The 223,083-nt window shown below is 67.7% G+C and carries 218 protein-coding genes, 7 tRNA genes and 1 pseudogene (2 of these 226 cut by a window edge); 102 read left to right on the top strand and 124 right to left on the bottom strand.

Translation table 11 applies throughout. The annotated features are described in order from the left end of the window. The 8 genes from mnmG to A9976_RS08880 form a co-directional block, all read left to right on the top strand. The coding region annotated (gene mnmG, locus A9976_RS08915; RefSeq protein WP_183018696.1) for a tRNA uridine-5-carboxymethylaminomethyl(34) synthesis enzyme MnmG crosses the window boundary (this coding region is incomplete at its 5' end): on the top strand, positions 1-783 show 783 of its 1,295 nt. Its footprint begins 512 nt before the window's first position. Next, a complete protein-coding gene (gene rsmG / locus A9976_RS08910; protein WP_183018695.1) occupies positions 780-1,439 on the top strand; it encodes a 16S rRNA (guanine(527)-N(7))-methyltransferase RsmG in 660 nt (219 codons plus the stop codon). The genes mnmG and rsmG, both read left to right, overlap by 4 nt. Before the next feature lie 105 nt (positions 1,440-1,544). Continuing rightward, positions 1,545-2,159 (top strand): LysE family transporter, encoded by a 615-nt coding sequence (locus tag A9976_RS08905; RefSeq protein WP_183018694.1) that lies wholly within the window; start codon positions 1,545-1,547, stop codon positions 2,157-2,159. 13 nt (positions 2,160-2,172) lie between these two features. After that, complete coding sequence (locus A9976_RS08900) at positions 2,173-2,943, top strand: ParA family protein (protein WP_183018693.1); 771 nt, start codon at positions 2,173-2,175, stop codon at positions 2,941-2,943. Between the two features lie 2 nt (positions 2,944-2,945). Beyond that, positions 2,946-3,524, top strand: a complete 579-nt coding sequence (locus A9976_RS08895) for an alpha/beta hydrolase (protein ID WP_183018692.1) — start codon at positions 2,946-2,948, stop codon at positions 3,522-3,524. A gap of 13 nt (positions 3,525-3,537) precedes the next feature. Beyond that, a complete protein-coding gene (locus A9976_RS08890) occupies positions 3,538-4,473 on the top strand; it encodes a ParB/RepB/Spo0J family partition protein (protein WP_183018691.1) in 936 nt (311 codons plus the stop codon). Positions 4,474-4,670: 197 nt separating this feature from the next. Further along, on the top strand, positions 4,671-5,705 hold the full coding sequence (locus tag A9976_RS08885; protein WP_183018690.1) for a peptidoglycan-binding domain-containing protein: 1,035 nt from the start codon (positions 4,671-4,673) through the stop codon (positions 5,703-5,705). Positions 5,706-5,893: 188 nt separating this feature from the next. Beyond that, complete coding sequence (locus A9976_RS08880; protein WP_183018689.1) at positions 5,894-6,715, top strand: class I SAM-dependent methyltransferase; 822 nt, start codon at positions 5,894-5,896, stop codon at positions 6,713-6,715. Positions 6,716-6,728: 13 nt separating this feature from the next. Here the strand turns inward: A9976_RS08880 and A9976_RS08875 are convergent, their stop codons facing one another. The 5 genes from A9976_RS08875 to A9976_RS08855 form a co-directional block, all read right to left on the bottom strand. Next, complete coding sequence (locus tag A9976_RS08875) at positions 6,729-7,076, bottom strand: cytochrome c (protein ID WP_183018688.1); 348 nt, start codon at positions 7,074-7,076, stop codon at positions 6,729-6,731. Positions 7,077-7,162: 86 nt separating this feature from the next. After that, positions 7,163-8,371 carry a sulfite oxidase gene (locus tag A9976_RS08870; RefSeq protein WP_183018687.1) on the bottom strand — a complete coding sequence of 403 codons (1,209 nt, stop codon included), beginning with the start codon at positions 8,369-8,371 and terminating at the stop codon, positions 7,163-7,165. Positions 8,372-8,405: 34 nt separating this feature from the next. Continuing rightward, a complete protein-coding gene (locus A9976_RS08865; RefSeq protein ID WP_183018686.1) occupies positions 8,406-8,993 on the bottom strand; it encodes a hypothetical protein in 588 nt (195 codons plus the stop codon). Beyond that, entirely contained in the window at positions 8,990-9,559 is a 570-nt protein-coding gene (locus A9976_RS08860) for an RNA polymerase sigma factor (RefSeq protein ID WP_183018685.1), read from the bottom strand. The genes A9976_RS08865 and A9976_RS08860 overlap by 4 nt, the downstream gene beginning before the upstream one ends. Before the next feature lie 71 nt (positions 9,560-9,630). Beyond that, positions 9,631-10,668 carry a helix-turn-helix domain-containing protein gene (locus A9976_RS08855; protein ID WP_183018684.1) on the bottom strand — a complete coding sequence of 346 codons (1,038 nt, stop codon included), beginning with the start codon at positions 10,666-10,668 and terminating at the stop codon, positions 9,631-9,633. 65 nt (positions 10,669-10,733) lie between these two features. Between A9976_RS08855 and A9976_RS08850 the strand changes: the two genes are divergently transcribed. Then, positions 10,734-12,008, top strand: coding sequence for an MFS transporter (locus tag A9976_RS08850; RefSeq protein WP_183018683.1), 1,275 nt, complete (start codon positions 10,734-10,736; stop codon positions 12,006-12,008). Between the two features lie 156 nt (positions 12,009-12,164). Further along, a complete protein-coding gene (locus A9976_RS08845) occupies positions 12,165-13,454 on the top strand; it encodes a M20/M25/M40 family metallo-hydrolase (RefSeq protein WP_183018682.1) in 1,290 nt (429 codons plus the stop codon). Positions 13,455-13,759: 305 nt separating this feature from the next. Here A9976_RS08845 and A9976_RS08840 read toward each other — a convergent pair whose 3' ends face one another. Together A9976_RS08840 and A9976_RS08835 are read right to left on the bottom strand one after the other, a co-directional pair. Then, positions 13,760-14,761: a tripartite tricarboxylate transporter substrate binding protein gene (locus A9976_RS08840; RefSeq protein ID WP_183018681.1), complete on the bottom strand. Its 1,002-nt coding sequence runs from the start codon at positions 14,759-14,761 to the stop codon at positions 13,760-13,762. A gap of 71 nt (positions 14,762-14,832) precedes the next feature. Further along, positions 14,833-16,041, bottom strand: a complete 1,209-nt coding sequence (locus A9976_RS08835) for a CaiB/BaiF CoA-transferase family protein (protein WP_183018680.1) — start codon at positions 16,039-16,041, stop codon at positions 14,833-14,835. Positions 16,042-16,167: 126 nt separating this feature from the next. Here A9976_RS08835 and A9976_RS08830 point away from each other — a divergent pair, with 126 nt between their 5' ends. Continuing rightward, a complete protein-coding gene (locus A9976_RS08830; protein WP_012202003.1) occupies positions 16,168-17,073 on the top strand; it encodes a LysR family transcriptional regulator in 906 nt (301 codons plus the stop codon). On the opposite strand, the gene A9976_RS08825 is transcribed toward A9976_RS08830, so the two are convergent. Together A9976_RS08825 and A9976_RS08820 are read right to left on the bottom strand one after the other, a co-directional pair. Next, a complete protein-coding gene (locus A9976_RS08825) occupies positions 17,063-18,487 on the bottom strand; it encodes an FAD-binding oxidoreductase (RefSeq protein ID WP_183018679.1) in 1,425 nt (474 codons plus the stop codon). The genes A9976_RS08830 and A9976_RS08825 overlap by 11 nt on opposite strands. Before the next feature lie 81 nt (positions 18,488-18,568). Next, positions 18,569-18,916: an EF-hand domain-containing protein gene (locus tag A9976_RS08820; RefSeq protein WP_183018678.1), complete on the bottom strand. Its 348-nt coding sequence runs from the start codon at positions 18,914-18,916 to the stop codon at positions 18,569-18,571. Positions 18,917-19,095: 179 nt separating this feature from the next. Here A9976_RS08820 and A9976_RS08815 point away from each other — a divergent pair, with 179 nt between their 5' ends. From A9976_RS08815 to A9976_RS08800, 4 genes are all read left to right on the top strand, one after another. Beyond that, positions 19,096-19,668, top strand: a complete 573-nt coding sequence (locus tag A9976_RS08815) for a cob(I)yrinic acid a,c-diamide adenosyltransferase (protein WP_183018677.1) — start codon at positions 19,096-19,098, stop codon at positions 19,666-19,668. 53 nt (positions 19,669-19,721) lie between these two features. Further along, on the top strand, positions 19,722-20,627 hold the full coding sequence (locus tag A9976_RS08810; protein ID WP_183018676.1) for a LysR substrate-binding domain-containing protein: 906 nt from the start codon (positions 19,722-19,724) through the stop codon (positions 20,625-20,627). A gap of 446 nt (positions 20,628-21,073) precedes the next feature. Beyond that, positions 21,074-21,727 carry a hypothetical protein gene (locus tag A9976_RS08805; protein ID WP_043780170.1) on the top strand — a complete coding sequence of 218 codons (654 nt, stop codon included), beginning with the start codon at positions 21,074-21,076 and terminating at the stop codon, positions 21,725-21,727. 46 nt (positions 21,728-21,773) lie between these two features. Then, positions 21,774-22,397 (top strand): hypothetical protein, encoded by a 624-nt coding sequence (locus A9976_RS08800; RefSeq protein WP_141441658.1) that lies wholly within the window; start codon positions 21,774-21,776, stop codon positions 22,395-22,397. Positions 22,398-22,416: 19 nt separating this feature from the next. Here A9976_RS08800 and A9976_RS08795 read toward each other — a convergent pair whose 3' ends face one another. Next, positions 22,417-23,652, bottom strand: coding sequence for a D-amino acid dehydrogenase (locus A9976_RS08795; RefSeq protein ID WP_183018675.1), 1,236 nt, complete (start codon positions 23,650-23,652; stop codon positions 22,417-22,419). Between the two features lie 222 nt (positions 23,653-23,874). Between A9976_RS08795 and A9976_RS08790 the strand changes: the two genes are divergently transcribed. Together A9976_RS08790 and A9976_RS08785 are read left to right on the top strand one after the other, a co-directional pair. Continuing rightward, positions 23,875-24,756, top strand: coding sequence for an amino acid ABC transporter substrate-binding protein (locus A9976_RS08790; protein WP_183018674.1), 882 nt, complete (start codon positions 23,875-23,877; stop codon positions 24,754-24,756). Positions 24,757-24,770: 14 nt separating this feature from the next. Further along, positions 24,771-25,538 carry an aspartate/glutamate racemase family protein gene (locus tag A9976_RS08785; protein WP_183018673.1) on the top strand — a complete coding sequence of 256 codons (768 nt, stop codon included), beginning with the start codon at positions 24,771-24,773 and terminating at the stop codon, positions 25,536-25,538. Positions 25,539-25,679: 141 nt separating this feature from the next. Here the strand turns inward: A9976_RS08785 and boxA are convergent, their stop codons facing one another. From boxA to A9976_RS08765, 4 genes are all read right to left on the bottom strand, one after another. Next, positions 25,680-26,999 carry a benzoyl-CoA 2,3-epoxidase subunit BoxA gene (gene boxA / locus A9976_RS08780; RefSeq protein WP_183018672.1) on the bottom strand — a complete coding sequence of 440 codons (1,320 nt, stop codon included), beginning with the start codon at positions 26,997-26,999 and terminating at the stop codon, positions 25,680-25,682. Between the two features lie 26 nt (positions 27,000-27,025). Further along, on the bottom strand, positions 27,026-28,453 hold the full coding sequence (gene boxB, locus A9976_RS08775) for a benzoyl-CoA 2,3-epoxidase subunit BoxB (RefSeq protein WP_047217550.1): 1,428 nt from the start codon (positions 28,451-28,453) through the stop codon (positions 27,026-27,028). Between the two features lie 34 nt (positions 28,454-28,487). After that, positions 28,488-30,158 carry a 2,3-epoxybenzoyl-CoA dihydrolase gene (gene boxC / locus A9976_RS08770; protein WP_183018671.1) on the bottom strand — a complete coding sequence of 557 codons (1,671 nt, stop codon included), beginning with the start codon at positions 30,156-30,158 and terminating at the stop codon, positions 28,488-28,490. Positions 30,159-30,359: 201 nt separating this feature from the next. Then, positions 30,360-31,274, bottom strand: a complete 915-nt coding sequence (locus A9976_RS08765; RefSeq protein ID WP_183018670.1) for a helix-turn-helix transcriptional regulator — start codon at positions 31,272-31,274, stop codon at positions 30,360-30,362. 174 nt (positions 31,275-31,448) lie between these two features. On the opposite strand from A9976_RS08765, the gene A9976_RS08760 reads away from it, so the two are divergent. From A9976_RS08760 to A9976_RS08735, 6 genes are read left to right on the top strand one after another with little or no spacing between them, the layout of a single operon-like run. Beyond that, a complete protein-coding gene (locus A9976_RS08760; RefSeq protein WP_183018669.1) occupies positions 31,449-33,005 on the top strand; it encodes a benzoate-CoA ligase family protein in 1,557 nt (518 codons plus the stop codon). Positions 33,006-33,063: 58 nt separating this feature from the next. Continuing rightward, positions 33,064-34,227, top strand: coding sequence for an ABC transporter substrate-binding protein (locus A9976_RS08755; protein ID WP_013799988.1), 1,164 nt, complete (start codon positions 33,064-33,066; stop codon positions 34,225-34,227). Positions 34,228-34,269: 42 nt separating this feature from the next. Further along, positions 34,270-35,142 (top strand): branched-chain amino acid ABC transporter permease, encoded by an 873-nt coding sequence (locus A9976_RS08750; protein WP_183018668.1) that lies wholly within the window; start codon positions 34,270-34,272, stop codon positions 35,140-35,142. Between the two features lie 3 nt (positions 35,143-35,145). Beyond that, complete coding sequence (locus tag A9976_RS08745; RefSeq protein WP_183018667.1) at positions 35,146-36,231, top strand: branched-chain amino acid ABC transporter permease; 1,086 nt, start codon at positions 35,146-35,148, stop codon at positions 36,229-36,231. Beyond that, positions 36,224-36,982 carry an ABC transporter ATP-binding protein gene (locus tag A9976_RS08740; RefSeq protein WP_183018666.1) on the top strand — a complete coding sequence of 253 codons (759 nt, stop codon included), beginning with the start codon at positions 36,224-36,226 and terminating at the stop codon, positions 36,980-36,982. The genes A9976_RS08745 and A9976_RS08740 overlap by 8 nt, the downstream gene beginning before the upstream one ends. Beyond that, positions 36,975-37,688: an ABC transporter ATP-binding protein gene (locus tag A9976_RS08735; RefSeq protein WP_409049539.1), complete on the top strand. Its 714-nt coding sequence runs from the start codon at positions 36,975-36,977 to the stop codon at positions 37,686-37,688. The genes A9976_RS08740 and A9976_RS08735 overlap by 8 nt, the downstream gene beginning before the upstream one ends. Here A9976_RS08735 and A9976_RS08730 read toward each other — a convergent pair whose 3' ends face one another. The 3 genes from A9976_RS08730 to A9976_RS08720 all read right to left on the bottom strand — a co-directional run bounded on the left by A9976_RS08730 (position 37,689) and on the right by A9976_RS08720 (position 41,321). After that, positions 37,689-38,162 carry a hotdog fold thioesterase gene (locus A9976_RS08730; RefSeq protein WP_012202024.1) on the bottom strand — a complete coding sequence of 158 codons (474 nt, stop codon included), beginning with the start codon at positions 38,160-38,162 and terminating at the stop codon, positions 37,689-37,691. 129 nt (positions 38,163-38,291) lie between these two features. After that, positions 38,292-39,806 carry an acetyl-CoA hydrolase/transferase family protein gene (locus A9976_RS08725; RefSeq protein WP_183018665.1) on the bottom strand — a complete coding sequence of 505 codons (1,515 nt, stop codon included), beginning with the start codon at positions 39,804-39,806 and terminating at the stop codon, positions 38,292-38,294. Positions 39,807-40,013: 207 nt separating this feature from the next. Next, positions 40,014-41,321 (bottom strand): solute carrier family 23 protein, encoded by a 1,308-nt coding sequence (locus A9976_RS08720; protein ID WP_012202026.1) that lies wholly within the window; start codon positions 41,319-41,321, stop codon positions 40,014-40,016. 195 nt (positions 41,322-41,516) lie between these two features. Between A9976_RS08720 and A9976_RS08715 the strand changes: the two genes are divergently transcribed. From A9976_RS08715 to minE, 7 genes are all read left to right on the top strand, one after another. Further along, on the top strand, positions 41,517-43,607 hold the full coding sequence (locus tag A9976_RS08715; protein WP_183018664.1) for an acetoacetate--CoA ligase: 2,091 nt from the start codon (positions 41,517-41,519) through the stop codon (positions 43,605-43,607). An 88-nt stretch (positions 43,608-43,695) separates the two neighbouring features. Next, complete coding sequence (locus A9976_RS08710; protein ID WP_183018663.1) at positions 43,696-44,853, top strand: acyl-CoA dehydrogenase family protein; 1,158 nt, start codon at positions 43,696-43,698, stop codon at positions 44,851-44,853. Positions 44,854-44,937: 84 nt separating this feature from the next. Next, a complete protein-coding gene (locus A9976_RS08705) occupies positions 44,938-45,966 on the top strand; it encodes an acyl-CoA dehydrogenase (protein WP_183018662.1) in 1,029 nt (342 codons plus the stop codon). Positions 45,967-45,990: 24 nt separating this feature from the next. After that, positions 45,991-46,779: a crotonase/enoyl-CoA hydratase family protein gene (locus tag A9976_RS08700; protein WP_183018661.1), complete on the top strand. Its 789-nt coding sequence runs from the start codon at positions 45,991-45,993 to the stop codon at positions 46,777-46,779. Between the two features lie 168 nt (positions 46,780-46,947). Beyond that, positions 46,948-47,694: a septum site-determining protein MinC gene (gene minC, locus A9976_RS08695; RefSeq protein ID WP_183018660.1), complete on the top strand. Its 747-nt coding sequence runs from the start codon at positions 46,948-46,950 to the stop codon at positions 47,692-47,694. A gap of 49 nt (positions 47,695-47,743) precedes the next feature. Next, positions 47,744-48,556: a septum site-determining protein MinD gene (minD, locus tag A9976_RS08690; protein ID WP_034397563.1), complete on the top strand. Its 813-nt coding sequence runs from the start codon at positions 47,744-47,746 to the stop codon at positions 48,554-48,556. Positions 48,557-48,562: 6 nt separating this feature from the next. Beyond that, positions 48,563-48,826 (top strand): cell division topological specificity factor MinE, encoded by a 264-nt coding sequence (minE, locus tag A9976_RS08685; RefSeq protein WP_183018659.1) that lies wholly within the window; start codon positions 48,563-48,565, stop codon positions 48,824-48,826. Between the two features lie 19 nt (positions 48,827-48,845). On the opposite strand, the gene A9976_RS08680 is transcribed toward minE, so the two are convergent. Genes A9976_RS08680 through A9976_RS08670 form a run of 3 tightly spaced genes read right to left on the bottom strand, consistent with a single transcriptional unit; the run spans position 48,846 to position 51,563 of the window. Continuing rightward, positions 48,846-50,183: a sensor histidine kinase gene (locus tag A9976_RS08680; protein WP_183018658.1), complete on the bottom strand. Its 1,338-nt coding sequence runs from the start codon at positions 50,181-50,183 to the stop codon at positions 48,846-48,848. Beyond that, complete coding sequence (locus A9976_RS08675) at positions 50,173-50,853, bottom strand: response regulator transcription factor (RefSeq protein ID WP_183018657.1); 681 nt, start codon at positions 50,851-50,853, stop codon at positions 50,173-50,175. The genes A9976_RS08680 and A9976_RS08675 overlap by 11 nt, the downstream gene beginning before the upstream one ends. After that, positions 50,853-51,563, bottom strand: coding sequence for a PepSY domain-containing protein (locus A9976_RS08670; RefSeq protein WP_232245682.1), 711 nt, complete (start codon positions 51,561-51,563; stop codon positions 50,853-50,855). Before A9976_RS08670 ends, A9976_RS08675 begins: the two co-directional genes overlap by 1 nt. 148 nt (positions 51,564-51,711) lie before the next feature. On the opposite strand from A9976_RS08670, the gene A9976_RS08665 reads away from it, so the two are divergent. Continuing rightward, positions 51,712-52,911, top strand: coding sequence for a DUF5666 domain-containing protein (locus tag A9976_RS08665; RefSeq protein ID WP_183018655.1), 1,200 nt, complete (start codon positions 51,712-51,714; stop codon positions 52,909-52,911). Between the two features lie 56 nt (positions 52,912-52,967). Here the strand turns inward: A9976_RS08665 and A9976_RS08660 are convergent, their stop codons facing one another. The 17 genes from A9976_RS08660 to A9976_RS08580 all read right to left on the bottom strand — a co-directional run bounded on the left by A9976_RS08660 (position 52,968) and on the right by A9976_RS08580 (position 70,103). Further along, complete coding sequence (locus A9976_RS08660; RefSeq protein ID WP_183018707.1) at positions 52,968-53,471, bottom strand: flavin reductase family protein; 504 nt, start codon at positions 53,469-53,471, stop codon at positions 52,968-52,970. Positions 53,472-53,661: 190 nt separating this feature from the next. Further along, complete coding sequence (locus tag A9976_RS08655) at positions 53,662-54,297, bottom strand: PolC-type DNA polymerase III (protein ID WP_183018654.1); 636 nt, start codon at positions 54,295-54,297, stop codon at positions 53,662-53,664. A 44-nt stretch (positions 54,298-54,341) separates the two neighbouring features. Then, the gene (gene hpaR, locus A9976_RS08650; protein ID WP_183018653.1) at positions 54,342-54,830 is read right to left on the bottom strand and encodes a homoprotocatechuate degradation operon regulator HpaR; all 489 of its coding nucleotides are present in this window, start codon (positions 54,828-54,830) and stop codon (positions 54,342-54,344) included. A gap of 86 nt (positions 54,831-54,916) precedes the next feature. Next, a complete protein-coding gene (locus A9976_RS08645; RefSeq protein WP_012202038.1) occupies positions 54,917-55,738 on the bottom strand; it encodes an aldolase/citrate lyase family protein in 822 nt (273 codons plus the stop codon). A gap of 18 nt (positions 55,739-55,756) precedes the next feature. Next, positions 55,757-57,211, bottom strand: coding sequence for an NAD-dependent succinate-semialdehyde dehydrogenase (locus A9976_RS08640; protein ID WP_183018652.1), 1,455 nt, complete (start codon positions 57,209-57,211; stop codon positions 55,757-55,759). 45 nt (positions 57,212-57,256) lie between these two features. After that, positions 57,257-58,090, bottom strand: a complete 834-nt coding sequence (hpaH, locus tag A9976_RS08635) for a 2-oxo-hept-4-ene-1,7-dioate hydratase (protein WP_183018651.1) — start codon at positions 58,088-58,090, stop codon at positions 57,257-57,259. A 1-nt stretch (position 58,091) separates the two neighbouring features. Further along, positions 58,092-58,526, bottom strand: coding sequence for a 5-carboxymethyl-2-hydroxymuconate isomerase (locus tag A9976_RS08630; RefSeq protein ID WP_183018650.1), 435 nt, complete (start codon positions 58,524-58,526; stop codon positions 58,092-58,094). Then, complete coding sequence (locus tag A9976_RS08625; protein ID WP_183018649.1) at positions 58,527-59,345, bottom strand: extradiol ring-cleavage dioxygenase; 819 nt, start codon at positions 59,343-59,345, stop codon at positions 58,527-58,529. It lies immediately after the preceding gene. Between the two features lies 1 nt (position 59,346). Beyond that, complete coding sequence (locus tag A9976_RS08620; RefSeq protein ID WP_183018648.1) at positions 59,347-59,673, bottom strand: aromatic ring-opening dioxygenase subunit LigA; 327 nt, start codon at positions 59,671-59,673, stop codon at positions 59,347-59,349. A gap of 22 nt (positions 59,674-59,695) precedes the next feature. Continuing rightward, positions 59,696-60,688, bottom strand: a complete 993-nt coding sequence (locus A9976_RS08615; protein ID WP_183018647.1) for a tripartite tricarboxylate transporter substrate binding protein — start codon at positions 60,686-60,688, stop codon at positions 59,696-59,698. Positions 60,689-60,729: 41 nt separating this feature from the next. After that, positions 60,730-62,187, bottom strand: coding sequence for a 5-carboxymethyl-2-hydroxymuconate semialdehyde dehydrogenase (gene hpaE, locus A9976_RS08610; RefSeq protein ID WP_183018646.1), 1,458 nt, complete (start codon positions 62,185-62,187; stop codon positions 60,730-60,732). A gap of 28 nt (positions 62,188-62,215) precedes the next feature. Then, on the bottom strand, positions 62,216-62,977 hold the full coding sequence (locus tag A9976_RS08605) for a fumarylacetoacetate hydrolase family protein (RefSeq protein ID WP_183018645.1): 762 nt from the start codon (positions 62,975-62,977) through the stop codon (positions 62,216-62,218). After that, complete coding sequence (locus A9976_RS08600) at positions 62,974-63,654, bottom strand: fumarylacetoacetate hydrolase family protein (protein ID WP_183018644.1); 681 nt, start codon at positions 63,652-63,654, stop codon at positions 62,974-62,976. Before A9976_RS08600 ends, A9976_RS08605 begins: the two co-directional genes overlap by 4 nt. A gap of 173 nt (positions 63,655-63,827) precedes the next feature. Next, positions 63,828-67,505 (bottom strand): fibronectin type III domain-containing protein, encoded by a 3,678-nt coding sequence (locus A9976_RS08595; RefSeq protein ID WP_183018643.1) that lies wholly within the window; start codon positions 67,503-67,505, stop codon positions 63,828-63,830. Between the two features lie 204 nt (positions 67,506-67,709). Continuing rightward, on the bottom strand, positions 67,710-68,132 hold the full coding sequence (locus A9976_RS08590) for a universal stress protein (RefSeq protein WP_012202049.1): 423 nt from the start codon (positions 68,130-68,132) through the stop codon (positions 67,710-67,712). A 63-nt stretch (positions 68,133-68,195) separates the two neighbouring features. After that, positions 68,196-69,095: a metallophosphoesterase gene (locus tag A9976_RS08585; protein ID WP_183018642.1), complete on the bottom strand. Its 900-nt coding sequence runs from the start codon at positions 69,093-69,095 to the stop codon at positions 68,196-68,198. A gap of 48 nt (positions 69,096-69,143) precedes the next feature. Beyond that, positions 69,144-70,103 carry a LysR family transcriptional regulator gene (locus A9976_RS08580; RefSeq protein ID WP_183018641.1) on the bottom strand — a complete coding sequence of 320 codons (960 nt, stop codon included), beginning with the start codon at positions 70,101-70,103 and terminating at the stop codon, positions 69,144-69,146. 147 nt (positions 70,104-70,250) lie between these two features. Here A9976_RS08580 and A9976_RS08575 point away from each other — a divergent pair, with 147 nt between their 5' ends. Then, positions 70,251-70,670 (top strand): hypothetical protein, encoded by a 420-nt coding sequence (locus A9976_RS08575; protein ID WP_183018640.1) that lies wholly within the window; start codon positions 70,251-70,253, stop codon positions 70,668-70,670. A gap of 117 nt (positions 70,671-70,787) precedes the next feature. On the opposite strand, the gene A9976_RS08570 is transcribed toward A9976_RS08575, so the two are convergent. From A9976_RS08570 to A9976_RS08555, 4 genes are all read right to left on the bottom strand, one after another. Beyond that, positions 70,788-72,058, bottom strand: a protein-coding gene (locus A9976_RS08570; RefSeq protein WP_220808552.1) for an IS3 family transposase whose coding sequence is annotated in 2 segments (ribosomal slippage) — positions 70,788-71,696 and positions 71,699-72,058 — 1,269 coding nt in all. Because the reading frame shifts where the segments join, the coding sequence is not laid out codon by codon here. Positions 72,059-72,175: 117 nt separating this feature from the next. After that, positions 72,176-72,252, bottom strand: a tRNA-Val gene (locus A9976_RS08565). 67 nt (positions 72,253-72,319) lie between these two features. Continuing rightward, positions 72,320-74,569 (bottom strand): bifunctional (p)ppGpp synthetase/guanosine-3',5'-bis(diphosphate) 3'-pyrophosphohydrolase, encoded by a 2,250-nt coding sequence (locus tag A9976_RS08560; RefSeq protein ID WP_183018639.1) that lies wholly within the window; start codon positions 74,567-74,569, stop codon positions 72,320-72,322. After that, positions 74,566-75,465, bottom strand: a complete 900-nt coding sequence (locus A9976_RS08555) for an alpha/beta fold hydrolase (RefSeq protein WP_259649146.1) — start codon at positions 75,463-75,465, stop codon at positions 74,566-74,568. Before A9976_RS08555 ends, A9976_RS08560 begins: the two co-directional genes overlap by 4 nt. Positions 75,466-75,642: 177 nt before the next feature. On the opposite strand from A9976_RS08555, the gene A9976_RS08550 reads away from it, so the two are divergent. Beyond that, complete coding sequence (locus A9976_RS08550) at positions 75,643-76,437, top strand: 3-hydroxybutyrate dehydrogenase (protein WP_012204702.1); 795 nt, start codon at positions 75,643-75,645, stop codon at positions 76,435-76,437. Between the two features lie 78 nt (positions 76,438-76,515). On the opposite strand, the gene A9976_RS08545 is transcribed toward A9976_RS08550, so the two are convergent. Next, a complete protein-coding gene (locus A9976_RS08545; RefSeq protein ID WP_183018637.1) occupies positions 76,516-77,262 on the bottom strand; it encodes an SIMPL domain-containing protein in 747 nt (248 codons plus the stop codon). Positions 77,263-77,567: 305 nt separating this feature from the next. On the opposite strand from A9976_RS08545, the gene ompR reads away from it, so the two are divergent. Together ompR and A9976_RS08535 are read left to right on the top strand one after the other, a co-directional pair. Further along, entirely contained in the window at positions 77,568-78,305 is a 738-nt protein-coding gene (ompR, locus tag A9976_RS08540) for a two-component system response regulator OmpR (protein ID WP_017404718.1), read from the top strand. Between the two features lie 258 nt (positions 78,306-78,563). Beyond that, positions 78,564-80,066, top strand: a complete 1,503-nt coding sequence (locus A9976_RS08535) for an ATP-binding protein (RefSeq protein WP_012204699.1) — start codon at positions 78,564-78,566, stop codon at positions 80,064-80,066. Positions 80,067-80,169: 103 nt separating this feature from the next. On the opposite strand, the gene ispF is transcribed toward A9976_RS08535, so the two are convergent. Beyond that, positions 80,170-80,649: a 2-C-methyl-D-erythritol 2,4-cyclodiphosphate synthase gene (gene ispF, locus A9976_RS08530; protein ID WP_183018636.1), complete on the bottom strand. Its 480-nt coding sequence runs from the start codon at positions 80,647-80,649 to the stop codon at positions 80,170-80,172. Positions 80,650-80,665: 16 nt separating this feature from the next. After that, the gene (gene ispD, locus A9976_RS08525; protein ID WP_183018635.1) at positions 80,666-81,496 is read right to left on the bottom strand and encodes a 2-C-methyl-D-erythritol 4-phosphate cytidylyltransferase; all 831 of its coding nucleotides are present in this window, start codon (positions 81,494-81,496) and stop codon (positions 80,666-80,668) included. Between the two features lie 161 nt (positions 81,497-81,657). Here ispD and mfd point away from each other — a divergent pair, with 161 nt between their 5' ends. From mfd to A9976_RS08505, 4 genes are all read left to right on the top strand, one after another. Continuing rightward, positions 81,658-85,152: a transcription-repair coupling factor gene (gene mfd / locus A9976_RS08520; protein ID WP_183018634.1), complete on the top strand. Its 3,495-nt coding sequence runs from the start codon at positions 81,658-81,660 to the stop codon at positions 85,150-85,152. A 17-nt stretch (positions 85,153-85,169) separates the two neighbouring features. After that, entirely contained in the window at positions 85,170-85,835 is a 666-nt protein-coding gene (locus tag A9976_RS08515) for a hypothetical protein (RefSeq protein WP_099750521.1), read from the top strand. Between the two features lie 79 nt (positions 85,836-85,914). Further along, positions 85,915-86,628 (top strand): phosphoserine phosphatase SerB, encoded by a 714-nt coding sequence (serB, locus tag A9976_RS08510; protein ID WP_016445267.1) that lies wholly within the window; start codon positions 85,915-85,917, stop codon positions 86,626-86,628. Positions 86,629-86,934: 306 nt separating this feature from the next. Then, positions 86,935-87,465, top strand: a complete 531-nt coding sequence (locus A9976_RS08505; RefSeq protein WP_183018633.1) for an ABC transporter substrate-binding protein — start codon at positions 86,935-86,937, stop codon at positions 87,463-87,465. A 66-nt stretch (positions 87,466-87,531) separates the two neighbouring features. Here the strand turns inward: A9976_RS08505 and A9976_RS08500 are convergent, their stop codons facing one another. Then, positions 87,532-87,750 carry a DUF3820 family protein gene (locus tag A9976_RS08500; protein ID WP_183018632.1) on the bottom strand — a complete coding sequence of 73 codons (219 nt, stop codon included), beginning with the start codon at positions 87,748-87,750 and terminating at the stop codon, positions 87,532-87,534. 196 nt (positions 87,751-87,946) lie between these two features. Here A9976_RS08500 and A9976_RS08495 point away from each other — a divergent pair, with 196 nt between their 5' ends. Then, the gene (locus A9976_RS08495; RefSeq protein ID WP_183018631.1) at positions 87,947-88,732 is read left to right on the top strand and encodes a MetQ/NlpA family ABC transporter substrate-binding protein; all 786 of its coding nucleotides are present in this window, start codon (positions 87,947-87,949) and stop codon (positions 88,730-88,732) included. Between the two features lie 95 nt (positions 88,733-88,827). Here A9976_RS08495 and A9976_RS08490 read toward each other — a convergent pair whose 3' ends face one another. Further along, positions 88,828-89,730, bottom strand: coding sequence for an EamA family transporter (locus A9976_RS08490; RefSeq protein WP_183018630.1), 903 nt, complete (start codon positions 89,728-89,730; stop codon positions 88,828-88,830). Between the two features lie 108 nt (positions 89,731-89,838). Between A9976_RS08490 and A9976_RS08485 the strand changes: the two genes are divergently transcribed. Together A9976_RS08485 and A9976_RS08480 are read left to right on the top strand one after the other, a co-directional pair. After that, on the top strand, positions 89,839-90,336 hold the full coding sequence (locus A9976_RS08485) for an Lrp/AsnC family transcriptional regulator (protein ID WP_183018629.1): 498 nt from the start codon (positions 89,839-89,841) through the stop codon (positions 90,334-90,336). A 30-nt stretch (positions 90,337-90,366) separates the two neighbouring features. After that, complete coding sequence (locus A9976_RS08480; protein ID WP_183018628.1) at positions 90,367-90,678, top strand: hypothetical protein; 312 nt, start codon at positions 90,367-90,369, stop codon at positions 90,676-90,678. Positions 90,679-90,687: 9 nt separating this feature from the next. Here the strand turns inward: A9976_RS08480 and A9976_RS08475 are convergent, their stop codons facing one another. Continuing rightward, on the bottom strand, positions 90,688-91,338 hold the full coding sequence (locus A9976_RS08475; RefSeq protein ID WP_183018627.1) for a LysE/ArgO family amino acid transporter: 651 nt from the start codon (positions 91,336-91,338) through the stop codon (positions 90,688-90,690). Between the two features lie 70 nt (positions 91,339-91,408). On the opposite strand from A9976_RS08475, the gene A9976_RS08470 reads away from it, so the two are divergent. After that, the gene (locus A9976_RS08470) at positions 91,409-92,314 is read left to right on the top strand and encodes an HTH-type transcriptional regulator ArgP (RefSeq protein ID WP_183018626.1); all 906 of its coding nucleotides are present in this window, start codon (positions 91,409-91,411) and stop codon (positions 92,312-92,314) included. A gap of 43 nt (positions 92,315-92,357) precedes the next feature. Here the strand turns inward: A9976_RS08470 and A9976_RS08465 are convergent, their stop codons facing one another. Beyond that, positions 92,358-92,906, bottom strand: a complete 549-nt coding sequence (locus A9976_RS08465) for a DUF2721 domain-containing protein (RefSeq protein ID WP_183018625.1) — start codon at positions 92,904-92,906, stop codon at positions 92,358-92,360. Between the two features lie 116 nt (positions 92,907-93,022). Further along, complete coding sequence (locus tag A9976_RS08460; protein ID WP_183018624.1) at positions 93,023-94,012, bottom strand: LysR family transcriptional regulator; 990 nt, start codon at positions 94,010-94,012, stop codon at positions 93,023-93,025. 191 nt (positions 94,013-94,203) lie between these two features. On the opposite strand from A9976_RS08460, the gene A9976_RS08455 reads away from it, so the two are divergent. Further along, on the top strand, positions 94,204-95,226 hold the full coding sequence (locus tag A9976_RS08455) for a tripartite tricarboxylate transporter substrate binding protein BugE (protein ID WP_183018623.1): 1,023 nt from the start codon (positions 94,204-94,206) through the stop codon (positions 95,224-95,226). Next, on the top strand, positions 95,223-96,650 hold the full coding sequence (locus A9976_RS08450) for a M20 family metallopeptidase (RefSeq protein ID WP_183018622.1): 1,428 nt from the start codon (positions 95,223-95,225) through the stop codon (positions 96,648-96,650). Before A9976_RS08455 ends, A9976_RS08450 begins: the two co-directional genes overlap by 4 nt. A 15-nt stretch (positions 96,651-96,665) precedes the next feature. Here the strand turns inward: A9976_RS08450 and A9976_RS08445 are convergent, their stop codons facing one another. Beyond that, entirely contained in the window at positions 96,666-97,241 is a 576-nt protein-coding gene (locus tag A9976_RS08445) for a PIN domain-containing protein (RefSeq protein WP_183018706.1), read from the bottom strand. A gap of 3 nt (positions 97,242-97,244) precedes the next feature. Continuing rightward, positions 97,245-97,712 (bottom strand): helix-turn-helix domain-containing protein, encoded by a 468-nt coding sequence (locus A9976_RS08440; protein ID WP_183018621.1) that lies wholly within the window; start codon positions 97,710-97,712, stop codon positions 97,245-97,247. 213 nt (positions 97,713-97,925) lie between these two features. Here A9976_RS08440 and A9976_RS08435 point away from each other — a divergent pair, with 213 nt between their 5' ends. Continuing rightward, positions 97,926-98,060, top strand: a complete 135-nt coding sequence (locus A9976_RS08435) for a DUF3149 domain-containing protein (protein ID WP_016445252.1) — start codon at positions 97,926-97,928, stop codon at positions 98,058-98,060. Positions 98,061-98,115: 55 nt separating this feature from the next. Here A9976_RS08435 and A9976_RS08430 read toward each other — a convergent pair whose 3' ends face one another. The 4 genes from A9976_RS08430 to A9976_RS08415 form a co-directional block, all read right to left on the bottom strand. After that, positions 98,116-98,373 (bottom strand): SlyX family protein, encoded by a 258-nt coding sequence (locus A9976_RS08430; protein WP_183018620.1) that lies wholly within the window; start codon positions 98,371-98,373, stop codon positions 98,116-98,118. Next, complete coding sequence (locus A9976_RS08425; protein WP_183018619.1) at positions 98,370-99,566, bottom strand: PLP-dependent aminotransferase family protein; 1,197 nt, start codon at positions 99,564-99,566, stop codon at positions 98,370-98,372. Before A9976_RS08425 ends, A9976_RS08430 begins: the two co-directional genes overlap by 4 nt. 138 nt (positions 99,567-99,704) lie before the next feature. Next, positions 99,705-100,691: a tripartite tricarboxylate transporter substrate binding protein gene (locus tag A9976_RS08420; protein WP_183018618.1), complete on the bottom strand. Its 987-nt coding sequence runs from the start codon at positions 100,689-100,691 to the stop codon at positions 99,705-99,707. A 66-nt stretch (positions 100,692-100,757) separates the two neighbouring features. Next, positions 100,758-102,245 carry an amidase gene (locus tag A9976_RS08415; RefSeq protein WP_183018617.1) on the bottom strand — a complete coding sequence of 496 codons (1,488 nt, stop codon included), beginning with the start codon at positions 102,243-102,245 and terminating at the stop codon, positions 100,758-100,760. Positions 102,246-102,360: 115 nt separating this feature from the next. On the opposite strand from A9976_RS08415, the gene A9976_RS08410 reads away from it, so the two are divergent. Further along, complete coding sequence (locus A9976_RS08410; RefSeq protein ID WP_183018616.1) at positions 102,361-103,269, top strand: LysR family transcriptional regulator; 909 nt, start codon at positions 102,361-102,363, stop codon at positions 103,267-103,269. A gap of 39 nt (positions 103,270-103,308) precedes the next feature. Here A9976_RS08410 and A9976_RS08405 read toward each other — a convergent pair whose 3' ends face one another. Further along, positions 103,309-104,385 (bottom strand): YhcG family protein, encoded by a 1,077-nt coding sequence (locus tag A9976_RS08405; RefSeq protein ID WP_183018615.1) that lies wholly within the window; start codon positions 104,383-104,385, stop codon positions 103,309-103,311. Positions 104,386-104,624: 239 nt separating this feature from the next. On the opposite strand from A9976_RS08405, the gene nth reads away from it, so the two are divergent. Together nth and A9976_RS08395 are read left to right on the top strand one after the other, a co-directional pair. Further along, positions 104,625-105,278 carry an endonuclease III gene (nth, locus tag A9976_RS08400; RefSeq protein WP_183018614.1) on the top strand — a complete coding sequence of 218 codons (654 nt, stop codon included), beginning with the start codon at positions 104,625-104,627 and terminating at the stop codon, positions 105,276-105,278. After that, complete coding sequence (locus A9976_RS08395) at positions 105,253-105,894, top strand: helix-turn-helix transcriptional regulator (protein WP_259649148.1); 642 nt, start codon at positions 105,253-105,255, stop codon at positions 105,892-105,894. Before nth ends, A9976_RS08395 begins: the two co-directional genes overlap by 26 nt. Before the next feature lie 9 nt (positions 105,895-105,903). Here A9976_RS08395 and A9976_RS08390 read toward each other — a convergent pair whose 3' ends face one another. Then, a complete protein-coding gene (locus tag A9976_RS08390; RefSeq protein WP_183018613.1) occupies positions 105,904-106,911 on the bottom strand; it encodes a tripartite tricarboxylate transporter substrate binding protein in 1,008 nt (335 codons plus the stop codon). 143 nt (positions 106,912-107,054) lie between these two features. Here A9976_RS08390 and A9976_RS08385 point away from each other — a divergent pair, with 143 nt between their 5' ends. The 5 genes from A9976_RS08385 to A9976_RS08365 all read left to right on the top strand — a co-directional run bounded on the left by A9976_RS08385 (position 107,055) and on the right by A9976_RS08365 (position 112,585). Further along, positions 107,055-107,957 (top strand): LysR family transcriptional regulator, encoded by a 903-nt coding sequence (locus A9976_RS08385; protein WP_183018705.1) that lies wholly within the window; start codon positions 107,055-107,057, stop codon positions 107,955-107,957. Positions 107,958-108,170: 213 nt separating this feature from the next. Continuing rightward, entirely contained in the window at positions 108,171-109,340 is a 1,170-nt protein-coding gene (locus tag A9976_RS08380) for an acyl-CoA dehydrogenase family protein (protein ID WP_183018612.1), read from the top strand. A 26-nt stretch (positions 109,341-109,366) separates the two neighbouring features. Next, complete coding sequence (locus tag A9976_RS08375; RefSeq protein WP_183018611.1) at positions 109,367-110,425, top strand: hypothetical protein; 1,059 nt, start codon at positions 109,367-109,369, stop codon at positions 110,423-110,425. Between the two features lie 25 nt (positions 110,426-110,450). Further along, the gene (locus A9976_RS08370) at positions 110,451-111,596 is read left to right on the top strand and encodes a CaiB/BaiF CoA-transferase family protein (RefSeq protein ID WP_183018610.1); all 1,146 of its coding nucleotides are present in this window, start codon (positions 110,451-110,453) and stop codon (positions 111,594-111,596) included. Between the two features lie 29 nt (positions 111,597-111,625). Next, positions 111,626-112,585, top strand: a complete 960-nt coding sequence (locus A9976_RS08365; protein WP_183018609.1) for a tripartite tricarboxylate transporter substrate binding protein — start codon at positions 111,626-111,628, stop codon at positions 112,583-112,585. Between the two features lie 9 nt (positions 112,586-112,594). Here A9976_RS08365 and A9976_RS08360 read toward each other — a convergent pair whose 3' ends face one another. Beyond that, a complete protein-coding gene (locus tag A9976_RS08360; RefSeq protein WP_374620979.1) occupies positions 112,595-113,230 on the bottom strand; it encodes a TetR/AcrR family transcriptional regulator in 636 nt (211 codons plus the stop codon). A 122-nt stretch (positions 113,231-113,352) separates the two neighbouring features. Beyond that, the gene (locus A9976_RS08355; protein ID WP_183018608.1) at positions 113,353-114,069 is read right to left on the bottom strand and encodes a GNAT family N-acetyltransferase; all 717 of its coding nucleotides are present in this window, start codon (positions 114,067-114,069) and stop codon (positions 113,353-113,355) included. A gap of 105 nt (positions 114,070-114,174) precedes the next feature. On the opposite strand from A9976_RS08355, the gene A9976_RS08350 reads away from it, so the two are divergent. After that, a complete protein-coding gene (locus tag A9976_RS08350) occupies positions 114,175-115,638 on the top strand; it encodes a PLP-dependent aminotransferase family protein (RefSeq protein WP_183018607.1) in 1,464 nt (487 codons plus the stop codon). A 17-nt stretch (positions 115,639-115,655) separates the two neighbouring features. Here the strand turns inward: A9976_RS08350 and cobT are convergent, their stop codons facing one another. Next, a complete protein-coding gene (cobT, locus tag A9976_RS08345) occupies positions 115,656-116,738 on the bottom strand; it encodes a nicotinate-nucleotide--dimethylbenzimidazole phosphoribosyltransferase (protein WP_220808564.1) in 1,083 nt (360 codons plus the stop codon). A gap of 268 nt (positions 116,739-117,006) precedes the next feature. On the opposite strand from cobT, the gene A9976_RS08340 reads away from it, so the two are divergent. From A9976_RS08340 to A9976_RS08285, 12 genes and pseudogenes are all read left to right on the top strand, one after another. Beyond that, a complete protein-coding gene (locus A9976_RS08340) occupies positions 117,007-117,774 on the top strand; it encodes a FadR/GntR family transcriptional regulator (RefSeq protein ID WP_183018605.1) in 768 nt (255 codons plus the stop codon). A 134-nt stretch (positions 117,775-117,908) separates the two neighbouring features. Then, positions 117,909-118,547, top strand: coding sequence for an aldolase (locus A9976_RS08335; protein ID WP_183018604.1), 639 nt, complete (start codon positions 117,909-117,911; stop codon positions 118,545-118,547). Positions 118,548-118,649: 102 nt separating this feature from the next. Next, positions 118,650-119,981, top strand: a complete 1,332-nt coding sequence (locus A9976_RS08330) for an MFS transporter (protein ID WP_183018603.1) — start codon at positions 118,650-118,652, stop codon at positions 119,979-119,981. A gap of 42 nt (positions 119,982-120,023) precedes the next feature. After that, positions 120,024-121,007: a D-erythronate dehydrogenase gene (gene denD / locus A9976_RS08325; RefSeq protein WP_183018602.1), complete on the top strand. Its 984-nt coding sequence runs from the start codon at positions 120,024-120,026 to the stop codon at positions 121,005-121,007. Further along, positions 121,004-121,924 carry an L-threonate dehydrogenase gene (ltnD, locus tag A9976_RS08320; protein ID WP_183018601.1) on the top strand — a complete coding sequence of 307 codons (921 nt, stop codon included), beginning with the start codon at positions 121,004-121,006 and terminating at the stop codon, positions 121,922-121,924. The genes denD and ltnD overlap by 4 nt, the downstream gene beginning before the upstream one ends. Next, positions 121,921-123,204 carry a 3-oxo-tetronate kinase gene (otnK, locus tag A9976_RS08315; RefSeq protein WP_183018600.1) on the top strand — a complete coding sequence of 428 codons (1,284 nt, stop codon included), beginning with the start codon at positions 121,921-121,923 and terminating at the stop codon, positions 123,202-123,204. Before ltnD ends, otnK begins: the two co-directional genes overlap by 4 nt. Before the next feature lie 35 nt (positions 123,205-123,239). After that, positions 123,240-124,037: a 2-oxo-tetronate isomerase gene (gene otnI, locus A9976_RS08310; RefSeq protein ID WP_183018599.1), complete on the top strand. Its 798-nt coding sequence runs from the start codon at positions 123,240-123,242 to the stop codon at positions 124,035-124,037. Positions 124,038-124,131: 94 nt separating this feature from the next. Then, positions 124,132-125,118, top strand: a complete 987-nt coding sequence (locus tag A9976_RS08305) for a substrate-binding domain-containing protein (RefSeq protein ID WP_183018598.1) — start codon at positions 124,132-124,134, stop codon at positions 125,116-125,118. Between the two features lie 38 nt (positions 125,119-125,156). Continuing rightward, positions 125,157-127,028, top strand: a complete 1,872-nt coding sequence (locus A9976_RS08300) for a sugar ABC transporter ATP-binding protein (protein WP_183018597.1) — start codon at positions 125,157-125,159, stop codon at positions 127,026-127,028. Continuing rightward, the gene (locus tag A9976_RS08295; protein ID WP_183018596.1) at positions 127,021-128,010 is read left to right on the top strand and encodes an ABC transporter permease; all 990 of its coding nucleotides are present in this window, start codon (positions 127,021-127,023) and stop codon (positions 128,008-128,010) included. Before A9976_RS08300 ends, A9976_RS08295 begins: the two co-directional genes overlap by 8 nt. Further along, positions 128,007-129,959, top strand: a complete 1,953-nt coding sequence (locus A9976_RS08290; protein ID WP_183018595.1) for a hypothetical protein — start codon at positions 128,007-128,009, stop codon at positions 129,957-129,959. Before A9976_RS08295 ends, A9976_RS08290 begins: the two co-directional genes overlap by 4 nt. A gap of 37 nt (positions 129,960-129,996) precedes the next feature. After that, a pseudogene (locus A9976_RS08285) lies at positions 129,997-130,311 on the top strand (TRAP transporter large permease subunit); the annotation flags it as partial. Positions 130,312-130,329: 18 nt separating this feature from the next. Here the strand turns inward: A9976_RS08285 and A9976_RS08280 are convergent. Continuing rightward, positions 130,330-130,701 (bottom strand): oxidoreductase, encoded by a 372-nt coding sequence (locus tag A9976_RS08280; protein WP_183018594.1) that lies wholly within the window; start codon positions 130,699-130,701, stop codon positions 130,330-130,332. Positions 130,702-130,930: 229 nt separating this feature from the next. Here A9976_RS08280 and A9976_RS08275 point away from each other — a divergent pair, with 229 nt between their 5' ends. Both A9976_RS08275 and A9976_RS08270 read left to right on the top strand, forming a co-directional pair. Then, positions 130,931-131,200, top strand: a complete 270-nt coding sequence (locus A9976_RS08275; RefSeq protein WP_183018593.1) for a type II toxin-antitoxin system Phd/YefM family antitoxin — start codon at positions 130,931-130,933, stop codon at positions 131,198-131,200. After that, positions 131,197-131,607, top strand: coding sequence for a type II toxin-antitoxin system VapC family toxin (locus A9976_RS08270; RefSeq protein ID WP_183018592.1), 411 nt, complete (start codon positions 131,197-131,199; stop codon positions 131,605-131,607). Before A9976_RS08275 ends, A9976_RS08270 begins: the two co-directional genes overlap by 4 nt. A 94-nt stretch (positions 131,608-131,701) precedes the next feature. On the opposite strand, the gene A9976_RS08265 is transcribed toward A9976_RS08270, so the two are convergent. The 16 genes from A9976_RS08265 to A9976_RS08190 all read right to left on the bottom strand — a co-directional run bounded on the left by A9976_RS08265 (position 131,702) and on the right by A9976_RS08190 (position 145,254). Further along, positions 131,702-132,148, bottom strand: coding sequence for a hypothetical protein (locus tag A9976_RS08265; RefSeq protein ID WP_183018591.1), 447 nt, complete (start codon positions 132,146-132,148; stop codon positions 131,702-131,704). A gap of 143 nt (positions 132,149-132,291) precedes the next feature. Next, positions 132,292-133,797, bottom strand: a complete 1,506-nt coding sequence (locus tag A9976_RS08260; protein WP_183018590.1) for a cobyric acid synthase — start codon at positions 133,795-133,797, stop codon at positions 132,292-132,294. After that, positions 133,784-134,827, bottom strand: a complete 1,044-nt coding sequence (locus A9976_RS08255; protein WP_183018589.1) for an aminotransferase class I/II-fold pyridoxal phosphate-dependent enzyme — start codon at positions 134,825-134,827, stop codon at positions 133,784-133,786. The genes A9976_RS08260 and A9976_RS08255 overlap by 14 nt, the downstream gene beginning before the upstream one ends. Then, on the bottom strand, positions 134,824-135,906 hold the full coding sequence (gene cbiB, locus A9976_RS08250; RefSeq protein ID WP_183018588.1) for an adenosylcobinamide-phosphate synthase CbiB: 1,083 nt from the start codon (positions 135,904-135,906) through the stop codon (positions 134,824-134,826). Before cbiB ends, A9976_RS08255 begins: the two co-directional genes overlap by 4 nt. Then, positions 135,903-136,610, bottom strand: coding sequence for a 5,6-dimethylbenzimidazole synthase (gene bluB, locus A9976_RS08245; RefSeq protein WP_183018587.1), 708 nt, complete (start codon positions 136,608-136,610; stop codon positions 135,903-135,905). Before bluB ends, cbiB begins: the two co-directional genes overlap by 4 nt. A 39-nt stretch (positions 136,611-136,649) precedes the next feature. Further along, positions 136,650-137,219: a cob(I)yrinic acid a,c-diamide adenosyltransferase gene (gene cobO, locus A9976_RS08240; RefSeq protein WP_013803210.1), complete on the bottom strand. Its 570-nt coding sequence runs from the start codon at positions 137,217-137,219 to the stop codon at positions 136,650-136,652. A 63-nt stretch (positions 137,220-137,282) separates the two neighbouring features. Next, positions 137,283-137,939, bottom strand: a complete 657-nt coding sequence (locus A9976_RS08235; protein WP_183018586.1) for an aspartate/glutamate racemase family protein — start codon at positions 137,937-137,939, stop codon at positions 137,283-137,285. Positions 137,940-137,967: 28 nt separating this feature from the next. Then, positions 137,968-138,405: a TA system VapC family ribonuclease toxin gene (locus A9976_RS08230; RefSeq protein WP_183018585.1), complete on the bottom strand. Its 438-nt coding sequence runs from the start codon at positions 138,403-138,405 to the stop codon at positions 137,968-137,970. Then, positions 138,402-138,647 carry a DUF6364 family protein gene (locus A9976_RS08225; RefSeq protein ID WP_183018584.1) on the bottom strand — a complete coding sequence of 82 codons (246 nt, stop codon included), beginning with the start codon at positions 138,645-138,647 and terminating at the stop codon, positions 138,402-138,404. The genes A9976_RS08230 and A9976_RS08225 overlap by 4 nt, the downstream gene beginning before the upstream one ends. A gap of 224 nt (positions 138,648-138,871) precedes the next feature. Next, positions 138,872-139,663: a phytanoyl-CoA dioxygenase family protein gene (locus A9976_RS08220; protein WP_183018583.1), complete on the bottom strand. Its 792-nt coding sequence runs from the start codon at positions 139,661-139,663 to the stop codon at positions 138,872-138,874. Positions 139,664-139,746: 83 nt separating this feature from the next. Then, positions 139,747-140,547: an aminoglycoside phosphotransferase family protein gene (locus tag A9976_RS08215; protein WP_183018582.1), complete on the bottom strand. Its 801-nt coding sequence runs from the start codon at positions 140,545-140,547 to the stop codon at positions 139,747-139,749. Positions 140,548-140,563: 16 nt separating this feature from the next. Then, positions 140,564-141,367 carry an ABC transporter ATP-binding protein gene (locus tag A9976_RS08210; protein WP_183018581.1) on the bottom strand — a complete coding sequence of 268 codons (804 nt, stop codon included), beginning with the start codon at positions 141,365-141,367 and terminating at the stop codon, positions 140,564-140,566. Continuing rightward, positions 141,364-142,347: an iron ABC transporter permease gene (locus A9976_RS08205; RefSeq protein ID WP_183018703.1), complete on the bottom strand. Its 984-nt coding sequence runs from the start codon at positions 142,345-142,347 to the stop codon at positions 141,364-141,366. Before A9976_RS08205 ends, A9976_RS08210 begins: the two co-directional genes overlap by 4 nt. A gap of 41 nt (positions 142,348-142,388) precedes the next feature. Next, positions 142,389-143,267 (bottom strand): ABC transporter substrate-binding protein, encoded by an 879-nt coding sequence (locus tag A9976_RS08200; RefSeq protein ID WP_183018580.1) that lies wholly within the window; start codon positions 143,265-143,267, stop codon positions 142,389-142,391. Further along, complete coding sequence (locus tag A9976_RS08195; RefSeq protein WP_183018579.1) at positions 143,264-143,857, bottom strand: bifunctional adenosylcobinamide kinase/adenosylcobinamide-phosphate guanylyltransferase; 594 nt, start codon at positions 143,855-143,857, stop codon at positions 143,264-143,266. Before A9976_RS08195 ends, A9976_RS08200 begins: the two co-directional genes overlap by 4 nt. Beyond that, on the bottom strand, positions 143,854-145,254 hold the full coding sequence (locus tag A9976_RS08190) for a cobyrinate a,c-diamide synthase (RefSeq protein ID WP_183018578.1): 1,401 nt from the start codon (positions 145,252-145,254) through the stop codon (positions 143,854-143,856). The genes A9976_RS08195 and A9976_RS08190 overlap by 4 nt, the downstream gene beginning before the upstream one ends. A gap of 314 nt (positions 145,255-145,568) precedes the next feature. Here A9976_RS08190 and A9976_RS08185 point away from each other — a divergent pair, with 314 nt between their 5' ends. The 3 genes from A9976_RS08185 to A9976_RS08175 all read left to right on the top strand — a co-directional run bounded on the left by A9976_RS08185 (position 145,569) and on the right by A9976_RS08175 (position 147,410). Next, positions 145,569-145,778 (top strand): hypothetical protein, encoded by a 210-nt coding sequence (locus A9976_RS08185; RefSeq protein WP_012204637.1) that lies wholly within the window; start codon positions 145,569-145,571, stop codon positions 145,776-145,778. A gap of 32 nt (positions 145,779-145,810) precedes the next feature. Then, positions 145,811-146,212: a cell division protein ZapA gene (locus A9976_RS08180; RefSeq protein ID WP_183018577.1), complete on the top strand. Its 402-nt coding sequence runs from the start codon at positions 145,811-145,813 to the stop codon at positions 146,210-146,212. A gap of 379 nt (positions 146,213-146,591) precedes the next feature. After that, positions 146,592-147,410 carry a sulfite exporter TauE/SafE family protein gene (locus tag A9976_RS08175; protein ID WP_012204635.1) on the top strand — a complete coding sequence of 273 codons (819 nt, stop codon included), beginning with the start codon at positions 146,592-146,594 and terminating at the stop codon, positions 147,408-147,410. Here the strand turns inward: A9976_RS08175 and A9976_RS08170 are convergent. The 4 genes from A9976_RS08170 to hemN form a co-directional block, all read right to left on the bottom strand. Further along, positions 147,374-149,860: a bifunctional diguanylate cyclase/phosphodiesterase gene (locus A9976_RS08170; RefSeq protein ID WP_183018576.1), complete on the bottom strand. Its 2,487-nt coding sequence runs from the start codon at positions 149,858-149,860 to the stop codon at positions 147,374-147,376. The genes A9976_RS08175 and A9976_RS08170 overlap by 37 nt on opposite strands. After that, on the bottom strand, positions 149,857-151,206 hold the full coding sequence (locus A9976_RS08165) for an HD-GYP domain-containing protein (protein ID WP_183018575.1): 1,350 nt from the start codon (positions 151,204-151,206) through the stop codon (positions 149,857-149,859). Before A9976_RS08165 ends, A9976_RS08170 begins: the two co-directional genes overlap by 4 nt. 69 nt (positions 151,207-151,275) lie before the next feature. Beyond that, the gene (locus A9976_RS08160) at positions 151,276-151,992 is read right to left on the bottom strand and encodes a sulfite exporter TauE/SafE family protein (protein WP_183018574.1); all 717 of its coding nucleotides are present in this window, start codon (positions 151,990-151,992) and stop codon (positions 151,276-151,278) included. Between the two features lie 5 nt (positions 151,993-151,997). Then, a complete protein-coding gene (hemN, locus tag A9976_RS08155) occupies positions 151,998-153,380 on the bottom strand; it encodes an oxygen-independent coproporphyrinogen III oxidase (protein ID WP_034391810.1) in 1,383 nt (460 codons plus the stop codon). A gap of 161 nt (positions 153,381-153,541) precedes the next feature. Here hemN and fnr point away from each other — a divergent pair, with 161 nt between their 5' ends. Next, positions 153,542-154,261, top strand: a complete 720-nt coding sequence (gene fnr, locus A9976_RS08150) for a fumarate/nitrate reduction transcriptional regulator Fnr (RefSeq protein ID WP_183018573.1) — start codon at positions 153,542-153,544, stop codon at positions 154,259-154,261. An 81-nt stretch (positions 154,262-154,342) separates the two neighbouring features. Here the strand turns inward: fnr and A9976_RS08145 are convergent, their stop codons facing one another. The 9 genes from A9976_RS08145 to A9976_RS08105 all read right to left on the bottom strand — a co-directional run bounded on the left by A9976_RS08145 (position 154,343) and on the right by A9976_RS08105 (position 162,698). Beyond that, positions 154,343-154,630: a hypothetical protein gene (locus tag A9976_RS08145; protein WP_183018572.1), complete on the bottom strand. Its 288-nt coding sequence runs from the start codon at positions 154,628-154,630 to the stop codon at positions 154,343-154,345. 180 nt (positions 154,631-154,810) lie between these two features. Further along, positions 154,811-155,125 (bottom strand): FixH family protein, encoded by a 315-nt coding sequence (locus A9976_RS08140; protein ID WP_183018571.1) that lies wholly within the window; start codon positions 155,123-155,125, stop codon positions 154,811-154,813. Between the two features lie 57 nt (positions 155,126-155,182). Next, complete coding sequence (ccoG, locus tag A9976_RS08135) at positions 155,183-156,637, bottom strand: cytochrome c oxidase accessory protein CcoG (RefSeq protein ID WP_183018570.1); 1,455 nt, start codon at positions 156,635-156,637, stop codon at positions 155,183-155,185. 78 nt (positions 156,638-156,715) lie between these two features. Further along, complete coding sequence (gene ccoP, locus A9976_RS08130) at positions 156,716-157,633, bottom strand: cytochrome-c oxidase, cbb3-type subunit III (protein WP_012204626.1); 918 nt, start codon at positions 157,631-157,633, stop codon at positions 156,716-156,718. A gap of 27 nt (positions 157,634-157,660) precedes the next feature. Further along, positions 157,661-157,798 (bottom strand): cbb3-type cytochrome c oxidase subunit 3, encoded by a 138-nt coding sequence (locus tag A9976_RS08125; protein WP_012204625.1) that lies wholly within the window; start codon positions 157,796-157,798, stop codon positions 157,661-157,663. A gap of 11 nt (positions 157,799-157,809) precedes the next feature. Next, positions 157,810-158,442 (bottom strand): cytochrome-c oxidase, cbb3-type subunit II, encoded by a 633-nt coding sequence (gene ccoO / locus A9976_RS08120; RefSeq protein WP_183018569.1) that lies wholly within the window; start codon positions 158,440-158,442, stop codon positions 157,810-157,812. Between the two features lie 19 nt (positions 158,443-158,461). Further along, positions 158,462-159,898, bottom strand: a complete 1,437-nt coding sequence (gene ccoN / locus A9976_RS08115) for a cytochrome-c oxidase, cbb3-type subunit I (RefSeq protein ID WP_063326627.1) — start codon at positions 159,896-159,898, stop codon at positions 158,462-158,464. 63 nt (positions 159,899-159,961) lie between these two features. Further along, complete coding sequence (gene ccoS / locus A9976_RS08110; protein ID WP_013803228.1) at positions 159,962-160,099, bottom strand: cbb3-type cytochrome oxidase assembly protein CcoS; 138 nt, start codon at positions 160,097-160,099, stop codon at positions 159,962-159,964. A gap of 163 nt (positions 160,100-160,262) precedes the next feature. Then, positions 160,263-162,698 carry a cation-translocating P-type ATPase gene (locus A9976_RS08105; RefSeq protein ID WP_183018568.1) on the bottom strand — a complete coding sequence of 812 codons (2,436 nt, stop codon included), beginning with the start codon at positions 162,696-162,698 and terminating at the stop codon, positions 160,263-160,265. 116 nt (positions 162,699-162,814) lie between these two features. Between A9976_RS08105 and A9976_RS08100 the strand changes: the two genes are divergently transcribed. Then, on the top strand, positions 162,815-163,258 hold the full coding sequence (locus tag A9976_RS08100; RefSeq protein ID WP_183018567.1) for a universal stress protein: 444 nt from the start codon (positions 162,815-162,817) through the stop codon (positions 163,256-163,258). Positions 163,259-163,363: 105 nt separating this feature from the next. On the opposite strand, the gene A9976_RS08095 is transcribed toward A9976_RS08100, so the two are convergent. The 4 genes from A9976_RS08095 to A9976_RS08080 all read right to left on the bottom strand — a co-directional run bounded on the left by A9976_RS08095 (position 163,364) and on the right by A9976_RS08080 (position 168,066). Further along, positions 163,364-164,917 (bottom strand): malonyl-CoA synthase, encoded by a 1,554-nt coding sequence (locus A9976_RS08095; RefSeq protein ID WP_183018702.1) that lies wholly within the window; start codon positions 164,915-164,917, stop codon positions 163,364-163,366. A 43-nt stretch (positions 164,918-164,960) separates the two neighbouring features. Continuing rightward, the gene (locus A9976_RS08090) at positions 164,961-166,148 is read right to left on the bottom strand and encodes a CaiB/BaiF CoA-transferase family protein (protein ID WP_183018566.1); all 1,188 of its coding nucleotides are present in this window, start codon (positions 166,146-166,148) and stop codon (positions 164,961-164,963) included. Positions 166,149-166,165: 17 nt separating this feature from the next. Beyond that, a complete protein-coding gene (locus A9976_RS08085; protein WP_183018565.1) occupies positions 166,166-167,134 on the bottom strand; it encodes a tripartite tricarboxylate transporter substrate binding protein in 969 nt (322 codons plus the stop codon). Positions 167,135-167,316: 182 nt separating this feature from the next. Then, entirely contained in the window at positions 167,317-168,066 is a 750-nt protein-coding gene (locus tag A9976_RS08080) for an enoyl-CoA hydratase/isomerase family protein (protein ID WP_183018564.1), read from the bottom strand. A 39-nt stretch (positions 168,067-168,105) separates the two neighbouring features. Here A9976_RS08080 and A9976_RS08075 point away from each other — a divergent pair, with 39 nt between their 5' ends. After that, positions 168,106-168,822 carry a GntR family transcriptional regulator gene (locus A9976_RS08075; protein ID WP_183018563.1) on the top strand — a complete coding sequence of 239 codons (717 nt, stop codon included), beginning with the start codon at positions 168,106-168,108 and terminating at the stop codon, positions 168,820-168,822. Between the two features lie 12 nt (positions 168,823-168,834). Here A9976_RS08075 and A9976_RS08070 read toward each other — a convergent pair whose 3' ends face one another. The 9 genes from A9976_RS08070 to A9976_RS08030 all read right to left on the bottom strand — a co-directional run bounded on the left by A9976_RS08070 (position 168,835) and on the right by A9976_RS08030 (position 180,807). Further along, positions 168,835-169,989, bottom strand: a complete 1,155-nt coding sequence (locus A9976_RS08070) for an esterase-like activity of phytase family protein (RefSeq protein WP_183018562.1) — start codon at positions 169,987-169,989, stop codon at positions 168,835-168,837. 126 nt (positions 169,990-170,115) lie between these two features. After that, positions 170,116-171,111, bottom strand: coding sequence for a tripartite tricarboxylate transporter substrate binding protein (locus tag A9976_RS08065; RefSeq protein ID WP_183018561.1), 996 nt, complete (start codon positions 171,109-171,111; stop codon positions 170,116-170,118). A 96-nt stretch (positions 171,112-171,207) separates the two neighbouring features. Next, positions 171,208-172,653: a malonyl-CoA decarboxylase gene (locus A9976_RS08060; protein ID WP_183018560.1), complete on the bottom strand. Its 1,446-nt coding sequence runs from the start codon at positions 172,651-172,653 to the stop codon at positions 171,208-171,210. A gap of 227 nt (positions 172,654-172,880) precedes the next feature. Next, entirely contained in the window at positions 172,881-173,726 is an 846-nt protein-coding gene (gene lgt / locus A9976_RS08055) for a prolipoprotein diacylglyceryl transferase (protein WP_259649143.1), read from the bottom strand. A gap of 61 nt (positions 173,727-173,787) precedes the next feature. Continuing rightward, on the bottom strand, positions 173,788-174,252 hold the full coding sequence (locus tag A9976_RS08050) for a MarR family winged helix-turn-helix transcriptional regulator (RefSeq protein WP_183018558.1): 465 nt from the start codon (positions 174,250-174,252) through the stop codon (positions 173,788-173,790). Between the two features lie 109 nt (positions 174,253-174,361). Further along, a complete protein-coding gene (locus tag A9976_RS08045; protein ID WP_183018557.1) occupies positions 174,362-176,152 on the bottom strand; it encodes an acyl-CoA dehydrogenase in 1,791 nt (596 codons plus the stop codon). Then, on the bottom strand, positions 176,149-177,531 hold the full coding sequence (locus tag A9976_RS08040) for an MFS transporter (protein WP_183018556.1): 1,383 nt from the start codon (positions 177,529-177,531) through the stop codon (positions 176,149-176,151). The genes A9976_RS08045 and A9976_RS08040 overlap by 4 nt, the downstream gene beginning before the upstream one ends. 106 nt (positions 177,532-177,637) lie before the next feature. Next, positions 177,638-179,800, bottom strand: a complete 2,163-nt coding sequence (locus A9976_RS08035) for an acetate--CoA ligase family protein (protein ID WP_183018555.1) — start codon at positions 179,798-179,800, stop codon at positions 177,638-177,640. 164 nt (positions 179,801-179,964) lie between these two features. Then, positions 179,965-180,807: a p-hydroxycinnamoyl CoA hydratase/lyase gene (locus A9976_RS08030; RefSeq protein ID WP_183018554.1), complete on the bottom strand. Its 843-nt coding sequence runs from the start codon at positions 180,805-180,807 to the stop codon at positions 179,965-179,967. A gap of 262 nt (positions 180,808-181,069) precedes the next feature. Here A9976_RS08030 and bfr point away from each other — a divergent pair, with 262 nt between their 5' ends. Then, entirely contained in the window at positions 181,070-181,546 is a 477-nt protein-coding gene (gene bfr, locus A9976_RS08025; protein ID WP_013803242.1) for a bacterioferritin, read from the top strand. A 338-nt stretch (positions 181,547-181,884) separates the two neighbouring features. Here bfr and ilvD read toward each other — a convergent pair whose 3' ends face one another. Further along, positions 181,885-183,744: a dihydroxy-acid dehydratase gene (gene ilvD / locus A9976_RS08020; RefSeq protein ID WP_183018553.1), complete on the bottom strand. Its 1,860-nt coding sequence runs from the start codon at positions 183,742-183,744 to the stop codon at positions 181,885-181,887. A gap of 189 nt (positions 183,745-183,933) precedes the next feature. Beyond that, positions 183,934-184,182, bottom strand: a complete 249-nt coding sequence (locus A9976_RS08015) for a TIGR04438 family Trp-rich protein (protein WP_013803244.1) — start codon at positions 184,180-184,182, stop codon at positions 183,934-183,936. Positions 184,183-184,287: 105 nt separating this feature from the next. Between A9976_RS08015 and A9976_RS08010 the strand changes: the two genes are divergently transcribed. Beyond that, positions 184,288-184,593, top strand: coding sequence for a c-type cytochrome (locus A9976_RS08010; protein ID WP_183018552.1), 306 nt, complete (start codon positions 184,288-184,290; stop codon positions 184,591-184,593). A gap of 111 nt (positions 184,594-184,704) precedes the next feature. On the opposite strand, the gene A9976_RS08005 is transcribed toward A9976_RS08010, so the two are convergent. After that, entirely contained in the window at positions 184,705-185,187 is a 483-nt protein-coding gene (locus A9976_RS08005) for a hypothetical protein (RefSeq protein ID WP_013803246.1), read from the bottom strand. A gap of 175 nt (positions 185,188-185,362) precedes the next feature. Beyond that, positions 185,363-187,363, bottom strand: coding sequence for an acetate--CoA ligase (gene acs, locus A9976_RS08000; protein WP_183018551.1), 2,001 nt, complete (start codon positions 187,361-187,363; stop codon positions 185,363-185,365). A gap of 231 nt (positions 187,364-187,594) precedes the next feature. Here acs and A9976_RS07995 point away from each other — a divergent pair, with 231 nt between their 5' ends. From A9976_RS07995 to proX, 4 genes are all read left to right on the top strand, one after another. Continuing rightward, positions 187,595-188,203 (top strand): TIGR00645 family protein, encoded by a 609-nt coding sequence (locus A9976_RS07995; protein ID WP_012204594.1) that lies wholly within the window; start codon positions 187,595-187,597, stop codon positions 188,201-188,203. 743 nt (positions 188,204-188,946) lie between these two features. Then, positions 188,947-190,281 carry a glycine betaine/L-proline ABC transporter ATP-binding protein ProV gene (gene proV / locus A9976_RS07990; RefSeq protein WP_183018701.1) on the top strand — a complete coding sequence of 445 codons (1,335 nt, stop codon included), beginning with the start codon at positions 188,947-188,949 and terminating at the stop codon, positions 190,279-190,281. Then, on the top strand, positions 190,278-191,501 hold the full coding sequence (gene proW / locus A9976_RS07985) for a glycine betaine/L-proline ABC transporter permease ProW (RefSeq protein WP_183018550.1): 1,224 nt from the start codon (positions 190,278-190,280) through the stop codon (positions 191,499-191,501). The genes proV and proW overlap by 4 nt, the downstream gene beginning before the upstream one ends. 110 nt (positions 191,502-191,611) lie before the next feature. Next, entirely contained in the window at positions 191,612-192,658 is a 1,047-nt protein-coding gene (proX, locus tag A9976_RS07980) for a glycine betaine/L-proline ABC transporter substrate-binding protein ProX (protein ID WP_012204550.1), read from the top strand. Between the two features lie 225 nt (positions 192,659-192,883). On the opposite strand, the gene A9976_RS07975 is transcribed toward proX, so the two are convergent. Continuing rightward, positions 192,884-194,509, bottom strand: coding sequence for a SulP family inorganic anion transporter (locus A9976_RS07975; protein ID WP_183018549.1), 1,626 nt, complete (start codon positions 194,507-194,509; stop codon positions 192,884-192,886). After that, positions 194,509-195,147, bottom strand: a complete 639-nt coding sequence (locus A9976_RS07970; protein WP_183018548.1) for a ParB-like protein — start codon at positions 195,145-195,147, stop codon at positions 194,509-194,511. Before A9976_RS07970 ends, A9976_RS07975 begins: the two co-directional genes overlap by 1 nt. A 139-nt stretch (positions 195,148-195,286) precedes the next feature. Between A9976_RS07970 and A9976_RS07965 the strand changes: the two genes are divergently transcribed. From A9976_RS07965 to A9976_RS07950, 4 genes are all read left to right on the top strand, one after another. Continuing rightward, positions 195,287-195,973: a DUF3334 family protein gene (locus A9976_RS07965; RefSeq protein WP_183018547.1), complete on the top strand. Its 687-nt coding sequence runs from the start codon at positions 195,287-195,289 to the stop codon at positions 195,971-195,973. Between the two features lie 115 nt (positions 195,974-196,088). Beyond that, entirely contained in the window at positions 196,089-196,598 is a 510-nt protein-coding gene (locus A9976_RS07960; RefSeq protein ID WP_183018546.1) for a MarR family winged helix-turn-helix transcriptional regulator, read from the top strand. Between the two features lies 1 nt (position 196,599). Further along, positions 196,600-197,829 (top strand): multidrug effflux MFS transporter, encoded by a 1,230-nt coding sequence (locus tag A9976_RS07955; RefSeq protein WP_183018545.1) that lies wholly within the window; start codon positions 196,600-196,602, stop codon positions 197,827-197,829. 127 nt (positions 197,830-197,956) lie between these two features. Next, positions 197,957-198,856: an alpha/beta hydrolase family protein gene (locus A9976_RS07950; RefSeq protein WP_183018544.1), complete on the top strand. Its 900-nt coding sequence runs from the start codon at positions 197,957-197,959 to the stop codon at positions 198,854-198,856. A gap of 64 nt (positions 198,857-198,920) precedes the next feature. Here the strand turns inward: A9976_RS07950 and fumC are convergent, their stop codons facing one another. After that, positions 198,921-200,312, bottom strand: coding sequence for a class II fumarate hydratase (fumC, locus tag A9976_RS07945; protein WP_183018543.1), 1,392 nt, complete (start codon positions 200,310-200,312; stop codon positions 198,921-198,923). 315 nt (positions 200,313-200,627) lie between these two features. On the opposite strand from fumC, the gene A9976_RS07940 reads away from it, so the two are divergent. From A9976_RS07940 to murI, 4 genes are all read left to right on the top strand, one after another. After that, complete coding sequence (locus tag A9976_RS07940) at positions 200,628-202,181, top strand: fumarate hydratase (protein ID WP_034391754.1); 1,554 nt, start codon at positions 200,628-200,630, stop codon at positions 202,179-202,181. A gap of 108 nt (positions 202,182-202,289) precedes the next feature. After that, positions 202,290-202,922: a class I SAM-dependent methyltransferase gene (locus A9976_RS07935; protein WP_183018542.1), complete on the top strand. Its 633-nt coding sequence runs from the start codon at positions 202,290-202,292 to the stop codon at positions 202,920-202,922. Continuing rightward, on the top strand, positions 202,919-203,506 hold the full coding sequence (locus tag A9976_RS07930; protein ID WP_183018541.1) for a GNAT family N-acetyltransferase: 588 nt from the start codon (positions 202,919-202,921) through the stop codon (positions 203,504-203,506). The genes A9976_RS07935 and A9976_RS07930 overlap by 4 nt, the downstream gene beginning before the upstream one ends. 58 nt (positions 203,507-203,564) lie before the next feature. Continuing rightward, the gene (gene murI / locus A9976_RS07925; RefSeq protein WP_183018540.1) at positions 203,565-204,455 is read left to right on the top strand and encodes a glutamate racemase; all 891 of its coding nucleotides are present in this window, start codon (positions 203,565-203,567) and stop codon (positions 204,453-204,455) included. Position 204,456: 1 nt separating this feature from the next. On the opposite strand, the gene A9976_RS07920 is transcribed toward murI, so the two are convergent. From A9976_RS07920 to A9976_RS07855, 14 genes are all read right to left on the bottom strand, one after another. Continuing rightward, the gene (locus A9976_RS07920) at positions 204,457-205,068 is read right to left on the bottom strand and encodes a M48 family metallopeptidase (RefSeq protein WP_183018539.1); all 612 of its coding nucleotides are present in this window, start codon (positions 205,066-205,068) and stop codon (positions 204,457-204,459) included. 32 nt (positions 205,069-205,100) lie between these two features. Beyond that, positions 205,101-205,727, bottom strand: a complete 627-nt coding sequence (locus A9976_RS07915) for a DUF6806 family protein (RefSeq protein ID WP_013803265.1) — start codon at positions 205,725-205,727, stop codon at positions 205,101-205,103. A gap of 329 nt (positions 205,728-206,056) precedes the next feature. After that, positions 206,057-206,147 (bottom strand) — tRNA-Leu (locus tag A9976_RS07910). Between the two features lie 98 nt (positions 206,148-206,245). Then, positions 206,246-206,321 (bottom strand) — tRNA-Gly (locus tag A9976_RS07905). A gap of 149 nt (positions 206,322-206,470) precedes the next feature. Continuing rightward, positions 206,471-207,235 carry a M48 family metalloprotease gene (locus A9976_RS07900; protein WP_043824220.1) on the bottom strand — a complete coding sequence of 255 codons (765 nt, stop codon included), beginning with the start codon at positions 207,233-207,235 and terminating at the stop codon, positions 206,471-206,473. 382 nt (positions 207,236-207,617) lie between these two features. Continuing rightward, positions 207,618-207,691, bottom strand: a tRNA-Cys gene (locus A9976_RS07895). 45 nt (positions 207,692-207,736) lie between these two features. Next, positions 207,737-207,812: transfer RNA gene (locus A9976_RS07890), tRNA-Gly, on the bottom strand. A gap of 59 nt (positions 207,813-207,871) precedes the next feature. After that, a tRNA-Gly gene (locus A9976_RS07885) sits at positions 207,872-207,947 on the bottom strand. A gap of 58 nt (positions 207,948-208,005) precedes the next feature. Next, a tRNA-Gly gene (locus A9976_RS07880) sits at positions 208,006-208,081 on the bottom strand. Between the two features lie 103 nt (positions 208,082-208,184). Then, positions 208,185-210,599 (bottom strand): endopeptidase La, encoded by a 2,415-nt coding sequence (gene lon / locus A9976_RS07875; RefSeq protein ID WP_012204531.1) that lies wholly within the window; start codon positions 210,597-210,599, stop codon positions 208,185-208,187. A 120-nt stretch (positions 210,600-210,719) separates the two neighbouring features. After that, a complete protein-coding gene (gene clpX, locus A9976_RS07870; protein ID WP_183018538.1) occupies positions 210,720-211,982 on the bottom strand; it encodes an ATP-dependent Clp protease ATP-binding subunit ClpX in 1,263 nt (420 codons plus the stop codon). A gap of 107 nt (positions 211,983-212,089) precedes the next feature. Then, positions 212,090-212,698: an ATP-dependent Clp endopeptidase proteolytic subunit ClpP gene (gene clpP, locus A9976_RS07865; RefSeq protein WP_012204529.1), complete on the bottom strand. Its 609-nt coding sequence runs from the start codon at positions 212,696-212,698 to the stop codon at positions 212,090-212,092. A 135-nt stretch (positions 212,699-212,833) separates the two neighbouring features. Next, positions 212,834-214,144, bottom strand: a complete 1,311-nt coding sequence (tig, locus tag A9976_RS07860) for a trigger factor (RefSeq protein ID WP_012204528.1) — start codon at positions 214,142-214,144, stop codon at positions 212,834-212,836. Positions 214,145-214,521: 377 nt separating this feature from the next. Continuing rightward, positions 214,522-214,665 (bottom strand): hypothetical protein, encoded by a 144-nt coding sequence (locus A9976_RS07855; protein WP_183018537.1) that lies wholly within the window; start codon positions 214,663-214,665, stop codon positions 214,522-214,524. 49 nt (positions 214,666-214,714) lie between these two features. Between A9976_RS07855 and A9976_RS07850 the strand changes: the two genes are divergently transcribed. The 13 genes from A9976_RS07850 to A9976_RS07790 all read left to right on the top strand — a co-directional run. Then, positions 214,715-214,933 (top strand): hypothetical protein, encoded by a 219-nt coding sequence (locus tag A9976_RS07850; protein WP_012204526.1) that lies wholly within the window; start codon positions 214,715-214,717, stop codon positions 214,931-214,933. Between the two features lie 385 nt (positions 214,934-215,318). After that, complete coding sequence (locus tag A9976_RS07845) at positions 215,319-215,522, top strand: tail protein X (protein WP_183018536.1); 204 nt, start codon at positions 215,319-215,321, stop codon at positions 215,520-215,522. Between the two features lies 1 nt (position 215,523). Then, a complete protein-coding gene (locus A9976_RS07840; RefSeq protein WP_183018535.1) occupies positions 215,524-215,802 on the top strand; it encodes a hypothetical protein in 279 nt (92 codons plus the stop codon). Further along, positions 215,799-216,380, top strand: coding sequence for a glycoside hydrolase family protein (locus A9976_RS07835; protein ID WP_183018534.1), 582 nt, complete (start codon positions 215,799-215,801; stop codon positions 216,378-216,380). The genes A9976_RS07840 and A9976_RS07835 overlap by 4 nt, the downstream gene beginning before the upstream one ends. Further along, entirely contained in the window at positions 216,380-216,946 is a 567-nt protein-coding gene (locus A9976_RS07830; protein WP_183018533.1) for a DUF2514 family protein, read from the top strand. Before A9976_RS07835 ends, A9976_RS07830 begins: the two co-directional genes overlap by 1 nt. Then, positions 216,930-217,439, top strand: a complete 510-nt coding sequence (locus A9976_RS07825; RefSeq protein WP_183018532.1) for a phage tail protein — start codon at positions 216,930-216,932, stop codon at positions 217,437-217,439. Before A9976_RS07830 ends, A9976_RS07825 begins: the two co-directional genes overlap by 17 nt. Further along, on the top strand, positions 217,418-218,155 hold the full coding sequence (locus A9976_RS07820) for a phage baseplate assembly protein V (RefSeq protein ID WP_310889379.1): 738 nt from the start codon (positions 217,418-217,420) through the stop codon (positions 218,153-218,155). The genes A9976_RS07825 and A9976_RS07820 overlap by 22 nt, the downstream gene beginning before the upstream one ends. Next, on the top strand, positions 218,152-218,514 hold the full coding sequence (locus tag A9976_RS07815; protein ID WP_183018531.1) for a GPW/gp25 family protein: 363 nt from the start codon (positions 218,152-218,154) through the stop codon (positions 218,512-218,514). Before A9976_RS07820 ends, A9976_RS07815 begins: the two co-directional genes overlap by 4 nt. Further along, on the top strand, positions 218,511-219,353 hold the full coding sequence (locus tag A9976_RS07810; protein ID WP_183018530.1) for a baseplate J/gp47 family protein: 843 nt from the start codon (positions 218,511-218,513) through the stop codon (positions 219,351-219,353). The genes A9976_RS07815 and A9976_RS07810 overlap by 4 nt, the downstream gene beginning before the upstream one ends. After that, positions 219,353-220,300 carry a phage tail protein gene (locus A9976_RS07805; protein ID WP_183018529.1) on the top strand — a complete coding sequence of 316 codons (948 nt, stop codon included), beginning with the start codon at positions 219,353-219,355 and terminating at the stop codon, positions 220,298-220,300. Before A9976_RS07810 ends, A9976_RS07805 begins: the two co-directional genes overlap by 1 nt. A 3-nt stretch (positions 220,301-220,303) precedes the next feature. Next, positions 220,304-220,792 (top strand): hypothetical protein, encoded by a 489-nt coding sequence (locus A9976_RS07800; protein WP_183018528.1) that lies wholly within the window; start codon positions 220,304-220,306, stop codon positions 220,790-220,792. Positions 220,793-220,799: 7 nt separating this feature from the next. After that, the gene (locus A9976_RS07795; protein ID WP_183018527.1) at positions 220,800-222,953 is read left to right on the top strand and encodes a DUF4815 domain-containing protein; all 2,154 of its coding nucleotides are present in this window, start codon (positions 220,800-220,802) and stop codon (positions 222,951-222,953) included. Beyond that, positions 222,943-223,083 carry the start of a virulence-associated protein gene (locus tag A9976_RS07790; protein WP_183018526.1) on the top strand. Its footprint extends 906 nt past the window's final position, so only the first 141 of its 1,047 coding nucleotides appear in the window; it begins with the start codon at positions 222,943-222,945; its stop codon lies beyond the right edge, outside the window. Before A9976_RS07795 ends, A9976_RS07790 begins: the two co-directional genes overlap by 11 nt.

Here is a 223,083-nt window from a genome sequence, read left to right as displayed (position 1 = left end):
CTCAACGCCGCGCTGCAGTGCCGCGGCCAGGAAGCCTGGCTGCCGCGCCGCGACGAGGCCTACCTGGGCGTGCTGGTCGATGACCTGATCACCAAGGGCGTGACCGAGCCCTACCGCATGTTCACCAGCCGCGCCGAGTTCCGGCTGCAGCTGCGCGAGGACAACGCCGACATGCGCCTGACCGAGGCCGGCCGCGCCATGGGCCTGGTCGACGATGCGCGCTGGGATGCCTTCAGCCGCAAGCGCGATGCTGTTTCACGTGAAACAGAGCGCCTGAAGTCCACCTGGGTCAATCCGCGCATCGTCGCACCCGAGGAATCGGAGCGTGTGCTGGGAAAGTCCATCGAGCGCGAGTACAACCTGTTCGACCTGCTGCGCCGCCCCGATGTGGGCTATGGCAAGCTGATGAGCCTGAACGAGGGCCGCTATGCCTCGGCCGATGTGCAGCCCGAGGTGCTGGGCGATCTCAGCGGCGCCGTGGTCGAGCAGGTGGAGATCGCGGCCAAGTACGCAGGCTACATCGACCGCCAGAAGGACGAGGTGCAGCGCGCCGCCCACTTCGAGAACCTGCGCCTGCCGGCCGAACTGGACTATATGCAGGTGCCGGCCCTGTCATTCGAGGTGCGCCAGTCGCTGCAAAAGCACAGGCCCGAGACGCTGGGCCAGGCGTCGCGCATGTCGGGTGTGACGCCCGCTGCGATCTCGTTGCTCATGGTCCACCTGAAGAAGGGCGGCTTCCGTGGTTTCGCTGCCGACGCGCAGGGCGAGGAGATCTCCGCATGAGCCAGGATCTGCGCATCCCTCTCGAAGCCGGCCTGCGGGCGCTGGGCCTGGAGCTTTCCCCCGCCCAGGTCGATACGCTGATGGAATTCCAGGCCCTGCTGGGCAAGTGGAACAAGGTCTACAACCTCACGGCCGTGCGTGATCCGCAGGAGATGCTGACCCATCACCTGCTCGACAGCCTGGCCGCCGTGCCGGCCCTGCAGCGCCATCTGGCACAGATGCCTGCGCGCGAAGGCCGCACCGCCATGCTGGACGTGGGCTCGGGCGGCGGCCTGCCCGGCGTGGTCTTTGCCGTCTGCTGCCCGCAGATCGACGTGCACTGCGTGGACACGGTGGGCAAGAAGGCCGCCTTCATCCAGCAGGCGGCGGCCACGCTGCGCCTGCCCAACCTGCGCGGCATCCACAGCCGTGTGGAGCAGCTGACCACGCGCTATCCGCTGATCAGCTGCCGCGCCTTTGCCTCGCTGGTGGACTTCACCGGCTGGTCGCGCCAGGCGCTGGCGGAGGGCGGCACCTGGCTGGCCATGAAGGGCAAGCACCCCGACGATGAAATCGCCGCGCTGCCTGCCGACGTGCAGGTGTTTCACGTGGAACCATTGAAGGTGCCGGGCCTGGATGCCGAGCGCTGCATCCTCTGGCTGCGCGTTGCCGCCTGATTTTTTACCGAATGGCACACTGCCGCGTTGCGGCGGGGCCATGTTCCCCATGCGCTGGCCATGGCCCTCGCATAAACTCCCAGCTTTCATAGCTCAGGGGTCAGCATGTTCGGCATCTCCGATTTCAGCGCATTCGTTGTTGCCATTCTTCTGTTCCTGCTGATTCCGGGGCCGGGCAATCTGGCGCTGATCACCTCCACCGGCAAGGGCGGCATACGTGCCGGAATGGCGGCCTGCGCCGGCGTGCTGGCAGCCGACCAGGTGCTGATCTGGCTGGCGGTGGCGGGCGTGGCCGCGCTGCTGGCCTCCTATCCCGCGGCCTTCCATGCCGTGCAGTGGCTGGGCGCCGCCTACCTGGGCTGGCTGGGTTTCAGGATGCTCACCGCCAGGCCCGGCGACAAGCCCGTGCTGCACATCGAGCCGCGCCACTACTTTCGCCAGGCCGGCCTGATCACCCTGATGAACCCCAAGTCCATCGTGTTCTACATGGCCTTCTTCCCGCTGTTCGTGGACCCTGCAAGCCACCAGGGCCTGCTCACGTTCGCGGTGATGGCGGCCACGGTGGCCGTGCTGACCTTTCTCTACTGCCTGATCGTGGTGCTGCTCACCGCGCATCTGGCCGAGCGCATGCGCGCCAATCCTGCGGTTTCCCGGGTTCTCGAAAAGACTGCGGGCGTGTTCCTGATCGGTTTTGGCCTCAAGCTGGCCATCGCCAAATAAGCGTGTAAATACCATGGCCAAAATCTTCTGTGTCGCCAATCAAAAGGGCGGGGTCGGCAAGACCACCACCGCCGTCAACCTTGCAGCGGGCCTGGCCAAGGTCGGCCAGCGCGTGCTGCTGATCGACCTGGACCCGCAGGGCAATGCCACCATGGGCTCGGGCGTGGACAAGCGCGCGCTGGAGTTGTCGGTCTACGACGTGCTGCTGGAGAACGCCAGCGTCAAGGAAGCCGCCGTGCGCTCCGAGGCCGTGGGCTACGACGTGCTGGGCGCCAACCGCGAACTCAGCGGCGCCGAGATCGAGCTGGTCACCCTGGAGCGCCGCAACGAGCGCCTGAAGGGCGCCCTCAAGGCAGCCGATGCCGACTACGACTTCGTGCTGGTGGACTGCCCGCCCAGCCTGTCCATGCTCACCTTGAACGGCCTGTGCGCGGCCCATGGCGTGGTCGTGCCCATGCAGTGCGAGTACTTCGCGCTCGAAGGCCTGACCGACCTGGTCAACACCATCAAGCAGGTGCACGCCAACATGAACCCCGACCTGCAGATCATCGGCCTGCTGCGCGTGATGTTCGATCCGCGCACCACGCTGCAGCAGCAGGTCAGCGACCAGCTCAAGGAGCACTTCGGCGACAAGGTCTTCGACACCGTGATCCCGCGCAACGTGCGCCTGGCCGAGGCGCCCAGCTATGGCGTGCCTGGCGTGGTCTTCGACCCGGGCGCCAAGGGCAGCAAGGCCTTCATCGATTTCGCGCACGAGATGGTGCGCCGCATCAAGAAGATGTAGCCATGCAAGGTTCACATGAAGCGGCAGAGCAGGGCGTGCCGACCGGGTGGGCCGCCGAGGACGTCTGGCTGCTGCCCGGCTGGCAGAACTCGGATGCCGATCACTGGCAAAGCCGCTGGGAGCAGCGCCACGGCTACCGCCGCCTGGAGCAAAACGACTGGGACCGCCCGCTGCGCGGCGACTGGAGCGCCAGGCTGCAGGAGACGGTGCTCGACGCGCCGCGCCCCGTGGTGCTGGTGGCGCACAGCCTGGGCTGCATCCTTGTGGCCTGGTGGGCGGCGCATTCTCCGCTGGCCGCCCGCAAGGTGCGCGGCGCGCTGCTGGTGGCCCCCGGCGATACCGAGCAGCCCCAGCTGCGCGAGCAATTGCCGGGCTGGTCGCCGGTGATGATGCAGCGCCTGCCGTTTGCCTCCATCGTGGTCGGTAGCGACAACGACATTTACTGCAGCGCCCAGCGCGTGCAAGCCATGGCCTATGCCTGGGGCGCACGCTTCGTCGACGCAGGGCCTTCGGGCCATCTCAACACGGCCAGCGGGCTGGGCGACTGGGACAGCGGACACGCGCTGCTGGCATCGCTTTGACAAGGACAACACCATGGTGACCAAGAAACCCAAGGGACTGGGACGCGGGCTGGAAGCCCTGCTCGGACCCAAGGTCCACGACAAGGAAGAGGGCGGCGGACCGGTGGCCGAGACCGGCCTGCCCAGCATCCTGCAGCTCGACGTCATGGTGCCCGGCCAGTACCAGCCGCGCACCCACATGGACGAGGGCGCGCTCTACGAGCTGGCCGAAAGCATCAAGGCCCAGGGCATCATGCAGCCCATCCTGGTGCGCCGCCTGGCCAAGGGCGAGCACGCCGGCAAGTACGAAATCATCGCGGGCGAGCGGCGCTTCCGTGCGGCCCGCATCGCCGGCCTGGCCGAGGTGCCGGTGCTGGTGCGCGAGGTGCCAGACGAGGCCGCCGCCGCCATGGCGCTGATCGAGAACATCCAGCGCGAGGACCTGAACCCGCTGGAAGAGGCCCAGGGCCTGTCGCGCCTGGTCAAGGAATTCGGCCTCACGCACGAGCAGGCGGCCCAGGCCGTGGGCCGCTCGCGCAGCGCGGCCACCAACATCCTGCGCCTGCTCAACCTGGCCGATCCGGTGCAGACCATGCTCATGGCCGGCGACATCGACATGGGCCATGCGCGCGCCCTGCTGTCGCTGGACCGCGCAGCCCAGATCACGGCCGGCAACCAGATCGCGGCCAAGAAGCTGTCGGTGCGCGAGGCCGAGGCCCTGGTCAAGAAGATCGGTGCCGACTTCAGCCTGGTGCGCCAGAAGTCCAAGAAGGACGGCAAGTCGCGCGACATCAAGCGCGTGGAAGAGGAGCTGTCCGACCTGCTCATGGCCGATGTCGAAGTGCGCATCAAGAAGTCCGTGCGCCGTGGCGGCAAGCTGCAGGAAATGGGCGAAGTGGCGATCCAGTTCGGCTCGCTCGATGCGCTCAACGGGCTGATCGAACGTTTGCGCGGTGATGCCCCCGAGTGATGACAACAGCTTGTAACCGTCTGTCATCTGTCGTTCTCCAGCAAAGCAGCGCTTTTTCGCAAGGGTGAATCCCGGTATATTTGCGCGCTGTCATGCGGGGTAATTGTGTGTAATCGATGGCTGGCGACGCCGCCAGGCCGTGGACGCCCATCGCCCTGGCGCTGATTCACCTAGACCAGACCCGAGAGGATTACAACGTGAAGAAGTATCTTGCCCTGACCGCCATCGCTGCCGTGGCGCTGACTGGCTGCGCAACCACCGACATGCGCATGGGTTCGCCCGAAGCCAAGACCGTGGCCACCGGCGCCGCAGGCGGTGCCAGCGCCGAGAACGCCAATACCGAGCTGGAGCGCTGCGACTCCTCGCTGGGCACCATCTCCCTGGTCGAGAACCAGACCGCGGGCTGGTACACCATCCTCACCCAGCAGTACCGCCTGCCCCCCACCTCGCAGCTGCTGCGCCTGATGATCCAGCAGTCCAACTGCTTCATCGTCGTGGAACGCGGCGCGGCCGGCATGGGCGCCATGGCACGCGAGCGCGCGCTGATGGACTCGGGCGAGATGCGTGGCGGCAGCAACCTGGGCAAGGGCCAGATGGTGGCCTCCGACTACGGCCTGTCCCCTGAAGTGATCTTCAACCAGAGCGATGCCGGTGGCATGGGCGGCGCCATCGGCGGCCGCGCAGGCGGCATCTTCGGCGCGCTGGCGGCAGCCACCAAGACCCGCGAGGCCTCGGTCATGCTGGCCCTGGTGGACAACCGCTCGGGCGTGCAGGTCTCGGCTTCCGAGGGCTCGTCCTCCAAGACCGATTGGGGCGGCATGGGCGCGCTGTTCGGCGGCTCCGCCGGCGCCTCGCTGGGCGGCTACACGCGCACGGCCGAGGGCAAGGTGATCGCCGCCGCCTTCATGGACGCCTACAACCAGATGGTTCGCTCGCTGCGCAACTACAAGGCGCAGACCGTGAAGGGCCAGGGCCTGGGCGGCGGTGGACGCCTGGGCGTGGACGGCGGTGCCGCACCGTCGCAGACATCGGCTCCGGGCGCCAATGCCGCCGGCATGTCGCTGCGCGCTGCCCAGCAAAAGCTCAATGCCCTGGGCTATACCGCCGGCACGCCTGACGGCGCCATGGGCAAGAACACCCAGAACGCCCTGCGCGAGTTCCAGCGCGACCAGAGCCTGCCGCAGACCGGCCGCCTCGACCGTGCCACCTCGCAAGCACTGCAACAGCAATGAGATGCAGCACCCCCTGAGTCGCTTCGCGCCTTCCCCCTCTCCTGCGGGAGGGGGGCATACGGGCGGCCGGCGACAGCCTCGCTGCGGGGCGGCCCTTGCTCGCTGTCCCTGGTTTGGGGCGTTTCGGGCTCATAGGTCGCGCTCGTTTCATGGGCTGTGGGAGGCGCGTCGCGTAATGAGGCTCTGACATGCGGCGCCTTCCCTGGCCGGCCCCGGCCCTTCTTGCCTGGGCGGGCGCCTGGCTTGTCTACGCCGCGCTGCAATCGACCCTAGGGCCGCTGGCCGCCTGGCTGGCGGCCTGTTTTTTGGGCGTGCTCGCCAGCCTGCTGGCCACGCCCTGGTGGCGGCGCCTGGCCGTGGCGGCGGGCTTTCCGCTGTCCTGCCTGATGCTGTGGGGGCCGGGCGGCCTGGCCGCCATCAGCCCCTGGCTGTGGCTGGCGGCGCTGGGCCTGCTCACCCTGGTCTACCCGCTCAACGCCTGGCGCGATGCGCCGCTGTTTCCCACGCCTACCGATGCGCTGCAAGGCCTGGCCGATGCCGCGCCGCTGCCCGATGGCGCGGCCGTGCTGGATGCCGGCTGCGGCCTGGGTGACGGCCTGCGCGCGCTGCGCGGCCAGTACCCGCAGGCGCGGCTCCATGGCATGGAGTGGAGCTGGCCGCTGCGCTGGCTGTGTGCGCTGCGCTGCCCCTGGGCCCGCGTGCGCCGCGCCGATATCTGGCTGGCCGACTGGAGCGGCTACCAGATGGTCTACCTGTTCCAGCGCCCCGAAAGCATGGGCCGTGCGGCCGTCAAGGCCGCCACGGAACTGCCCGAGGGCGCCTGGCTGGTCAGCCTGGACTTTGCGCTGCCCGGTGTGGAGCCCTCCTGGCAGCGCCAGGGCCCGGGCCGCCACAGCCTCTGGGTCTACCGCATGCCGCTGGGCGGTGCCGGTGAGGCCGTGGTGCATGTGCCCGAGCCCGAGGAAACGCACTACGAAAAGGCACTGCGGGAACTGCAGGAACGCCGGTGAGGGGCCGTGCCGCCTACTTCTTTGCGCTGGCCTTGCTCACATAGAGCGACAGCGCGGCGATATCGGCCTCGCTGAGCGTGGCCTTGAACGAGGGCATGGCGCCTATGCCGTCGCGCAGTGCGCGCGCCACGCGCGCGGCGTCGGGCTGCAGCTCGTCGAGCACGGGGCCGATGGCGCCCTCGGCACCCGCGTCCTTGAGCGTGTGGCACAGCGCGCAGGCGGGCGTGGCCGTGGCGAACAGCTTCTTGCCCAGGGCCATCTGGGCCGCTTCATTGGCAAAGGCGGGGCCGGACAGCAGGGCGCTGCCGAGCAAAGCGCTGCCCAGCAGGGCGGTGTGGATCAGGTGTTTCATCGTGAACATGGCAATGGGGGTACGGGCCCGCCACGGTCTGGCGCCGTGTGCGGGAGGTGACGGGAAGGGGGGCGGGATGGGCGCGCGGGCCGTGCTCAGGCCACGGTGACGGTCACGGCGTGGTCGGCCCAGCTGGTGTTGTTGTAGCCACTCTGGTTCTCGCCACGCATCTCGGGCTGGACCCGGCCGCGCGCGTCGGTGGCGCGGCTGGCCAGCACATGCGTGCCCTTGGGCAGGCGCGCCTGCAGCACGAACTGGCGCCAGGCGTACCTGCCCAGGTCGGGGCCGACCAGGCGTGCGGCCTGCCAGCTCTTGCCGCCGTCCGTGGACACCTCCACGCCCTTGACGGCGTCCATGCCGCCAAAGGCCACGCCGTGGATCTGCACCAGACCGGCGGCCTGCCCGCCGTCCTCGGGCAGGGGCGAGTTGATCCAGGACTTGACGCTCATCTCCTGCACCGAGGGCTGGCTCGGGTCGCCCTTGCTGCCGGGCGGCGAGATGCGGTAGCCGTGGGACATGATGTGGGCCTCGCTCTCGCGCGGCGTGAAGGCCAGTTGCCGGATGTACTTGATGTTGTTCACGCCGGTGTAGCCGGGCACGATCAGGCGCAGCGGCCCGCCATGGGCCAGCGGCACGGGCTCGCCGTTCATCTCCCAGGCCAGCAGGGCGTCTTCCATGGCCGACAGCGGCACCGAGCGCTCGACGATGACGCTCTTGGGGTCCAGCCCTGCGGGCAGTACCTCACCGCCCGTGCCGGTCATGTAGAGGCCGCCATCGGCCACGCCGCCCAGGGCCTTGACCACCTCGCGCACGGGCACGCCGCTCCAGACCACGCAGCCGGCAGCGCCCACGGTCCAGGCCGTGCCGCTGGGCTTGCTGGGAAAGAAGGCCCGGCCATTGCCCGAGCACTGCAGCACCATGGCCACGGTCTCCAGGCCCAGGGACTTGAGCTCGCGCACGCTGAGGCTGCGGGGCTGGCGCACGCCCTCCACCTGCAGCTGCCAGGCATCGCGGTCGGCCACGATGGATTCGGGCGGCGTGGGCAGGTTGTTGCGCACATAGAGCTGGTCGCTGGGCGTGATCACGCTGGTGCCGAAGGCGCCGCGCCGCGTCTCTATGGTGGTGGAGCTGTGGACGATGAGGGCATCGGCCTTCTTCCAGCCCGCGTAGCCGGGCAGGGGTTTGGCGGCCGGTGCCTGGGCCGATGCGCCCTGGTGCAGGCCGGCCAGGCCTGCGGCGGCCAGTGCGCTGGCGCTGCCGGCCAGCAGGCTGCGGCGCGCGGGGGAGGTGGGCAAGTGGTTCATGGTTGTCTCCTCGTGGTGGTTGTCAGGGGTCGTGTCATGGGGCAGGGCTGCCCAGGGCCCTGCTGGCCACGGCCAGGGCCTGTTTCTTCTGGGCCACGAGCACCAGCGGCCGGCCTTCGCGCGAGCGAACGACCTGCCAGTGCATGTTGGCCCACCAGCCCTGGCCATCCGCCAGGCGCTGGGGCTGGTCGAAGGCCAGCACGGTAACGATGCCGCCCTTCTCGAAGAAGGTGGTCAGGTGGTAGGCGCGCGTGCCGTCGATATCGCAGGGCCGCATCAGCTGGGTGTAGCCGGGCAGCTTCTCGCCGGCAGGCAGGTCCAGGCGGTGGGCGACCTCGGCCTCGGGCATGAAGCTGCCGCGCAGCGTGCGCTCGTAGTACTCGTGCTCGATGGCGGCGCGCACCAGCTCGGGCGGGCGCATGGCAAACACGGCCGTGGCGGCCGAGCTGCCCACCAGCAGCGCGGCGATCAGCCGGCGCACGCCGCTGCGCGCATGCCAGGGCGTGTGGCGCAGCAGATGGACGGGCGGCCCACCGTGCGGTCCGGGGTCGAAGGCCAGGGCCAGTTCGGCGCGCGCGCGCAGGTCGAAGGCCGATTCGTCGGTCGTGTCCGGGGCAGTCATTTCAAGCCTTGGTATCGGGTGGGGCGCAGCGGGGTGGGGCGCAGCGGGATCACGCTGGCAGTCTCTGGGGCAGGCGCCGGGGCGGCCTGCTCCAGCGCCGCCTTCAGCGCATCGCGGGCGCGCGACAGGCGCGACAGCACCGTGCCCGGCGCAATGTCCAGGGCCTCGGCCATCTGGGCCGTGGGCATGTCGTCGAAGTAATAGAGCACCAGCACCTCGCGGTGGATGGGCGCGATGCGCGCCAGCGCCTTGACCACGTCGAGCCGGTCGTCCAGCGCCGAAGGCGAGGGGGCGGGATGCTGGTCCAGCGCCTCGTCATCGCTGACCAGATGGGCCGATGGCGCAAGGTGGCGGAAGGCATGGCGGCGCATGATCTGGAACAGCCAGGCCCGCGCCATCGCGGCCTCGCGCAGCTGGTGGCGAAAGCGCCAGGCGCTGGTGAAGCAGTCCTGCACCACGTCCTCGGCCAGCGCGCGCGAGCCGGTCAGCGCCCAGGCGCTGCGCAGCAGGAATCGGTAGTGCTCGCGCACCCACTGGTTGTAGCGCGACTCGGCGATGGAGATCATGCGGCATAAGAGCACGCCGGGCGCCGCTGCATTCCATGGCCTGCCGACCGGCAAACCCTATATCGGCTCAGCTATCGCGAAGAGACGATGGCCCTCTGAGGGTCCATGGGCGGTCGGGATACAGCGCCTGTTCCGGCCCTGTGGGCCGCCGCGCCCGCCTGCTGCCCGAAGAACCGGGCAGGGGGCATGCCCACCGTGCGGTGCACCATGGCGCTGAAGGCGCTGGGGCTGTAGCCCAGCTCGGCGGCGATCTGCTGTATGGGAAGGCCGCGCGCGGCCAGGCTCAGGCCATGGGCCAGCACCACTTGCTGGCGCCAGGCGGTGAAGCTGCAGCCCAGCTGCTGCTGGAACAGCCGGGCCACGGTGCGCGGGCTGGCGCCGGTGTCTGCCGCCCAGTCGGCCAGGCTCTCGTGCTGGGTGGGGTCGGCCACCACGGCCTCGCAGAGCATGCGCAGCCGCTTGTCCTGGGGCATGTTCACGCCAAGGTGGACTTCGCTGGCCCGGCGCAGCTCCTCCAGCAGCAGGGCGCTCAGATGGTGTTCGCGCTGCAGCGTGGCGGCGTCGGGTGCGGGCTGGTCATCGCTTTGCTTGGGCAGGGCAGTGATCAGCTCGCGCATCAGCGGCGAGACCTCCAGCACGCGGCAGCGTGCCCAGTCCTGCGGGTTGCAGGCCACGCCGCAGTAAGGGTGATCCGGCAGCACGGGCCCCTGGGCCGGATCGTCCTGCAGCACGTAGATGGAGACGAGATCGGCTTCCTCGACCATGGCCACGGCGTGGACCAGGCCGGGCGGAATCCATACGGCCTTGGAGGGTGGGGCGATCAGCGTGCCCTGGGGGGCCGACAGGTGCAGCACGCCGTCCAGCGAGATGGCGATCTGTGCCCAGCTGTGGCTGTGCGGTATGACGCGCGTGCGTGCCGACAGACGGTGCTGCTTGGCGCGCACGGGGCGCTGGGGCGTGGGCACGAACAGGTGCGGATGCAGGGCCTCGACCGGCTCCATCGGCCGGGCCTTGCGCGCCGACCGCAGTGCGGCTGCGGGGCAGGCGCTGGGCAGGGTGTCGGCAGAAGTGTCGGCAAGGGTGCCGGGCGTGGAGACAGGCTTTGGCATGTTTGCGACAGAAGTTGGCAGACTATCGCATACAAGACGAAACGCTGCTGCCTAAGATGCGGCCCATGACCGCCTCTTCTTCTTCCATGCCGGACGCCGTGGCTCCGGACCCGCTGCGCAGCGATGTGCGCACCATCGGCCTGATCGGCCTGGCGCATGGTTCCTCGCATTTCTTTCACCTGCTGCTGCCGCCGCTGTTTCCATGGCTGATCGCCGAGTTCGGCTACAGCTATGCCGAACTCAGCGTGATGGTGTCGCTGTTCTTCGTGGTCTCCGGCGTGGGCCAGGCCATGGCCGGCTTTGCGGTGGACCGCTTCGGCGCGCGCCCCATTCTGTTTGCGGCGCTGGGCAGCTTCACCGTGGCGGGCGTGGTCGCCAGCCTGGCACAGGGCTATGGAATGCTGCTGCTGGCGGCCTTCTTCGCGGGCCTGGGCAATGCGCCCTTCCACCCGGTGGACTTCACCATCCTCAACAAGCGCGTGTCGGCCAAGCGCATCGGCCATGCGTTCTCGGTGCACGGCCTGTCGGGCAATATCGGCTGGGCGCTGGCGCCGCTGTTCATGGCGGGCATTACCACGGCCACGGGGTCCTGGCGGCTGGCCTGCCTGTGCGGCGCGGTGCTGGCGGCGACGGTCCTTGCCATCATGGTGTTCAACCGCAAGGCCCTGGACGACCGCGCGGCCGATGCCCATGCGCCAGTGGCTTCGCGCACGGCTGCGGCCGTGCCGCAGGAGCATCCCATGGCCTTCCTGAAGCTGCCCTCGGTCTGGCTGTGCTTCTCGTTCTTCTTCTGGAGCACCTGCGCGCTCAGCGCCATCCAGAGCTTCGCCAGCCCTGCCATGCAGTCCATGTACGGCCTGCCGCTGAGCGTGACGGCGCTCATCGTCACGGGCTACATGCTCTGCGGCGCGGCCGGCATGGTGGCGGGCGGTTTCCTGGTGGGCCGCGTCAAGCGGCTGGAGAAGGTGATCTCGATCTGCATGCTGGGTTCGGGCGTGGCGCTGTTCCTGGTCGGCACGGGCTGGCTGCCGGCGATGGTGGCCGTGGGCGTGGCCTCCATGGCGGGCCTGGGCACGGGCCTGGCCGGCCCCTCGCGCGACATGCTGATCAAGCGCGCCGCGCCCCCCGGCGCCACGGGCCGCGTCTATGGCACGGTGTATTCGGGGCTGGACCTGGGCTTTTGCCTTGCAGCCCCCGTGTTCGGCTACATGCTGGACCACGGCATGAGCCACGGCGTGTTCTACGGATCGGCCATTGCCCTGGTACTGAGCGTCGTGTCGGCCGTGGTCGTGGGCGATGGCGTGAGCCGGAAAAGCGGCATGGCTCTGAGCGCAGGCTGATCCCGGGCCACGCTCCCCAAAGGCCCCGCAGGCCAAGGCTTGCGGGGCCTTTGCTTTGGGCTGTGAGACGGACAAGGCAGGCACGGCAATTGCGTGCGACCTGCGCGGCGCCTGCTATCGTGCAGGCACAACTTTTTCAACACAGGAGACCTGTCCATGCGTTCCGCCTTTGCACCGCTTTCCCTCATGTTCCGCAGCGCCCCGCTGGCGCTGGCGCTGGCCGTGGCCGGCCTGTCCGGCAGTGCCCTGGCCGCGCCCAAGGCCGATATCCAGGCGCTGGCGCAAAAGCACCAGCAGCCCTTGCTGGACACGCTGCGCGACCTGGTGCACATCGAGTCGGGCAGCAAGGACATGGAGGGCGTGGAGCAGATCGCCAACTACGTGGCCGGCAAGCTGCGCGAGCAGGGCGGCAAGGTGGAGATCCTGCAGCCCACCGACGTCTACCGGCTGGGCGACACGCCCGAGAAGATCGGCCCCATGGTGCATGCCGAGTTCAAGGGCAAGGGCACCAGCCGCATCATGCTGATCGCCCACATGGACACGGTCTACCTGCGCGGCATGCTCAAGGACCAGCCGTTTCGCATCGATGGCGAGCGCGCCTACGGCCTGGGCATTGCCGACGACAAGCAGGGCGTGGCCCTGATCCTGCACACCGTGGCCATGCTGCGCCAGATGGGCTTCGACAACTACGGCACGCTGACCGTGCTGATGAACAGCGACGAGGAAATCAGCTCGCCCGGCGCGCGCAGCACCATCACGCGCATGGGTGCCGAGCAGGATGCGGTCTTCTCGTTCGAAGGCGGGGGCACCGACGGCGGCGTGCGCCTGGCCACCAGCGGCATCGGCGCGGCCTACCTCAAGGTCGAGGGCAAGGCCTCGCACGCAGGCGCCAAGCCCGAGGACGGCGTCAACGCGCTGTACGAGCTGTCGCACCAGCTGCTGCAGATGAAGGACCTGTCCAAGCCCGAGACCGGCCTCAAGCTCAACTGGACCGTGGCCAAGGCCGGCACCAACCGCAACGTCATTCCCGCCGAGGCCACGGCCCAGGCCGACGCCCGCGCGCTGCGCGTGGCCGACTTCACGGCGCTGGAGCAGGCCATGCAGGCCAAGGTGGGCCACAAGCTGCTGGACGCCAGCAAGGTGCAGCTCAAGTTCGAAGTGCGCCGCCCGCCGCTGGAGGCCAACGAGGCCTCGCGCAGCCTGGCCAGGCAGGCGCAGACCATCTACAGCGATGAGCTGGGCCTGAAGATGAGCGTGATGGAAAAGGCCACGGGCGGCGGCACCGACGCGGCCTTTGCGGCGCTCAAGGCCAAGGGTGCCGTCATCGAGGGCTTTGGCCTGAGCGGCTACGGCGCGCACTCCAATGATGCGGAGTACGTACAGTTGAACACCATCGTGCCCCGCCTGTACCTGGCCACGCGCATGATCATGGATCTCTCCAAGTAAGGGTCGGCTATCAGGCTGCAATCCTGCGTTAAGCCAAAGCCAGACGGTGGCTTGGGTCGCTTTTTCTGACCCTGCCGGGAGGTTGTTTTTCGAGGCCGGGTCTCGGCCCGGCGGCCGACTGCCCTTTCTTGATTCGCCGAGAAAGGTCAGGTCAAAGAAGGCGACCCGGACGTCCGCGACCCCTGCGCTTCGCTACGGGCGCGGCCATACGGGAGCGAACAGCAGGCGCCGAGCATTTGCGGACGCAAAAAAGGGCATGCCTTGCGGCATGCCCTGAAGGCGCATCGTGGGGCGCTCTGTGTTCTTTACTGCGAGGAGATGTTCTTGTCCTTGGCGATCTTGCTCCAGCGCGTGAAGTCGGCATTCAGGCGCGCCTTCATGGCCGCGCCGTCCTGGTAGGTGGCGATGGCGCCTGCGGCCAGCATCTTCTTTTGCAGCTCGGGCTCGGCCAGGATGAGCTTGAGCTCCTGGTTCAGGCGCTGGACCACGGCAGGCGGCGTGTTCAGCGGGGCGATCAGGCCGCCCCAGGTGTCGGCGTCGAAGCCGGGGAAGCCCTGCTCGGCCACCGACTTCACGTTCGGCAGCAGCTGCTTGGCCTTTTGCGAGCTGACGGCAATGGCGCGCAGCTTGCCCGCCTGGATGTGGGGCAGGGCCGCGACCACGTCGGCGAACATCACGGCGATCTGGCCGCCGATCAGGTCGGTCACGGCCGGCGCGCTGCCGCGATACGGCACGTGCTGCATGTCGAAGCCGCCCAGGTCCTTGAGCTGCTCCATGGACAGGTGGCCGAAGCTGCCCGTGCCCGAGCTGGTGTAGTTCAGCGCCGGCTTGGCCTTCCTGGCATGCTCGATCAGCTGCTGCAGGTTGGTCACGTCCGGCAGCTCGCGCGGGTTGATGACGATGGCCATGGGCAGGTCATAGACCGTGGCCACGGGCAGGAAGTCCTTGCGCACGTCGTACAGGTTGTTGTTGAACAGCATGGGCGCCAGCAGGGCGGGCATGCCGAACATGGACAACGAGTAGCCGTCGGGCTGCGACTTGATGAAGGCCGCCGTGCCCACCGAGCCCGAGGCGCCGGGGCGGTTGTCGATGACGATGGTCTGGCCCAGGCGCTCGGTCAGGCGCTGGGCGACGATGCGCGCGGCCGTGTCGGTGGGGCCGCCGGGCGGGAAGGCCACGGTCAGCTTGATCAGCTTGTCGGGCCACTGGCCCTGGGCCCGGGCGGCGGGTGCCAGCGCGGCGATGGCGGTGGCGCAGGCGGCGGACAGGATCTGGCGGCGCGAGGCCTGGAAGGGGGTGGAAGTCATATGTCTCCTCAATCGGGAAGGGGTGGAAATGAGAGCCGTGGAGCGGTCTGGTTGGGAACGTCTGCGCGCTCTCAGATGATGTTTCTGGCGCGCAGCGCGGCGCGGGCCTGCTCGTCCAGGCCCAGGCGCTGCTGCAGCACCTCGTCGGTGTGTTCGCCCTGGTGGGGCGGCGGTCGGCGCACGGGCAGGCGCTGGCCATCCAGCGCATAGGGCGGGGCCAGCACGGACTGGCTGCCGGCCTCGCTGTCCTCGAAGCGGTGCAGCAGGCCGGCATCGGCCGTGCGCTGCGAGTTCAGGGCCTCGAACAGGCCCAGCACCTCGCCGCAGGGGATCTGCGCGGCTGTCAGGCATTCGAGCAGCTGGGCGCGCGTGAAGCGCAGCAACTCGGCCTGCACCAGCGGCATCAGCAGCTCGCGGTTGGCCGAGCGTGCGGTATTGGTGGCAAAGCGCTCGTCGGCGGCCCACTCGGGCTTGGCGATGACGTCGGTGCAAAAGCGCTGGAACTGGCCGTTGTTGCCCACGGTGATGACCAGCGGGCCGTCGGCCGCCTCGAACACGCCGTAGGGCACGATGGACGGATGGGCGTTGCCGAACTTGGGCGGGTCGCCGGCCTTGAGCAGGGCCTCCATGCCGTAGTAGCTGGTGATCATCAGGCCGCAGTCGTACAGGGCCATCTGCACATGGCGGCCGCGCCCGCTGCGCTCGCGCTCGTAGAGCGCGGCCAGGATGGCCTGGGCCGAGTACATGCCCGTGAACATGTCCACGGCGGCCACGCCGAACTTCAGCGGGCCCTGGCCCTGCTCGCCGTTCATGGCCATGATGCCGGACTCGCCCTGCACCACCAGGTCGTAGCCGGGCCGCGTGGCCTCGGGGCCGCTGCGCGAGTAGCCCGAGATGGAGCAGTACACCAGGCGCGGGTTCAGTGCCGACAGCTGCTCGTAGCCCAGCCCCAGCTTCTCGGCGCCGCCGACCTTGAAGTTCTGGATGACCACATCGCTGTCGGCCGCCAGCTCGCGTGCGATGCGCAGGCCCTCTTCGGCCTGCAGGTCCAGCGTGACCGAGCGCTTGTTGCGGTTGGCGCTGTTGAAGTAGGAGGTGTTGCGCTGGCCCACGCGCACGCCCCAGTCGCGCGTGTCGTCGCCGCGGCCCGGGTGCTCGACCTTGACGACATCGGCGCCCAGGTCGGCCAGCGCCATGGCGCACATGGGACCGGCCAGCACGCGCGAAAGATCCAGGACGCGCACGCCGTCCAGCGGCAGGGAAGAGGGGAGAGCACTCATGCGAAACCTTGTCGAACCACGAAAACCGCGTCGGGCCAGAGCCCGGGCAGGCCCGCATTCTTCATTCGTTTATGGACTTTGACAATCGTGCTAAAAAATGGACATTGTGTGTACTGAGGTTTGACAATGGATCTGGGCGGACTGTCCCTGCTGGTGGACATCATCGAAGCCGGCAACCTGAGCCGCGCCGCCGTGCGCCTGGGCATGAGCCGTGCCAACGTCAGCCACCGGCTCAACCAGTTCGAGCGACAGATCGGCCAGCAGCTGCTGCGCCGCACCACGCGCCAGGTCGAGCCCACCGAGCTGGGCCTGCGCCTGTACGCCCATGGACGCGCGATACGCCAGGAAGCCATGGCGGCGGACGAGTCGGTGGACAGCCTGGGCCAGAGCCTGCAGGGCACCGTGCGGCTGAGCGTGCCCAGCGGCTACGGCCAGCTGCAGATGTCGGGCTGGCTGACGGAGTTCATGCGCATGCATCCGGGCATCACGCTGGAGGTGATCTTCGACAACGACATCGAGGACCTGATGCAGGGCGCGGTGGACTTCGCCGTGCGCGTGATGACCGAGCCCCCCGAAAGCCTGGTGGCCTGCAAGCTCGGCGATGTGCTCTACGAGGCCTGCGCCACGCCGCAGTTCCTGGCGCAGCATGGGCAGCCTGACTCGCTGCTGGCGCTCAAGCGCGTGCCGCTGATCACCTCGGCGCTCACGGGCCAGAAGCTGCGCACGGCCGGCATGAACGGCGCGCGGCCCACCGAACTGCGCATACGCCCGCGCCTGATGTCGCCCAACTTCCATTTCCTGCGCGATGCCGTGCTGCAGGGCCTGGGCGTGGCCGTGGTGCCGCGCTACATGGTGGCGGCCGAGTTGGCCAGCGGCGCGCTTGAGCGCCTGCCGCTGCCGCCGGGCAGCCTGGACTTTCTGGCCACGCGCCAGTACCTGCTGTACATGCCGTCCCACTACCAGACGCGGGCCATCACCACGCTGATCGACTTCCTGCGCGAGAAGGCCGCGGCGGAGGGACTCAGAGGCTGAAGATCTTTCCGGGGTTCAGGATGTTCTTCGGGTCCAGCGCCTGCTTGATGGAGCGCATCATCTGCACCGCGCCGTCGCCGGCTTCCTCGCGCAGGAAATCCATCTTGTGGATGCCCACGCCATGCTCGCCCGTGCAGGTGCCGCCCAGCGCAATGGAGCGCGACACCAGCTGGTGGTTGAGCTGCTCGGCGCGCGAGCGCTCGTCCTCGTCGGCCGGGTCGATCAGGTAGCCGAAGTGGAAGTTGCCGTCGCCCACGTGGCCGACGATGAAGTAGGGGATGCCGCTGTCGTCGGCCTCGCGCACCGAGTCCAGCAGCGCATCGGCCAGGCGGCTGATGGGCACGCAGGCATCGGTGGTGATGCAGCGGCAGCCGGGGCGGCTGGAGACGGCCGCGAAATAGGCGTTGTGGCGGGCCGTGAACAATCGCGTGCGGTCCTCGGGACGCTCGGCCCATTCGAAGGCGTTGCCGCCGAACTCGCCCGCAATGTCCTGCACCATCTCGGCCTGCTCCTTCACGCCCGTGGGCGAGCCGTGGAACTCCATCAGCAGCATGGGCTCCTCGCGCAGCGTGAGCTTGCTGTAGGCATTGACCATGCGCACCGAGTTCACGTCCACCAGCTCCACGCGCGCGATCGGCACGCCCATCTGGATGGTCTGGATCACCGTGCGCACGGCGGCCTCGATGCTGGGGAAGGAGCAGATGGCCGCGCTCACGGCCTCGGGCAGCGGGTACAGGCGCACCGTGATCTCGGTGGCCACGCCCAGCGTGCCCTCGCTGCCCACGATCAGGCGCGTGAGGTCGTAGCCCGCGCTGCTTTTCTTGGCGCGCGTGCCGGTGCGGATGATGTCGCCGCAGGCGGTCACCACTTCCAGCGCCAGCACGTTCTCGCGCATGGTGCCGTAGCGCACGGCATTGGTGCCGCTGGCGCGCGTGGCCGTCATGCCGCCGATGGAGGCATCGGCGCCGGGATCGATGGGAAAGAAGAAGCCCGTGTCCTTGATGGCATCGTTGAGCTGCTTGCGCGTGATGCCGGGCTGCACGGTGACCGTGAGGTCCTCGGTGTTGACCGAGAGGATGCGGTTCATGCGGCTCAGGTCCAGGCTGATGCCGCCTTCGACAGCCAGCAGATGGCCTTCGAGCGAGGAGCCGGCACCATAGGGAATCACGGGCACGGCATGCTGGTCGGCCAGCCTCAGCGCGTCCTGCACGTCCTGCGTGCTCTCGGCAAAGACCACGGCCGCAGGCGGGGGGGCCTGGATGGCGCCCTCGTCGCGGCCGTGCTGTTCGCGCACCGCCAAAGCCGTGGAGCACTGGGCGCCGAAACGCTGGGCCAGGGCTTGGAGGAAGGCTTCGGGGATGGTGCGCTGAACGAAATCAGGCTGCAGGCGGACGGGGGCGACAGGGGCGTTCATCGGTGTTCTCCAGGGGAACTGGAAAGAATACCACCGGCCCTGCCGCCCTCGTGTGAGTGGTTGCCGCCATGCGCCTCAGCATCAACGCGGCTGGACCGCCTTGCTGAATTCATCCCTGGACAGCGAGCCGTTCTTGTCGGCATCGATCTGGGCGAAATTGCTGCTCACGGCAGGCAGCGCCTCGGCTTCCTTCTTGCTCAGCTTGCCGTCCCGGTTGGTGTCGGCGCGGTCGAAGGCGGCCTGGACATCATTGGCGGGGGCGCTGGGGCTGGTTGCTGCCGGCCCGGGCGCAGCCCTGACACCTGTCGCTGGACCATTGCCGGGACCCAATTCCTGGGCCATCGCACCAACACTGCCCAGGGAGATGGCCGCGAACAACATCACGCTGCGGATTTCAAAACCGGAGACTTTGCGCAGTTGAGAGGTCATGTGTCGAACTCCTTGTCGAACGTGGAACATGACTGCATTCCACCTGCTGCAGCGCAACACGGCCAGCACTTTTGCCGGCTGTTGCCTGCTACAACATTTGCGTGCCGGCTGTAACGCACAATCAGGTGATGGGCCGTTACCGGCCCGGATTTCCCCCCACATCGCCAAGGAGAATGCCCATGGGCAACCGTTTGACACAGATCGCCACGCGCACCGGAGACGACGGCAGCACGGGCCTGGGCGACAACACGCGTGTCTCCAAGAACAGCGGCCGGCCGCACGCCATGGGCGATGTGGACGAGCTCAATTCCCACATCGGCCTGCTGCTGTGCGAGGCCCTGCCCGACGACGTGCGCGAGCTGCTGGTCGATGTGCAGCACCAGCTGTTCAACCTGGGTGGCGAGCTGTCCATTCCCGGCTACGAGCTGCTCAAGGACGAGGCCCTGCTGCAGCTCGACGAGGCGCTGGCCCACTACAACGCGCAGCTGCCCCGGCTGCAGGAATTCATCCTGCCGGCCGGCAGCCGCGCCGCTTCCCAGGCCCATGTCTGCCGCACGGTGGCGCGCCGCGCCGAGCGCATGGTCGTGGCGCTGGAGCAGGGCGAGGCCATGCGGCCCGCGCCGCGCCAGTACCTGAACCGCCTGTCGGACCTGCTGTTCGTGCTGGCGCGCGTGCTCAACCGCATGGATGGCGGCGACGACGTGTACTGGAAAAGCGAGCGGCTGGCCCGCGCGCAGTCCGCCGAAGAGTGAACCTGCACTGAACCTGCGCCAATCCCGCGCCAATCCCGCGTTTAGGACGGCCCATGCGCCTGCGCCACATCGAGGTCTTCAATGCCGTCATGCAGACCGGCAGCGTCAGCGCTGCCGCACGGCTGATCAACATCACCCAGCCGGCCGTCAGCCGCACCCTGCAGCACGCGGAGCTGCAGCTGGGCTTTGCGCTGTTCCAGCGCGCACGCGGGCGGCTCACGCCGACCAATGAGGCGCTGGCGCTGTTCCCCCACATCGAGAAGCTGTTCGAGCAGCTCGACGAGGTGCAGCGCCTGGCCGACAACCTGCGCCATGGCCAGGCAGCGGACCGGCTGACCGTGCTCACCGTCTTCGCGCTCAGCCGCGAGGTGCTGCCGCGCGCCGTGGCCGGATTTCGGCGCCGCCACCCGCAGGTGCAGGTCCATGTGCAGGCGCTGCACACGCCCCAGGTGGTCTCGGCCCTGCTGCTGCAGGAGGCCGACGTGGGCTTCGTCATCAGCTCCGTGGGCCAGCCCGCGCTGGAGCATGAGCTGCTGGCCGAAGTGGACATGTTCTGCGTGCTGCCCAAGGGCCTGCTGCCACCTTCGCGCATCCGTGAAGAGGGCATGGAACTCAAGGACCTGGCCGAGCTGCCCGTGGTCGCGCTCGATGCGCGCGACCCCCTGGGCATGCGCCTGGGCCAGGCCTGCCGCGAGCACGGCGTGGGCCTGTCGCCCGTGGTCACCGTGCAGACCTACCACGCGGCCCTGTCCATGGCCGAGTACGGCCTGGGCGCCGCCATCATGGACGGCTGCACCGCCCTGGCCGCCGACCGCCGCAAGGTCCATGTCGTGCCCCTGCTGCCGCGCATCACGGTGGGTGTCAATGCGCTCAGCCTGCCCCAGCGGCCGGGGTCGGTGCTGGCGCGGGCAATGACCGAGGAAATGCGCAAGGCCTTGCGCGAGTTGCTGGCTGGCTGAGGCCGTTCATACAGGCATGCCTGCTGGACTGCGGCTGGTGCGCCGTGGTCATTGGCACGATCGATTGCCAAATTCAACTGGATTCTCATGATCGATTGATTTGTTAATGAGAATTATTCACAATCATTGCCCGGGATCTGACGACTGCATCGTCATGAAGGAGGGGCATGAGAAATTCAGTAGCTTTGCGTCCGCGCTGGCAGATAGTTGCCTGGGCATGTGCTGCTCTTGCCTTTGCCGGTGGGCTGGCGCTCATCTTTTTTGCCGAACCAGCGCCTGAGGTCAGGCATGCACAGGTGAGCGCAACCAAGCCACCTGCGCAAGCTTCCGGGCCTGCTGCGCCAGCACCTGAAACTCCCGCTCCACCGGCGATCGCTTCCGTACCGGCGCCCGTGCCGGTGGCGCCCCCCACGGCACCTAGAGCCAAGGCGTTTCCTGCCGTTGTCGTGGATGCATCGGCGGAGATTCTGTACAACCGGCTTGCCCGCAGCGAGGTCACGCTGGACCAGGCCGGCGAAGTCGCCAAACTCCACAAGGCATTGGAGCCTTGCTGGATGGCGTCCCTCTATGAGCGCATGGCGCTGCTGGTTCCGCCGGATTCCGACCCCAAGGGGCACGCAATGGCGCAACGGCTGGCTCGGGAGCAGAGGGCCAGTGCGCGCCCTGGCTGCGGACAACTCCCGATGGACGCATACACAAGGGCCGATGAGTGGACGGCCCGGCTCGCGGTGCAGGGAGATCCTCAGAGCATGATGGACTATGGCGGAGCCTACTGGACCCGGGGTCTGGAGCATGCGAGAACGGATCCAGAGCGCCTCGCCGAGTATCGGCGCACCACCCTGATATACCTCAACGCCTTGATCGACCAAGGCTATGTCGATGCGCTGATCTCGATGGCCTCCATCAGAAGTAACCCCACATGGGGGGAGCCGCAGCCTGCCGAGGTGTGGGCATATGTCTATGCCGACGCCAAGGCCAAAGGCAATGTGTCATCGCAAGCAAACCTGCTTCAGAGCATCGACCAACGAGTGCCGCCTGAGGGCCGTCAACGCGCGAGGGATATGGCCCAGGAGTTGCTGAGGAGATGCTGTGGTGGCTAGCCAAATAACTTCGTTGTCACCGCGCCTGCCCCAAACGTGGCGCTCTATGATCATCATCGCGCTTGCCGCGTTACTCATCGCAGCGAGTTGGCGTGGCGTCTCCGACACCCAGGAAGATCCGCGCGGGTGGAACAACACCGAGATTGCTCGATTCATCCTGGAGACGGTCAACTCGTCCTTGTCGATTGGACAGTGGAAGCCCGGAGATACAGTGACCATCTGTCAAGCAGGATCCAGTAGATGCATTTTGGTGGCCTACATCAATCCGATGTCTCACGATGCCTGGGCCAAAGCAAAAAATGTCGATTCACGCAATCAACCTCCCGATGTCTCGCTATGGGAGCGCTTGATCAAGTGGATTCTGGGTCGAGGAGGTATGCCTCCAACAGGTTCCTTGGAGACCCTCATCGCTGATTGGGGCGAAGTGCCACCCGGGACGGTCACGGTCGAACCACTCCGGCCTGATGACACGCTGACAAAGTGCACTGGTTGCCATGGTTCGGATTGGCAGCAAATAGCCCAGCGGCCGGCATGGGAGCCGTTGCGAAGTGTGGAGGCCAGCGGTTGGCTTGCCTTGATTGGCGCCGCAGCCATGTCGGTGGATGCCCGACATGGCTGGTCCAAGGACGACTGGCAACTCGTACGGAGATTGAGCGGCGACATGACATAGGTGGCTGCGGGACCGGGTTCTACAGATCGTCCGCCTCCATCTGCCCCACCAGCCTCTGCGCCGACCCGAACGCCAGCGTCAGCCCCAGCGCGCCGTGCCCTGTCTGCAGCCACAGGTTGCGCGGACCGCCGCGCTGGCGGCCGGTGAGGGGCAAGCCGGTGGGTGTGGCGGGTCGCATGCCGGTCCAGGGGTGGAGGTTGCCGTCCAGCGGCAGGTCGGCGAAGACCTCCTGCGTGGAGCGGCGCAGGCTGGCGATGCGGCGCGGGTCGGTGCGCGTGTCCCGGCCCACGATCTCCACCATGCCGGCCACGCGCAGGCGTTCGCCGATGCGTGCGAAGACGACCTTGCGTGCGGTGTCGGTGACGCTGACCCGGGGCGCGGCGTGCGGCAGCTGCGCGGCGGCATCGGCGGTGATGCTGTAGCCCTTGAGCGGATAGACGGGAATGCTCAGGCCCAGCTGGCGCGCGTGCACCGCGCTTTCCCAGCCGCTGGCCAGCACGTAGTGGTCGGCGCGCAGCGGCAGCGGGCCTGCGGCGGTGCGCAGGCCGGTGATGGCGTCGCCTTCGCGCTCGAAGCCCTGCAGCTCCACGCCGTAGCGCAGTTCGGCGCCGCGCGCGGTGAGCCGGGTGGCCAGTTGCTCGCACAGCAGGCGGCAGTCGGCTGCGGCTTCGTTGGGCGTGTATACGGCGCCTGCAATGCGCTGGGCGTAGCCGGCGAGCGCGGGTTCGATGCGCGCCACTTCGGCGGCGTTGACGATGCGCTGCGGCGCGCCGCCCAGGCCCGCCTGCAGTGCCACCTGCTGCGCGGCGGCATCCAGCGCCTGCTGGGTGGGGTAGAGCACCAGCTTGCCCGGCGTGTGCAGGTCGCAGGCCAGTGCTTCGTCGGCCTGGAGCGACTCGAAGGCCCGGCGGCTTTCGGCGGCCAGGGCCAGCAGGGCGCGCGTGCCCTCGGCCGAGGCATGGGCATTGCAGGCGCCCAGAAAGCGCAGCCCCCAGGCCCATTGCGCGGGGTCGGCGCGCAGGCGGAAGGCCAGCGGCGAATCCTTTTCCAGCAGCAGGCGGGGCAGCATCTTCCAGATGCCGGGATCGGCCAGCGGCTGCACGTAGGAATAGCTCAGCTGCGCGCCATTGCCGCCGCTGGCGCCCTGGGCGGGGCCCGGTGCGCGGTCCAGCACGGTGATGCGGTGGCCGGCCCGCTGCAGCGCCCAGGCCGTTGCCAGGCCGACGATGCCGGCGCCCACGATGCAGACATGCATTGATCGTTTCTCCATGCAGCCGCACTGTAGGCCGCGCGCGGCAGGCCGGGCCATGGCATTTCGCACACGGGCCATGCACGCAGGTTATGGCCGGCGGCTGCTGCTCAGGGCAGGGCGACAGCCCATAACCGGCGGGCATGGACCGGCCCGATATTGTCATTCCGCAAAGGCCGCCGCCCTTCCTACACTGGCCGCACATCCACCAAAGACGAGGAGACAAGCATGCAACTTCACACCACCGCGCTGTGCGCGGCCCTGGCCCTGGGCGGCCTGGCTGCGGCCCATGCCGATACGCTGGCCAAGGTGCGCGAAAGCGGCCGCATCACGCTGGCCTACCGCGAGTCGTCCGTGCCCTTCAGCTACCTGGACAACGGCAAGCCCATCGGCATGACGGTGGAGATGTCCCAGGCCGTGGCCGAGGCCGTGAAGAAGGCGGTGAACCGGCCCGATCTGAAGGTGCAGTGGCAGGCCGTGACCTCGCAGAACCGCATGCCGCTGCTGGCCAACGGCACCATCGACCTGGAATGCGGCTCGACCACCAACAACACGGTGCGCGGCAGGGAGGTGGCCTTTGCCATCAACCATTTCTACACGGGCACGCGGCTGCTGGTGAAGAAGAGCTCGGGCATCAAAAACTACGCCGACCTCAAGGACAAGACCGTGGCCATCACCACGGGAACCACCAACCTGCAGGTGCTGCGCAAGGCCAATGCCGACAAGGCCTGGGGCATGAACATCGTCATGGCCAAGGACCATGCGGACGGCTTCCTGCTGGTGGAGAACGACCGCGCCGCGGCCTTCGGCATGGACGACATCCTGCTCTTCGGCCTGATCCCCACGGCCAAGAACCCCGGCGACTTCGAGGTGGTGGCCGACTCGCTGCAGGTCGAGCCCTATGCCTGCATGCTGCGCAAGGACGATGTCCAGTTCAAGCAGCTGGTCGATGGCGTGATCGGCGACATGATGAAGTCGGGCGCGTTCGCCAGGCTGTATGACAAGTGGTTCATGCAGCCCATTGCCCCGAGGAACGTGGCCCTGGGCCTGCCGATGAGCGAGCAATTGCAGAAAAACCTGCAGGACCTCAGCGACAAACCCGCTTTTTGATTTCGGATCGCAGCATGCAGCAGCAGCTTCAGCCCCCGCGCGCGGTGGGCATTCTCGGGGGCATGGGCCCGGCCGCAGGCGCGGATTTCGTGCGCCTGTTCGTGCAGGCCTGCACGGCGCACCTGCAGCAACAGGGCCTGCCCGTGCATGACCAGGCCTATCCCGAGCACTGGCTGGTGCAGCTGCCCATGCCCGACCGCAGCGCCGCGCTGCGCGCGGACCCGCAGTCGCCCACGGGGCCGGCCCAGCACCTGCTGCAGGGCGTGGGCCGCATGGCGGCGCTGGGCGTGCGCAGCGTGGCCCTGGCCTGCAACACGGCCCATGCCTGGCATGGGCAGCTGCAGGCGCTGTTTCCGCAGCTGCATGTGCTGCACATCGCGCGCCAGGCTGCCCTGCACCTGCAGGCCGGCGGCGCGCAGCAGGCCATCGTGCTGGCCACGCAGGGCACCTATGACAGCGGGCTCTACGACGCGGCGCTGAGGGAGTGCGGCATCACCGCGCTGCAGCCCGACGCGCAGGGCCGCGCGCGGCTCATGCAGGGCATCTACGACGGCGTCAAGCAGGGCGACATGGACCTGGCTGCGCGCTGCTTCGGCGAGGTGCTGGCGCCGCTGCTGCAGCGCCATGGCGATGTGCCCGTGATCATGGGCTGCACCGAGATCCCGCTGGCCCTGCCGCAGTCGCCGCTGGCGCGCGGTGCCGAGCTGGTGGACCCGGCCTGGATACTGGCCCAGGCCCTGGCCAGCGATGCCTATGGACAGGTCCGAGCTCCAGCGCATTAGTTTTTAAGGTGTTGCGCGCCATTCAATAACTGCCTAGGAACCTGGCGCGGCTCAACTCAGGGACACCGAGGAAGGGCCGCCCCGCACCGAGGGTGTCGTCCCCCTTCGGGGGGAAGGCGCTAAGCGACTCAGGGGGGGGGGTCAATAAGTCTCCAGATGCAGCCGGCCTTCGCGCTTGAGGCGCGCGCCGACCTGCTCCCAGTCCAGTCCCGATTGCTGCGCCACGTCGCGCAGTGCCAGCACCACGCCTTCCTCCATGCTCTTGAGCCCGCAGACGTAGAAGTGCGCGTTGTCGTCGCGCAGCAGGGCGGCGAGGTCGGCCGCACGTTCGCGCAGCAGGTCCTGCACGTAGCGCCGGGGCTGGCCGGCCACGCGCGAGAAGGCCAGGTTGTTGTCGATGAAGTCGCGCGGCAGGCTTTGCAGCGGGCCGAAGTAGGGCAGCTCCTGCGGCGTGCGTGCGCCAAAGAACAGCATGAGCTTGCCGCCCTCGAACCTGCCGCCCTTGCGCAGCCGCCTGCGCCATTCGGTCATGGCGCGCATGGGGGCGCTGCCCGTGCCCGTGCAGATCATCACGATGTGCGATCGGGGATGGTTGGGCATCAGGAACGACTGGCCGAACGGGCCTATGACCTGGACCCTGTCGCCGATGCGCGCATCGCACAGGTAGTTGCTGGCCACGCCGCGCACGGGGCGGCCCTGGTGGTCCTGGGTGACGCGTTTCACGGTCAGCGCCAGGTTGTTGTAGCCGGGCCGCTCGCCATTGCGCGCACTGGCCACCGAGTACTGGCGCGCCACATGCGGGCGGCCCTGGGCATCGGTGCCGGGTGGGATGACGGCGATGGACTGACCTTCGAGCACGGGGAACGGCTGGCTGCCGAAGTCCAGCACGATGTGGTGGGTTTCGCTGTCGAATCCCGCCTCCGTGCAGTTGAGGTTGCCGACCACGGTGGCCGTGACGGGGCTCCTGGGGCCATGCAGGTTGGTGTACGGATGGGCGGCCGACCAGGGCGGCACGGTGGCGCCGTAGCTGGCGCTGCGCAACACCTGGGTATCGGCCTGGTCATCGGGCCGGGCCGCATCCGCACCGCGCGTGGCGGCCGCCGCGATCACGGCCTGGGCCTGGCTCAGGTCCTCGGCGGCGGGCGCGTCCGCTGCGTCCTGTGCCTGGACCAGCGCCTCAGGCGGCAGCTCCTCGGGCAGCTCGTCCCAGAGCAGCTGCTCGGCCACGGGATAGGCGCTCGCCAGCGGCACCTTGCGCCAGTTGTCGATGGCGCCCGTGGGGCAGGGCGAGACGCAGTCCATGCAGCCGTTGCACTGATCGGCCAGGACCACGTAGTTGCGGTCATCGTGCGTGATGGCGCCCACGGGGCAGGTGGCCTCGCAGGTGTTGCAGCGTATGCAGATCTCCGGGTCGATCAGGTGCTGGGTGAGGATGCCGTGTTCTACCAAGGCGACTGTCATGGGCGACTCCCTGCTGGCGCGGCGCTTCAGTTGAAGCGCACGTATTCGAAATCCACGGGCTGGCGGTTGATGCCCATGACCGGCGGCGCGATCCAGCCCGCGAACTGGCCCGGCTCCACGCAGCGGCCCATGAGCGAGGCGACGAAGGCGCGGTCGGCGTCCGTGGGCAGCCATTCGGCCTCGCGCATGCGCCATTCCTGCTCGCTGACCACGCGGCCGTCGGGGCTCATGCGCACGCCGGCCAGCGCGCCGATCTGGCGGTTGAAGGCCTTGTGCGGCACCGTGAGGCGGAAGTCGATGCCGGCCTTTTCCATGACCTTGTTCCAGCGGCCCACGCCCGCGTTGGAGTCCTTGATGTAGTCGTCGCGCAGCACCTCGTTGAGCGCGTTGAGCATGGGCACTTCCTTTTCCTGCAGCCTGCCGTCCACGACCTCCAGCACCTTGTAGTGCTGGTCGTGCAGGCGGTGGTCGTCCGCGCGCTTGCCTTCCTCGTAGCGGCCCTTCAGGCCGCTGCTGTAGAAGGTGGCGGCATTGCTGGACTGGTCGGCGCCGAACAGGTCGATGGTCACGCTGTAGTGGAAGTTCAGGTAGCGCTGCAGCGTGGGCAGGTCGATCACGCCGGCCGCGCGCAGGCGGCCCACGTCGTCGGTGCGCAGCTCGTTCATGACCTGGCAGGTGCGCTGCAGCACGCGCGAGACGCCGGACTCGCCCACGAACATGTGGTGCGCCTCCTCGGTCAGCATGAACTTGGTGGTGCGCGCCAGCGGGTCGAAGGCGCTCTCGGCCAGCGCCGCCAGCTGGAACTTGCCGTCGCGGTCGGTGAAGTAGGTGAACATGAAGAAGGACAGCCAGTCGGGCGTCTTCTCGTTGAAGGCGCCCAGGATGCGCGGGTTGTTCTCGTCGCCCGACTGGCGCTCCAGCAGGGCCTCGGCCTCCTCGCGGCCGTCGCGGCCGAAATGCTTGTGCAGCAGGTAGACCATGGCCCACAGGTGGCGGCCTTCCTCCACGTTGACCTGGAACAGGTTGCGCAGGTCGTACATGGACGGCGCGGTCAGGCCCAGGTGGCGCTGCTGCTCCACCGAGGCGGGCTCGGTATCGCCCTGGGTGACGATGATGCGGCGCAGGTTGGCGCGGTGCTCGCCAGGCACGTCCTGCCAGGCCTTCTCGCCCGCATGGTCGCCGAAGTGCACCTTGCGGTCGGCCTCGGCCGGGTTCAGGAAGATGCCCCAGCGGTAGTCGCGCATCTTCACGTGGCCGAACTGGGCCCAGCCCTGGGGGTCCACGCTGATGGCGGTGCGCAGGTAGACGTCGTAGTCGGTGGAGCCTTCGGGGCCCACGTCGCCCCACCAGTTCAGGAAGTTGGGCTGCCAGCTCTCCAGCGCGCGCTGCAGGGTGCGGTCCTCGCCGAGGTTGACGTTGTTGGGGATCTTCTCGCTGTAGTTGATGGCGCTCATGGTCTGTCTCCTCTGTGTCCGTGGGGGTAGGGGGTCACACGCGGTTGAAGTCGAAGCCGGCCTTCTGGCCCGTGCCGTAGAGCTTGAGAGCGCCCTTGTCGCCCACGGCATTGGGGCGGTTGAAGATCCAGTTCTGCCAGGCCGACAGGCGCCCGAAGATGCGCGTGACCATGTTCTCGCGGCTGGCAAAGCGCAGGTTGGCCTCCAGGCCCGTGAGCGCATCGGGCGACATGGCGGCGCGCTCTTCCATGGCGATGCGGATCTCGTCGTCCCAGTCGATGTCGTCGGGCGCGGCCGTGACCAGCCCCAGGGCCAGGGCCTGGTCGCCGTCCAGCGCGCGGCCCGTGGTGGCGCGCGCGGCCTCCAGCGGCGCGGCCTCCTCGTAGAAGCGGCGCTGCAGGCGCGACTGGTCGTTGACCAGGGGCAGCAGGCCGAAATTGAATTCGTCCAGCTGGATGCGCGGGGCGCGCTCGGTGTCGTCGGGCAGCACCAGCATGTAGGCGCGGTCGGCCGCGAAGGCCAGCTCGGCCAGCATGCCCACGAAGCAGGAGCCGGGCTCGATCAGCGCGAACAGCGTGCGCGAGGACACATCCAGCCGCGCAAAGCTGCGGCGCAGCAGGCCCAGCGTCTCGCGCGCCAGCCAGTGGTCCTGGTGGGCCAGCAGGGCTGCGTCTGCGGCCAGCACGGCGGCGGCATCGCCTTCGGTCTTGAGCAGCCAGGTGCCCACGTCCAGCTCGTTGGTGCGCAGGTGCAGGATGGCGTCGTCCAGCTCGCGGCCCATGGCCAGCGGCCACCAGGCGTCGCCGGCCTGCTCGATGGCTTCGAGGGTGGCGGGCTGCGGGCCTTGCCCAAGCGTGGGCGCCTTCACGGTCAGCGTGGCGCTGCGGCGCGCGCGGTCGATCTGCACGCTGACATGGCGGTAGTGCAGCGCGTCGTCCGTGGCCTCGCGTTCCAGGCGCGTGAGCGTGATGCCCTGCGCATTGGCGGGGCGCGTGCTGCCCTCGGCCAGGCGCTGCGCGCGCTCGGCCACCACGGCCTCGAACTGCGCGGGCTTGGCCACGGCATCGACCAGGCGCCAGTCCACGGCGCGCTGGCCGCGCACGCCTTCGACGCTGGTGCAGAAGATGTCGGCCAGGTCATGGCGCACATGGCGCTTGTCGGTCACGCGCGTGAGGCCGCCCGTGCCGGGCAGCACGCCCAGCAGCGGCACCTCGGGCAGGGAGACGGAGGAGGAGCGGTCGTCGATCAGCACGATGTCGTCGCAGGCCAGGGCCAGCTCGTAGCCGCCGCCCGCGCAGGCGCCATTGACGGCGGCCAGGAACTTCAGGCCCGAGTGGCGCGAGCTGTCCTCCATGCCGTTGCGCGTCTCGTTCGTGAACTTGCAGAAGTTCACCTTCCAGGCATGGCTGGACACGCCCAGCATGAAGATGTTGGCGCCCGAGCAGAAGATGCGGTCGCGTCCGCTGGTGACGATGACGGTGCGCACCTGCGGATGCTCGAAGCGGATGCGGTTGAGCGCGTCGTGCAGCTCGATGTCCACGCCCAGGTCGTAGCTGTTGAGCTTGAGCTTGTAGCCGGGCCGTATGCCGCCGTCCTCGGCGATGTTCAGCTGCATGCGGGCGATGGCGCCCTCGACGGTGAACGACCAGTGGCGGTACTGGGCGGGCTCGGTGCGGTAATCGACAGTGGGGCTGGACGGGTGCATGGACGGCCTCTTGGATGAAAAATAGTGCAGTCGCAGATACGGTGCAGGCACAATTATGCAGATTCATTCAGAAAATGCACGCAACAACACGCACGATAGTGCGTGTTTTGGCCCTATCCAGGGTAAACACCAGCCAGCACAGGCGAAAAAAATCCAGGCCTGGGGCCTGGGGCCTGGATGCCGTGGGTTGCTGCCGTTGTCTCAGCGTGCGGGCAGGAACAGTGCCTTCAACTGATCGAAGCTCTGCTCCAGCGTCTGGTCGCTGGTATCCACCACATGGTCGGCCTTGGCGTAGAAGCCGGCGCGGCCTTCGAGGATGCTGCGCAGATCGTCCATGGCCTCGGGATTGGCGGCCATGGGGCGGGTGTCGCCCTGGGCCACGACGCGGGCCATGTGCTCCTCGGGCTGGGCCTTGAGCCAGACCGTGGTGCAGTGCGACAGCAGCTCGTTGAAGGTGGCCGGGTCGGAGACGATGCCGCCCGGCGTGGCGATGACCACGTCGCTGTAGATCTGCACGGCCTCCTCCAGCGCGCGGCGCTCGTAGCGGCGGTAGGCGTTGGCACCGTACAGGTCGTGGATGGCGCGCACGCTGCAGCCGGCAATGCGCTCGATTTCCTGGTTGAGTTCGAGGAAGGGCACGCCCAGCTGCTCGGCCAGCATGCGGCCCAGCGTGGACTTGCCCGCGCCGCGCAGGCCGATCAGGGCGATGCGCGTGTGGCGCTGGCGGTCGCTGGGCGCCGTGCCCAGCAGCTCGCCCGCGGCCAGGCGCACGCGGCGCAGGTCCTCTTCGTTGCGGCCTTCGAGCAGCTCGCGGATCAGCAGCCATTCGGCGCTGGTGGTGGTCACGTCGCCCAGCAGCTCGGCCATGGAGCATTGCAGGGCTTGTGCAATATGGTGCAGCACCAGCACCGACACATTGCCCGTGCCGTATTCGAGGTTGGCCAGGTGGCGCTCCGAGACATCGGCCGCCGCCGCCAGGGCGCGCCGCGTCATGCCCCGGCGCGAGCGCAGGCTGCGCACACGCTCGCCCAGCGCCTGCAGCACCAGGTTCCTGGGGGCTTCTGAGAGGGAATCCGCCGCCCCGGCGGACTGGGCTGCCGTCTCGAACTGGTCCATAGAGTTTCCTTGAAGAGGGCGTGAATGATAAACAGTCGGGGTTAACACCAGCCATGCAATATAGTGCTTGACGTTGGATTGTGTTCTAACTATCTTTGTGTTGCACGCACAATATTGCATGTTGCGCGGAAGATCACAAGTCGGGCCGGATGCCCGATGTCGAAGGAGACCCCGATGATCGACTTCACCCAGCCCTTCAATTTCGCCGCGCACCTGTTCGAGCTCAATGAGGGGCGGCCCGGCAAGATCGCCTACATCGACGACCACGGCACGCTGAGCTACGGCCAGCTGCAGCAGCAGGCGCAGCGCATGGCCAGCGGCCTGCTGGCGGCGGGCATCCACCGCGAGGAGCGCGTGCTGCTGCTCATGCACGACCGCCATGAATGGGCCGTGGCCTTTCTGGGGGCGCTGTATGCGGGCGTGGTGCCGGTGGCGGTGAACACCTTGCTCACGGCCGACGACTACGCCTACATGCTGGGCCACAGCCGCGCCCAGGCCGTGCTGACCTGCGATGCGCTGCTGCCCCTGCTGCGCCAGGCGCTGGACCGGGCGCCCAACGAGGTGCGCCATGTCTGGGTGGCCGGCGACGAAGCGGCGGCGCGCGCCGCAGGCTTTGCGCCGCTGCAGCCCTGGCTGGCGGCGCAGCCGCCGCTGCCCGCACCGGCGCCCACGCTGGGCGATGACCCGGGCTTCTGGCTGTATTCCTCGGGATCCACGGGCAAGCCCAAGGGCGCGGTCCACACGCATGCCAATCCGTACTGGACGGCCGAACTCTATGGCGGCCCGGTGCTGGGCCTGGGCGAGGGCGACATCTGCTTTTCCGCCGCCAAGCTCTACTTCGCCTACGGCCTGGGCAATGCCCTGAGCTTTCCGCTGAGCGTGGGCGCCACCGTGCTGCTGATGGCCGAGCGGCCCACGCCCGAGGCCACCTTCGCGCGCTGGGTGCAGCACCGGCCCACGGTGTTCTTCGGTGCGCCCACGGGCTTTGCGGGCATGCTGGCCTCGCCCCTGCTGCCCGCGCGCGAGCAGGTCAGCCTGCGCATGTGCTCCTCGGCCGGCGAGGCGCTGCCGGCCGAGATCGCCCAGCGCTTCAAGGCGCATTTCGGCGCCGACATCGTGGACGGCATCGGCTCCACCGAGATGCTGCACATCTTCCTGTCCAACCGGCCCGGCGACATCCGCTACGGCACCACGGGCAAGCCCGTGGACGGCTATTGCGTGGAGCTGCGCGGCGAGGACGGCCGCCCCGTGGCCGATGGCGAGGTGGGCGACCTGTTCATCCAGGGCCCCAGCGCCGCCCTCATGTACTGGGGCAACCGCGACAAGACGCGCGAGACCTTCCAGGGCGGCTGGCTCAAGAGCGGCGACAAGTACGTGCGCGACGCCGATGGCTACTACACCTATGCCGGGCGCAGCGACGACATGCTCAAGGTCAGCGGCATCTATGTCTCGCCCTTCGAGGTCGAGGCCACGCTGATGCAGCACCCGGCCGTGCTGGAGGCCGCCGTGATCGGCAAGACCGACGCCGACGGCCTGCTCAAGACCAAGTCCTTCGTCGTGCTCAAGGACGGCTGCAGCGCCACCGAGGCCGAGCTCAAGGCCTTCGTGAAGCAGCGCCTGGCCGCCTACAAGTACCCGCGCTTCATCGAGTTCGTGGACGAACTTCCCAAGACCGCCACCGGAAAGATCCAGCGTTTCAGGCTCCGTGAGCGCGAGGCCAGCGTCGGCTGAACAGCCCCTTCCGATTCCCCTGGCAAAAGCAAGACCCATCCACCACAAGGAGACACGCATGAACACCGATCGCAAACACTGGGCCGTCCTCGCCCTGACGGCCTCCCTGTCCTGCGGCGCATATGCGCAGGACAGGATCAAGGTCGGCTTCATGCTGCCCTACAGCGGCACCTATGCGGCGCTGGGCTCGGCCATAGAGAACGGCTTTCGAATGTTCGTGAACGAGCAGGGCGGCAGGCTGGGCGGGCGCGAGATCGAGTTCTTCAAGGTCGATGACGAGTCCGATCCGGCCAAGGCCACGGACAACGTCAACCGCCTGATCAAGCGCGACAAGGTCGATGTGCTGGTGGGCACCGTGCATTCGGGCGTGGCCATGGCCATGGCGCGCGCGGCCAAGGAAAGCGGCACCGTGCTCATCGTGCCCAATGCGGGCGCCGATGCGGTCACGGGCGCCATGTGCGCGCCCAACATCTTCCGTTCGTCCTTCTCCAACTGGCAGTCCTCCTATCCCATGGGCGTGGTGGCGGCCAGGCAGGAGGGCAGGAAAACCGCCATGACCATCACCTGGAAGTACGCGGCCGGCGAGGAGATGACCAATGCCTTCAAGGAAGGCTTCGAGAAGGAGGGCGGCAAGGTCAGCAAGCAGCTCACCGTGCCCTTTCCCAACGTGGAGTTCCAGGCCCTGCTGACCGAGATCGCGGCCGCCAGGCCCGATGCGGTGTTTGCCTTCTTCGCGGGCGCGGGTGCCGTCAAGTTCGTCAAGGACTACCACGCGGCCGGCCTGCACAAGACCATCCCGCTGTACGGCTCGGGCTTTCTGACCGATGGCACGCTGGAGGCCCAGGGCGAGGCCGCCCAGGGCGTGCTGACCACGCTGCACTACGCCGACGAGCTGGGCACGGAGCGCGACCGGCGCTTTCGCTCCGCCTATGCCCAGGCCTACAAGCTGATGCCCGATGTGTATGCCGTGCAGGGCTACGACGCCGCCCAGATGCTGGGCGTGGGCCTGAAGGCGGCGGGCGGCGACATCGCGAAGAAGGCCGAGTTCCGCCAGGCCATCGAGAAGGCCACCATTCCCAGCCCGCGTGGCGACTTCACCATCAGCAAGTCGCACAACCCCGTGCAGGACATGTACCTGCGCAAGGTCGTGGGCAAGGAGAACCAGCGCATGGGCGTGGCCATCAAGGCCCTGGGCGATACCGGCCGCGGCTGCCGCATGTGAGGCGCGGGGCGCACTCATATACGGACGCATACGGACATCGCCATGGACCTTGCCACCTTTCTCGTGCAGTGCCTGAACGCCGTCCAGTACGGGCTGCTGCTGTTCCTGCTGGCCTCGGGCCTGACGCTGATCTTCGGGATCATGGGCGTGATCAACCTGGCCCATGGCAGCTTCTACATGATCGGCGCCTACATGGCCTTTGCGCTGTCCCCGCTGCTGGGCCAGCACTTCATCACCATGCTGCTGGCCGGCGTGGCGCTGACCGTGGTGCTGGGCTATGCGCTGGAGTGGGCCTTCTTCAGCTACCTCTACGAGCGCGAGCACCTGCAGCAGGTGCTGATGACCTTCGGGCTGATCCTGGTGTTCGAGGAGCTGCGCTCGCTGCTGGCGGGCAACGACGTGCATGGCGTGCCGCTGCCCGGCTGGCTGTCGGGCAGCTTCTCGCTGGGCGGGCTCATGAGCTATCCGTGGTACCGGCTGTTCGCCTCGGGCGTGTGCCTGCTGGTGGCGCTGGCGCTGTACTGGGTGGTCAACCGCACGCGCCTGGGAATGATGGTGCGCGCGGGCGCCAGCAACCGCGACATGGTGCGCGGCCTGGGCGTCGACGTGAAGCGCCTGTACCGCATCGTCTTCGCCATCGGCGTGGCGCTGGCGGCACTGGCCGGCATGATCGCCGCGCCCATGAGTTCGGTCTATCCGGGCATGGGCGGCAACGTGCTCATCATCTGCTTCGTGGTGGTGGTGATCGGCGGCATCGGCTCGATCACGGGCGCGCTGCTGGCCTCGCTGCTGGTGGGCTTTGTCGATACCTTCGGCAAGCTGTTCTTCCAGGAGCTCAGCGGCATGAGCGTCTACCTGCTGATGGCGGTGGTGCTGGTGTGGCGGCCCCAGGGCCTGATGGGGCAAAGGAGCTGAACAATGGCCGTATCCAATCCTTCTCCGGCCCTGCTGGCAGCTGCCGTGCAGCCCCTGCAGCCTGTACAGCCCGCAGAGATGCCGCAGCGCGCCTGCCGATGGCAGGCCTGCGCCGTGCCGCTGGCCTGCGTGGCGCTGCTGGCGCTGGCCGGCCCCTGGTGGTCGGACTATCTGTCGGGCCTGGTGGTCAAGACCATGATCCTGGCCATCTTCGCGCTCAGCCTGCAGCTGCTGGTGGGCGGCACGGGCCTGGTCAGCCTGGGGCATGCGGCCTTCATGGGCCTGGGCGCCTATGCCGCCGTGCTGTCCGCAGGCAACGAAGGCGGCAGCCTGCCGGCCATGCTGGGCTGGGCGCTGCTGGCCTCGGGCGGCTATGCGCTGCTGGTGGGCCTGCTGAGCCTGCGCACGCGCGGCATCTACTTCATCATGGTGACGCTGGCCTTCGCACAGATGGCCTACTTCGTGGTCCACGACACGGGCATCGGCGGCGGCAGCGACGGCATCTACCTGATGGCACGGCCCGCGCTGGGCGCCATCGACATGGAAATCCCGCGCGTGCAGTACTACGTGGTGCTGGCCGCCCTGGTGCTGGTCTATGCCTTCCTGGCCGGGCTGCGCCAGTCGCGCTTCGGCGCGGCGCTGGCAGGCATACGCGTCAACGAACAGCGCATGCGCGCGGCCGGCTTCACCACCTACGGGTACAAGCTCGCGGCCTTCGTGCTGGCCGGCATGCTGGCCGGCGTGGCGGGCTTTCTGCTGGCGGTGCGCGATGCCGTGGTCAACCCCGAGCTGCTGTCCTGGCACCACTCGGGCGAGGTGCTGCTGATGGTCATCCTCGGGGGCCTGGGCTCGCTGCGCGGCGCCGTGCTGGGCACGGTGGCCTTCATCGCGCTCAAGGAGGTGCTGTCCACGCATGCCATCGTCGGCCCCATGGCCGATCACTGGCAGCTGAGCCTGGGCCTGGCCATCATCGTGCTCGTGGCCCTGCTGCCGAAAGGACTGATGGGGCTGATCGGGCTGGCGGGCCTCGCGCGGCAACGCGCTGGAGTACGCAATGAGGTCCACCACAAGGAGGCCGGACATGGCTGATGCGGCACTGCTTTCGGTGCGCGGCCTCACGCGCCGCTTCGGCGGGCTCACGGCGGTTGGCGGCGTGGACCTGGATCTGCACGAGGGCGAGGTCCATGCCGTGATCGGCACCAACGGCGCGGGCAAGTCCACCCTGGTCAACATGCTCTCGGGCGAGCTGGCGGCCAGCGCGGGGCGCATCGCGCTCGCGGGCCAGGACGTCACGCGCATGCCCCAGCCCCGGCGCGCGCGTGCCGGCGTGGGCCGCAGCTACCAGCGCACCACCATCTTTCCCGAGTTCTCGGCACTGGAGAACTGCCGGCTCGCGGCCCAGGCGCAGATGGCGCTCAGGCCCTGGCAGCTGGGCCTGCCCGCACAGCGCTGCGCGGCCAGCCTGCGCCAGGCCCATGCGGCCCTGGCGCAGGCTGGCCTGGCCGGGCAGGCCCAGGCCGTGGCCGGCACGCTGAGCCACGGCGCCAAGCGCCAGCTGGAAGTGGCCATGTGCCTGGCCACCGGCCCGCGCGTGCTGCTGCTGGACGAACCGCTGGCCGGCATGGGCGCCGAGGAGACCGAGCGCATGCTGGCCCTGCTGCAGGAGCTCAAGCGCGGCCATGCCGTGCTGCTGGTCGAGCACGACATGGACGCCGTGTTCCGCATCGCCGACCGCATCACCGTGATGGTCAACGGCTGCGTGGTGGCCACGGGCACGCCTGCGCAGATCCGTGTCGATCCGGTCGTGCGTACAGCCTACTTGGGAGAAGACCATGACTGAGCCCATGTTCGCCATCGACGAGCTGCACACGTACTACGGCGACAGCCACATCCTGCAGGGCGTGAGCCTGGCGCTGGGCGCGGGCCAGGCCGTGGGCCTGCTGGGGCGCAACGGCATGGGCAAGACCACGCTGATCCGCACGCTCATGGGCTATGTTCCGGCACGCTCCGGCCGCCTGCGTGCCGATGGCCGCGACTGCACGGGCGCGCCGCCCGAGCGCATGGCGCGGCTGGGCATTGGCTATGTGCCAGAGGGGCGCGGCATCTTCCCCAACCTCAGCGTGCGCGAGAACCTGGTCATGAGCGCCCGCCCCGGCCTGCAGGGAGAGCGCCACTGGACGCTGGAGCGCGTGCTCGACACCTTCCCCCGGCTCGCGGAGCGCCTGGCCAACGGCGGCGACCAGCTCTCGGGCGGGGAGCAGCAGATGCTGTCCATAGGCCGCGCGCTGATGACGCACCCGCGCCTGCTCATCCTCGACGAAGCCACCGAAGGCCTGGCCCCCCTGGTCGTCGCCGAAATCTGGCGCGTGATCGCCGCCATCCGCAGCACCGGCATCTCCACCCTGATCGTGGACCGCGACTACAAAAAGGTCCTGTCCCACACCGACCGCGCCGTGGTCATGGCCAAGGGCCGGCTGGCGCTGCAGGCCGATTCGCGGGAACTGCTGGCGCAGCCGCAGCGCCTGTCGGAGTTGCTGGGGGTTTGATCAGGGCTGTGCCGCCACCGGCGGCTGCGCCGCGAGCTTGACGTTCTGCGCATGCGTGGGCGGCAGCAGCGCCATGGTCAGGCTGCAGGTGCAGGTCAGGCGGCCGGTTTCGTCGTGCAGTTCGATGGCCCAGACATGGGTGGTCTGGCCCAGGTGCACGGGGCGGGCCGTGCCCGTGACCCAGCCCTGGCGCGCGGCGCGCACATGGTTGGCCGAGACGTTCAGGCCCACGCTGCGCCAGCCTTCGGGGATGGAGCAGGCCGCCGCCACCGAGCCCAGGGTTTCGGCCAGCACCACGTTCACGCCGCCGTGAAGGATGCCGTAGGGCTGGCAGGTGCGCTGGTCCACGTGCACGCGGCCGCGCAGGAAGTCGTCACCGATCTCGGTGAACTCGATGCCCAGGTGCGAGACGGCCGTGTCGGCGCTCAGCGAGGTGATGTCTTCAAGGGTGAAGCTGCGCTTCCAGATCGGCATGGGAGAAGTCCTGTGGGTGCAACGAAAAAGACGGCCCCGTGGGCCGTCCTTGCATGCTACGCCAGTCCGGGCAGCCATGCCGATGGCTGCCTGTAGCCCAGGAGACTGCCGCTGGCGCGCTTGCGCGCTTCAGGCGCGCATGTCGCCCGTTTCCACGAAGCGCTGGTGCCAACTCAGCGCCTCGCCCAGGATGTGGGGCGTGTGCAGGGCGCCCTGGTGCTGGGCGCGGTCGAAGTAGTCCTGCAGCTGGTGGCGGAAGTCGGGATGGGCGCAGCGGTCGATGATGACCTGGGCGCGCTTGCGCGGCGACAGGCCGCGCAGGTCGGCCAGGCCCTGCTCGGTGACGATGATCTGCGTGTCGTGCTCGGTATGGTCCACGTGCGAGCACATGGGCACGATGCAGCTGATCTTGCCGCCCTTGGCCACCGAGGGCGTGACGAAGAAGGACAGGTAGCCGTTGCGCGCGAAGTCGCCCGAGCCGCCGATGCCGTTCATCATCCCCGTGCCCATGACGTGGGTGGAGTTGATGTTGCCGTAGATGTCGGCCTCGATCATGGAGTTCATGGCGATCACGCCCAGCCGGCGCACCAGCTCGGGGTGGTTGCTGATCTCCTGGGGGCGCAGGATGATGCGCTCGCGGTAGAAGTCGATGTTCTCCTCGAAGTCCCTGTAGGCGCTGCCGGACAGCGAGATAGAGGTGGCCGAGGCCTTGGCCATCTTGCCTGCGCGCAGCAGGTCCAGCATGCCGTCCTGCAGCACCTCGGTGAAGCCCAGCAGGTTCTCGAACGGACCCGTCAGCAGGCCGGCCAGCACGGCGTTGGCCACGTTGCCCACGCCCGACTGGATGGGCAGCATCTCCTTGGGCAGACGGCCCATCTTCATCTCGTGCGCGAGGAAGTCGATGATGGACGCGGCGATCAGGTTGGAGTTGGCGTCGGGCTGGGCGAAGACGTTGTCGCGGTCGCCCTTGTGGGTCTCGACCACGGCGACCACCTTGGCCGGGTCCACGCGCAGGTAGGGCTCGCCGATGCGGTCATCGGCATGGGTCAGGGCGATGGGCACGCGGCGCGGCGGGATGGCCGTGCCGTAATAGATATCGTGCATGCCTTCCATCTTGGCCGGCGGCTTGGTGTTGACCTCCAGGATCACCTTGTCGGCGATCTCCAGCCAGGTCTTGTTGTTGCCCACGGCGGTGGAGGGGATGAGGCGCCCGTCCTCGGTCACGCCCAGTACCTCGACCACGGCCACGCTCATGGGGCCCAGGAAGCCGAACCACGCATGCTGGGCCACGTGGGACAGGTGCATGTCGATGAAGTCGATCTCGCCGGCATTGATCCTGGCGCGGCAGGTCGGGTCGGTGTTGAAGGGCAGGCGCTGGCCAAGGGCGTCGGCCTCGGCCAGCGCGCCGTCCATCTCGGCCGCCGTGGAGGCGCCGGTCCAGACATTGATCTTGTAGGGCCGGCCGGCCGCGTGTTCGCTCTTGGCGTGCCGGGCGATGGCCTGGGGCAGGGCCTTGGGGTAGCCCGCGCCCGTGAACCCGCTCATGCCGACGTTGACGCCGTGGGGGATCAGGGCGGCGGCCTGCTCGGCCGTCATGGTGCGCGAAAGGAATTCTGGGAAACGTACGCGGTCTGCGAGGGACATCTATGGCTCCGGCTGACGGCTCGCGCCAGCCGGCAACATGCCGCAGCGCTGGCTTGCAAGCCTAAAAAAAACCGCCCCATGCAAGAACGCAAGGGCGGTATATCTCCGGAAACCGATGGTAGCAGCGCTGGCAGCGGCCCTCGGGTTTCCCCGTAAAGGCCCTGCCGCGCAGTCAAAGGCTCAAAGAATGTTTGCGTGTGCTCACATTCAATGAATCAGTGGCTGATCGTCGCGTGCGTGATCCAGCAGCGCGTACAGGATGATGGCGCCGAAAGTCGCGGTCCCGATGCCGCCCAGCGCGAAGTCGCCGAACTTGAGCGTGAAGTCGCCCGTGCCCAGGATCAGGGTGATGGCCGCCACGATCAGGTTCTTGTTCTGCGAGAAGTCCACGCGGTTGTCCACCCAGATCTTGGCGCCGGCCACGGCGATCAGGCCGAACACCACGATGGACACGCCGCCCATCACGGGCAGCGGGATCGCCTGGATCAGTGCGCCGAACTTGGGCGAGAAGCCCAGCAGCACGGCCAGGACGGCGGCCACGAAGAACACGGCCGTCGAGTAGATGCGCGTGGCGGCCATCACGCCGATGTTCTCGGCATAGGTGGTCACGCCGGTGCCGCCGGCCGCGCCGCTGACCATGGTGGCCACGCCGTCGCCGATGAAGGCCCGGCCCATGTACTGGTCCAGGTTCTTGCCGGTCATGGCGGTCACGGCCTTGATGTGGCCCAGGTTCTCGGCCACCAGGATGATGACCACGGGCACGATGAGCACCATGGCCGGGCCGCTGAACACGGGCGCGTGGAACTGGGGCAGGCCGAACCAGGCGGCATTGATCACGCCCGACAGGTCCACGGGCTTGCCCATGCCCAGCACATTGGTGAACAGGCCGTACAGCAGGCTGGCGGCGATCAGGCCCACCAGGATCAGCAGGCGCTGCACCATGCCGCGCGTGAACACGGCCACCAGGCCCACGCAGACGAAGGTCAGGGCCTGCATCCACGACTCGAAGTTGTTGGCCGCCATGTTCTTGACGGGGATGGCCGCCAGGTTCAGCCCGATCACGGCCACCACGGCGCCCGTGACCACGGGCGGCATGAAGCGCTCGATCCAGCGCGTGCCCACCATCTGCACCACCAGGCCGATCAGCGCATAGACCGCGCCGCAGGCAATGATGCCGCCCAGCGCCACGCCGATGTTGCCGTTGGCGCCCTTGCCGCCATAGGCCGTGGCTGCGATCACCACGCCGATGAAGGCAAAGGACGAACCCAGGTAGCTGGGCACCTTGCCGCCCGTGATCAGGAAGAAGATCAGCGTGCCGATGCCGCTCATGAGCACGGCCACGTTGGGGTCGAACCCCATGAGGATGGGCGCCAGCACGGTGGAGCCGAACATGGCGATCACGTGCTGTATGCCCATCAGCCCGGTCTGGGGCCAGGGCAGGCGCTCATCGGGGCCGATCACGCCTCCCCGTTGCAGCTGGTTGGCGGATTTTTCCGTCCATTGGAAAAGGCCCATGTGGCATCGCTCCTTGTAAAAAATTGGCGCGATATTAGAGGCATTTGTTTTCTGGCAGGTGGGGTGGAGCGGAAATTTTTTCCCAGTGTTTGTGCGCAGATACGCGATCCGGCCCGCAGACTTTGTCGCCCAGGTGCCAGGCTAGTGGCTTTCCCGTCTGGGCTCGCGGGCAGCGCGCGCGTACCGTGGCCGGTTATGAGCCATATCCCTGCCTTCATCCCCCAGATCCGCCTGTACCAGGACTGGCTGCGCGAGCGCCACGGCCTGCAGTTCGACAGCTACGACGCGCTGTGGCGCTGGTCGGTCACCGACCTGGACGCCTTCTGGCAAAGCATCTGGGACTACAACGCGCTGCAGTCGCCCACGCCGCACACGGCCGTGCTGGAGCGCAACACCATGCCCGGCGCCCAGTGGTTTCCGGGTGCCCAGATCAACTACACGCGCCAGGCGCTGCGCCATGTGGATGCCGCCCATGCGGCCGGCATGCCCGCCGTGGTCAGCCGCAACGAGACGGGCCGCCACCGCGAACTGTCCTGGCCCGACCTGCGCCGGCAGGTCGCCGCCCTGGCCCTGCACCTGAAGGCCCAGGGCGTGGGCCGCGGCGACCGCGTGGCTGCCTACCTGCCCAACATCCCCGAGGCCATGGTCGCCCTGCTGGCCACGGCCAGCCTGGGCGCCGTCTGGAGCATCTGCGCGCCCGACATGGGCACCAACGCGGTGCTGGACCGCTTCCGCCAGATCGCGCCCAAGGCGCTGATCGCCGTCGATGGCGTGCACTACGCCGGGCGCGATATCGACCGCATGGCCGTGCTGGCGGAGCTGCGCGCAGGCCTGCCCAGCGTGGAGCATGTGGTCCTTGTGCCCAACCTGGACCTGCAGGCCAGCCTGGCCGATGCCGCCGACTACGGCCAGGTCACGGCGCGCGACGACGCGGCCACGGCGGCCTTCGAACCCGAATGGCTGCCCTTCGACCACCCGCTGTGGATCGTCTACTCCAGCGGCACCACCGGCCTGCCCAAGCCCATCGTCCACGGCCATGGCGGCATGGTGCTGGTGGCCCTGCAGCTCAAGGCCCTGCACAACGACGTGGGCTGCAGCTACCACCCCAACAGCTGGGGCGAGCGCTACCACTGGTACAGCTCCACGGGCTGGGTGATGTGGAATGCCCAGGTCTCGGGCCTGCTGGGCGGCACCACCTGCGTGATCTTCGACGGCAGCCCCGGCGGCAGCAAGGACAGGCCCGACTGGGGCGTGCTGTGGCGCTTCGCGGCCGAGACCGGCGTGACCAGCTTCGGCTCGGGCGCGGCCTTCTACGCCAACTGCATGAAGGCCGGCGTGGAGCTGGCGCAGTGCGGCGACCTGTCACGCATCCGCAGCCTGGGCACCACGGGCTCGCCGCTGTCGCCGGAGGTGCAAAGCTGGGGTACGGCGCAGTTCGCAGGCATGGGGCGGCCTGACATCTGGTGGAACAATATTTCCGGCGGTACCGACTTTGCGGGCGCCTTCATCGGCGGCCACCGCGAGCTGCCCCAGCAGCCCGGCATCATGCAATGCCGCCAGCTGGGCGCGGCCGTCGAGGCCTGGAACGAGCAGGGCCAGCCCGTCATCGACGAGGTGGGCGAGCTGGTCTGCACCCAGCCCATCCCCTCCATGCCCTTGTACCTGTGGGGCGATGCGGACGGCAAGCGCTACCTGTCCAGCTACTTCGACATGTACCCGGCCGGCCATGGCCGCGCGCCCGGCGGCGGCGACGGCCCCGCCTCCATGGGCCCGGTCTGGCGCCACGGCGACTGGATACGCATCCTCCCGGAGGGCGGCTGCATCATCTACGGCCGCAGCGACGCCACCATCAACCGCCACGGCCTGCGCATGGGCACCAGCGAGATCTACAGCGCCGTCGAGGCCCTGCCCGAGGTGCTGGACTCCATGGTCGTGGACCTCGAATACCTGGGCCGCGAAAGCTACATGCCGCTGTTCGTGGTGCTGCGCCCGGGCGTGGATCTGGACGACGCCCTGCGCGCCCGCCTGCAGGGCGCCATCCGCCAGGCCCTGTCGCCGCGCTTCGTGCCCGACGACATCGTGCAGGTGGCCGAGATCCCGCGCACGCTCAGCGGCAAGAAGCAGGAGCTGCCCATCAAGAAGCTGATGCTGGGCCAGCCTCTGGACAAGGTGGTCAACAAGGAGGCCATGGCCAACCCGGGCTGCCTGGACTGGTATGTGGGCTTTGCGGCGCAGCACGCCAAAAGGCAGGCGGCAGTGCAAGAGGCGGGGCAGGCGGCCGTCTGATATGCGAACGGTATCAGTGGCGTGGTTTTTAATATTGGACTGCGACAGACCGGCTGCCTAGAGTGGGGTCCAACCATGGAGCCCTGCAATGAGCGTGCTTGATTCCCTTGCCCTGACCCGCATCCCTGCCGAGGACGAAGCCCTGCGCGCCGAGGTGCGCGCCTTCCTCGCCCAGGCCATACGCGGCCTGCCGCCCCATGTGCGTGCGCGCTCCTGGGGCGGCTACAGCGCCGAACTGAGCCGGCAACTGGGCGAAAAGGGCTGGATAGGCGTCACCCTGCCGCGCGAGTACGGCGGCGGCGGACGCAGCGCCTTCACGCGCTATGTGCTGGTGGAGGAATACCTGGCCTGCGGCGCGCCCGTGGGCTCGCACTGGATTGCCGACCGCCAGAGCGGCCCGCTGATCCTCAAGTACGGCACCGAGGCGCAAAAGCGGTTCTACCTGCCGCGCATCTGCCGGGGCGAGGCCTTCTTTTGCATCGGCATGAGCGAGCCGGGCGCGGGCTCGGACCTGGCCAGCGTGAAGACGCGCGCCGCGCCAAACGGCAAGGGCTTCGTGCTCAGCGGCCAGAAGATCTGGACCACCAACGCCCACCACTGCCACTACATGATCGCCCTGGTGCGCACCTCGGGCGAGGCGGATGACCGGCACAAGGGGCTGTCCCAGGTCATCGTGGACCTGTCGCTGCCGGGCGTGACCGTGCGGCCCATCACCGACCTCTCGGGCGACAGCCATTTCTGCGAAGTCTTCTTCGACAACGTGCAGCTGCCGCCCGACGCCCTGATCGGCCAGGAAGGCCAGGGCTGGGAGCAGGTCACGGCCGAGCTGGCCTTCGAGCGAAGCGGGCCCGAGCGGCTGTTCTCCAGCATCGTGCTGTTCGACGAATGGCTGGCCTGGCTGCGTGCAACGGGCGAGCGCAGCGAAGGCGCGCTGCGCCTGGCCGGCCGCGTGTTCACCGAGCTGGCCCCGCTGCGCGCCATGTCGGTGGCCGTGCAGGACAAGCTGGTGCGCGGCGAAAGCCCCATCGTCGAGGCGGCCCTGGTCAAGGAGCTGGGCACGACGCTGGAGCAGTCCATTCCCGCCGCCATCGCCGACGACCTGTTCGCACGCGAGGCGTCCGAGGTTCCGCTGGAGCTGCTGCGCACCCTCAACTACGTGACGGAGGTTGCGCCTTCGTATTCGCTGCGCGGCGGCACGCGCGACATCCTGCGCGGAATGATCGCGCGTGGCCTCGGCCTGCGTTGAATAAGGTTCCCCCTGAGTTGGGGTGCGCCAGTTTCAAACGGAACGCCCAAGGCCTGGCGTCATGTGTCATGAATGGAGAGAGACATGGAAGACGATTTGTTTGCCGATGCCGCACGCCAGCTGCTGCAGGGCGAGTGCACGCCCGCGCGGGTGCGCGCCATCGAGGCCGGGGGCTCGCCCCGGGCGCTGTGGCAATCGCTGGAGCAGGCTGGCTTTGCCGATGCCCTGGTGCCCGAGGATGCGGGCGGCGCGGGGCTGGCGCTGGCGCAGCTGTTCGATGTGTGGTCGCAGGCCGGCGCCCATGCGCTGCCCGTGCCGCTGGGCGAGACCATGCTGGCGCGCGCGCTGCTGGCGGGGGAGGGCGCCGAGCACCCTTCAGGTGCCATCGCGTTGGCACAAGGCCTGCTCCAGCCGGATGGCAGCCTGCACTGCGCACCCGTGCGCCTGGGCGCGGTGGCGGACAGCGTGCTGGTGCAGCATGCGCAGGGCTGTAGCCTGCTGCCCGTGGCGCAGGCGCAGTCCGAGCCGGCGGCCTTCTGCCTGGACGTGAACCTGCGCTGGAGCGCCGACCAGGTCCGCGCGGCGCCTGCTCCCGATATCGCCCTGCCGGGTGGGCTGGACCTGCGCACGCTGCAGGCCGGCCTGGTGGCAGCGCAGCTGGCGGGCGCGCTCATGGAGGTGTTCCAGCGCACGCTGCAGTATGCGAACGACCGCCAGCAGTTCGGCCGCCCCATCGGCAAGTTCCAGGCCATCCAGCACCAGCTGGCGGTGATGAGCGAGCATGTCTTCGCCGCGCGCATGGCGGCCCGGCTGGGCTGCGCGGGGCAGGGCATCTTCCCCGAGCGGCTGCGCGTGGCCGTGGCCAAGGCGCGCTGCAGCCAGGCCGCGCCGGCCGTGGCCGAGGCGGCCCACGCCATCCACGGCGCCATGGGCTTCACCGAGGAATACGACCTGCAACTGCTCACGCGCCGCCTGCATGCCTGGCGCCAGACGGCCGGCTCCGAGTCGTACTGGCATGGCGTGGCGGGTGCCGCGCTGGTCCATGGCCACGCGGGCAGCACCCTGGATCTGATCCGCTCCACCACCGATATCACCGCCGATATCACCGCCTGACAGGCTCTCGAAGGAACCCCATCCATGCCCTTTCTGAACATCGCGCGCGACGGCGCCATCCTCACCCTCACCATGAACCAGCCCGAGACGCGCAATGCGCTCACGGGCAACACGGCCGTGGAGGAATTCGTGCAGGTCTGCGACGAGATCCGGCGCGATGCCTCGGTCAAGGCCGTGATCCTCACGGGTGCCGGCCCCATCTTCAGCTCGGGCGGCAACGTCAAGGACATGCAGCGCTTCTTCGACGACGCGCTCACGCCCGACGCCATCCGCGAGGAATACCGCCAGGGCATACAGCGCATACCGCGCGCGCTCAACCAGCTGGACGTGCCCTTGATCTGCGCCGTCAACGGCCCGGCCATCGGCGCCGGGCTGGACCTGACCTGCATGTGCGACATCCGCATCGCCAGCGAGACGGCCACCTTTGCCGAGAGCTTCGTGCGCGTGGGCATCGTCCCCGGGGACGGCGGCGCCTGGCTGCTGCCGCGCGCCGTGGGCCGCGCCAAGGCGGCCGAGATGGCGTTCACGGGCGAGGCCATCGACGCGCAGCAGGCCCTGGCCTGCGGCCTGGTCAGCCGTGTCGTGCCCGCCGACCAGCTGCTGCCCACGGCGCGCGTGCTGGCCGACAAGATCGCCGCCAACCCCGGCGCCGTGATGCGCATGACCAAGCGCCTCTTGCGCGAGGGCGAGCACAGCACGCTGGAATCGCTGCTGGAGCTGTCCGCCGGCTACCAGGCCCTGGCCCACAAGACCGCCGACCACCGCGAGGCCGTGATGGCCTTCGTGGAGAAGCGTAAGCCCCGGTTTCAGTGACCGGGCCCGCCCGGCCCCCGCCACGGGGGCATGGGCCGTATGTGACACAACACAAATGGACACTCCCCGGTGCCGGCCTCCCGGCGGGAGTGGGCGCCCATGTACTGCGCACACAGTACACTTTGCGCGTCGAGAGGCAACTCTCCCATCCACCGCACTCCCAGTCCCATGGCCGTTGAAACGACGAGTACTGCCCGCCCCAGCTTCGACCTCAAGAGCGCGCAGCTGCCCGTGGTGGCCGTGGCCCTGCGGGACACCGATGTCAGCGTGCTCGTGGCCGACCTGGCCCAGCGCCTGGCCGACGACCCGGATTTCTTCGACAACGACCCCGTACTGATCGACCTGGCCCATGTGCGCGAGGCCGAACAGGCCATCGACTTCGCCGTGCTCGTCCAGGCGCTGCGCTCCCACCACACCGTGCCCGTGGCCGTGCGCGGCGGCAGCCCGGCCCAGATGGAGGCGGCGCGTGCCGCAGGACTGGCGCCCGCGCCCGAGGCAGCCCCCGTGCGGCCCACCGTGCCCGAAGTCGAGATCCAGGAAGTCGTGCGCGAGATCGAGGTGGTGCGCGAGGTGCCTGCTCCCCAGGCCGACGCCCTCATCGTGGACAAGCCGCTGCGCTCGGGCCAGCGCGTCTATGCGCGCGGCACCGACATCGTGGTGCTGGCCATGGTCAGCTATGGCGCCGAAGTCATCGCCGACGGCAACGTCCATGTCTACGCGCCGCTGCGCGGCAGGGCCATCGCCGGGGCACGCGGCAACACCGAGGCGCGCATCTTCAGCACCTGCATGGAAGCACAGCTGCTGTCGATTGCCGGCATCTATCGCACAATCGAGACCGATCTCCCGGCGGACGTGGCTGCCAGGCCCGCCAAGGTGCGTCTCGACGGCGAGAAAATCCTCATCGAGCCGGTATGACACCGGACCCCTCTTCTTTGCTCTCCAGTCTTTAAGGAACCGTGCAAACATGGCCAAAATAGTCGTCGTGACCTCCGGCAAGGGTGGCGTGGGCAAGACCACCACCAGCGCCAGCTTCGCATCGGGCCTCGCATTGCGCGGGCACAAGACCGCCGTCATCGATTTCGACGTGGGCCTGCGCAACCTGGACCTGATCATGGGCTGCGAGCGCCGCGTGGTCTACGACCTGATCAACGTCATCCAGGGCGAGGCCAACCTCAACCAGGCCCTGATCAAGGACAAGCAGTGCGACAACCTCTTCGTGCTGGCCGCCTCCCAGACGCGTGACAAGGATGCGCTGACGCAGGACGGCGTCAAGAAGATCCTGGACGACCTGTCGGGCATGGACTTCGAGTACATCATCTGCGACTCGCCGGCCGGCATCGAAAGCGGCGCCCTGATCGCCATGCACTTTGCCGACGAGGCCCTGGTCGTGACCAATCCGGAAGTCTCCTCGGTGCGCGACTCCGACCGCATCCTGGGCATGCTCAGCTCCAAGACCGCGCGCGCCATCGCGGGCGAGAGCGTCAAGGAGCACCTGCTGATCACGCGCTACAACCCCAATCGCGTGCAGGACGGCCAGATGCTGTCGCTGGAGGACATACAGGACATCCTGCGCATCGAGCTGATCGGCGTCGTGCCCGAGTCCGAAACCGTGCTGCAGGCCTCCAACCAGGGCATTCCCGCCGTGCACATGCAGGGCTCGGACGTGGCCGAGGCCTACCAGGACGTGGTGGCACGCTTCCTGGGCGAGGAAAAGCCCATGCGCTTCACCGAAGCGCAAAAGCCCGGCTTCTTCAAACGCATGTTCGGGGGGAGGTAAGCGGCCATGTCCATGCTCTCTTTCCTGCTCGGAGAAAAGAAGAAGACGGCCTCGGTGGCCAAGGAGCGCCTGCAGATCATCCTCGCGCGCGAACGCGTGGGAGGCAGCGGCGGCGGCCCCGACTACCTGCCGGCGCTGCAAAAGGAACTGATGGCGGTGATCTCCAAGTACGTGGACATCGACGTCAACGACATCAAGGTGCACCTGGAGCGCCAGGAAAACCTCGAAGTGCTCGAAGTCAAGATCGAGCTGCCCGACGCCTCGCGTTAAACGTCGCCCGGCGCCGTGCTCAGCCCAGGTGCAGCGTGCAGCGCAACCCGCCCAGCGGGCTCGGTCCCATCTCCAGCGATCCACCATAGGTCTCCGCGATGTCGCGCACGATGGCCAGGCCCAGGCCGTGGCCCTGGGCCTGTTCGTCGAAGCGGACACCGCGCTCCATGGCCTGCGCGAGATGCTGCGGCGCCAGGCCTGGGCCGTCGTCATCGATCTGCAGCAGCGTCGTCGTGCCATCCTGGCGCACGACCAGCGTGACGCGGCTGCGCGCCCACTTGCCGGCGTTGTCCAGCAGGTTTCCCGCCATCTCCTCCAGGTCCGAGGCCGCGCCGCGCCAGCGCAGCCCATGGCCGGGCAGCGGCGTGGGCGTCTGGATGGACCAGGACAGGCGCCGCTGGGCGTGGATCTGGCGCATGGCATCCAGCAGCCGCGCCAGCACCTCGTCCAGTGCCACGCTGCCGGCGCTGCCGGCGCCGCTGGCGAAACGCGCCAGATGGCGGTCGATGGTGTGGGACATGGCCTGTACCTGGTCACGCAGCCATGGGCCATCCACCTGATGGTCGCGTGCCTGTATGCCGAGCACGGCCAGAGGCTTCTTGAGCGCGTGGCTCAGATCGGCTGCCTGGTGGCGTGCGCGCTCCACGACCTGGGCATTGCGCTGCAGCACCTGGTCCACGGCCTCGGCAATCGGGTCCAGGTCGGGGCCGAAGTGCCGCCCCAACTGCGTGCGCGTGCCGTCTTCCATGTCCTGCAGCGCCTGCTGCAGGCTGCGCAGCGGCTGCAATCCCAGGCGCACCAGCGCCACCGTGCACAGTAGCAGCGCGGCGACCAGTCCCAGCTCGGTGACCAGCAGGATGCGGTCGATGCGGCGCCATTCCTGGCGCGTACCGTCCAGCGGGCCGAAGACATGCAACTGTACGGGCCGGCCCGCGACATCGAAGCTGCGGCGCAGGCCCAGCAGTTCGCGCCCCTGCGGCCCGCGCAACGACAGCAGCGTCTCGCCGCTCTTGTGCGGGTGCCAGGGACGGGCGTCGTCCAGGTCCAGGCTGTCGTCCCAGACCGAGCGCGACTGCTGCAGCCGTCCGTCCTGCTCCAGCGTCCAGTACCAGCCCGAGAAGATACGGCCGAACTCGCCACGATTGAGCCGCGTGCCCTGTCCGGTCAGGGCGGCCGGGGACTGCAGCTCGGCCTGCAACCGCTCGGCGCGGTCCTGCAGGCCGGCCTTGAAGCTGCGCAGCACCGCCTCGTGCAACTGCTCGCGCAGCACCCAGCTGGCGGCCGTGCCGCAGGCCAGCGTGGCCACCAGGCTCAGTGCCAGCAGGCGCTCCGACAGGCCCCAGTGCCTAGGACGCATGGTCGCCGTTGGCCTGCTGCAGGCGAAAGCCCCGTCCCCGCTCGGTATGGATCAGGCCATGCGGGTACAGTTTGCGGCGGATGCGGCCGACCAGCACGTCCACGGTGTTGGAGTCCGGGTCCAGGTCGCGTGCGTAGACATGCTCGCTGATGTCGGCGCGGCTGACGAGCTGTCCATGCCGGTTGGCCAGAAAGCTCAGGATGCGTTGCTCCTGCGCGGTCAGCGCAAGCGGCCGTCCTTCGAGCGTGAAGCGGTCTGCCATGGTGTCGTAGGCCAGCGGGCCTATCTGCAGCAGGGGCCGGCTGCTGCCTGCTGCGCGCCGGTGCAGCACGCGCAGCCGCGTGACGACCTCCTCGTGCAGAAAGGGCTTGGTCAGGTAGTCGTCTGCGCCGGCCTGGAAGGCCGTGAGCTTGTCGCTCCAGCGGTTGCGAGCCGTGAGCACCAGCACGGGAAAGGAGCGGCCCTGCTCGCGCCAATGGCGCAGCACCGAGACGCCGTCCTGTCCTGGCAGTCCCAGGTCTAGCAAGGCGGCGTCATAGTGCTCGACGCTGCCCAGTTCCTGGGCGAGGCGGCCGTCCGCGCAGCACTCGGCCAGCATGCCGGCCTCCTGCAGGATGGCCTGCAGGCCTGCAGCAAGATCGGCGTCGTCTTCGACGATGAGCACCCGCATCAGCGCAGTCCGTCCTCTTCGATGGGCTGGCCGCTGTACGCATCCACATGCACTTCGATGCTGCGGCCGGCGCTCAACTGCAACTCGATCTCATAGTAGGCGCGCTGCCGGGGGTCGAACTTGAGCTCGGCCTCTGTGGCGCGGGCCTGGTACTTGCGCTCCAGCTCCTCAAGAATGCGAGGCAGCGGTTGCAGCGTGGCGGCCTGCTCCCGGTTCAGGGGAGGCTCCACCAGGATGCGGCCTGTCTGGGCGTCGGCACGCAGCAACTGCTCACGGCCTTCGCGCGTGAGCAGCTGGATCTCGTAGTACGGCCTGGGGCCGCGTGTTTCCTCCAGTTCGACCTGCAGCACGGTGCCGGGATGCAAGCGGGTGACGGCTGCCACCACGGCGGACATGGGTATCAGCATGGCGGTGGTCGCGCCCGGCCGTGGGATGTCCTGCCCCGTGACTGCATCGACATAGATCTCCGTGCGCTGGCCATTGGCGAGCTTGATTTCGTACCAGCGCCGGCCGTCGGACCCGCGCTCGAGTTCGATGTCGATGACGCGCCCTTTGTGGCGCTGCTGCACGTCCTGGAGGATTTCCGCCAATGGCCGCAGGCGCTTTGACTGCACCTCGCGGCGCACGCTTTCATGCTCCGCTGGCGGGGCGGCAGAGGCGGATGCCAGCGGCAGGGCCAGCAAGGCAGCAATTGCGAGGCGGAATTTCACGGCCACGAATCTTATGTCCACGTTCTTAAACAGTGCATGAACGCGCCATTCATGTGCGGTTTAGAAGCCTTTGCCGACACTGCAGGCGGTTGCACCGACGGCCTCGCCGCGGTGCCTTTTCATCTGTTTCTTTCTGGCATCGAACACCATGCATTCTCTTCGCTTTTCCCGCTCTGCCCCGCCATTGCACCGGACCCTGGGCGCCGGTGCGCTCTCGCTGTCCGTGCTGCTGGCCGCCTGCGGCGGTGGCGGCGGCGGGGCTGACAAGCCCGCCCCCACGCCGGTCACTCCCAGCGCCAGCTATGCGTCGGGCACCATTGACGGCTTCGGCTCCATCCTGGTCAATGGGGTACGGTATGACGAGCGCCAGGCCCGGATCACCGATGGCGATGGCGTCCTGCTGGTCAGCGATGCGCTCAAGCTGGGCATGGCGGTCAATGTCACGGCCGGCCCCGTGACCACCGGCAGCGATGGCGTGGCGCGCGCCATGGCCCGCCAGATTCTTGTGCGCAGCGACCTGGAAGGTCCGCTGAGCGCGGTCGTGGGCGACCGGCTGACCGTACTGGGCCAGACCGTGATCGTCGATGCGGCCACGGTGTTCGAGGACGGCCGCGCAGCGGCGCTGCAGGTCGGCCGTGTGCTGGAAATCCACGGCCTGCGCGACGCACAGGGCCGTATTCTTGCCAGCCGCGTCGAGATCGAGGACAACGCCGATGAGCCCTGGCGCCTGCGCGCGCCTGTCGATGCCGTTGACGCGTCGCGCCGCACCCTGCGCATCGGCGAGGCCGTCGTCAACTGGAGCGGCGTGCAGGTTGCCGCCGCGCTGGCTGCCGGCGACGTGGTCAGCCTGCGCCTGGCGCGCCAGCCCGATGCCGCCGGCCTGTGGGTGGCCACCGCACTGTCGGTGCAGCGCCCCACGCTGCCCGAACAGGCGGGCGTGGAGGCCGACGTCACCGGCCATATCACCCGCATGGACTCGCCGACCCGCTTCGTCGTGGACGGCCTGAGCGTGGACGCGGGCAGCGCCACACGCCTGCCCGCAGGGCTTGCCGTGGGCGACCTGGTCGAGGTCGAGGGTGTGTTCCAGGACGGGGTGCTTCGCGCCTCCGAGGTCGAACGCAAGCTGCGGCTGGACAGTGACGATGGCTTCGAGATCGAGGGCCGCATCACCGCTGTCGACAGCCTGGCCGGCATCTTCGAGCTGCGCGGCGTGCGCGTGGACTATCGCAATGCACGCTTCGAGGATGGCAGCGCCGCCCAAATTGCCGTGGGGCGCGTGGTGGAGGTCAAGGGCCGGCTCTCGTCCGATGGCGCGATGGTGGTGGCCACCGAGGTCGAGTTCGACTGAGGGTTCGCGTTCGCCGCCAGCAGGTCGGCGATCAGCACCGAGGGGCTGGCCTGGTGTCAGCCCAGTCCGCCCGTGTGCATGCGGCCTGCGTGGTAGAGCAGGGGCGTGTGGCCGGCCTGGTGGCTGCACTGCTCGACCTCGCCGATGAAGATCACATGGTCGCCTTCTTCATGGCGATGGCGGTTGCGGCACTCGAAGACGGTGGTGGCTTCGGAAAGCAGCGGCACGCCTTGTGCCGAACTGCGCCAGGCGGTGTTGGCGAAGCGGTCCACGCCCTTGCGCGCGAACAATTCGGCCAGGGGCTTTTGCGAGGCCGACAGCACGTGGATGGCGTAGTGCGAGCAATGCTGGAACACGGGCAGCGAGGCCGCCGACAGCGCCATGCTCCACAGCACCAGCGGCGGCGTGAGCGAGACGGAGTTGAACGAGCTCACCGTGACGCCCACCGGATGGCCCTGCGGGCTGCGTGCGGTGACGATGGTCACGCCCGTGGCGAACTGGCCCAGCGCGTCGCGGAACTCGCGCGACGAGAACGGGGACTGGGAAGGCAGGGCGGCCATGGCGGCAGGAGGCAGTGCGGAATTCACGGGTGCAAGAACCAGGCGGCAGCAAGGCCGCAGCAGGGCTGCAGCGTTTGGGACGGGCGCCCGAAGCCGGGCAGCAACCTTGCATTATGGGTGCGGATGCCGGCAGAAGCGGCCGATGGGGACTCTGCCAGGGAGGTCTTTGCCTTGCGTGCACGATGCCGGCTCACAGCGCCATGCTCATCTGGGCGGGCGCGGCGTTTTCTTTCAGCCAGGCCGTCATGCGGGCCCGTGTGCAGCGCTGCAGCTGCATCAGCAGGGCATGCTCGGGCCAGGCCAGCGCATGGCGCCGGCACAGGTCCTGCTGCATGCGCGCCAGCAGGGCGGCGGCCATCTCGGCATCGGCCAGCGCCCGGTGGGCACGCTCGGCCACGGGCAGGCCCAGGTGGGCGGTGAGCCGACTCAGGCTGTGGCTGGGCGCCTCGGGGTAGATTCGGCGCGACAGCAGCACGGTGCAGGCAAAGGGCTGGGGCGCGGCCTCGCCGGCCAGGGCCAGCTCGGACTGCCAGAACTTGCTGTCGAAGGCCGCGTTGTGTGCCACCATGGGCGCGCTGCCCACGAAGCGGGCGGCATCGCGCATCACCTCCTCGGCGGGCGGGGCGGCTGCGACCATGGCATTGGTGATGCCGGTCAGCCGCGTGATGAAGGGCGGTATCCAGGCGCCCGTGCGCATCAGGCTCTGGAAGCGGTCCACCACCTTGCCGCCCTCGATCAGCACGATGGCGACCTCGGTGGCACGCGCGCCCTGGGCGGGCGCCATGCCCGTGGTTTCAAAGTCGATGACGGCAATCGGCTGCGGCATGGGGCGATTGTGCCCGGCAGTGCCCGACCGGCGTGCCGGGGCGGCTATTCCTCGGCCTGGCTGCCGTCGGCCGCGCCCAGGCGCTGCACGACCTGGTCGAGCAGGGCGTAGAGCTGCTCGATCTCGTCATGGCCGACCAGGCGCTCGATCTCGGCATAGGTCTCGGAGGAGTGCGGCGCGATCTCGGCCACGATGGCGTGGCCGGCCGCCGTGAGCTCGAACTCCGCGCCGCGCATGTCGCTGGCGTGGCGCGATCGCTCCACCAGCTGCCGGCCTTCCAGGGTCTTGAGCAGGCGCGAGAGGCTGGGCATGCTGATGTAGGTGGACTGCGACAGTTCCATGGGCCGCAGCCTGTGCGTGACTGCCGCCATGGCGCGCAGCACGCGCCACTGCTGTTCGGTCAGGCCATGGGCGCGCAGCATGGGCCGAAAGCGCACCATGACCGATTCGCGGGCGCGCAGCAGCGCCATGGGCAGGGACCGCGAGAAGGCGCGCAGCGGCTCGGGGGCAAAAGAGGGCGTGGTCTGGGGCATGTTCGGCAGCATCTGTCGGCTGGATTCTATGCAGCCGCCGCTCCCTCCCCGGAGCGGCGTTGCGGGCGCCTTGTCAGGCCGGGGCCTCAATAGGTCTGGCTTTTCGGCGCGGGGGCCGCTGCCTGCTTGAAGCGCGCAGCCAGGGCGCTGGTGGCCTGCACCAGCACGCTGGTGTCCAGGCCCACGGCCGTGAAGGTGCAGCCCAGCTCCAGGTACTTGCGCGCCAGGGCCTCGTTGGGCGTGAGGATGCCGGGCGCCTTGCCCGCGCGGCGTATGCGCGCGATGGCGTCGGCAATCGCCTCCTGCACCTCGGGATGGCCGGGGTTGCCGATGTGGCCCATGGAGGCCGACAGGTCGGCCGGGCCGATGAAGACGCCGTCCACGCCCTCGGTGGCGGCAATGGCGTCCAGGTGGGCCAGCGCCTGGCGCGTCTCCACCTGCACCAGCACGCAGACCTGGGCGTTGGCTTCATGGGCGTAGTTGGCGCGCCGGCCCCAGGCCGAGGCGCGCGCGCCGCCCATGCCGCGGATGCCGCCCTGGCCGTCGGCCTGCGGATAGCGCGCGGCGCGCACGATGCGTGCGGCCTGCTCGGCCGTGTCCACCATGGGCACGAGCAGGGTCTGCACGCCGATGTCCAGGTACTGCTTGATCAGCATCTCGCCGACCTCGCCGTGTCCCATGGGCACGCGGGCAATGGCATGGCTGTCGGGATAGGCCGCGATGGCCTGCAGCTGCGCCAGCAGGGTGCGCGTGTCGTTGGGCGAATGCTCGCCGTCGATCAGGAGCCAGTCGAAGCCGGCGCCCGCGCAGATTTCCGCCGAATAGGCGTCGGCCAGGCCCAGCCACAGGCCGATCTGGGGTTGGTCGGCCGCAATGGCGGCCTTGAAGCGGTTCACAGGTGTCTGCATGGTGTGATTGTCCGGGCCTCAGTGGCCCATGCACAGGTACTTGGTGCTCAGGTATTCCTCTATGCCGGCGGCGCCGCCCTCGCGGCCCATGCCCGACTGCTTGACGCCGCCAAACGGCGCCACGGCCGTGCTGATGATGCCGCTGTTGATGCCCACCATGCCGTACTCCAGCGCCTCGCCCACGCGCCACACGCGGCCCACGTCGCGGGCGTAGAAGTAGGCGGCCAGGCCGTACTCGGTGTCGTTGGCCATGCGGATGGCCTCTTCCTCGGTCTTGAAGCGGAACACGGGCGCCACGGGGCCGAAGACCTCTTCCCTGGCGATGCGCATGCGGTCCGTGGCGTTGGCCAGGATGGTGGGCTCGTAGAAGGTGCCGCCCAGCGCATGGCGCTTGCCGCCCAGCACGACCTCGGCGCCGTTCTTCACGGCATCGGCCACCAGTTCCTCGACCTTGTCCACGGCGGCCTGGTCGATCAGCGGGCCCTGGCCCACGCCGGCCTCCAGGCCGTTGCCCACCTTGAGGGCCTGCACGGCGACCTTGAGCCTGGCCATGAAGGCGTCGTACACGCCGTCCTGCACCAGCAGGCGGTTGGCGCACACGCAGGTCTGGCCGGTGTTGCGGTACTTGGACGCCATGGCGCCCTCGACGGCGGCATCCAGGTCCGCGTCGTCGAAGACGATGAAGGGCGCATTGCCGCCCAGCTCCAGCGACATCTTCTTGAGCGTGGGCGCGCATTGCTCGGCCAGCACGCGGCCCACTTCGGTGGAGCCCGTGAAGGTCAGCTTGCGCACGGCCATGCTGGCCGTGAGCACGCCGCCGATGGCGCGCGAGGAGCCCGTGATCACGCTGAACACGCCTTCGGGAATGCCGGCGCGCTGGGCCAGCTCGGCCATGGCCAGGGCCGACAGCGGTGTCTGCTGCGCGGGCTTGACGATGATGGTGCAGCCCGCCGCCAGGGCCGGCGCGACCTTGCGCGTGATCATGGCGGCCGGGAAGTTCCAGGGCGTGATCGCGGCGCAGACCCCCACGGGCTCCTTGGTCACGATGATGCGCTTGTCGGCCCAGGGCGCGGGCACGGTGGAGCCGTAGATGCGGCGCGCTTCCTCGGCAAACCACTGCACGTAGGAGGCCGCGTAGGCGATCTCGCCGCGCGACTCGGCCAGGGGCTTGCCCTGCTCGCTGGTCATGATCAGGGCCAGGTCCTCCTGGTTCTCCATCATCAGCTCGAACCAGCGCTGCAGCAGGCGCGCGCGGGCCTCGGCGGTCTGCTGCTTCCAGAGGGCGAAGGCGCGCTCGGCGGCGGCGATGGCGCGCTGCGTCTCGGCCTCGCCCATGCGGGGCACATGGCCCACGGCCTCGCCCGTGGCGGGGTTGTGGACGTCGATGCGGCTGCCATCGTCGGCGGCCAGCCATTGGCCCTCGATCAGGCAGAGGTTCTTGAGCAGGCTGGGGTCGCGCAGGGCAAGCGGCATGGGAAATCTCCAATAAGGGCGGGGCAGGCGTCGGGACGACGGCGCCTAGACAAAACGGAACTGCAGCCGGCCCAGCGGGCCGTAGTCGGCATCGAACAGGTCGCCGGCCCGGGCGGCCACGGGGCGCGTGAACGAGCCCGCCAGCACGGTCTGGCCCGCCTCCAGGGCCTCGCCCCAGGGCGCGAGCTTGTTGGCCAGCCAGGCCACGCCGATGGCGGGATGGCCCTGCACGCCGGCAGCCAGGCCGGTCTCCTCGACCACGCCGTTGCAGCGCAGTATGGCGCCGCACCAGGGCAGGTCAAGCACCCCGGGAACAGCCTGCCCGGCGCCGACCACGATGCCCGCATTGGCCGCGTTGTCGCTGATGGTGTCGTAGACCTTGCGCATGGCCTTGGTGTGGCGGTCGAACTGCTCGATGCGCGCATCGATGATCTCGATGGCCGGCGTCACGTGGTCGGTGGCGTCCAGCACGTCCTGCAGCGTGATCTCCTTGCCGCCGGGCAGGCCCGGGCCGCGCAGCGGCGCCTTGAGCACGAAGGCCAGCTCCACCTCCACGCGCGGCGCGATGAAGTTGGCGGCCGGGATGTCCAGCACCTGGCCCGGCGTGCAACGGTAGAGCATGCTGTCGAGCAGGGTGCCGTAGTCGGGCTCGTCGATCTGGCTCGATATCTGCATGGCGCGCGAGGTCAGGCCGATCTTGTGGCCGATCACCTTGCGGCCCGCCGCGATCTGCAGGCGCACCCATTCGCGCGAGACGCGGTAGCCATCCTCCACGGTCATGCCGGGAAAGCGCTTGGAGAAATGCTCGACCTGGACGCGCGTCTTCTCGCTGCGGTCGAGCTCCTGGGCCAGTTGGGTCAACAGTTCTTGGGAAAACATTTCAAGGCCTGGAAAAGAGAGGGTGGAGTGTGCTGTGCTTGCCGTCATACACCTGGCCCGGGCTTTCATCGACCTGCACGGTCAGGCCCAGGTGGCGCTGCGCGAACAGCGGCTGCAGATGGCGGCGCGCGCAGGCCAGCAGGGCGTCGCCGGCCTGCTGCTGCACGGCGGCCGAGCGGCCGCGGCCCATGCGCAGGTTGATGTAGATGAAGCCGTAGTCGCCATCGCCGCCGGCCGCACGGCCCGCGGCCCCGCCATCGGCCACGGCGCTGTGCGGCGCGGGGTAGGCCAGCACGCGCGTGCCGCCCGTGGGAAAGACCTGGGCGCCGTTTTCGGCACGCACGGTGAGCATGGTGTCCGCCAGTGCGCGGCACAGCTGCGTCATGTCGGTGTGCGCGTCCAGGCTGGCCGTGTAGAGGATGACCACGTGCGGCATTCAGGCCACCTCCATGGTGGCGGCCGTGCAGCTCACGGCGAAGATGGGAATGGGCTGGCAGTACAGCACCTGGCCCGCGCCGCGCGCGGCGGCGGCCACGGCGATGAAGCTGCGGATCTCGAAGCCGCCCTGGCCGCCGTCGCGGTAGGTCTCGGCGTCGGTGTACGACAGCAGCGCGTCCCGGTCGTTGCGGCACCAGCGGTCCATGAACTGCTGGTCCCACTGCCAGTTGACCTTGCCCGAGTCGGGCGTGGCCGGCCAGTGCGAGATGCCGCCCGTGCCCACGATGGCGATGCGCTCGGGCGCCTTGTCGCATGCGCGGCGCAGGGCCTCGCCAAAGGCCCAGGCGCGGTGCAGCGGCGTCAGCGGCGGGCCCTGGCAGTTGATGTTGACGGGGATGATGTCCTTGTCATAGGCCGGCGTCAGAAAGTGCAGCGGCACCATGATGCCGTGGTCGAATTTCCACTCCTCGGCAAAGGCCACGTCCACGGTCTGCATGACCTCGGTGATCAGGCGCCGCGACAGTTCGGCATTGCCGGGGATGCGGTGGCGCTCTATGCCCAGCCAGGCCGGGTCCTCGATGGGGCCCTCGTACTGGTCGGCCATGCCGATGGCATAGGCCGGCATGTTGTTCATGAAGAAGTTGGCGAAGTGCTCGGCCGCGATGACGATCACGGCATCGGGCCGCGCCGCCTCCAGCCGTGCGCCCATGTCGCGGAAGGCGGCATGGAAGGCATCCCTGGTGGCCGGATCGGCCAGGTGTGCGCGGCCCGTGATGCCGGGCGCGTGGCTGCAAACGCCTGCAAATACCAGACTCATCTCAAACTCCTGCGATCTTTTCGTTGGGCCCGGTGGTCATGGCGTAGACGCCCGCGCGCACCGGTCCGTGCTTTTGCACGCCATCGCGCATGGCCTGCAGGTAGTCGGCCCAGGGCATGCCCAGCAGCGGCGCGAAGTGCATGAGCAACTGGCCGTTGCAGCCCAGCACGTAGAGCTTGCCGATGTCGCCATGGAACATGGCTTCGTACTCCTCGGGCTCCAGCGCGTACTCGGCCAGCAGCGCGGCGCGGTCCTCGGCAAAGCGCCGCTGCACTACGGGCTCGCGGTTGAGCTGGAACAGGAATTTCTGCATGGTGTACAGGCTCATGGCATCTCCCGGTGGTCCAGCCTCAGCCCAGCGTGATGTTGGCGCGGCGGATGATGGCTTCGTACTTGGCGATTTCGCTGGTGACGAAGGCCGCGAACTGCTGCGCCGTGCCGGCCTGCGATACGATGCCGCCGCGCGCGAAGGCGTCCACCACGGCGGGCTCGGCCAGGGCCTTGACCACGGCGGCGTTGATGCGCTGCACCAGCGCATCGGGCGTGGCGCCGGGCGCCAGCAGCCCCTGCCAGGAGTTGGATTCCAGCGCCACGCCCTGCTCGGCCAGCGTGGGCACCTGGGGCGCGAACTGCGAGCGCTGGCGCGTGGCCATGCCCAGTGCCACCAGCTTGCCGCTTTGCACATGGCCACGGAACTCGGGCCAGTTGCCGAACATCACGTCCACCTGGCCGCCCAGCAGGTCGGCCAGCGCCGGGCCCTGGCCCTTGTAGGGGATGTGGACCATCTCGATGCCCATCTCCTGGCACAGCAGCGCGCCCGAAAGATGGGCCGAGGTGCCGTTGCCGAACGAGGCATAGCTGAGCTCGCCGGGCTTGGCCCGGGCGCGGCTGCGCAGGTCCGCCAGCGTCTTCAGTCCGCTGCCCGGGTGGGTGGCCAGCACATGCTCGGACAGGCCCATCAGCGCCACGGGCTTGAGGTCGCGCGTGGTGTCGTAGGGCAGGTTCTTCACCAGCGTCTTGTTGGCCGTGAAGCTGTTGGCCACGCACACCAGGGTGTAGCCGTCGGCCGGCTGCTTGGACACATAGTCCACGCCGATCACCGTGCCCGCGCCGGGCTTGTTCTCCACGATCACAGGCTGGCCCAGGGACTTGCCCAGCTCGGTGCCCACCAGGCGCGCCACCAGGTCGGTGGTGCCGCCCGGCGTGAAGGGCACGATGATGCGCAGCGGTTTTGCAGGCCAGGTGCCGGCCGGGCTGCCGGGCTGGGCCTGGGAAAGGCCCGGGAGCATCAGCGCTGCGGCCGTGCTGGCAGCGGCGGATTGCAGGAAATGGCGGCGTTGCATGTCTTGTCTCCTTGGTTCTCTTTTTGTCTGTGGCCGCAGGCTCAGACGCCCCAGTGCGGAATATGGTGCGATCCCAGCGACACGGCCACGTTCTTGGGCTCGCAGAAGACCTCGTAGCTCCAGCTGCCGCCCTCGCGGCCCGTGCCCGAGGCCTTGGTGCCGCCGAAGGGCTGGCGCAGGTCGCGCACGTTCTGGCTGTTGACGAAGCACATGCCGGCCTCGATGGCGGCGGCCACGCGGTGGGCGCGGCCCACGCTCTCGGTCCAGACGTAGCTGGACAGGCCGTACTGGATGTCGTTGGCCAGGCGCACGGCCTCGGCCTCGTCGCTGAAGGGGATGATGCAGGCCACGGGGCCGAAGATCTCGTCCTGGGCGATCTGCATGCGGTTGTCCACGTCGGCAAACACCGTGGGCAGCACGTAGTTGCCCTTGCGCACGCGCTCGGGCAGCACCGGCGCGTCCAGGCCGCCGCACAGCATGCTGGCGCCTTCCTTGCGGCCCAGCTCGATGTAGTGGCGCACCTTGGCCAGGTGGCTGGCGCTGATCATGGGACCGACGATGGTGGACTCGTCCAGCGGGTCGCCCACGGTGATCCTCTTTGCGCGCTCCACGAAGCGCTCGACGAATTTCGCGTAGATGCCCTTTTGCACCAGGATGCGGCTGCCGGCCGTGCAGCGCTCGCCGTTGTTGGAGAAGATCATGAACACGGCCGCATCCAGCGCGCGCTCGAAGTCGGCGTCGTCGAAGATCACGAAGGGGCTCTTGCCGCCCAGCTCCATGCTGAATTTCTTGAGGCCGGCGGCCTGCACGATGCGGTTGCCGGTCTGGGTCGAGCCCGTGAACGAGACGGCGCGCACATCGCGGTGGCGCACCAGGGGCTCGCCCGCGTCCTTGCCGTAGCCGTGCACCAGGTTGAGCACGCCGGGCGGAATGCCGGCCTCCAGCGCCAGCTCGCCCAGGCGCGCGGCCGTCATGGGCGACAGCTCGCTCATCTTGAGCACGGCCGTGTTGCCGAAGGCCAGGCAGGGCGCCACCTTCCAGGTGGCCGTCATGAAGGGCACGTTCCAGGGCGAGATCAGCGCGCACACGCCCACGGGGTGGAACAGGGTGTAGTTCAGGTGCGTGGGCGTGGGATAGGTGTGGCCGTCCACGCGCGTGCACATCTCGGCAAAGTAGTAGAAGTTGTCGGCCGCGCGCGGCACCAGCTGCTTGCCGGTCTGGGCGATGACCTGGCCGCAGTCGTTGGTCTCGGTCTGAGCGATCTCGGGCACATGGCGGGCGATCAGGTCGCCCAGCTTGCGCACGAGCCTGGCGCGTTCGGTGGCGGGCGTGTTGGCCCATTTCGGGAAGGCGTTCTTCGCGGCGGCAACGGCTGCCTGTACCTCGGCCTCGCCGCCTGCGGCAACCTCGGCCAGCACCTCCTGGGTGGCGGGGTTCACGGTCTCGAAATAGTCCTTGCCGGCGACGGCCTTGCCGTCGATCAGGTGGTCAATGCGCATGGGGATTCCTTGGCGTGTGCGGTGGGGTTCAGTAGGCGGCCGGCGCGTCGCCGACGATGGTGTTGACCAGGCGACCCAGGCCTTCGATCTCGGTGACGATCTCGTCTCCCACGCGGGAGTCGGCCACGCCGTCGGGTGTGCCGGTGAGGATGAGATCGCCGGGGTTGAGCGTCATGAAGCCCGACAGATGGGCGATCAGCGAGGGGATGTCATGCACCATATCGCGCGTGTTGCCGTCCTGCTTGAGCTCGCCGTTGACCCAGCTGCGCAGGCGCAGGTTCATGGGGTCGGGCACATCGGCTGCATCGACCAACCACGGGCCCACGGGCGTGGCGCCGTCGCGGTTCTTCACGCGCAGGTTGGGCCGGTAGAAGTTCTCCAGGTAGTCGCGTATGGCGTAGTCGTTGGCCGTGCAGTAGCCGGCGACCACGCCGTAGGCGTCTTCGCGGCGCACGTCGCGGCAGGTCTTGCCGATGACCACGCCCAGCTCGCACTCGAAGTGCATGTAGGCCACGTCGGCGGGGCGGTACGTGCGGCCGTGGTGGCCGTTCAGCGTGTTCGCGCCCTTGAGGAAGACCAGTGGTTCCTCGGGCGCCTTGTTGAAGGCGATTTCCCTGGCATGGTCCGCATAGTTCAGGCCCAGCGCGAAGACCGTGCCGAACTGCAGCGGCGGCAGCCACTGCACGGCGGTCTCCGCCACCAGGCGGCCATCGGGCAACTGCACCTGTCCGTGCGGGCCTTCGGTGACCTGCAGCGTCTGGCCTTCGAAGATGACGCGTCCGTGCTTCATGCTGCTGCTCCCTGTTCTGCCACCACCGAATGCGCGAGCCGGCCCAGGCCGGGCACCTCGATGACCACGCGGTCTCCGGGCCGCGCCAGCGGCGCGCCTTCGCCCGGGCCCAGCAGCAGCACGTCGCCGGGCGACAGCGTCATGAATTCGGTCACGTCGGCCAGCAGCCTTGCGGGCGGGCGCACCAGGTCGGCAAAACCGCGCTGCCAGACCTGTTCACCATTGATGGACACCGTGAGTTCTGCCGCTTGCGCATCGAAGCCTGCGCCGCGCACCAGCGTGCCCAGCGGGCAGAAACCGTCGCGGCAGCGCTGGCGGATGGCGGGGCGGTAGTAGTTCTCGTGCGGCAGCGTGAGGTCGCTGGCGATCAGCCAGCCGGCCACATGGTCCAGGGCCGTTGCTTCGCTGACGCGCGTGGCGCTGCGGCCTATCACCAGGCCGATGCTGGCATCGACGCGGACCTCGCCGGGATCGGCCGGCACGGCCACTGCCGCGCCATCGCGCGCCCAGGTGTTGCGCGGCTTGAGGTAGAGCACGGGGGCGCGCGGAGCGGCTTTGTAGGGCGCGCTGTCGAACTGCGGCGACAGGCGCTGCACGGTGGCGCGCTCGTTGAGCAGCGTGCCGTAGACCGTGCCCAGCGCAAGGCCGTCATCCAGGAGAAAGGGCTGAATCTGCATGGTGTGGATTTAGTTAACGTGGTAATTATTGTTTTTGCAACAAGCCCCGTCAACACGGGGGATTCAGGGTTTTCCCAGGCCGCAGCAAAAAGCCCCTGCACGGCGAACCGTGCAGGGGCTTGAAGGGGACACCGGGTGCTGCCGGTGCGGCTGGTGCAGAAGGCGCGCGGGCGTCAGCCGCGGCGGCGGCGCAGTGCGGCCATGCCGACCAGGGCCAGCGCCAGCAGCGCCTGGGCCAGCGTGGACAGGCCGGGCACGGGAGTGGCCGTGGCGCCGGACGGCAGGGCCGCAGGCGCGGCCACCGCCACGGGGTCCACTATGACGCCGTTGACGGTCAGGTCGCTGTCGCCCGTCTGCCCGTCGGCGATGTCGAAGCTCACCGAGCGGCGATCGAGTGCGAAGCGGTAGGCCGAGGGGGCCAGCTCATACCAGTGCGCCGTGGGCGTGGCGGCCGTGGGGCCGTACTTCCAGAGCGTGGCCTGGGAGGGTGCGGCTTCAGGCAGGTCCATGCGGAGGGTGGCCGTGGAGCCCGGCGTGCCGCCCATGAGCACGAAGCTCAGGCTGCCGTAGGGCAGGCGCAGGTTGCCCGGCAGCGGGCTTTGCGAGGGCGCGGGCTGAAAGCCTGCGGAGTTCGAGGCGAACTGCCATTGGTCTGCACCCACATTGCCCGTGCCGTTGCTCACGCCCGCCGTGTGGCTGCCCGTGCCGATCTGCGTGCCGATGGGCACGGGCTTGCTCAGGGCCAGCACAGCCGGCGCGCTGGCCGTGCCCGAGGCCGGCAGATTGACCGCATGCACGTGGTAGCTGACGGCAGGGTCCAGGCCGGCGAAGGACAGCGTGGCAGCGGTATTGGCCACGGTGCTGACCGTGTTGCTGGCAGGGGCCGGCAGGCCGGTGGCGTCCAGGCCGGCCATGACCTGTTCCCAGCTGGGGACGGGTGCGTTGGCCGGCAGGGCCACGGCGCGCAGGCTGCCGCCCACGCCGGGCGTGGCCTGGACCACGGCCGAAGTCTGGTCCACGGCCTGGGCGGACAGGGCCACGGTGGACAGGGCGGGCACCGCCAGGCTGTCCAGGCGCGCCTTTTTCCAGGCGGCATGGGGCAGGTCCTTGGCCACGGTGCCATCGCCGTAGAAATCGGCATCGCCGCAGTCGCTGATGATGTCCACGCTGCCGCCTGCGTCCAGGCTGGCCGGCATGGCGCCTATGCCTTCGGCCGAGCAGGCGGTATTGGGCACGGTAATGGCGGCCAGGTCGGCAGCGCGCGGACGCAGGTTCAGGGCCAGGCCTGCGCCGTTCACGCGGCCATCCCAGGAATAGAGCTGGAAGTTGCGCGGCGCTGTGCCCGTGGCGCTGGCCGAGGGGCCGGCAATGATCAGGTACTCGCCGGCCGCGTTCTTGCGGATTTCGCGGATGCCGCGGCCGCCCAGGTCCAGGCGGATCGGCTGGCCCATGGACGCGCTGCCCTTGCTGCCGCCATCGGCCGCAGGCAGGGCCGCGAAGTTGGTCACGGGCACGATCAGCGCATGCGTGCGGCCCGTGGCGTCGTCGGCCGTGGCGGCGGGCGCGCCCGGTGCCGGCACCAGCGGCGCGCGAAAGCCCAGCCAGGCGGCGGAGTCGTCAGGGCTGGTGGACATGCCCTCGATGGAAAAGCCGCTCATCGTCTCGGCCTCGGGCGCCTTGGTGGCGCCGCCGTCCGAGCTGGCCACCAGGCCCAGGTAGTTGGCGGCAAGGCCGTCATGCGCGGCCGCGTCCCAGCTGCGCAGGTCCTCGCGCAGCCAGCGGTAGTAGCCACTGGCGGTCAGCGCCGTGGAGGCGCCGGAGCCGGTCACATCCATCGCCGCCAGGCGCCAGCGGTCGGTGCGCGACTTGCCGCTCTTGTTGTTGGAGTGCGAGCCCGCCACGTACACGCGGCTGCCCAGGGCAAAGCTGGCCTCGATGTCCATTTCCTCGTCGCTCTTGCAGCTGTCCAGGCCCGTGAGGCCGGCGCCGGTGCAGGCGGCGGCATCGGCCAGGCCCAGGGCGGTCCTGTCCAGCATCAGCGGCTTGATGGGCAGCCCGCCGGCCGGGCCATAGGCCGAGAAGGAGTTGCCGGCCGGCAGCGCATTGCCCGAGGCATCCTGGGCGGGCGCCTCGTCGTCGCCCACCAGCATGGTGGCGGCATCGATGACGATGGCCGTCGATGCGTCCGAGCGCCCGGCCAGCCAGCGCGGGCTGGTGTTGGCTGCGGTGTTGGCCGAGGCCGCGTACTTGATGGTGCGGCTGACGGAGGCGCCGCCCGCGTTGGTCAGCGTGACGGTGATGTCGGCATAGCCCACGCCGGTGGGCGTGATCCTGAGCACGGCGTTTCCGGCCTGGTTGGATGCGGCCAGGCCGGCGTCGGCCACCACGGCCTGGTTGCTCGAACGCGCAGTGACCTGCACGCCGCCAGCGCCCCCCGCATCCTGCACCGTGAAGCCGATGCCTGCCGAGGCCAGCGGGTCGTTGGCGTCGCCGACCACGCCGGAGAACGCGGTCAGTTCGGGCAGCGAGGCCGTCGGCGGGGCCGAGGCCATGAAGGGCACGCTCACTGCAGCCGTGCTTCCGCCGAGGCCGTTGACGGCGCGCACGCGCAGCGTATAGCTGCCGGGCTGCAGGCCTTCCAGCGCCTGGCTGTTGCCCAGGGCCACGGCCGTGGAGGCTACCGATGCAAAGCTGTCCTGCGACAGCTCCATCACGTAGTAGGCGGCGCCCGGCACGGCGTCCCAGGCGACCGTCACGCGGTTGCCGGCAGGGGTGGCCACCAGGTTGGAGGGGGCGGCAGGCACGGTCGCCGGCACGGTCTCCAGCGGCGCCCAGGCCACGCCATAGAACACGCCGCCCTGCGGCGTGGCGATGGACTCGGCCGTGCCCGACAGCGTGCCGGCGTAGCCGCCGTGATCGAATGCGCGGTACAGACGGCCCGTGGTGTCGGTGGCCATCAGGATCACATTGCCGCCGCCGGTGTCGAAGGCGGCCAGGCCGTGGATCTTGGACAGGCCGGCAATGGAGCCTGCGGGCTGCCAGCTGGTGCCGTCCATCGAGAGGCGGAATTTCCGGAGGGCGCCTGTGTCGTTGTCCGCCACATAGACGGTGTTCGCCAGGGCGGGGCCGCCATCGAGTTGCAGGAAGGCGATGCCGCGGTAGGTGGCTGCCGTCAGGCCCGCCAGGGGCTGGGCCGTCTGGATGCCCGTGGTCGGCAAATTCGTGCCGATCTGGTTGAGCGAGCCGCCGTTGATGGCGGCGATCAACCGGCCGCCGGCGACCGCCAGGCCCTGGACATTGCTGCTGTTCAGTTGGGAGATGCCCGTGCCGTCGGCAGCCACGTGCCAGACGCCGTTGTTGGCGGCAACCTTGCCCTTGCCGCTGGCCCAGACGGCGCCGCAGTCGCTGCTGGCCGCTGAGCGTATGGTGTCCTCGCTGAAGGCGGTGATGCCGAGCGGGCGCAGGCTTTTCACGTCGGGGTCGAACCCCACCACGGCCACGGCGCGCGGGGCCGCCGCTGCCGTGACGCCGTTGGGCTCGGTACCGCCGGTGGCCACGGCATAGCCGGGGACCACCAGGCACAGGCCATTGTCCGAGCGGTTGAGCAGGCCTTCCGAGCCCTTGCTGCTGGCCGTCAGCGGCGCTGCACCGCCTGACAGCGGCAGCGATTGCACCAGCGTGCCGTCCACGCGGTACTCATCCAGGAACACGGGCAGCGCGCCTGTGCCCGTGCCCACGCGGTAGGCCACCAGGTTGCCCGGGGTGAACGGTGCGGACCATGCTGCGCCACACAGGGCCAGGCAGGCCGTTGCAATCGCCTTGTGCCGCCAATCCAAAGTATTCGTGCGCATGCTCGCCATCCCCTGTGTGACAAATCGCGCGACTGTAGAAGGCGGCTGTGACAGCCCGGTGACGGCAGGCCATGCACGGTGGCGGCAAGCTGCCATGCAAAAAAAGACGGCTCCCGCCGAGGAGCCGTCTTTGGTTCATTGCGCCGTGAAGCCCGCGCTTTGCTTTTTTTGGTTATGGGCGCCGCATGTCCACGGTGCAGTGGATCAGCGGATCAGCAGCACCGGCACCTGGCTGCCGGCCAGCACCTGGGTGCTGACCGAGCCCATGACCAGGCGGCCCAGCGCGCCATGGCCATGCGTGCCCATGACCAGCAGGTCGAACTTGCCTTCCTCGGCGGCCTTGATGATGGAATCGGCGACCGGGCCCACCTTGCTCAGGCGCGTGGCCTGCACGCCGTGTTCGGCCAGGTAGCTGCACACGGGGTCCAGCACCTTGGTCGATTCCTCGGCGTAGTACTCGTCCACCACCTCCTTGCCCAGGGCGGCGCGCGCGCGCGCCGGCAGCTGGGGCTGGACGGTGATGGCGCTGTAGCTGTGGGCGGAGCCCAGGATCTCGGGATGCGAGGTCAGGTAGGCCAGCATCTTCTGGGTGTAGGGGCTGCCATCGACTGCGAGCAGGATATTCATGAAAGTCCTCCTTTGGTATGGCCCGAGACTAAGCCCAAGCCGGGATGGAGTGCTTGATCCAGGTCAAGCGCGGGCCGGCGCATCTGCCACCTCTGCCGCCCCCGAGGTCACGCGCACCGGCAACTCGATGGTAGAGCGGGGGGAAAAGCCCTCCTGCTCGCCCTTGCGTGCATAGCCCAGCGGGTTGGCCACCACGCGGCAGCGCCAGGCGCTGCCATCGTCGCGCAGGCCCTCGGCCACATAGTCGCTGGGCGAATGCAGGTGGCCGTGCAGCCACAGATCGGCAAAGGGCAGCAGGTCGTCGAGCACATTGCAGAAGCCTGCCGTGCCGGGCACCAGGCCATAGCGCGGATCGGCGCTGCGCAGGCTGGGTGCGAAGTGCGTGACGGCCACCGTGGGGCCATCGAAAGGCCGCGCCAGCGCCTGGCGCAGCCATTGCTGGCAGACCAGCGACTGCTCGCGCATGGGCTCGGCCAGGAAAGGCTCGCCGCCGCGCGTGCCGCCGGTCTTGTGCAGATAGAAGTTGGCGGCGCGGAAGGCCTTCTCGCGCAGCTTCAGCAGCCGGGTCAGGTCGCTCACGCCTTCGTGCATGGACATGGCGTCGTAGTCGCTCCACAGCGTGGTGCCCACGAAGCGCACGCCGCCCAGCACGGCGGTCTCGCGCTCCAGCCAGACCATGCCCATGCGCTCGCAGGCGGCGCGCAGGCGGGCATGGGCGGCGTCGAAGTCCTGCATGTCGTACTCATGGTTGCCCGGCACGAAGATCACGGGGCAGGGCCAGCCCGCGTACTGGGGCAGGGGAGAGAAGCGCTCCAGCCCGAAGTGCTCGCCTTGCAGCAGGCTGCCGCTCTGGTAGGAGCCTATGTCGCCGGCCAGCACCAGCACGTCGGCATCGGGTGCGGGCTCGGCGATGAAATGCGGATGGGCCTCGAGGTGCAGGTCGGACAGCAGCTGGATCTTCATGCGGCCAAGTGTAGAACCTGCGCTCGCGTGCGCTCCCGCAACACGTTCTCAGGTGTGCGGGAAGGTGGCTTCGGCCGAGCGCGTGAGCGTGCGCAGCAGCCAGTCGTAGGCCAGCGGGTGCTGGCCGCGCCGGCGCCACAGCGCATCCACGTGCACGGGCTGCACGTCGAAGGGCAGCTCGCGCAGCACCAGCTTGTCGGCCATGCCGGTCACGGGCACGAAGTGGCGCGGCAGGATGGTCAGCAGGTTGGAGTTCATGACCACGCGCCCGGCCGTGAAGAACTGGTTGACGGTGAGCACCACCTGGCGCGTGCGGCCCAGCGATGCCAGGGCCTCGTCGATGAAGCCGAAGGAGCGGCCCGAAAAGCTCACCAGCATGTGGCGCGCCGCGCAGTAGTTGTCCAGCGTCAGCGGCACATCGGCCAGCGGATGGCCCTGGCGCATCACGCACAGGTACTCGCCTTCATACAGGCGCCGGCTGTCGAAGGCCACCAGGGCGCCCGACTGCGCGCGCGCCGTCAGGTCGGCCAGCGCGGCGGGGAAGTAGCCCACGGCCATGTCGGCCTCGCCGGCCTCCAGCAGGCCGCGCGGGTCGCGCGTGGTCAGCGGCAGCACGCGGATGCCGATGCCGGGCGCCTCGCGCTCCAGCAGGCTGAACATGGGCGGGATCAGCGTGGCGGCCGTGGCGTCGGCCATGGCCAGCACAAAGGTGGCGGTGGCGGTGGATGGGTGGAATTCGCCCGGTATCAGCGTGTCCTGCAGCTGCTGCAGTGCCTCGCGGATCACGGGCCACAGCGCCAGTGCGCGCGGCGTGGGCTCCACGCCCTGGCCCTGGCGCACCAGGAGCTCGTCGCCCAGTGCCTCGCGCAGGCGACGCAGGGCGTTGCTCACGGCCGGCTGGGTGATGGCCAGCTTGTGGGCCGCCCGCGTCAGGCTGCGCTCGGCCATCACCTCGTCGAAGACGCGCAGCAGGTTCAGATCCAGTGTGCGGAAGTTCAGGGCGGACATGGCAGCGACAGCAAGGGCTGAGTCATCACTGTTGTGAATGCTACAGATTCAAGATATAAATTTGAAGAACTCTAGGGTAAACCCTATAGTTACACCCAGTCGCCCGCCACGCCGTCAAAAGCGGCTATTTAACTGGGTTTATCTGCCATGAGCAACTTCATTTACAACTCCTACTGTGTCGAGCACCCTGGTGTGGTGCATGTCTATCAAGCCGCCGATGACCGCAAGAGCGCTGCCAAGCGTTTCTCCGGCAAGCGTGGCGCCAGCGCCCTGCTGCTCGCTGCCCTGGTGGCCGCGCTGATGGTGGTGGTCAACGAGGTCGCCCACAACTGGACCGACGGCCACATGCTGGGCGCCTGGGTGGTGCTGTGGGTTGCCGCCTTCATGGGCCTGGCCCTGTTCTCCGCTCCCGCCCGCCGCGCTGCCCTGACGGCCCGCGCCGGCTACCGCGCCTGGACCGAGAGCCGCCAGCAGGCCGCCGCCGACGAGCGCATCTGGAATGCCGCCCTGCAGGACGCCCGCCTGATGGCCGACCTGGCCCGAGCCATGGATCGTCAAGGCAACTGATCTCTGCCTGGGGCGCCTTTCGGCGCTCCTCCAAAAAAGCCGCTGCCCACAAGGCGCGGCTTTTTTGTTGTCTGGGGGGCGTCGTTGAAACTGACCCGTCCTGCCATAGGTTGACACCTATGAAGGACACCGATCCGGCGTAATCCAGCCGGCCAGAGACGCCCGATGAACCTCATCGGGCGTTTTCAATTTTAGGGACAGGTGCGGTCTTTCCTGGTTGTAGATCTGCACGGCCTGCTGGACCATCCGGCTGGCCTGGGCCAGATCGGCAGGCCGATGCAGCAGGAACTCCATCTTCAAGATCCCGTTGACGCGCTCGGCCAGCGCGTTCTGATAGCAGTCGTAGCCGTCAGTCATCGAACAGGCAATGCCGTGGCGCCGATGAATCTCCTGATAGTCATTCGAGCAGTACTGGATGCCCCTGTCCGAGTGATGCACCAGCATTTGCTGCGTCTGGCGGCCGTTGAGCGCCACCTTCAGCGCCCGGCTGACCTGCCCGGTGTGCAGGCTGTCGTGCACATGATGGCCCACGATCTTGCGCGACCACGCATCAGTGACCAGGCTGAGATAGACGAACCCCTGGTCGGTGGGCAAGTACGTGATGTCGGCCACCCACACCTGCTCGCTGGCAGTCGCTCGGACTTGATGCGGCCCCTCCTTGAGCAAGTTGGGATGGCGTCGAAACCGATGATGGCTGTCGGTGGTCTTGTGATACGCCCGCTTCGGCGCCACCAGCATGCGCGCCTCGCGCAGCACGTCCAGCAACGCATCGCGCCCCAGGCTCGCGCCGGCGTGCTGCAGCGGCTGCGCGAGCAGATGGTGCAGCTTGCGCGCGCCCAACCGGGGCTGACGCAGGCGCACGTCGCGAACGAGCTCGATCACGGTGTCGGCACGCGCACAGCGTTGCTGCTGATGCTGCAACTGCTGGTAGTAGGCTTGGCGGCTGACGCCCCAATGGCGGCAAGCCCTCGCCACGCTCAGCCCCGGGAGGAGCTTTTGCGAGAGGACTTGCCCAAAGGCTTTTTTACGACGCGCACCCCGTAGTCCTTCTTCAGGACATCGATCACCGCCTCGAACAGTTGGGCCTTCTCGTTGGCTTCGCGAAGCTGGACTTCGAGGGCCTTGATCTTCTGCTCGGGAGTCAGCGGTGCAGCAGGTGCAGATGAGGGCTTCTTGATCGGTACTGGCATGGCAAGCCCGGATGATGCCGAACTCCAGTTTTGGCGACCATGCTTGCGCAGCCACACCAACACGGTCGAACGGCCCTGGATGCCGTAGCGCTCCTGGGCCTGTTTGTACGTGAGATCGCCTTTTTCCACCTGATCGACCACCGACAGCTTAAAAGCCAGCGTGTAGTCCCGCTGCGTGCGTTTGACCCTTGATTCCATTGACTTGCCTTTTCTGAGAGGAAAAGGTGTCAACCCAGGTCAGGACGGGTCAAACCAAACAAAAAAGCCTTCTGAGTGATCAGAAGGCTTTTTGCATTCCATCTGGCAATGGAAAATTGGTAGGCGCGATTGGACTCGAACCAACGACCCCCACCATGTCAAGGTGGTGCTCTAACCAGCTGAGCTACGCGCCTGTGTTTGTTCGAGAAAGCGATTCTAGCACGGCTTTTTCAGCGCCCAGGCAAAAATGCCTGAACATGCTCAACGCCGCCGCGCCGAACGCACGCCCGCCACGGCGGCCACGATGCCCAGCACCTTGCTCAGGCGGCCCGAATCGGCCACCTCCACGGTGAAGGTCATCCAGGCCGTTCCCTTGACGGACTGGGTCTGCACGCCAATGACATTGGTCTTTTCGCGCGCAAAGACTTCCGAGATATCGCGCAGCAGGCCCTGCCGGTCGGCCGCCTCCACGGACACATCGACCGGATAGACGGCCGCCGCCACGGTGGCCGCCTTGGGCTGGCCCCAGGCCACGTCGATCACGCGCTCGGAATTGCGCGCCGCCATCTCGCGGAAGTTGGAGCAGTCGGAGCGGTGCACGCTCACGCCCTTGCCGCGCGTGACGAAGCCCCGGATGTCGTCCGGCGGCGCAGGCTTGCAGCACTTGGCCAGTTGGGTCATCAGCGAGTCCACGCCCACGACCAGCACGCCGCCCTTGGGCGAGTCCGTGCCGCGCGCCTTGCGCACCAGGGTGAACTCCTCGGGCTCTTCCTCCACCTCGACCGGTCGCAGCACGGTCTCGATATTGCGCAGCGAGTACTCGTCCTTGCCGACGACCTCGAACAGCGCATCTGCCGACTTGAAGCCCAGCTGCACCGCCAGCTCCTCCAGCTTGACGGCGGTCTTGCCCTCGCGCTGCAGCAGCTTTTCGACGGCCTCCCGGCCGCGCGCCACGGTCTCGTGCGTGGCCTGGGCATTGAACCAGGCGCGCACCTTGGCCTTGGCGCGGTTGCTGGTCAGATAGCCCAAGTCGGCATTGAGCCAGTCGCGCGAGGGGCGACCTTCCTTGACCGTGGTGATTTCCACGGTCTGGCCGTTTTGCAGCGGCGTGTTCAGGGGCACCATGGCGCCGTCCACGCGCGCGCCACGGCAGCGGTGGCCCAGGCTGGTGTGCACCGAGTAGGCAAAGTCCACGGGTGTCGCGCCCTGCGGCAGTTCGATGACGGCCGCGTCGGGGGTGAGCACGTAGATGCGGTCCTCGAACAGGCCGCGATGGTGTGCGCCCGCCAGGTCGCTGCCCCAGGCCAGCAGCTGGCGCAGCACGGCGATCTTGGCGTCGTATTCACTGCTGGCCGTGACGCCCGCATAGCCCTTGGTGCCCGCCTCCTTGTAGGCCCAGTGCGCGGCCACGCCGTGCTCGGCATGGTCGTGCATGGCCTGGGTGCGGATCTGGATCTCGATGGCACGGCCCGTCTCGTCGCGCACCACGGTGTGCAGCGACTGGTAGCCGTTGGGCTTGGGGCGTGCGATGTAGTCGTCGAACTCCGCCTCGATCGGCGTGAACTGCTCGTGCACCCAGGACAGGGCCGCGTAGCAGTCCTTGATCGTGGGCACGACGACACGCATGGCGCGGATGTCGAAGACCTGGTCGAAGTTCAGCGACTTGCCCCGCATCTTCTTGACGATGCTGTAGATGTGCTTGGGCCGGCCCTGCACCGTGGCGCTGATGCTGTGCGCGCGCAGGTCGGCCTCCAGCCGTGCCCGCATCTGCTCCATGTAGGCCTCGCGCTCCACGCGCTTTTCGTCGAGCAGGCGGGCCACTTCACGGTAGGTCTCGGGCTCCAGGAAGCGCAGGGACAGATCTTCCAGCTCCCACTTGATCTGCCAGATGCCCAGCCGGTTGGCCAGCGGCGCGAACACCGTCAGCGCCTCGCGCGCAATGCCGGGAGAGACCGGGCGCTTGCTGGCCGCGTAGTAGCGCAGCGTCTGCAGGCGCGAGGCCAGCCGCAGCAGCACGACACGCAGATCGCGCGAGAAGCCCAGCAGCATCTTGCGCACGTTCTCGGTCTGCGTGGCCTCATCGTCCAGATACTGGCCGCCCAGCTCGGCGCCGCGCGCCTGCTGCTGCACGCGCATGAGCTTGTTGGTTTCCACGGCCAGGGTGGCGAAATTCTCGCCAAAGGCCTTTGCGATCACTTCCTGCGGGCGATTCAGGTGCACGCTGGCATGCACCAGATAGATCGCCGCCTGCATTGTTTCGGAGCCACCGATGGTCTTGAGGATGGCGGCCACCGCATCGGCATGTGCCATCGTGTTCTCGCCGGACTCCATGGTCTCGGTAGCGATCAGCGGCTCGGCAAAGCTGCGCGCGCGGGCGAGTGCATTGACCTGTTCGGGCAGGGTCTGCGACGTGGCCGTGATCAGGTGCGGCAGCACCGCCGGCACCTGGCCCGGCGCGGCTGCGGCGGGCGAAGGCACCTGCACGGCGGCCTCGCTGCTGGCAGTCTTCATTCGTCACTCTCCCTGGCCTGCTCGGCAAGATTCATGGTGCTTGGCAAGCGCTCTTCTCCCCATAAGAACCGGCACAGCAAGGCCACCTGCCCTGCTGCGACGAAGGTGGGCGCATGTCCCACCCCTTCAAATTCCACGCAATGCGCCTTCGGGCCGCGCTGCGCCATGGCCTGCGCCGTGGCCGCAGTCAGCAGATCGGACTGCGCACCACGAACTAGCAAGACGCGTGCCTTGATCTGGTCATACAGCTGCCAGAGCAGCGCTTCGCCGGCCTGGGCCATCTCGGGCGTCATCTGCTGCATGGGCACTGCAATCTGCGGGTCGTAATGCAATACCAGGCCGCCATCGGCGGCCTGGCGCATCATAGGCTGCGTCAATCGCAGCCATTGCTCTTCGCTATGTGGGCCGAAGCCCTCGGAAATCAAGAGCAGCGCATGGGCTGCCTGCTCAAGATTTTCAAAATGCACGCCCTTGCCCAGGTACTGACCTATGCGCTCCAGGGCAGACCACTCGATGACAGGCCCCACATCGTTGAGCACCAGCCTGCGAACGGGCACCGGCAATGGCAGGCCCGGCTGGCCCGCAAGCGCCATGCCGATCAGCCCGCCCATGCTGGTGCCCACCCAATCCAATTGTTCGACAGGCGCCTGCGCATGCACCTGGGCCAGCAAGGCCAGCATGTCGGCTGCGTAAAGAGGCACCTGGTAGGCGGCCGGCTCCTGCAGCCAGTCGCTTTCGCCACGCCCGACCACGTCGGGACAGATCACGCGGGCGCGTTCGCTGAGCCGCCCGGCCAGCACGTCGAAGTCACGCCCCTGGCGCGAGAGGCCGTGCACGCAGACCACGACATGGGGATGGTTCGGATCGCCGGTGCGATTCCATTCCCAATAGGCCATGCGGTGCGACGCATTCTCTTGAGCAGCCGGGCTGGCAGTACGGCTCCAGGGTGAGGCACGCCCGGCAACTGCGGGGCAGGATACGTAGTTCAGCGTAGGATGATTCATGGAAACGCATTCGCGGAGCCGGCGCCGATAATGGCTGTGTTGCATCGTACATTCATTCGGAGACTCTCTATGTTGAAAGGCAAGACCGCCCTCGTGACCGGTTCGACCAGCGGAATCGGCCTCGGGATCGCGAAGGCGCTGGCCCGCCAGGGCGCCAATATCGTGCTCAATGGTTTCGGCGATGTGGACGGCCCGCGTGCCGAAGTGCTGGCCGCAGGCCAGGCCGCCGGCGCCCAGGTCGCCTACCACGGCGCCGACATGAGCCGCGTGGCAGACATCGAGGACATGGTCCAGTACAGCGTGCGCAACTTCGGCCAGATCGACATCCTCGTGAACAATGCCGGCATCCAGCACGTGGCGCGCGTGGAGGATTTCCCGCCCGAGCGCTGGGATTCCATCATCGCCATCAACCTGTCCAGCGCCTTCCACACCTCGCGCCTGGTCCTGCCCATGATGCAGGCGGCCGATGGCGGCAAGGGCTGGGGCCGCATCATCAACGTGGCTTCGGTGCACGGCCTCGTGGGCTCGGCGCAGAAGTCCGCCTATGTGGCGGCCAAGCACGGCATCGTCGGGCTGACCAAGGTCACGGCCCTGGAGAACGCCACCTCCGGCATCACCTGCAACGCCATCTGCCCCGGTTGGGTGCTGACGCCGCTGGTGCAAAAGCAGGTGGACGCCAAGGCCGAGCAGCACGGCATCAGCAATGAAGAAGCCAAGAAACTGCTGCTGGGTGAGAAGGAACCCTCGATGCAGTTCACCACGCCCGAGGAGCTTGGCGAACTGGCCGTGTTCTTCTGCTCGCCCGCTGCCGCCAACGTGCGCGGCGTGGCCTGGAACATGGATGGCGGCTGGGCTGCGCAGTAATCGCGGCCAGACCCGATCCACTCCACTCCCAAAAAAGGAGCGCCACGGCGCTCCTTTTTTCATGGACGGGTCACCCGGTCAGTACATCTGCACCGAACCCGACACGTGGACCATCACCTGCGCCTTGCCAGCTTCCACGGACACGGCATCCATTTCCGCGCCGGCGGCCTTGGCCGACATGGCCATCATGCGCGGACGCGGCATGGGCACCGAGGTATCGCTGCTGCTCACGTTGACCTCGCGCAGGCTGTAGTTGGCAAAGCCGAAGCTCTTGGACAGCGTGGAGGCGCGCTGCTTGAACTGCTCGATGGCCTTGGCCTGGGCCTCGCCCTCGACCTTTTCACGGGCCTCGCGCGACAGGCCGAAGCCCACTTGCGACAGCGTCATGTCCTGCACCTGGGCCGCCGTCTGCGTGATGCGCGCAAAGTCGCGGCCCTGCAGAAGAATCTCGGCACGGCCCTGCCAGCCTTCCACCTTGTTGTCCTTTCCATAGCGCGGATAGATGCCGAAGCTGCCGGTGCTCACATCCATCAGGCCCGACTGGGCGCTGCGCTTGGTCACGGCCATGGCGGCCTCGACCACTTTCTGCAGCTGGGACTGGACCGTGGCCGCATCGCGCCCTTCGCGCGTGGCCGACAAGGTGGCGGTCAGCAGGTCCTGCACCACATCCACCGAGCCTTCTGCAGACAACTGCACCACATTGGCCGGCTGGGCCTGCGCCGTGGCGGCGCTCTGCGCCCAGGCACCGCTGGCACAGGCCAGCGCAGTGGCCGCGACAACGGACTTGACCCAGGGGCGGGACAGCTGTTTGGAAAGCTTGCTCATGCGTTCACCCTTTGAAATGAAAGGTAGTTCAGGGATACAACTGCATGCCGCCCTTTCGCTACGGCATGCCGCCAGATGGTGACAGGAGTGGAGCCGGTCAGGCCTACCCCCTCCATCATTCACAACATTATTGCAACGATAAATGCATCAACACGGAAAATCCATAGTTAAATATTCTAAAGACACATTTTCCGTTCTAAATTTAAACGCAACATCTGTAACACACGGCAAAAGTTCGGGGGTTTGACCAGACTTTTCGGCGCAAGCTGGTAACAATGGCTGCTGTTACAAATGACCGACCGAGGATGAACATGGCCACTACGACCAACCGCACCGACAAGATCCTGGTGGTGGATGACGATGCGCGCATCCGCGACCTGCTGCGCCGCTACCTGACGCAGGAAGGCTTCGAGATCATGATTGCCGAAGATGGCAAGGCGCTGAACCGCATCCTGCTGCGCGAAACAGTGGACCTGATCGTGCTCGACCTGATGATGCCCGGCGAGGATGGCCTGTCCATCTGCCGCCGCCTGCGCTCGGCCAACGACCGCACGCCCATCATCATGCTGACCGCCAAGGGCGAGGATGTGGACCGCATCGTGGGCCTGGAAGTGGGCGCCGACGACTACCTGGGCAAGCCCTTCAACCCGCGCGAACTGCTGGCCCGCATCCATGCCGTGCTGCGCCGCCGCCCGCCGCAGGAAGCACCGGGCGCGCCTTCCGGCGACAACGAGGTGGTGAGCTTCGGCCCCTTCACCTTCGACCTGGGCACGCGCGTGCTGCAGAAGAACGGCGAGGAACTGCCGCTGACCACGGGCGAATTCGCCATGCTCAAGGCCCTGGTACGCCACCCGCGCCAGCCGCTGTCGCGCGAGAAGCTGGCCCTGCTGGCGCGCGGCCGCGAGTTCGAGCCCTTCGACCGCAGCCTGGACGTGCAGGTCTCGCGCCTGCGCAAGCTGATCGAGGAAGATGCCGCCGCACCGCGCTATATCCAGACGGTCTGGGGTGTGGGCTACGTGTTCGTACCCGATGGCGCGAACTGAAATGCATCACCCCCTGAGGCGCTGCGCGCCTTCCCCCTCTCTCGCTCCGCGGGAGGGGGACGACGCCCTCGGCTAGGCGCCCCCGCCGCGAGGCGGCTCTTGCTCGGCGTCGCTGGCTTGGAGCCGCAACGTTTTATGTGCCGTCGACAAATGCGCAGCGCCAAAACCTCACCCTGTCGACCGAGACAACCGGTAACGCAGGCTGGCCGGCACAGGCGTAATCTCGCAGCCGGCCCCTAGAATGACGAACCGCATTCCATGAGTTCCTTCACCGTCCCGCCCCATGACGCCACCAGCCCTGCGCCGCTCGACTACGAGCGACGCATGACTGCGCGCTCTCCGCTGGGACTCAATCTTTTCTGGCGCACCTTCTGCCTGCTGGCCCTGCTGCTGGTGGGCAGCATCCTGGCCTGGCTGCAGACGCTGCGCGCCTTCGAATTCGAGCCGCGCACGCTGCACACCGCCCAGCAGATCGCCTCGCTGGTCAACCTCAGCCGCGCGGCCCTGGTGCATTCGGATGCCATCAACCGTGTCTCGCTGATCAAGACCATGGCCGACCAGGAAGGCGTGCGCATTCTGCCGCGCGAGCCTGGCGACAGCTTCGAGCTGCTGGACCAGAGCACGCTGGGCAAGCGCCTGACCGAAGAACTCACGCGCCGCCTGGGCTACGGCACCATCGTGGCGCGCAGCGTCAATGGCGAGCCCGGCCTGTGGGTGGGCTTCACCATCAATGGCGACCGCACCTGGCTTCTGATGGACCGCTCGCGCTTCACGCCGGCCAGCGGGCGCACCTGGCTGATCTGGCTGATCACGGCCGGCCTGCTGTCCCTGGCGGGGGCGGCAGCCATCGCGCGCCTGATCAACCGGCCGCTCAAGCAGTTGAGCTATGCGGCCAACCGCGTGCGAGATGGCGACTTCGACGCCAGCCAGCTCGACGAGGAAGCCGTCACCAGCGAGATCCGCGAGGTCAACATCGGCTTCAACCGCATGGCGCAGAAACTCGCCCAGCTGGAGCAGGACCGCGCGGTGATGCTGGCCGGCATCTCCCACGACCTGCGCACGCCGCTCGCGCGCCTGCGCCTGGAGACCGAAATGAGCGTGGTGGACGATGTGGCGCGCGAGCACATGGTGGCCGACATCGTGCAGCTGGACGCCACCATCGACAAATTCCTGGACTACGCCCGCCCCGACCATGTGACCCTCAACCCGGTGAACCTGCATGCCGTGGTGTCCTCCTGCGTCTATGCGGTGCAGGACCACCGCGAGCTGCAGATCAGCATGGCCGTGCCCGAAGGCGTCTATGTGCTGGCCGACGAGGTGGAACTGGCGCGCGTGATCTCCAACCTGTTCGAGAACGCACGCCGCTACGGCAAGACGCCAGAGACCGAAACCACCCATGTGGACGTGACCGCATCCGAGCGCGAAAGCTGGGTCGTGATCCGCATCCGCGACCATGGCCGGGGCGTGCCGCCCGAACAGCTGGCCAGCCTGACCCAGCCCTTCTTCCGTGGCGACTCCGCACGCACGGCCGCGGCGGGCGCGGGCCTGGGCCTGTCCATCGTGGACAAGACGGTGCAGCGCATGGGCGGCGTGTTTGCGCTGTCCAATTCCTCCACGGGGGGGCTGGTCGCCCATGTGCAGTTGCAGCGGGCCTCCGGCGTGGCCAAGGGTGCCGAGCCCGAGCAGCGACTGCAGCGCCCGCAGATCAAGCGCCAGTTGCCTCCGCGTGCGCAGGACGGCGCCCTGGACGGAGAGGACTGAGCCCGCAGCGCGCGTTCGTCAGATACGTTCGGCAGATACAAAGGCCCCGGCCGATCGGTCAACGATCGCCGGGGCCTTTTGCATGGGGATGGCACCCCGCTGGTCAGGCGCGGAACAGCAAGGCGGCGGCGCGCGCTTCCATGGCCTGCAGCTGGCCCACGGGGCCGAGCTTCTCGGCCGTCTTGGCCTTGACGTTGACCTGGTCCAGCGCCAGCCCCAGCGCCGTGGCGATGCGCTCGCGCATGGCAGGAATGTGCGGCGCCAGCTTGGGAGCCTGGGCAATGATGGTGCTGTCGATGTTGCCTATCTCCAGGCCCGTGGCGCGCACGCGGCGCGCAGCCTCCACCAGCAGCACCAGCGAATCGGCGCCGCGGAATTCGGGGTCGGTGTCGGGGAAATGCCGGCCGATGTCGCCCAGCGCCGCGCCGCCCAGCAGCGCATCGGTGATGGCGTGCAGCAGCACGTCGGCATCGGAATGGCCCAGCAGCCCCAGTTCATGCGGCACCTCGATGCCGCCCAGGATCAGCTTGCGCCCGGGCACCAGGGCATGCACGTCCCAGCCCTCGCCAATACGAAAATTCATGTGAAACATTCCAGGTTCAGAAAAACGGATTGCCCGACACCTGCGGCTGGTCGCGCTTGCCCCGGTAGCGTTCCAGCGTCGCGCCATGCGCGCGCTGCGACAGCACGGCGGCAGCCAGCGCAAAGTCGTCGGGATAGGTGACCTTGAAGTTCTGCGCACCGCCGGGCACCAGGCGCGGGCGCTGGCCCACGGCCTCCATGGCGCTGGCCTCGTCGGTGACGGCCGATCCCGCGTGCTCCAGGGCGTCGAGCAGCGGCGCGATGCGAAACATCTGAGGCGTCTGCGCCAGCCATTTGTCGCTGCGGTCCACGGTGCCCGCCACGCGCACGCCGCCAGGCCCGGTCACGGCTGTCTTGAGCGTGTCGGGCAGCTTGTGCGCCAGCAGGCCGCCCACGGCATCGTGCTCGCAGGCGTCGATCAGCGCATCGATCAGTTCGGGCGTCACCAGGCAGCGCGCGGCGTCGTGCACCAGCACCCAGTCATGCGCGCTTGCGCCGCGCGCCAGCAGCTCCTTCAGGCCGTTGGTCACGGATTCGGCCCGCGTGGCGCCGCCGCAAGACGCCGTGGAGTAGCGCGTGGGCGACGGGCCCGGCAGGCCCTGGCGCCAGAAATCATCGCCAGGCGCGATCACCACCAGGGTGTGGTGCACGCGCGCTGTGCCCGCAAAGGCGGCCAGCGTGTGCGCCACCATGGGCGCACCGGCCACCAGGTGGTATTGCTTGGGCAGTTCAGGCGCAGGCGCATCGGGCGCGATGGCGCGCGAGCCCGTGCCCGCGCAGGGGATCAAGGCCCACAGGCGGGCCGGCTCCAGGGACGCGGGCGCAGCCGCCGCAAGCAGATCTGTCATGGTGGCGCATTGTAGTGACGGCCATGCGCCACCATGGACATGCGGGCATGCCTGCATGGCCGCCATGCGTGCTGGCTAAAATGCTTCGATACCCCTCTGCGCGTGCCGAGGGGTTTTGTCGTTACTTCGCCCAGGCGCTGCAGCGCCCACGTCCAAGCACCATGGAACTGCCCAAGCTCACTCCCGGAAAACGCTTCACCCTGCCCCGTCCCGTGGGCAGCGCCGACGCCCTGCTGCTGGCCCGCCTGGGCGAGCGCGAGAAGGCTGCGGGCCGGGTGACGGCCATCGTCACGGCCGACGCCTCGGATGCCCAGCGGCTGATCGACGAGATGGCCTTCTTCGCCCCGGGCCTGCGCTGCGCGCTGTTCCCCGACTGGGAGACCCTGCCCTACGACAGCTTCTCTCCCCACCAGGACCTGATCAGCGAGCGCCTGGCCACGCTGTGGCGCATCAACCAGCGCGACAAGGAGCATGGTGCCGACGTGGTGCTGGTGCCCGCCACCACGGCGCTGTACCGGCTGGCGCCGCCCTCCTTCCTGGCCGGCTACACCTTCGAGTTCAAGAGCGGCCAGAAGCTGGACGAGGCCAAGCTCAAGGCCCAGCTGACCCTGGCCGGCTACCAGCATGTCTCCCAGGTGGTCAGCCACGGTGAGTACGCGGTGCGTGGCGGCCTGATCGACCTGTTTCCCATGGGCTCGCTGCAGCCCTACCGGGTGGACCTGTTCGACGACGAGATCGACTCCATCCGCACCTTCGACCCCGACACCCAGCGCAGCCTCTACCCCGTGCCCGAGGTGCGCCTGCTGCCCGGCCGCGAGTTCCCCATGGACGAGGACGCGCGCGCCAAGTTCCGCCACCGCTGGCGCGAGCTGCTGGAGGGCGATCCCACGCGCAGCCGCATCTACAAGGACATGGGCCAGGGCATCGCCACGGCCGGCATCGAGTACTACCTGCCGTTGTTCTTCGACGAAACGGCCACCGTCTTCGACTACCTGGGCGCCGATGCCACCGTGGTGATGCATGGCGACCTGGAGCCGGCCTTCCAGCGCTTCTGGCAGGACACCAAGGAGCGCTTCCGCCTGGTGCAGGGCGACCCCGAGCGCCCGGCCCTGGCGCCCGAGGTGCTGTTCCTGTCCGCCGACCAGTTCTACACGCGCGCCAAGGAGCACGCCCAGCTCGCGCTGCGCCCCGGCACCGAGGACGTGGCCGACAGCGCCATCTTCCAGAAGCTGGAGGACCTGTCCGTGGTGCGCGGCGCGGAAGACCCGCTGGCGCGCCTGCAAAGGCACATTGCCAGCAGCGCCCACCGCATCCTGCTGCTGGCCGAGTCCGATGGCCGGCGCGAAAGCCTGCTGGACTTCTTCCGCGCCTCGGGCGTGAACCCGCCGGTCTTCGACTCGCTGGCCGAGTTCCAGGGCGATGCGGGCGAGAAGGTGGGCATTGCCACGGCCGGGCTGATGAACGGCTTTGCCTGGGTGGAGGAAGGCCTGGACTTCGTCACCGAGACGGAGCTGTTCGCCACCAGCCCCACGGGCCGCAGGCGCCGCCGCCAGGAGCAGGTCAGCGATGTGGAGGCGCTGATCAAGGACCTGTCCGAACTCAAGGTGGGCGACCCCGTGGTGCATTCGGACCACGGCATCGGCCGCTACCAGGGCCTGGTCAACATGGACATGGGTCAGAAGAACCCTGACGGCACGCCGGCCGTGCAGGAGTTCCTGCACCTGGAGTACGCGGGCAACGCCGTGCTCTACGTGCCTGTCAGCCAGTTGCAGCTGATCAGCCGCTACACGGGCGTCTCGCCCGAGGACGCGCCGCTGCACAAGCTCGGCGGCACGCAGTGGGAAAAGGCCAAGCGCAAGGCGGCCGAGCAGGTGCGCGACTCGGCAGCCGAGCTGCTGAACATCTATGCGCGGCGCGCCGCACGCCAGGGCCATGCCTTCCGCTACTCGCCCCAGGACTACGAGCAGTTCGCCAACGACTTCGGCTTCGAGGAAACGGCGGACCAGCGCGCCGCCATCCACGCCGTGATCCAGGACATGATCAGCCCCCAGCCCATGGACCGACTGGTCTGCGGCGATGTGGGCTTCGGCAAGACCGAGGTGGCGCTGCGCGCGGCCTTCGTGGCCATCACGGGGGGCAAGCAGGTGGCCTTCCTCGCGCCCACGACGCTGCTGGCCGAGCAGCACTACCAGACCCTGGTGGACCGCTTCTCCAAATGGCCCATCAAGGTGGCCGAAGTCTCGCGCTTTCGCTCGGGCAAGGAGATCACGGCGGCCGTCAAGGGCATTGCCGACGGCTCGGTGGACATCGTCGTGGGCACGCACAAGCTGCTGTCCGAGTCCACGCAGTTCAAGAACCTGGGCCTGCTGATCATCGACGAGGAGCACCGCTTCGGCGTGCGCCACAAGGAAGCCATGAAGGCCATGCGCGCCGAGGTGGACGTGCTCACGCTGACGGCCACGCCCATCCCGCGCACCATGGGCATGGCGCTGGAAGGCCTGCGCGACCTGTCCGTCATCGCCACCGCGCCCCAGCGGCGCCTGGCCATCAAGACCTTTGTGCGCAACGAGGGCACGGGCGTGATCCGCGAGGCCGTGCTGCGCGAGCTCAAGCGCGGCGGCCAGTGCTACTTCCTGCACAACGAGGTCGAGACCATCGAGAACCGCAAGCAAAAGCTCGAGGAAATCCTGCCCGAGGCACGCATTGCCGTGGCCCACGGCCAGATGCCCGAGCGCGAGCTCGAACGCGTGATGCGCGACTTCGTGGCCCAGCGCTACAACATCCTGCTGTGCTCGACCATCATCGAGACCGGCATCGACGTGCCCAGCTCCAACACCATCCTCATCAGCCGCGCCGACAAGTTCGGCCTGGCCCAGTTGCACCAGCTGCGCGGCCGCGTGGGCCGCAGCCACCACCAGGCCTATGCCTACCTGATGGTGCCCGACCTGGACAGCCTGACCAAGCAGGCCCAGCAGCGGCTGGAGGCCATCCAGCAGATGGAGGAACTGGGCTCGGGCTTCTACCTGGCCATGCACGACCTGGAGATCCGCGGCGCCGGCGAGGTGCTGGGCGAGAACCAGAGCGGCAACATGATGGAGGTGGGCTTCCAGCTCTACAACGAGATGCTGTCCGAGGCCGTGCGCAGCCTCAAGGCCGGCAAGGAGCCCGACCTGCTCAGCCCGCTGTCGGCCTCCACCGACATCAACCTGCACGCGCCGGCCCTGCTGCCCAACGACTACTGCGGCGACGTGCACCTGCGCCTGTCCTTCTACAAGAAGCTGGCCACGGCCCGCACCAGCGACCAGATCGACACCCTGCTCGAAGAAATCGTGGACCGCTTCGGCAAGCTGCCCCCCCAGGCGCAGACGCTGATCGACGTGCACCGCCTGCGCGTGCTGTCCCAGCCCTACGGCGTGGTCAAGGTGGATGCGGCGCCCGGTGTGATCAACATCACCTTCAAGCCCCAGCCGCCCGTGGACCCGATGGCCATCGTCCACCTCATCCAGAAGAACAAGCACATCAAGCTGGCCGGCAACGAGAAGCTGCGCATAGAGCGTGCCCTGGACAACCCCAAGGACCGCGCCCAGATGGTGCGCGACGTGCTGCGCAGCCTGGGCCAGCCGCTGGTGGAGGCGAAGGCCGCCCAGCCCGCATAGAACGCGTCGTTCCAGCCATGTTCCTCGAAGCGAGCATTGCCCTGCTGGCCCTGGCCACCGCGCTGTGGCTGCGCCCCTGGCGCATGCTGGCCGGCCGCACTGGTCCGGGCGGCCCGCAGGACCGCGTTGCCTCGCCCCTGGTCACGCCGCTGCTGGGCGTGCTCGTGCTGCTGCCCTGGATCTGGGCCCTGCCCACGCTGCACCGCATGCCGCTGCAACTGCAGTGGTCATCTGCGCCGCTGGTGGTGCTCATGCTGGGCTGGCCTCTGGCCGTGCCGCTGCTGCTCATCGTGGGCGGGCTGGCCGCCCTGCTGTCGCCGGCCCTGGGCTGGGGCGATGCGCTGGGCATCTCGGTCTGGCAGGGCATCGTGCCCGCCACGCTGGCCATGCTCTGGGGTGCGGCGCTGCGGCGCTGGCTGCCGCACCAGATCTTTGTCTACATCCTCGCGCGCGGCTTTGCGGGCACGGTGCTGTGCGTCTTCATCGCCGCGCTGCTGGCCCAGGCAGCGGGCCACGCCCTGCCCGGCGTCAACGAGGATCTGTCGCGCATCGCGCGCTGGCTCATGGCCTGGGGCGATGCCGTGGTCACCGGCATGGTCACCGCCATCTTCGTGGTGTTTCGCCCCCAATGGCTGGCCACCTGGTCGGACGCCATCTACCTGCGCCAGCCGCCCGCAGCCTGACGGCAGGCCCGCCACTGGATATGATTTGCGCCTGTTTCCCGCCAGCCCGGCGGCCCGTCCCCTTTTTGCTGCCCCACCCATGACCGATGTCACCGAATTCGCGCCCGGACTGCTGATCCGCGGCATACAGCCGCCACTGAAGCTGGCCGACTACAAGCTCATCGCGTTCGACATGGACTCGACGCTGATCACCATCGAGTGCATCGACGAGATCGCCGACGCCACCGGCAAGAAGGCCGAGGTCGCAGCCATCACCGAAGCCACCATGCGCGGCGAGATCACCGACTTCAAGGACAGCCTGCGCCAGCGCGTGGGCAAGCTCGTCGGCGTGACCGAGGCCGACATGGCCCGCGTGCTGGCCGAGCGCCTGAAGCTCTCCCCGGGCGCCGAAACCCTGGTGCGCGCAGCCCAGGCCGCGGGCCTGAAGGTGCTGCTGGTCTCGGGCGGCTTCACCTACTTTGCCGAACATGTGCGCGGCATGCTGGGCATAGACTTCGTGCGTGCCAACGTGCTGGAGATGCGTGACGGCGCGCTGACCGGAGGCCTGATCGAGCAGCCCTGGGGCGACATCTGCGACGGCGCCGAAAAGCGCCGCACGCTGCTGGAAGTCGCCTCGCTGCTGGGCATTCGCCCCGACCAGTGCATCGCCGTGGGCGACGGCAGCAACGACATTCCCATGATGCAGGTCGCCGGCCTGTCCGTGGCCTACCACGCCAAGCCGCGCGTGCGCAACGAGGCCAAGGTCTCCATCACCGAAGGCGGCCTGGACCGCCTGCTGGAAGTGCTGCGCTGAGAACGGGCGGCAGGGACTTGCGCAGGCCGCTGCGCTGCTCCGCAATCAATAGCTGAGAATGTTCTGTGGGCTTGCTTTTCCGGCAAGCCCCAGTCTTTTCTACAATGCTTGACGCAGCCCCATAGGCCACCGCCTCAGCGCCGGTGGCTCTCCTACAACAGCAGGCTGTACGCCGGCGCATCCGCGCGCCGGTGCTTGGAATCTCCTCCCCCATCCCCATGTGACACCCAAGGCCGCAGGCCTGCCCGCATACGGGCAGCCTGTGGCGCGCCGACCGGCTCAGGCATGCCTGCGCCGACCGTGTACATGACCACCATGATTGGAAAAACTTCCGTGAAGACTTCGTTCCGCGCCACTGCCTCCGTGATCGCCCTGGCCATTGCATCCCTGACCGTGCCCACGCTGGCCCAGGCCAAGCGCATGGGCAGCGGCGGCAAGTCCGTGCGCCCGGCGTCGATCGGCAAGGCCCCTGCCCAGCCCGCGGCGCCTGCGGCCCCCACCGCCAACAAGGCGGCAACGCCTGCCAGCCCGGCAGCTCCTGCCACCCCCGCAGCACCGGCAGCGCCCGCAGCAGGCGCCGCTCCGGCAGCAGCACCTGCCACTGCAGCTGCAGCAGGCCCCGGCATGATGGGCACGCTGGGCGCCGCCGCCGTGGGCGCGGTCGCCGGCTCCATGGCCGGCAATGCGCTGGCTGGCGCCATGACTCCTGAAAAGGACGCCGCCGCCAAGGAAGCCGAAGCCAAGGCCAAGGCCGCCGAGACCGAGGCAGCCGAGCTGCAGCGCAAGGCCGACGAAGCCAAGGCCAAGGCCGAGGCTGCACGCGCCGCCGCCAAGTAAGCCGCCTGCGTTTTTCCCCGGAAAGGCCGCGATTGTCGGGGCCTTTTGCTTTGTGTCGCGGCCGCTTCAGCGCGGCCCGGCGCGCAGCGGCTGCAGCAGGTGCGACAGCCCGTTGTGGTCCAGCTCACGCATCAGCGCCAGCAACTGGCCCAACTCGCCCTTGGGAAAGCCTTCGCGCGCAAACCAGTGGAGATAGTTGCCGGGCAGGTCGGCGATCAGCCGCCCCTTGTACTTGCCATAGGGCATTTGCACCTGCACCAGCTTTTGCAGCATTTCGGGGTCCATGATGGCGATGGTACGCGCTGCGGCATCGCAAGAATCCGCATAAAAAGCCACAGCCTTATAACCAAATAGCAAAATTGTTCATTGCGGCGGCTGGCGCCGCACTAGACTATGCGCCTGCCTGCCGTACAGCCCGACACAGAACCATTCCACCGGGCGTATGGCGTTTTTGCAACCCGTTGAAGAAAGTCCTTCGGTCATGTTGAAGAAAGCCCTCTCCGCAATCGCGATTGCCACGCTGGCCCTGACGGCCCAGGCCGCCGACGTGCTCAAGGTCGGCGCCACCGCCGTGCCCCATGCAGAAATCCTCAACCATGTGAAGCCGGCGCTGAAGGCCCAGGGCATCGACCTGCAGATCAAGGAATTCAGCGACTATGTGCAGCCCAATGCGGCCGTCGAGGACAAGCAGCTGGACGTGAACTTCTTCCAGCACCAGCCCTACCTGGACAGCTACAACAAGGACCGCAAGACTTCGCTGGTGGCCGTGCCCAATGGCAAGGTCCATGTGGAGCCCTTCGGCGGTTACTCGCAGAAGATCAAGAACGTCAAGGACCTGAAGGACGGCGCCACCATCGCCATCCCCAACGACCCCTCCAACGGCGGCCGTGCCCTGATCCTGCTGGCCAAGCAGGGCCTGATCGAGCTCAAGGACCCCAAGAGCCTGACCCCCACACCGCTGGACGTGGCCAAGAACCCCAAGAAGCTCAAGTTCAAGGAGCTCGAAGCCCCGCTGCTGCCGCGCGCGCTGGCGGACGTGGACCTGGCCCTGATCAATACCAACTACGCCATCGAGGCCAAGCTCAATCCCACCAAGGATGCGCTGTTCATCGAAGGCGCCGATTCGCCCTACACCAACATCGTGGTCTCGCGCCAGGACCGTGCCAACGATCCCAACATCGCCAAGCTGATGAACGCACTGCACACGCCCGACGTGAAGAAGTTCATCATCGAGAAGTACAAGGGCGCCGTCGTTCCTGCGTTCTGAGGCGCAAGGAATGCAGCCGGTCGGCTGCATGCTGTCCCCGCAAAAAGCGCTGCCTCGGCAGCGCTTTTTTCATTCCCCTTCCCAGGTATCGCCACTCAACCCGCAGGCGTCACCTCGGCCGGCGCCTTGGCCGCCGCGGCGGGCCGCGTAATGGCGCTGCCCATGGCCGCGCCCATGATGCAGGCGATGGCCAGCCATTGGGCCCCCACCAGGTGCTCATGCAGCAGCAGCATGCCCATGAGGGCGGCAATCGCAGGCTCCGTGGCCAGGGCAATGCCGAAGGTGGCGGGCGGCAGGCGGCGCAGGGCCATCATCTCCAGCGTATAGGGCAAGGCGCTGGAGATGGCCGCCACCACCACCCCGAAGGCCAGGATGGACGGCTGCAGCAGCTTGGCCCCCGCCTCGGCCACGCCGAAGGGCACCACCACCATGGCGGCGAACACCAGGCCAAGCGACACGGCCTGGCCGCTGGGAATGCTGCCCAGGCGCTGCCCCAGCAGGATGTACAGCGCCCAGCAGATGGCGGCGCCCACGGCGCAGGCAATGCCCACGGGCTCCAGCACCAATCCGCCCGCGCCGGCGCCCCCTATCGGCAAAATCAGGGCCAGCCCCGCCACGGCCAGCGCCAGCCAGACAAAGTCCACCGGCCGGCGCGAGTGGTAGATGGCCACGGCCAGCGGACCGGAGAATTCGATGGCCACGGCCAGGCCAAAGGGAATGGTGCGCAGCGCCATGTAGAACAGCAGGTTCATGGCGCCCAGCGCCACGCCGAAACGCAGCAGCGCCCAGGCCTGGGGACGGGCCAGCGTCCAGCGCCAGGGCCGCCAGATGGCCACCAGAATCAGCGCGGCAAAGCCCACGCGCAATGCCGAAGTGCCCTGGGCGCCCAGCACCGGAAAAAGCTGCTTGGCCAGTGAGGTGCCCACGCCCAGTGCCGTGACTGAGCCCAGCACGGCCAGCAGGGGCCAGGCGCGGTTCCATGTGGTGTTTGTTGTCATGGCACGTACGATATTGCAGGCCAGCGATGGAAAAGGCTCGTTTTGGGGCCTCTTCGCGCAACATTCGCTATTTCCGACCTCCTCGCACCCGTTTTCCGCCCCTCCCCCATGCCCGCCATCGCGCTCGATACTTTTGACCGTGCCATCCTCGACGTGCTCCAGCGCGACAACCTCACGCCGCAGCGCCTCATTGCCGAGCGTGTCCACCTCTCGGCGCCAGCCGTGCAACGGCGCATACGGCGCCTGCAGGAGCTGGGCGTGATCACGGCCAACGTCGCCGTGGTCGATCCCGTGCGCACGGGACGCCCGCTCACCGTGCTCATCAACGTGCAGCTGGCCAACGAGCGCCCGGACCTGTCCCTGGCCTTTCGCGCGCGCGTGGCGCGCGAGCCCGCCGTGCAGCAGTGCTACTACGTGACCGGGGAAGCCGACTATTCATTGATCGTCACGGCTGCCGATATGCAGGAGTACCAGGCGCTGGCGGCGCGGCTGTTCTCTGGAGACGACAACATCCGGCGCTACACCACCTCGATCGCTCTGGAACGCATCAAGACCGGGCTGCAGTTGCCAATGGCAGAACACAGTCCCGACAATGAAACAAGTTGACGCAACCTAGACACACACCAGGAGACTGCTTTGAGCGCACCTTCACCGGACAGCATGGCCCGCCTCGTCGCCACACGCACCCTCGACAAGTACGAGCGTGACTACTATCCCAAGCGCGACCGCATCACCATTTCCTTCCGGGGCGACCTGGCCGAGCAATACAGCTATGACAAGATCCAGCCCTTGTCCGAGGCCCGGCGCCATGGCCACAAGGTCGTCATCGAGGCGACCAGCCAGAAGACCGGCGCCACGGGCCACTACTGCATCGAATGCAACAGCTGGAACCTCATCGAGGCCGTGGGCACCTGGGCGCCCGGCGAGGAAGCCCCGGCCGCAGACTGATCTGCGCCGTCAGCCACCCGCCGGCGCCAACGCGCTGCCAGCCACCCACCAGGCCAGCGCCAGCATCATCACGCCCGTGAGGCCATCGAGAACGCGCCAGGCCTGCGGCTTCTCGAACAAGCGCTTCATGCGGCGGCCCGCAAAGGCCAGCGCCACGAACCACGACAGGCTGGCCGATGCGGCGCCCACCACATAGACCCACTTGAGCACGCCTTCCTGGCGTGCGCCGATGGAGCCCATGAGCAGCACCGTGTCCAGATAGACATGGGGGTTGAACAGGGTGATCACGGCCAGCGTGGAGACCACGCCCAGCAGGCCACGCGGGGCCAGTTGCCCGCCCGACGCCGCCAGTTGCGCATCGGGCGCCATGGCCATGCGCCACAGCGCGATCAGCCCATAGGCCAGCAGGAACAGGGCGCCGCCCAGCGTCAGGTAGCGGGCCAGCTCGGGGTTGTCGCCCAGCAGCCGGGCCATGCCCGCCACGCCCAGGCCGATGAGCACCACGTCGCTCACCACGCACCAGGCCACGCAGGCGCGCACATGCTGGCCGTGCACGGCCTGGCGCAGCACATAGAGGTTCTGGGCGCCGATGGAGACGATGAGAGACAGGCAGACCGTGAAGCCCGCCAGCCAGGAAGAAGAAACATTTGCAGTCCACATGGCCGGGATTGTCTGGCCGGCAAATGGTTAAGTAAAATTACATTTACTCAACCAAATGAAGAATATCTAAATGCTCGACTACGCCGGACTCGAAGCCCTGGCGGCCGTGGTGCGCGAAGGCAGCTTCGAGCGCGCGGCGCGCAAGCTGCATGTCACGCCCTCGGCCGTTTCCCAGCGCATCAAGCTGCTGGAGGAGCGTGTGGGCCAGGTGCTGGTACTGCGTGGCCAGCCTTGCTCGGGCACCGATGCGGGCCGCAGGCTGTGCCTGCACCTGGAGCAGGTGGCCCTGCTCGAGAACGATCTGCGCCGCAAGAACCCGGAGCTGGTCCCCGAGGGCCAGACCGCCCTGCCCACGCTCAAGCTGGCCGTCAATGCCGACTCGCTGTCCACCTGGTTCATGGATGCCATGTCCGCCTTCACGCGCGACGGCAACGAGCTGCTGGACATCAGCATCGACGACCAGGACCACACGGCCAAGCGCATCCGCGAGGGCGAGGTGCTGGCTGCCGTCACGGCCACCTCCTCGGCCATTCCGGGCTGCAATACCTGGCCGCTGGGCCGCATGCGCTACGTGGCGGCCGCCAGCCCCGACTTCATCCGCCGCTACCTGAAGGACGGCATCACGCCCGAGGCCATGGCGCGCACACCCATGATGAGCTATGGCCGCAAGGACAGCCTGCAGGACCAGTGGCTGCAGCGCCTGGGCGCAGAGGGGCGGCGCAGCACGCCGCGCCACTTTCTTCCCTCCAACCAGGGCTATACGCGGGCCTGCGAGCTGGGCATGGGCTGGGGCATGCACCCGCCACTGATGATCGGCGCGCAACTGGCCGAAGGCAGCCTGGTGGAGCTGCTGCCCGGCAACGACCTGGACATTCCCATGTACTGGGCCCATGCGCGCAATGCACAGGCCAGCCTGCAGCGCCTGACGGACTGCGTGATCCAGGCGGCAGCCGCCTGCCTGGACCCGATGGAGTGAATGGGCAGCGGCGACAGCGACGGCGGCGCCGTCCGCGCCCGGCTCAGGGCTGGCGGCCGGTTTCGTCCGCCGGGGTGGACGGTTCAGCCTGTGCCTGGTCGTTGCGTTCCGGCCGCTGTATGGTGCGCACCGCGGCGCGCACGCGGGTCAGGGTGTGGAAGTCCAGCAGGCTGGTGGCCATGATGGTTTCCCAGAGAAAGCAGGCCAGTGCCGAGAGAAACATCAGCACGCCGAACAGAAAGCCCAGCACCGCATAGCCATGGCCGTTGATGCCGTAGGCCTCGCCCAGGAACAGCAGGGCAATGGTCAGGCCGATGCAAAAGCCGCAGACCGTCAACAGTCCTATGCAGACATTGGCCAGCCGGCCGCGCTTGCGCAGAAAGTGCAGTTCCGTGAGGCTGCGCGCGATGAATTCCTCTTCCTGCGGGTTGCGCAGCAGTTCTTCCAGCTTGCGCGCGCGGTCGATGATGCGGGCCAGCCGCCCGGCCACGGCGCCGATCATGCCGGCCACGGCCGTCAGGAAGAACACCGGCGCCAGCGCCAGCTGGATGCTGTGGGTGACGGTATCGGCGTCTAGCGACCAATTGATCATGCGGTCCTCTGCGTGCTTTCTGTTGTCTGGTGCGGCCATGCTGCCGTGTTTTCGCGCGGACAGTATTGTGGCCGCAAGCGGGGGCGGCAAGAAGCCATGTCGCCAGCTTTTGGCGTTCAGCGGGCCGGTGGCGCTGGCAGCATCTGCCGGCACAGCGACAGCATCTCGGTCAGCAGGGCGGGCGCCTGGTCGCGCCGGCAGACCACGCCCAGCGGCGCCAGCCCGCCCGCCAGCCGCACGTCGAGCCGGCATACACGCGCGTGGGTCTGCAGGCCCGGCGCAATGCTCAGTGGCACCAGCGCCACGGCGCCGGGCTGGCTCAACAGACCTTCCAGAATGGGCAGGGAAACGGTGGAGACAGGAAACCAGGGCGCATCCGGCAACGCCTTGAGCACCTCGGTCTCGAAAATCCCGCGCACGGCGATGTTGGCCGTGGGCAGTACCCAGCGTGCGCCGGTCAATGCCTGCAGCGGCACATCGCGGCGCCCGGCCAGTGCATGCGAGCGTGCAGCCACCACCACGGCCGTGTCGGCCAGCAGCGGCTCGAAGGCGAAGGGGCCGGGCAGCAGCGCGGGCTCGCGGCAGAACACCGCGTCCAGCCCGCCGCCCAGCAGTTGGGACAGCAGCCGGGTGCTGGCGTCTTCGTGCACATCGACATGCACCTCGGGATGCTCGGCATAAAACCGCGCCAGCAGGGGCGAAAGAATGGCCAGGGCTGCCGCCGGAATGGCGCCCAGGCGCAGCGCGGCCGCGGCGCCCCGGCGAATGGCGGCCAGCGATTCCGCCACCTCCTCCAGCGCGGCCAGCACGCCGCGCACCGTGTCCACCAGGGTCTGGCCGGCCAGCGTGGGGCGTATGCCGCGCGCATGGCGCTCGAACAGGCGGATGTCGAGCACGCGCTCCATCTCGGCCAGCGCCTGGGTGGCGGCCGACTGGCTCATGTGCAGCGTGGCGGCGGCCTGCACCACCGAGCCGCATTGCTGCAGCGCCACCAGCAGCTGCAGCTGGCGCAGGCGCACATGCTTGGTCAGGCGCGAATACAGCAGCCGCCCCTGGGGCGTGGCCGCATCGTCCAGGCCGTCGCGGTCGTCAAAATCGTGGCTCATGGGAATCTCGGTGTTTTCCCGATGCAGGCGCTGGCGCACCACAGGCGGAGCAAGGCGAGCTATCGGAACGGCTTATAGCTTGGCACAAATACCGTGGCCCACGCGGGCGGCAGGATTTCTATAGTCGCCTGCATCGGGAGCCGGCACGGCCCAGGCCTGCGGCTCCTTCCCCCGTAGATGGAACCCATGCCATGCAAGCCAAACCCCTCTTTCAGCTGCCGCGGCGCACCGTGCTCTCGCTATCCGGTCTTGCCGCCGTGTTGTGCGGCCTCACCCTGGCCCACACAGCCTCCACGGCCCACGCGGCCGACGCCTATCCGAGCAAGCCCGTCAAGCTCATCGTGCCCTTTGCGGCCGGCGGCTCCACCGACATCGTCGCGCGCGTGATCGCAGAGGGCCTGCGCAGCACGCTGGGCCAGCCCGTGGTGGTGGACAACAAGGCCGGCGCGGGCGGCCTGATCGGCACCGAAAGCATTGCCCAGGCCGCGCCTGACGGCTACACCATCGGCATGGCCACGGTGAGCACGGCCACCATCAATCCCTCGCTGTACACGCGCGCCGCCAAGCTGGAAGGCAGGCTTTTGCCCGTGGCCAACCTGGTGACCATGCCATCGGTCTACATGGTCCACCCCAAGATGGGCGTCAAGGATTTCCCGGGCTTTCTGGCCAGGCTGCGCGCCCAGCCCGGCGCCTACAGCGCGGGCGTGCCGGGCCTGGGCACGCTGGGCCATCTGATGGTGGCCTCCTTCAACGAGACCATGAAGACCCAGGTGCAGATCGTGCCCTACCGCGGCAACGGGCCGGCGCTCAACGATGCGCTGGCCGGCATGGTGCAGGTGATGACCGACCAGCTGCCTTCGGCCATGCCCCAGATCAAGGGCGGCAAGCTCATCGCCGTGGCGCTGTCGGGCGACAGCCGCTCGCCCGACCTGCCCGATGTACCCACCTTCAAGGAGCTGGGCTATGCGCAGCTCAACGAGCTGGGCATCAGCTGGTTCGGCCTGGTCGTGCCGGCCGGCACGCCGCCGGCCATCGTCCGGCAGTTGCAGGATGCGTCGGTGAAGGCCGTGCGCCTGCCCGAGGTGCAAAAGCACCTGAAGCTGCTGGGCGCCTCGGTCACCGAGATGGACCAGAGCCGCTTCCCCGCCCAGATCGCCAGCGAACTGCAGCGCAACAAGGCGCTGCTGGACAAGGCAGGAGTGAAGCCGGAATGAGCGCGGTCGAGCATCTCCAGGACTTCTTCCAGCAGCAGTCCCCGCGCATGGCGGCCCTGGCCGACAGCATCTGGTCCCTGGCCGAGCTGCGCTATGCCGAAACCGCTTCGGCCCAACTGCACATCGATGCGCTGGAGCAGGCAGGCTTTCGCATCACGCGCGGCGTGGCCGGCATTCCCACGGCCTTCCTGGCCGAATGGGGCGACGAGGGCCCGGTGCTGGCCTTCCTGGGCGAGTACGACGCGCTGTCGGGCCTGAACCAGCAAAGCGGCGCCCTGGTCTGCACGCCCTCCACCGACAGCCCGGGCCTGGCCGGCCATGGCTGCGGCCACCATCTGCTGGGCACCTCGGCGCATTTCGCGGCCGTTGCGCTGCAGGAGCACCTGCGCCGCAGCGGTGCCAAGGCACGCGTGCGCTACTACGGCTGCCCGGCCGAGGAAGGCGGATCGGGCAAGACCTTCATGGCGCGCGCCGGGGTCTTCGACGATGTGGACGCGGCGCTGACCTGGCACCCGGCCAGTTTCACCGGCGTGTTCAGCCAGAGCACGCTGGCCAACATCCAGGCGAAATTCATCTTCCACGGCAAGGCCGCGCATGCCGCGCATTCCCCGCACCTGGGCCGCAGCGCGCTCGACGCCGTGGAGCTGATGAACGTGGGCGTGAACTACCTGCGCGAGCACATGCCCACCGATGCGCGGGTGCACTACGCCATCACCGACTCGGGCGGCCTGTCGCCCAACGTGGTGCAGGCGCGCGCCGAGGTGCTGTACCTGGTGCGCGCCGCGCGCAACCACGAGGCGGCCGCACTCTACGAGCGCGTGCAGAACGTGGCGCGCGGCGCCGCGCTGATGACGGATTGCCGGCTGGAGATCGTCTTCGACAAGGCCTGCTCCAACCTGCTGCAAAACCGCACGCTGAACCAGGTGATGTATGGGCAGATGCAGGCCCTGGGCCCGCTGCACGTGGACCCCGGCCTGCATCGCCTGGCCGGAGACTTCCAGGCCACGCTGGACAGCAACGACGTAGACCAGGTCAGCCGCCCGCTGGCCAGCGTGCTGCGCGGCAAGGTGCCGGCCGTCTTCGAAGGCCTGGCGCCCTACGATCCTGCCGTGGAGGACACCCTGTTCGGCTCCACCGACGTGGCCGATGTGAGCTGGATCACGCCCACCGTCCAGGCCTGGGTGGCCTGCTACGCCTTCGGCACGCCGCTGCACTCCTGGCAGATGGTCTCGCAAGGCCAGTCCGGCCTGGCCCACGCAGGCATGGTGCGCGCCGCCCAGGTGCTGGCGGCCACGGCCATCGCCTTGCTGGAGCAGCCCGAACGCATTGCCCAGGCCAAGGCGGAGCTGCTTGAGCGCCGCGGCGGCCGACCCTATGCGTGCCCGATTCCTGCGGAGGTGCCCTTGCCGTTCATGCGGGGGTGATGGGCTTGGCTCGCCCTAGATGATGGACTCGAAGCGGCCCAGCAATTGTTCGGCCTGCACCAGGCCCTGCCTGCGCAGCACTTGCAGATAGTGCTTCGCATCCATGGCCGGTCGCTTGAGGTTTGCGCGCTGGCGCCGCGCGGCCTCAAGAACGGCAGACCGGTCAAGGTCAAACAGATTGGCAATGAATTCATCGGGATGCTGGGCTTCGATACCAAAGGGTTGGAGCGATGCCTGCGGAAAATCCTTCAGGTTGAAGGTCACGATCACGCCAGCCTGGCAGCGGATGGCGGCTGCAAGCACATGGCGGTCCTCAGGATCAGGAAGCGAAAGACCGGCGACGAGCGCTTCATGGCCCGTGACCAAGGCGTCGGGAATGGCCCCATCCATCAAGGAGCAGGTGCGGTCCAATTGCTCGGGATGAAGATCAGGACGGTTGAGCAGGAGATTGCGCTTCCATTCATCGTGAATCTGCGCGCTCCAGCGCGCCCGAAAGAGTCCGGACAAGCCCAGCCAAAGCAGAAGATCCCGCAAGGGCGCGGGATACAGCACGCAGGCATCGTAGATGGCAGTGAAGGGTGAAGGGCGAATGCCTCATTCATACCCCATGCCCAGTTCCTGGGCTTGCCGGGCCAGCTCCTTCATGGCCTGTTCGCTGCAATTGTCACGATCCGCCTTGAATTGCATCAGGTCTGCGAACCGCACACGCCTGTGCTTGCCAGCACGATGAAATGGCAGAGCCCCCTCCTCCATCAGCCTGACAACATGAGGCCGCGAGACATTGAGCAGATCCGCGGCCTCCTGAGTCGTGAGTTCTGCATGGATGGGGACAACCTGAACCGCATTGCCATCGGCCAGTTCCGTCAACACATCCATCAGCAGACGCAGGGCGGATGTGGGCAACTCCACCTGATGGGCCTGGTTGTGCTCATCGAAGATCTGGATGCACTGTGTCTCGCGCTGCGTGCCGACATAGGCAGCCAACACACGGCGGCTTTGCACGGCGGCCTCGACTTCGCGCTCAACGGGCAGGATCACTCTGGAGGAGATGGCGTGGCTCATGGCAGCACTCCGAAAGGAAAAATATTTCACCAGTCTAAACGAAACAAACGAAACAGCATGGGCGGCACCGTGCCAGGGCTTGCCCCTTTGCGCTGCCGCAAACCCACCCTGCCACCGCGTTGACCCATCACAAGCCCTCCACGCCATGCCACGGCGATAGTCGGATCGGGACCCCACCGATACCTACAAACCACAGGAGGACTTGTGAAGCTGATGATCGATCTCTTTTCCACCGACTACGGGCTGATGAGCCTGGGCGTCATCGTCTTCATCCTGATCATGGCGGGCTTCTTCCTGCGCCTGTTCCTGGGCAAGATGAAGCACGTGGCCAACAAGCCGCTTGAATGAAGAAATGCCCAGGCAGGGGCTGGCCTGGGCATTCGCACGCAGCAGCCCTGCGCACTCAATAGTGAGGGGGCAGCTCGTCGCGCAGATGGGTCGCGCCGCCGGCGGGCCCGCCTTCGGGCACCCGACGGCGCAGGTCGCGCAGCTCGTCAAGCAGCCGGTCGATCTGCTGCTGCTGGCGGTAGATGGTCAGGTTCAGCTGCTCCAGCAGGTCGTCGGTGTAGCTGGCCTTGATCTCCAGCTCCATCACGCGCGCCTGCAGGGCATCGGCGTCTGCGTGCCCGCCGCCATGTTCTCCGTCGTCAGCCACGCTCATGCCTTGAGCGCCTGGGCCAGGCGGGCGATGCCTTCGCGGATCTTGTCCTCGTCAGCCGTGGCGAACGAAAGGCGGAAGCTGGTGGCATCGGGGTTTTGCGCAAAGAACGGCGCACCCGGCACAAAGGCCACGCCCTGGGCAATGGCCCGCTTGGCCAGCTCACCGGCATCGGCCAGCGCGCCGCCCTTGCCGGTCAGGCGCACCCACAGGAACAGGCCGCCCTGGGGCTGCAGGAATTGCACGGCATCGCCGAGGTGCTCGCGCAGCGCATCGCCCATGGCCTTGGCGCGGCGCGCGTAGACCTCGCGCACATGGGCCAGCGTGGCGGGCATGGCGCCGGACTTCAGGTACTGCGCGGCCGTGGCCTGGGCAAAGGTGCTGGTGTGGGCATCGCTGAACTGCTTGCACATCACGGCGCGGCCCAGCAGCTCGGCCGGGGCCACCAGCCAGCCAATGCGCAGGCCGGGGCTGAGCACCTTGCTCAGCGAGCCGCAGTGCGCCAGCCAGTCGCGGCTGCCGGGCACCTCGCTGGACAGCGCCAGCAGGCTGGGCGGAGGCGCTTCGCCAAAATACAGGTCGCCGTAGGGATCGTCCTCCACCACCAGGGTCTGGTACTTGACGGCCAGCTCCAGCACCTTCTTGCGGCGCTCCAGGCTCAGCATGGCGCCGCTGGGGTTGCCGAAGGTGGGGATCAGGTAGACCAGCTTGGGGCGGTGCTCGGCAATGAGCTTTTCCAGCGCATCGACCTGGGCGCCTTCGGCGTCGACGGGCGCGCTGATGACTTCGGCGCCATACAGGCGGAAGCACTGGATGGTGGCCAGGAAGGTCGGGCCTTCGACGATGACCTTGTCGCCGGGGTTGATCATGGTCTTGCCCAGCAGGTCCAGCGCCTGCTGGCTGCCCGTGGTCACCACCAGTTGCTCGGGGGCCAGCTCGCGCACGCCCTTGCCGGCCATGAAGGCGGCGATCTGCTCGCGCAGCGGCTGGTAGCCCTCGGTCGCACCGTACTGCAGCGCGGCGCCCGGCTCCTGCTGCAGCGCGGCCTGGGAGGCGGCGCTGATGCCGGCCACGTCGAACATGGCGCTGTCCGGGAAACCACCCGCAAAGCTGATGATGCCGGGCTTGCCCAGCAGCTTGAACAGCTCGCGGATGGCGGAGGTTTCTACGTTGTTCAGACGGTCGGCGAATTGCATGGGCAGGAGTCTCTTTGTCGGTGCAATGAAAAGGCGAAGCCTGCATTGTCGCCAATCCTGCCGCAGCTTTCCTGCACGATTAGAAGCCCCCTGAGTCGATTCGCGCCCTGCCCCCTCTCTCCCGGAAGGCAGCTGCGTTCAATCCACCTTGATGTCGGCCCTGGCGGCCACGGCGCGCATTTGCGGCAGTTCGCGCTCTATGCGCTCCTGCAGCGCGCTGGCCGGGCCCCATGCGGGCGACAGGCCGATGTCCACGAGCTTCTTCTTCATGGCCGGCTCGGCCATGGCGTCGGCCAGCGCCTTTTCCAGCTTCTTCTGGATGGGGGCGGGCAGGCCGGCCGGGGCGAGGAAGGCAAACCAGGTGTCCATGGCAAAGCCCGGGTAGCCGCTTTCGGCCACGGTGGGCACCTGGGGCAGCAGGGCCAGGCGCTGCGGGCCCAGGGCTGCGATGGGACGGATCTTGCCGGCCTTGATCAGCGGCGTGGTGGCCACCACCGTGTCCACGGCCACCTGCACCTGGCCGCCCATCAGCGCGGTGAGGCTGGGCGAGCTGCCATTGAAGGGCACATGCACCATGCGCATGCCCGTGGCGGTCTTGAGCATTTCGCCGCCGAAGTGCACCGAGGATCCCGTGCCGAAGGAGCCGTAGGAGAGCTTGTCGGGATCGGCCTTGGCCAGGGCCACGAGTTCGGGCAGCGTGCGTGCAGGCGTCTCGTTGTTGGCCACCAGCACCAGGCCCATGTCGGCCACCAGCCCCAGCGGCGTGAAGCTGCGCAGCGGGTCATAGGGCAGCGGGTTGCGGATGGCGGGGTTGAGCGTCAGCGTGGTGCTGGCGCCCAGCAGCAGCGTGTAGCCGTCGGGCGGCGCCTTGGCCACCAGCGCGCCCGCCACCACCGTGCCTGCACCGGGGCGGTTTTCCACGACCACGGGCTGGCCCAGCCGCTCACCCAGCGAAGTGGCCAGCAGCCGGCCCAGGATGTCGGTGGCGCCGCCCGGCGCAAAGGGCACGACCAGCTTGATCGGACGATCCGGGTAGGACTGGGGCTGGGCTTTGGCTGCGGGCAGCGCAAGTGCCGTGGCACCGGCCATCAGACACGACAGAAAACGGGAACGGGACAAGGCCATGGCACGGATCTCCTGGGGAACGAGGGAACGGGAACCTGGGAACAGCTCAATGCGGCAATTCCGTCTTCAGTCCAGCAGCGGGCTGCGCACGCGCGAGAAGCCGCCGGCCTGGTCGTAGGCATGGCCGATTTGCAGCACGGCCAGATCGGCCTGCGCCGGGCCGATGATCTGCAGCCCGGCAGGCAGGCCCTGCGGCCCGAAGCCTGCGGGCGCGGCCAGGGCCGGCAAGCCGGCCATGGTGGCGGGCACCACGGTCTGCATCCAGCGGTGGTAGGTGTCCATCTCGCGGCCGCCCACGGCATGCGGCCAGTCCAGCGCCGCATCGAACGGGAAGACCTGGGCGGAGGGCAGCACCAGAAAGTCGTAGCTGTCGAAAAGGCGGCGCAGGGTTTCGTACCAGGCCGAGCGCACACGCGCCGCGTCATAGACCGCCATGGCCGGCAGCGCCAGGCCGCGCTCGATTTCCCAGAGGGCCTCGGGCTTGAGCAGGGCATGCGTGACCGGGTCGCGGTACAGGGCGGCGTTGGCACCGGCCACGCTGAAGCTGCGCAGGTCGATCCAGGCGCGCCACAGGCGCTCGAAGTCGAAGGCCGGCACGGCTTCTTGCACCGTGCAGCCGATGGTCTCGAAATGCCGCAGCGCCGCGCGGCAGGTCTCCAGCAGGCCGGGCTCGGTGGGCAGGTGCCCGCCCAGGTCCCCCAGCCAGCCGATGCGCAGGCCCTTGCAGTCGCGCGCCAGGTGGGTAGTCCAGTCCTTGGGCGGTTCGCTGCGGCGCGTCAGCGGCAGGCGCGCATCAAAGCCTGCCTGCACGGACAGCAGCAGGGCCAGGTCGGGAATGTCCCGCGCCATGGGGCCGGCCACGCTGAACTGCTGGAAGAACAGCTCTTCCGAGGGGCCATGCGGCACGCAGCCCACCGAGGTGCGCAGTCCGTAGACATGGTTGAAGGCGGCCGGCGTGCGCAGCGAGCCCATCATGTCCGAGCCGTCGGCCACGGGCAGCATGCGCAGCGCCACGGCCACGCCGGCCCCGCCGCTGCTGCCGCCTGCCGAGCGCGAAGGATCGAAGGCATTGCGGGTGGTCCCGTAGACCGGGTTGTAGGTATGTCCGCCCAGGCCGAACTCGGGCGAATTGCTGCGTGCCACAAAGAGCGCTCCGCCTGCGCGCATGCGCTCGAACACCACGCAATCGACCTGCGAGAGCTGGTTCGCGAAGATCGGCGATCCCTTGGTCGTCACCATGCCTGCGGCCGGCATGATGTCCTTGGGCGCCTGCGGAAAGCCGTGCAGCGGCCCCAGGCTCTGGCCGCGTGCCAGCAGCGTGTCCAGCTCGCGGGAGCGTCCGCGCAGCCAGTCGCGGTCCAGCGGAGCCACCAATGCATTGACCACGGGGTTGAGCCGGTCGATCTGTGCGCAATAGGCATCCAGCACCTCCACGCAGGACAGATCGCGGCCATGGATGGCCTTTGACAGCGCGACGGCCGACATCTCCACGACGGCACCACCCCCGGTGGCCAGATCCGGCTGCTGCATTGCGGTGCTTGCGTTTGACTCCATGGATTTCCTCGTTTTTGTGACAGAACGAAGTCAGCATAAGCAGGCGAAATTATTTCGACAACCGCCTTTTTCTTGGCTTATCGTTGCGTTTTTCGCAAACCATGAGCAGGCCACCATGCTTTCCAACCGCCTACAGGACACGGCACTGCGCTACTTTCTCGAAGTGGTGCGCAGCGGCTCGGTCAGCGAAGCCGCCACGCGGCTCAATGTCTCGCCTTCGGCCGTGAGCCGCCAGGTCGCCGGATTGGAAGAGATGCTGGGCGTGCCGCTGTTCGAGCGCCGTCCGCGCGGCATGGCGCCCAGCCCGGCAGGCGAGCTGCTGGCCGCCCATGCCCGCCGCGGTGCGCTGGAGGCCGACCGTGTGGTCTCGGACATCGAGGCCCTGCAAGGCCTGCGCCGGGGCGTGGTGCGCGTGTGCAGCTCGGGCGGCTTTGCCATCGAGTTCCTGCCACGCGCCATGGCGCTTTTCCGCGAACAGTACCCGGGCATGCAGTTCCACCTGCGCGTGCAAGCCCCTGCCGCCGTGACCCAGGCCGTGCTGGGCGGCGAGGCCGATGTGGGCCTGACCTACAGCCGCGCGGCGGCACGCGACATCGAGGTCTGGCACCGCCAGGTCTCGCCCGTGGTCGCCATCATGCGGCCCGACCATGCGCTGGCCCGGCATGCCAGCATCACCCTGGCCCAGATGCATCCCCATGCCATTGCCCTGCCCGAGGACGCCAACACCGCGCGCCAGCTGTTCGACATCGCCTGCAGCCACCGCCGCCTGGTGTTCGAGCCCGCCCTGGTCAGCGGCCAGTTCGAGACCCTGGTGCACTTCGTGCTGCATGGCGGCGGCCTGTCGCTGGGCGGCGAGGTCACCATGCGCGAGCGCGTGCGCCGAGGCGAGCTGCATGCGGCGCCCATCCGCGAGCGCGGCATGAATGCGCGCGCCATCGAACTGCAGACCCTGGCCGGACGCACGCTGTCCAAGGGCGTGCGGGCCTTCGTGGAGCACCTGCGGGAGCTGCTGCCGCCTGGGTAGGAGGAAGAGGAAGCGGTTCCCAAAGGAAGGGCTGGGCGCTCAGGCTGGCCCGCCGCCTTCCAGCTGGCGCTGCGCCCAATGCCATTGCGCCCGGCGCGTGGCCTGCCGCAGCCGCTGTGCCAGGGCCTGGCGCGCAGGCAGGCCCGGCAGATACTCGGCCATCTGGACGCCACAGCGGCCCAGCTCCAGCAGCTCGATCTGCTCGGCGCTGTTGCCCGTGCACAGCACCATACCCATCGGCGTGTTCTCGCCCGGCTCCTGCTCATGCCGGTCCAGCCAGCGCAGGTATTTCTCCATCTGCTCCTTGTCCTCGGCCGTGAATTCGCCCACCTTCAGCTCCACCGCCACCAGCCGCTGCAGCTTGCGGTTGTAGGTCAGCAGATCGAGGTGGAAGTCCTGCCCATCCATATGCATGTGCATTTGCCGCGCCACCAAGGTGAAGCCCGTGCCCGACCGCAGCAGGAAGGCCTCCATCTCGCGGATGATGGCGGCCTGCAGGTCGCCCTCCTGCCAGGCATCGTGCAGCCCCAGAAAGTCGAAGATGTAGGGATCGCGCATGAACAGCGCCGGCGACATGCGCTCGGTGCTGCGCGGCGTGACCGGCTCCTGCGCGATCAGCGCTTCGGCATCGCAGGGCAGCGCCAGGCGTTCATAGAGCCGGGAGTCGATGCGGCTGCGCAGCGTGTGTGCGCTCCAGCGCTCAATGCTCGCCATGCTGGCGTAATACTCTCGCTGCACAGGGTCCTGGAGCGCAATCAGCACGATCACATGCGCCCAGCTCAATTTGCGGGTCGGCGAGATGACCAGGGGCTCGTAGGGGAACGCGGTGGAGAACTGCATCATGCGCCACAGGTTCTTCTCCGAGAAGCTGCTGCCATAGTCCTGGACCAGATGCCCGGCCAGCACCGGCAGGACCCCATCGCTGCAGCCTGCCTGCCGCACCTCGGATTCATGGCCATGGATATGCTGGCCGATGTGCCAGTACAGCAGGGTGAGTTCGCTGTTGACGTTGGCCGCCACGCGAAGCCGCGCGGCCTCGATCAGGTCCCGCACATTGCCCAGCAGGGCCTGAGACGATGCGAGCGCGGGAGAAACGGATATCTTGCGAGTGGCCATGTGGTCGCCCCCCTCCTGGTGGCGTGATGTCTGGATATGTGGTGCCTGCGGAATCGGCCCGGCCCACTATTGCCATGCGACCCCAGCCAGTCAACGCCGCTTCTGCATAACCAGACGATCTGACCCTGGCAGACATGAAAAACCAGAACAGTCCTAGAGCATGTGACGCCCTGTTGCGTGCCGACGAAATCACGCTTGCACGACAATGCACGCCACATCGATGGATACGCGCCCCCACAATGAAAACCACCAGCATCGAACCCTTCTTCGCCACGCTCAAGGCAGCCAATCCCTCTCCCCAGACCGAGCTGGAATACACCAATGTGTTCGAGCTGCTGTCTGCCGTGCTGCTCTCGGCCCAGGCCACCGACGTGGGCGTGAACAAGGCCACGCGCAAGCTGTTTCCCGTGGCCAATACCCCCCAGGCCATCCTGGACCTGGGACTCGAAGGGCTGGAGGGCTACATCAAGACCATCGGCCTGTACCGCAGCAAGGCCAGGCACCTGATGCAGACCTGCCAGATCCTGGTCGAGCGCCACGGCGGCCAGGTGCCGCGCACGCGCGAGGAACTGGAAGCCCTGCCCGGCGTGGGCCGCAAGACCGCCAACGTGGTGCTCAACGTGGCCTTTGGCGAGCCCACCATGGCCGTGGACACGCACATCTTCCGCGTGGGCAACCGCACGGGCCTGGCGCCGGGCAAGACGCCGCTGGCCGTGGAGATGCAGCTGATGAAGCGCGTGCCCCCGGCCTATGCCGTGGACTCGCACCACTGGCTCATCCTGCTGGGCCGCTACGTCTGCCAGGCCCGCAAGCCCCGCTGCTGGGAGTGCGTGGTGGCGTCGTACTGCGACTACTCGCCCAAGACGCCTGCCCCGGCTGCGGGCAAGCGCTGAGCCGGTACCGCATCCCTCCGCCTCCTGGTCGGTCTACCGCACGGGCCCGCGCAGCCGACCGCAGCTGTTCCTGTCGGCCAGCAGCGAGGCGCGCGACACCGCGCGCGACTGCTGGTGGGCCTATCTCTCGGGTCCTTATCTGCGCGACAGCACCTGGAACCACGGCGACGCCGGCCCGGCACGCGCCACGGCGCTGTGCCACATCACGGCCCGGGAGGTGGAAGGCGAGCACCGCGCCCTGGTCTACGACGCGCACGGCATGGCCGAGCGCGTGTCCATCGTCGAGCACCAGGACGACGGCGATGTGTTTGCCGTCAATTTCTATCGCCACCAGCACCAGAGGGCACTGGGCGATGCGCAGATCGACGGCTTCTGGAGCATGGCGCCCATACTGCCGGCCCTGCGCATGCGCCTGCTGCAGGCACAGCCCGATCTGACGCCGCGCGAACTCGATGTCTGCGCCCGGCTGCTGCAGGGCATGACGCATGAGGGCATTGCCTGCGACCTGTGCCTGAGCCTGCCCACCGTCAAGACCTACCGCAACCGCGCCTTTGCGCGGCTGGGCATCCACTTTCGCAGCGAGCTGTTCGCGCTGGCCATGGAGCCGCAGGGCTGAGGCCTTGCATCAATCCAGCGATGCGCCGGACGCCTTGACGATGCGCGCCCACTTGGCGATGTCCTCGCGCAGCAGGGCCGCCATCTGGGCGGGCGGCACGGGCCTGTCCGCAGGCCCGGCCAGCTCCACGCCGGAGGCTTCGAGCTTGCCGCGCAGATCGCCGGCCGCCAGCGCACGCGCCATGCCGTCCTGCAACTGCGCCAGCACCGGCGCGGGCACGCCTTCAGGCGCAAACAGGCCTACCCACAGCGTGCCGTTGTAGCCGGGCACGGTCTCGCCGATGGTGGGCACATCGGGCAGCAGCGGCGAGCGCGCCGCACCGCTCACGGCCAGCGCGCGCAGCCGACCGGCCTGGATATGGGGAAGGGTCGATGGCAGGCTGCCGAACAGCAGCGGCACCTGGCCGCCCAGCACATCGTTGAGCGCGGGTGCCACGCCCTTGTAGGGCACATGCTGCAGCTGGATGCCCGCCATGCTGTTGAGCATCTCGCCCAGCAGATGGTTGAGCGTGCCGTTGCCGGCCGAGGCATAGCGGAACTCGTCGGGCCGGCCCCGGGCCATGGCGATCAGCTCGGGCACGGATTTGGCCGCAAAGCCGGGATGGGCCAGCAGCACATTGGGCACGGAGCCGATCAGGCCTATGGGCCGGAAATCCTTCACCGGATCGAAACCCGGCTTGCGGTACAGCGCGGGGTTGATGGCCTGGCTGCTGCTGATGGTCATCAGCAGGGTATGGCCGTCGCGCGGCGCCTTGGCCACGGCCTGGGTGCCGATGTTGCCGCCCGCGCCGGGCCGGTTCTCGACCACCACGCTGGCGCCCAGCACCTCGGCCAGCTTCTGGCTGACCAGCCGGCCCACGATGTCGTTGGTACCGCCCGGCGCCTGCGGGACGATCATCACGATGGGCCGCGCGGGCCAGGCCTGGGCACGGCCCAGCATGGGCAAGGCGAGTACGGCGGCCACCAGGCTTCGGCGGCGCAAAAGGCTCGACGGCAGGGGAAAGGAAGAATCCGGCATGGTCATGTCTCCATTTGTTCTTGTCGCAAGCCCGCATGGTTGCCCGTGCCACGCCAGCGCACAATCGCGCATTTCCTGACCCTGCCTTCGGAATCGACAAAGCCTTGACCCCGCCCATGCCCTCTTCGCCCTTCATGCCCCTCATGCACTTCGACCTGACGGACCTGCGCCTGTTCGTGCATGCCTCCGAACTGGGCAGCCTCACGCGCGCCTCGCAAAGGCAGCACCTGTCCCTGGCCGCAGCCAGCCTGCGCATCAAGGCGCTGGAGGAGCAGGCGGGCATGCCGCTGCTGTACCGCGAGGCACGCGGCGTACGGCCCACGCCGGCCGGCGAAGCCTTCCTGCACCATGCGCGCGGCATGCTGCTGCAGTCAGAGCAGCTGCGCCACGACCTGCAGGAGTACGGCGCCGGACTGCGCGGCCATGTGCGGGTGTTTGCCAACACCACGGCCGTGACCGACTTTCTGCCCGAGATCCTGCCGGCCTTTCTTGCCGACCACCCGCGCGTGAACGTGGACCTGCAGGAGCGGCCCAACGCCGAGATCGCGCGCGGCGTGCTGGATGGCCGGGCCGACCTGGGCATCGTGGCCGGCCAGGTGGACACGCTGGGCCTGCAGACCATCCACTTCAGCACCGACCGGCTGGTGCTGGCCACGCCGCGCGGCCACCGCTTTGCGCGGCGCAAGCGCATTGCGTTTGCCGAGACGCTGGACGAGGACGCCATCGGCATGCAGCAGGGCAGCACGCTGCAGACCTTTCTGGCGGGCGTGACCGAGCGCCTGGGCAAGCCCATGAAGCTGCGCATACAGCTGTCCAGCTTCGACGCCATGTGCCGCATGATCGGCGCCGGCGTGGGAATCGGCATCGTTCCAGAGAGCGCCGCGCGGCGCAACCGCGAAAGCATGGGGCTGGCACTCATCGATCTGACCGACGCCTGGAGCGTGCGCGAGCGCCGCATCCTCGTGCGCGACCAGGGCCGGCTGCCGCGCCATGCGCAGGCCCTGATCGAGGTGCTGCAGGCCTACTACGCAGGCGGCACGCGGTAGCCCCAGGCCGGGCCGGCACCGGCCCTTTTCCCCCTTTTTCCTTTTCCCTTTCTTTCTCGAGCCGGCTCGTTCCGCATCGAGGCAGTGCGGCCGTGCCGTCCGATCGCCTCTTGCCACGCCCGCGGGACTGGGGACTTCACCTATACGGCCACAACCTACCAAGTAGTATGTTTGCATGAATCCTGAACCTGAAACTCTTTTTGGGGAGTCTCCATGCCCGTCATCTGGACACCAGCACTTGATGAGGATTGCGCGCGCTGGCGCGCCATTGCCGCCCGGCTCACCCATGAACGGTTTGCGCCCCTGGCCGATGCCATCGACCGAGAGCAGCGCTATCCGCTGGAGCACTTGCCGCATCTGCTGTCCAGCGGCATCTCGGGCATGTTCCTGCCCCAGGCCTATGGCGGTGCGGGCGCATCGCTGACGGCGCTGAGCGCCGTGGTGGAAACGGTGGCCGGCGGCTGCGCCTCCACGGCGGCCATCCTGGCAGCACTGTCCCTGGGCGCATTCCCGGTGCTGCTGGGCGGCAGCGAGACGCAAAAGCAGGTGTTGCTGGGCGGACTGGCTCGCCGTGGTGAAGCGGTGAACTTCGCACTGAGCGAGCGCGGGGCCGGCTCGGATGCCGCGAACCTGGAGACCACGGCCACGCCAGAAGGCGACGGCTGGCGTATCCGCGGTGAGAAATGCTGGCTGGGCAATGGCGGACATTCCCGGCATTTCATCGTTTTCGCCCGCACTGCGGCCGGCACGCGCAACCATGTGACCGCCTTCTGGGTGCCGCGCGAGACCCCGGGCGCCGTCGTCGACTTCCACGAAGACAAGATGGGCATACGCGGCACGACGACCACCAACCTCAAGATCGACGCCTGGGTGCCGTCGTCAAGCATCATCGGTGAGCCGGGCTCGGGGCTGCGCCTGGCGCTGTCCACACTCAACATCGGCCGTATCGTGGTGGCCGCACAGGCTGTGGGCATTGCCCAATGCGCCTTCTCGGCCGCATCGTCCTTCGCAGCCACGCGTAGCACCTTCGGCCACACCATCATCGACCATCAGGGCGTGGGCTTCATGCTCGCCGATGGCGCCACGCAGCTATCGGCCGCCAGGATGATGCTGTACCAGGCCGCCGCGGCCCATGACCGTGGCGAAGACATCGCCACCCTTGGCAGCATGGCCAAGCTCCATGCCAGCGAGGTGTCCCACAAGGTCTGCGACGACGCCGTACAGATCCTGGGGGGACGGGGATACGTCAAACCCAGCCCTGTGGAGCGCTGCTATCGCGACCAGCGCATCACCGAGATCTACGAAGGCACCTCGGAAATCCAGCGCCTGGTGATCGCTCGCGCCATCAAGCGCCATGCGAACACTGCCGCCATCACCGCCTGAACGGCACCTGCTACATGCGCCGCACCATGCAAAACACCCATCCCGCCGACAGCGAACTGTCTTCCTGGAAGGCCGTGGCCGACTGGTACCACGCCTGCTTCACAGGCATGGTGCTGTTCACCGTCTCGCGGCTGGGCACGGCCAAGGCTGAAGAGTTCGTCCATGAGATCTTCTGCCATCAGCGCCGCGAGCGCTTTGTCCCCGGACTGCGCAAGCTCGGCCTGGACCATCTGCCCCATGCCGTGGCGGCGGCACAGTACCACTACCTGTCCAACCACATCGGCGGCGTGCCTGTCGAGTACATCTACGAGTCCGACCGCAAGGCCTGGATACGGTATTCCGCCCCGCGCTGGATCTGGTCTGGCACGGCGCTGTGCGGCATCCCCCCCGAGGTGTCCCGGGCCATGCTCACCGGCTGGCATGCGCAAAACGGCGTGATGCTGGACAACCCTCGCCTGGGCTTTGTCTGCACCAAGCAGGCCGTGGACGGGCAGTCGGGGCTGGAAGGCTACTACCTGGAGTACGAGCACGATCTGGCACCGCACGAGCGCCTGCGCTTCGCCCGCCATGAGGACGCGCCCGATTTCGCGCCCCACAAGGCCCCGACGCTGCCCACCGACACCTGGCCTGCCGCCCGCCTGGCCAAGGCACATCGCAACTATGCGATGGAGTATGTGCGCTCAGCCTACCCCGTGGCCCTGCAGTTGTGGGGCCCCGACGCCGCAGGCCACCACCTGCGCATGGCCGGCCGGCTCATAGGCATGCAGTTCTATCACCAGACTGCGCGCGGCTTGGGAGGAGCCTACGGCGGCGACGCGGCGGGATTCTCCGCCTTCCTGCGCGACCTCGCCCACGCCCAGGGCGACACCGCCGCCGTGCACGAGCATGGCCAAGGCTACCGGGTCACCCAGCAGGGCTGGGCCTTCATGCAGGACATCCCGGCATTCCATGCCTGCTTCGCTGGGGCCTGGAACGGCTTGCTGGAAGGCGCGCTACAGGCGCACAACCGGCGCCTGCAACTGGGCTTCCAATGCGGACGGTCCGAGGCAGGCCGGACGCTCGAATGGACCGTCTCCCCCGCCTGACCGGCAGCCCGCAGGAGCCATGACCATGGATGCAACGACCAAGCCCGGAGCCCTTCAGGGACTGAAAGTGATCGATGCCTCGCGCGTGCTGGCAGGGCCTTTCGCCGGCCAGATACTGGGGGACCACGGCGCGGACGTGGTGAAGATCGAGGCACCCGAAGGCGATGAATGCCGAAGCTTCGGTCCACCATTCGTCCGGGGCAGCTCCGCCTACTTCAATGCCGTCAACCGCAACAAGCGCAGCCTGGTGCTGGACCTGGCCAGGCCCGAGGAACGCGAGCGGCTGTTTTGCCTGCTCGACGAAGCCGATGTGCTGATAGAAAACTTCAAGCTGGGCAGCCTCAGCGCCTGGGGCATCCCCGATCCGGCATGGTTTACGGCGCGCTTTCCACGCCTGGTGCACTGCCGCATCACCGGCTTCGGAGACCATGGCCCCTACGGCGGCCTGCCCGGCTACGATGCTGCGGTGCAGGCCATGGCCGGGCTGCTGTCCGTCAATGGCGACGCACAGGGCGCACCCGTGCGCATCGGCGTGCCGGTGGTGGACCTGGCCACGGGCATGAATGCCGCCATGGCGGTGCTGCTGGCGCTGCAGGCCCGCCATCGCACGGGGCGCGGCCAGATGGCCGATGTATCCCTCTATGACAGCGCCATATCGGTCGCCCATCCGTTTCTCACGAACTTCCTGCACAGCGGCCAGGTCCCCGGCCCGACGGGCAACCAGCACGCCAACATCGTTCCCTACAACGTCTACCAGACCCGCAGCACGCCCCTGTTCATCGCCGTGGCCAACGACCGCCTGTTCGCCAAGCTGTGTCAAAGCCTGGACCTGCCGGAGCTGGCGCAGGACCCGCGGTTTTCGAGCAACCAGCGGCGGGTGGCAAACCGACTGACACTGGAGCGCTTGCTGGAGAAGGCCTTCCTGGACATGGATGCGCAACAGTTGGGCCCTGCCCTGCTGGCCCAAGGCGTGCCTGCCGCGCCGATTCTCGACATACAGGCGGTGGCGCAATCCGAGCATGCCCGCGTGCGCGAGATGGTGCTGCGACGCGCGGACTACACGGGCCCCGGTTGCCCCATCAAGCTCAGCGACACCCCTGCCGCCATCCGCAGGCCGCCGCCCACGCTGGGCGATGCGGTCTGGGCGGCCGACGGCAAGGTTTTCAACTGAAGGCATCGCATCGCCAGGGAGACAACACCATGCGCATCCTGACCTCGGCAATTGCATTGTTCGGACTGGCACTGTGCACCAGCCCCGCCACCGCCCAGAATTTCCCGCGCGACAAGCCGATCCGGATCATCGCGGCCTTCTCGCCCGGCAGCGCCACGGACATCAGCGCCCGCATCGTCGGCGAGGTCCTCAAAAATGAACTGGGCGCCGTCACCATCGTGGACAACAAACCGGGCGCCCAGGGTGTCATCGGCACCGAGGCGGCCGTGCGCTCACCCGCCGACGGCTACACACTGACCATCACCAGCAGCTCCCTCAACGCCATCAATCCGGGACTGTTCAAGAAACTGCCCTACGACCCCGTCAAGGACTTCACCCATATCTCGCGGCTGACCACCATGCCCATTGCCCTGCTGGTGAAGGCCGACGGACCCCATGCCACGCTGCAGGACTTCGTGGCCACGGGGAAAATCGGCCAGCTTTCCTATGGCTATGGATCGCCCGGCGGGCAGGTCAGTGCCGTCGCCTTCAACAGCGCCGCCGCCTTCGAAGCCTTGGGCGTACCCTACAAAAGCCAGCCACCGGCATTGACCGATCTCGCGGCAGGCCTGGTGGACTATGTGCTGGCCGATCTGTCCGTTGCCACCACCTTGATGAAGGCCGGCCGCATCAAGGCACTGGCCATCAGCGCCCCCCAGCGCCTGGCCGACTGGCCAGGCGTTCCCACCTTTGCCGAGGCGGGCTACAAGGACTACGACCTGGTGGTCTGGGTGGGATTGGGAGGACCTTCGGGCATGCCACCCGATGTGGCACGCAGGCTCAACGCCGCCATCAACAAGGCGCTGACCCAGCCCGATACCCAGGAAAGGTTCCGACTGCTGGGCATGCAGTCGGCACCCAACACACTGGAAAACCAGGACGCCTTCGTCCGGGCCCAGCTTGCAGCCTGGCGCAAACGCATGGCACAGGCAAAGATCCAGCCGGAATAGGGCCAGGGCCTAAGCAAGCACGCCCTGCACCACCTGACGTGCGAATTGCGTGGCCACATGCTCCCTGTAGTCGGAGGTATCCGTGTCGCGCGGCCGGTACCAGACCGTGATCCAGTTGAGCGAGCCCAAGATGGCCTTGGCGGCCAAGGGGCAGTCCAGGCCGGCGAACTGCCCGCACGCCACGCCATCCCGCAAGACCCTGAGGAACAGGCCCTCGTAGGCATCGCGCATGGCCACCACCTCGGCCAGTGCCTCGCGCTGTGCGGGCGTGGTGCTGGCGGACTGGTGCAGCTCCACACCCTGCACCGTGACGCGCTGGTAATACAGGTGCTCCATCATCAGGCGGGCATGGCGGTGGGCCATGGCCTGCAACCGGGCTCCCGGCTGCAAAGACATGTCCTCGGCAATGGGCAACTGTGCCTGCAGGTTCATGGTCATGGCGCGCCGATGCACGGCGAAGAACAGATCCGCCTTGCTGCGATAGTGGTAGTAGACGCTGCCCTTGGTTGCCCCGATCTGGTTGGCGATCAGATCCACCGATGCGGCGGCGAAGCCCAGCGTCGTGAACGCCTTGGCTGCGGCGTCAAGGATGGCCAGCTGCATTGACGGCAGCGTGTCATAGCTGGCGGCCAACCAGGTGGCCATGTCGGAAGAGGTCACCACGGGCAAGCAATCCAGGTTGACAAACTGCCGAAATGATACCGGGTGGTTTATCCACCCACCGGCCGTGGCGATCCGCGCAATGTCGCCAGCGCAACAGGCAATCCTCAGGCCCCCTGCCCCCGCAGCGCCGCCAGCGGCTGGCGCTGCCCGCCCCCGGCATCGAAGTTGCCCGGCTCCAGCCAGCGCTGGTAGGCCGCGCGCAGCGCCGGCCATTCGCTGTCGATGATGGAGAACCAGGCCGTGTCGCGGCTGCGGCCCTTGTAGACCACGGCCTGGCGGAACACGCCCTCGAAGCGAAAGCCCAGGCGCGCCGCTGCGGCACGCGACGGCGCGTTCAGGCTGTCGCACTTCCACTCGTAGCGGCGGTAGCCCAGCTCGTCGAAGGCGCGCTGCATCAGCAGGAACTGCGCCTCGGTGGCCGCACGCGTGCGCTTGAGCCGGCGCGAGTAGCAGACAAAGCCCACCTCCACCACGCCGCTGGCCGTGTCCACGCGCATCAGCGCCAGCGAGCCGATGGCACGGCCCGTGGCCAGGTCGATGACGGCGTGGTGCAGCGGGTCATCGCTGGCCTGGGCGGCCTCGGCAAAGCGCAGATAGGCCTCGGCATCCGCGAAGGGGCCCACCGACATGTATGTCCAGTCGCTGGCGTCCGGCGCCTGGCTGAAGGCATCGAACAGATCGGCTGCATGGCGCGCGGCGGACAGCGGCTCCAGCCGGCAGTAGCGGCCTTCGATGGGCGTGCGGGGTGGGCGCTGGCGCGGGGTCCAGTTGGGAAGGTCGTGGCCTACGGGTTGGGAGTGGGCATTGAGTGCGGGGGGCATCGGAGATTCCTGGTCAGGTCATTTGGCAGGGCCACGATAGCGCTGGCGTGGCATCATGAAAAGTGCCATATTTCAATTTTTTCATGGTGCCACGCCACACCCTCCATGCCCGCCCCTGACCTGCTGACCAGCCCCTTGCTCACCGGCGCCGGCGCGCCGCCGCGCCAGCGCCAACTGATCCAGCGCCTGAAGCAGGCCATTCTTGCGGGCCGGCTGCCGGCCGGCGACCGCCTGCCGGCCTCGCGCTCGCTGGCGGAGGATCTGGGGGTCTCGCGCAACACCGTGCTCATCGCCTACGAGCAACTGGCGGCCGAAGGCTATGTGATCGCCGACCGACAGGGCACGCGCGTGGCGGCTGTATCCACCCATTCCACGGCAGCCGCCGAGGCGGCCGCCGCGCCCCCCTGCGCACCCCGCACGGCACGGCGCCTGGACCGCATCGCGCCCACGCGCCATGCCATCGACCGCAGCCTGCCCCTGACGCCGGGCACGCCCGCGCTGGACAGATTCCCCCTGCCCGCCTGGCGCCGTTCGCAGGACCGCGCATTGCGCCTTCCCGCCAACGCCACGCTGGACTATGGCGATCCTGCGGGCGAGCCCGCACTGCGCCAGGCCATTGCGCAGCACCTGCGCATCTCGCGCGGCGTGCGCTGCGATGCCTCGCGCATCATCGTCACCGAAGGCGCCCAGGGTGCGCTGGACCTGTGCGTGCAACTGCTCACCAACCCGGGCGACCATGCCTGGCTGGAGGAGCCCGGCTACCGGGGCGCCAAGTCGGCCTTTGCGGGGGGAGACCTGTGCGTCAGCACACTGCGCGTGGATGCCGATGGCGCAGCCATTGCCCCCGGCCTGTGGGACAGCCATCCTCCACGGCTGATCCAGATCACGCCCTCGCACCAATATCCCACGGGCGCCGTGCTGTCGGTGGCGCGCCGGCTGGACCTGCTGGAGCGCGCACGCCGCGCGGGGGCCTGGATCATCGAAGACGACTACGACAGCGAATTCCGCCACCAGGGCACGCCCATCGCCGCCATGCAGGGCCAGGTGCCGGACGCGCCCGTGCTCTATGTGGGCACCTTCAGCAAGACCATGTTCCCGGCACTGCGCCTGGGCTTTGTGGTGCTGCCGCAGGCACTGACCACCAGCGCGGCATCCGCCGTGCAGGAGATGCTGCGCGGCGGCCACCGCCTGGAGCAACTGGCCATGGCGGACTTCATGGACAGCGGCCAGTTTTCGCGCCACCTGGGCCGCATGCGGCGCCTGTACCGCGAGCGCCAGGCGGCCCTGCGCGAAGCGCTTGCCACGCAACTGGGCGTGGAGCACGAGGTGCTGGGCGGCCACGGCGGCCTGCACCTGACAGTGCGGCTGCCGCCCCGCCTGCCCGACCGCGCCATCGTGGAGCAGGCGCGGCGCGTCGGCATGAACCCTGGCGCCCTCTCGTCCTTCGCCATGGAGCCGCTGCCCCAGGACAACGGCCTGGTGATCGGCTATGGCAATACCGATGCCGCGCGCTTCGGCGCACTGGTCAGGCGCCTGGGCCAACTGGCGGCGGCCACGGTGCGGACATAGCTGCCCGGCGCAGGCGGCTATGCCTCTTGCGAACGCGTGCTCACGCCGGCCTGCTCGAAGCTGGCCATCTCGCCCAGCATGGCGCAGGCCGACACCAGCAGCGGCCAGGCCAGGGCCGCGCCCGAGCCTTCGCCCAGGCGCAGTTGCCAGTCCAGCAGCGGCTCGGCACCCAGGTGGGCCAGCATGCGCACATGGCCGGGCTCACCTGAGCGGTGCGAGAAAACGCAGCGCTCCAGCACGGCGGGCTGCAGGCGGCTGGCCACCAGCACGGCGGCCGTGGTGATGAAGCCATCGACCACGATGACGCGGCGCTCGGCAGCGGCCTGCAGCACGGCGCCCACCATGGTGGCGACCTCGAAGCCGCCCATGGCCGCCAGTGCGTCCAGCGGTTGCATGGCCTGGGCGTGCAGTTGCAGCACCTCCTGCAGCACTCCGATCTTGCGCGCCAGCCCGGCCGCATCCAGGCCGGTGCCAGCGCCCGTGACCTCGGCCAGCGGCTCGCCGCACAACCGTGCCAGCAGCAAGGATGCGCTGGAGGTATTGCCAATGCCCATCTCGCCCAGCAGCAGCGCATTGCCGGGCAGCTGGCGCACCAGGGCAGCGCCGTTGCGCAGGGCCATGGCGCATTCGGCAGCCGTCATGGCCGGGCCCTGGCTGCAGTCGCGCGTGCCGTAGCCCAGCTTGCGGCGCCACAGGCGCGGCTGGCCGGGCCGGGGCAGCTTGTCGTCGGGGTCCTGCTCGCGTGCGGGAAAGTCGCGTGCCACGCCGCAGTCCACCACGTTCAGCGCCAGCCCATGCTGGCGCGCCAGCACGCTGACGGCGGCGCCGCCGGCCATGAAGTTCTCGACCATCTGCCAGGTCACATCCACCGGATAGGCCGACACGCCGCGCGCAGCCAGCCCGTGGTCGGCCGCAAACACCAGCATCTGCGGCTGCTGCAGCACCGGCCTGTCCTGCCCCAGGATGCAGGCGATGCGCAGCGCCAGCTGCTCCAGCCGCCCCAGCGCGCCCAGAGGCTTGGTCTTGTGGTCTATGGCGTGCTGCACGCGCTGGGTGAAGGCGGCATCGGCGAGCGAGGCGATTGCGGGAATAGCGGCCATAGCGGCAATGGCGCCATCGTGCGAGTGTTCTGTGGGTGCAGCGGAATGCGGGGTGGGCGTTGACATGGCGAAGCGGCCTTGGCCCGGGGCGGGCGTGACGGGCGGATTGCAAAGGCGCAAGTATGGCGCGCCGCGCAACGCCGGCAGAACCATCGGTCTCTTTCCTGCCCGCGCAGATACCCTCTGCCCTGATTGCCGCAGCCTGCCCGGCAGACACCATCGTTCTGAGACAATCGCTGCCACACGTGTCTCTCCAGCCCCCACCTCCATGACGGTTTCCTTCTCGGCCATCCAGCCCGGTCTCAAGCTTGCGGACCAGGTTGCCCGGCAGCTCGAGGCGCGCATCCGCGCCGGCAATCTGCAGCCCGGCCAGAAGCTGCCGACCGAGGCCGAACTCGTGCAGCAGCTCGAGGTCAGCCGCACCGTGGTGCGCGAGGCGGTGTCCCAGCTCAAGTCGCGCAACCTGGTGGAATCGCGCCAGGGCAGCGGCGTGTTCGTGAAGGCGGCAGGCATAGAGCCACTGGACTTCGAAGGCCTGCCGGCGGCTGGCAGGAATGCGCTGATCCAGATCACCGAGGTGCGCCGCGCGCTGGAAGCCGAGGTGGCCGAACTCGCGGCGCGGCGGCGCAGCGAAGAGGACATGCAGCGCATCCACGACGCAGAGAGAGCCCTGGCCGAGGCCGTGCGGCTGGGCCGTGACGGCGTGGAGGAGGACATGGCGTTTCACCGCGCCATTGCCCAGGCTTCGGGCAATCCCTTCCTGATCAGCACGCTGGACTACCTGTCGCAATTCCTGCGCGGCGCCATGCGCATCACGCGCGCCAACGAGGCACGGCGCGAGGACTTCGGCAAGGCCGTGGAGCGCGAGCACCACAGCATCGTGCTGGCCATCGAGGCCGGCGACCCCAAGGCCGCGCGCAAGGCCGCCGCCACGCACATGGGCAATGCCATAGACCGCATCCACCGCGCCGACGCCAGCTTCTGGGAGCAGGATGGCGAGCGCCTGGCGCGCGACATCCTGGCCGCCAAGCCCTGAACCTCCGAAACCATCCCTTGGCGCATGGCCAAGGGTTTTCACCTTGTTTGGATTTTTTCGCAAAATTTGTATGATGACCTGATGACAATATCAGTCAGTCATCCATTTTCCGCCGCTCATCGCGGCCTGCGACCATGAGCGACGAATCCCGCATCCGCGAGCAGATCTGCGCCACCGGTGCCAGCCTCTACCAGCGCGGCTACACCGTCGGCGCTGCCGGCAACATCAGCGCGCGCCTCCATGATGGCTGGCTGATCACCCCCACCGACGCCTGCCTGGGCAGGCTCGACCCGGCCGAGCTGTCCAAGGTCGATGCCGGCGGGCAGTGGGTCAGCGGCGCCAAGCCCTCCAAGACCCTGGTCCTGCACCGGGGCATCTACGGCAATGACGCCCAGGCGCGCGCCATCATCCACACGCATTCCACCCATCTCGTGGCGCTGACGCTGTCCGGCGTCTGGCGCGAGGACGAGGTGCTGCCGCCCATCACCCCCTACCAAGTCATGAAGGTGGGCCGTATTCCGCTGATCCGCTACCGCCGCCCCGGCGATCCGCAGGCCGCCGCCGAGGTGGCCGCGCAGGCCGCCCAGGTGCGCGGCGCCTTGTTCGAGCGCCTGGGCCCCGTGGTCTGGGAACGCTCGGTGGAGCAGGCCAGCCATGTGCTGGAAGAGCTGGAGGAAACCGCAAGGCTCTGGCTCATGACCCATCCCCGCCCGCAGCCCCTGGACGCGGCCGCCATCGACGAGCTGCGCACCACCTTCGGGGCGCGCTACTGATTTGCACCGCGGCGCCCACGGCCGCATTCCACCACCCAGCCCATCCACAGCCGCGCAGCCGCCAGGCGGCGCACCAAGCGGCGAACCCAAGGGAGACTTGAAATGACGACAACGGATATCGCATCCGGCCAGGCCGGGGCCGCCCCGCGCCAGCCCGACTCGCTGGAGACGGCACGCGCCTACGCCAAGGTGTTCTGGCGCCTCGTGCCATTCCTGATGCTGTGCTATGTGATCGCCTACCTGGACCGCGTGAACGTGGGCTTTGCCAAGCTGCAGATGTCCCAGGACCTGGGCTTCAGCGAGACCGTGTTCGGCCTGGGCGCAGGCGTGTTCTTCATCGGCTACTTCCTCTTCGAGGTGCCCAGCAACCTGCTCATGCACCGCCTGGGCGCGCGCATCTGGATCGCCCGCATCATGATCACCTGGGGCATTCTGTCGGCCCTGTTCATGTATGTGGAAACGCCCACGGGCTTCTACATCCTGCGCTTTCTGCTGGGCCTGGCCGAGGCGGGCTTCTACCCCGGCGTGATCCTGTACCTGACCTACTGGTACCCGGCCCACCGGCGCGCCAAGATCGTGGCGCTGTTCATGTCGGCCATTCCCGTGGCCGGCATCTTCGGCAACCCGCTGTCGGGCTGGATCATGGAGGCCTTCCACGGCGACCACGGCCTGCACGGCTGGCAGTGGATGTTCCTGATCGAGGCCATCCCCGCCCTGGTGATCGGCGTGGTGACCATCTTCTACCTGGACAACGGCATCTCCAGCGCCAAGTGGCTGACGGCCTCCGAAAAGCAGCTGCTGGCGCGCGAGATCGAGCTGGACCAGCAGCACTCGGGCGCCCAGAAGCACTCGCTCAAGGCCGTGTTCGCCGACCGCCGCGTCTGGTGGATGTGCCTGATCTACTTCGCCTTCGTCGCCGGCCAGTACGGGCTGACCTTCTGGATGCCCACGCTGATCAAGTCCACTGGCGTCACGGGCGCGCTGAACATCGGCCTGCTCAGTGCCATTCCCTTCCTGTGCGCCATCGTCGTCATGAACCTGATGGGCCACAGCGCCGACAGGCGCCGCGAGCGCCGCTGGCACCTGATCGTGCCCGCGCTGATGGGCGCCGTGGGCTTTGCGATGACGGCCTTCTTCGCCGACAACACCGTTCTTTCCCTGATCTTCCTGTCGCTGGCCGCAGCCGGCGTGCTGACCTGCGCGCCGCTGTTCTGGTCGCTGCCCACGGCCTTCCTGTCGGGCACGGCGGCGGCGGCGGGCATTGCCATCGTCAACTCGGTCGGCAACCTCGCCGGCTTCGCCAGCCCTTACATGATCGGCTACCTCAAGGACCTGACCCAGTCCACGCAGGCGGGCATGTTCGTGCTGGCGGGCGTGCTCGTCATAGGCGCCATCGCGGTCTGGCTCACCCCCGCAAAGATGGTCAACCGCTGACCGGCCTCTCTTTCCCATCCTCCTGCTCCAAGCTCAAGCCAAATGAAAGTACTGATCACCGGCGGCGCCGGATTCCTGGGCCAGCGCCTGGCCCGCAAACTGCTCGAACAGGGCGCGCTGACGCTGGCCGGCACCCGCTGGCCCATCCACCAGATCGACCTGCTCGACGTGGCGGCCAGCGACGCCATCGCGGACACGCGCGTGCGCTCGCTGGTGGGCGACATCGCCGACCCGCAGGTGCTGCGCGGCGCCATAGACCAGGACACGGCCGTGATCTTCCATCTGGCCGCCGTGGTCAGCGGCCAGGCCGAGGCCGACTTCGACCTGGGCATGCGCATCAACCTCGATGCCTCGCGCGCCCTGCTGGAGACCTGCCGCGCCGTGGGCCACGTGCCGCGCGTGGTCTTCACCAGCTCGGTGGCCGTCTACGGGGGCGACCTGCCCGACACCGTGCTGGACGGCACGGCCCTGAACCCGCAGTCCTCCTACGGCACGCAAAAAGCCATTGCCGAGCTGCTGCTGGCCGACTACACGCGGCGCGGCTTTGTCGATGGCCGCGTGCTGCGCCTGCCCACGATCAGCGTGCGCCCGGGCCGACCCAATGCGGCCGCCTCGTCGTTTGCCAGCGGCATCATCCGCGAGCCCCTCAACGGGCAGGCCGCCAACTGCCCCGTGGGCGCCACCACGCGCCTGTGGCTGCTGTCCCCGCGCCGCGCCGTCGAGGCCCTGGTCGCAGGCTGCGAGCTCGATGCCAGCGCCGTCGCCGACCGCCGCCCCATCAACCTGCCCGGCGTGTGCGTCAGCGCGGGCGACATGGTGCGCGCGCTGCGCGAAGTGGCTGGCGACGAGGCGGCCAACCGCGTGAGCTGGCAGCGCGACGACAAGGTCGAGCGCATCGTCGGCAGCTGGCCCGGCCGCTGGGACACCACGCGCGCCGACCAGCTGGGCCTGCGCGGCGACGAGGACTTTGCGGCCATCGTGCGCGCCTACATCGCCGATGACCTGACACCCCCGCGCCAGCCATGAACCACACCGCCGCCACACCCCGCGCCGTCGGCGTGATCGGCCTGGGCGCCATGGGCGCCGGCATGGCGCAAAGCCTGCGCCGCACCGGCCACCACGTGCATGTCCACGACATCCGTCCCGAGGCCGCAGCCACCTTCGCCGCCGAAGGGGGCACGGCCTGCGCCACGCTGGCCGACATGGCCGCCGCCTGCAGCATCATCGTCAGCGTGGTCGTCAACGCCCGGCAGACCGAGGCCGTGCTGTTCGGCGAAGGCGGCATCGCCGCGGAGCTGCGGCCCGGCTCGGTCTTCGTCATGTGCTCCACCGTGGACCCGCGCTGGTCCGTGGCGCTGGAGGCCAGGCTGCAGGCGCAGGGCGTGCACTACATCGACGCCCCCATCTCGGGCGGAGCCGCCAGGGCCGCATCGGGCCAGATGACCATGATGACGGCCGGCCGCCCCGAGGCCTATGCCGCCTGCGAAGGCGTGCTCGATGCCATGGCCGCCAAGGTCTACCGTCTGGGCGACAGCGCGGGCGCGGGCAGCAAGGTCAAGATCATCAACCAGCTGCTGGCCGGCGTGCACATCGCGGCGGCGGCCGAGGCCATGGCCCTGGGCCTGCGCGAAGGCGTCGATGCCGCCGCGCTCTACGAGGTCATCACCCAAAGCGCGGGCAACAGCTGGATGTTCGAGAACCGCATGGCCCACGTGCTGGCCGGCGACTACACCCCGCTGTCGGCCGTGGACATCTTCGTCAAGGACCTGGGGCTGGTGCTGGACACGGCACGCCACAGCACCTTCCCGCTGCCCCTGGCCTCCACCGCCCACCAGATGTTCATGCAGGCATCGACGGCCGGGCATGGCCGCGAGGACGACAGCGCCGTCATCAAGATCTTCCCGGGCATCACCCTGCCCCCGGCTTCATCGGAATCCCCATGACACTTCTTCTGGGCTGCATAGCCGACGACTTCACGGGCGCCACCGATCTGGCGAACAATCTGGTGCGCGCGGGCATGCGCGTGGTGCAAAGCATTGGCGTACCCGCCGGCCCGGTGGACGAGGGCGTGGACGCCGTCGTTGTCGCGCTCAAGTCGCGCACCATCGCGCCGTCCGATGCCATTGCGCAATCGCTGCAGGCCCTGCAGTGGCTGCGCGGCCAGGGCCCCGACGGCCGTGCTCCGCAGATCTACTTCAAATACTGCTCCACCTTCGACAGCACGCCGCAGGGCAATATCGGCCCCGTGGCCGAGGCCCTGATGGACGCCCTGGGCTGCGAATTCACCATCGCCACGCCGGCCTTCCCCGACAACCAGCGCACCGTCTTCAAGGGCCACCTGTTCGTGGGTGATGTGCTGCTCAGCGACAGCGGCATGCGCAACCACCCGCTCACCCCCATGGCCGATGCCAACCTGGTGCGCGTGCTGCAGGCGCAGACACGGCGCAAGGTGGGCCTGATCGACCATGTGGCCGTCGCACAGGGCGTGGCCGCCATCCGCACGCGCATCGCCGCACTCCAGGCCGAGGGCGTGGGCATGGCCATCGTCGATGCCGTCTCCAACGACGACCTGCTGCGCCTGGGCCCGGCCCTGGCCGGCATGCCGCTTGTCACGGCGGGCTCGGGCGTGGCCATCGGCCTGCCCGCGAACTTCGGCATCCAGCCCACGGCCCAAGCCGCTGCCCTGCCAACCGCCACCGGCCTGCAGGCGGTCGTCTCGGGCAGTTGCTCGGTGGCCACCAATGCACAGGTGGCGCACTTCATCGCCTCGGGGCGCCCTGCCCTGGCGCTGGAGCCCCTGCGCATCGCCGCCGGCGAGGACGAAGCCGGCAAGGCCCTGGCCTGGGCACGCCGGCACATCGCCAGCGGCCCGGTGCTGATCTACTCCACCGCCGAATCCGCGGCCGTCAAGGCCGTGCAGGGCCGCCTGGGCGTGGAGCAGGCCGGCGCCCTGGTCGAACAGACCATCGCCGCCATCGCCCGGGGGCTGGTCGAGATGGGCGTGCGCCAGCTTGTCGTGGCGGGCGGAGAAACCTCGGGCGCCTGCGTGCAGGCGCTGGGCATCGAGCAGATGCGCATAGGGCCGCAGATCGACCCTGGCGTGCCCTGGTGCCATGCCGCCTCGCCGCTGGCGCCGCAGGGGCTGCACCTCACGCTCAAGTCCGGCAACTTCGGCACCACGGACTTCTTCACCAAGGCCTTCGGCGCGTTGCAGCGCGCCTGATGCCACACTCAGCCTCCGTTTTCAGGAAAGCTTTCATGCCCCGTTTCGCCGCCAACCTGTCCATGCTCTACAACGACCTGGACTTTCTCGACCGCTTCGCGGCCGCCGCGCGCGACGGCTTCCAGGCCGTCGAATACCTGTTTCCCTACGACTTCGCCCCCGAACAACTGGCGCGGCGCCTGCGGGACAACGGCCTGCAGCAAGTGCTGTTCAACGCCCCGCCCGGCGACTGGAACGCGGGCGAGCGCGGCCTGGCCTGCATCCCGGGGCGCGAAGCGGAATTCGCCCAGGGCATGGACCGCGCCGTGGCCTACGCCCAGGCCCTGGGCTGCCCGCGCATCCACGTCATGGCCGGGCTCAAGCCCGCAGGTGCCAGCGAAGAGATCCTGCGCGCCACCTATATCGCCAACGTGCGCCACGCTGCACGCCTGGCCGCGCCCCACGGCATCGCCATCCTGCTGGAGCCCATCAACGGCAGGGACATGCCCGGCTTCTTCCTGAGCCGCCAGGACCAGGCCCACGCCCTGCTGGCCGACATTGCCGAGCCCAATGTCCAGATCCAGATGGACCTCTACCACTGCCAGATCGTCGAAGGCGACCTTGCCATGAAGATCCGCCAGCACCTGCCCACGGGCCGCGTGGGGCATGTGCAGATCGCAGGCGTGCCCGAGCGCCACGAACCCGACGTGGGCGAGGTCAACTACCCCTACCTGTTCCGCCTGCTGGACCAGTTGGGCTACGACGGCTGGATAGGCTGCGAATACCGCCCCGCGCGCGGCGCGGCGGCGCACGCTACCAGCGAGGGGCTGGGGTGGATGAAGGAGTGGCTGTAGATCCCCCTGCTACAGGCCAGGAGGCGGCCCGGTACACGTATCGCGACTGAATTTCACAACAGGCCCCAACGGGCCGGACAAGGGAGTCATCAGCATGCAAGCGACGAGCAAACGCCACTTTCTGAAAACAGCCGCCGGACTGGCCGCCACGGTGGGCTCCTGGCCTGCGGGGACGGCGCTGGCCCAGACCAGGCGCATCGTCTACGTCACGCCGGGCCTGGACCTGCCATTCTGGCGCTACCTGTCCAAAGGCGTGGAGGCCACGGCCAAGGCCCGAGGCTATGCATGCCAGACGCTGGACTCGCGCAACAGCGCCCAGACCCAGCTCAAGAACGTGCAGGATGCCATCGCGCGCGGGCTGGCGGGCATCGTGATCTCGCCGACCGACTCGTCCACCGCACCCAGCGTGCTGCAGTTGGCCAGCGCCAGCAAGATCCCGGTGGTGATCGCCGACATCGGCACCAACGAAGGCGAGTACGTGTCCTTCATCAGTTCCGACAACCATGCCGGGGCCTCTGACGTGGGCAAGGCACTGGCGGCGGCCCTGAAGGAAAAGGGCTGGCTCGACGGCTCGTTCGGGATGTCCGCCATCTCCCAGGCCCGCAAGAATGGACAGTCCCGCACCCAGGGCTTCGTGGAAGGCATGAGGGCAGGCGGTGCCACCGGAAAACAGGCCAGCCTGCAGCAGATGCAGGCCTATACGTCCGAAGAAACCTTCCGCTTCACGCAGGACATGCTGACGGCCAATCCCGACATGCGCGCCCTCTTTGTGCAGACGGACCAACCCACCATTGGCGCGCTGCGCGCCATCAAGAGCGCACGCCGCCAGGGCCAGGTGCTGGTCGCAGCCTTCGACGGCGTGCCGGAATTCGTCGGCCTGCTGCGCTCGGGAGAGTTGGTGGTCACGGGCATGCAGCAACCCTATCTGATGGGAGAGCGATCGGCCGAGGCCCTGTTCAGCCATCTCGAAGGCAGGCAGCCCGACAAGCAGATCACCGTGCCCATCCTGGCCGTGACCGGCAAGAACATCGAGCAGTTGCTGCCGACCCTCAAGAAAACCGTGTTCGCCAACGAGATCTGAGCGGCCCTCAGGTCCCGTCCCTTCACTGGCAAGCCATCATGAGCCAAGCGACTCTTCTCGAAGCCCGGGGCGTGCGCAAGACCTTCGGGTCCACGCGCGCTCTGGACGGCGCCCATCTTCGATTGCGAGGCGGAGAAATCCACGCGCTGCTGGGTGCCAACGGAGCCGGCAAATCCACCCTCTCCAAGGTCATTGCCGGCCATATCGTCCCTGACGCCGGGCAGCTTCTGTTCAAAGGCCGGCCGCTGGCGCTGCGCTCGACCCGCGACGCGCTGGCAGCGGGCGTGGCCATCGTGATGCAGGAAACCAGCCTCGCGCCCGACCTGAGTGTGCTGGAGAACATCTTCCTGCCCGAACTGGGCCGGCCGGGGCGCCTGTCCTACGCAGCGCTGCGCCAACGCGCGCGCGCCATCCTCGAGGAACTCGGCCAGTTGCATGGGCTGGCGCTCGACACGCAGGTGCGGCGCCTCTCGGCGGCCCAGCGGCAACTGGTGGAGATCGCCAAGGCCCTGGCGCTCGATGCCGAACTCATCATCTTCGATGAGCCGACAGCGTCACTGAGCTGCGGCGAGGTCGAGTGCCTGTTCGACGTCATGGCCCGGCTGCGCGACAGCGGCCGCGCCCTGGTCTTCGTGTCACACCGGCTCGAAGAGGTGCTGGCGATCACCGACCGCGTGACAGTGATGCGCGAGGGCGCCGCCGTCGCGGCCGACCTCGAGACCCGCGCGCTGACCCAGGCGGACATCATCACCCTCATGGCCGGACGCGAGATCGGCGCCATCTACGGGGACACGGCCACAGCCACCGTCACCAGCGATGCGCCCGTGGTCCTGGAAGTCGAGGACCTGCACTGCGCACCCCTGGTGCACGGCGTGTCCTTCCTGGTGCGCCGTGGCGAGATCCTGGGCCTGGGCGGCCTGGTGGGCGCAGGACGCTCCGAGACCGTAGAGGCCATCTTCGGGCTGCGCCCGCTCACCCAAGGCACGATCCGACTCGAAGGCCGGCCGATACAGCCGCGTTCGCCCGCCCAAGCCATTCGCGCCGGCATCGGACTGGTGCCTGAAGACCGTCGTACACAGAACATCGTGCCGGACTTCAGCGTCATGGAAAACCTGCTGCTCGCCCACCTGGGTGCGCACTGCGGCTTCGGGCGCGGATATGCCCAGCGCCAGGCGAAGACCGAGGAACTGCTGCGACTGCTGGACCTGCCCGCGCACCGGCTGCAGGACACCGGCATGCTGAATCTTTCAGGGGGCATGCAGCAAAAGATCATCATCGCGCGGTGGCTGCTGGTCGAGCCCAAGGTCCTGATCCTGGACGAACCCACCAAGGGCGTGGACATCCAGACCCGCCAGTCGATCTACGCCCTCTTGCGCCGCATCGCCAGCCAGGGCGTGGCCGTGGTTGTCATCTCATCGGACTTCGAAGAGTTGCTGGGTCTCACGGACCGGGTGGCGGTGATCAGCGACGGACGCTGCGTGGCAAACATGTCCAGCCGCCTGCTCAGCGAGGAAAAGCTCACCCTGCTGGCCGCGCCGCGAACCTCCATGCAGCGCAACACCGCGCTGCTGCAGGCCCTGGTCGGCGACTATGGCGGCGCCGGCTTCTGGGCCCTGATCGACAACGACCGCCTGATCTGCCTGAACGCCGTACTGGCCAGCCCGCAGGCCACGCCGGGGTTCCAGGCCGGCGAGGCGGTCGCCTTCTCGCAAAGCGCCATACCGCGCGGTCTGGCGCTGCGCGGAGGCGGCTTTGTCCAGGAAACCGGCCGCAACCTTGCCACCATGCTGCGCCCCATTCGCAACCGGCGCGGCCATGAGCTGGGCTGGATCGGCCTGACCCTCGGCGCCGATGCGCACAGGCCCTCGGAGCAGGAACTCGGACAACGCATAGGGGACTTCCATGAATGAGTCAGTGAATCAACCCATACAAGCCCTGGCGCCGGCGCCGGTGCATACCGGCCGGCTATGGAAAACACTGGAGCTGCGCATGCTGGCCCTGGCACTGGGCATCGCACTGACGCTGTCGCTGCTGTCGCCCCATTTCCTGACACAGGCCAACATCTTCAACCTGCTCGACCAGTCGGTGGTGATCGGACTGGTGGCGGTCGGCATGACCTTCGTGATCCTCACGGGCGGCATCGACCTGTCCGTGGGCTCGGTCGCCGGACTGACGGGCATCGTGCTGGGACTGGCGCTTCAATCGCTGCCCATTCCCATCGCCATCGTCGTGGCCGTGCTGGCGGGCGCGGGCATAGGCCTGTTGTCGGGCATGCTCGTGGCCTTCTTTGGCCTGGCCCCCTTCGTGGTGACCCTGGGCGTGATGGCCATCGGGCGCAGCCAGGCGTTTCTGCTATCGGGGCAGACGGTGGTCTCCAACATTCCGGAAAGCCTGTCGGACATCGTCTTTGCCTCCTTCCTGGGCATCCCGGCCAATGTGCTGTTCCTGCTGGCCGTCTATGCCCTGGCCTGGCTGTACCTGAACCGGGCCAAGGGCGGACGCACCATCTACGCCATCGGCTCCAACAGGGAGGCGGCGCGCGCGGCCGGACTGAACGTGCTGTTCTACTCCGTGCTGCCTTACGTGGTCTGCGGAGCGTTCTCGGCGATTGCCGTCACCTTCTCGGTCGCGCAGTTGCGCTCGGCCGACCCGCTGGCCGGCAACCTCTGGGAGCTGGACGCCATCGCGGCGGTCGTCATCGGCGGGGCCAGCCTGTTCGGCGGACGCGGCTCCATCATAGGCACCCTGATCGGCGTCTTCATCATGGTCATGATCCGCAACGGCCTGAACCTGATGGGCGTCTCGCCGTTCTGGCAGGGCTCGGCCATAGGCACCATCATCATCGTTGCACTGCTGATCGAGCGGCTGGTGGGCAGGAGGGCCGAGCGATGAACGCCCAGGAACCAACCTCCCTGAACATCCGCCTCTACGGCACCGACGAACCCCTGCCCGCATCGCGGCGGCTGACGGCAGGGCCGCTGAGTGCCGAACTGCAGGCCGGCAACCTGCGCCATATCCGCTACGGCGGGATCGAAGTCATCCGCGCCATCTCCTTCATCGTGCGCGACCGCCACTGGGGCACGTACGCGCCGCAGATAGACCAACTCGCCGTCCTGCAGGAGGCCGGCCGCTTCGAGGTCACCTACCAGGCCAGCGTGGACGACGGCACACAGCGCCTGTCCTATGCGGTGCGCATCACCGGCACACCCACCGGCCTGCGCTTCGGCGGCAGGGCCAATGCGCAGACCGACTTTGAGACCAACCGCACCGGCTTCGTCATCCTGCATCCACTCGATGGCGTGGCAGGACAGGCGGCAGAAGTCGAACATGTGGATGGACGCATCGAGCAGACCCGCTTTCCGGAACGCATCGCGCCGCTGCAGCCCATGTCACAGCTGCGCGCCATCACGCACCAGCCCCGACCGGGCCTGCGCGTGTGCTGCCGCATGGAGGGCGACACCTTCGAGATGGAGGACCAGCGCAACTGGACCGATGCCTCGTTCAAGACCTACGTCCGCCCCCTGGCCCTGCCCTGGCCCTACACCCTGAGGCCGGGCGAGACGGTATCTCAGGACATCACACTGACCATCGATGCGGACGCCGCGCCGCAGATCAAGAACGCCGCACCGGTGGGCCTGTCCATCGGCGGGCCCACCGGCCCACTGCCTACTGTCGGCGCAGGACTGAGCCGCGAGGAGCTCGCGGACACCACCGTCCACCTGGAGCGCCTGATCGCGCTGCAGCCACGGCACCTGATCCATCACTTCGATCCGCGCACCGGCCGGACCGAAGACCTGCGGCAGGCGGCGGACATCGCCCATCGCCTGGGCGCCGAACCCTGGCTGGAGGTGGTGGTCGCCTCGGTGCAGGACTTCGAAAAGGAGCTGGCCGACCTGGGACAGGCGCATGCACACCTGGGCTCACCCTTCCAGGTGGTACTGGTATCGCCTGCCGCCGACCTCAAGGCGACGCTGCCCGGCAGCCCCTGGCCGCCCGCCCCGCCGCTGCCGGCGCTCTACCGCGCCGCGCGTCAGGCCTTTCCCGGTACGCGCCTGGGCGGCGGCATGTTCAGCTTCTTCACCGAACTCAATCGCAAGCGGCCACCGCTGGACGAGATCGATCTGGTCACCTTCACCACGGCCGCGATCTTCCACGCGGGTGACGATGCCACCGTGATCGAAAACCTCGAAAGCCTGCCTTCACTGACCGCCAGCGCCCGGCACATCGCAGGCCATCGACCCTTCGTCGCAGGCCCCAGCGCCATCGGCATGCGCATGAACCCCTACGGCGAGGCACCCGTGCTCAACCTTGCCAACACCCGCCAGGCCATGAACGAGAACGACCCGCGCCAGCGCGGCCTGATCGGAGCTGCCTGGGCCCTGGGCTATGTCAGCCACATGGCGCGCGGCGGCGCCCAGGCCGTGACGCTGGGCGGCACCACCGCTGCACAAGGCGTTCTCGCAGTCCCGCAGCGCTGGCCTCAGCCGGGCTACGAAACGGCCGGCGGATACTTCCCCATCTTCCATGTGCAGCGCCTGCTGGCTGGGCTCGCGGGCCATGAAATGCTCCAGGTGGAAACGCCGGATCCGTCATGCATCGCCGCCATCGCATTGCGGCAAGGGCAGGCCATCACGCTCCTCCTGGCCAACCTGCGGCCCGAGCCCCAGGATGTTCTGCTGCCCGTCGAGATGACGGGCCTGTGCGTGCTGGACGCATCGCATTTCCATGCCGCAGCGCAGAACCCGTATTTCCTGGATGCCCTGGCACCCGCTTCAGGCTGCCATATCAGGCTGGACGCGCATGCGGTTGCGCGGGTGGCCCTGGCCAGCATCCACGCATGAATGGCGCGGCCTCGGAGCATATGCATGCCGCGCTTGGGTCTCGCCGCTGATCTTCGTCATCCTCGGATCGGTGCTGGAAGGCATACCCGCCATCGTGCTGTTCGGCCCGCTGCTGTTTCCCATCGCACGCGACCTGGGCATCCATGAAGTGCACTACGCCATCGTCGTCGTGCTCGCTATGGGCCTGGGCCTGTTCGCCCCGCCGCTGGGCGTGGGCTACTACGCAGCCTGCGCCATAGGACAGATCCACCCGGACAAGGGTTTGCGGCCCATCGTGGGCTACCTGCTGGCGCTGCTGCTGGGTACGGTGGCGGTGGCGGCCGTGCCCTGGCTGTCGATCGGGTTCCTGTAGAGGCGCGGCCGCCCCCGCTCAGGAATACTCCAGATCGCTGTGCTTGCTGGTCACCAGCCGGCCGGCCGACAGCGACATCATCAGCAGCGCAATCGCCTCATGCATGATCAGCGTGTGCGTGTTGCCGGTCTCCACCATCTTGCTGCGCAGCGATTCGCGCACCTGCACGGAGCCGGTCACGTCGATGATGACGTCCACCGCTGCATCCACCAGATCCATGAACCGTGTGGTGACCGGTACGCCACGCGCGCGCGCCAGTGCAATGCCGGGCTGGTCCAGGTCCAGGTCGGCCACCCCGAGCAACTGCACGAAGGGCGCGTCCAGCAACTGCTGCAGCAAGGGAGTGCCGGTCTGCCCCGCACCAATGACCACGATCCGGAAGGCTTGCATGGGTTGAATCCTTTTGCATATGGGAAGTACGGCGCCATCATAGAAATGCCTTGCCGGTGCGCGCCGGTCCGGGGCGGGTGGAATGGGTTTGTATGACCCAGGTCAAATCCGGTGGACAGGGGCGTGGTGGCGGACCCTCCATGCCCCTCCCACATCACCGGTATCCGCGTTGGAGATTCGATACTGAATTCAGTACCATTCAACACATCGATGCCGATAAGGAGCCACCGTGCACAACACCTTGACTGCCGCAGAGCTCAAGCGCCGCGGCATGGCCGCCATTGAGGATGGACTTCGGCATGGCCCTGTCCACCTGATCAAGCGCAACCAGGCAACCGCGGTGGTGCTGTCCGAGCAGGAGTACCGGAAACTGCTGGAGCAGGCTCCGCAGCCGCACCACGGCATGACAGCGGTGCAATGGCTGCTGTCGCAACCCACCACAGGCGCACGCGAGAAGGCGGAGATCGATGCATTCCTGTCAGGGGAGCGCGACTGGTGATCGCCTTTTTTGATGCCAGCGCACTGATCTACCTGCTGCAGGCCCGAGAGCCTTTTGCCAGCCATGCCCGGGCCGAGCTCCAGGCGCTGCATACGGCCAATCCGGGCATGGCATCCGCCGTGAGCCGGCTGTCCTGGCTGGAGTGCCGCACCGGCCCCTTGAAGTCGAATGACTCGGTCGCGTTGGCGGTCTTCGACACCTTCTTTGCCCGGGCGGACCTGATCTGGGTGGAACTGAGCCGCGAGGTGGTGGAGTTGGCCACCGCGATCCGCGCGCGGCATGGACTGCGGACCCCCGATGCCCTGCACGCCGCCAGTTGCCTGCAACTGGGACCACACCACAGGCTCTTGACGGGGGACGCTGCCTTCCAGAGGGTTCATGGCCTGAACGTGGTGCTTCTGGCCTGAATGCAGCTGCCGCTGCCGCCTGTATTTCCCCACAAAAAAACCCACCGGCTTCGTGGCCCGGCGGGTTTTCCCGGGTGAGTAACAGCAGATGCTGTTATTGCCTTACCGGAACCTGTTCCGTGTATTCGCGCAGCACGCCGCCGCCTTCGACGGAGCCGCTGACCTGGCCGTCCTTGACGCGTTCCACGCAGGAGCGGCGGTCGCCTTCGTTCTTGAAGACATCGCAGCGGGCGACAGCGTTGCGCTGGAAGTGATCGCCCGACTGGACGCCGCCTCGGCGCGATTGTTCCTTGACGGCGGCGGCCTCGTGCTGGTCGGGGTCACGGCGGTCATAGCCGCGCTTGGCGGGGCCCTTGTGATCGGTATGTTGATCGGCGTGCTTCTTGTGGTGGTGATGGGGCTTTGCCTTTTCCGCAGCGGGCGGCGGCGGGGGCGGTGCGCCATCAGGCCCAGGGCCGGGCTGGGCGGTGGCCAGGCCGGCCATGCCCAGGACGGCAGCGCCAATACACAGCTGCAGGGGACGAATCCATGGGTTCTTCATAGCTTCACTCCATTCCTCGTGAAAAAAGTCAAGGCCCAAGCATGCGTGTTTTCCAGCTCCCCATTTATCGGTACAGCGCGGCTGCGCATGCAGGCCATGGCCTACAGCTTGCCGGACCCCCTGCACGCGGCTCCTGACCTGGGTCAAGCCTTGTGCGCAAACCAGCGCTGCACGCCTTCGGCCATGCGTGCGAAGACGCTGTCCAGCGTGGGCACCTCGGCGCCCCACAGGGCGCGCAGCACCTCGGCGTTCTCGAACAGGCCATGCCAGTAGCAGCCGGCGATGCGGCCATCGGGGCTGTGCCACAGCAGGCCGGGCACGGGCTCGGCCACGGCACTGCCTGCAGCCACCATGTCGGCGCGCACGCTGGTCTGGCCATGGTGAATCTCATAGACCCGGGCCTGGACGCCGGACAACGGCGCCAGCGCACCGGGCAGCGGTGGCAGGCGCACGCTGGCAGGCAGCACGGTCTTGTCCGGTGCGAACAGCGTGGTCAAGGGCAGCAGGCCCAGGCCGGCTGCGTTGCCGTCCACGCCATGCAGGTCGATCAGCGCCTCGCCCAGCATCTGCAGGCCGCCACAGATGCCCAGCACCTGCCGGCCTGCTGCGGCGTGGGCTGCGACGGCGGCGTCCAGGCCCTGGGAACGCATCCAGGCCAGATCGGCGGCGGTTGCCTTGGAGCCCGGCAGGATGACCCAGTCGGCGCCTGCCAGCTGGGCCGGCGTGCGCGCCCAGGCCACGCGCAGGCCCGGTACCTGCAGCAGGGGCTGGAATTCGTCGAGGTTGCTGATGCGCGGGTAGGCAATGATGGCGATGGTGGTGTGCACGGCGCGCCCCGCCCCTCCTCCAGAGCCACGGTCGTCAAAGACGCCATCCTCCTCCGGCAGGCCATGCTGGAACTGCATGGGGATGGTGGCCACGGTGGGCACGCCGGTGCGCTCCTGCAGCATCTGCGGGGCGGGCGCCAGCAGGCTGGCATCACCCCGGAATTTGTTGAGCACGAAGCCGCGGATCAGCGCCTGTTCGTCCGGCGGCAGCAGGGCCCAGGTGCCGTAGAGGTGGGCGAAGGCGCCGCCCCGGTCGATGTCGGATACCAGCAGGCAATGCGCGCCGCAGTGGCGCGCCACACGCATGTTGACGACGTCGCTGGCATGCAGGTTGATTTCTGCGGGGGAGCCTGCGCCTTCGATGACGACCACATCGTTGTCGGCACGCAGGCTGTCCAGCGCCTCGGCGATCTGCGGCCAGACGCGGGCGCTGCGGCCGCGCCAGGGCAAGGCCGAGAGTTCCTCGCTGACCCGGCCCAGCAGCACGACCTGGCTGCGCATGTCGGCCTCGGGCTTGAGCAGCAGCGGGTTCATGCGCACATCGGGCGCGCAGCCTGCGGCCAGGGCCTGCAGGTACTGCGCCGTGCCGATCTCGCCCCAGGCACCGCCCGGCGCGGAGACCACGCGCGCGTTGTTGCTCATGTTCTGCGCCTTGAAGGGCGCCACCTTGTAGCCCTGGGCACGGTACCAGGCGCACAGCGCGGTGGCCACCCAGCTCTTGCCGGCGCCGCTGCTGGTGCCCAGCACCATCACGCACAGCGCGGGGCGCTGGCCGGGCGTGGGCAGGGGCAGGTTCACGGCGGCGGGTTCATTCGATTGCATGGTGCTTCTCCATTGGCTGCCAGGCGGCCAGCAAGGCGTTCTGGGATGCGGGCGCCAGCACGCCCATGCGCACGCAGCCGGGCAGGCCGAAGCTGTCGCAGTCACGCAGCTTGATGCCCTGCGCGCGCAGTTGGGCCAGGCGCGTCTGCATGGCGTCGCCCTGCCGTGCTTGCGGCCAGCGCGCCACAAAGTAATTGGCCTGCGAGCCGGGCAGTACCTGCCAGCCCAGGCGCTGCACCAGTTCGATCTGCTGCGCCTTCCAATCGCGCAGCCGTTGCAGGCTTTGCGCCAGCCATTGCCGGGTGGCCGGTGCGGTCCAGGCCGTGAGCATGGCCTCGCCATGGGCGCCCACGGGCCAGGATGGCGACAGGGCACGCAAGGCATCGATCTCGTCGTGCGGTACGGCCTGGGGCGCAATGGCGTAGGCCGCGCGCACGCCGGTCATGCCAAGGGCCTTGTTGGGGGTCCACATCTGCCAGGCATCGCGCACCTGGGCAGGCACGGCCGGTTCAATGCCCGGCTCCAACCTGAGGGGGGCATAGGCGCAGTCGATCACGCGCCAGGTGCCGGGCGGTGCGGGCTCGCTCCACAGGGGCCAGACATCCTCGGGCCGGCCCAGCGGGCTCGATGGCGCGCAGGCCCAGTGCAGGCCGGGTCCGGCCTCGGTGATGCCGTCGCGCGCGGCTTGGCGCAGGCGCCAGACCTGGGCGGCGTGGGCGTAGTCGCCGTAATGGTGGGCCGGCAGGCTGGCGACGGCCGCGCCTTCGCGCGCCGCATGCATGGTGATGCGGTGGATGAAGTCGCTGGCGCTGGCCGCGATGACGATGCGCTCGGCCGGCACGCCATGAAGGTCCGCCAGCCGTGCGCGCAACGCCGTGTAGTGCGGGTCCGGGTACTGGGCCGCATGCGCCCGGGACAGCGCATCCAGCGCTTGCGGGCAGGGTCCGCAGGCATTGCGGTTGGTGGAGAAATCGTGCGCGGGCACGCCCAGCGCGTCCGTGCCGCCGTGGATGACTGTCATTGGTTTCATGGTGTCTTTCCTACCATCACCCATCCAAGGACCAGGGCGACAGCCAGCCCGGCAGCCACCAGCATGGCCACCACGCGGCCCGCATGCGCCACGGCCTGCTGCAGCTCGGCCGCCTGCGGCACGCGGCCTGCGGGGTTGAGCACGTAGACGCCGGGCTTGCCCAGGCGCACGCCCAGCAGCCTTGCCATGGCGCCCATGGGCCAGCCGCCGTTGGGCGACGGGGTGATGCGCGCGTCCTGGCGCAGCGCACCCCAGCCCGGCCGCCGGCCAGCGGCCAGGCCGGACAAGGCCAGCAGCAAGGCGGTCAGGCGCGCCGGTATCCAGTTGAGCAGGTCATCGGCACGCGCCGTCCATTTGCCGGCCCATTGCCAGTGACGCCGGTCATCGCCCTGCCCGCGCCAGCCCGGGTAGCCCCACATGGCATCGGCCGTATTGGCAAAGCGGTAGAGGGCCGCGCCCGGCAGGCCGGCCACGGCAAACCAGAACAGCGGCGCCAGCACGGAGTCGCTGAGGTTCTCGGCCAGGGTTTCGATGGCGCTTTCGCGCACCTGGCCTGCGTCGAGCCGCGCCGTGTCCCGGCTGACCAGCCAGGTCAGGCGCTCGCGGCCTGCGGGCAGGGATTGCTGCAGTGCGGCTTCCACGGCCAGCACCTCGTCGCGCAGCATGCGCCAGGACAAAAGCGGCTTGAGCAGCACGCCCAGCACCAGGGCGCCCAGCCACCATGGCATGGGCGGCAGCAGCCACTGGATGAACGCGTAGATGGCGAAGAACAGCAGCGCCAGCAGGCACCAGGCGACTGCGCCCAGCGCAAAGCGTGGCCAGTCGCGCACATGTTCTTCGCGTGGGGCAATTCTTCGCCCAACCGCAGCCAGCAGCCGGCCCATGGCGACCACGGGGTGCATCCACACGGGCGGCTCGCCCCAGAGCCGGTCGATCAGCAGGGCCACGGGAACGGCCAGCGCGGCGGCCAGCGCGTGGCGCGCCCAGGGCTCGGACACAGGCTGCGACAGCGCCTGCCAGCACCACCACAGCGGGCTGAGCGCGGCGCCCAGCAGTTGCCAGGAAGGGCTGTCGCTCATGCCTGCGGCTGCGGACCGGCGGCGCGCTGGCCCCAGAAGTCGTCGTAGAGCATGTCCTGCAGCGGTGCGCGGCTGGCCCATTTCTGCTGCTGCAGCATGGGCTCGGCATAGTAGGCCGACACGGGGCCCAGGCACAGCACGGCCAGCGGCCGGCTGCCCACGGGCATTTGCAGCAGCGCGGCCAGCACCTCGGGATCGAACAGCGAGACCCAGCCCAGCCCCAGCCCCTCGGCACGCGCGGCCAGCCACAGGTTCTGGATGGCGCAGGCGGCCGAGGCCACGTCCATCTCCGGCAGGGTACGCCGGCCGAAGACATGGGACTCACGCCCTGGCGGCATGGCCACGACCAGGACCTCCGCCGCATCCAGCACGCCCTGGACCTTGAGCTGCATGAAGTCTTCCTCGCGCTCGCCCAGCGCACGCGCGGTCTGCAGGCGTTCCTGCTCGATCACGGCATGGATCTCCTGGCGCAAATGCGCATCGCGCACGCGGATGAAGCGCCAGGGCTGCATGAAGCCGACGCTGGGCGCATGGTGGGCGGCGCGCAGCAGGCGCAGCAGCACCTCGGGCGCGACCTCGCCGCCGCAGAAGTGGCGCATGTCGCGCCGCTCATGGATGGCGCGGTAGACGGCTGCCCGCTCGGCCTCGGCAAAGGGTTGGGCGGGAATGGTCTCTGGCGCCCGGGATTGCGTTTCGCTGCTCATGCCGCCATTGTCCGCCGCAGGCCGGGCCTGCGGGCGGCATCAGTCCTCAATACCACGCTGGGCGGGAATACCGGCCTGGAAGGCGTGCTTGACCAGTTCCATGCGCGTGACGGTATCGGCCACGGCAATGATTTCCTCGGGGCAGCGGCGGCCCGTGAGCATGACGTGCACATGGCGCGGGCGGTCGGCCAGTGCCTGCAGCACAGGCTCCAGCGGCAGCCAGCCATAGATCAGCGGATAGGTGATTTCGTCGAGCACGACCAGGAAGTGATCACCCGAGAGGATGGCGGTGCGCGCACGCTCCCAGCCCTCGCGCGCGATCTGGGCCGACCGCTCATGGTCCTGGCTCTTCCAGCTGAAGCCGTCGCCCAGGCCTTCGATGGGCATGCCCAGTTGCTCGAACATGCGGTGCTCGCCAAAACGCGCCGTGGGCACCTTCATGAACTGGAAGATCTTGACGGACTTGCCCCGGCCATGCGCGCGCAGGGCCAGGCCGAAGGCCGCCGTGCTCTTGCCCTTGCCGTCGCCGGTATTCACCAGCACCAGGCCACGGCGTTCGCCTTCGGGCTTTTCATAGGGCTTTTCCGTCGGGGCCTGTTCGATCTGCATGGGTCTGTCATCCTCAAAAGTTGCACGCGCTGCGGTGGGCATGCGCCGCAGCGGAGCGCCACTTTAACCGAGGCGGGCGCCCAGCCGGCGCTGCAGGGCACGCACGGCGCTGTCCACCGTGGTGAGCACGGGCAGGCCCGTGGCGGCCTCGCAGGCGGCGCGGGCACGCGCCATGCTGAACTGGGCCAGCGCAATGCGCGTGCAGCCGCGCGCGGCCAGGGCACTGGCCTGCTCGACCACCAGGCGGTCATGCGTGGCGGTGTCGCCCCGGTTGAGCGCGTCCATGGCGCCATCGGCCAGGGCAGGCACGAGTTCGATGCCGGCCGGAAACTCCGGCGGCATGGACTGCAGCGTGGGCGCGAAGCTGGAGATCAAACCCAAGGCACCCTGCCGGCCCTGCACGGCCTCTTCGATCATGGCCTCGTTGGGCTTGAGCACGGGCAGCGGCGTATGGCGCGCGGCCACGGCCTCGATGCAGGGGCCAAAGGCCGAGCAGGTGAACAAGATCCCCTGCGCGCCCGTGTCCACGGCGTACTGCGCCAGGCGCTGGAAACGCTCGTGCATGGCGGCGTCCAGCCCGCGCCCGTTGCGCGCCAGGTCGGCCGAGAGGCTGTCGTCCAGCAGGTTCATGCGAACCGCCTCGGGCCAGTCGCGCGCAAAGGCTTCGTTGATGGGAGCGACGGAGTGGCTGAGGGCGTGGATGAGGGCGATGCGGGTCATGGATGGGGGAGTCTGGAATGGAACGGAATTATTGGGGCGACAGCCGGGTGAACTGGGAGCGCGGCAGCAGGCGCTTGAAATCGGCATCGAAGCTGACCACATGCTCGCCCTGGTGGATGGCGGCGGCGGCCAGCCATGCGTCCGGCACGTCGTTGGCGGCCAACGCCTTGTCGGCGCACAGTTGCCTCAGCGCCGGCCATTCGGAACCCAGCACGGCCTGCTCGACGCCTGGCGAGGCCAGCAACGCGTCGATGAAGCGCAAAGCCTCGGCCATGGGCGTCGGGTTGACGAAGATCTTCGGATGCGTGACCAGGCGCAGAAAGCTCGCCACCACCATGGGCTGCAATTTCAACAGCACGCCCTGGCTGGCATCGGCCATGGCCTGCTCCAGCCATTCGCGGGCCACCGAATGATGGGGGTGGTCGCTGCGCGATGCCGCCACCAGCAGGTTGACGTCGGGCGTCATGGCTGCTCGTTCTGGTCGGCGGCATCCAGCAGCGCGCGGTTGCTCAGTGCGTCCAGCCCCGGAGCCAGTCCGCCCTTGCCATGGTAGACGGGAAGGCGCACACGCCGGGCAGGTGCCTGGGCCTTGCGCAAACGCAATTGCAGGCCCTCTTCTATCAGGCGCGTCAGGCTGGTGTGCTGCTGTGCCGCATAGGTCTTCGCTTCGGTCAGCAATGCATCGTTGAGGTCAAGCGTGGTCTTCATGGCGGCCCCCGGAGCAGGAATTTCGTACAGATTTCCCGCACAGATCTTTGCAAAAATCTTTCGTACAGATTTCTGTATGTTAGGAAAATTCCACCGCCAGGGCAACCAGCCCGGCCTGCGCCCTTCAGATGCCCTGGGACGAGGAATGGGCGAAGGATGGGCGAAGGCATCATGCCCCTCACCACGCGGTCCACGATGGCCTTGACCTCGTCCCCGATACGCCCTCAGCGATTCAGGTGTTCCCTGCAGCCTTTCGCGCCGATGACGATGCCGGTCAGAGATTCATTGGCGTGTGTCATGGGCTCTGCACCCAGAGTGCCGATCTGCAGGATGACGTTGCGTCGCATTCCAGAGCCGGTATTCATGCCTCCGCCATGAAGCACCTTCGGGTGGATCGCCACGATCTGGCCTGGGCCACACTGCACCGTGACAGTGTTGGCCGGATCGGGAGTGGGCCATTTGCCATTCACCTTTTGCTGCTGCGCCTCCTGGTCGGAGATGCGATGAGTGCCCGCATCGAAGCAGGTGGCACCGCTTTCCACCGCCATGCCATCCAGGCAGATCATCAGACGGACAAAGCTGGAATCCCTGGTGCAAAAATACCCATTGGGATAATCGCGGTGCCAGGAGATTGACCGTCCGAACCCGGGATTCTTGATGGTCACGTTCATGAAATGGAGCACAGCCTCGTCCACGCCAAGAAGCGTCGTTGCCGCCGAGACAAGCGCGGCATCGTGAAGTGTCTCTGCGAAGACTTCATCAAAGCGGGCGGGATCTCCAACGATGAAGATCGAGTTTCCGGTAAGGGCACCATCCAAGCCGGCGCGCTTGCTGGCCGACAGATCTTTCTCGTACACCAACAGCTCGTCCAACGCCGGCTCCAGTGTTCTGGCCTGCGCATTGCGCTGGATGGCTTCAACAGATGCCACCAAGCTGTCGAGAAGGCCCTTCTCCATGGGTCTTGGCCAGATGACAAATCCCTGCTTCTCAAACATCTCCAGTGCATCGGCAAGCATCGAAAAATTCCTCCACCCTCTATTTTGTGAAGCGCCATTTCACCCTGTTGCGACAGAAAAAGAGATGCATCGCAGTCTGAAAATCAGCATGCCAGGGCCGAAGCCGCCATTTGCGCCACAGCCATCGCAGCGCCAGGATCGTCGCCATCTTCCATGCTCCAGACGGCAGACAGCCCCGACCAGGCCAGCACCCATTGCAGCAGGCGCCTGTGCTCGATGCCCGAGACTTCGGCAATGGAGGCCAGGCGGCGCGCAAAGCGCCCCGGCACCTGCGCGCTGGCGCGGTCGGGATTGCTCAGGATATTGGCGTAGTCGAAGCCGCGCTCGCCGTGCAGGCCCTTGGGGTCGATGGCCAGCCAGCCCAGGGGGCCGAAGTCCAGCACATTGCCGTGGTGCATGTCGCCATGCAGCACCGCCACATCGCGCGGTGCGGCCAGCAGTTCGCGTGCCGTGGCGGCGCACTGGCCCAGCAGGCTGGTGGTTCCATGGCCTTGTGCAAGCAATGCATGGAACCACTGCGACAGCGGCACCAGGGATGGCAACGCCTTGGCGCGCGGCAGGTGCAGGCGCATGGCAGCGGTGCACAGGATGCGCGTGGCCTCCTCATCGCGCGCGCCACGGGCCATCTCCACCAGCGATTCGGGTCCTGTGGCGCGCAGCATCAGCAGGGCCGGCCCTTCATGGGCCAGCACGGGCGCGGCACCATCGCCATTCCACCAGGCCATCAGGCGGGCGCCGGCCACCTCTTCGGGCTCCAGCGCAATCTTGAGCATGGCGGGCGTGCCGCCCTGGCGCACGGGCAGCAACACGCCGCGCGGCGTGGACAGGGGCTGGCCATCGATGGTCAGAGCCCAGCGGCTCAGATACGGCGCATGGAGAGACATTTTTTCTAACAGGCGATCAGGCAGCCGCAGCTTGCCCCCGCAGCCGTGGCAGGGCCAGCCACTGCCCGTCGATGGCGCGGATGCGCAGCCGGTGCTCGAACACGGCCTCCAGCGCCGCATGCGTGGCCGTGTCGGCGCAGGCACCCTGGTGCACCACTTGCCCCTTGTCGAGAATGACCAGTTCCTGGGCCTGCAAGGCCATCGATATCTCGTGCAGCACGCTGACCACGGTGCGGCCCTGGGCGACCAGGGCCTGCACGCATTCGAGCCAGTCGGCCTGGTGCGGCGGGTCGAGGTTGGCCAGGGGTTCGTCCATCAGCAGCACGCGGGCTTGCACGGCCAGGGCGCGCGCCAGCAGCACGCGCTGGCGCTCCCCGCCCGAGAGACTGCCCACGCTGCGCATGCGCCAGTCCCAGCCCTGGGTCTGGCGCAGCGCCTGCTCCACGGCGGCATGGTCTGCCTGGCTGGGCGCAGCCAGCCAGCCCTGGTGCGGCAGGCGGCCCAGCATGACCACGTCATGGACCTGCATGTCGCCGGCCACGGGCTGGTTCTGGCCCAGCCAGGCGAGCGAGCAGGCCCGTTCGCGCGCACTCCATTGCCGCAGCGGGCGGCCCAGGAGCTCCACCTCCCCTTGCACGCCAGCGCCGGACTCCATGCCTGCCAGGGCGCGCAGCAGCGTGGATTTCCCGGCGCCATTGGGGCCGACGATGGCGGTCCAGCGGCCGGCGGGCAGTGCCAGGCTCAGGCCGCCCAGGACCTGTCGATCGCCCAGGCGAACCTTCAGGGCGCGCGCTTGCAGGGCAGGGGCCAGTGCCGTCATGCGCCCTCCCCGCCGCGCAGGGCGTGGCGGCGGTGCATGAGCCACAGCAGGTAGCTGCCGCCCAGCAGGGCCGTGAGCGCACCCACCGGCAGCTCCTGCGGGGCGATGAGCCAGCGCGCCAGCAGATCGGCGGCCAGCAGCAGCACGGCGCCCATGCCCGCGCTGAGCAACAGCAGCCAGCGGTGCATGGACCGCACCATGGAGCGCACCAGATGCGGCGCGGCCAGGCCGACGAAGGCAATCAGCCCGGTCTGCGCCACGGCCGTGCCCGTGGCCAGTGCCAGCAGCAAAATGAGCACCATGCGCAGCGGCGCCAGCGGCAGGCCCAGGCTGTGGGCCGTGGCCTCGCCCAGGGACAGGCCGTCGAGCACGCGGCCCAGGCACCAGGCGCCCAGGGCGGTGGCCAGCAGCACGGCCAGCATCAGCGCGCAGGCGCCCCAGCCGATGAAGGAGGTACTGCCCAGCATGAAGGCCTGCATGGCCTGCATGATGTCCGGGTTCATCAACAGCACCAGGGACGCGGCGGCGCCCAGCACCACCCCCACCACCACGCCGGCCAGCAGCAGCCGCATGGTGTTGTGCGCGCCCTGGGCCAGCACCAGGGTCAGCAGCACGGCCAGGGCCGCGCCCGCAAAGGCCGCGCCCGTGACACCCAGGCGCGCAAGGCCCGCCAGCGCGAAGGGCGAGACGCCCAGCGCCGCCATGCTCAGCGCCACGCCCAGCGAGGCGCCCGAGGCGCTGCCCAGCAGATAGGGATCGGCCAGCGGATTGCGGAACACGCCCTGGGCAATGGCCCCGGCCAGCCCCAGCAGGCCGCCCGCCAGCCAGGCGCCCGCCGTGCGGGGCAGCCGGATCTCGGTGACGATCTGCCAGGACAGCGGATCGCTGCGCGCCGCCCACACGCTTTCCCAGCCCGTGCTGCCCACGCCCGCGCCCAGCAGCATGAGCAGGGCACTCGCGACCAGCAGGGCCAGTGCCATCCAGGGCGCGGCCAGGCCGCCGTGCAGCGTGCGGGCCTGCATCACCGTGCGGCCCCGTTCAGGCAACGCGCCATCAGCGCGGCGCCCTCGGCCATGCGCGGGCCGGCGCGCACCAGCACGTCCAGCTCGGCCGGAACAAAGCGGCAGACGCGCCCGGCCTGCATGGCACGCATGCGGCCCCAGCCCGGATAGGGCTCGCCCGATGTGCCCAGGCTGCGATCGCCGCCCAGGATGAAGTCCGGATCGGCGCGCACCACGAATTCGGGGTTGATGCGCGGAAACGGCCCCAGCTGCGCGCCCACGATGTTGCGCATGCCCAGGCGCGCCAGGGTCTCGCCGATGAACGAAGACTCGCCTGCGGCAAAGGGGCCGCGGTTGACCTCGAAATACACCGTCTGCCCGCGCAGCGCGGGGGCCATGCTGCGCTCCACCGCCTGCAGGCGCGCCTCGATGGCGGACCAGACACGGTCGGCGCCCTGCGCGGGCGGCAGGTCCAGCAACTGGCCCACGGTGCGCAGCACGGCCTGCGCATCGGCATGGGTGCGCGGCTCCAGCGCCACGACCTTGAGGCCCAGTGCCTGCAGCCGCGCCACCGAGCGCGATGCCATGGACACCAGCACCAGATCGGGCTTGAGCGCGACGATGGCCTCGATGTTGGGGTCCATTCCGCCGCCCACCACGGGCAGGGTCTTCACATGGGCCGGCCAGTTCGAATAGCGGTCCACGCCGACCAGGCGCTGGCAGCCGCCCAGCTCGCACACGGTCTCGGTCAGCGAGGGCAGCAGGCTGACGATGCGCTGCGGCGGCTGTGGCAGCTCCACCGGAACGCCCCGCCCATCCGTGACCCGGATGGCAGCCTGCGCCGCAGACAGCGCCAGTGCCAACGCCAGGCCCCACAGGGCGGGACGCCATGGCCTCACGGCTGCGGGCCCTTGAGCGCCAGCGGCAGGCCGGCGCACATCAGCGTGACGGTTTCGCAGCTTTGCGCCGCACGCTGGTTGAGCACACCCAGCGCATCCACAAAGGCCCTCACCTGCGATCCCAGCGGGATCACGCCCAGGCCGATCTCGTTGCCAACCAGGATCACCGGGCCGGGCGCAGCTTGCAAGGCGGCCAGAAAGGCCGTGCATTGGCCCGCCCATCCGCGCGCCAGTTCCTCGGAAGGCCGGGCCGGCATCATCCAGTTGGTCAGCCACAGCGTCAGGCAGTCCACCACCAGCAGGCGCTGCGGCGTGCTGTGCCGCGCAAGCATGGCGGCCAGGTCCAGCGGCTCCTCAAGCGTGGCCATGCCGGGCACGCGCTCGGCGCGGTCGCGCCGGTGGCGGGCGATGCGCTCGCGCATTTCGTCGTCCCAGGGCTGGCCGGTGGCGATCAGCGCGGCCTCGCGGCCCAGGGCACCATCGAGCCAGGCGCGGGCCAGTAATTCGGCGCGGCGCGACTTGCCGCTTTTCTGGCCGCCCAGAATGAGCTGGCTGCGGGGAAGCGAAACGGTGGAGATGGGCTCGGTCATGACGCCTGGCCTGCGGGAATGTCGGCGCCCAGCAGCGCGGCCACGGCACGCGGCTGCGAGGCAAACCAGGCATGGAAATAGCTGGCATGTACGCTGCCGTGGCGGTACAGCGCCTCGCCCCGGTCGGGATGGGCATCCTGTCCCGGGCGGCTGCTGCGCCCTGCCTCGGCCATGGAAGTCTCCAGCCGGCTGTAGTGAAAAGTGTGGCCACGCAGCAGGCCCCAGGGCGTGGGCAGTTGCTGCATGCCCAGGCCGGCCAGCCGCGGCTGCATGCGCGCATGGCCGGGCAACAGGCCCCAGAGGTCCGTGGTCCGGCCCGCAGTGTCGGTCAGTCGCTCGCACAGCGCGAGCATACCGCCGCACTCGGCCCAGACCGGCCGGCCGACAGCCACGTGGCCGGCGATGTCGCCGCGCAGCGCTGCATGGGCTGCCAGCGCGTCCAGGTGCAGCTCCGGATAGCCGCCGGGCAGCCACAGCGCATCGCACTGCGGCAGGCGTTCTGCGGCCAGGGGCGAGAAGAAGGCAATCTGCGCCCCCATGGAGCGCAGGCAGTCGAGGTTGGCCTGGTAGATGAAGCTGAAGGCCGCATCACGCGCCACCGCCACGGTGCGGCCCGCCAGCCAGGGCTGCACGGCTTCGGCAGGTTCCGGGCACGGTTCAAAGTCCACGGACCAGTCCTGCCAGCTGGCGCTCTGGCCGGCTTCCGCCTGCCAGGGCAACTGGCCCAGCGGCGTGGCCAGCAGCGCATCGGCGGCCTGGTCCAGGCGCTGCAGGGCATCGTCCAGCTCATGCGCGGCCACCAGGCCCAGGTGCCGCTCGGGCAGCAGCGAGGCAGCGCCTGCACCCTGCACCCGCGCCAGCGCGCCCAGCCACAGCGAAGGCTCGCGCAGGCCGGCACGCAGCAGGTCGGCATGGCGGATGCTGCCCACTCGGTTGGCCAGCAGGCCGGCCCAGCGCAGGCCGGGCCGGTAGTGCTGCAGGCCATGGGCCAGTGCGCCAAAGGTGCCGGCCATGCCCGACGCGTCGATGACGGCCAGCACCGGCAGGCCCAGCCGCTCGGCCACATCGGCAGCGCAGGGCGTGCCGTCGAACAGGCCCATGACGCCTTCCACCAGGATGAGGTCGGCCTCAAGCGCGGCGGCGTGCAGGCGCGCACGCATGTCGGACTCGCCCGTCATCCACAGATCGACGCTGTGCACGGACGCGCCGCTGGCCAGCTCGTGCCAGTGCGGGTCCAGGAAGTCAGGGCCGCACTTGAACACGCGCACGCGGCGCCCCTGGCGCGCATGCAGCCGCGCCAGCGCAGCCGTCAGCGTGGTCTTGCCCTGCCCTGAGGCCGTGGAAGTGATGAGCAGCGCCGGGCAGCGTGCCCCGCCCCGGCCCAGGTCAATATTCATGGTTTTGTTTGCTCCGTGCGACGCTGCCTTGAACCGGCCGCTCCGCCAACGCGGCGCATTGTAGTGCGCACCCCCACCGTATCCGCCCCGTACCCGCACCGCGCCCGCAACCAATGCTTACGCATTACACCCCGCCGAAGCAGACGAGTCCTACACATGGCGCTACGATTTTGTGAGACAGTTTGCCGCCTGCGCTCGAATACCTGAGCACGGCGCTGACGTCAAGCCTTCTACGCCCTCCTGCTACCAGGTTTCCTCGGATACTTCCACGGAATGCGCTCACTTCGTTCGCACGTCCTACAATCTCAGCGTCTATGACCTCCCAGACTTCCCTCGACCACATTGCAGAGCGCGTGGAGCGCCTGCTGGTTCGCCACGAGGAACTGCAACGCACGAATGCGCTACTCGCCGAACAGGTGGCGGCCCTGACCCAGGAGCGTGATTCGCTGCGCTCGCGGCTCAACGCCGCCCGGGCCCGCGTCGATGCCCTGATCGAGCGCCTGCCCTCCAACCAGGGGGCTTGACCCCTTCGCAACCGCCGACGCCCCGAACGCCCATGAAGCAGATCGAAGTGCAAATCCTGCAGCAAAGCTATGTGCTGACCTGCCCCGATGGCCAGGAAGAGCGTCTGCTCGAGGCCGTGCGCCGTGTGGACACGGCCATGACCCGCATCCGCGACAGCGGCAAGGTCCGCTCCCGCGAGCGCGTGGCCGTGCTGTCCGCGCTGAACATGGCCTTCGACGTGCTGGACCGCGAAGCCCAGGAAAGCGCCATGGCCACGGCCCAGGCCGAAATGCAATCCCTGCATGACGAGGCCGCTTCCCAGCAGGACGCCCCCTCCCAGCCACCCGAGCCCAGCCCCGAGGAGCTGGCCGAGCGCGCACGCCAGGAGGCGCTTGCCGAGCAACTGGTGCTGCGCCTGGACCAGGCCCTGGAGAGCGATGCACGGCTGCTCTGAGACGCCGCGCCCCGCCCATGCAACGGCCTCTTCGGAGGCCGTTTTTCATGGCATCGCCCATGTCAATGGAAAGCCCATGCCGTTCAAAGAACTTGATTGCGGGCCTGTCCAATCGCCGTAGAATGGAGGCGTCTGCAAACCCGCCGGGCTTTATAGTTCCTTGGACCAATGCTCTATGAGCCCGGGCTTGGTACATTGCCATTCGAGCGTGATCGTCTCGCGTCAGATGAACCCAACGTCTGGCTGCCCTTGCCCCCCTGAACCCCGGTTCAGGATGACGGCCCGGTGGTCTTTGCAGACACCTGATCCCAACCCGGCGCACCTCCACGGTGCGCCGGGTTTTTTGTTGCCCGCCCCTCCTCTACCGATCTTCTGCCGCATGCCTGACCTGCTGTTTCTCGAACTGGCCCTGCTGGGCCTGTGCTCCGGTTTCCTGGCCGGCCTGCTGGGAGTGGGCGGCGGCATGGTGCTTGTACCGTTTCTGACCTACTTTCTCGACAAGCGCGGGGTCGGCCCGGACCTGTCCGTGAAGATGGCGATCGCCACGGCCATGGCCACCATCGTGTTCACCTCGATCTCCAGCCTGCGCGCCCACCACGGTCGCGGCGCCGTGCGCTGGGACATCGTGCGCAGCCTGGCGCCGGGCATCATCACGGGCGGCCTGCTCGCCAGCCTGGGGGTTTTCGCGCTGCTGCGCGGCAAGTACCTGGCACTGTTCTTTGGCGTGTTCATCGGCTACATGGCGCTTCGCATGCTGCGCAGCAACAGCCAGCCCACGGCCACGCGCGCCCTGCCGGGGCCGCTGGGGCTGTACGGTGCGGGCACGGGCCTGGGCTTCATCTCGGGGCTGGTGGGTGCAGGCGGGGCCTTCATCAGCGTGCCCTTCATGATGCGCTGCTCGGTGCCCATGCACATGGCCGTGGGCACCAGCGCGGCGCTGGGGTTTCCGATTGCCGTGGTGAATGCGGCGGGCCTGATCTTCACCGGCGCGGGTGACGCGGGGCGCCCCGAATATTCGCTGGGCTACCTGTGGCTGCCGGCCCTGCTGGCCCTGGCCTGCTGCAGCGTGCTGACGGCACCGCTAGGGGCACGGGCAGCGCACCGGCTGCCCGTGGGCCAGCTCAAGCGCATCTTTGCCACGCTGCTGTTCGGCCTGGCGGCCTACATGCTCTGGAAGGGCTTGAGCGCAGGCAGCTGAACGCTCGCGGCCTGGGCCATTCTCTGCCGGTAGGCGATGGCGCCAATGCCGGCGCGCTGGGCCTGCAGGCATTCGCCGAATTGCTCGCGCGGCAGGCCCGGGGCACACAGAAAGCCCTGGAAGTAGTGGCCCTGCATGCGATGGATGGCCGTGAGCTGCTCGGGCGTTTCCACGCCCTCGGCCACGATCTCCACGCCCAGCGCCAGCCCCAGGCTGATGATGGCGCCCACGATGGCCTGGTCGCCCTCGTCGCTGGGCAGGCCACGCACGAAGCTCTGGTCGATCTTGATCTTGGAGATGGGCAGCTTCTTCAGGTAGGCCAGGTTGGAGTAGCCCGTGCCGAAGTCGTCAATGACCATGCCCACGCCCAGGTCGGCGATCTGGCACACGCGCAGCGCCATGTCCTGGGCGTCCTGCAGCAAGATGCTTTCCGTCAGTTCCAGCTCCAGCAGCTGGGGCGCCAGGCCGTAGCTGCGCAGCAGCTCGGTCACCCGCTCGACAAAGCCCGACTGGCGGAACTCCAGCGCCGACACGTTGACCGAGACCTTGATGGGCATGCCCTGCTGCTGCCAGCGCGCAGCCTCCTGCACGGCCTGCTCCATGACCCAGGCGCCCAGCGTGACGATGTAGCCCGACTCCTCGGCCAGCGGGATGAAGACACCCGGCGAGACCACGCCGAATTCGGGATCCGTCCAGCGCAGCAGCGCCTCGGCCGCGACGATGCGGTCGCTGTCAATGTGCACCTGGGGCTGGAAGTAGACCGCCATGCGGCCATGCTCCAGCGCCTGGCGCATGGCGTGCTCCAGCTTCATGCGCGACAGCAGGCCGGCGCTCATCTGCGGCTGGTAGAAACTGAAATGGCCCCGGCCCCGTTCCTTGACGCGGTACATGGCGGTGTCGGCCTGGCGGATCAGCTCATCCAGCGTGAGGCCATCGGCCGGGTACTGGGCCACGCCGATGCTGCACTGCACGGAGAAACCCAGGCCGTCGAGCAGGAAGGGGCGCTCCATCTCCTGCAGGATGCGCCTGGCCACCGACGCGGCCAGCTCGGCGTTGCAGCCTTGCAGGTAGAGCACGAACTCGTCGCCACCCAGGCGGCACAGGATGTCCACGGGCCGCATGCAGTCGCTCAGGCGCTGCGCAACCAGCTTGAGCACGCGGTCGCCGAACTGGTGGCCCAGCGAGTCGTTGATGATCTTGAAGCGGTCCAGGTCGATGAACAGGATGCTGAACACCGTGCCGCCTGCGCGCGCGGCCTCGATGGCTGCATCCACGCGCTCCGTGAGGTTCAGCCGGTTGGGCAGGCCGGTGAGCGCGTCGCTGTAGGCCAGTTGTTCAATGCGCTGCTGGGCCACGCGCTGCTGCGTGAGGTCGCGCATGAAGCCGATGCTCTGCACCACGTCGCCCTGCGCATTGCGCAGCGGCACCCAGGACAGGCGCACGGCGCAGCGCGCGCCGCCGGCCTGGCGCAGCCACAGGTCGCCCTCCCAGAAGCCGCCCTGGTGCCACTGGATGCGGGCCAGGTCGCCCAGGGTGTCGGCCTGGCCTTCGGCAGCTTCGAACAGCGATTCCACCGTGCGACCCTGCACGGGCATGCCGCCCAGCAAGCGTTCGCAGGCCGGATTGGTGCGTGCCACGTCCATGTGGCCATCGGCGATGAAGATGCCGTCCAGGCTGGACTCGAAGACCCGCGCAGCCAGCTCCAGGCCCGCCTGGGTCTGGGCCTCGGCCGTGATGTCGCGGAAGGAAAAGATCCGCCCCATGGGCAGGCCCCGGCGCAGTTGGGGCACGGCGCGGCGCTCCAGGATGCGGCCGTCGCGCAGGTCCAGCACATCGGACGCTTCCATCAGGGGCTGGGCCGACAGCAGTTTCAACTGCTGCGCGTAGGATTGGGCATCGCGCACCTGGCCGGTCAGGTGATCGAGGATGGCCGCGTCGTTGCGGCGCACCAGCAGCGCCTCGGGAATGCCCCAGAGCGTGGCAAAGCGGTGGTTGAAGGCGCGGATGCGGCCATCGGGATCGCAGACCAGGATGGCGTCGGCCGCGGACTCCAGCGTGGCGCGCAGCTCGCCCAGCAGGCTTTCGAACTCGGCCTCGTGCAATGCCTGCTCGCGCCGGTCCAGCATGCTGACCAGCAGCACCTCGCCGTCGAGCGCGCGCACGCGCATCTCCACGGGCGCCAGCTGGCCATCGGCGCGGCGCACCTCGGCAATGAACTGGGCTCCGGCCTGCCAGTTGAAGGGATCGCTCCAGAAAGCCTGCTGCTGCGGTGTGGCGGCCAGCACCTGCACGGGCAGGCCCGGGGCCGCATCGGCCTCATAGCCGGTGACGGATTCGCTGGCGGCGTTGGCGCGCAGCACTTTCAGGGTGCGCGCATCGATCAGCCACAGGGCCTCCTGCAGTGCATCGAGCAGACGGGGCCAGGCGCGGTTGAGCGCTTGCTTGTTCAAGACGCCACCTTCGGTGGATCCAACTCCACCGCCCGTTCAAAGTAATAGCAGACACGCCGGCGCGGCGACAGGTAGTCCAGCGCATCGCGCGGCAGCTGCGCCGGCGCCACGCCCCGGCGTATGCCCAGCTCGGGAAACAGCTCCAGCGCCAGCACGGGCGCCTGCGCGGCCGGCACGCCGGCATCGTGGACCATCACCGAGGGCTTAAGCGGGCGTGATGCATTCACGGACATGACCATGGCATGGCGCCCGTCGGTCAGCTCCACCACCGAGCCCGGCGGGAACACGCCCATCATGCGGATGAAGCCATTGAGCACGGGCGCGGCGAACTTGTCGCGCAGCCGGCTGAACAGCAGGGACAGGGCCTCATGCGGCGTATGCGGCGTCTGTGCATCGCCGGGATTGCACAGGCGGTCGTAGGTGTTGACCAGGGCCAGGATCTGGCCCGTGAGCTCCATGTCTTCGGCCACCAGGCTCAACGGGAACCCCGTGCCATCGGCCCATTCATGGTGCTGGGCGATGGCCGTGGTGACCTGGGCCGACAGGCCCATGCGCATGGCAATGGCCACGGATTCGCCCACATGGCGCTCGTAGCGCTCGCGCAGGACGTCGGGCACGGAAGGCTCCAGGGCCAGGCCATGCATGCCGTCGACACCGGCCACGGGCTTGCCCGCGTCATGCAGCAGCGCCGCCAGGCCCAGGTCGCGCAGCAACGATGCCTCCAGGCCCAGGGCCCGGCCCAGCAGCAGGCTGAGCACGGTCACGTTGACGGCATGCACGCTCTGGCTGCTGCCCACGCCATCGGACAGCAGGTGAATGGCCACGTCCTGCGGGCCCGCCAGTTCGGCCAGGCAGCCATCGACCAGGGCCTCGGTGGGCATGCGAGCCTGCTCGGGCGCGCTGGCAATGGTGGTCTCTATGGCCACATAGCCGCGCTCCACTTTCTGAAAGCGCGCATTGCAGTCCTCCAGCCGGCCGCGCCAGTCGGGCACGGACAGCAGCAGCGGTGCTGCGGGCGAAAGTTCGGCGGGCGCAGGCTCGGGGGCCTCCACGACGGGCGGCAGCTCCTGCGGCGGCGGGTTGCGCACCTCGGCGGGCCAGGTGTCGCTTTTGTGCGGAACACAGCGCACCACTTCCAGGCCCAGGGATTTCAGGGTCTGGATCTGTGCGCTGGAGGTGATCTTGAAGCTGCTGACCGGAAAGGGATGGTTCAGCCACCCAACATCGAGCTGGACAAACATGCCCGGACGGAGGTCTCGGATATCGATGAGGACGGAATGGTTCACGCGCGGCAACGGCCCCGAGGCTGAAGGAATCGGCAATATGTAAGCCGATGATTCGGGCATTATCTCCAGTTCTGAGAGCCTCGCAGCCAATACGCGGCCCCAGGGCCCAAGTCCGGCCCCAGTTGTTGCTCAACGGCACCAGAGGCTGGGCTTGTAGATCAGGTCCATCCACAGCGCCCACACGGCCACGCCCACCAGCATCAGGCCGGCCAGGCGCGTGCCCCATTCGGCGCGCAGGCCGTTCAGGCGCTGCCGTCCCAGCCGCCACAACCAGGGGCCGGCCACCAGCCACAGGCCGCTGCCCGCACCAAAGGCCGCCATGGCCAGCGCGCCCTGCAACGGGCCGCCGCTGAGCGCGGCGACCAGCACGGCCGAATACAGCAGTCCGCAAGGCATGAGCGCCCAGGCATAGCCTGCCGCCAGCGTGCCGCCCGGCGCCGACACCCAGGGCTGCACGCGCCGCCAGGCGGCGCGGCCGGCAGACTCCAGCCAGGCGGGCTGGCGGGCCTGCACCATCATGGCCAGGCCCCAGGCCATCACGGCGACATGGGTCAGTGTCCAGAACGGCTGCAGCGCCGTGGTCTGGCTGGTGAGCCAGGACAGGCTCTCCATGGCCATGGCCGAGGCAGCGCCCAGGCTGGCATAGCCGGCCAGACGTCCGCCATGGAACAGCGCCGTGCGCAGCCACAGCCGGCCTTGCAATCCATGCACGGCCACCACCTGGGAGCCGCCGCCCCGCCCCGCCCCGCCCGTGACCACGCCGCAGGGCGCCGCGCACATGGCAAGGCAATGGGGCCCGCCGACGAGCCCCATGATCAAAGCGGTCCAGAGCAGCGACAACAGCATGGGGCCTAGATGATCCTCGAAAACCGCGCCCGGTTCTTGTCCGCCTGCAGATATCGGTCAAACAGCATGGCCACGCCGCGCACGAAGTACCAGCCCATGGGAGTGACCTGGAAGCCCTCGTCGCTGATCTGCACCAGGCCCTTGGCCTGCAGGTCCTCCAGGGCCGCCATCTCGGGCGCGAAGTACTCGCGAAAGCCCAGCAGCCAGGCCTGCTCCATGGGTTCGAACAGCACGGCGCCCTGGCACATGATGGCCATGATGACGGCGCGGCGCACCAGGTCGTCGCGCGACAGCGCCAGGCCCCGCACCACGGGCAGGTGGCTGGCGTCGATGGCGTCGTAGTACTCCTCCAGCGTCTTGGCGTTCTGGCTGTAGCTGGCGCCCACCTTGCCGATGGCCGAGACGCCCAGCGCGATCAGGTCGCAGTCGGGCTGGGTGCTGTAGCCCTGGAAGTTGCGGTGCAGCCGGCCCTGGCGCTTGGCCACGGCCAGCGAGTCCTCGGGCAGGGCGAAGTGGTCCATGCCCACGTAGACATAGCCACCGTCCATGAATGCGGCGATGGAACGCGACAGCATGGCCAGCTTGTCGGCCCCCTGCGGCAGATCCTCGGCCGCAATGCGCCGCTGCGGCTTGAAGCGCTCGGGCAGGTGGGCATAGGCATAGAGCGCGATGCGGTCGGGCCGCAGCGCGTTGACCTGGGCCAGCGTGCGCTCGAAGGATTCGGGCGTCTGCTTGGGCAGGCCGTAGATCAGGTCCACGTTGATGGAGGCAAAGCCCAGCTGCCGCGCGGCCGCCACCAGCTCGAACACCTGCTCTGCCGGCTGCACGCGGTGCACCGCGATCTGCACCTGCTCGTCAAAGTCCTGCACGCCGAAGCTCAGGCGGTTGAAGCCCAGCTCCTTGAGCACGGCCAGGCGCTCGACGCTGACGGTGCGCGGATCGACCTCGATGGAGTATTCGCCGCCCGGCTCCAGCTTGAAATGCTCGCGCAACAGGCCCATCAGCGTACGCAGCTCGTCGTCGGAGAAGAAGGTGGGCGTGCCGCCGCCCAGGTGCAGCTGGCTGACGGTCTGGCCCTTGCCGCAATGGGCCGTGTGCAAGGCCATCTCGCGCGCCAGGTAGTCCAGGTAGACGGCGGCGCGATCGTGGTGGCGCGTCACGATCTTGTTGCAGGCGCAGTAGTAGCACAGCGACTCGCAAAAGGGCACGTGCACATACAGCGACAAAGGCATGGCACGCGCTGCGGTACTCGATTTGCGTTGTTGCAGCGCCAGGATATAGTCCTCTGCACCAAAGGCCTCGACAAAGCGGTCGGCGGTAGGGAACGAGGTGTATCGGGGCCCCGGTACGTCAAAGCGACGCAGCAGCTCTGGGGTGACAGCGGTCATGGGTTTTTCCTCTAATACCTTGACTGTGCCGCAGCACATCGGTCATGTCCTTGACTCATATCAAGAGTTGTTTGAGGCACTGCTGCGACAATTTGATCCAACTCATCGCAATCCACGAGGTCACCGCCGGCACGCTGTGTGCCGCTGATGTTTATCACTCCATGAACCTTCAGACCATCAAAGCCTCCTGCTCCAACTGCAACCTGCGCGAACTGTGCATGCCCATGGGCCTGGATGCCGAGCAGATGCAGCGCATCGACGACATCGTGGCCACGCGCCGCAAGGTCAAGCGCGGAGGCCTGCTGTTTCGCAACGGCGAGGCCTTCACCTCGCTGTACGCCATCCGCACCGGCTTCTTCAAGACCTGCGTGGCCACCGAGGACGGACGCGACCAGGTCACGGGCTTTCAGATGGCCGGCGAGATCATCGGCCTGGACGGCATCGTCAACGACCACCACACCTGCGATGCCGTCGCGCTGGAAGACGCCGAAGTCTGCGTCATGCCCTTCGACAAGCTGGAAGACCTGTCGCGCGAGGTCACGGCCCTGCAAAACCATGTGCACAAGGTCATGAGCCGCGAGATCGTGCGCGAGCACGGCGTGATGCTGCTGCTGGGCAGCATGCGCGCCGAAGAGCGCCTGGCCGCCTTCGTGCTCAACCTGGTGCAGCGCCTGCATGCGCGGGGCTTTTCCAAGTCCGAACTGGTGCTGCGCATGACGCGCGAGGAAATCGGCAGCTACCTGGGCCTGAAGCTGGAGACGGTGAGCCGCACGTTCTCCAAGTTCGCGGACGACAACATCATCGAGGTGCGCCAGCGCCATCTGCGCATCCTGGACACGGAGGCGCTCAAGCGCATCGTCAATAGCCAGCAGTGCCAGTAAGGCTGCAGGGGCTGCAGGCATTCATCCGCCAATGAACAAGGCCCGCGACAGCGGGCCTTGTTCATTGCGGCCGGCGTTCTCTCAGTCCCGCCCCAGCCCCTGCATGGCCAGGTCCGGTTCGGGCTCGGAGACCACGCCGTCATTGAGATCGCGGGCCGAGCGGCCCAGCATGGTGGTCATCAGGCTGGAGAGCATGGTCACGCCCCAGAAGGCGAAGAAGGCCAGCGTGTAGATGCCCTGGCGCGACCAGCCCAGGTCGCCGAGCCAATGCAGCTGCAGCGGATCCACAAAGGCAAAAACCAGCATCTCCATCACGGCGGCGGCCAGAAAGGCAGGCCAGGCAATCCACATCCAGCGTTGGGCCAACATCAGCGATCTCCTTGTGCTGTAGAGGGGGTCGCCTTCATTGTGCGCCGCGCCAACGCCTGGCGCCAAGCCCCGAAGCGCCCTGCGCGCCTGTAGGAAACCCTCACCCGTCGCACATGCCGGAGATGCGATCCGCCATGCAAAAAGGCCGCGACTGCGGCCTCGTGAGGGGGCTTGGCGCGGTCAGCGGTCCGTGGGATGGTCGTGCGCTGGCGTGGCCGCATGGTTGCGACCGGTGACGGCGGGCGCCATGCTCTTGGGCACTTCGCGCACGCCATCGGCACGCTCGTTGATCGTGATGCCGTTGCGGTAGTAGTCGGGGTCGATCACGGGATCGGCGCCATTGATGGCGATGATGGCCGTGATCACGGCGGCCACCACCACGGCGGCCGGGCCTGCCACCACCAGCCAGACATGGCCGAACTTCCACCAGGGCTTGCCGGCGTCGGGATGCGAAGCGGCCTGGGCGGGTGCGGGAACTGGGGGACTGGAAGACATGGGAAACCTCTTTCTTTCAGGCGGCAGGCGCGGACCGTGCCGCGCCTGCCAGGAACATCACCGGGGAACGAGGAACACGGCCTTTTCGGACGTGCGGCCCGCACCCGCTTGCAGGGCATCGATATCGAAGAATACGGTGTGCGAGCCCGGCTCGGCAGAACCGTAGGGAATCTGCAGGCGCGCTGCAATGCCGCGCGTCTCGGCCGGGCCGACCTCGACTTCCTGCTCGGACGCCAGCTCCAGCCCGTCCAGGCCATGGGCGCTGATGCGGTAGCGCTGGGCCTGTTCGGTGGCATTCATGATCTGCAGCCGGTAGACATTCTCCAGCTTGCCGCCCGCCACGATGCGCGACAGCGAGGCACGGTCGCGGATCACGTCCACCTTGACCGACTGGCGCAGCGCCAGGCTCACGATCATGGCCACGCTCAGGCCGACCAGCACGGCCGAGTAGATCAGCACGCGCGGACGGAAGATGCGGCGCAGCACCTGGGCGCGGCGCCACAGGCCGGCCATGGCGTTCTGCGTTGTCAGGCGGATCAGGCCGCGCGGGTACTCCATCTTGTCCATGATGGAATTGCAGGCGTCTATGCACAGGCCGCAGCCGATGCATTCGTACTGCAGTCCGTTGCGGATGTCGATGCCCACGGGGCAGACCTGCACGCACATCTTGCAGTCGATGCAGTCGCCCAGGCCCTGGGCCTTGTAGTCCACCTTCTTGGTGCGTGGCGCACGTGGCTCGCCCCGGCCCGTGTCGTAGCTGACGATCATGGTGTCCCGGTCGAACATGGCGCTCTGAAAGCGCGCATAGGGGCACATGTATTTGCAGACCTGCTCGCGCATGTAGCCCGCGTTGCCGTAGGTGGCAAAGCCGTAGAACAGCACCCAGAACATTTGCCAGCTGCCCTGCAGCGCCAGCAGCTCGCCGCCCAGTTCGCGGATGGGCACGAAGTAGCCCACGAAGGTAAAGCCGGTCCACAGGGCAATGGCAATCCACAGGAGCTGCTTGAGCGACTTCTTCCAGAGCTTCTCGAAGGTCCAGCCGTTCTTGTCCAGGCGCATGCGCGCGCTGCGGTCGCCTTCGACCTTGCGCTCCACCCACATGAAGATTTCGGTGTAGACCGTCTGCGGGCAGGAAAAGCCGCACCACAGGCGCCCGGCCACGGCCGTGAACAGGAACAGCGCCAGCGCCGAGATGATCAGCAGGCCCGCCAGGTAGATGAAATCCTGCGGGTACAGCACCAGCCCGAACAGGTAAAAGCGCCGCGCGCCCAGGTCGAACAGCACCATCTGGCGCTGGCCCCACTCCAGCCAGGGCAGGCCGTAGAAAAGCAGTTGGGTGAGAAACACCAGGGCCCATCGCCAGCGTGCGAAGACACCGCTGATGGAGCGCGGGTAGACCTTCTTCTCGGACTCGAACATCGACACCAGCTGGCCCGGATCCGGGTCGGCAGGCGTGATCGGAATGACTTTGCGGGGAGGCTTCCCGGCGCCATCCCCGTTCTCGGGCTTCATGGTGGGTTCCTTGGTTTTTTTGGAATATCTGAAAACTCAAAAGGCAAAAAGGCGGCGCCGCAGCGCCGCCCTCTGTCCTTATTGACGGACTGCGCCGTCTTTGTGCGACATGCCCCAGACATAGGAAGCGAGCACCGCGATCTGCGCCTCGGTCAGCTTGTCCTTCTGGGCAGGCATCTCGTTGTGCTTGCCGTTGTTGATCATGGCCGTGATGGCGGCCTCGCCCCAGCCGTGCAGCCAGATGTCATCGGTCAGGTTGGGCGCGCCCAGGGCCTGGTTGCCCTTGCCGTCCATGCCGTGGCAGGCGGCGCAGGCCGTGAACTTGGACTTGCCCAGCGAGGCCTTGAGCGAGTCGTGCGGGCTGCCCGACAGGCTCAGCACATAGTGCGAGAGGTTGCGCACATCGTCGGGCGTGCCGACGGCAGCGGCCATGGGCGGCATGATGCCGATGCGGCCGCCCGTGATGGTTTCCCTGATCTTCTCGGGCGTGCCGCCATGCAGCCAGTCGCCATCGGTCAGGTTGGGGAAGCTCTTGCCCCCGCGTGCGTCCGAGCCGTGGCACTGCGCGCAGTTGTTCATGAACAGGCGCTCGCCGATGGCCATGGCCTGGGGGTCCTTGGCCATGTCTTCGGTGCTCATGCTCGTGAACTTGGCATACAGCGGCTCCAGGTCCGCGCGGGCCTTGGCCATCTCGTTTTCATAGGCGCCCAGCTGCGTCCAGCCCAGCTTGCCCGCGAACGAGCCCAGGCCGGGATAGGCCGCCAGGTAGGCGAAACCGAACACCGAGGTGATGATGAACAGCCACATCCACCACTTGGGCATGGGGTTGTTCAGCTCGCGCAGGTCCTCGTCCCAGACGTGGCCCGTGGTGTTGTCGGCCGATGGGACCACCTTCTTGCGTGCGGTGAGATACAGCAGCAGCAGGCAGCCGATGATGCCGCCCAGCGTGATCGCCGTGACATAGATCGACCAGAAGTTGTTTACGAAATCGCTCATGGGAAGTTCTCGTTCTGGTGGAGGGACTCAGTCTTGCTCGAACGGAAGCTGGGCGGCCTCGTCGAAACGGGCCTGGTTGCGGCGGGCGAACGCCCACCACCAGATGCCGATGAAGCAGGCCAGCGAGGCCAGCGTGGCCACGATGCGCATGGTGGTGATGTCCATGTCGCTCTCCTTTACTTGACCGAACGGCCCAGCACCTGCAGGTAGGCGATGACGGCGTCCATTTCCGTCTTGCCCTTGACCTGCTCGGCAGCGCCGCTGATTTCCTCGTCGCTGTAGGGCACGCCCACCTTGCGCAGCGCGCTCATGTGCTGGGCGACCACGGTGTCATCCACCTTGTTCTTTTCCAGCCAGGAGTAGGCGGGCATGTTGGACTCGGGCACCACGTCGCGCGGGTTGTTCAGGTGGATTCGGTGCCATTCGTCGCTGTACTTGCCGCCCACGCGGTGCAGGTCGGGACCCGTGCGCTTGGAACCCCACTGGAAGGGGTGGTCATAGACGAACTCGCCAGCCACCGAGTAGTGGCCGTAGCGCATGGTCTCGGCGCGGAAGGGGCGGATCATCTGCGAGTGGCAGTTGTAGCAGCCCTCGCGCAGGTAGACGTCGCGGCCCATCAGCTGCAGCGGCGTGTAGGGCTTGAGGCCCGCCACCGCTTCCGTGGTCGACTTCTGGAAGAACAGCGGAACGATTTCCACCAGGCCGCCGACGGCGACCACCAGCAGGGTCAGCACGATCAGCAGGAAATTGTTGGTTTCCACCTTCTCGTGGGAAAAGCTCTTGGGAGCGCTATTGTTGTGATCGGACATGAGTAATGCTCCTAGACGCTCAGGCGTGGGCCACGACGGCAGGCACGGCCACCTTCACCGAACGGCCCGAGATCGCGGTCTTCCAGGTGTTCCACAGCATGACCAGCATGCCGCCCAGGTACAGCAGGCCACCGGCCACGCGGATCACGTAGAACGGATAGCTGGCCTTGACGCTCTCGACGAAGGTGTAGGTCAGCGTGCCATCGGGATTGACGGCGCGCCACATCAGGCCCTGCATCACACCGGCGATCCACATCGCGGCGATGTACAGCACGATGCCGATGGTGGCCATCCAGAAGTGCAGTTCGATGGCGCCCACCGAGTGCATCTTGGTCTTGCCGAACAGGCGCGGGATCAGGTAGTACAGCGAGCCCATGGTGATCAGGCCGACCCAGCCCAGGGCGCCCGAGTGAACGTGGCCCACGGTCCAGTCCGTGTAGTGCGACAGCGCGTTGACGGTCTTGATGGACATCATCGGACCTTCGAACGTGGACATGCCGTAGAACGACAGCGACACGATCAGGAAGCGCAGGATGGGGTCGTCGCGCAGCTTGTGCCATGCGCCCGACAGCGTCATCACGCCGTTGATCATGCCGCCCCAGCTGGGAGCCAGCAGGATCAGCGAGAACACCATGCCCACGGACTGCGTCCAGTCGGGCAGCGCGGTGTAGTGCAGGTGGTGAGGACCCGCCCACATGTAGGTGAAGATCAGCGCCCAGAAGTGGACGATGGACAGGCGGTAGCTGTAGACCGGACGGCCAGCCTGCTTGGGGATGAAGTAATACATCATGCCCAGGAAGCCTGCGGTCAGGAAGAAGCCCACGGCGTTATGGCCGTACCACCACTGCACCATCGCGTCCTGCACGCCGGCGTAGGCCGAGTAGCTCTTCATCCAGCCGGCCGGAATGGCCGCGCTGTTGACGATGTGCAGCAGCGCCACGGCGATGATGAAGGCGCCGAAGAACCAGTTGGCCACGTAGATGTGGCGGACCTTGCGGATGCCGATGGTTCCGAAGAACACGATGGCATACGAGACCCAGGTCACGGCGATCAGCAGGTCGATCGGCCACTCCAGCTCGGCGTACTCCTTGCCCTGGGTGTAGCCCAGCGGCAGGCTGATCGCGGCGGCGAGAATGACGATCTGCCAGCCCCAGAATGTCAGGCTGGCCAGCTTGGGCATGAACAGCCGCGTCTGGCAGGTGCGCTGCACCACGTAGTAGCTGGTTGCGAACAGCGCCGATCCGCCAAAGGCAAAGATCACGGCGTTCGTGTGCAGCGGACGCAGGCGTCCGTAGCTCAGCCATGGAATGCCGAAGTTGAGTTCCGGCCAGGCCAGCTGCGAGGCGATCAACACCCCGACAGCCATGCCTACCACCCCCCAGACGACGGCCATGATAGAGAACTGCCTTACGACGGAATCGTCGTAATAGACAGCGTTTTTATTTGAACTATCCATCGTGCACCCCTTAGATTGCTATCAAAGTGTTACGTTCTTCGCTCCCAGGCGTGTTGACCCACGTCAATCGTCCCGAAGAATGCGCTCACCCTCTTGCTCCACACTCTCAAACTGCCCGCGATACACGGCCCACCACAGGGCCGCAAGGATGGCCAGCACCAGCACCACCGACAGCGGGATCAGCAAATACAAAATATCCATGCTCAGTTCCCCGTGGCGCTGATGCGCCACGCCTTGCCCCCAGAACGGGCGCGATCCAGCTCGGTGACACCGAGCAAGAGCCGCCTCGCGGCGAAGGTGTCGTTCCCCTCCCGCGAAGCGAGAGAGGGGGAAGCGGCGCAGCCGCTCAGGGGGTGTATTTCCATCAGAACCTCCCCACCGTTGCGGTGGAGCCCGTCTTTATCGCGACGGACGCTGCGGGCGCAGCAGGCGTGCCCGTATGTTTCGTTGCGGCCAGTGGCAGGCTGCGCGCAAGGCGCGCGGCATTCATCACCACCAGCAGCGAACTCAGCGCCATTCCCAGGCCGGCCACCCAGGCAGGCATGAAGCCCGCCAGGGCCAGCGGAATCGACACCGCGTTGTAAGCGGCTGCCCAGGCCATGTTCTGGCGCACCACCTGCAGTGTGCGGCGCGACAACAGGCATGCCTGGAGTACCAGTTCCAGGCTGTCACCCAGAACAACGAAATCTGCGCGCGATTGTGCCAGGGGCACTGCTCTACCAAACGCAAAAGAGACATGCGCTCCAGCTAAAACTGGGCCGTCGTTGAGGCCGTCGCCCACCATGGCCACGTGGTGGCCGGCCGCCTGCGCCTGCTGCAGGCGCTCCAGCTTGTCCTGCGGGCTGCAGCCGCCTTCGGCCTGGGTGATGCCCACGCGCGCCGCCATGGCGCGGGCCGCGTCCTCGCGGTCGCCGGACAGCAGCATCACCTGTACGCCATGCCGGTGCAGCGCCTGCACCACGGCGGCAGCCTCGGGCCGCACGTCCTCGCTGAGCACGAAGCGGGCCAGGGTGTGCCAGCCCTGCGAGGTCTCCTCGGCCAGCAGCACGCCCTGCACGGGCTGCTCCCCGGCCAGGCCTGCGTGCAGGGCCGAGCCCAGCCGCAGATGGCGGCGCACGCCGGCGCGCTGCACCCAGGCGTCCAGGCCCAGGCCGGCCATTTCCTGCATGGTGTCCAGCTTCCAGTCGGTGGCGGCATCGGCGCCGGCCTGCGCAATGGCGCGCGAGGCCGGGTGGATGGACTGGCGCGCCAGCAGCGCCGCCAGTGCCAGCACTTCGTCGGCATCTTCGCCCCCAGCAGGCTCGAAGGAAGACAGGGCCAGGCCATCGCGCGTGAGCGTGCCGGTCTTGTCGAACACCAGGGTGTCCACGGCGGCCAGCGCCTCCAGGCCCTGCAGGTTGCGCACCAGCACGCCGCTGCGCGCCAGCGTGCCGGCGGCAGTGAGCATGGCCACGGGCGTGGCCAGCGACAGCGCGCAGGGGCAGGTGACGATGAGCACGGCCACCGCCACCATCATGGCCTTGCCGGGATCGGTGGGCCACCACCAGATGGCGGCGCCCAGCGCGGCCAGCAGCACCACGACCAGGAAGGGCCGCGCCACCTTGTCGGCCAGCTGGGCCAGGCGCGGCTTTTGCAGCGAGGCGCTTTCCATCAGGCCCACGATCTGGGCGAAGCGCGTATCGGCGCCCACGCCATCCACGCGCACATCGACCACGGCATCCAGGTTGTAGCTGCCGGCCGTGACGGTATCGCCCTCGGCACGCAGCACGGGCGTGGACTCGCCGGTGAGCAGGGCCTCGTCGGCATGGGTGCGGCCGCGCACGATGGTGCCGTCGGCAGGGAAGGCCTCGCCACTGAGCACGCGCACCCGGTCGCCCGCCCGCAGGCGGCGCGTGGCCACGCGCTCGAAATGGCCGGCCGCATTCTCGCGCAGCACGGCATCGGGCAGGCGGTTCATCACCGCTTCCAGCGCGCCGGCCGTGCGGTCGCGCAGGCGCAGCTCCAGCCAGCGGCCGGACAGCAGGAAGAAGACGAACATGGTCAGCGAGTCGTAGAAGACTTCCTCGCCGAAGGGACCCGAAGGATCGAAGGTGCCCAGCGAACTGATCACGAAGGTGATCAGCATGCCCAGGGCCACGGGCAGGTCCATGCTCACGCGGCGCTGGCGTATGTCGCGCAGCGCGCTGGAGAAGAACGGTCCGCAGCAAAACAGCACCACAGGCAGCGAGATGACCCAGGAGGCCCAGCGCAGCAGCGTCTCCATCTCCTGCGACAGGTCGCCGGGGCGGGCCACGTAGGCGGGCCACGCATACATCATGACCTGCATCATGCAAAAGCCGGCCACCAGCCAGCGCCACAGCGCACGTCGGCTCTCGGCCTGGCGGCGCTCGCGCGCAAAGGCATCGCGTGCGGGAAGCGCCTGGTAGCCGGCACGCCGCACGGCCTCCATCCACTCGGAGGGAAGCACCTGTGCATGGCGCCAGGTGACACGGGCGCGGCGCGTGGCAGCACTGACTTCGGCCTTCTCCACTCCAGGCACGGCACGCAGAGCATCCTCGATGGTCAGGGCGCATGCGGCACAGTGCATGCCTTCCAGAACGACGTGCGAATCCCAGGCGGGGAAGTCGGTAGGTTCCTTGGAAGGATCGGCGGGAGTTGCGGAGCCCGCAGGCCGTCCGAACGAACTCCACTCCTGCGGATCATCCAGCAGCCGGGCCGTGGCCTGCGGCAAGGGCGAGGGGCCTGAATCAAGCGCCGCCACCGCCGCCTCGCTGGATGGGGCTATCGTGGTGTGGGGCATGGTTCTTAGCGTAATTGGGCCGCATGATAAGCGTATTGACATTAATCAACCGTTAACTCATGGTTGGGTCTATGCTGACTTCATCCCATCCATCAGCACACACGAAAGGAGCACGCATGTACAACCGCATCCTGATCGCCACCGACGGTTCCGAGCTTTCCGACAAGGCCGTGGACAGCGGGCTGGGCCTTGCCGCGCTGTGCGGCGCCAGCGTCGTCGTCGTCCAGGTGGTGCAACACTATCCGCGCAGCTACTTCGAGGGTGGCGAGACCGTGGACCTCAAGCAGATCGAGCGCATCGAAGGCCAGTGGACCGCCAATGCGCAGACCGTGCTGGACGCCATCCATGCCAAGGGGCAGGCTCTGAAGGTCAACGTGACCACCGAGATCGTCAAGTCCGACCTCGTGGCGGAAAGCGTGATCGACGCGGCCAAGCGCCGCGACTGCGATCTCATCGTCATGGCCTCGCATGGCCGCAAGGGCCTGCAGCGCCTGCTGCTGGGCAGCGAGACGCAGCATGTGCTCACGCACACCCATATCCCCGTGCTGGTCCTGCGTTGAAGGGTAGCGGCAGCGTCGGCGGCCGCCACACAAAAAAAGGCATCGGCGGCGCCGATGCCTTTTGCTTTTTCAATCGGGGAAATGCGCGTAACGCGCCTTGGCGACTCAGGCGAACAGCTGCTTGTGCTCGTCTCGCAGCAGGTTCTTCTGCACCTTGCCCATGGTGTTGCGGGGCAGCTCCTGCACCACGAAGCAGCGCTTGGGAATCTTGAAGTTGGCCAGCTGGCCCTTGAGCGCATCGACCACCGCCTGGGGCTCCAGCGCGGCACCGGGACGCGGCACGACCACGGCCACGCCCACTTCGCCGAAGTCCGGGTGCGGCACGCCGACCAGGGCGCTTTCGGCCACGCCGGGCAGCTCGTTGATGAAGCCTTCGATCTCGGCCGGATAAACGTTGTAGCCGCCCGAGATGATCAGGTCCTTGCTGCGGCCGACGATGCTCACATAGCCGCGCTCGTCGAGCCTGCCCACGTCGCCCGTGCGGAACCAGCCATCGGCCGTGAACTCCTCGGCCGTCTTCTCGGGCATGCGCCAGTAGCCCTTGAACACATTGGGGCCACGCACCTGGATATTGCCGATCTCGCCCACGGGCACCGGCTGGCCCGCGTCATCCACGATGCGCACGCCCACGCCGGGCAGCGCAAAGCCCACGGTGCCGGCGCGGCGCTCGGACTGGCCGCCGTTGTGCGCGTCGGCGCGGCAGGGATTGGAGGTCAGCATGATGGTCTCGCTCATGCCGTAGCGCTCCAGGATGACGTGGCCGGTGCGCTCCTGCCAGTCGCGGTGCGTCTCCACCAGCATGGGGGCCGAGCCCGAGATGAACAGCCGCATGTGGGCCGCCGCCTCGCGCGTGAGCCGCGCGTCCGCCAGCATGCGCACGTAGAGCGTGGGCACGCCCATGAAGACGGTGGCGTCGCGCATGCGCGAGATCACCGTGCCGGGCTCGAACCTGGCCAGCCAGATCATGGGGCTGCCATTGATCAGCGCGCCGTGGATGGCCACGAACAGGCCGTGCACATGGAAGATGGGCAGCGCGTGGATCAGCACATCCCCCTCCTGCCAGCCCCAGTAGTCCTTGAGCGTCTCGGCGTTGGACAGCATGTTGCCGTGCGTGAGCATCGCCCCCTTGCTGCGGCCCGTGGTGCCGCTGGTGTAGAGGATGGCGGCCAGGTCGTCCTCGCCGCGCTCCACCACCTCATGCTCGTCGCCATGGTGGGCGGCGCGCTCCAGCAGCGTGCCGCTGCGGTCGTCGCCCAGGGTGTAGACATGGGCCACGCCCGAGGTGAAGGCGATCTTGGAGACCCAGCCGAAATTGCCCGGCGCGCAGACCACGACGGCAGGCTCGGCATTGCCCACGAAGTATTCGATCTCGGCGCTCTGGTAGGCCGTGTTCAGCGGCAGGAACACATGGCCGCTGCGCAGCGTGGCCAGATAGAGCATCAGCGCCTCGACCGACTTTTCCACCTGCACGGCGATGCGGCTGGCGGGCGGCAGTTGCAGCGACTGCAGCAGGTTGGCCATGCGCGCGCTGCCACGGTCCAGGTCGGCCCAGCTGTAGAACAGGCTGGCGCCGTCCGCGCCTATGGCCTCTACGGCCCACTTGTGCAGATCCTGGGGAAAGGCGGCGCGCAAGGCAGCGAACAGATTGCGGTTGGTCATGGCTGTGAAGAAGAAGGAAGAGTCCGCGGGAAGCTGGGAAATCTCAGGCATGTTCATGGTGGGGCGAAGGCTGCGCCACGGACAGCTCGCGCAGGATGCGCTCGCGGTCCGCGTCCAGCGCGGGCGGCTGCCTGCGCACCAGGGGCTGATCGCACGCGGCCAGCAAGGGGTTGCCCGCCACGCGCAGCGTCTGGCCACCGGGGGCCTGCACCTGGGCCAGCATGCCGCGCTCGCGCACCTGGGGGTGCTCGACGACATCGGCCACGCTGTTGTACTCCCCCGCCGGGATGCCATTATCAGTGAGCAGGCGCAGCCAATGCGCCCTGGGACTGTCCCGCAGGCGCGCCTCCAGCGCGGCCTTGAGTTCGGCCTGGTGCTCGCAGCGCAGGGCATTGCCGGCAAAGCGCGCGTCCTCGGCCAGTTCGGGCAATTGCAGCAGACCGCAGAGCTTGCGGAACAGCGCATCGCTGCCCACGGCGATGACGAACCAGCCGTCCTGCGCCGCGAACACATCGAAGGGCGCCATGGAGGGATGCCGAGTGCCGATCGGCCCCGGCACGCTGCCCAGCGCGCCCAAGCGGGCCACGGGGTTCTCCAGCAGGGCCACCTGGCAGTCGAGCATGGAGACATCGACACGTTCGCCCTGCCCCGTGCGGGCGCGGCGCATGAGGGCGGCCTGCGTGCCGATGACGGCATACAGCCCCGCGCCCAGGTCGCCGATGGACACGCCCACGCGGCAGGGCCCGGCGTCCGGGTGGCCGGTCACGCTCATCATGCCGCTCATGGCCTGCACCACCATGTCGTAGGCCGGAAAGCCGCTGTAGGGGCCGGTCTGGCCAAAGCCCGAGACCGAGGTCATCACCAGCCGGGGATGGCGTGCGTGCAGGGCCTCCCAGCCGTAGCCGAGCTTGTCCATGGTGCCGGGGCGGAAGTTCTCGACCAGCACATCGGCGCCGCTCAGCAGGCGCTCGAAGACCTCGCGGTCCTGCGGCTGCTTGAGGTCCAGCGCAATGGATTCCTTGTTGCGGTTCACCGACAGGAAATAGGCCGAGCTCCCGTTCACAAACGGTCCGATGCCGCGCGCATCATCGCCCGTGCCGGGCTGCTCCACCTTGATCACGCGCGCGCCCAGGTCGGCCAGCATCTGCGTGCACATGGGGCCGGCCAGCACGCGCGTGAGGTCGATGACGGTAAGGCCTTCCAGCGGCAGGCCCGTGGCTTGTTCATTCATGGTTTGATCATTCATATTCACTGCAATCCCGCGCCGGAACGCTGGGTCAAGGCCTTGGACTCCTGCCCTTCCTTCAAGGCCCAGGTACGGAATTCCTCAAGGGATGCCGAGGGTGCGGCCAGATTGCCCTGCTTGGCCAGCCTGGCCTTCACATCGGGGTCTTCCAGGGCCTTGGTGCTGGCATCGAACAGCTTCCTGGCCACCTCCTCGGGCAGGCCCGCCGGCGCGAACAGGCCGAACCAGAAGGTGTAGTCGAAGCCCGGCACGCCGGACTCCTTCATGCCCGGCAGCTCGGGGAACAGCGGCGAACGTTCGGCCGTGCTCACGGCCAGCATGCGCAGCTTGCCGGCCTGGGCCAGCGGCAGCACCGAGGGCGGCGTGCCGAAGGTCAGGTCCACATCGCCGGCGGCCACGGCCTGTATCGATGGCGCACCGCCCTTGAACGGCACATGCAGCATGCGCAGGCCGCCGCTGGCGCCCGCGAACGACAGCGTGGCCAGGTGCGTGATCACGCCTGCGCCCGAGGAGGAATAGCTGAGCTTGTCGGGCTGGCTGCGCGCCAGCGCCACCAGATCGCCCACGCCCTGTCCCGGAAAATCCTTGCGCACGGCCAGCAGCATGGGGGCCGAACTCCAGCGCGTGATGCCCGTGAAGTTGCGCGCGCCGTCATAGCGCGCGCTCTTGTAGAGCAACTGGTCCGAGCCATAGATATTGGCGCTGCCCAGCAGCAGCGTGTAGCCGTCGGGCGCTGCACGCGCCACATGCTCGGAGGCCAGCGTGGTGCCGGCGCCCGGGCGGTTGTCCACCAGCAGGGGCTGGCCCAGGAGCTTGCCGACCTTGTCGGCCACGATGCGCGCCACCGCATCGGCGCCGCCGCCGGGAGGAAATCCCACGACCAGCGTGACGGGCCGGGCGGGATAGGACTGGGCCATCGTGCCACCGGCCAATCCGGCCAGCAGCAACGACAGTGCAAAACGCTTGAACATGGCTTGTCTCCTGTTTATTGATACCCCCTGAGTCGCTGCGCGCCTTCCCCCAAAGGGGGACGACACCCTCGGTGCGGGAGCGGCCCTTCCTCGGTGTCCCCGAGTTGGGCCGCGCCGGTTCCGTGGGCTGTGGGCGGTAGGCAGCACCACGGGCAATCTGCGTGTATGCGGGAGGATGCGGTTCAGCGCCCCTTGAACTCCGGGCTGCGTTTCTCGCGCCAGGCCCGGCCGCCTTCCTGCAGGTCTTCGGAGGCGATGCTGCGCTGCACCTCGCGCGTGATCTCGGCCACGTCATGGCGGCCACGCGCGATCAGGTTCAGGTGCTTTTTCATGCCGAACAAAGGGATGGGCGCCATGGCCGCCAGCGTGTCCGTGAGCTGAGCCACGGCGGCATCGAAGGCGGCAGGATCGGCCAGATGGGTGAGGAATCCGCAGGCCTTCATCTCCGGGGCCTGGATGCGCTCGCAGGTCAGGAACAGCCGCTTGGCCGTGTCCAGGCCCAGGCGCGAGACATAGCGCTCCAGCCCGCCCGCGTAGAAATGCAGGCCCAGGCGCGCGGCCGGCATGAACATTTCGGCCGCCGTGCTGCCCACGCGAAAGTCGCAGGCCAGGGCCATGTCGGTGGCACCGCCGTAGACGCCGCCGTGGATGGCGGCCACGGTCACGGCGCGGCATTGTTCGATGGCGTCCACCATCTCGCCGAAGCTGCTGCCCTCGGTCTGGCTTCCCTGGATCTCTGATATATCATATCCGCTGCAAAAGTACCGGCCCTCGCTGCGCAGCACCACCACGCGCACATCATCGCGGTGGTTGATATGCTCCACGTGCGCGACCAGCGTGCCCAGGTCTTCCGGGGCCAGCTTGTTGGCCGCTTCGGGGCGCTGCAGCGTGATGGTGGCCAGGTGATCCTGGATGTCGAGTCTGGGCGTCATATGTATCAGTCAGTCAATCAGATATATTTGAATTAGAAAATGTTTCCAGCCAAGCAGCCATTGGAGAAAACCCCGGCCACCTCCAGCCTGCAGGAGCGTATACGGCAATCGCTGGAAGACGAGCTGCGCTCGGGCGCCATGCGGCCCGGCGACGCCATCGACGAACCGGCCCTGTGCGAGCGCTTCGGCGCCTCGCGCACCCCCGTGCGCGAGGCGCTGCTGCTGCTGGTGGCCAAGGGGCTGGTGGAGATCGTTCCGCGCTCGGGCATCTATGTGCGGCGGCTGGATGCGCGCGAGCTGGTGGCCATGATGGAAGGCCTGGCCGAGCTGGAAGGCGTGCTGGCCCGACTGGCTGCCACGCGCATCCATGCGCAGCTGCGCGAGCGGCTGCAGGCGGCGCTGGCACACACCGCCGCCTGCGCCCAGGCGCAGGATGCCGAAGGCTATGTGCAGGCCAACATGCAGTTGCACGAACTGATATACGAGGCCAGCGGCAACGACTTCATCGTGGAACAGACCCGGCTGCTGCGGCTGCGCATCACGCCCTACCGGGGCCGCATGTTCGAGAAGCCCGGCCGGCTGGCGCGCTCGCAGCAGGAGCACGCCACCGTGGTGGCCGCCATCTGCGCAGGCCAGGCGGAGGTGGCCGCCGAGGCCATGCGCCAGCACATCTGCGCAGGCGGCAGCGCCTTCACCGACATGGTGCTGGGCGCGCCCGCGCAGGCGGGCTACGAACGCCCGCGCAAGCCAAGGTAGCCCGAAGAGGGCTCAGGGCCGCACTTCGAAGGCCAGGAACTGCGTGACCTGGTTGTCCGCGAAGTTGTTGTCGGCCACCAGCACCAGGGTGCGGTTGCCGTTGGCCAGGCGCGGCCCCCAGGAGATGCCTTCGATGTTGTCGAGCTTGACGCCCTGGTAGGTCACGGGCATTTCCAGCAGCAGCTCGCGCCTCATGGGCTTGTAGCTGGCGCCCACCAGGCTCTTGAAGCTGCGCACATCGGTGGTGTCCGGCTCGATGGTGGCGCGCGTCAGGCGGATGGTGTTGCCCACGCCATCGGCAAAGGCGCGCTCGATGGCAATGAACTCTTGGTTGGAGACCGCCAGCAGCTCGGGCAGGCCGTTGTCCGGCGGAAAGCTGCCGCTGGCGGCCTTGTCCAGCGGAATCTTGGGCAGTTGGTAGGCGTACTGCGCGCCGGACTTGCCCGTGGCCGGATCGAGCTTGAGGACACGGACCACGCTGCCCGCAGCCAGCGTGGTGAGGGGGCCGTCTTCCACCAGCGCATCCTCGTTGGCCGTGAACACGCTGCCATCGGGCGTGACACCCAGGGCCTCGAACAGCTTGTTGTTGCGCCCGCCGCTGGTGGTGTTGTCCACGTAGTTGAAGGCCGCAGGCGTCTCGAAGTCGCGCACGAAGCTGCCGTCGACCTTGATCTCGCGCACAAAGGGCTGGAACAGGCTGGCGGGGTCGGTGCTGAAGTTGCCCTCGCTGGACACGTAGAGGTTGCCGTTGGGCGCCACGCGGATGCCCTCGGGGTCCACGGTGCGGCGTGTGCCGGGCAGGGGCTGGCCGTCGCGGCCCTTGAGCGTGACCATCTTGCGGATGGTCACGGCCTGGATGGCCTTGTCGTCGAACTCAATGCCCAGGTTGTAGAAGCGCGGCGTGCCACGCTCGCCGCCGCGCTCATCGGAGATGGCCCAGTAGCTGCCATCGGGCGCGCGGTCCAGGCCGGAGATGCCGCCGAACTCCACGCCGTCGAACAGTGTCTTGGTCTTGATGCTGTAGTCGCCGATCAGCCGCAGCGAGCCGATGGTCTCGGGGCCGTCGTCGCTGCCGCCGCAGCCTGCCAGGCCCGTGGCCGTGCCGAAAGCCAGGACCAGCGCGAGCAGCACGGATGCGGGCGAGCGGACCTTGTCTGCCTTGTTCATATTCCCTCCCAGGATGGATCTCAGAAGGGATGGACCGTAGCCAAGGCCCGTGACAGGGTGGTGACATGCGCGCGCATGCCGCCGCCCTGCCCTAACCTGACCGGCCCTGGCCGGCACCCCCGTCCGCTACTCCAGCTTGGCGCCCGAGGCCTTGACCACCTGCGCCCAGCGTGCGATCTCGCCATGCACCATGGCCGCGAACTGCTGCTGGTTCATGCCGCCGTAGTCGGCGCCGTTGCGTGCCCAGGTGGACTTGATGTCCTCGGCCGTGCCTATGCGCTGTACCTGGTCGATGACCTGGGCCTGCACGGCCTGCGGCGTGCCCTTGGGCGCCCACAGGCCGTACCAGGTGGTGACCGTGTAGTCGGGCAGGCCGGACTCGGCCGCGCAGGGCACGTCGGGGAAGGCGGGGTTGCGCTTGTCGCCCGAGACCATCAGCGCGCGGATGCGCCCGCTCTTGATGTGCTGGGCCGACGAGCCCAGGCCGTCGAACATCATGTCCACATTGCCGGCGATCAGGTCCTGCAGCGCCGGGCCTGCTCCCCGATAGGGAATGTGGGTGATGAAGGTATTGGTCTGCAGCTTGAACAGCTCGCCGGCCAGGTGGTGCGAGGTGCCCGCGCCCGCCGATGCGTAGTTGAGCTTGCCCGGCCGCTTGCGCAGGTCGGACAGCAACTCCTGCACGGTCTTGTGCGGCACGTTGCGCGGGTTGACCACCAGCACCTGGGGCACGCTGGCCAGCAGGGCCAGCGCGATGAAGTCGCGCTCCAGGTCATAGTCCAGGCGCGGGTACATGGACGGCGCAATCACATGGTGGGTGCCGCCCATGAAGAAGTTGTAGCCGTCCGGCGCCAGCTTGGCCGCGTAGCTGGCACCCAGGGTGCCGCCTGCGCCGCCACGGTTGTCGATCACCAGGGTCTTGCCCGCGCTCTTGGCGAACTGGGCCGAGAACGGCCGGGCAAAGGCATCGGTGCCCCCGCCTGCCGGAAACGGCACGACCAGGTTCACGGGTTTGGACGGCCAGTCCGCCGCGCGGGCTGCCATGGGCAGGGCCAGCGCCGCCATCGAGGCCCCGGCCGCGCGCAACACCGCGCGCCGCCCCGTGGGATGGGAAGCTTGCATGACTTGTCTCCTTGTCGCCTCTTTGAGGCTGTCTTCGTTGTCAGGCGCAGCAGTCCCCGTGCAAGAAAAGAGGCACGGCCTGCGCCGTGCCTCTTTTCATTTGCACAAGGCTTCGATGTCCGAGGACACCGGTATGCGGCCCTGCGCCAGCAGGCCGCGATGCTTGTCCAGGCGCTTGAGGTCGTAGAGGTAGTTGACCATCAGCCCCAGCGACTGCTTGAGTCCCTTGGCCGACAGGTCGGCCGCCCAGTTGAGCCGCTCCACGCGCGCGCCGTTGCCCAGGTGAAAACGCGCCACCGGGTCCAGCGGCCGGCCCTTGGCCGTCTCGCGTCCCAGGTAGTGGGCAGCGCAAAACAGCAGGGCGCGGCGCACGGGCGCATCGGGCTTGAGATCCTGCGGCGCATCCAGCGCCGCCAGCAGGTGCTCGGCCCCCATGCCCCCGGCCTTGAGCTCGAAGGCCTTGCGCTGGCGCTCGTCCATCTTCTCCAGGATGGCGTCGCCGTGCTTGGAGATCCAGGCACGCAGGCCGGGAATGGGAGACAGCGTGGCGAAATGGCGCAGCCGGGGGAATTCGCCCGTCAGCGTCTCCACCACATGCTTGATCAGCGAGTCGCCAAAGCTCACGCCGCGCAGTCCGGTCTGGGTATTGCTGATGGAGTAGAAGATGGCCGTGGTGGCACGGCCCAGGTCGGCGGCCGCGGCCGTCTCGTCCAGCAGCGGGGCGATGCTGTCGGACATCCGGTCCACCAGCGCCACCTCCACGAAGATCAGCGGCACGGTGGGCATGCGCGGGTGGAAGAAGCCGTAGCAGCGGCGGTCGCTGTCCAGGCGGTTCTTGAGGTCGGCCCAGCTGCGGATGTCGTGCACGGCCTCGTACTGGATGAGCTTTTCGATCAGCGAGGCCGGCGAGTCCCAGCTCAGGCGGCGCAGCTCCAGCAGGGCCACGTCGAACCAGGTGGCAAACAGATGCTCCAGCTCGGCGTCCAGCGCGGAAAAGCGCTGCTGCTCCGCCTTGGGCAGGGCCAGCAGTTCGGCGCGCAGGTCCACCAGAAAGCCCATGCCGCCCTGGGGCTGGGCAAAGCGCTGCAGCAGCCGCGTGCGCGGCGACATCAGCGCGCGGCGCAGGTCCATCTCGGCCTGGCCGCGCTCGGCATCGCTGGCCGCCGTGTCATAGCGCTTGCGCGCGGCCATCAGGGCTTCGGTATCGGGGCCGAACTGCTCGACGATCAGTGCCCAGAAATCCTTGTGCGCGGGCAGCTCGGCCTGGGCGTACCAGTCCATGAGCAGTTGCGCATGACGGCCGCCCTCGACATCGCTCAGGCCGGCGTCGGCGGCAGCCTGCAGGTCTTCCATGAGCTTGCGCAGCTCGCGCGGGGACAGCACTTCCTGGCCGCGCCGCAGGGTGGCCTGCAGGCGCTGGGCCGTGCCGCGCGGCGCGGGGCCCTTGGCTGCCTCGCCCTCGGACTTTGTTGCAGGCACAGCCGCATCGGTGCTGCGAAAGCGGGACACATTGCGGGCAATCCAGTCGGTAGCCAGACCCATTCAGAAGTTCCTCCATGTCAAGCGGTCACGGGACTGTCATGCCGTCAGTCGGGCCAATGACAATCTTTTGCTGCTCACATTATGAGAGCCTGCGCGGCAGCCCGTGTACGCCGATGTCGCGTTCTTGTCTTCGGGCTATCCCCATGCATGCCCCTGTCCCCCTCGCGTCAACCTTGCAAAAAAAAGCGGGCACCAGGCCCGCTTCGTATGCGTCCGTACCGCCTGTCTCAGGCCGGCTTGCCCGCCTGGCCAGGATAGGCCGGGCGCCCCGCTGCCCAGAACCACATGGCGATGCCGCCGATCACCATGGGCACGCACAGCCACTGGCCCATGCTCATGCCCAGCGACAGCAGGCCCAGGAAGTCATCGGGCTCGCGGAAGTACTCGGCAATGAAGCGGAAGGCGCCGTAGCCGACGAGGAAGACCGCCGCCACCTGGCCCGGCTTGTGCTCCTTGCGCGCATACAGCCACAGCAGCACGAACAGCAGCAGGCCTTCCAGCAGGAACTGGTAGACCTGCGAGGGGTGGCGCGGCAGCATGGAGCCGCTTTGCGGAAAGACCATGGCCCAGGGCAGCTCGGGGCTGGCGAAGCGACCCCACAGTTCCCCGTTGATGAAGTTGCCGACGCGGCCGGCCGCCAGGCCCGTGGGCACGCAGGGCGCGACGAAGTCGGCCACCTCCAGCCAGGAGCGGGCCCGCGAGCGCGCGAACCAGACCATGGAGGCGATCACGCCGACCAGGCCGCCATGAAAGCTCATGCCGCCCTGCCAGACATAGAAGATCTCCAGCGGGTGGCTCAGGTAGTAGCCCGGCTTGTAGAACAGGCAGTAGCCCAGCCGGCCGCCGACGACCACGCCGAGCACGCCCAGGAAAAGAATGTCTTCCACGTCCTTGCGCGTCCAGGCGCGGTCGCCCTGCATGCGCACGAAGGGCGAGTGGCGCAGCCTGCGCGTTCCCAACCAGAGGAAGAGGCCGAAGGCGGCCAGATAGGTCAGGCCGTACCAGTGCACGGCGAGGGGCCCGATCTGCAGGGCCACGGGATCGATCTGCGGGTACATCAGCATGGTCGGCATTGTGCCGCAGCGCCGCATGGCCGGCGCCGGCCAGGGGTTGGAAAGCTGGCGGCGCGGCGGTTCAGCCCGGCCGGCTTTCCTGGATGGCCATGAGCTTGTCCAGGGCCGCGAACAGATGGCGCTGCTCGGTGGAGGTCAGCAGTTGCTCCAGCTCGTCTTCCAATTGCACCACCACGCCCTCGGCCCGTGCCTGCAGCGCACTGCCTTCGGCCGTCATGTGCAGCTGCTGCAGCCGGCGGTCGCGCGGATCGGGCTGGCGCCCGATGAGCCCGCGCTGCACCAGGCGCTCGACCACCGGCACCAGGTTGGAGGGCGAGATGTCCAGCGCCTCGCCCAGCTGGCGCAGGTAGATGCCGGGATTGGAGTGGATCAGCACCAGGATGGAGAACTCGCTGGGCTTGAGGTCCAGTTCGGCCACGCGCCGCGCGAACAGCTTGTGGATGTGGATTTCCGCGCGCGTGAGGCGGTAGCCCAGGAAACGCTGCAGGCGCGACTGATCGACGGCGGGTTCGGAGGAGCTGTCCATGGACACGGGTCTGGAAGAGGAAGAAGGCGCACCGAGGCAGAGCCGCCCCGGCGCCTGCGGATCGTCAGGGCCGGTGCGGCGTTCCATCATAAAAGCCCCGGCGGCCCGCTCAGGCCACGGCGGCCGGCAGCGGCGTGCGCGCGGCGGACTCGGTGCGGCGCAGCCAGTGCTCGGCATCCAGCAGCCCATGCGCGAAGAACCAGGCCGCGCTGTCCGCCTTGGAGCGGCGCAGCGCCGGATCGGCCAGCGGCTGGCTGACACGCGCCGCGCGCGCCCAGGCAAAGGCAATGCACAGCGTGCCGACCAGGCGCAGATAGTCCTCGGCGCAGCGCGCCAGCAACGGGGCGTCGCCTGCGGCGCGGGCGCACAGCGCGCCCGTCAGCGCTTCGGTGCGATCGCTCCAGCTGCGCAGCGCGCCGGCCAGGCCGGGCTCCATGCCCGCCGCCTCGCAGGCAGCGGCCTCCTCGCGCAGTGCGGCCAGCAGCGGTGCCAGCGCGGCCCCGCCGCTGGCGGCCACCTTGCGCTGCAGCAGGTCCAGCGCCTGGATCTGGTTCGTGCCCTCGTAGATCATGGCGATGCGCGCATCGCGCAGCGTCTGCTCGATGCGGTACTCGTGCACATAGCCGTAGCCGCCGAAGACCTGCAGCGCCTCGCTGGCCAGCGCAAAGCCCCGCTCGGTGAAGAAGGACTTGACCACGGGCGTGAGCAGCGAGGCCAGCGCATGGGCCTGGGCACGCTCCTGCGCATCCGGCGCCTGTTCGGCCAGGTCCAGCTGGTGCGCCACCCAGCCTGCAATGGCGCGCATGCCTTCGGTCCAGACGCGCAGGTCGGCCAGCATGCGCTGCACGGCCGGCTGCAGGGCGATGGGATCGGCGGGGCCCTGCGCATCGGCGGGCCGGGGCTGGGCGCGCATCTGGCGGCGCTCGGCCGCATAGGCGCGCGCCAGTTGCCAGGCCATCTCGGCATGGCCCAGGCCCTGCAGGCCCACATGCAGGCGGGCGGAGTTCATCATCACGAACATGGCGGCCAGGCCCTGGTGGGGCTGGCCCACCAGCCACGCCTGCGCACCCTCGAAGCGCATGGCGCAGGTGGCGCTGCCCTTGATGCCCATCTTCTTTTCGATGCCGTCGCAGTGAATGGCATTGGGCAGGAACCCGCCGCCGTCCTGCGGAATGCCGCGCGGCGCCAGGAAGAGCGACAGCCCGCGCGTGCCTGCGGGCGCATCGGGCAGGCGCGCCAGCACCAGGTGGACGATGTTCTCGCTCATGTCCTGGTCGCCGCCCGAGATGAAGATCTTGCTGCCGTCCAGGCGGTAGCTGCCATCGCCCCGGGGCCGGGCCTGGCTGCGCAGCAGGCCCAGGTCGGAGCCGGCCTGGGGCTCGGTCAGGCACATGGTGGCCAGCCAGCGCCCGCTGACGATGTGCGGCAGATAGGTGGTGCGCAGGTGCTCGTCGCCATGGGCGTGCAGGCAGGCATAGGCGCCGTGCAGGATGCCCGGGTACATGGTCCAGCCATGGTTGGCCGAGGCCAGCATTTCGTGCAGGGCGGCGTCCAGCAGCTGGGGCAGGCCCTGGCCGCCGGCCTCGGGCGCGCAGGCCAGGGCCGGCCAGCCTGCTTCCACGAAGGCCGCATAGGCCTCGGGAAAGCCGTCGGGCGTGCGCACCCTGCCCTCTTCCAGGCGGCAGCCCTGCAGGTCGGCCGGGCCGTTGAGCGGAGCCAGCACGTCGGCGCAAAAGCGCCCGGCCGCCTCGACCACCATGTCGGCCGTCTCCTGGTCCAGGGCGTCATGGGCCGGCATGCGGCGCCAGTCGGCCTCTGCGCCCAGCCAGTGCTGCTGAACGAAGCGGATGTCCTGCAGCGGCGGCTGGTAATGCGAGCAATGTGATGCCTGCGCGCTCATGCCCGGCCCTCCATGGCCGCGACCAGGCGGCGGTAGGGGCCGATGGCGCTGGCCAGGCACAGCACGGACAGCAGCGCGGCCAGGGCGGACACCAGGCCGAGCGACAGGCCCACGAGCTTTTCGTCATGGAAGACGAAGTCCGTGAAGAAGGCCACGAGGAAGGGGCCGAGGCCCAGGCCGATCAGGTTGATCAGCAGCAGGTAGATGGAAGTCACCTGGCCGCGCAGCTGGTTGGGCGTGACCGCCTGCAGTATGGGCGGCGCCAGCGCCACGGGCATGCCCAGGAAGAAGGTGGTGGCCGCCACGGCCACCAGGGCTACCGTGGGCGAGGGCGCAAAGGCCAGCACCAGGCCGGTGACGATGAGCACGCCGGTGGCCACCAGCGAGATGATGATCGAGCCCACCTGCTTGCCGCGCGCCGTGAGGTAGTCGGCCAGGAAGCCGCTGAGCAGCATGCCGCCAATGCCGAAGGTCAGGATGATGACGCCGTAGGCCGGGCCGATCTCGCCGGGCGTCCAGCCCCACTGGCGGATGAAGGTGGCCGGCAGCCAGGCCGTGACGCCGAAGGTGATCATGGCCGTGATGCCCGGCGCCAGCAGCAGCGGCAGGAAGGCGCGCTTGTTGCGGAACACATGGGACAGGTCGGGCGCCGGTACTGCGGGCGCGGCCATTTTTGCGGACGCGGCCCGGGCCTGCAGGCCGCGGCGCACCGGCTCGCGCACGGTGTACATCAGCGCCACCAGCGGAATGCCGGGCAGGGCCACGAAGATGAAGGCCGCCTGCCAGGGCTTGAAGCTGCCCAGCAGCGGGAACACCACTTCGCCGGCCTGGCTGGTGGCCTGGATGACCAGGCCGCCCACGATGAAGGCCGTGGCCGAGCCGATGTACACGCCCGAGGTGTAGATGCTCATGGCGCGCGCGCGGCGCTCGGGCGGGAAGTAGTCGGCCAGCATGGAATAGGCAGCCGGCGACAGCGCCGCCTCGCCCACGCCCACGAACATGCGCGCCACGAACAGCGAGACAAAGCCCGTGACATAGCCACCGGCCGCCGTGGCCACCACCCAGATCGCCATGCCGATGACGATGAGGTTGCGGCGGTTCCAGCGGTCGGCCAGGCGCCCCAGGAAGATGCCGACGAAGGTGTAGAAGATGGCGAAGGCAAAGCCGTGGACGATGCTGAACACCCAGTCCGACAGCTGCAGATCCTTCTTGATGGGCTGCACCAGCAGGCCCAGGATCTGCCGGTCCACGAAGGACAGGGTGTAGGCCAGCAGCAGGATGATGGTGACGTAGTAGGCATAGCCGAGTCCGTTCGACTCGGCCGCCGTGGGCGTGGGCGTGGGCGTGGACACGCGGCCCGGCGGGTAAGGCAGGCTCATGGAGACCTCCTGTGGAGGAAGGGGAAGCGGAAAAAAGAAAGCGGGAAAGCGAGACAGGGCTGCGCATGAAAAGGGCCGGCGCACCGCGCCAGCCCTTGCACGGGCATCAGCCGGCGCTGTGCTCGACCAGCATCAGCGCATCGAGCGCGACCACGCCCTGCCCCTGTGGCAGCACGATGACGGGGTTGAGGTCGATCTCGCGGATGGCCGGCGTGCCGCGCAGCACATGGCCCAGGCGCACGATGAGCTCGGCCAGCGCCTGGCGGTCCAGCGCCGGGGCGCCACGGTAGCCGTGCAGCAGCGGCGCGCCCTGCAGGCGGTCCAGCTCGCGCAGCACCTCGCCGGTGGACAGGTCGGCGTCCAGCAGGCGCGCATCGCGCATGATCTCGGCCGTCACGCCGCCCAGGCCGGCCAGGATCACCGGGCCCCACTGCGGATCGTTGCGCGCGCCGATGATCATCTCCAGGCCACGCCGGCCCATGGCCTCGATCAGCACGCCGTCCAGCGCAATGGCGCTGTCATAGGCGGCCACATTCGCATGCAGCCGGCTCCAGGCCTCGCCCATGGCCTGCGCGTCGGCAATGTTCAGGATCACGCCGCCCGCATCGCTTTTGTGGCTGAGGTCGGCGGACTGCGCCTTGAGCGCCACGGGCCAGCCGATCTCCGACGCAATCGCCACGGCCTGCTCGGCCGAGGTGGCCAGCCGGCCGCGCGCAAAGGGCACGCCGGCCTGTGCCAGCACGGCCTTGGATTCGTACTCGGGCACCACCGTGCGGCCTGCGGGCAGGGTCAGGGCGATGGGCCGGGCATCGGTGCGCTCGAAACTGCGCTGGCTGAAGGCGGTCAGGCGTTGCACGGCGCGCAGGGCACGCTCGGTGCTGGGGAAGTACGGCACGCCCAGCGCACGCATCTCGGCGATGAACTCGGCAGGCACGGCCGCGCCCTCGTCCAGGCCCGCGACGATGACGGGCTTGGCCGGCCGCAGCTCGCGCACGGCGCGCAGCACGGGCGGCATCTTGATGCCGCAGGTCACCGGGTCGCCCTGGATCAGGCCGACGATGATGGTGGAAAAGCGCGCATCGCCAAACAGCGCATCCAGCGTGCGGAAATACAGGTCGGGCTCGACCAGGCCCTGGGCCGTGAGGTCCAGCGGGTTGCTCACGCCCACGAACTGCGGCAGGGCCGCACGCAGCGCGGGCGAGTCGTCGTCGCCGATGGCGGGCAGGGCCAGGCCCAGCTCCTCGGCCCAGTCCAGCGTCAGCGCCTTGAAGGCGCCGGACTCTCCCAGCACGGCCACGCCTGCGGCCCCCGCCGAACCCGTGGATGGCAGCACGGGGCAGCGGATGGCGATCTCGGCGATGTCGCCCAGTTCCTCCAGCGTCTCGGCAAACACCGCGCCTGCGCGTTCCAGCTTGGTGCGCATCAGCGCATAGTCGCCGGCCATGGCGCCGGTGTGCGTGGCGGCCGAGGCGCGCGCCGCGCTGCTCTTGCCCGGATGCAGCAGCACCACCGACTTGCCCAGGCTGCGCGCCCGGGCCACGGCGGCCAGGATGCGCGCGGGCTGGCGGAACTGCTCGACGATCATGGCGACCACGCGCGTGGAGGGCTGCTCCAGCAGGAAGTCCACATAGTCCTCGGCATGGCTGGCAGCCTCGTTGCCCGTGGAGATGGCGTGCGACAGCGGCAGCGCGCGGCTGGCCAGCGTGGTGCACAGCACGGTCATCATGGCGCCGCTTTGCGAGACCACGCCAATGGCGGGCCGCGCGGCATCGGCCTGCTGCGCGTCGATATTCACCTCGACAAAGGTCAGCGGCACGCGTTGCAGGTAGTTGATGCAGCCCAGGCAGTTGGGGCCTTCCACCACCATGCCGGCCTCGGCGGCGATGCGTGCGATCTCGCGCTGCTCGGCCATGCCGCGCTCGCCCGCCTCGGCAAAGCCGGCCGAGAAGATCACCGCCGCGCCCACGCGGCGCGCCGCCAGTGCGCGCACCGTGTCCAGCACAAAGGGCTGGGGGATGGCCAGCACGGCCACGTCCACGCCCTCGGGCAACTGGTCCACCGAAGCCAGGCACGCCCGGCCTGCGATCTCGCTGCGCTTGGGATTGATCAGGTGGATGTCGCCGGCAAAGCCGTTGCGCTCCAGATTGCCCAGCACCGATGCGCCCAGCGCACCCGGCGTGGCCGAGGCGCCGACGATGGCGATGGAACGCGGCCTCAGCAGCCTGCCGATGTCGGGCCGCACGGCGGCCGCCATCTCTGTCGTTGTCATTCTTGTCTCCAATGATTAAAGCTGGGAGGCCTACCGCGCGTGGTGGACGCTGCCCAAGCGAGGGACACCGAGGAAGGGCCTAAGCCGGCCGCGCCGCCCCGCACTGAGGGTGTCGTCCCCCTCCCTCGCGAAGCGAGTTAGAGAGGGGGAAGGCGCGAAGCGCCTCAGGGGGTGACTTGCTTGCTCAAGTCGTAGGTGCCCAGGCCGGGCTTGTAGGTCTTGTCGTCAAGGAACTGGCGCATGCCTTCCTTGCGGCCTTCGTTGTCGAAGCTGTTGGCGGCTTCCTGGGCGCGCACCAGGTAGTCCTCGGCGTTGTCGTAGCTCATGTCGCGCACGCGGCGGATGGCGTCCTTGGTGGCCTTCAGGGCGCTGGGGTTCTTCTGCAGCAGGGTCTCGGCCACTTCGGTGACGCGGGCCTGCAGGCGGTCGGCCGGCAGCGACTCGTTGACCAGGCCCCACTCGGCGGCCGTGCGGCCGTCGATGTTCTCGCCCAGCATGGCGTGGTACATGGCGCGGCGGAAGGACAGCAGCTCCACGGCCACCTTGGAGGCGCCGCCACCGGGCAGGATGCCCCAGTTGATTTCGGACAGGCCGAACTTGGCGTCATCCGAGGCAAAGGCCAGGTCGCAGGCGAACAGGGGGCCGTAGCCGCCGCCGAAGCACCAGCCGTTGACCATGGCGATGGTCGGCTTCTGGAACCAGCGCAGGCGGCGCCACCAGCCATAGCTCTCGCGCTGGGCCTTGCGGGTTCCGGCCAGGCCGGTGGCCTCGGTCTCGCGGAAGTACTCCTTCAGGTCCATGCCGGCCGTCCAGGCCGTGCCTTCGCCTGCAAGCACGACCACGCCCACGTCGTCACGGAACTCCAGGTCGTCGAGCACGCGCATCATCTGGCGGTTGAGCTGGGGGCTCATGGCGTTGCGCTTTTCGGGGCGGTTGAATTTCACCCAGGCCACGCGGCCTGCGACGGTGCAGGACACGGTCTGTTCTTCGGTACGTTCGGTGCTCATTGCGCTTCCTTGTGCAAAGGGAAATGGGGTTTTGGACACCGATGCTTCGGCTCCATAATCGTTATGATAAATAACTATTATTGAAGCCCGCAATACAGCGTTTACCCTAGCTCCGCCTCCCGCCAGCCTGCCGCGATGCGAATGCTTCTGCGTCGCGCATGCATGCAATGCGCGGCCCACGGGGAATTGCGGCAGGCGTTTTGGCCGATCCCGGTGTTCACGCGATACTTGCGGTGTTCAACACAGTCAGGAGAAGAAGAACATGCAAGGCCAGCCAGAAGTCATCGAATGCCTCATAGAACTGCTGCGCGGCGAGCTTGCCGCGCGCGACCAGTACTTCATCCACTCGCGCCAGTACGAAGACCAGGGCCTGCTGCGCCTGTTCGAGCGCATCGGCCATGAGATGGAAGAGGAAACCCAGCACGCCGACGCCATCCTGCGCCGCATCCTGTTCCTGGGCGGCCGCCCCGACATGCGCCCGCACGAGTTCACGCCCGGCGAGACCGTCGAAGAGATGCTGCGCAAGGACCTGGCCACCGAATACCGCGTGCGTGACAGCCTGCGCTCGGCCATGGCGCTGTGCGAGCGCCACAGCGACTTCAACAGCCGCGACCTGCTGCTGGCCCAGCTGCGCGACACGGAAGAAGACCACGCCTACTGGCTGGAGAAGCAACTGGGCCTGATCGAGAAGATCGGCCTGCCCAACTACCTGCAAAGCAAGATGGGCGAGCCGGCCTGAATGAAGCTCCCCCTGAGGCGCTTCGCGCCTTCCCCCTCTCTCGCTTCGCGGGAGGGGGACGACAGCCTCGCGGCGGGGCGGCCCTGGCTCGCTGTCCCTTGTTTTGGCCGCGCCAGTTTTTCAGGCACTTCCCATAAATGAGAGTGGGCTGTTTGCTCCACGATGAAAACCCGAACCGGCAGCCACGATGAAACGGCAAGCCGGTCGCCCCGCGATGAAACAAGAGCCCTCAAGGGCCTGAGAGAAGAGAAAAGAAAAAGGGATGGAAAGCCGCAAGGCCTTCCATCCCTTTTCATTTTCATCGGGTGCGCACCGCCGGGCGGCGGTGCGGCCCGGTGTCAGTCGTCCAGCAGGGACAGGTCGCGCACGGCGCCCTTGTCGGCCGACATCACCAGCTTGGCATAGGCCTTGAGTGCGGCCGAGACCTTGCGCGGACGCGGCTGGGCGGGCTTCCAGCCCTTGGCATCCTGCTCGGCACGGCGGCGGGCCAGCTCCTCGTCGGAGACCAGCACGTTGATGCTGCGGTTGGGAATGTCGATGCGGATGCGGTCGCCGTTGCGCACCAGGCCGATGGCGCCGCCAGCGGCCGCCTCGGGCGAGCAGTGGCCGATGGACAGGCCCGAGGTGCCGCCCGAGAAGCGCCCGTCGGTCAGCAGTGCGCAGGCCTTGCCCAGGCCCTTGGACTTGATGTAGCTGGTCGGGTAGAGCATTTCCTGCATGCCGGGGCCGCCCTTGGGGCCTTCGTAGCGCACGACGACGATGTCGCCGGCCTTGACCTTGTCGTCCAGGATGTTCTGCACGGCCTCGTCCTGCGACTCGGTCACGTGGGCCGTGCCTTCGAACACGTGGATGCTTTCGTCCACGCCGGCCGACTTGACCACGCAGCCGTCCAGGGCGATGTTGCCCGTCAGCACGGCCAGGCCGCCTTCCTTGGAGAAGGCATGCTCGTAGGAGCGGATGCAGCCTTCTGCACGGTCCAGGTCCAGGCTGGGCCAGCGCGTGTTCTGGCTGAAGGCCACCTGGGTGGGAATGCCGGCCGGGCCTGCCAGGTAGAAGTGCCTGACGGCCTCGTCCTCGGTGGTGGTGATGTCCCACTGCGCCAGGCCTTCGCCCAGGGTCTTGGCGTGCACGGTGGGCACGTCGGTGTGCAGCTTGCCGGCGCGGGCCAGCTCGCCCAGGATGGCGAAGATGCCGCCGGCGCGGTGCACATCCTCGATGTGGTATTTCTGCGTGTTGGGCGCCACCTTGCACAGCTGGGGCACGGAGCGCGAGAGGCGGTCGATGTCGGCCATGGTGAAGTCGATCTCGGCTTCACGGGCAATGGCCAGCAGGTGCAGGATGGTGTTGGTGGAGCCGCCCATGGCGATGTCCAGCGTCATCGCGTTCTCGAAGGCCTTGAAGCCCACGGAGCGCGGCAGCACGGAGGCGTCTTCCTGCTCGTAGTACTCGCGGGCCAGCTCGACGATGCGGCGGCCGGCGCGCTTGAACAGTTCCTCGCGGTCGGCATGCGTGGCCAGCACCGTGCCGTTGCCGGGCAGGGACAGGCCCAGCGCCTCGGTCAGGCAGTTCATGGAGTTGGCGGTGAACATGCCCGAGCAGGAACCGCAGGTCGGGCAGGCCGAGCGCTCGACCTGGGCGACCTGCTCGTCGGTGTAGTTGTTGTCGGCCGCGATCACCATGGCATCGACCAGGTCCAGCTTCTTGAACTCCAGCTTGTGCGTGCTGGGATTGGCCAGCTTGGTCTTGCCCGCTTCCATGGGGCCGCCGGAGACGAAGATCACCGGAATGTTCAGGCGCATGGCGGCCATCAGCATGCCGGGGGTGATCTTGTCGCAGTTGGAGATGCACACCAGCGCGTCGGCGCAGTGGGCGTTGACCATGTACTCCACCGAATCCGCGATGATGTCGCGGCTGGGCAGCGAATACAGCATGCCGTCGTGGCCCATGGCGATGCCGTCGTCCACGGCAATGGTGTTGAATTCCTTGGCCACGCCGCCTGCGGCCTCGATCTCGCGCGCCACCAGCTGGCCCAGGTCCTTGAGGTGCACGTGGCCCGGAACGAACTGCGTGAAGGAGTTGGCGATGGCGATGATGGGCTTGTCGAAGTCGCCATCCTTCATGCCGGTGGCACGCCACAGGGCGCGCGCACCAGCCATGTTGCGGCCGCCGGTGGAAGTCTTGGAACGGTATGCGGGCATGGGGAATCCAGTTGTCTGTCGTCTCGGTCCATCCCTGGTCCTGTGGGGAAGGCCAGGGTCTGGGCGAAGATTATGGCGCAGCGCCCGCCGTACCGCTGGGCCCCAGGAATGCCCCGGCCGGCATGGACTGCCCCTTTGCAGACCCCAGGCATCGCCTGCCGCGAAGCCTGCGCCGCCGTTCAAGGCCCCTCAGCGGCGCGAACGCGAGCGCGTGCCCGTGCCCATGGCTTCCTTGTTCTTTTCGATGCGCTTCAAGCGCCGCTGCTCGATCTTGTCGGCCGCGCGCCGCTTGGTGTAGCCAGAGGTGTCGGCCCAGGCCCACCAGGCTGCCGTCACGCCATAGGCGCCCAGGATGACGTACCAGGACCAGGAGGCCACAGGCTCGATATCGGCCAACTTCAGCAGGGTGAGCAAGACCGCGATTCCCAACAGATACATAACTTCTCCTTCACCAGACGGTGCTTCACACGAGGTAACGCATCAGATATGCGCGCCCACTACAATGCTCCGCATAATTATTCCCGACAACCCCAGGAACTCATGATGAAGCAGACATTGATCGCATTGGCCTTGACCGTCGCCGCCGTGGCTCCCGCCATGGCCGACCAGGCTCTTGCCGCCTCCAAGAACTGCATGGCCTGCCACGCCGTGGACAAGAAGCTGGTGGGCCCGTCCTACAAGGATGTTGCCTCCAAGTACGCAGGCCAGAAGGACGCGGTGGACAAGCTGGCCGCCAAGATCATGAAGGGCGGCAGCGGCGTCTGGGGCCCGGTTCCCATGCCCGCCAACCCCCAGGTCAACGATGCCGACGCCAAGAAGCTGGCCGCCTGGGTGCTGTCTCTGAAGTAAGTTCCACTGACCTGCCCGCCACCCGCCTCGGGGCCCGCAACGAAAAAAACCGCGCAACGCAAGTAGCGCGGTTTTTTTCATGGTCCGCCCGTGAATCCGGGCTCGGGCCGCCTACCTGTAGTCCGGAGCGCCTGCGCCGGGCTGCTGGTACAGGCGAACCTGCTGCTCCAGCTGCCCCACATAGGCGGCCGTGCTGTTGTCCGACTCCTGGGCGCGCTGCACCAGGTGGGCCTCCAGCCCGTCCAGCCGCGCCATCAGCACTTCCTTGTCGCGCGCATGCAGGTCTTCCAGCACGGTGCGCAGCTCGGTGAAGCGCGAGGCCTCGGCCTTGTCGGCCAGGTCCCGCTGGGCCTGCATTTCCTTGGCGTGGCGGCGCGCCTCCATCAGTACCGAGCCCTGCAGCCACAGCACATAGGCGACGAAGAACACGCCCAGCAGGCAGGTCAGCGCCAGCATCAGCACGCCCAGCGGCGCCTGGACTTCGGTCACGCCCAGCGACACGACGGACGGCGCGGCCAGCGTGTTCCAGTTGAATGCCGCCAGCAGCGCAATCAGGGCCACGGTGATCAGCAGCGACAGGGTTCTCAGATTCATGGTGCAACGCCTCCCTCGGCAGTGGTGAAAGCAACAGCTTCGGTTGTACTGCAGCCATCATGCCTGAGCTGTCGGCCCACACAAAATAGGACTGCAAGACAGCGCGCCGCCCGCAGTCCAGCCAAGAAAAAACCGGAGCCTGTGCTCCGGTTCTTCATGGCGGGCGTGTCCGCCCTCAGTTCGTCTCGGCCAGTTGGTCGAGGATGGCCGGGTTCTCCAGAGTGCTCGTGTCCTGGGTGATGGCCTCGCCCTTGGCAATCGAGCGCAGCAGGCGGCGCATGATCTTGCCGCTGCGCGTCTTGGGCAGGTTCTCGCCAAAGCGGATGTCCTTGGGCTTGGCGATGGGGCCGATTTCCTTGGCCACCCAGTCGCGCAGTTCCTTGGCGATCTGCCTGGCCTCCTCGCCCGTGGGGCGCGAGCGCTTGAGCACCACGAAGGCGCAGATGGCCTCGCCGGTCAGGTCATCGGGGCGGCCCACCACGGCGGCTTCGGCCACCAGGTCGGTCTTGGCCACCAGGGCCGACTCGATCTCCATCGTGCCCATGCGGTGGCCCGAGACATTGAGCACATCGTCGATGCGGCCCGTGATGCGGAAGTAGCCACGGTCCTCGCTGCGCACCGCGCCGTCGCCGGCCAGGTAGGTCTGCCCGCCCAGCTCGGCCGGGAAGTAGCTCTTCTTGAAGCGCTCGGGGTCGCCCCAGATGGTGCGGATCATGCTGGGCCAGGGCTTGGTGACCACCAGCAGGCCGCCTGCGCCGTTGGGCAGTTCATGGCCGGTCTCGTCGACGATGGCGGCCATGATGCCCGGCAGCGGCAGCGTGCAAGAGCCCGGCACCAGCGGCGTGGCGCCCGGCATGGGGGCGATCACGTGGCCGCCGTTCTCGGTCTGCCAGAAGGTGTCCACGATGGGGCAGCGCTCGCCGCCCACATTGCGGTGGTACCACATCCAGGCTTCGGGATTGATGGGCTCGCCCACGCTGCCCAGCAGGCGCAGGCTGGACAGGTCCGAGTTCTTCGGATGCACGGCGGCATCGCTGTCGGCCGCCTTGATCAGCGAGCGGATGGCCGTGGGCGCCGTGTAGAAGATGGTGCAGCCGTGGCGCTCGATCATCTGCCAGAAGCGGCCCGCGTTGGGGAAGGTGGGCACGCCCTCGAACACGATCTGCGTGGCGCCAGCGGCCAGCGGGCCGTAGGCCACGTAGGTGTGGCCCGTGATCCAGCCGATGTCGGCCGTGCACCAGAACACGTCGCTGGGCTTGAGGTCGAAGGTCCACTCCATGGTCTGCTTGGCCCACAGCACATAGCCGCCCGTGCAGTGCTGCACGCCCTTGGGCTTGCCCGTGGAGCCGCTGGTGTAGAGGATGAACAGCGGGTGCTCGGAATCCACGGCCACGGGCGCGCACTCGGTGCTCTGGCCAGCCAGGATCTCGCCGAAGGTCTTGTCGCGGCCTGCCGTCATGGCACAGGCCGTGGCCGTGCGCTCGTAGACGAAGACATGGCGCACGGCCTCGCAGCCGCCCAGCGCCAGCGCATCGTCCACGATGGCCTTGAGCGGCAGCTCCTTGCCGCCGCGCATCTGGTAGTTGGCGGTGATCACGGCCACGGCGCCCACGTCCACGATGCGCTCCTGCACCGCCTTGGCCGAGAAGCCGCCGAACACCACGCTGTGCGTGGCGCCGATGCGCGCGCAGGCCTGCATGGCGATCACGCCCTCGATGGTCATGGGCATGTAGATCAGGACACGGTCACCCTTTTGCACGCCCTGGGCCTTGAGCGCGTTGGCGAACTGCGAGACACGCTCCAGCAGTTCGCGGTAGCTGACCTTGGTGACCTCGCCGCCGTCGGCCTCGAAGATGATGGCCGTCTTGTGCTCGACGTCCGTGCCCATGTGCTTGTCCAGGCAGTTGGCGCTGGCATTGAGCTCGCCATCGGCAAACCAGCGGTAGAAGGGCGGGTTGCTGTCATCGAGCACCTGGGTGAAGGGCTTGGACCAGACCACGTTCTCGCGGGCCAGGCGGGCCCAGAAACCCTGGTAGTCGTTCTCGGCCTCGGCGCACAGCGCCTGGTACTGCTCCATGCCGGAGATGCGGGCCTTGGCGGCAAAGTCGGCCGGCGGCGGGAAGACCCGGTTCTCCACCAGTACCGATTCAATGGGGGATGCTGTTGCAGTGCTCATGCTTGCTTGTCTCCTGGGCTGGCCAAATAAAAATTGTGGTGCGACTGTCGGGGGCCGGTCTTACATGCCACTGACTGAAACCCCCTTGGGCGCGCCGACCTGGGGATTCCCCGCAGTTCCCGGCTGTCACGGGCACTGGCCTGTTTCACCGCTAAAATCGCGCGCCCGTTTTCCACGGCCATTGTCCCCTCCCATCCACGCTCCCACACCAGACAAGCGCGACCGACCACCATGGCCCGCCAGCAAAACTCCAATCGAGCCCCCGGCTCCCCCCTGCGTCCCCTGCCCTCCCTGATCTTCGCCAGCCGCTGGCTGCAGCTGCCGTTGTACCTGGGCCTGATCGCCGCCCAGGGCGTCTATGTCTGGCACTTCCTGCTCGAGCTGTGGCACCTGATCGAGGCCGCCTTCGGCAACCAGGAGGCGCTGCAGGCCCTGATCACCAGCATCGGCTACAAGCACGATGCGCCCATCGGCGCGCTCAACGAGACCATCATCATGCTGGTGGTTCTGGCGCTGATCGACGTGGTGATGATCTCCAACCTGCTGATCATGGTCATCGTGGGCGGCTACGAGACCTTCGTCAGCCGCCTGGGCCTGGACAGCCACCCCGACCAGCCCGAGTGGCTGGGCCACGTGAACGCCTCCATCCTCAAGGTCAAGCTGGCCCTGTCCATCATCGGCATCAGCTCCATCCACCTGCTCAAGACCTTCATCAACGCGGGCAGCTACGACGTCAAGGTGCTGATGTGGCAGACCATCATCCACGTCACCTTCCTGGCCAGCGCCCTGGCCATCGCCTACACCGACAAGCTGATCAACAGCACGGCCAGCAACCACTGAGACCTTCGGCATCCCGCACCAAAGCCCCGCAGCGCCAGCCGCCGCGGGGCTTTTTTCATGGGCGGGCGCAGGCAACGGGTCGGACACCTTCTGGCGCCCGGCCGGCCAGCGCGCCAGGCACGCTTTTTGCCGCAGATCGGGCCTGAAGCTTTCCTCAAGCTGACGCTTGACCGATTTTATTCATCGATGACAGCATATGCCTTGTGAGCCATGGCCTCAATGCTCTTATTAAGTGAGCAAATACTGACCCGATTGCAGCCCCCAAGGGCCTGAAACAGCCCAAAACAGGCCTTGTTCGGCTCATGCGTTTTGACGCAGTAAAACCTGTTTTATATAATTTCAGCTTCTTTACAACCTGCCAAGCAGGTCATCGGCACCGTCTTCACGGCCTGCCGATCCACCCCGGCGGATCGTTGTGCTCCCGGCACAGCCCCGTCAACCGGGCCGAAACTCGGTCCTGATGTTGTGGGGCATCGCGCTGGCTGATCTTCAGCCACGATGCCCGCCTGAGACACCGCGCGCCTTGCCGCCGGCTGCTCTCGACTTCTGGCTCTTGCGCACCGCTTCGCGTGCCATTCGAGCCGCCTCGGGTGCTTTCGCACCTGTTTGAATCCCAGCAACGGGGGACGGCAGTCCTCTGCAGCGAACGGCATCAGGGCTTCATTTTTGGCTTGCGCGCCAGCGTCTTCGCCCGTCGAGGACGCTGGACTGTGTTCCATCTCACCCAAAAGGAGAACGCCACAGTGGCCAAGCAGATCATCATCGATCATGTGTTCAAGGTGTTCGGGGACGACCCCAAGACCGCACTCGACCTCGTCCAGCAGGGCCTGAGCAAACAGGAGATCCTGGAGCGCACGGGCCAGTCCATCGGCGTGTTCGACGCCAATTTCACCATCGAGGCCGGCGAGATCTTCGTCGTCATGGGCCTGTCGGGCTCGGGCAAGTCCACCCTGGTGCGCATGCTCAACCGCCTCATCGAGCCCACGGCCGGGCGCATCGTGGTCGATGGCCAGGACATCAATGCCCTGGGCGAGCGCGACCTGCGCGCGCTGCGCCGCAAGGACATCTCCATGGTGTTCCAGTCCTTTGCGCTGATGCCGCACATGACGGTGCTGGACAACACGGCCTTCGGCCTGGAGCTGGCCGGCGCCGACAAGGCCGAGCGCCAGACACAGGCCCAGGCCGCGCTGGAGCAGGTGGGCCTGGGCGCCTGGGGCGCCAGCTACCCCGACGAGCTGTCGGGCGGCATGCAGCAGCGCGTGGGCCTGGCCCGGGCGCTGGCGTCCGATCCGTCCATCCTGCTGATGGACGAGGCCTTCTCGGCCCTGGACCCCATCATCCGCACGGAGATGCAGTCCGAGCTGCTGCGCCTGCAGCAGATCCAGCGCCGCACCATCGTCTTCATCTCGCATGACCTGGACGAGGCCATGCGCATCGGCGACCGCATCGCCATCATGAAGGATGGCCAGGTGATCCAGGTCGGCACGCCCGACGAGATCCTGCGCAGCCCTGCCGACGACTATGTGCGCAGCTTCGTGCGCGGCGTGGATGCGGCCTCGGTCTTCAAGGCCGGCGACATCGCGCGCCAGGCGCTGACCGTGGTGTCCGAGCACAGCGACCGCGGCTGCCGCGCGGCCCAGCGCCTGCTGGAGGATTCGGACCGCGACTACGCCTATGTGGTCAACGCGCGCCGCCGCTTCCTGGGCGTGGTGTCCTCGCAATCGCTGCGCGACGCACTGCATGGCCGCCCGGGCATGCTGGGCCTGAGCCACGCCTTCCTGCCCAACGTCGAGCCGCTGTCCGCAGGCACGCCGGTGGCCGAGCTGTTCGGCCCCGTGGCCGCCGCGCCCTGCGCGCTGCCGGTGACCAGCGACGACGGCCAGTTCATGGGCGTGGTCAGCCGCACCACCATGCTGCGCTTCCTGGACCGCGACACGCCGCCCGTGCCGCCGCCGCAGGAGATCGTGCCGCCGGTCACGCTCAACCCCCATTTCCCGGCCTCCAACGCCCCCACCGTCGCCCCCACCGTCGCGCCGACCGTGGAGCCGATCGAACAACGACAAGGAGATGCCGCATGAGCGATGCAACCAACAGCCTGAACCCGAACACCGCCGCTGCCGCCACCGATCCCTGGGCCGATGCAAGCGCCGGTGCAGGCGCTAGTGCAAGCGCCGCCCCTGCTTCCACCGATTCCGCAGCCTCTGCAGCGCCTGCAAGCGCCGATCCCTGGGCAACCGCCGCCACGCCGGCACCCGATGCCTCGGCCGATCCCTGGGGCGCCGCCAGCGGCGGTGATGCCGCAGGCGGTGACTGGCTGGGCGCCTCGGCCGGCTCGGGCGTTCCCGACGACGCCCATGCCAGCCTCTGGCACCAATTGACCACCGACGGCCTGCCCGTGCAGGGCTGGATCAACAGCGGCCTGGAATGGGTGGTCCACCATTTCCGTCCCTTCTTCCAGGCCGTGCGCACGCCCATCGACGGCACGCTGTCGGGCATCACCGATGCCATGCTGGCCCTGCCCTGGCCCCTGCTGGTCCTGGTCCTGACCCTGGTGGCCTGGCAGTTCGCGGGCCGCGCCATGGCCATTGGCGCCGCCGTCTCGCTGGTGGTGGTCGCCATGCTGGGCATCTGGCCCGAGGCCATGGTGACGCTGTCCCTGGTGCTGACCTCGCTGGTGTTCTGCATGGTCATCGGCCTGCCCGCGGGGATTTTGCTGGCCTCCAGCGACCGTGCGCAGCGCTGGACACGCCCGCTGCTCGACGCCATGCAGACCACGCCGGCCTTCGTCTACCTGGTGCCCGTGGTGATGCTGTTCGGCATCGGCAACGTGCCCGGCGTGATCGTGACCATCATCTTCGCGCTGCCACCACTGATCCGCCTGACCAACCTGGGCATCCGCCAGGTGCGCCCCGACCTGATCGAGGCCAGCCGCGCCTATGGCGCATCGCCCTGGCAGTTGCTGTGGAAGGTGCAGCTGCCGCTGGCCATGCCCTCCATCATGGCGGGCGTGAACCAGGCGCTGATGCTGTCGCTGTCCATGGTGGTGATCGCCTCCATGATCGCCGTGGGCGGCCTGGGCCAGATGGTGCTGCGCGGCATCGGCCGCCTGGACATGGGCCTGGCCACCGTGGGCGGACTGGGCATCGTGCTGCTGGCCATCGTGCTGGACCGCATCACCCAGGCCATGGGGCAGACGACCCGTGGCGGTGCGCGCTGGTGGCACAGCGGCCCCGCCGGCTGTGTGGCCCGCCTGCTGGGCGCCGGCAACAAGCCGGTCCACCGCGGCAGCACCAGCTGAATGCCTTCACTGCGGCGCGGATGGGCCCACTGCCGCGCCGCCTTCCCGAAAAGCGGTCAGCCACGCTGGCCGCCCACTCCCCTTTCATCACACAACGGAGGAACCCGAGGATGAACCAAGCACTGAACCACAATCGACTGCCAACTGCCGCTGCCAGCCACTGGCTGCGCACCGCCACGATGGCTGCCGGCATCGCACTGGCCTGCGCAGGCGCATCAGCCGCCAGCGACCAGCCCGGCAAGGGTGTGAAGGTGTCGCCGCTCAAGAGCTCCATCGCCGAAGAAAGCTTCCAGACCCTGATCGTCATGAAGGCCCTGGAGAAGCTGGGCTACGACGTGCAGCCCTTCCAGGAAGTCGAGTACCCCACGGCCCACGTGGCGATTGCCAATGGCGACGCCACTTTCCTGGCCACGCACTGGAACCCGCTGCACGCCGACTACTACAAGAACGCGGGCGGCGACGCCAAGCTGTTCCGCAAGGGCGTGTACTCGGACAACGCGGCCCAGGGCTACCTGATCGACAAGAAGACGGCCGACGAATACAAGATCACCAATATCGGCCAGTTGAAGGACCCCAAGATCGCCAAGCTGTTCGACTCGGACGGCGACGGCAAGGCCGACCTCACCGGCTGCACGCCGGGCTGGGGCTGCGAGGCCGTGATCGAGCACCACCTGACGGCCTACAAGCTGCGCGACACCGTGACCCACAAGCAGGGCACGTACTCGGCGCTGATCGCCGACACCATCTCGCGCTACAAGGCCGGCAAGCCCATCCTCTACTACACCTGGACGCCCTACTGGGTGAGCAACGTGCTCAAGCCCGGCAAGGACGTGGTGTGGCTGGAGGTGCCCTTCTCCTCGCTGCCCGGCGAGCAGGCCAAGTTCGATACCAAGCTGCCCAACGGCAAGAACTACGGCTTCGTGGTGAACAAGCAGCAGATCGTGGCCAACAAGGCCTTCACCGACAAGCATCCCGACGCCGGCAAGCTGTTCGAGCTGATGCAGCTGCCCGTGGGCGACATCAGTGCGCAGAATCACATGATGAGCCAGGGCCAGAACAAGCCCTCGGACATCAACCGCCATGTGGACGGCTGGATCAAGGCCCACCAGAAGACCTTCGACGGCTGGCTGGAACAGGCCCGCGCGGCAGCCCGCTGAACGCTGAAAACGGCCAGGGAAGGGAGTCTCTGCTGACACTCTTGCGGCAACCCCTTCCAAATGCGCGCCTCGGCGGGCTTTTTGGGCAGGATGGCCTTGGCCGCCACGATGCGCCTGCGGATGCGTCGGCCAGCAGGCCTGGCACCCGGCTTGCACCGGTTGCAGCCAAATATCGTGCGCGAGTCCACGCAGGCTGCGGGCCGAGGCCTTGCACCGGGGCAGGGATCACGCAGGGATCTGCAACTGGCGCACGGCGTCGTCCACGCTCCAGCCCGCATAGCTGGCGGGCGGCAAGGCCGGATTGCCCACGCGCGCCAGCAGGTCGCGCACGGGGTCCTTGACGCGGGCCAGGGCCAGCGGCACGCCCAGTTGCTGCAACTGGGCCGCGAAGTCGCACAGCGCCTCGACACTGGTGGCATCCAGATCGGCCGAATCTTCCAGGCTCAGCACCACGCCGCGGGGCGAAGGCAGGGATTGCAGCCGCTCCTGGATGGCCGCAAACACCGGGTCGGCATTGCCGAAGAACAGCGGCGCCTCGGGCCGCGCGATCAGCAGGCCGGCCGGCACCACCGCGTCGGGGTGGCGTGCGACATCGACAAAGTCATGCGTGTCTGCCAGCCTGCCCAGCCAGCTCAAGTGCGAGCGCGACAGCGTTTGCAGCAGCATGAGCAGGCTGGCCGCAATGGCCAGCAGCAGCCCGTCAAGCACGCCCAGCGCCAGCACGGCAAGGAACGCCAGCACCACGATCAGCCGGTCCCGCCGCCAGGCGAAGTAAGGTCGCAGCGCGGCAGGGTTCAGCGTGTGGCCCACGGCGTGGATGACGATGGCGGCCAGCAGCGGCTGCGGCGTGCGCTCTATCCAGGGCAGCAGCAGCCAGACGGCCAGGCCCACCACGGCGCAGGCCACCAGGCCTGCAGCGCGGCTTTGCGCGCCCGCCACCTCGTTGGCCGAGGTGGCCGAGTAGCCCGCGCCCACGGGCATGCCATGGAACACGCCCGACAGCAGGTTGGCCGCGCCCAGCGCCATCAGGTCGCGGTTGGCATCGACGCGGTCGCCATGGCGCAGCGCAAAGCTGCGGATGGAGCCATAGGACTCGGCATAGAGGATGAGCGCCATCGCAAAGGCCAGCTCACCCAGGCGCAGCCATTCGGCGCGGTGCAGCGAGGGAATGCCGGGATTGGAGAAATCCAGCCGTATCGGCCCCACGGCCGCAATGCCCCAGCGCGCGCACCAGCCGCCCGCATCCAGCGCAATGCCGGCCGCAATCACCAGCAAGGCCGCAGGCAGGCCACGCCAGCGGGCCAGCGCACGCATCAGCAGCAGTGCCGCCACGGCCATCGCCAGACCTGCGCCGTTCCAGTGGCGCCAGCCGGCCAGCAGCTCCCAGACAAAGCGCGGCAGATCGCCATGCACGGGCTGGAAGGCGACGGCATGCGGGATCTGCTTGACCACGATGGTCAGCGCAAGCCCCAGCGCAAAGCCACGCAGCACGGGCTTGGCAATGAAATTGGAGACCGCGCCCAGCCGCGCCAGCCCCGCCACCACGAAGAACAGGCCCGTCAGCAGCACGATGCCCACGCCCAGCAGCATGCGCTGCTGCGGCGAGGTGCCGGCCATGGACGCCGTGGCCGCCAGCAGCACGGCGGCAGAGGAGGATGTGGCCGAGACGATGGCGAAGCGGCTGCTCCCCAGCAAGCCATAGGCCAGCAGCCCGGCGAACAGCGCAATCACCCCGGCCTGCGGCGGCAGGCCGGCAATGCCGGAATAGGCCACGGCCTCGGGCAGCAACAGGCCGGCGATGGACAGGCCGGCGCCCCAATCGGCCAAGGCAGGCAGGCCGGGCGCACGCATCAGGATTGCGGAGCAACGACGCCGGACCAGCCCGGCAGGTAGCGCGCCTCGGCGCCGTGCGCCAGGCCCAGGGCCTCATGCAGGGCCTGATCAGGCAAGGCGACATCGCTCTTGCCACTGCGCAGGTCCTTGGGTGCAAAGCGCGTGCGGAAAAAATCGGCCCAGAGGAATTCGACGAAAGGCGCCGTGTCCTTGGCATAGCCACCGGCCTTGCGCACGGCGCCGGCCAGACTGCGGTAGGGGTCGTCGCGCAGGCGATCGAGCTGGCCCGGCATCTTGGCCCAGTCGCAGCGGCGGCCACGCTCGTCATACGGATGGGCCCATTGGTGGAACTCCATCAGGCGCCAGAACATCAGCGGATCGGCCTCGCTGAAATCGGCCAGTTGCATGACCCAGACCTGGTCCACGGACTCCTGCGTCAGCGCCAGCCCCAGGTGGTGGTGGTCGACGATATAGTGCAGGCCTTGCGGCCCCAGCACGGCCGGGAACCAGTGCGATGCCAGAACGCCTTCGCGCTCCTTGCGCTTGAGACGGCCCCACTGGGCGCGCTTGGCCTGCACTTCGGCGGCGCCTATGGTCATCTGCGTGGGACGCAGTGCGGCCAGCGAAACCCGGATCAGATGCTGCTGTGCTCTCATCGTCCAAACCTCCGTTGCATCAAGGGTGCAGACCGGCGGGCAGCCAGGTCCGGCATCCAGAATACGCCTTCGAGGTTACAAATGGTCGCAACAACGGACTTGCACCCATAATCGCTCACAATTTTGTCCCGTTGACCTCATGAACCAGCCCCAACACCCCATCGTCCATGGCACGGAAGACGTGCTGATCAGCCTTTGCAATTCGGTATCCCGCGTGCTCCAGGTGGCCACGCAGTGCCAGATCCAGTATTCGGGCATGGTGCAACGCATCACCAAGACCAGCCTCAAGCCCGATATCGGCTGCTTTGTCCTGGTGGACGGTGGCTTCTCGGGCCTGGTGATCATCAACTTCTCGGCCGCCGCCGCCATGGAGCTGTACCGCAGCTACATGCTGAGCATGGGCATGGGCGAGGATGACCTGGCCACCTCCTATACCTCGGACGATGTCAGCAACGTCATGGGCGAGCTGATGAACCAGGTGGTGGGCGACTTCACCAGCAAGGTCCAGCGCGAGCTTCAGACCTACATCACCCAGAGCCAGCCCAAGATGATCCGCCTGAACAAGCAGGTCAACCTCAGCGTGGATGCCAACCTCGACTCCCCCGAGGCGCGTCGCGTGACCTTCTACACAGGCAACAACAACATCTTCTATCTCGAACTGGCCATGGACCGCACGGAGTTCATCAAGGTCGTGGACTTCGAGCCCCAGGAGCGCCCCGATCCCGATGCGCTCATGGCCCAGACCGCCGCCAGCACCCCGGCCGCAGCGCCCGCGCCGCCCGCCAGCACCGACACCGACGAACTGCTCAAGTCGCTGGGCATGTAAGCCCGGCCTGCGGTGCGGGAGCCAAAACCCTGGCGCCTGCGGATGTATCGGGAGACTCCGGGAACGATATCGTTGACATGCAGATAATTGGAATGTCAACTATTTGAATACCACGATGTCCTCCCAGTCCGACCAGTCCCTGCCCGCGCAGGCCGATGCCGCGAGCGTGCAGCGGCATTTCATGTTCACGCTGGGCCAGGTGAACAAGCAGTGGCGCCGCACGCTGGACCGACTGCTGGCGCCCATGGGGCTGACCCAGGCGCTGTGGATGCCGCTGATGCATCTGGCGCGTTCCCCTGACGCCATGCGCCAGAAGGATCTGGCCCACTCCCTTGCGCTGGACAGCTCCTCCGTCGTACGGCTGGTGGACGGCCTGGCTGCCCAGGGCTGGATAGAGCGCGTGGACGACAGCGACCGCCGCGTCAGGAAAATCCAGCTCACGCCAGCCGGCCATGCCCAGGTCGAAGCCGTGCAGGGCCTGCTGCAGCAGGCCCGTGCCCAGGTGCTGGGCGCCGTGCCGCCCGAGGAACTGGAGGCGGCCTACGCCACGCTGCAGCGCCTGCTGCAAGCCATGGCCGCCGAGCCCGCCTCAGACGCGGACCTGCACGACGAGCAGGCTCGCTGAGATGGCGCCCGAGCACTCTTCGCTGCCACCACCGGTGCAAGGCGATACAGCGGCCAGCCGCAAGGCTCCGCTATGGCTGCTGGTGATCGTGACCATCGTCGGCACGCTGGCCATGCATATGTTCCTGCCCGCCCTGCCCGATGCGGCACGCCAGCTCCAGGCCGGCGCCAGCCAAATGCAGCTGACCATCACGGTCTACATCCTGGGCCTGGGCGTGGGCCAGCTGGTCTACGGCCCGCTGTCGGACAGCCTGGGGCGCCGCCCCATGCTGCTGGCAGGGCTCATCCTCTATGCGCTGGCAAGCCTGGCGGCCTTTCTCGCCCCGTCCGCCCCCTGGCTGATCGGCGCGCGGCTGCTCCAGGCGCTGGGCGGCTGCGCGGGCCTGGCCCTGGGACGCGCCATTGCGCGCGATTCGAGCACGCCCGAGAACGCCGTCGGTAGCCTGGCGCTGCTCAACCTGATGATGATGATCGGCCCGGGCATCGCGCCGGCCATCGGCTCGGCCATCGACGACGCCCTGGGCTGGCGCGCCATCTTCGGCACGCTGGCCGTGGTCGGCGGCGTGACGGCCTTCGGCATCTGGAAGCTGCTGCCCGAAACCGGACAGCCCACGGGCCGCCTGCACCTGGGCACCATCCGCGACGACTACCGCAGCCTGCTGCGCTCCCCGGCCTTCGTGGGCTTTGCCGTGGGCGGCGGCTGCGCCACAACGTCCATCTATGCCTTCCTGGCGGCGGCGCCCTTCGTCTTCATCGAGCAACTGCATTCCACCAAGCATGAAGTGGCCATCTACCTGGGCCTGCTCATGGGCGGCATGGCCGCGGGCAATGCGCTTGCCCGCCAGCTGATACGCCACTGGCCCCTGGAGCGGCTGATGCTCAACGGCAATCTGCTGAGCCTGGCCAGCGCGGCCATGCTGCTGTTGCTGGCCCTGTGCAACCAGCTCACGCCGGCCATCGTGGTCGCGCTGATGGTGCTGTTCGCGCTGGGCTCGGGCCTGACCAGCCCTGCGGCGCTGGCCAGCGCGCTCAGCGTGCATCCGCGCCTCACGGGCTCGGCCGCCGGGGTCTACGGCAGCACCCAGATGGCCGTGGGCGGCCTGTGCACGCTGGGCGCCAGCCTGGGCAGCAACCCGGCGCTGTCGGCCGCGCTCGCCCTGGTCGTAGCCTGCGTGGTGGGGCAGCTGGGCTTTCGTGGTGCGCTGCGCCACGCGCAGCGTGCGCCCGGCTGAGGGCAGTCCGGCTGAGGGCCATGGTCCCCGAGGCGACGGCCCGGCCGCGCAAAGCGCAGGCGGGGCCAGGGCCTCGATTACATTGGCGCAGCCGTGGCAACTGCCACGGACCACAGGAGACAAAAACATGCGCCAACTTTCCTTTTCCATCGTCCTGCGCCAGGCCGCCACCGGCACGCTGGCAGCCGCCGCGCTGCTGGCCGGCACAGCAGCCCAGGCCGGCTCCATCGAGGCCGCCGAGTTCAAGAGCGCCACGCTGCAGCGCAGCTGGACCTACAACGTCTACCTGCCCACGGGCTACGACGCCCAGTCCAGGCTGCGCTACCCCGTCATGTACCTGCTGCACGGCAATGACGGCCAGCGCAACGACTGGCCCGTCAAGGGCAGCCTGCTGCGCACGGTGGACCAACTGATCCAGAACGGCGAGATCCCGCCCGCCATCATCGTCATGCCCGACGCGGGAACGACCTGGTACGTGGACCTCAAGGAGCCCATGGAGACGGCTTTCTTCCAGGACCTCGTCCCCCATGTCGAGAAAAAGTACCGCACCCTCACCAGCCGCGATGGCCGCGTGATCGGCGGCCTGTCCATGGGCGGCTACGGCGCGCTGCGCTACGTGCTCAAGTACCCCGAGAAATTCCAGGCCGCCGCCCTGCTGAGCCCCGCCATCTACAACCCAGAGCCGCCCGCCGATTCCTCGGCACGCTCGGTCAAGGTCTTTGCCGAACCCAACACGGGCGGCCAGTACAGCACCACCGTCTGGAAAAGCTACAACTACCCTGTGCTGTGGGACAGCTTTCTCGCCCGCAAGATCAGCGTGCCCATGTACATCAACTCGGGCGACGACGATGAATTCATGATCGAGTCCGACGCCGCCCAGCTCTACGCCCAGCTGCGCAGGAACAAGCAGCCTGCCGAGCTGCGCATCGTCAACGGCAAGCATGAATGGCCGGTCTGGGAAAGCACCATCGGCGACGCGCTCAAGTACGTATTCCGCACCGTGCGCCGCCCGCAGGCGGACAACTGAGCCAGGCCATGAAGCAAAAAAAGGGGAGCCGATCAGCGCCCCTTTTTGATTGCATCAGCAGGTCTTACAGATTGCCGACCATCTTGGCAGGGATAACCCAGGCGTCGAACTGTTCGCCGGTCAGGTGGCCCGATGCCACAGCCGCTTCGCGCAGGCTGGAGCCTTCCTTGTGCGCCTTCTTGGCGATGTAGGCCGCCTTGTCGTAGCCGATGTGCGGGTTCAGCGCCGTCACCAGCATCAGCGAGCGCTGCACCAGCTCGGTGATGCGCTCGCGGTTGGGCTCGATGCCCACGGCGCAGTGGTCGTTGAAGCTCTTCATGCCATCGGCCAGCAGGCGCACGCTCTGCAGGAAGTTGTGCGAGACCATGGGGCGGAACACGTTCAGCTCGAAGTTGCCCGAGGCGCCGCCGAAGTTGATGGCCACGTCGTTGCCGAAGACCTGGGCCGCCAGCATGGTCACGGCCTCGCTCTGCGTGGGATTGACCTTGCCGGGCATGATGGACGAGCCGGGCTCGTTCTCGGGGATGGAAATCTCGCCCAGGCCGCTGCGCGGGCCCGAGGCCAGCCAGCGCACGTCGTTGGCGATCTTCATCATGCTGGCGGCCAGCGTCTTGAGCGCGCCGTGGGCGTGGACCAGGCCGTCGCACGAGGCCAGGGCCTCGAACTTGCTGGGCGCCGTCACGAACGGGTAGCCGGTGAGCTGGGACAGCTCGGCCGCCACGCCCTCGGCATAGCCCTTGGGCGCATTCAGGCCCGTGCCCACGGCCGTGCCGCCCAGCGCCAGCTCGTACAGATGCGGCAGCGCGGCGCGCACATGCTTTTCGCCATGGGCCAGCTGGGCCACCCAGCCCGAGATTTCCTGGCCCAGCGTCAGCGGCGTGGCGTCCTGCAGATGGGTGCGGCCGATCTTGACGATGTCGGCATAGGCCTCGCTCTTGGCCTGCAGCGTGTTGCGCAGCAGGGCAATGGCGGGCAGCAGCTTTTGCTCGATGGCCGTGACGGCAGCCACGTGCATGGCGGTGGGGAACACGTCGTTGCTCGACTGGCTCTTGTTCACGTCGTCATTGGGGTGGACCAGGCGCGCTTCGCCGCGCTCGCCACCGAGGATTTCGCTGGCGCGGTTGGCCAGCACCTCGTTGACGTTCATGTTGGTCTGCGTGCCCGAGCCGGTCTGCCAGACCACCAGCGGGAACTCGTCCGGGTGCTTGCCGGCGATCACCTCGTCGGCGGCGGCCAGGATGGCCTGGGTCTTCTTCTCGTCCAGCAGGCCCAGCTTGTGGTTGACGGTGGCCGAGGCCTTCTTGACCTGGGCCAGCGCGTGGATGATCTCGCGCGGCTGCTGCTCGCCGCTGATGTCGAAGTTCTGCAGCGAGCGCTGCGTCTGCGCGCCCCAGAGCTTGTCTGCGGGGACGGCTATGGGTCCGAAAGTGTCTTTTTCCTGGCGGGTCGCGGTCATTGGTATGGACTCCTTGGTGAAAACAACGCGGCGCAGTTGGCTGGAGGCAGGTCGGCGGGCCGCGCAGGACGTGGCTCGGGGATGTCTGGCTGGCAGGGCCGCAATGGCAAAAACCCGCTCATGGTAACTCCGTAAATGGGAACCCCTCGCATCCATCCCCCACAGCGGTGTCGCCAGGCATGGCTTGTCCAGCCAAACCCCTCGACTCTTGTACAAGACTGCGCCCATTGCGTGCACTTTTCCCCCTGCAGCGCCGATAATCGCCCCCGGGATTCCCCTCCCCCTGTTCCCCCGATCAAAAAAGACACCCCACCGATGACCACCACGATCCGCCAGCAGGACCTGATCGATTCGATCGCAGGCGCCCTGCAGTACATCAGCTACTACCACCCCGCCGACTACATCGCCCACCTGGCCCGCGCCTACGAGCGCGAGCAAAGCCCGGCGGCCAAGGACGCGATGGCCCAGATCCTGACCAACTCCAAGATGTCGGCCACGGGCCACCGCCCGATCTGCCAGGACACCGGCATCGTCAACGTGTTCCTGAAGGTGGGCATGGACGTGCGCTGGGAAGGCTTCACGGGCGGCCTGGAAGACGCCATCAACGAAGGCGTGCGCCGCGGCTACAACCACCCCGAGAACACGCTGCGCGCCTCCGTCGTCGCCGATCCGCTGTTCGCGCGCAAGAACACCAAGGACAACACGCCTGCCGTCATCAACGTGCAGATCGTGCCCGGCGACAAGCTGGACGTGACCGTGGCCGCCAAGGGCGGCGGCTCGGAGAACAAGTCCAAGATGATCATGATGAACCCCAGCGACAACCTGGTGGACTGGGTTCTCAAGACCGTTCCGACCATGGGCGCGGGCTGGTGCCCGCCGGGCATGCTGGGCATCGGCATCGGCGGCACCGCCGAGAAGGCCGTGCTGCTGGCCAAGGAAAGCCTGATGGAAGACCTGGACATGTACGAGCTGCAGGCCAAGGCCGCGCGCGGAGAAAAGCTCGACCAGGTCGAGGAACTGCGCCTGGAGCTGTACGAGAAGGTCAACGCCCTGGGCATCGGCGCGCAAGGCCTGGGCGGCCTGGCCACCGTGCTGGACATCAAGATCAAGATGTACCCCACGCACGCGGCCTCCAAGCCCGTGGCCATGATCCCCAACTGCGCGGCCACGCGCCACGCGCACTTCGTGATGGACGGCTCCGGCGCGGTCTACATGGACGCGCCCTCGCTGGACCTGTGGCCCAAGATCGACTGGGAGCCCGACTACAACAAGTCGCGCCGCGTGGACCTCAACGCCCTGACCAAGGAAGAAGTGGCCAGCTGGAAGCCCGGCGACACCCTGCTGCTCAACGGCAAGATGCTCACGGGCCGCGATGCCGCCCACAAGCGCATCCAGGACATGCTGGCCAAGGGCGAGAAGCTGCCCGTGGACTTCACCAACCGCGTGATCTACTACGTCGGCCCGGTGGACCCGGTCAAGGACGAAGCCGTGGGCCCCGCAGGCCCCACGACGGCCACCCGCATGGACAAGTTCACCGACATGATGCTGGAGCAGACCGGCCTGATCGCCATGATCGGCAAGGCCGAGCGCGGCCCGGTGGCCATCGAGTCCATCAAGAACCACAAGTCGGCCTACCTGATGGCCGTGGGCGGCGCCGCCTACCTGGTGTCCAAGGCCATCAAGAACGCCAAGGTCGTGGGCTTCGAGGACCTGGGCATGGAAGCCATCTACGAGTTCGACGTGGTGGACATGCCCGTGACCGTGGCCGTGGATGCCGGCGGCACCAGCGCCCACATCACCGGCCCGGCCGAATGGCAAAAGCGCATCGCATCCGGCGAGTTCAAGACGATTGAGATCGCTTCGGCCTGAAGCCGGCGCCAAGCGTAAAGGGACCGCCTTCGGGCGGTCTTTTCATTGGTGCGGGCATTTGTGACAGACTGCCCGCTGCCTGCAACACTGCCCCACTGCCCATTCAACATGACCATCGCGCTCGTCCTCATCGCCCTGCTGGCCGTGACCAGCATGGCATGGCGCCTGTCCTCCCGCCGCCATGTCCTGCCCTGCCCCTCCTGGCTGCGCTGGATGGTCGAACTCGACAACCCCTTCGCGGCCAGCAACAAGGCCGCCTTCATCGTCGGACAACTGCAGGTGCAGCCAGGCATGAAGGTGCTGGATGCGGGCTGCGGCCCGGGACGCGTCACCCTGCCGCTGGCCCGTGCGGTCGGTGCCCAGGGCCATGTGCTGGCCGTGGACCTGCAGCCGGCCATGCTCGAACAGGTGGCTGCCAAGGCGCATGCCCAGGGGCTGGAGAACGTGCGCACCCAGGCGGCTGCGCTGGGCCAGGGGCAGCTCGCAGCCGGGCAGCACGACCGCGCCGTGATGGCCGCCGTGCTGGGAGAGATCCCGAACCGCCAGGCCGCGCTGGCCGATGTATTCCAGAGCCTGCGCCCCGGCGGCCTGCTGGCCGTGGCCGAGCTGGTCTTCGACCCGCATTTCCAGCGCCGCACCAGCGTGGAAAAGCTGGCAGGCGAGGCAGGCTTCATCCCCCACTCCTTCCACGGCCATGCAGCCGCCTATCTGCTGGTACTGCAGCGCCCTCTCCAACCATGACCACCACACATTCCCCTGTAGCGACCCTGCGGACACCGCGCCTGATACTGCGCCAGTGGCAGGCCGGCGACCGGCCACCCTTTGCCGCGCTGAATGCCGACCCACAGGTCATGGAGCACTTTCCGGCACTGCTCAGCCGTGGACAAAGCGATGCCATGGCAGACAGGATCCAGGCACTGATCGAGGAACGCGGCTGGGGCTTCTGGGCGGCAGAGCACCTTGCCAGCGGCGAGTTCATGGGCTTCATCGGGCTGCATACTCCCGCCGCGTCTTTGCCGTTCTCGCCCTGCGTGGAAATCGGCTGGCGGCTCGCCCGGCCTTTCTGGGGCCAGGGCCTGGCCAGCGAAGGCGCGCGGGCGGCGCTGGAGCACGGCTTCAGCGCGTTGCATCTGGAGTCCATCGTCTCGTTCACCGCGCTGTCCAACCTGCGTTCGCAGGCCGTGATGCAGCGCCTGGGCATGGAGCGCGAGGCACATGACTTCGACCATCCGGAGGTGCCCGCAGGCCACGCGCTGCGCAGGCATTGCCTGTATCGCCTGACACAGGCCCAATGGCTGCAGCAGCAAGCCATGGGCGCAGCATGAACGCGCCCGAGCGGGCATACTGGGCGCCGCCTCCAAAAGCCTTTATCCGGATCTGCACATGACCTCCCCGGCCTCTCCCATCGGCGTCTTCGACAGCGGCATCGGCGGCCTCAGCGTGCTGCAGGCGCTGCGCCATGAACTGCCGCATGAGCGCTTCGTCTACCTGGCCGACAGCGGCAATGCACCCTATGGCGACGCACGCGGCGATGCCTTCGTGCAGCAGCGCACGCGCACCATTGCGCGCCACCTGTGCGAGCAGCACCAGATCAAGGTGCTGGTGATCGCCTGCAACACGGCCACGGCAGCGGCCGTGGACATGCTGCGCGCCGAAATGCCCGAACTGCCCCTGATCGGCGTGGAGCCCGCCATCAAGCCCGCTTCGCTGTCGAGCCAGACCGGCCACGTGGGCGTGATGGCCACGCGCGGCACGGTGGGCAGCGCACGCTTTGCACGCCTGGTGGCCGACCATGGCCAGCGCGTGCAATTCCATGTCCAGCCCTGCGACGGACTGGCCAAGGCCATCGAGGAAAGCACGGAGCAACCCGTTCCCGCCGACCCCATGGCCACCGAGGTCGCGCGCCTGTGCGCCAGGTACGTGAATGCCCTGGGCAGCTTCGGACAGAAGACGGGTGAGATGGATTCCCTGGTGCTGGGCTGCACCCACTACATATTCGCCCGCGAGCAGTTGCGCACGCTGCTGGGGACGGACATCCAGTTCATCGACACAGGTGCCCCGGTAGCTCGCCAGACGCGGCGCGTGCTGGATCGCCTGGGCACCCTGGCCAGCGAATCAGGACCCTTGCCAGCGGCAGAGTGCCAGGTCCAGCTGATGACCACGGGATCGCTGCAGGCCCTGCAATCGGCCGCATCGCGCTGGCTGGATCTGCCCGCGCAATGCTGCTCGTGCGTTCAGGTCGGCGAATCCAGCGCCGTCCCCACGGCCGCCTGAATCACGGCTGCGCCTGCCACAGGCGCCGGCCCGAGTGGTCCATCCAGCTCAGGTACAGCCGCAGCTCGAACTCCAGCTGGTGGTAGTCGGGCTCCATGTGGGTGCACAGCTGGTAGAAGGCCTTGTCGTGGTCAGGCTCGCGCAGATGGGCCAGCTCATGGACGACGATCATGCGCAAGAAAGCCTCGGGCGCCTGCTTGAACAGTGCACCGATGCGGATCTCGTGCCGGGCATTGAGGCGGCTTCCCTGCACCACGGTGCGGCGCGTGTGCAGGCCCAGGGCGTTGTGGACCACATGGATGCGGCCGTCGTAGGCCACCTTGTTCAGCGTGCCGGCATTGCGCATGTGCCGGCCCTTGAGGGCATCCACGTAGTCATAGAGGCTCTTGTCCGTGCGCACGGCATGGGCCTCGGGATGCTTGCGCAGCAGCCAGGCCTCGGCCTTGTCATCGGCCAGCCAGCCGCGCACCTGCGACTGCAGCGCGGCCGGGTAGGCGGACAGGTAGGGAAGAGGCAGTGCACCGCCAGCCACCTCGCGCCGCTGCTCGCGCTGGCGGCGCACGGTCTCGGTGACTACTCCGGAATACTTGGGCGTGCTGGCCTGTGCCGCCATGGCTGTACGCTGCGCTGGGCAGCGCCTTGCGCTCAATGCAGGTGGCGTGGGCGGCGGTTGCCGCCGTGGCCCGAACCCGATCCACCCATGCCGCGCGGCGGCTTGCCGATCTCCAGCGAGCTGACCAGGGCGTCGAAGCGCTGGGAGAAGAGCTTGTCGATCTCCTGCACCACGCCACCCAGCTCGGAGCCGTCGAAATGGCGCTCCATGAGGTTGACCACGTCCTGAACCAGAAGGTCGCGCTGCACCTGCATGATGGCTGCGGGCGTCGGGCCCACGAAGAGCATGACGAAATCGTCGCGCGATTCGGCCTCTTCGGACTCTTCTTCCTCGTCGAACTCGGTGTCGTAGAAGGTCACCTCGATGGCCGCGCCCTGCTCGGCCAGCTCGTTGATGCCCATGCACATGTCGTCCAGCGACTGGCGGAAGTCCTCGTCGCCACGCACCGTCCAGCACACCTGGAGCAGGCGCTCCTTGGTATCGAACTGGATGCCGGGCTCTTCCTCATAGACGCTGCCAGCGCCATCGGCCAGGGAACGGGCCCCCGCATACTTCCACAGCGGACCCAGCGCTTCCTGCAACTGCTCGTAGGTCGTGTCGGGGCGCAGCAGCACTTGGCCGTGCACGTGGATTTCAAATGGAGCGTTGTAATTCGACATGTTCTCGTCTGGGATGAGTTTGGCCACACCTGTCACGCCGCACCGTGTGCCACGATCAACGTCAACGGAACGCATGCAGGCATCGCCATCACTGTCTGCCCGCGCCGCGCCATCCAGGCAAGCAGCCCGGGGCCTGATGAATGGATTCTCGCACGTTATGCCAACGGGCAAGGTCTTGGCAACGCATGGACACCGTGCAGCGCAGCAAGCGGGCAGGACCGTCGATGCACGTTGCGGCACGACGCCTGAATTTGCGGAACAGCAGGCGCCTTGGCTGCTTTAATCCGCTACCGTATAGATAGCAACAATGCCTAGTACGTATTGGGTTGTGGTGCCCCGAGCCGGGATCGAACCGGCACGCCCCTGTTCGGAAGCGGCGGATTTTAAGTCCGCAGTGTCTACCAATTTCACCATCGGGGCCCTGCACCGCAGCGTCACAGGTCAGCGCGAACTGCTCACACCTGCAACTGCAGCACCAACGAAAAAGGGAAGCGTTACCGCTTCCCTTTTTTCTGAATTGGAGCGGGAAAACGGGTTCGAACCGTCGACCTCAACCTTGGCAAGGTTGCGCTCTACCAACTGAGCTATTCCCGCGTATCTGTCAAGCTGTTCGCTTCACAGAGCAGACTTGAATTCTAGCGCAGATTTTTGGTGCTTCGGAAGAAGCTCGTAAAAAATCTGCACCGAGGCAGATGGCAGCCTGCCTTGCACCTTGCGGCGGCAGGCTGCTTCACCGTCGACGCCTACTTGCCATCGATGCGATCCTGCATGCGCTTGGCCCGCTGTTCGGACGGCGGATGGGAGCTCAGGATGGAGCTGCCGCCGCTGCCAGCGCTGAGCTTGGCCAGCTTCTGGAACGATGTGACCAGCCCCTGGCGGCTCATCTTCTTTTCCGTGAGCAGATCGAAGGAGTAGTCATCAGCAGCCGATTCCTGCGACTGCGAGAACTGGGCATTGATGAACTTCTCGCCCAGATCACCAGCCTGCGAACGCGACAGCGAGGCCAGCGCCGAATTGCCGCTATTGGCGGCAATAGAACGTGCAGCCGACGCCGCATAGGCCGTCTGCATGCGCTTCTTGCTGTGACCCAGTGCCACGTGCCCGATCTCATGGCCGATCACGCCACGCAGCTCGTCATCATTCATCAGATCCATCAGGCCGCTGTAGACACGAATGCAGCCATTGGCCATGGCCCAGGCATTCACATCCTGCGTCATATAGACCTTGTATACAGCCTTCTTCCCATTGACAGCCTGCGGCATGCCGGCGATCACTTTGTTCAACCGCAGCGTGTACTTGCTCTTTGCATCTGCCACCTTGTTCTGGGCATCCATGGCTGCGCAGGAATCATTGGACAGCGTGACCACGTCGTCATCCGTGAGCGTCATGGCCTTCATGGCCGTGGAGCCCGAATCCAGCAGCCCGCCCACATCAGCGGATTCCATGGTTTTACAGCCAGCCAGCACCACGCCGCTGGCAACAATGGCCGTCAATAGCTTGATCTTCATAGCCCCTCCCGATAAATGAAGCGCGCATCATATCCAGGACCAGCCAATTAAAGCTACCGGCAATGGCGATCTATTTGCAATTTCTTGCAATTTCTCAATGAGAAAGCAATGCCAAATTTCAATGACCACCAATCATTTGAACAAATAGAAACAATTAAACTCACTAAATCAGCAATGAATGACCAAAACAGGCATGCAGCCATGCTGTCGGTGTGCAGACCGTGAAGCACCGCATGGCACTGAATCGCAAGAGAACAAGATGCGCCAGCCAAGTCGAGGCCGTGGCGAAGACATGGCACCAAGAACGAACAACAATCCGTGATGCAGAAAAAAGAAAAAGGCCCCGAAGGGCCTTATAAGTATTTGATTTTTTTAATATTCTTGGAGGCGCGAACCAGAGTCGAACTGGTCTAACCGGATTTGCAATCCGGGGCATAACCGCTTTGCTATCGCGCCAAGATCACTATCAAACATGCAGCATTGCTGCAGTTTTCCTAAAACTGGAGCGGGAAAACGGGTTCGAACCGTCGACCTCAACCTTGGCAAGGTTGCGCTCTACCAACTGAGCTATTCCCGCAAAAAATTCAAGCAACCAACCGTCACCTGAATCGGATGCACACGAGGCACATCCAAAACTGGAGCGGGAAAACGGGTTCGAACCGTCGACCTCAACCTTGGCAAGGTTGCGCTCTACCAACTGAGCTATTCCCGCAAACATTCAAGCAGCCACCGCCACCTGAATCAGATATGCACAGGGCACATCCTGAAACTGGAGCGGGAAAACGGGTTCGAACCGTCGACCTCAACCTTGGCAAGGTTGCGCTCTACCAACTGAGCTATTCCCGCATTTCTACCGAAGCCTGACATTCTACAACGTCGTTTGCTGCGATGGGATGAATTGTAGCGTAGTTCTTGGAGGGTTCAGGAAAAACGCTACATTTTTTCATCCTCAGTGCTTGACGGCCGGTTCCACAGGCTTGGATTCCGCCGGCGGCGGCGCTGCAGCCTCCTCCTCGGACAGGGGCTCGGGCACGCGCTCCAGCGCCACCTTGAGGACCTGGTCGATCCACTTGACGGGGATGATTTCCAGGCCGCTCTTGACGTTGTCCGGGATCTCCTGGAGGTCCTTGACGTTCTCTTCGGGGATCAGCACCGTCTTGATGCCGCCACGCAGGGCCGCCAGCAGCTTTTCCTTGAGGCCGCCGATGGCGGTGACCTCGCCGCGCAGCGTGATTTCGCCGGTCATGGCGACATCGGCACGCACCGGGATACCGGTCAGAGCAGAGACGAAGGCCGTCGTCATTGCCGCCCCCGCGCTGGGGCCGTCCTTGGGCGTGGCGCCATCGGGCACGTGCACGTGGATGTCCTTCTTCTCGAAGGCCTCGTCCTTGATGCCGAGCATGCGCGAGCGGCTGCGCACCACGGTGCGGGCAGCTTCCACGGATTCCTTCATCACATCACCCAGGGAGCCGGTGCGCGAGATCACGCCCTTGCCGGGCATGATGGCGGCCTCGATGGTCAGCAGATCGCCACCAACCTCGGTCCATGCCAGGCCCACGACCTGGCCGACCTGGTTGTTGTGCTCGGCACGGCCGTAGCTGTACTTGCGCACACCCAGGTAGTCGGTGAGGTTGTCGGCATTGACGACGACGGTGGGCTCCAGCTTCTTGAGCTGCAGTCCCTTGACCACCTTGCGGCAGATCTTGGAGAGCTCGCGTTCCAGAGAGCGCACGCCGGCTTCACGCGTGTAGTAGCGCACGATGTCGCGGATGGCGGACTCATCGACCTGCATTTCGCCGTCCTTCACACCGTTGTTGGTGAGTTGCTTGGGCAGCAGGTAGCGGATGGCGATGTTGACCTTTTCGTCCTCGGTGTAACCCGACAGGCGGATCACTTCCATGCGGTCCAGCAGCGCGGGCGGGATGTTCATGGAGTTGGAGGTGGCCACGAACATCACGTCGCTGAGGTCGAAGTCCACCTCGACGTAGTGATCGCCGAAGGTGTGGTTCTGCTCGGGGTCCAGCACTTCCAGCAGGGCGCTCGACGGGTCGCCACGGAAGTCCATTCCGAGTTTGTCGATCTCGTCCAGCAGGAACAGCGGGTTGCGCGTGCCGACCTTGTCCAGGCTTTGCAGCACCTTGCCCGGCATGGCGCCGATGTAGGTGCGGCGATGGCCACGGATTTCCGCCTCGTCACGCATGCCGCCCAGCGCCATGCGCACGTACTTGCGGCCCGTGGCCTTGGCGATGGACTGGCCCAGCGAGGTCTTGCCCACGCCCGGAGGTCCGACCAGGCACAGGATGGGCGCCTTGACCTTGTCCACGCGCTGCTGCACAGCAAGATATTCAAGGATGCGGTCCTTGACCTTTTCGAGGCCGAAGTGGTCGGCGTTGAGCACGTCCTCGGCATTGGCCAGGTCGTGCTTGATCTTGGTCTTCTTGCTCCAGGGCAGACCCGTGAGCACGTCGATGTAGTTGCGCACCACGGTGGCTTCGGCCGACATGGGCGACATGAGCTTGAGCTTCTTGAGCTCGGCCTCGGCCTTCTTGCGCGCCTCGGCGGGCATGCGGGCCAGCTTGATCTTCTTTTCGATCTCTTCGATGTCGGCGCCGTCTTCGCCCTCGCCCAGCTCCTTCTGGATGGCCTTGACCTGCTCGTTCAGGTAGAAGTCACGCTGGTTCTTCTCCATCTGGCGCTTGACGCGGCCACGGATGCGCTTGTCGACGTTGAGGATGTCGACTTCGCGGTCCAGCTGCTCGAACAGGTTTTCCAGGCGCTCCTTGATGTCCACCAGGTCGAGCACGGCCTGCTTGTTCTCAAGCTTGAGCGGCAGGTGCGCGGCAATGGTGTCGGCCAGGCGGCCTGCATCGTCGATGCTGGCGATGGAGGTGAGGATCTCGGGCGGGATCTTCTTGTTGAGCTTGACGTACTGGTCGAACTGCTGCGTCACGGCGCGGCGCAGGGCCTCGATCTCGCTGGGCTTGTGCGTTTCGGCCTCGGGCGCCACGGGGACGACGGAGCCCACGAAGTGGGTCTCTTCGTCCATGACCTGCTTGACCAGCGCGCGCTGCTGGCCTTCGACCAGCACCTTCACCGTGCCGTCGGGCAGCTTGAGCATCTGCAGGATGGTGGACACGCAGCCGACATCGAACATGTCAGCGGCCGTGGGCTCGTCCTTGGAGGCGGTCTTCTGGGCCACCAGCATGATGCGGCGGTCGCCCTCCATGGCCAGCTCCAGCGCCTTGATGCTCTTGGCGCGCCCCACGAACAGCGGGATCACCATGTGGGGGAACACGACCACATCACGCAGCGGCAGCAGCGCCAGGTCTAGGGGGGTGGAAGGCAAAGGGGTATGTCCTGACATGGGAATCCTCGGTTTGTCAGCGGAAGATGGTCCGCCCACCGGTGTATTTCAACCCCGCGGCCCGAAAGGATTTCGTGCCGCGGGGACTTGCGCTGCCGGACCTTTGCAGGCGACGGCGCATCAGGCCTTCTTGGCCGCTTCGCGGTAAACCAGCAGCGGCGCCTTTCCGTCTTCGATGGTGGACTCGTCCACCACTACCTTTTCGACATTGTCGGCATTGGGCAGCTCGTACATGGTGCCGATCAGCGATTGCTCCAGGATGGAGCGCAGGCCACGGGCACCCGTCTTGCGCGCGAGCGCCTTGCGGGCGATGGCCTTCAGCGCGGCAGGCCGGATCTCCAGCTCCACGCCCTCCATGGCCAGCAGCTTGCTGTACTGCTTGACCAGAGCGTTCTTGGGCTCGGTCAGGATCTGCACCAGGGCGTCTTCGCCCAGTTCGGCCAGGGCCGTGACCACCGGCATGCGGCCGACCAGCTCGGGGATGATGCCGAACTTGATCAGGTCTTCAGGCTCGATCTCCTGGAACACTTCCGAGATGGAGCGCTGCTTCTTGCTCTTGACCGTGGCGCCAAAGCCGATGCCGGACGCCTCGGTGCGGTTCTCGATGACCTTCTCCAGGCCCGCGAACGCGCCGCCGCAGATGAACAGGATATTGGTCGTGTCGATCTGCAGGAAGTCCTGGTTCGGATGCTTGCGGCCGCCTTGCGGGGGGACGCTGGCCATGGTGCCTTCGATGAGCTTGAGCAGGGCCTGCTGCACGCCCTCGCCCGACACGTCGCGCGTGATGCTGGGGTTGTCGGACTTGCGCGAGATCTTGTCGATCTCGTCGATGTAGACGATGCCGCGCTGCGCACGCTCGACGTCGTACTCGCAGCTTTGCAGCAGCTTCTGGATGATGTTCTCGACGTCCTCGCCCACGTAGCCGGCTTCGGTCAGCGTGGTGGCATCTGCCATGACGAAGGGCACGTTGAGCATGCGCGCCAGCGTCTGCGCCAGCAGCGTCTTGCCGGAACCCGTGGGGCCGATGAGCAGGATGTTGCTCTTGGCCAGTTCCACCTCGTCCTTGCCGGCCTTGTCCTTGTGGCGCAGCCGCTTGTAGTGGTTGTAGACGGCGACGGCCAGCGTGCGCTTGGGCAGGTCCTGGCCGATCACGTAGTTGTCGAGGTTGGCCTTGATTTCGGCGGGCGTGGGCAGGTCGCCCCGGCCGTCCTTGGCCTCGGTGCTGGGCTGCTCGTCGCGGATGATCTCGTTGCAGAGATCGATGCACTCGTCGCAGATAAAGACTGACGGACCAGCGATCAGCTTCTTGACCTCATGCTGGCTCTTGCCGCAGAAGGTGCAATAAAGGTTTTTTTCGCTGGAGGAGCCTTTTTTCTCGGCCATGGGGTCGGTGCCTTGTTACAGAAATATGGAAAAGGATGATAACCAAATGGAAAGCGGCGTTTTCCGTAGGGGGAAAACGCCGCCCATTCTCATGCAGCCTCTGGGCTTCAGGAGCGCTTGTTGATCACCTGATCGACCAGACCGTAGTCCTTGGCTTCCTCGGCGGACAGGAAGTAGTCGCGCTCGGTGTCGTGCTGGATCTTTTCCAGCGGCTGGCCCGTGCGCTCGGCCAGGATCTTGTTCAGGCGCTCGCGGGTCTTGAGGATCTCGCGTGCGTGGATCTCGATCTCGGTGGCCTGGCCCTGCATGCCGCCCAGCGGCTGGTGGATCATGACCTGGGAGTTGGGCAGCGCAAAGCGCTTGCCCTTGGTGCCAGCGGCCAGCAGGAAGGCGCCCATGCTGGCTGCGATGCCGGTGCACAGCGTGGACACATCGGGCTTGATGAAATTCATCGTGTCGAAGATGGCCAGGCCGGCGCTCACTGAGCCGCCGGGGCTGTTGATGTAGAACGAAATGTCCTTGTCGGGATTTTCGCTTTCGAGGAACAGCAGCTGGGCCACGACGAGGTTGGCCGTCTGGTCATTGACAGGACCCACCAGGAAGATCACCCGGTCCTTGAGCAGGCGCGAGTAGATGTCGTACGACCGCTCTCCGCGGCCGGACTGTTCGATGACCATTGGGATCATGCCCAAACCCTGAGTTTCCAATGCGCTCATGTTTTCTCCAGTACTAGGGGGCTACTTTAGCCGTATCCGGAAAGAAAATGGGGCTTGTGCGCCAAAGCACAAGCCCCGCAGATGCCAACCCGCCCGCCGATCTCACGAAGCGGCAGGCAGGCGGTGCTCAAGCCCTCAGGCCTGGCCCATCAGTTCGTCGAAGGACACGGCCTTGTCGGAGACCTTGGCCTTGCCCAGCACGAACTCGGTCACGTTGTTTTCGATGACAACGGCTTCGACTTCAGCCAGGCGTTGGCGGTCGCCAAAGTACCAGCGGGCCACGTCTTCGGGCTTTTCGTAGCTGGCGGCCAGCTCTTCCACGTGGGCCTTGATCTGGTCGGGCGTGGCGTGCAGCTCGTTGGCGCGCACCAGCTCGGCCACCACCAGGCCCAGGCGCACGCGGCGCTCGGCTTGGGGCAGGAACACGTCTTCAGGGATCTCGGCCTTCTCGGCGTCCTTGATGCCGCGCTGCTGCAGCTCGGCGCGGGCGCCTTCCAGCAGACGGGCGACTTCAGCCTGCACCGAAGCCTTGGGCAGTTCCAGCTCGGCCTTGGACACCAGGGCATCCATCACGGCTTGCTTGTTGCGGCCCTGGACGCGGAACTTGACTTCACGCTCCAGGTTCTTCTTGATGTCGGCGCGCAGGCCTTCGACCGTGCCTTCCGCCACGCCCAGGGCCTTGGCAAAGGCCTCGTCCACTTCGGGCAGGTTGGCGGCTTCGATCTTCTTGACCGTCACCAGGAAATCGGCGGTCTTGCCGGCCACGTCCTTGCCGTGGTAATCGGCGGGGAATGCCAGCGGGAACGTCTTGGACTCGCCAGCCTTCATGCCGCGCACTGCGTCTTCGAATTCCTTGAGCATCTGGCCTTCGCCGACCAGGAACTGGAAGTCCTCAGCCTTGCCGCCGGAGAAGGTCTCGCCGTCGATCTTGCCTTCGAAGTCCACGGTCACGCGGTCGCCGTCCACGGCCACATCGGCCTGGGCGCGCTGGGCGAAGGTGCGGCGCTGCTTGCGCAGGATGTCCACGGTCTTGTCGATGGCGGCGTCGTCCACCTCGGCGGTCAGCTTCTCGACTTCGGCCGAGGTCAGGTCACCGATCTTGACTTCAGGCATCACTTCGAAGATGGCTTCGAACTGGGCCTCGCCCTCGGGAGCGCCTTCCTTTTCGGAGATGCGTGGCTGGCCAGCCACGCGCAGCTTGGCTTCGTTGACGGCCTGTGCAAAAGCCTCGCCAACCTTGTCGTTGAGCACTTCGTACTGCACCGAGTAGCCATAACGCTGGGCCACCACGCTCATCGGCACCTTGCCGGGACGGAAGCCGTCCATCTTCACGGTGCGCGCCACCTGCTTCAGACGGTTTTCCACTTCGCTCTGGATGGAGTTCAGGGGCAGGCTCAGCGTGATCTTGCGCTCGAGCTTTTCAAGGGTTTCAACAGTAACGGCCATGTTTGTTCCTATGAGGGATTGGACCGTGCCGGCTGCTGTACAGCCCGCACCGTATTGCGCAAAAGTCACGGTGCGACGCGAGCCAAGCCAGTCGGCCGCGCGGCACCTCAGATTTCAAGGGCTTACATCACATGCGCCTGGCCGCTGTGGACCGCACATGGTTCGCTCAACCCGTGATGTAAGCGAAGCCGGACATTATAAACGAGGCGGTTTTGCCTTCCAGACGCGCGCTGTTGCAGGGGAATCCCGCAATCCGCCTGGCCAATGCACCTCCTCTACAGGAAGCGGGCTTGAGCAGTGTTCGCCGCAGTTGAGCGGCGTTGGTGCGTGGTGCGCGGGGGGCGGGTCGTATTCCATTCAAAAACAATCACTTGCCTTCACTGCGCGGGATCTGTGCGGGCCAGCAAAAAGCTTTCAGGGTTGCCAGGCACACGCCCACCCGACGTGCGCACGGCCAGACCAAAGCACTGCCAGTCATCGCCAATCAGCAGATGAAAAAGGGTCACATCAAATTGAAACATCTGGTCATTCGACCTATACTGTATGTGCATACAGTAGAAAGAAGACGCGATGCAGCACCAGATTGAGACGGTCAGGGATGATGTGGAAAGCGCCAGCGAGCAAGTGGCCGCCATCTGCGAGCTGCTGGCTGCAGCCCGGGGCACGGCCGTGCATGCCTCGGCCATCACCGCATTGCTGCTGCCCGTGTCACGCAAGCTCAGCGCGGCGGCGGGCGACCTGTCCGACCATCTGCATCGCAGCCAGGTAGTTGGCAGCAAGCGCTGCTAGACCGGTTCACCCCCACCATGACAAGACCCCGCCCTGCGGGGTCTTGTCATTTCTGCGTTCGGCATGGCCGCTGGCGTGCCCGCAGCGCGCACAGGCTGCAGCGATTGCCGGGCCTGCTCCCGTCGGCAAACATGGCATTCATACCCGGCCCGCGCGCCGGACCCGGCATACCGCCTGCCCGATTCCACCGCGATCCGGTGGCCTGGGGCGTTCCCGGCATCCGCAGCCACACGCATGGCGGGTGCACCAGGAACAGGTCCGCGCGGGCCGGCCCACGAGGAGCCTCAGTGAGTCTTGCCATTCCCTTTCCCGCGTCGGATCAGGCGATACCGCCGCCGGCCCGTACCGCCGCTCCTGCCGCCCCTGCACACAGGGAGTGCGCCTGATGCTAGCCATCGCCCGTGAATACGAAACGCTGGACGAGCTGTGCATGCGCCAGCTGGGCGCCACGCGCGGCGTGGTGGAAGCCACGCTGGAGCGCAACCCGGGCCTGTCGACCCACGGTCCCCATCTGCCCGCCGGCCTGGCCGTCGAGCTGACCGAACCCGCCCAGGCCCCCAGCCTGCCTCTGATCAGTTTCTGGGATTGACATGGACCGAGAAACCATCGTGAGGACCGCCGCCCTGGAAGGCGCCAAGGCCGCGCCTCCCGTCACCGTCGTGGCCGCGAATGTGGCCAATGGCTGGACCATGACCCATACCGCCACCGCGCTGACCATCGTCTACGTGCTGCTGCAGGCCGCGTATCTGCTGTGGCGCTGGCGCAATGAACGCGAGGACCGGCGCGCGCGCCAGGCCGAGGACGCCGCGCGCAGGAAGGCTTCTTCCACCCACACCGGCAACAATGCGGACACCGGGGCGGCGCCATGAGCACAGCACGCATGCCAGCGGCAGGACTGGGCATTGGCGCAGCCATCGTTGCTGCCTGGATTGCCGCAGAAGGCTTCAGCGCAGATCCGATCATCCCGGTTCGCGGCGATGTGCCCACCATCGGCCACGGCGCCACGCGCTACGAGGACGGCACGCGCGTGACCCTGGCCGACCCGCCCATCACACGCCAACGGGCGCGCGAGCTGGCCATCAACCTGCTGGAGCAGCAGTACGGCGCCTGCGTGCGCGATTCGCTGGGTGACACGCGGGTGCACCCGGCCGAGTTCGCCCAGGCTGTGGACTTCGCGGGCCAGTACGGCTGCGGGGCCTGGCGCGGCTCCTCGATGCTGGCCAGGGCACGGGCCGGCGACTACGCCGGCGCCTGCCAGTCCTACCTGGCCTGGCGATTCATGACCAGCACCCAGCCTTTGCAGGGCTTCAGCGCCTATCGATGGGATGGAGCAGGCCGGCCCACGCGCTGGCGCTTTGACTGCTCGGCGCCAGGCAACAGGGTGTGCCGCGGCGTGTGGACACGCCAGCAGGCGCGCCACGCGGCCTGCATGGAGGCCCAGCCTTGATGGATCGCCTGCAAAACCATGCCTGGCAGCTGCTGGCCCTGCTGCTGGCAGCGCTGCTGGTCTGGCAGTCGCTGGCGCGGCTGGGTGCCGAGCGCGATGCAGCGCAGGCACGCACGGATCTGGCGACAGACCGCCAGGCCGCCGCCACCGCCGCGCTGCACGCATCCGAACGCTATCGACAACGGGAAGGAGCCTACCGTGAACGCCTCGACCTTCTTGCACGCGACACGGACCTGGCCCTGGCGCGCGCTGCGGCGGATGCCGATGCTGCCCGCGCTGCTGCTGGCCGGCTGCGCGGCGACCTCGCCAGCTACCTCACCGCCCACCGTGCAGCCGCCCAGGCTCGCGCCGCTGCCGGACAGTGCGCGCCAGACACCAGCGCCCTCGATCTGCTCGCCGAGCTGCAGCGCCGCGCTGACGAGCGAGCGGGAGCGCTGGCGCGCATTGCTGACGACGCCCGCCACCGTGGCAGCGCCTGCGAGCGCGCCTACGACGCCGGGCTCGCCCTGACCAGCGCCCTGACCAGCACCATGACCCAGGTCCCACGCCATGCTCAAGCCCGCTAGCCTGCGCGACGCGCTCGTCGCTGCCCTGCCCCAGTTGCAACAGTCGCCGGGGAACATCCGTTTCACCATCCAGAGGGGCCGTGTGGTCAATACGGGCACACCGTCCCTTTCCTGGGAATACCGCTACACGCTGAGCCTGGTGATTGCGGGTTTCACCGGCAGCATCGATGCCGTGACCGTGCCGCTGCTGGTCTGGGCGCGGCGCCACCAGCCGGACCTGTTCGACCATGCCGAAAGGCGCGAGCAGGCGATCCGCTTCGACATTGCGCCTCCTTCCACGGACCCTGCAGTCGCCTTGCAGCCGCAGCAGCTCGCCATCGAGATCGACCTGGTGGAGGCCGTGCTGGCGCGCCCGCGCGAGGGCAGCCCCGGCGCCTTCGACCTGATCTACAAGCCCGAGCCGCCAGGCCAGCTCGACATTGCGCAGCGCCAGTTGTGGGAGCTGTTCCTGTTCGGCGAGAAGGTGGCCGAGTGGAACTACGACCCGCGCTGAGCACGGGCCTGGGCACGCGCCCGGCCCATCGGCAGGCGCCGCGCCGGGCTGCATGTAGCAGCGTGCGCCACGCCCGGCACACGGCGACACGCAAGGGCCCGACCGGCACCATGAACGCCATGGAGTCGCCCGTCGCACAAACCGAGAGCCCGTACGAGATCATCCGCCGCCTGGAAGGGCTGATCCGCACGGGCACCATCGCCGCAGTCCGCCATGCGCGCCCTGCGCGCTGCCGCGTCAAGACCGGCAACCTGACCACCAACTGGATTCCCTGGCTGGCCCTGCGCGCCGCAGGCGAGAACGCCAGCGTCTGGTGGCCGCCGGCCGTGGGCGAGCAGTGCGTGCTGCTGTCGCCCGGCGGCGACCTGCTGGGCGCCGTGGCGCTGACCGGCATCTACAGCAGTGCCGCAGCCCAGCCCAGCGACCGCGAAGGCGTGTGCCACACGCAGTGGAGCCCCACCGATTTCATGGAGCACGACAGCACCACGGGCAGGCTCAACATCAACGTGGCCCACGGCATCACGCTGCGCGTGGGCAACTCGGTGATCAGCATCGACGAGCAAGGCATCAGCCTGCAGGCCGGCGGCGGTTCGGCCACCGTCAATGCGCAGGGCCTGGCCGGCGCGCCCGATGTGACCACCGGCCCCATCAGCCTGCTGCGCCATCGCCATGGTGGCGTCAGGGCGGGCGACGCCATCACGCAGGGGCCGCTATGAACCGCCACACAGGACGCCGCATCGAGGACATGGAGCATCTGCGCCAAAGCGTGGCCGACATCCTGTCCACGCCCATCGGCTCGCGCGTGATGCGCCGGGACTATGGATCGCTGGTCCCGGCGCTGCTGGACCAGCCCGACAACAACGCCACCCAGGCACGACTGCGCGCCGCCGTGGCCAGCGCGCTGATGCGCTGGGAGCCGCGCATCCGGCTGACACGCATCGTGATCGAGCGCGATCCGACCGCACCCGGGCGCGCCGACCTTACGCTGATCGGCACCTTCAACAACACGCGCCGCCCGGCCCCGCTGAGCCTGCAGATGCCCATCGCCCGCACCCTTTCACGAAGCAAGACATGACCCCTGCACTGGACGCCCTGCCGCCGCCCGGCGTCGTCGAGACGCTGGATTTCGAGCGCATCCTCGACGCCCACCGCGCCGATCTGCTGGCGCGCCACCCGGAGGCCGCCGAGGTCCTGGCGCTGGAGAGCGAGCCGCTCAACAAGCTGCTGCAGGCGCACGCCTACCGCGAACTGCTGTACCGGGCGCGCGTCAACGATGCGGCGCGTGCGCACCTGCTAGCCTTTGCCATGGGCGGCGACCTCGACCACCTGGCTGCGCAGTACGGCGTGACCCGCCAGGCCGGCGAAACCGACGACCGCCTGCGCACCCGGCTGCAGCTGCGCATCGCGGCCCTGGCCGGCCAGGGCACGCGCGAGCACTACGAATTCCACGCCATCACCGCCTCGCCCCTGGTGCGCGCCGTGCGGGCCAGCCAGGCCGCGCCGGGCAGCGTGCTGGTCATGCTGTGGATCACCGACCAGGCGCAGGCCCAGGCCGTGCGGCAGCTGGTGTCCGAGGCGCTGAATGCCGACAACGCCCGCATGCTGGGCGTGCCCGTCAATGTGGCCGTGGCCGTGCCGCGCACCATCGACATCACCGCGCGCATCACCCGCACGCGCACCGCGCCGGCTGGCCTGCTGCAGCAGCTGCAGGCGCGCCTGCAGGCGGCCTTTGCGGGCATGGCCAGCCTGGACGGCAGCGTGGCACGCAGCTACATCACCACGCTGCTGCACGTCGATGGCGTGCACGCCGTGGACTACCCAGACAACACGCGGCCCGCGCCCATCACGCCCATCGCTGCCGGCGAATTCCCGGCACTGGGCGCCGTGGACCTGATCGACGCGGGGGTGGCCTGATGGACACCCGCCGCAGCATCCTTCCGCCCGCATCCACCAGCCTGGAGCGCGTGATAGACACCACCCTGCCGCGTGACTGGGGCACCATGGCCGACGCGGCCGAGCCGGCCAGCACCGCCCAGCATCCGGCCCTGCTGCCCTGGCTGGCCCAGCAGTGGCAGCTGGGGCAATTCGAGCGGTATTTTTCCGACCCGCGCGAGCTGCTGGACAAGGGCCTGCCCTGGCTGCGCGAGCGTGGCAGCGCCGCCGCCGTGCGCCGCGCGCTGGCCTGGCAGGGCTACCTGGCCGTGACCCTGGAAGAGGACGGCGCCCGCCTGCACATCAACCCGGGCCGCGAAGTCAGCAATGCCGATATCGCGCGCATGGCCCATGTCGTGCGAGCCAGCATCCCGCTGCACGTCCATTTCTACCGCGTGTTCTACCGCTTCGATCTGCGCGCCCTGCGCTGGGACCGCGCGCCCAAGCTGGACGGAGCCCTCTGGGACAACGACAGCGGCACGCCCGTGGACGTGGGCGAGGGTGAGCCGCCCGTCATCGGCAGTCAAGGCCGCATCAACCAGTCCCAGGCCCAGGCGCCCAAGCTCACGCCCCTGCGCAGCGCGAACCACCTGCACACCAGCGGCCGCATGCGCCGCGCCGATGAACTGCGCCTCGATGTGTGGCGCTGGGACGGCCGCATGCAGCGCCTGGCCACGGGCGGGCAGCTGCAGACCACGCCGGGCATCGCGCCGCAGCGCGCCCAGCATCAGCCATGGACCACCAGCGGCAAAGCCTGGGCCGCAAGTGCAGGCACGCGGCCGGGCCAATGGCCTGGCGCCGCCCACCACCTGGCGGCCGCTGCCTGCCAGCCCCGCATGGCCCCGGCCCGGGGCTGGACGGGCCGCTGGGACAGCGACCGCTGGCAGCAATCCAACATCCACAGCAAGACCACCGAATCCGAGGAATAGCCCATGCAAACACTGCAAGACGCCGGCCGCATTGCGCTGGCCAAATCCCTGGCGGCCATGCCCGTGCACATCGCATGGGGCCGTGGCGATGGAGCGTGGACCGCGCCACCTGCCAACCCATCCAACCGCACCGCGCTGCAGGACGAAATCGGCCGCCGCGCCGTGGTGGAAGTGGGCTATGCCGTGCCCGGCACGGCCCAGGACCACGATATCGAGATGCCCGGCCAGGTCTACTACAAGACCAGCCCGGTTCCCACGCCCTTCCTGCTGCTGCGCACCACGTTCGGCTTTGGCGATGCCCAGGGCGAAACCGTGCGCGAATGCGGCGTGTTTTTCGGCACCGTGGCCAAGGCCGGCGTGCCGCCGGGCCAGCGCTACCTGACGCCGACCGAGGTGGAGAACCCCGGCACCGTGTACTGCCTGGAATACCGCTCGCCGGTCCTGCGCAGCGGCACGACCAAGGCCACCGAAGAAATCGTGATCCCACTGTGAGCCGCGCATGACCAGCTACAACCGACACGACCCCGCCAAGGGCTACACGCAGCACATCTTCCACGCCGACCGCGTGGCGCAGTCTGCAGAGCCCAACGAAATGCAGGCCCAGGCCCGCTATGCCCTGCGCCGCGTGGCCGATGTGCTGTTTGCCGATGGCGACATCACGGCCGGCGCGCGCTGCACCGTCAACGCCGAAACCGGCGCCTGCCAGCTGGAGGCCGGCAGCATCTACCTCAACGGCGCTGTGCATGACGTGGCCGCCGCCGCGCTGCAGATCGCCGTGCAGGGCACCGTCTACATCGGCGTGCACTACGCCACGCGCATCGTCACGGCCGAGCAAGACCCGAGCCTGTACAACCCCGCAGTGGGCACCAGCGGCTACGGCGAGCCCGGCGCCGACCGCCTGCAGGTGTCCGTCACCTGGGGCCTGCAGGGCCAGGGCGAAGGGGACTTCTACCCCGTCTGGACTGTTGAAGATGGCATCGTCAAGCCCCGCGAGCCTGCACCCCAGCTCAACGCCGTCACAAAGGCCATCGAGCGCTATGACCGCGACAGCGCGGGCGGCACCTACGCCGTGCGCGGCCTGCAGACGCTGCAGCTACCCGACGACGACCAGGGCCGCCAGGTCTACGCCATCACGGCCGGCGCCGCGCGAGTGGGCGGCGTTGCCATTGAGGTGCCAGCAGACCGGCGCCTGGTCTATGCGGCCCAGGCCAACATGGCCCAGGTCAACAGCGAGCCCCACAGCAGCAGCACGGATGCGCTGCAGCATGTGGCATTCGACCGCTGGCCCGTGCTGGAGCAGGCCACCCTGCGCATCACGCGCCGCAAGACCGCCCAGGTGGTGCACGGCAGTTTTGTGGGCGCGGCCGACCCGCTGCCCGACGCAAGCGTGGTGCAGATCAACAGCGTCACCCAGGGCGGCACCACGTACACAAAGGACGTGGACTACAAATTGACGGCCGGGCAAATCGACTGGAGCCCCGCCGGCGCCGAACCCACGCCGGGCAGCACCTACGGCGTGAGCTATGACTACATCAGCACCGAGCCTGCGCAGAACCAGACCACCCGAGGCTTTGACGTGCAGGGCGCGCTGCCTGCAACGCTGATCCTCGTGGACTACCGCTATGCGCTGCGCCGCATTGACCGCATCGTGATGGGTGGCGATGGGGGCATCAACGTGGTCAAGGGCATTCCCGCGACCTGGCAGCCCGTGCCGCCTGATGTGCCGGGCAACGTGCTGGCCCTGGGCAGCATCTACCAGACCTGGGAGCCAGACACGCGCCGCACCGAGCCGGACGGCGTGCGCGTGGTGTCCATGCCAACCCTGGTGGCCTACCGCGACCGAATGGACCGCATCGAGCTGGATCTGGCCGAGCTGCGCCTGGCCACCGACACCGCAGGCCGTTACAGCGGCCTGAAAAAAGGCTACTTCGCCGACCCCATGATCGACAACAGCATGCGCGACCAGGGCATGGAGCAGAGCGCCATGATCGCGGGCGGCGCGCTGCAGCTCTATGAGGCCGACCATGCCTACATACTGGGCGACGGCAAGACCGTCCACAGCCTGGAGTACACGCTGGCCAAGACCATGGGCCAGACAGCCACCAGCCGCGCAATGAAGATCAACGCTCAGGCCACGGCGGGCGCCTTGCCGGCCAGCGTTGAACTGGTGCCCAGCGTGGACCGCTGGGAGGTTCCGCAGGCTCTCAAGTATCCCAAGCTGGTGCGCTTCTACCAGGCGCTTGGCAGCACGAGCGATGACCTACAGGCGCAGTACCGGGGGCAGATCAACAAGGATTTGCTGGACCTCAGTGGCATCACGCTGCGTCCCCTGGAGGTCCATTTCTCGCTGGCGGGCTTTCGCGCACTGGAGGCGATGGAAAGCCTGCACTTCGATGGCCAGCCCATCGCGGCCCAGCCGCTGGCAGGTGGCGGGCTGGTGGCCAACGCTGCCGGCGTGCTGGAAGGCCGATTCACCATTCCCGAAGGCGTTCCCGTGGGCGCCAAGACCGTGGAAATCAAGGGCGAGCACGGCAGCACAGGCCGTGCCCAGTATGTGGGCAGCGCAGCCCTGAAACTCAATCTCGATGTACTGGGATCGAACTCCTACGGCGCCATATCTGCCGGCTTTGCCACCGTGACCTATGTCCTATAGCACCATCACCCAAACCATCACGCCCTCGCGCTCCCAGCAGTGCGCGGCGCTGGATCTGTACTTCACCGCCAGCGGCGGGCCCGCCATCGTGGTGCTGGCCGCACTGGATGACGCCGGCCTGCCCGGCGTG

Source organism: Delftia sp. UME58 (genome assembly GCF_014170385.1).
In the GTDB taxonomy this organism is placed as follows: Bacteria; Pseudomonadota; Gammaproteobacteria; order Burkholderiales; family Burkholderiaceae_C; genus Comamonas; species Comamonas acidovorans.
This window is presented reverse-complemented; position numbering and strand designations above follow the sequence as displayed.

Coding starts and splice junctions, on each gene's coding strand:
- A9976_RS08845 (WP_183018682.1), top strand. CDS start 12,165: ATGCGTTCCGCCTTTGCACCGCTTTCCCTCATGTTCCGCAGCGCCCCG.
- A9976_RS08550 (WP_012204702.1), top strand. CDS start 75,643: ATGTTGAAAGGCAAGACCGCCCTCGTGACCGGTTCGACCAGCGGAATC.
- mfd (WP_183018634.1), top strand. CDS start 81,658: ATGGAACTGCCCAAGCTCACTCCCGGAAAACGCTTCACCCTGCCCCGT.
- A9976_RS07805 (WP_183018529.1), top strand. CDS start 219,353: ATGGACACCCGCCGCAGCATCCTTCCGCCCGCATCCACCAGCCTGGAG.
- A9976_RS08880 (WP_183018689.1), top strand. CDS start 5,894: ATGCGGCGCCTTCCCTGGCCGGCCCCGGCCCTTCTTGCCTGGGCGGGC.
- A9976_RS08215 (WP_183018582.1), bottom strand. CDS start 140,547: ATGTCTCTCCATGCGCCGTATCTGAGCCGCTGGGCTCTGACCATCGAT.
- A9976_RS08760 (WP_183018669.1), top strand. CDS start 31,449: ATGATCGACTTCACCCAGCCCTTCAATTTCGCCGCGCACCTGTTCGAG.
- A9976_RS08515 (WP_099750521.1), top strand. CDS start 85,170: ATGTTCCTCGAAGCGAGCATTGCCCTGCTGGCCCTGGCCACCGCGCTG.
- minC (WP_183018660.1), top strand. CDS start 46,948: ATGGCCGTTGAAACGACGAGTACTGCCCGCCCCAGCTTCGACCTCAAG.
- A9976_RS08015 (WP_013803244.1), bottom strand. CDS start 184,182: ATGTATCTGTTGGGAATCGCGGTCTTGCTCACCCTGCTGAAGTTGGCC.
- A9976_RS08305 (WP_183018598.1), top strand. CDS start 124,132: ATGCAAGCGACGAGCAAACGCCACTTTCTGAAAACAGCCGCCGGACTG.
- A9976_RS08730 (WP_012202024.1), bottom strand. CDS start 38,162: ATGCCGATCTGGAAGCGCAGCTTCACCCTTGAAGACATCACCTCGCTG.
- A9976_RS08360 (WP_374620979.1), bottom strand. CDS start 113,230: ATGGCCACCTGGTTGGCCGCCAGCTATGACACGCTGCCGTCAATGCAG.
- A9976_RS08640 (WP_183018652.1), bottom strand. CDS start 57,211: ATGCCGCTTGCCCTGCGCGACCCCAGCCTGCTCAAGAACCTCTGCCTG.
- cbiB (WP_183018588.1), bottom strand. CDS start 135,906: ATGAGCGACAGCCCTTCCTGGCAACTGCTGGGCGCCGCGCTCAGCCCG.
- A9976_RS08475 (WP_183018627.1), bottom strand. CDS start 91,338: ATGTGGACTGCAAATGTTTCTTCTTCCTGGCTGGCGGGCTTCACGGTC.
- A9976_RS07795 (WP_183018527.1), top strand. CDS start 220,800: ATGACCAGCTACAACCGACACGACCCCGCCAAGGGCTACACGCAGCAC.
- A9976_RS08035 (WP_183018555.1), bottom strand. CDS start 179,800: ATGACAACGACAGAGATGGCGGCCGCCGTGCGGCCCGACATCGGCAGG.
- minD (WP_034397563.1), top strand. CDS start 47,744: ATGGCCAAAATAGTCGTCGTGACCTCCGGCAAGGGTGGCGTGGGCAAG.
- A9976_RS07915 (WP_013803265.1), bottom strand. CDS start 205,727: ATGTCGAATTACAACGCTCCATTTGAAATCCACGTGCACGGCCAAGTG.
- A9976_RS08825 (WP_183018679.1), bottom strand. CDS start 18,487: ATGAACGCCCCTGTCGCCCCCGTCCGCCTGCAGCCTGATTTCGTTCAG.
- A9976_RS07940 (WP_034391754.1), top strand. CDS start 200,628: ATGACCACCACGATCCGCCAGCAGGACCTGATCGATTCGATCGCAGGC.
- lgt (WP_259649143.1), bottom strand. CDS start 173,726: ATGCCGACCATGCTGATGTACCCGCAGATCGATCCCGTGGCCCTGCAG.
- A9976_RS08495 (WP_183018631.1), top strand. CDS start 87,947: ATGTTGAAGAAAGCCCTCTCCGCAATCGCGATTGCCACGCTGGCCCTG.
- A9976_RS07825 (WP_183018532.1), top strand. CDS start 216,930: ATGCTCAAGCCCGCTAGCCTGCGCGACGCGCTCGTCGCTGCCCTGCCC.
- A9976_RS08795 (WP_183018675.1), bottom strand. CDS start 23,652: ATGCATGTCTGCATCGTGGGCGCCGGCATCGTCGGCCTGGCAACGGCC.
- boxC (WP_183018671.1), bottom strand. CDS start 30,158: ATGCACCCGTCCAGCCCCACTGTCGATTACCGCACCGAGCCCGCCCAG.
- hemN (WP_034391810.1), bottom strand. CDS start 153,380: ATGACCGCTGTCACCCCAGAGCTGCTGCGTCGCTTTGACGTACCGGGG.
- A9976_RS08905 (WP_183018694.1), top strand. CDS start 1,545: ATGTTCGGCATCTCCGATTTCAGCGCATTCGTTGTTGCCATTCTTCTG.
- A9976_RS07930 (WP_183018541.1), top strand. CDS start 202,919: ATGACCACCACACATTCCCCTGTAGCGACCCTGCGGACACCGCGCCTG.
- A9976_RS07960 (WP_183018546.1), top strand. CDS start 196,089: ATGTCCTCCCAGTCCGACCAGTCCCTGCCCGCGCAGGCCGATGCCGCG.
- A9976_RS08765 (WP_183018670.1), bottom strand. CDS start 31,274: ATGGACCAGTTCGAGACGGCAGCCCAGTCCGCCGGGGCGGCGGATTCC.
- A9976_RS08455 (WP_183018623.1), top strand. CDS start 94,204: ATGCAAGCCAAACCCCTCTTTCAGCTGCCGCGGCGCACCGTGCTCTCG.
- boxA (WP_183018672.1), bottom strand. CDS start 26,999: ATGACAGTCGCCTTGGTAGAACACGGCATCCTCACCCAGCACCTGATC.
- A9976_RS08425 (WP_183018619.1), bottom strand. CDS start 99,566: ATGCAATTCGCCGACCGTCTGAACAACGTAGAAACCTCCGCCATCCGC.
- A9976_RS08160 (WP_183018574.1), bottom strand. CDS start 151,992: ATGCTGTTGTCGCTGCTCTGGACCGCTTTGATCATGGGGCTCGTCGGC.
- A9976_RS08415 (WP_183018617.1), bottom strand. CDS start 102,245: ATGGAGTCAAACGCAAGCACCGCAATGCAGCAGCCGGATCTGGCCACC.
- A9976_RS08190 (WP_183018578.1), bottom strand. CDS start 145,254: ATGAATATTGACCTGGGCCGGGGCGGGGCACGCTGCCCGGCGCTGCTC.
- fnr (WP_183018573.1), top strand. CDS start 153,542: ATGAACCTTCAGACCATCAAAGCCTCCTGCTCCAACTGCAACCTGCGC.
- otnK (WP_183018600.1), top strand. CDS start 121,921: ATGACACTTCTTCTGGGCTGCATAGCCGACGACTTCACGGGCGCCACC.
- A9976_RS07855 (WP_183018537.1), bottom strand. CDS start 214,665: ATGTTTCAATTTGATGTGACCCTTTTTCATCTGCTGATTGGCGATGAC.
- A9976_RS08165 (WP_183018575.1), bottom strand. CDS start 151,206: ATGCCCGAATCATCGGCTTACATATTGCCGATTCCTTCAGCCTCGGGG.
- A9976_RS07845 (WP_183018536.1), top strand. CDS start 215,319: ATGCTAGCCATCGCCCGTGAATACGAAACGCTGGACGAGCTGTGCATG.
- boxB (WP_047217550.1), bottom strand. CDS start 28,453: ATGAGCGCCATCAACTACAGCGAGAAGATCCCCAACAACGTCAACCTC.
- A9976_RS08660 (WP_183018707.1), bottom strand. CDS start 53,471: ATGGCCGCCCTGCCTTCCCAGTCCCCGTTCTCGTCGCGCGAGTTCCGC.
- A9976_RS08040 (WP_183018556.1), bottom strand. CDS start 177,531: ATGAGCCTGCCTTACCCGCCGGGCCGCGTGTCCACGCCCACGCCCACG.
- A9976_RS08705 (WP_183018662.1), top strand. CDS start 44,938: ATGGAAGACGATTTGTTTGCCGATGCCGCACGCCAGCTGCTGCAGGGC.
- A9976_RS08220 (WP_183018583.1), bottom strand. CDS start 139,663: ATGCTTGCCGATGCACTGGAGATGTTTGAGAAGCAGGGATTTGTCATC.
- A9976_RS08340 (WP_183018605.1), top strand. CDS start 117,007: ATGACGGTTTCCTTCTCGGCCATCCAGCCCGGTCTCAAGCTTGCGGAC.
- nth (WP_183018614.1), top strand. CDS start 104,625: ATGAAAACCACCAGCATCGAACCCTTCTTCGCCACGCTCAAGGCAGCC.
- A9976_RS08710 (WP_183018663.1), top strand. CDS start 43,696: ATGAGCGTGCTTGATTCCCTTGCCCTGACCCGCATCCCTGCCGAGGAC.
- A9976_RS07840 (WP_183018535.1), top strand. CDS start 215,524: ATGGACCGAGAAACCATCGTGAGGACCGCCGCCCTGGAAGGCGCCAAG.
- A9976_RS08585 (WP_183018642.1), bottom strand. CDS start 69,095: ATGAAGATCCAGCTGCTGTCCGACCTGCACCTCGAGGCCCATCCGCAT.
- A9976_RS08655 (WP_183018654.1), bottom strand. CDS start 54,297: ATGCCGCAGCCGATTGCCGTCATCGACTTTGAAACCACGGGCATGGCG.
- rsmG (WP_183018695.1), top strand. CDS start 780: ATGAGCCAGGATCTGCGCATCCCTCTCGAAGCCGGCCTGCGGGCGCTG.
- A9976_RS08365 (WP_183018609.1), top strand. CDS start 111,626: ATGCGCATCCTGACCTCGGCAATTGCATTGTTCGGACTGGCACTGTGC.
- A9976_RS08100 (WP_183018567.1), top strand. CDS start 162,815: ATGTACAACCGCATCCTGATCGCCACCGACGGTTCCGAGCTTTCCGAC.
- ilvD (WP_183018553.1), bottom strand. CDS start 183,744: ATGCCCGCATACCGTTCCAAGACTTCCACCGGCGGCCGCAACATGGCT.
- A9976_RS07800 (WP_183018528.1), top strand. CDS start 220,304: ATGCAAACACTGCAAGACGCCGGCCGCATTGCGCTGGCCAAATCCCTG.
- A9976_RS08280 (WP_183018594.1), bottom strand. CDS start 130,701: ATGCAAGCCTTCCGGATCGTGGTCATTGGTGCGGGGCAGACCGGCACT.
- A9976_RS07920 (WP_183018539.1), bottom strand. CDS start 205,068: ATGGCGGCACAGGCCAGCACGCCCAAGTATTCCGGAGTAGTCACCGAG.
- A9976_RS08140 (WP_183018571.1), bottom strand. CDS start 155,125: ATGTCTTCCAGTCCCCCAGTTCCCGCACCCGCCCAGGCCGCTTCGCAT.
- A9976_RS08470 (WP_183018626.1), top strand. CDS start 91,409: ATGCTCGACTACGCCGGACTCGAAGCCCTGGCGGCCGTGGTGCGCGAA.
- A9976_RS07935 (WP_183018542.1), top strand. CDS start 202,290: ATGACCATCGCGCTCGTCCTCATCGCCCTGCTGGCCGTGACCAGCATG.
- A9976_RS08665 (WP_183018655.1), top strand. CDS start 51,712: ATGCATTCTCTTCGCTTTTCCCGCTCTGCCCCGCCATTGCACCGGACC.
- A9976_RS08095 (WP_183018702.1), bottom strand. CDS start 164,917: ATGACCAACCGCAATCTGTTCGCTGCCTTGCGCGCCGCCTTTCCCCAG.
- cobT (WP_220808564.1), bottom strand. CDS start 116,738: ATGGCCGCTATTCCCGCAATCGCCTCGCTCGCCGATGCCGCCTTCACC.
- A9976_RS08840 (WP_183018681.1), bottom strand. CDS start 14,761: ATGACTTCCACCCCCTTCCAGGCCTCGCGCCGCCAGATCCTGTCCGCC.
- A9976_RS08390 (WP_183018613.1), bottom strand. CDS start 106,911: ATGCCGGATTCTTCCTTTCCCCTGCCGTCGAGCCTTTTGCGCCGCCGA.
- A9976_RS08105 (WP_183018568.1), bottom strand. CDS start 162,698: ATGCCCCACACCACGATAGCCCCATCCAGCGAGGCGGCGGTGGCGGCG.
- A9976_RS08750 (WP_183018668.1), top strand. CDS start 34,270: ATGGACCTTGCCACCTTTCTCGTGCAGTGCCTGAACGCCGTCCAGTAC.
- A9976_RS08005 (WP_013803246.1), bottom strand. CDS start 185,187: ATGAATCTGAGAACCCTGTCGCTGCTGATCACCGTGGCCCTGATTGCG.
- A9976_RS08350 (WP_183018607.1), top strand. CDS start 114,175: ATGCCCGCCCCTGACCTGCTGACCAGCCCCTTGCTCACCGGCGCCGGC.
- A9976_RS08855 (WP_183018684.1), bottom strand. CDS start 10,668: ATGCCAAAGCCTGTCTCCACGCCCGGCACCCTTGCCGACACTTCTGCC.
- A9976_RS08230 (WP_183018585.1), bottom strand. CDS start 138,405: ATGACGCCCGACGTCAACCTGCTGGTGGCGGCATCGCGCAGCGACCAC.
- A9976_RS08070 (WP_183018562.1), bottom strand. CDS start 169,989: ATGAACAAGGCAGACAAGGTCCGCTCGCCCGCATCCGTGCTGCTCGCG.
- A9976_RS08790 (WP_183018674.1), top strand. CDS start 23,875: ATGCAACTTCACACCACCGCGCTGTGCGCGGCCCTGGCCCTGGGCGGC.
- A9976_RS08735 (WP_409049539.1), top strand. CDS start 36,975: ATGACTGAGCCCATGTTCGCCATCGACGAGCTGCACACGTACTACGGC.
- A9976_RS08335 (WP_183018604.1), top strand. CDS start 117,909: ATGAGCGACGAATCCCGCATCCGCGAGCAGATCTGCGCCACCGGTGCC.
- A9976_RS08720 (WP_012202026.1), bottom strand. CDS start 41,321: ATGGGCCTTTTCCAATGGACGGAAAAATCCGCCAACCAGCTGCAACGG.
- A9976_RS07995 (WP_012204594.1), top strand. CDS start 187,595: ATGGCCCGCCAGCAAAACTCCAATCGAGCCCCCGGCTCCCCCCTGCGT.
- A9976_RS07965 (WP_183018547.1), top strand. CDS start 195,287: ATGAACCAGCCCCAACACCCCATCGTCCATGGCACGGAAGACGTGCTG.
- A9976_RS08740 (WP_183018666.1), top strand. CDS start 36,224: ATGGCTGATGCGGCACTGCTTTCGGTGCGCGGCCTCACGCGCCGCTTC.
- clpX (WP_183018538.1), bottom strand. CDS start 211,982: ATGGCCGAGAAAAAAGGCTCCTCCAGCGAAAAAAACCTTTATTGCACC.
- ispD (WP_183018635.1), bottom strand. CDS start 81,496: ATGACAGATCTGCTTGCGGCGGCTGCGCCCGCGTCCCTGGAGCCGGCC.
- A9976_RS08090 (WP_183018566.1), bottom strand. CDS start 166,148: ATGAATGAACAAGCCACGGGCCTGCCGCTGGAAGGCCTTACCGTCATC.
- A9976_RS08050 (WP_183018558.1), bottom strand. CDS start 174,252: ATGGACAGCTCCTCCGAACCCGCCGTCGATCAGTCGCGCCTGCAGCGT.
- serB (WP_016445267.1), top strand. CDS start 85,915: ATGACCGATGTCACCGAATTCGCGCCCGGACTGCTGATCCGCGGCATA.
- A9976_RS07815 (WP_183018531.1), top strand. CDS start 218,152: ATGAACCGCCACACAGGACGCCGCATCGAGGACATGGAGCATCTGCGC.
- A9976_RS08725 (WP_183018665.1), bottom strand. CDS start 39,806: ATGTCCCTCGCAGACCGCGTACGTTTCCCAGAATTCCTTTCGCGCACC.
- A9976_RS08265 (WP_183018591.1), bottom strand. CDS start 132,148: ATGAAGAACCCATGGATTCGTCCCCTGCAGCTGTGTATTGGCGCTGCC.
- A9976_RS08605 (WP_183018645.1), bottom strand. CDS start 62,977: ATGAAGCACGGACGCGTCATCTTCGAAGGCCAGACGCTGCAGGTCACC.
- A9976_RS07850 (WP_012204526.1), top strand. CDS start 214,715: ATGCAGCACCAGATTGAGACGGTCAGGGATGATGTGGAAAGCGCCAGC.
- A9976_RS08890 (WP_183018691.1), top strand. CDS start 3,538: ATGGTGACCAAGAAACCCAAGGGACTGGGACGCGGGCTGGAAGCCCTG.
- A9976_RS08625 (WP_183018649.1), bottom strand. CDS start 59,345: ATGAGTCTGGTATTTGCAGGCGTTTGCAGCCACGCGCCCGGCATCACG.
- A9976_RS08295 (WP_183018596.1), top strand. CDS start 127,021: ATGAATGAGTCAGTGAATCAACCCATACAAGCCCTGGCGCCGGCGCCG.
- A9976_RS08235 (WP_183018586.1), bottom strand. CDS start 137,939: ATGACCCGCATCGCCCTCATCCACGCCCTCAGCCACTCCGTCGCTCCC.
- A9976_RS07950 (WP_183018544.1), top strand. CDS start 197,957: ATGCGCCAACTTTCCTTTTCCATCGTCCTGCGCCAGGCCGCCACCGGC.
- A9976_RS08800 (WP_141441658.1), top strand. CDS start 21,774: ATGATCATCATCGCGCTTGCCGCGTTACTCATCGCAGCGAGTTGGCGT.
- ccoS (WP_013803228.1), bottom strand. CDS start 160,099: ATGGATATTTTGTATTTGCTGATCCCGCTGTCGGTGGTGCTGGTGCTG.
- bluB (WP_183018587.1), bottom strand. CDS start 136,610: ATGAGCAGCGAAACGCAATCCCGGGCGCCAGAGACCATTCCCGCCCAA.
- A9976_RS08865 (WP_183018686.1), bottom strand. CDS start 8,993: ATGACTGCCCCGGACACGACCGACGAATCGGCCTTCGACCTGCGCGCG.
- A9976_RS08290 (WP_183018595.1), top strand. CDS start 128,007: ATGAACGCCCAGGAACCAACCTCCCTGAACATCCGCCTCTACGGCACC.
- A9976_RS08785 (WP_183018673.1), top strand. CDS start 24,771: ATGCAGCAGCAGCTTCAGCCCCCGCGCGCGGTGGGCATTCTCGGGGGC.
- A9976_RS08125 (WP_012204625.1), bottom strand. CDS start 157,798: ATGGACATCACCACCATGCGCATCGTGGCCACGCTGGCCTCGCTGGCC.
- A9976_RS08175 (WP_012204635.1), top strand. CDS start 146,592: ATGCCTGACCTGCTGTTTCTCGAACTGGCCCTGCTGGGCCTGTGCTCC.
- A9976_RS08895 (WP_183018692.1), top strand. CDS start 2,946: ATGCAAGGTTCACATGAAGCGGCAGAGCAGGGCGTGCCGACCGGGTGG.
- A9976_RS08545 (WP_183018637.1), bottom strand. CDS start 77,262: ATGAGCAAGCTTTCCAAACAGCTGTCCCGCCCCTGGGTCAAGTCCGTT.
- A9976_RS08700 (WP_183018661.1), top strand. CDS start 45,991: ATGCCCTTTCTGAACATCGCGCGCGACGGCGCCATCCTCACCCTCACC.
- A9976_RS08465 (WP_183018625.1), bottom strand. CDS start 92,906: ATGATCAATTGGTCGCTAGACGCCGATACCGTCACCCACAGCATCCAG.
- A9976_RS08405 (WP_183018615.1), bottom strand. CDS start 104,385: ATGGCCACTCGCAAGATATCCGTTTCTCCCGCGCTCGCATCGTCTCAG.
- A9976_RS08535 (WP_012204699.1), top strand. CDS start 78,564: ATGAGTTCCTTCACCGTCCCGCCCCATGACGCCACCAGCCCTGCGCCG.
- A9976_RS08255 (WP_183018589.1), bottom strand. CDS start 134,827: ATGAAACCAATGACAGTCATCCACGGCGGCACGGACGCGCTGGGCGTG.
- A9976_RS08260 (WP_183018590.1), bottom strand. CDS start 133,797: ATGCAATCGAATGAACCCGCCGCCGTGAACCTGCCCCTGCCCACGCCC.
- A9976_RS07830 (WP_183018533.1), top strand. CDS start 216,380: ATGGATCGCCTGCAAAACCATGCCTGGCAGCTGCTGGCCCTGCTGCTG.
- A9976_RS08460 (WP_183018624.1), bottom strand. CDS start 94,012: ATGAGCCACGATTTTGACGACCGCGACGGCCTGGACGATGCGGCCACG.
- A9976_RS08300 (WP_183018597.1), top strand. CDS start 125,157: ATGAGCCAAGCGACTCTTCTCGAAGCCCGGGGCGTGCGCAAGACCTTC.
- A9976_RS08575 (WP_183018640.1), top strand. CDS start 70,251: ATGAGCAACTTCATTTACAACTCCTACTGTGTCGAGCACCCTGGTGTG.
- A9976_RS07970 (WP_183018548.1), bottom strand. CDS start 195,147: ATGAGAGCACAGCAGCATCTGATCCGGGTTTCGCTGGCCGCACTGCGT.
- A9976_RS08630 (WP_183018650.1), bottom strand. CDS start 58,526: ATGCCGCACGTGGTCATCCTCTACACGGCCAGCCTGGACGCGCACACC.
- A9976_RS08030 (WP_183018554.1), bottom strand. CDS start 180,807: ATGAGCACCGAACGTACCGAAGAACAGACCGTGTCCTGCACCGTCGCA.
- A9976_RS07835 (WP_183018534.1), top strand. CDS start 215,799: ATGAGCACAGCACGCATGCCAGCGGCAGGACTGGGCATTGGCGCAGCC.
- A9976_RS08080 (WP_183018564.1), bottom strand. CDS start 168,066: ATGACGCCCAGACTCGACATCCAGGATCACCTGGCCACCATCACGCTG.
- cobO (WP_013803210.1), bottom strand. CDS start 137,219: ATGCAGATCGAACAGGCCCCGACGGAAAAGCCCTATGAAAAGCCCGAA.
- A9976_RS08450 (WP_183018622.1), top strand. CDS start 95,223: ATGAGCGCGGTCGAGCATCTCCAGGACTTCTTCCAGCAGCAGTCCCCG.
- A9976_RS08815 (WP_183018677.1), top strand. CDS start 19,096: ATGGGCAACCGTTTGACACAGATCGCCACGCGCACCGGAGACGACGGC.
- A9976_RS08755 (WP_013799988.1), top strand. CDS start 33,064: ATGAACACCGATCGCAAACACTGGGCCGTCCTCGCCCTGACGGCCTCC.
- murI (WP_183018540.1), top strand. CDS start 203,565: ATGACCTCCCCGGCCTCTCCCATCGGCGTCTTCGACAGCGGCATCGGC.
- A9976_RS08430 (WP_183018620.1), bottom strand. CDS start 98,373: ATGAGCGTGGCTGACGACGGAGAACATGGCGGCGGGCACGCAGACGCC.
- tig (WP_012204528.1), bottom strand. CDS start 214,144: ATGGCCGTTACTGTTGAAACCCTTGAAAAGCTCGAGCGCAAGATCACG.
- acs (WP_183018551.1), bottom strand. CDS start 187,363: ATGAGCACTGCAACAGCATCCCCCATTGAATCGGTACTGGTGGAGAAC.
- hpaE (WP_183018646.1), bottom strand. CDS start 62,187: ATGCGCATTGACCACCTGATCGACGGCAAGGCCGTCGCCGGCAAGGAC.
- ccoO (WP_183018569.1), bottom strand. CDS start 158,442: ATGTCCGATCACAACAATAGCGCTCCCAAGAGCTTTTCCCACGAGAAG.
- A9976_RS07955 (WP_183018545.1), top strand. CDS start 196,600: ATGGCGCCCGAGCACTCTTCGCTGCCACCACCGGTGCAAGGCGATACA.
- A9976_RS08085 (WP_183018565.1), bottom strand. CDS start 167,134: ATGTTCAAGCGTTTTGCACTGTCGTTGCTGCTGGCCGGATTGGCCGGT.
- A9976_RS08180 (WP_183018577.1), top strand. CDS start 145,811: ATGAAGCAGATCGAAGTGCAAATCCTGCAGCAAAGCTATGTGCTGACC.
- A9976_RS08185 (WP_012204637.1), top strand. CDS start 145,569: ATGACCTCCCAGACTTCCCTCGACCACATTGCAGAGCGCGTGGAGCGC.
- A9976_RS08500 (WP_183018632.1), bottom strand. CDS start 87,750: ATGGACCCCGAAATGCTGCAAAAGCTGGTGCAGGTGCAAATGCCCTAT.
- A9976_RS08835 (WP_183018680.1), bottom strand. CDS start 16,041: ATGAGTGCTCTCCCCTCTTCCCTGCCGCTGGACGGCGTGCGCGTCCTG.
- A9976_RS08195 (WP_183018579.1), bottom strand. CDS start 143,857: ATGACCGAGCCCATCTCCACCGTTTCGCTTCCCCGCAGCCAGCTCATT.
- A9976_RS08485 (WP_183018629.1), top strand. CDS start 89,839: ATGCCCGCCATCGCGCTCGATACTTTTGACCGTGCCATCCTCGACGTG.
- A9976_RS08010 (WP_183018552.1), top strand. CDS start 184,288: ATGAAGCAGACATTGATCGCATTGGCCTTGACCGTCGCCGCCGTGGCT.
- A9976_RS08595 (WP_183018643.1), bottom strand. CDS start 67,505: ATGCGCACGAATACTTTGGATTGGCGGCACAAGGCGATTGCAACGGCC.
- A9976_RS08590 (WP_012202049.1), bottom strand. CDS start 68,132: ATGAATATCCTGCTCGCAGTCGATGGCAGCCCCTACACCCAGAAGATG.
- A9976_RS08870 (WP_183018687.1), bottom strand. CDS start 8,371: ATGAACCACTTGCCCACCTCCCCCGCGCGCCGCAGCCTGCTGGCCGGC.
- lon (WP_012204531.1), bottom strand. CDS start 210,599: ATGTCAGGACATACCCCTTTGCCTTCCACCCCCCTAGACCTGGCGCTG.
- A9976_RS08210 (WP_183018581.1), bottom strand. CDS start 141,367: ATGACGGCACTGGCCCCTGCCCTGCAAGCGCGCGCCCTGAAGGTTCGC.
- hpaR (WP_183018653.1), bottom strand. CDS start 54,830: ATGCCCCAGACCACGCCCTCTTTTGCCCCCGAGCCGCTGCGCGCCTTC.
- A9976_RS08205 (WP_183018703.1), bottom strand. CDS start 142,347: ATGGCACTGGCCCTGCTGGTCGCGAGTGCCCTGCTCATGCTGCTGGGC.
- proW (WP_183018550.1), top strand. CDS start 190,278: ATGAGCGATGCAACCAACAGCCTGAACCCGAACACCGCCGCTGCCGCC.
- ccoN (WP_063326627.1), bottom strand. CDS start 159,898: ATGGATAGTTCAAATAAAAACGCTGTCTATTACGACGATTCCGTCGTA.
- A9976_RS08810 (WP_183018676.1), top strand. CDS start 19,722: ATGCGCCTGCGCCACATCGAGGTCTTCAATGCCGTCATGCAGACCGGC.
- A9976_RS08580 (WP_183018641.1), bottom strand. CDS start 70,103: ATGTCCGCCCTGAACTTCCGCACACTGGATCTGAACCTGCTGCGCGTC.
- A9976_RS08560 (WP_183018639.1), bottom strand. CDS start 74,569: ATGAAGACTGCCAGCAGCGAGGCCGCCGTGCAGGTGCCTTCGCCCGCC.
- A9976_RS08065 (WP_183018561.1), bottom strand. CDS start 171,111: ATGCAAGCTTCCCATCCCACGGGGCGGCGCGCGGTGTTGCGCGCGGCC.
- A9976_RS08380 (WP_183018612.1), top strand. CDS start 108,171: ATGCCCGTCATCTGGACACCAGCACTTGATGAGGATTGCGCGCGCTGG.
- A9976_RS08355 (WP_183018608.1), bottom strand. CDS start 114,069: ATGCCCCCCGCACTCAATGCCCACTCCCAACCCGTAGGCCACGACCTT.
- A9976_RS08680 (WP_183018658.1), bottom strand. CDS start 50,183: ATGCGTCCTAGGCACTGGGGCCTGTCGGAGCGCCTGCTGGCACTGAGC.
- A9976_RS08875 (WP_183018688.1), bottom strand. CDS start 7,076: ATGTTCACGATGAAACACCTGATCCACACCGCCCTGCTGGGCAGCGCT.
- A9976_RS08440 (WP_183018621.1), bottom strand. CDS start 97,712: ATGAGCCACGCCATCTCCTCCAGAGTGATCCTGCCCGTTGAGCGCGAA.
- A9976_RS08225 (WP_183018584.1), bottom strand. CDS start 138,647: ATGAAGACCACGCTTGACCTCAACGATGCATTGCTGACCGAAGCGAAG.
- ispF (WP_183018636.1), bottom strand. CDS start 80,649: ATGAATTTTCGTATTGGCGAGGGCTGGGACGTGCATGCCCTGGTGCCC.
- A9976_RS08410 (WP_183018616.1), top strand. CDS start 102,361: ATGCTTTCCAACCGCCTACAGGACACGGCACTGCGCTACTTTCTCGAA.
- A9976_RS08600 (WP_183018644.1), bottom strand. CDS start 63,654: ATGCAGATTCAGCCCTTTCTCCTGGATGACGGCCTTGCGCTGGGCACG.
- A9976_RS08555 (WP_259649146.1), bottom strand. CDS start 75,465: ATGGCCTATTGGGAATGGAATCGCACCGGCGATCCGAACCATCCCCAT.
- A9976_RS08745 (WP_183018667.1), top strand. CDS start 35,146: ATGGCCGTATCCAATCCTTCTCCGGCCCTGCTGGCAGCTGCCGTGCAG.
- A9976_RS08075 (WP_183018563.1), top strand. CDS start 168,106: ATGTTTCCAGCCAAGCAGCCATTGGAGAAAACCCCGGCCACCTCCAGC.
- A9976_RS08850 (WP_183018683.1), top strand. CDS start 10,734: ATGACCGCCTCTTCTTCTTCCATGCCGGACGCCGTGGCTCCGGACCCG.
- A9976_RS08715 (WP_183018664.1), top strand. CDS start 41,517: ATGAGCCATATCCCTGCCTTCATCCCCCAGATCCGCCTGTACCAGGAC.
- ltnD (WP_183018601.1), top strand. CDS start 121,004: ATGAACCACACCGCCGCCACACCCCGCGCCGTCGGCGTGATCGGCCTG.
- otnI (WP_183018599.1), top strand. CDS start 123,240: ATGCCCCGTTTCGCCGCCAACCTGTCCATGCTCTACAACGACCTGGAC.
- A9976_RS08370 (WP_183018610.1), top strand. CDS start 110,451: ATGGATGCAACGACCAAGCCCGGAGCCCTTCAGGGACTGAAAGTGATC.
- A9976_RS08420 (WP_183018618.1), bottom strand. CDS start 100,691: ATGGCCTTGTCCCGTTCCCGTTTTCTGTCGTGTCTGATGGCCGGTGCC.
- A9976_RS08620 (WP_183018648.1), bottom strand. CDS start 59,673: ATGAGCCTGTACACCATGCAGAAATTCCTGTTCCAGCTCAACCGCGAG.
- A9976_RS08860 (WP_183018685.1), bottom strand. CDS start 9,559: ATGATCTCCATCGCCGAGTCGCGCTACAACCAGTGGGTGCGCGAGCAC.
- A9976_RS07810 (WP_183018530.1), top strand. CDS start 218,511: ATGACCCCTGCACTGGACGCCCTGCCGCCGCCCGGCGTCGTCGAGACG.
- clpP (WP_012204529.1), bottom strand. CDS start 212,698: ATGAGCGCATTGGAAACTCAGGGTTTGGGCATGATCCCAATGGTCATC.
- proX (WP_012204550.1), top strand. CDS start 191,612: ATGAACCAAGCACTGAACCACAATCGACTGCCAACTGCCGCTGCCAGC.
- A9976_RS07900 (WP_043824220.1), bottom strand. CDS start 207,235: ATGAAGATCAAGCTATTGACGGCCATTGTTGCCAGCGGCGTGGTGCTG.
- A9976_RS08645 (WP_012202038.1), bottom strand. CDS start 55,738: ATGCAGACACCTGTGAACCGCTTCAAGGCCGCCATTGCGGCCGACCAA.
- A9976_RS07975 (WP_183018549.1), bottom strand. CDS start 194,509: ATGCGTGCGCCCGGCCTGCCTGCCTTGGCCGATTGGGGCGCCGGCCTG.
- A9976_RS08820 (WP_183018678.1), bottom strand. CDS start 18,916: ATGACCTCTCAACTGCGCAAAGTCTCCGGTTTTGAAATCCGCAGCGTG.
- A9976_RS08435 (WP_016445252.1), top strand. CDS start 97,926: ATGATCGATCTCTTTTCCACCGACTACGGGCTGATGAGCCTGGGCGTC.
- denD (WP_183018602.1), top strand. CDS start 120,024: ATGAAAGTACTGATCACCGGCGGCGCCGGATTCCTGGGCCAGCGCCTG.
- ompR (WP_017404718.1), top strand. CDS start 77,568: ATGAACATGGCCACTACGACCAACCGCACCGACAAGATCCTGGTGGTG.
- minE (WP_183018659.1), top strand. CDS start 48,563: ATGTCCATGCTCTCTTTCCTGCTCGGAGAAAAGAAGAAGACGGCCTCG.
- fumC (WP_183018543.1), bottom strand. CDS start 200,312: ATGACCGCGACCCGCCAGGAAAAAGACACTTTCGGACCCATAGCCGTC.
- A9976_RS08145 (WP_183018572.1), bottom strand. CDS start 154,630: ATGTTGGCCCAACGCTGGATGTGGATTGCCTGGCCTGCCTTTCTGGCC.
- bfr (WP_013803242.1), top strand. CDS start 181,070: ATGCAAGGCCAGCCAGAAGTCATCGAATGCCTCATAGAACTGCTGCGC.
- ccoG (WP_183018570.1), bottom strand. CDS start 156,637: ATGAAGCCCGAGAACGGGGATGGCGCCGGGAAGCCTCCCCGCAAAGTC.
- ccoP (WP_012204626.1), bottom strand. CDS start 157,633: ATGAGCGATTTCGTAAACAACTTCTGGTCGATCTATGTCACGGCGATC.
- A9976_RS08505 (WP_183018633.1), top strand. CDS start 86,935: ATGACCACCATGATTGGAAAAACTTCCGTGAAGACTTCGTTCCGCGCC.
- A9976_RS08330 (WP_183018603.1), top strand. CDS start 118,650: ATGACGACAACGGATATCGCATCCGGCCAGGCCGGGGCCGCCCCGCGC.
- A9976_RS08045 (WP_183018557.1), bottom strand. CDS start 176,152: ATGAGCGCGCAGGCATCACATTGCTCGCATTACCAGCCGCCGCTGCAG.
- A9976_RS08490 (WP_183018630.1), bottom strand. CDS start 89,730: ATGACAACAAACACCACATGGAACCGCGCCTGGCCCCTGCTGGCCGTG.
- A9976_RS08375 (WP_183018611.1), top strand. CDS start 109,367: ATGCAAAACACCCATCCCGCCGACAGCGAACTGTCTTCCTGGAAGGCC.
- A9976_RS08900 (WP_183018693.1), top strand. CDS start 2,173: ATGGCCAAAATCTTCTGTGTCGCCAATCAAAAGGGCGGGGTCGGCAAG.
- A9976_RS08675 (WP_183018657.1), bottom strand. CDS start 50,853: ATGCGGGTGCTCATCGTCGAAGACGACGCCGATCTTGCTGCAGGCCTG.
- A9976_RS08060 (WP_183018560.1), bottom strand. CDS start 172,653: ATGGGTCTGGCTACCGACTGGATTGCCCGCAATGTGTCCCGCTTTCGC.
- hpaH (WP_183018651.1), bottom strand. CDS start 58,090: ATGTTTTCCCAAGAACTGTTGACCCAACTGGCCCAGGAGCTCGACCGC.
- A9976_RS08385 (WP_183018705.1), top strand. CDS start 107,055: ATGCACTTCGACCTGACGGACCTGCGCCTGTTCGTGCATGCCTCCGAA.
- A9976_RS08830 (WP_012202003.1), top strand. CDS start 16,168: ATGGATCTGGGCGGACTGTCCCTGCTGGTGGACATCATCGAAGCCGGC.
- A9976_RS08615 (WP_183018647.1), bottom strand. CDS start 60,688: ATGCAACGCCGCCATTTCCTGCAATCCGCCGCTGCCAGCACGGCCGCA.